This is a genomic window from Desertivirga arenae (assembly GCF_017355785.1).
GTDB classification, from domain to species: Bacteria; Bacteroidota; Bacteroidia; order Sphingobacteriales; family Sphingobacteriaceae; genus Desertivirga; species Desertivirga arenae.
The window spans coordinates 1-230,686 of the sequence record NZ_JAFEWE010000006.1 but is presented as its reverse complement, the minus strand read 5'-3'; the positions used below and the strand labels follow the sequence as shown (position 1 = coordinate 230,686).

Sequence of the window (230,686 nt, the reverse complement as noted above, 5' to 3'; positions counted from 1 at the left end):
TTAAATAAACACACCATGAAGAAATTATTTTTTAAATCCCTGTTACTGGCAGTCATTGTATATGCTAGTGGATTTATTGCCCTTGATAAAACTACCATCTCCCGAACCTTTGAACTGGCCGGACAACAGTATTCCCAGCTTTTGAATATAGCTACAGACATGAAAAAGTATCCAAGAACGGCCGATCCGAATGGAAAGACAAGTTATGCGGGGATTGAGGACTGGACGGGAGGCTTTTGGCCGGGATGCTTATGGCGGGTATACGAATACTCCAAAGATGAAAAATGGAAGGCGGCTGCTATTAAATGGACAGAATCACTTGAGAAGAATCAATACAATACCGCTCATCACGATATCGGGTTTATGATGTATTGCAGTTACGGAAATGCTTACAGGATCACTGGTAATCCTGCATACAAAGACATATTAATACAAAGCGCCAAGTCCTTAATTACCCGTTTTAATCCCAAAGTGGGTGCTATTAAATCCTGGGAGGTTTTCCATTCCTGGGATGGAAAGCATACGTATAATTATCCTGTGATCATTGATAATATGATGAACCTGGAGCTTTTGTTCTTTGCGTCGAAAGCAAGTGGAGACAGTCGCTATCGTGATGTAGCCATTAAGCATGCAGAAACTACGCTAAAGAACCATTACCGGCCCGACTTTAGTTCCTACCACGTGATCTGTTATGATCCAGAAACTGGGAAGGTGCTAAGTAAGGAAACTGCCCAGGGCTTTTCTGATAATTCTGCCTGGGCACGTGGGCAGGCCTGGGGGCTGTACGGTTACACCATGGTGTACAGGGAAACCCGGGATAAGAAGTTTTTGAAAGCAGCCCTTAAGATGGCAGATTTCTACATAAATAATAAAAATCTTCCCTCAGATCATATTCCATATTGGGATTTTAATGTGGATCAACAGGGTTATAAGCCGAACTGGAATTATAATCCCAAACGCTTTGAAAATCCCCCCCGTGATGCTTCAGCCGCTGCAATAACAAGCTCTGCCCTTATTGAATTGAGTACCTATACTTCAGGGGATACGAGGAAGAGACTCTTCGATATGGCAGAGTCTATTTTGAGTAGTTTAAGTACAAAGGCTTACCAGGCTGAGCCTGGCACTAACGGACTATTTCTGCTAAAACACAGCGTGGGGAGCATTCCTCATAATGGAGAGATTGACGTTCCGCTTGTTTATGCCGACTACTATTTCCTGGAGGCTCTGCTCCGCTATCAACAACTGAAGAATAATCCTGATAAACCTCTTTTTCCCTAAAGCAAGCTGCTATGTTCAGAATATTTAATTGGTGTATCCGGCTCTGTTTCTTCTATTGGCTAATTGGTACAAATGCTTATGCCCAGGGGGGAGTTTCTTTTCCAGAGCCGCTTCAGGTAAGAAATGGACTACCTGGCTTTTTCAAAAAGTTAAGTAACAGCCAGCCCCTTACTATTGCTTATCTAGGGGGAAGTATAACAGAGGCCGCGGGATATAGGGTAGAAACAGAAAAATATTTTAAGAATACTTTTCCAGGCAGTACTATTAAAACGGTTAACGCGGGCGTAGGTGGTACTGGAGCTGCCCTTGGTGTCTTCCGGCTTCAGGATGAAGTATTGAAGTATAGGCCTGACCTTGTTTTTGTGGAATTTGCTGTAAATGACGCTGAAACAGACTCGTTGCTGCTCTGCAATGCAATGGAAGGAATTGTCAGGCAGATTAAAAAGAGTGATCCAAAAACGGACATTTGTTTTCTTTATTCGGTCTACGAACCCATGTTGAAGGATTTGCAGGCAGGGAAACAGGTGCGGTCAGTTCGCCTAATGGAACGTTTAGCAGACCATTATAAACTTCCCTCCATAAATCTTTCCTATGATGTAATCAGGAAGGTAAACTCAGGTGATTTAATTTTTCATGGAAGTCCGGATGTTAACTACGGTGCAAAAACGGTGTTCAGCACAGACGGTACCCATCCAGGAGTCGAGGGGCATGCTATTTATACCCATACTATTACAAAAGCATTTAAACAGCTAATTGGAATGGGAAAGAGGGGCCGAATACCCACTCCGCTATATCTTACTAATTTCGATAAAACACTTATTCTACAACCAGAGGTAGCTGCAAAAACGCCGGGATGGATTGATGCAAAATCGGAAAAGGAGTTACAACCCTACCTTAAGGTCTACCCGGAACTTATATACTCTGCTGATACCAGGGATAGTATCACAATAAAGTTCAAAGGCACTTACATCGGAATTGGCGATATTCTGGGTCCTTCTGCTGCCGGAGCCGTGGAAATAAGGGTTGACGATAACGAACCTATTAGAAGGTCGCGTTTCGACAGTTATTGCTGGTTCTACAGACGGAGTTTCTATTTGATAGGACCACTACCTAATTCTGCCCACACTGTAAGCATTAAAAAGGCAGATCTGGATATAGATAAAGCCGAAATTATTGGAGGACATTCTTCTGTCTTCCCAAACGGTTCTTACCAGCCCTCCAACGCCTATATAGGGAATATAATGATCATCGGTAAAAAAAATTAAATATCACGTCAAGAAATGAAAAGAACATTTTTCTTAATAGCAATACTGATAGGGGTCAAAACGTCCTTCTCGCAGCCCTACAAACCAACAAAAGCGAATCTCGATAGCCGTAAGAAGTTTGAGGATATGCGTTTCGGAATGTTCATTCACTGGGGATTATTCAGTATTCCTGGCGCGGGTGAATGGGTAATGAATGAAAGGAATATTACCGTAAAAAACTATAGCAGGCTCGAAGATTGTTTCAATCCTACCGAATTTGATCCTGCTAAATATGTTGCTGCAGCAAAAAGTGCGGGGATGAAATATATTACGCTGGTCACCCGCCACCATGATGGCTTTAGTTTGTGGGATACCCGCTACTCTGACTTTAACGCGATGAACTCCCCGTTTAAAAAGGATGTGGTGGCAATGGTTGCTAAGGAATGTCGTCGTCAGGGCATAAAGCTGTTCCTCTATTACTCGCTATTGGACTGGAGGCGCGATGATTATTCTTATTGGACCGGCAACACTGGTCAGGGAACCGGGCGCAGCAAGCGAGGTAATTGGAACGACTATATTACCTTCATGAAGAACCAGCTTACCGAGTTATTAACCAATTACGGCGAGATTGGGGGGATCTGGTTTGATGGTTACTGGGACCAGTATCCTAAAGACACGAAACAGGTAAGGTTAGATTGGCATACCAGGGAGATCTACGACCTGATACACAAACTTCAACCAAACTGCCTGGTAGGTAATAATCACCATCTGGCACCACTTCCCGGCGAGGACTTCCAAATGTTTGAGAGAGATCTTCCCGGCGCAAACACTTCAGGTTTTGGAGGAGCCCAGGCTTCAGATCTTCCAATGGAAACTTGTGAGACCATGAATAATTCCTGGGGATTTAACCTGACTGATACCAGCTATAAATCATCTAAAACACTCATTCATTACCTGGTCAATGCTGCAGGTCTAAACGCAAATTTTCTATTAAACATAGGTCCTATGCCAAATGGTGCAATCCAACCGGAGTTTACAGATACTTTAAGTAAGATAGGCGCCTGGATGAATAAGAACGGCGCGACAATCTATGGTACTAAAGGAATGCCTGCCCTCCGTCAGGAATGGGGGGTAGTAACAGCCACAGACAAACATCTCTACGCTCACATCCTCAAAAGTGGACCAGTGGAAACTGTTTTGATCAAAGGACTGCGGGAGAAGGTAAAGAAAGCAAGTTTATATGGAAGAAATCAGGTAGTTAAATTCAAGAAGAACGGGGAGGGGCTCATTCTTGATCTTAAGGGACTTAAGCTGGACGACACAGATACTATTATCCAATTGGAAATCTAAACACTTAGGGCCATTCATCACAAAGACATATAGAATTACATGAAAACAAAATATATAATAGCTTTTTTCCTGTTCTTTAACTCGGGCTACAGATGTTCTCTCGCGCAGAAAAAGGATCCTGAGTTGGACATAAAGATTAAAGCACTTATCAGCAAAATGACTTTGGAAGAGAAGATCGGAATGCTGCATGCCAATGATCTTTTTTCATCAGCAGGGGTTGAACGATTGGGAATTCCTCCGTTGGTAAGTGATGACGGTCCCTTAGGAGTTCGTGAGGAGGTAAAGGTTGGATGGTTACCTGCGGGATTAACAACTGATTCTGCTACGTTCTTTCCTAACGGTTCCGCTATTGCTGCTACCTGGAATCCGGAAATGGCTTACCAATATGGTGTTGCTCTGGGTGAGGAGGCAAGGGCTAGAAAGAAGAACGTTATCCTTGCACCTGCCTTTAATATTGCCAGGACTCCCTTATGTGGTCGAACCTATGAGTACTATTCAGAGGATCCCTTCCTCAACAGCCGGCTTGCAGTGAGAGCAGTTAAAGGTATTCAGAGTAAAAATGTTGCTGCCTGTGTTAAGCATTATGCTTTGAATAACCAGGAATATGATCGCTTCAAGGTAAATGTTGAAGCAGATGAGCGTACGCTGAGGGAGATTTACCTGCCTGCTTTTAAAGCTGCTGTACAGGAGGGTGATGCATGGGCAGTTATGTCTGCCTACAATAAATTCCGTGGCGTTTTTTGCTCCGAAAACAAGTATCTGCTCAAGGACATATTAAAGGATCAATGGGGTTTTAAAGGCGTTGTTATTTCTGACTGGGGAGGAACTCATAGTACAGTCACAGCAGCCAAGAACGGACTTGACATAGAGATGGGAACGGAGTCTCCTTACGAGCAGTACTATTTTGCAGCACCGCTTTTTAAGGCTGTGAAGAATAATGAAGTTAGCACTGCCTTAATTGATGAAAAAGTCTATCGCATCCTTTGGTTGATGCACCACACCAGTATGTCTGATAATCACAGTGCCGGTCAAATTAATACTCCTGAACATGCTCTTACCACTTATAATATCGCAAAAGAGTCAATCGTGCTGTTAAAAAATAATAAAAAGCTATTGCCACTGCTTAATGCCGGGACGAAAAAGATTGCGGTGATCGGCGATAACGCTATTCGAACCTTTCATAACGGTGGTTTTGGTGCAGGGGTAAAAGCTAAGTACGAAGTTAATGCGCTTCAGGGATTATATAACAGGCTGGGGAAGAATGCTTCTCTTCGCTTTGCACAAGGCTACAACGCACTTTATAAATCTACAGATTCTGAAGAGCAAAGAATTACGGCTAATATCCCGGATGAATCTTTGATCAGCAAGGCGGTTGATGAAGCTAAGAATGCTGATGTGGCAATAGTTTTTATTGGGGGAAACCGGGAAGTGGAAAGCGAGGGAAAGGACAGAAAAGATATTCAATTACCTTTTGGTCAGGAAGCTCTTGTTGCTGCAGTTTCGGCAGCAAACCCGAATACTATTATTGTGGTAGTAGGTGGCGCTCCTTATGTTCTTACCAAAATGGATAATGCTAATCACACCATCTTGTGGTCGTGGTATAATGGTTCCGAGGGAGGGAATGCTTTAGCAGATGTGATCCTGGGTAAGGTCAACCCTTCAGGCAGGCTTCCATTTACCTTTCCGGTTAAACTTGAAGATTCTCCGGCCCATGCTTTAGGGACCTATCCTGGCAGCGAATTTTCTACAGAATATAAAGAAGGGATCTTAGTTGGGTACCGCTGGTATGATACTAAACATATTGCTCCTTTATATCCTTTCGGTTTCGGACTCTCTTACAGTACATTTCTTTATTCCGATGCCAGCACTGATAAACAATTGTACCCGGCAGATGGAAAGATAATGGTATCCATTAAACTTAAGAATGGTGGAACGCAGGCAGGAAATGAGGTAGTTCAGCTATATGCTTCCAAGTCTGAATCGAAGGTCGACCGACCGGAAAAGGAACTTAAAGGTTTTACAAAGGTTTGGTTGGAACCAGGAGAAATGAAAACACTTAGGATACCGCTAAATGTGGCAGATCTGGCTTATTTCGATGCGAAAATGATGAGATGGAAAGTTGAGGAAGGAACTTATAAACTGATGATCGGCAGTTCATCAAGAGATATAAAATTGAGCAGGGAAATAACAGTTAGTAGGTAAATGAGGCATTCAATAAGCTGATTAAATACGAAAATTAATAATTGACCAATGAAAACTCAGGTAACAATATACGATATAGCCAGGCACTTGAATATCTCGAAATCCACAGTCTCAAGAGCCCTTACCGGTCATCCTAACATCAATTCAGAAACAAGACGGTCAGTACTCGACCTTGCTGAAAAGATGGATTACCAGAGGAACACGCTTTCTATAAGTTTGATAAAGAATAAGACCTATACCATCGGAGTTTTGGTACCTGAATTTTCTACTTCTTTTTATCCCCAGGTAGTGGCGGAAGTTCAGCGTGTTGCAGCCGAGGCGGGTTATAACATAGTAATAAGCCTTTCAAACGATTGTTATGAAACAGAGGTTGCAAACGCAGCAATGCTCTTAAGCAGGAAGGTTGACGGACTTTTAGTCTCTCTATCCAATCAGACTCAGAATTTCGATCATTTGAAGAAATTCCAGCGAAGAGGTATTCCTGTAGTCCTTCTAAATAGTGTTTGTAATGAGTTGCTTATGCCAAGGGTTATGGTCAACGATTACGACGCTTCCTTTAAGGCCGTTGAATACCTTATAAGATCAGGTAAGCAGAGAATCTCTCATCTGGCTGGCCCGGGTACTTCAGCTGTTAATCAACGCCGCCTTAGCGGATACCTCGACGCATTGAAAAAAAATGGCTTACCTGTTAGGGAAGAGCTGATAATTCCCTATGATCTTAAACTGAATAAAGTAAAGATCTACGTAAGGTACCTGCTTAATTTGCCGCAGGCTGCTGATGCAATTTTCGCTGTGAACGATCCGTCGGCTATAGAGGCCATAAAAGCGATTAAAAGTTTAGGACTTCGGGTTCCTGAAGACATGGCAGTAATTGGTTTCGGAAATAACTATGGAGCCGAATGTACAGAGCCCGGACTAACTACGTTGAATCACCCGGTTGCAGAAATGGGTCGGTCGGCTATAAACCTTTTATTGCAGATGGTACAAGATGATGCTTCTAAGTGGCGTGCCATAACAAAATCACTAGAAGCTCAACTGATAGTCAGAGGTTCAGCCTGAGTTAGGAAATCCTTGAAATTCTATCCCTCGTCCTTATCCGGCGGGGGATTTATTTTTTCTACCCTGGCCCTACCTTCCTCCAGTCTTTAGGATTATTGCTTGTTTACCTAAATCTACGACTCTTCAGACGCAAGCATAAAATTTTATCCCTTGTAGCCTCATATTGGGATTTATGGGAACGGTTGCAAAAAATGGAACCGTTCCCAGTAGGAAGGATCCGGTTTTTATAATGCTTCTGCTAATTAGACTCCCTATTTTTAACCTAGATAATCAACCAATTGCTAACTAATACCTAATATGATGAGAGAAGTATACTTTCGAGGAACACACTTTATGCTCTATATTCCAGTCGGAGTGCTTGGGAAATTTTTATTACTCAGTCCCAATGACGTATTATTGACCAGGCAGATTTTTCAAAATTAAATAAGATATCGATGGGAAAATTAAGGCATAAGCTACTTGTATTAGTTTGTTCTACAGTTTTTGCAGGAACGTCTAATAATGGCTTCGCTAAGATAGCTTCAAGGAGGCCTTCAAGTCAGGTACTTAGAGATACTTCCAGGACTGATTCAGCCAGAAGCCTTCGGCAACAGATATATTTTCAAACTCCTGTACGGTTTTCAACGTCTTCGGCCGCATCTGTTAATGGCGACGATTTCTCCAGAATGCCGGTGGTTTCTTATCCAGTAGCCTTAGCCGGGCGTTTAGCAGGATTAAATGTTAATCAAAGTTCTGGTCAGCCGCTAAATGAGGGATTAAGCTACACACTTAGAAGTCAAACTCCACTCATCTTTATCGATGGTATCCCAAGATCAATTACGGAAATAGGGATGGAGGAAATTGAGTCAGTAACTGTACTGAAAGACGCCGTCGCCACCGCAATGCTGGGAGTAAGAGGTTCTGGCGGAGCGATAGCTATTACTACTAAAAAAGGTTATCAAGGTAAGCAGGAGGTGAATTTTAGCCTTCAAACCGGTCTGGCAAAATCAACTCAGAACCTGGTTTCCGCTCCTCTTGATTCTTATCGTTATGCGCTTTTGTACAATGAGGCCCTTATTAATGATGGTCTTTCGGTTGCAACCTATGGCTTTAGCGATAATGCCATTGCAGGTTTTCAATCAAGTTCTGATCCTTTAAGATATCCTAATGTTAACTGGAGGGATCAGGTGTTGAAGAACTCTGCTTCAACTTCCCGGTACAACGTAAATACTCGTGGTGGAAATCATTTTGCCCGGTATTTCGTTTCTGTTGAACATTTCAGACAAGAGGGAATCTTAAAAACAAGTGATCTTAATAAGTACTCAACCAACGCTGATCTTAAAGGTTACTTTGCCCGGTCAAACGTTGATTTAAATCTCACAGATAATCTCACCGCAGGCATAAATATTCAAGGAAGGATATTGAATACTTCGGGCCCTGGGAATGATGGGACGGATAATATTTTCTCCTCTTTGGTAACTACTCCAAGTAGTGCTTATCCAGTGTACAACGCTGATGGTTCTTATGCTGGTTCTTCTCAGTTCCAGAATAATATTGTTGCTCAAAATTTAGCTTCAGGTTATTCTTTAAGCGATACCCGTACCATCCTTTCCGATTTTTATATAAAGAGAACCCTGGATGTATTAGCAAAAGGACTTTGGATTAAAGCAAGAGCTTCATTCTTCAGCAACCTGAACGAAAGGATCAACAGAAGCAAGTCGTTCGCCGTATATGAACAGACTGGTGTGGGTGCCGATGGGGCTCCGGTTTACCGCCTGTTTAATTCTAACGGAAATCAAGCTAATAGTAATGCTATTAATTTCCAGAACAGGTCTGACTTCCAGGAGCTATCTCTGGGTTACAATCGTCAATTTAATGAGAGTGAATTAGACGCTACTTTACTCGCCAATCGAGATAATTTGGTGAATGGATCTAGTTTACCGTATACCATTCAGGGTATATCAGGCCATGCTATCTATAACTTCAGGAGAAAATACCTGGCAGAACTTTCTTTTGCGTATAATGGAGCAAACCGCTATCCTGATGACGGGGGATTTAAGTACGGCTTTTTTCCTGCTTTGGGATTAGGATGGAATATTTCTGAAGAGCGCTTTCTGAGCTCTTCGAGGTGGTTGAGCGGATTAAAACTTTACGGATCATACGGGAAGACCGGGCAGGATAATGCAGCTTACTATGTATACCAACAGGTGTATAATGCCGCTCCCACCAGTATTTTTGGTTCCAGCGCTGCTGCTGCAACCACAATTGGTGAGTCTTCTCTGGCAAATCCAAATCCTGACTGGGAGAAGGCCAATAAACTGAATGTTGGAGTTGATGCCTCTTTTTTCAAAGAGAAACTTGCCCTTGGAGTGGAATACTACTCGAATCGCTTTTACGACGTGAATGTTGTCCGGGGAAATAATTCCGGTCTTCTTGGAATCAGTTATCCAGGTCAAAATATCGGGCGAGAGAGATATTCAGGATGGGAGACGCAGTTGAGCTGGAAGCAGAATAAAGAGAAGATTGGTTATTTTCTTTCCCTCAATGCCAGTTTCCAGAAGTCAAAATTGTTGTACTACGATGAAGTGAATCAACAATACGATTGGATGAGAAGGACTGGCCAACCAATGGGAATCCAGTTTGGGTATGTGGCAGAAGGTCTTTTCCGGGATCAGCAAGAAATAAATTCTCATGCTTTGGTTGAAGGTTATCCGGCGCAACCAGGTGATATAAAATACAAAGACCTTAATCAGGACGGGATAATTAACCAGTACGACCAAACCGTAATAGGAAATACCAAGCCAGTTATCCTGTTCGGCACAACTCTGGGCTTCCATGTTGGCAGTTTTGATTTCTCAGCACTCTTACTCGGGAAAGCTAATCGCAAGGTTAATCTAAGTGCAAACAGCTACTGGGAGTTTCAAAACAGCGGCAATGGTCAGGCCTTCGAACATCATTTGAATCGCTGGACGCCCTCAACAGCTGCAACAGCAACTTATCCCAGGTTAAGCACAGGTATTGGTCCAAAAGACGGATCAGTAAACAACTCGCTAGTGTCAAGCTATTGGCTTAGAAACGGTGATTACCTGCGGGTACGCAGCCTTGAGCTGGGTTATAAAATCCCTTCCACCTATTCAAAAAAGGTTGGACTTAACATGGCGCGAATCTATGTCGCGGCCTTTAATCCCTTCACCTTAAGTTCGGATGATTTGAATGGAGCTGATCCTGAAAATTTCTCCGGTAATTACCCGATACAGAAGGTATTCAACATCGGTGTGAACGTTCAATTATAGACCGAATTATCATGAAAAGAATTAATCATTTCTTATTAGTGGCCCTGATACTTTTAGGCTCTTCCTGTGCAAAGAAGTTTGAGACTTTCCCGGAGGAAAGAACACTGGAGTCGGACGTATTTGATCCTAAGGATCAGACAGGCACACTTTCTACTGCTTATTTATTAGGAATTTATTCCTTTTTGCCGACAGGATTTAACCGCATTAGTGGGGATTTTCTGGATGCTGCTACAGACGATGCTGTACCTTCATCTTTAGCGTCTCCTATTGTGCTGTTTAATAATGGGCAGCTAACATCAACAAACTATCCCGATAATAACTGGGGCAATAGCTATACTATTATTCGTAGAAGTAATGTATTCCTTAAGAATATTCCCGTGGTTCCAATTCCGGATGATCTCCGGAAGCGTCAGGTTGCTGAAGCTCGTTTCTTAAGAGCTTTCGCTTACTTTGAATTGCTAAAACGCTATGGCGGAGTTCCACTAGTTGGCGATACGGTTTTCAATCTGGATGATGATCTTAATATTCCGAGGAATACATTTAAAGAATGTGTGGATTATATTGTTTCAGAATGTGACCTGATAACTCCGGATCTGCCAAAAGGTTCAACCGTACCGGCAACTGAATTTGGTCGTATCCCTTCTGAAGCAGCCATGGCCCTTAAGCTTAGAACATTATTGTATGCTGCTAGTCCCTTATTTAACGGAGGAGGTTTTGAAACAAAGCCCGAAATAAGAGTACTTAATGGTTACCCAACTGCGGATCCATCAAGATGGAACAGTGTGATCAGTGCGGCTGAATCGTTAATAGCTATCGGTTATTATAAACTGCCTTCAGGCGCCGGAACCTCTGCTTACTCTTCGGTATTTACCACTAAGATCAATACCGATATTATCTTATCCAAGCAATCCTCCAACTCAACTTCTATTGAGAATGCAAATGCTCCGGTTGGTTATGTTGCTCCTACTACCAGCAACGGAAGAACGAGTCCTACTCAGAATTTTTTGAATGCTTTCCCGAATTTAAATGGAACAGCCTTCGCTGGTGCCACCACAAGTTCTGCTCAGTATGAGGGTCGCGACCCTCGTCTGAAGGCTATCATCTTCCATAATGGTGTCCAGTGGCTTGGAAGAGCAGTTCAAACTTTTGAAGGCGGACTGGATAAGCCGAATGTGCCATTTAAAGTTCAAACCCGCACGTCCTACTACTTAAGGAAGTTTATGGGCGATTTCTCCACATCTACCAACTACTCGAATCAAAGTCACAACTTTCCCTATTTCAGGTTTGCTGAAGTATTACTTAGCTACGCTGAAGCTCTTAACGAAGTTGGAAGGGTAGAAGATGCCGTTACGCAAATAGGGAAGATCAGGGCAAGGGCAGGAATTACTGCAGGTACCGGGTCTCGCTATGGAATAAGGGTAGGAATTACACAATCAGAAATGAGAGACCTTGTCCGGAACGAGCGCAGGATTGAACTCGCTTTTGAGGAGCATCGCTTCTGGGATGTACGCCGTTGGAAGGTAGCCTCTACCGTTCTATCCGGGAGTCTGCAAGGGGTGAAAATAACCCAAAATGGAAGCACATTAGTATTTGAACCACAGGATGTGGCCACCCAGACTTTCAGAGACAAATACTATCACATGCCCATCCCTTATAGTGAGATAATAAGGAATACGAAGCTTATTCAAAACGAAGGGTATTATTAACGATCATCATTAAACATTTAGTGAAAAGACAATGAGAAGGATATTTTATATAATTTCAGTCCTTTTACTTCACGGCTTTAATCTGCTGGCTCAACAGCGTGTTATTACCGGAATAGTAAAGGATAATACCGGACCTCTTCCCGGAGTAAGCATTGCCGAGAAAAGTAACCCTAAGAACCTGGTCATTTCAGGGCTTGATGGAAAGTTCAGGATTTCAGTAACCAGTAATGCCCTTGTAGTTAAATCTATAGGTTTTGCCACACAGGAAGTATCTGTAGTTAACCAGACGAACCTTTCTATTGTAATGAAGGATGACCAGAAAACTCTGGATGAAGTAGTGATAGTGGGGTATGCTCAACAGAAAAAGCTGACGTTAACCGGTTCTGTAAGTTCTGTTGGTGGAAAGGAAATCAGGCAGAGTCCCTCACCAAGTTTACAAAATACGCTGGCTGGAAGGGTGACAGGTCTTACCACACAACAACGCTCCGGGCAGCCGGGACGTGATGGTGCGGCTTTCAATATTCGCGGGGTTAACACCTATACAGGTAGTTCAACTCCACTTATTTTAGTTGATGATATTGAATTTACTTATGATCAATTCGCCGCTTTAAGTGCGGATGAAGTTGAATCTGTCAGCATTCTTAAAGATGCATCTACTACTGCTATTTACGGCATCAGAGGTGCTAACGGAGTAGTGTTGGTGACAACTACACGTGGTAAAGTGGGAAAGCCACAGATCAGTTTCCAGACAGAGTATGGGTTAAATCAGCTAACTAAAAGACCTGAGTATCTGGATGCTTATCAATCAGCCTTTTTGTACAACGAGGCTGAGGTAAATACGAATAATTTGAACCCTAATCCTACGTTTGTCCGCACATTCTCGGATGCAGATTTGGAGCTATACAAAAATGGAACAGACCCTTATGGTCATCCTAATAATAACTGGACCGACCTGCTCATGAAGAAATTTGCTCCACAAGTACGATCTAATTTCAACATTTCGGGAGGTACGGAACGGGCAAAATATTTCGTATCGGTAGGTTATCTGGATCAGAGTGGACAGTTGAAGGATTACAGCGAGGACTTGAACAGCAAGTACTATTACAAGCGCTACAACTATCGTTCTAATATAGACTTGAATGTAAATAAAACCCTGGCAGTCCGTTTTGATCTTTTTGGTAATGTAGACGAGATTAATACTAATAATGCAAGCGCAAATAGTAATCTTTTCAGTGATATAGGTCGGCTTGCTGAAACAGCAGCGTTTAACTATCCTGTTTATAATCCTGATGGTAGCCTTGGTTATAGTGCATGGCAAAGGAACTCATCCGGACGAAATAATAATAACCTGATCGGCCGCCTGATGTATAATGGCTATTCAAGGTCTTTCGCAAATAACATAAACCTTGCTACGTCTGCTACTCAACAACTTGATTTCCTCGTTAAAGGATTATCTATTAAGGGTACAGTTGCCTATCGAAATCTTTACAGCTATGGGCGTAGTTTAACGAGGCCGGTAAGCGGGACAGGCTTTGTTTCATATATATATAATCAGGAGTCAAACACTTATTCATTTGGTCAGCGTGATAATGCCTATCGATTAACAACTCCGTCCTTGTCGTATGATGCTAGAAGCACAGACCGGGCTCTTACACTACAAGGATTTTTAAACTACAACCGTTTCTTTGGGAAACATCATGTTACTGCTCTCGCGCTTTATAATTTTAATAATAAGACAGGTAATAGTGACAATCAAGAGTACAATTTTATCCCTGAGATATTTAAAGGCTTTACTGGCCGGCTGAATTACGATTATAATGAAAAGTATCTGCTTGAGGTCAGTGGTGCATACAATGGAAGTGACCGCTTCGCGAGGGGCCGCCGTTTCGGATTTTTCCCCGCGGCAGCACTGGGCTGGAATATCTCTCAGGAGGAGTTTTTTAAGGAAAACATAAAGTTCATAGACAATCTCAAACTTAGAGGCTCATACGGCTTGGTAGGACAGGATAATACAGGAGGCGTTTATGCCTACAGATCATCTTATACTACCGGTAACGGAACAGGTCTTTTTGGAATGGCTCCTAACAACGGTTTCGGTACCACGGTAGAAGGTACGCTGGGCAATGATCAAGTAACCTGGGAGAAAGAAAAGAAATTGAATTTAGCTGTAGACTTTGGACTATTCCGGCGCCGGCTGACAGGTACTGTAGAATATTTCAATAATCACAGATTCGATATAATTACAAGCAGAGGGACAGTGTCTGCTATATTCGGTCAGAATCTACCCCTTGTTAATATCGGGAAAACCAATAACAAGGGCTGGGAAGCAGAATTAGCTTTTAATGATAAAGTAGGAAGGGATTGGAATTATTCAGTCAAAGGAACTTATTCTCTGGCTAAAAACAAAATAGTGTTCCGTGATGAAGCTCAACCGCTTTACCCTTGGCAACAACAAACGGGGCAGTCTATTGGGTCGGCTTTAAAGTATAGTTGGACAGGCGAGTTTTATACAGAAGCAGAAATAGCTGACGCTTCTGTTCCAAAGCCTACTATCGGAGGACGCCCTGGGGACCTAAAATACAAAGACCTGAACGGAGACGGTACGATAGATGCCAGCGATCAGTCTTATTTTGGCTATACCAACTTACCTAACACAATCTTCGGTCTTTCACTGGGGGTAGGGTACAAAAGACTTAATGTTTCTTTATTGTTTCAAGGTGCGGCAAACTTTGTTGCAAGTGCACAAGGGGCCGTAATTCACCATAACGCAAGTAATGCTCTGCCGATCCATTTACAGCACTGGACCCCTGAGTTAGGAAACAACGCAAAATATCCACAGGTATATAGAACAGCGTTAAGTCAGAGCCCGAGAGACTTCTACTCTGATTTCTGGGCTATACCAGGAGATTATCTTCGCCTTAAAACTGCAGAAATAAGTTACGCTTTGGGTCCAAAGACAGCTGGTAGGATAGGCGCGAAATCCGTTCGTATATATACAAATGGGTACAATCTTTTAACCTGGACAAAGCTTGATAAGTTATATAGCAATTTAGATCCTGAAATATTGGAGTCGGTGGCCGACCTGCCCTATCCACCTACAAGGATCTTTAATATGGGTTTAAACGTTACATTCTAAGTCTTTATGAAAACGAAGATATTCACGATATTTTTCATGGCTGCAGCCTTTGTGGCTTGTCAGAAATCGTCCCTTTTGGATGATAAAACTAACGGACTTACCGAGGAGGTGGTTTTTGCAGACAGTATTCAAAGCATGAATTTCCTGACAAAGATTTACCAGGATGCCGGCTATACTTTTGGTCCTTCCCGTTTTTCTTCTGCAGGCGGTTCTGGTAACACGGAACTTGCTACAGACAATGCTGAAGGGAATGACAATCTCTCTGTTTGGGGTAATGCTTATGTTCAAGGAACCATTGGGCCTTCTAATGTGCTTACCGGATTTGGTACCGATAAGGATTTCTGGTCTACTCCTTATAGAAATATCAGAAGGGTAAACCTACTGATATCAAAATTACCTGAAACACCTTTTACTCCCCAGATGAAACGTCGCCTTCAGGCCGAGGCCCGTTTCCTTCGTGCTTTTTATTATTCTAATATGATTGCAGCTTTTGGCGGTGTACCCCTGATTGGCGATAAAGTTTTTGGTATCAATGACATCATTAATATCCCAAGATCATCTTTTGCCGATTGCGTGAATTATATCAGTTCGGAACTGGATGCGGTTGCTGCTAATCTTGCAAATGTGGTGTACAAGGACGCGGATTACGGTCGTATTACACAAGGAGCTGCACTCGCCCTTAAATCTCGAGTTCTGCTTTATGCTGCAAGTCCCTTGTTTAATGGAGGCTCCACAAGTACTGATGCCAATGTTGTTCCTTTAACTGCTTATCCTTCTGAAGACAGAAATAGATGGAAGATAGCGGCAGATGCAGCTGAAGCAGTGATCAATTCAAATAAATATGCTTTAAATATTGAAAATACAACACGTCCGGGTTATGGCTTCTATCAATTATTTCTAAAGCGGCTGAACAGCGAGTACATCTTTGCTTATAACCGTCCTGTGCAAAGGGAATTTGAATCATACTACCTTCCCCCAACCCGGTCTGGCGCAAGTATAATGAAACCAACACAAAATCTTGTTGAAGCATTTCCGATGCGGGATGGCAAGACAATTATCGAAAGCAGTACCTATAGTCCTAATAACCCGTATGTTAACAGGGATCCGCGTCTGGAAAATTCGATCATTTATAATGGGATGGTTTATCAAAGCAATTCAGGTACGAAAACAGCCGTTCTCACTTATACCAGTACAGGTTCAACGATCGCCAATACTACTTCCGACGCCTATACCCCGGCAAATAAGTTCACGGGTTATTTCTCACGTAAAATGCTCGATGAAAATTTAGCCAGTTCAAGTGCCGGTAACACTGAGAGAGCATGGCCTTTGATCAGGTACGCAGAAATATTATTAAATTACGCAGAGGCGATCAATGAGATGGGAGAACCTGAAAAGGCAATAGAAAAGCTTAAATTGATCCGTGAGAGAGCAGGTATTTTACCGGGTGCGGATGGCCGTTACGGAATAAAAGCAGCTATTGGTGTAGCTGAATTGCGCGAGCTGATCCGGAACGAGCGACGTATAGAACTGGCTTTCGAAGATCACCGGTTCAATGATATCCGAAGATGGAAGATCGCTTCGACTATTCTAAATGGATTTAATAAGATCGATATCATTACAAGGACGGGGACAAATACCTATGTTCATACTATTGGAAATGCCTCACGCCCCCTTAAATTCCGTGATGCCATGTACCTTTTGCCAATTCCTTTAACAGAGATTCAAAAGATGCCAATGATGGTTCAGAACCCGGGATACTAAGATTTTTTTTACAAATTTGATGACACAGCACTGTGCCCTGTTTAGGGTCAGTGCTGTAGGCATTTGGTCCTGGCGAAAAACACACATAAAAAATAAATAAATGAAATTTCAATCGATTAATCTCCAGGTCGTTCTGGCTGGAGCATTGCTTTTAACGGGAGCCTGTAAAGCATTGAAAAGCGATGATGCTAGAAGAGCCTTTATTAAGGATGGTTACCAGCTAGTTTGGACCGATGAATTTAATAATCAGGGAGCGCCTGATTCCAGGAACTGGATTTATGAGATAGGCCTGGAACGTAATGAAGAGTTGCAATGGTACCAAAAGGACAATGCCTGGTGCGAAAATGGTTTGTTGATCATCGAAGGCCGCAGGGAGATTAAACCAAACCCTTGGTATAAGGAAGGAAGTACCGAATGGAGGAACAACCGTAAGGAAATTAATTACACTTCTACCAGCATCAAAACCAGGGGTAAGCAAAGCTGGCAGTACGGACGTTTCGTGATGCGTGGGAAAATTGATATCAGCGGCGGTTTGTGGCCGGCCTGGTGGACCCTGGGAGAAAAGGGTAGGTGGCCGGCTACCGGAGAGATCGACATGATGGAATATTACCGGAAGAAACTTTTGGCAAACATAGCATACAAGGGTGTGGATAATGGAGCCGCCTGGTTTAGTGTGGAGCGGAACATTGATTCCCTGGGAGGGAAAAACTGGGCTTCTAAATTCCATATCTGGAGAATGGATTGGGATGAAAACGCCATTGCTTTGTTTGTTGACGATATATTATTGAACAAAGTGAGCCTGGATAAATTGGTTAATCAGGATGGAACAGGAATCAATCCTTTCAAACAACCTCATTACATGCTACTAAACCTGGCCATAGGAGGACAGCAGGGGGGCGATCCCTCAGCTACAGCCTTTCCAAATCGTTTTGAGGTAGATTATGTGAGAGTGTATCAAAAGAAATAGGTCGCGATGTAAACGAACAAGCCGGCTCTCTTGGGGATTGGAGCCGGCATTGATATAACCAATTTAATTAGAGGAAATAAGGTGTTAGGTTTATTTCTTTATTCCTTACTTAGTTCTTTGTAGTAGTTGTACATTACGTACCATGCTTTCTTCTTGAAGCCCTTATCGGATAATAGTCCTTTTCTATTCCAGCCCTCCTGATACTCCGCCTGCATTCGGAAGGGACTGCGGAAGTCTGCCAGGATCCATGGACAAACACCACGCAGGAAAGGGATACCCTTAAACATGTTAATATTGTCGCGGTATAACTGTTCCTGGTGTTCCTCGGTCCACAGACTCGCGGTATCTTTAGAACCATGATTCCCATACAATGCCTCACTGCCAAACTCACTGATGATTAGAGGTTTCTTGAAATTACTTTTCCAGATCACATTTCCAGGTTCTGCCGGCCAGGGATGATACCATCCCATATATTTATTTGCTGCAAGTACATCCAAGTGTTCACTTAAAGGATCATCGATAAGGATCTCATTCTTGTTCTGTTTGAAATGGTCAAACGCAGAGGAAATCAGGCGGGTTGGATCGAGTATGCGTGCTTCTAATGCCATTGCTGCAAGCGTTTCATTGCGCTCTTTTCCTGGGCTGGTCTCATTTGAAATGCTCCAGATGATAATGCCACAACGATTTTTATCCCGCTCGATCATCTCCTCCAGCATCTTTCCTGCTTTTTGCCTTATCTCAGGATTTCCAAACTGTATACCTTGCCAAACAGGGATCTCTTCCCACATCATCAGGCCCATTTTTTCTGCCATCCTAACCGTTTGTTCACTTTGAGGATAATGAGCGAGGCGAACGAAATTACAACCCAACTCTTTAGCTGAACCAAGTAAGCTTTTCGCATCTGATTCTGAATACGCTCTTCCTGCACACGCGGCAATTTCTTCGTGAAAACTAATACCCCGCAGAAACACGGGCTTTTTGTTCAATAATATTTCGCCATCTTTTACTTCTATAGATCTGAATCCTATTTCGTCCTGAATAAGGTCTTCTTTTGTTCTAAGAAGAACTTTGTAAAGACGTGGATGTTCGGGTGACCAGGGTGATAGCTTTGCTGTAAAAAGGATTGAAATATAACCATTAGAGTCGGCCCGGAGGGCTTTCCGGATACCTGCCTCTGGAATCTCTAGAAAGACATCTTCTTTCCTTTTTGTATTCAATTTCACCCAACCCGCAACCTGATTGAGAGAGCCTTTTTTAAGTTGAATAAAGTAATCACTGATTGAAGCAGAAGGAATTTGTACCAGTTTTACACTTCTGGTAATCCCACCGTAGTTCCACCAATCGAATTTTAGTGCCGGAATGTTGTTTTCCTTTCGCTGGTTGTTGACTTTGACAATCAGGAGATTTTCCCCGTTCTTCAGTTTAGCGGTAGCGTCGAATTGAAAAGAGGTAAATCCTCCTTCATGGCTACCGAGTTTTTCTCCGTTTAAAAAGACATCGCATTGGTAGCTAACTGCACCGAATTGAAGAAATACGAGCTTGTTATCTTTCGGACTATAGTTGAAATTCCTTTTATACCAAACAATACCTTCATAGTATTTCAACTCTGGTTTCTGAGAATTCCAGTCGCCGGGAACCTGCAAGCTCATGCTATTATCAAAAGAGAATTCCAGGAATTCATTCTTCCCGGAAGGTTTTTTGTCACGAATAATATTTTGATTAGCATTATCGTACCAATCCACCACTACATTCCATTTCCCATCTAAATTCAGAGTATCCCTTACAGCGCTTTTCGTATAGGGTTGAGCCTGGAGTGTTCTGGCGGACACCAATATCAGCAAAGCTAAGATCAGAAGTTTTCTTTTTTGCATATACCTGAATTATTCTGGAATGGCCTTTATTTCCAAATTTGCTGCTTTTAAGCCCGGACTTGTAGCCTGGATATTGATCTTACCTGATTTGTTTTTGCTGCGAAGGACCAGTAAGCATTTACCCTCATGTACCTTTCGCATCTTTGCTACAAAAAATTCATCAGACATGCGGTTACCGTTTGCCACGCCTGCAATATCAGCAGGGCCCTCTACTTTGAACTGAATGTTGTTTGCTGCATCGGGAACCAGAACCCCGTTTTTGTCAAGTACATTTACTTCAATATAAGCGAGATCGAGTCCGTTGGATAATATCTTGGTTGAATCAGTTTTAAGAACAATACGATTAGCTTCTCCAGCTGTTTTTATCTCATCTACAGCTATATCTTTCCCGTCTTTCCTGGCAATAGCCTTAATGCTGCCTGGCTGGAAATCGAGTTCCCATATAATCTTATTCTTAGCGAAATCTTTCAATTTCTTTACACCTAGGGACGTACCGTTAACGAAAAGTTCCACCTCATCACCTGTTGTAAAGGTGTAAAGAGTAAGTTTCTGCCCCGGCTGCCAGTTCCAACTTCCACTCATTTTAAGTGTGTTCATAAATACGTCGTTCCACACCCTGGCATCAGTATGCTTCGCGTCGAAGACTGCGATCTTAACCATTGGCGATTCAGAATAAAGGCTTTGAATGTAGTAGGAGATGGGCTTCCAGAAATCACACCAATCAACAATCCCATTCCAGCCTTTAGAGGGCCACGCAAATGATTCCCCGATATAATCGGTACCTCCCCAGTAATATTGCCCGCATGCATACGAATGATCGTAGTTGAAGAAGTTTTCACCGCCATTATCAGTAGTCATTTCACTTGCTAAAAAGATCAATTGAGGGAATTTAATACGGTCGCGTTTATAAAACCTGGTCATGTAATTATCGCTCATTACATCAGTATAAAAGGCCATAGGAGCAGGCTTATCTTCATCTCTGGCTGGATAGAGGCCGCTTGTTATCCTCCTTGTAGGGTCAATCTTTCTGACGGAATCCATCATCGTTTTCAGTAGATCTACGAACCGTAAATCCTTATACTCATTTTTAACAAACACCTCGTTGCCCACGCTCCAGATGAAAACAGAAGGATGATTCCTGTCGCGTTTCACAAACCAGGCCAGGTCTGATTGCCAGTTCTTCTCGAAGTCGTTGTCAGCGCCGTAATACTCAGCTTTCCACTTGTCGAAGCTTTCGTCAAATACCAGGATGCCCAGCTCATCGCAAAGATCCAATACGCTCTTATCCTGAGGATTATGTGCAAGTCTTACAGAATTGCATCCCATCGCTTTAAGTCCTAATAAACGGCGTTTATATCCTTTTGGAAATGCTGCTGCACCAAGTGGACCAAGATCATGGTGGATATTTACTCCTTTCAGGAATACCTTTCTTCCATTAAGCAGGAAGCCTTCTTCAGGAGTAAATTGAACTGTGCGAATACCAAAACGATTTATCTGAACATCTGCGGTATCAGAGTTAATAACAATTGAACTTCTGGTTTTATAGATTTTGGGACTTATGATGTCCCATCGTTCTGGATCCTTAATTTTTGTTTCCTGCTTTAAAACATAGGTCTCACCTGCTGCAAGTGGAACTGTTGCTGTTATCGATTTTACTACCTTTCCGGAAGGGGAGTATATTTCCGTATTTACAGTCGCAAGTGCACTGCCAGTAGTCTTGTTCTCCACTTCTGTATGAATAGCAAGTTCAGCTTCTTTATCTGTTACTAACGGGGTTGATATGAATATTCCATTTACTGCAAAATGCAGGGGATGATAGATACGCAGCCAAACATTCCGGTATATACCCTCACCTGTATACCATCTCGAACTTAATTTATAAGTATTGTCATACCTTACAGCCAGGGTATTTTCTTGTCCGGGTTTTATATAAGGTGTAAGATCATAGCTGAAGCTAGTATAGCCATTCAAGTGTTTTCCAAGAAGAGTTCCATTGATCCATACTTCTGAAGCCCGGTATACTCCTTCAAATTCAATACTTACTTTCTTGCCCTCCAAATCTGCAGGAAGAGTGAACTTCTTTCTATACCAGCCGATATGCCTTGGTCGGTAACCATTCTGCCTGGATCCGCTTACCGTGTCAAAACCTCCGGCAATACTACCATCGTGAGGAAGATTAACAATTTGCCAATTTCTATCATTGTAGCCGGGATGTTTAGCAGAGTGTTCATCGCCGATCCTGAATTTCCAGTCGAAATTCAATAGCTTGTCTTCCCGTATCTTGAGTGGGATTTGTCCGAGTGCTCTTCCAAAAAAGAAAAAGAGGAAGAGATAAAATAACGCTGTGAGATATATTTTAAGATTTATCGTGGTCATGTGAGAATGCTTATATACGCTACAGGGTAATGATATCGCTTAGCTTCAGATTATCCGAAGAGCCTCCTACGCTTATTTTAAATGCTCCCTTTTCAAACTTCCAATCGTGCTTCTTAACGTCATAGAAAGAGAATGCATCTGATCTCAGAGTGATAGACACTTCCTTGCTTTGTCCTTTCGGAATCCAAACCTTTTCGAAACCTTTCAACTCCTTAGAGGGTCTGTCTACGCTGGATTGAATATCAGTTACATAAAGTTCAGCGGTCTCAAATCCATCCATTGACCCAGTGTTGGTGATGGTAAAAGAGACCCTTACTTCCGAATTTTTTTTGTTGAGAGGACTCAACCTTATGTCGCTGTATTTAAAGTCGGTGTAGGAGAGACCAAAGCCAAAAGGATACAGAGGTTTAATGCCTTTCTTATCAAAGTGGCGATACCCAACAAAAATACCTTCCTTATAATTTACGGTTTTGGAGGCCCGGTTTTCATCATAGTTTCCGTAAGCTGGCGAGTCCTTCCAATCTCTTTCTATGCTGAAGGGTAGTTTTCCTGAGGGGTTTACCTTTCCAAAAATTACTTCGGCCAATGCATTGCCGCCCTCAGTTCCTGCATACAGTGCATGAACTATCGCACCTGCTTTATCATTCCACCTACTCATATTAATACCCCCACCAGCATTTATAACAACTATTGTGCGCGGATTAGCCGTTGTGACGGCTTGTATGAGGGATTCCTGGGCCGGACTAAGATCAAAAGGCCGGTCCTGACCTTCCTGCTCCACAAAGCTGTTCATTCCTGTAGCAAGAATCACTACATCAGCCGACTTAGCTAACGTTGCTGCATTTTGCGGATCTGCTCCTTCGTCAAAAAATACCTTGGTTCCAGGATCGGCACTTTTTATAATCCCATCGAGGATACTTACTGCGTACCAGGGATGAACTTTTGAACTTCCTCCTCCACCGTACACGTAGTTTTTGCTTTTGTGAATGCGGTCTGTATATAGGAAGGGATTGGCGTTTTCACCGATAACTGCTATGGTTTTAATACCTTGTTTTAGGGGTAATAACTGGTTTTCGTTCCGTAGAAGGACGATGCCTTCTTCTGCTACTTTCTTTGCAGTAAGATTTGCTGAGGCATTAAATAGTGGGATTGACTTGTCTTGCTGCGGACGATCAAAGAAGCCAAGTTTCATGGACGGGTAGAAAATCCGTTTTACCATATCGTCTAAACGAGATTCTGTAAGCTGCTTCTTTAATAGGGCTGCTTTGATACTGTCACGTCTGAAGTGCTTGTAACTTCCCATCTCCATATCAAGACCGGCATTTGCTGCACCCGCAGTAGAATAAGTGCAATCCCAATCACTCATTACTGGTCCTTTAAAGGCCCATTTCTTCTTCAGGATAGTGGATAAGGTATAATCGTTTTGCGTACTCCATATTCCATTAATTGGATTATAAGCCGCCATTAATGCATATACACCTGCATCCTGAACCGCGGCTTTGAAAGGAGGAAGGTAGATTTCATGCAGGGTACGCTCATCAATGACCGAGCCTGTTTTATGGCGGTCGAACTCCTGCTCATTCCCAATGAAATGCTTAACGGTAGCTGCCACTCCACGGGATTGGATTGCCTTAATAAATGGAACAATAAGCTGCGAGGTGAGGTAAGGGTCCTCACCATAATATTCAAAATTTCTGCCCGATTTTGAAGAACGGTAGATGTTAACACCTGGACCCAGAAAGTAATGTATTCCACGGCTACGCCATTCCTGGCCATAGGCATCTCCCAGTTCCTGCATCAAATTCCTGTTCCAGGTAGCTGCGGCCATAATAGCTGCAGGAAATGCGGTAGCCCGACCATGAATACCCCAGGATGCAATACCTAAGGGACCATCAGCCATTATCATAGAGTCGATCTTTAATCTTTCTACAGGATGGAAGTAGAAATCTTTGTAGCCCGCCAGCATATCAATTTTCTCATCCAACGTAAGCTTGCTTACCAGATCGTTTATCCGGAGTTCTGTCTTAGCATTTTTGTCCTTCCATACAGGATTATTCTGTGCAAAGACCGGTAAAAGTAGGGTTAGATAAATAATCAGAAAAAAATAGAACTTCATGTGTGGTTTATAAGGGAATTAGAAGCACAATTTTCCGGAAAAAAGCAGAGTCATCAGGTTGCCAAAACGGTCAGATATGGGTTGTTTTTTCGGAAAGCTGTGCTTTAACTGTAGCATTTAGGCAATTAATAAGAAGACCAGATATCTTTAGGATTGTTGAAGGTTAACTGGTAGTTAAGAAGGAAGTGGGCAGGAGGGAACGCGCAGGTCACTCGGATTTTACCGGGTTTGGCCCGGGTTCAACCCGCGTCAGGTCCCGGCTTTACCCAGGTAGTGGCAAGCGGGGGGTGTAGCGGTTATCTTTAATTGTAAAAAGGAAGCCTGTTTCTCTAGAACAAGCTTCCTTTTGTTTTAGTGCTTTATTTTAGTGCCCTTTTGAAATAGAGGCTTATTGCGCTTGGAAAACTCGGAAGGAGTCATTCCGAATAGTTTTACAAACTGGGTACGAAAGTACTTGGTATTACTAAAGCCAGCTTCGTAAGCTACTTCATTAATATTAAAATCCGTGTTTATAAGCATCTCCGCTGCCTTTCTTAAGCGGATCAAGCGGATAAAGTTAGTTACAGTATACCCCGACATTGATTTAACCTTACGGTAAAGGTTGGAGTGGCTCATTCCTATCTCAGAGGCAAGTACTTTAATGCTGAAATTTTGATCGGTCAAATGTTTTTCGACGATGTCCATACATTTCTGGAGGAATTTCTTGTACTCGTCAGAAATTGATACAGTATTTGATTGTAAGGTGATCTCGTTATAGAAATAGCTTTTCAGATTGTTCCTTGCATTGATCAGATTAGCTACGCGCGCACGCAGGATCTCTTTCTCAAAAGGTTTGCCTATATAATCATCTGCTCCGCAATCAAGTCCCCTTAGCTTATTCTCAGATGAAGTACTTGCTGTTAAAAGAATCACGGGAATATAACTCAGAGCTGGATCTTGTTTTAGCATGCTGCACCATTCAATTCCGGTCATTCCCGGCATCATAACATCGCATATTACCAGATCGGGATTCTTTTCTTTTACCAGAGCCATACCCTCTTCGGCATTGGTTGCTTGATAAACATTGTATTCGGGACTAAAGATAGACTGAATATAATTCCTTATCTCATGATCATCATCAACGGTGATGATCGTTTTACGATCGCTGAAGATACCCTGAACATCGAAGGCTTCTTCCTGAATAGCTGGTGCCACTACTTCTTTTTCATCTGCCAGCTCTTCTATAAACAGCGATTCAGATGTTTCCTGCATTTGAATAATTTCAGCGGGAAAATGCTCCTTTCCCTTCTTTAATGTTAATGAGAAAACAGTGCCTTCATCCACTTTACTGCTATAGGTCAGTTGACCATAATGCTCTTCCGCGAACTGTTTCGCCAGGAAAAGACCTATTCCAAAACCTGCTTTAACAGGAGAACCGGATTCCTTGTGCTGATAGAATTTCTCGAACACTTGTATGCCTGCCTTGTCACTTATTCCACATCCTGTATCGCTCACTGCGATTATAAGCGTTGACTTATCTTCTGTGATATCGACTGCGACTTTGCCGGCAGGTGGGGTAAATTTAAGAGCATTTGAGATTAAGTTAAAGAGAATGATCTCCAGCTTCTCACGATCGGCATAAAGAGTAGTTTCTTCAGCATGATTTGAAAAATCCAATTGAATACCTTTGGATTTTGCCTGCTGTTTAAAGCATAGTACCACCTCGTTGCAAAACTGCTGAACATTTAAGGGAGAAACATGAAGTGGTACAGTCCCCGCATCTGCTTTGCGGAATAAAAGCAACTGGTCCACAAGGCTTAGCAGACGCCTTGCATTCCTATACACAATATTCAAATCTTTTTCTTCAACCTGCTGATGATTCATCATCATATCCTTCAATGGATTAATGATCAAGGATAGAGGAGACCTGAACTCATGAGAGATATTGGTGAAGAATTCCAAACGTTTCTCGTTGATCTCTCTTTCTTTCTCCTGAACCGCTTTTTGTTTCTTCTCGTTGGCTACGGCAAGTTTTACTTCGTATTCAAGCTGCGTCTGGCGAATTTTATATCTGAAATAGAGGTAAATGATACCTGCAAGGGCAAGTACATAAATAAGGTAGGCTAGCCAGGTGCGATACCAGGGGGGAAGTACCGTTACCTCAATCGCAATTTGTTTTTTTATCCACGCGCCATCACGGTTACTACAATTAACGATAAATGTGTAATTTCCGGGAGCCAGATTGGTGTATGTGGCTGTCCGGGAGGTACCTGCAGAAATCCAGTTCTTATCCCAGCCCTTCATTTTGTATCGGTAATAAATCCGCTCTGCACTGGGAAACTGAATGGCAGTGAAATCAAAAGTGAAGATGGCCTGACTATAAGGTACTTTAAGTTCTTGTATCTGATCCTCACCCCAGCGGCTGACATAAGGGCTAAGCGCTTCAAGTGGAGCATTATTTACTCTTATTCCTGAGAGTACAAGATTGGGATCTTTCCGTATCGGTGATATTTTGCCGGGATCGAATATGGTAACACCTTTTAATCCTCCAAATGCAATTTCACCTGTAGAAAGGGCGAGGGACGCGTTGTAATTAAACTCATTGCTGGTCAAGCCATCAGCCCTGGTGTAATTTCGAAATGTTCTTCCTGCGGTATTGAAGCAGGATAGGCCGTTGTACGTACTAATCCAAAGGTTCCCCTTTTTGTCCTCCTGTATGTTCAGAATATGGTTATTACTCAGACCATCCTCCGTGGTATAGCGTTTAATGATCTGGCCTTTGTTCCTGTCGAAAAGAACAAGGCCCGCCTCTGTTCCAACCCAAAAATTTCCCTTGGTATCCTCGTGTATCGCCCTTACAGGCTTCTTCATCGGGAAATAGCGGTATTTTTTATTTTTTGTATCTACCCTGATAAGATTACTCCAATCTCCACCCCAATGTTGCCCGCGGCTATCCTGTTCAAATACGAGAACATTTCGAAGGCTTGCGTCAAAACGTTCGAACTGATTGTGGTTCTTATTAAACAGGTACATACCATTCTGGATGGAGCCTGCCCATAGACGTCCCCCCCTGTCTTCGTATAATAACCAAAACGTGGTGTTATTTTCATTTCCGGGAAGGTTTTTACCATAATAGGTGACAAATTTATTTGAAGAGGGGAGGTACCTGCTAATACCGCCATCGTAAGTAGCCAGCCAGATATTGCCGGCTCTGTCCCGTTTAATGTTAGTGATGAAATTTCCGCAAATAGAACCTGGGTCGCCGGGGCTGTGCTTATAGTTTGTAAATTGATTGGCAGTTCTGTTCCAGATACTAAGTCCGCCCCCATCAGTTCCAATCCATAATTTATCAGGTGACTGCTCCAGGAAGGAGAGTACAAAATTGTCGCTCAGAGTATTTGTAGAGCCGAATTCTCTAGAAACGCTTTTGAATTTTGCTTTATTGGGGTCAATGATGTTCATCCCACCACGCAAGGTTCCCACCCATCTTCGCGACTCCTTATCGCAGTACAATGCGGCAATTGCATTGCTGGAAAGAGATACTTTGCCCGGCTTATTTGTAATATAGCTGAACGTCTCATTATCGAGATGAAGAATGTTGATACCACTGCCATCTGTTCCCGCCCAAAGCTCATTGTTGCTCACCTTTACTAAACTGGTAATTTGATGGGATAGTAGTCCCCCGGCACGCTGCTGATAGAGCTTTTCTGCTTTAAGCGTTTTTGTATTATGGCGATAAAGACCTTTATTGGTAGCAATCCAAAGATGCCCGCGGTCTGCCAACATGGAATAAGTGTAGGGTATTGAACTATCCAGAGTAATAATACGTTTGCTTTTGTTATCAAGTCTGCAAAGTCCTGCTCCGTCTATTGTAAGCCAAAGGTTCTCTTGTTCATCCATTGCCATCGCCTGAATGTTATAAGAGAGAATTTTTTTACCATCTTTGACCAATGGCAACAGCAGGCCTTCATCAGGTTCACCTTTTGAATAATAAATAAGCCCTTTGTACTCCATTGCCGCATAGGCATTTCCGGCTTTATCTGTCTCTACGTCTTTTATTAGTAGCTCGGCTTTCTCTGCAGTATCTTTGTCTGTTGCCTTATACCTCGCTATCCTAAAGTTACCTGATAGGGTATTGTAAATACTTAGACCATGATGTGTAGCAATCCAGAGCTTCCGATGTTTATCTTCTGCAATAGCACTTACCCAGTTATCGCTGAGAGAATTCTCATCGGTTTCCTTGTTCCGGAAAACCTTAAATCCATAGCCATCATACCTGCAAAGTCCATCTGATGTGCCAACCCAGATAAATTCATTTTTGTCTTGAAATATACATCTGACGGCACTATGTGATAAACCATCCTCTACATTCAAATAGTCAACATAGGGCACATCTTGTGCCTTCAGGGCCAGATTATTAAGTATAGATGTAAGGAATATCCAATAGATTGGTAGTGCCTTCCAGAAATTCATAGCAGGTTAGTTTTGGGTGCTGTTTGAGATAAATCTACACAAATATGGAGCAGAAATAAAAAACTTCAGTCTAAAGTCGCCGATTAAAAATGCCCAAGTTCCATTCCTCTAACCAATTTATTTCAACCTTTTCACCATTAAATACCAAAGGAAGCCATAGATATCTGCCGTTTATTGCATCCTTAGGATCCCATTTATCAGCCATGAAAATGAAAGCGTCTTTTTTATTTTGAACGGGTAAAATGTAAGTACTTTGTCCGCCGTACGTCTTTTGAGCACCCTCTCCCGTGCAGGGGTTGCCTTCATATTTCCAGGGGCCATAGATGGAGTTAGACGTAAATAATCTGGCTGGGTTTGGCGCCCAACCCGTACAACCCGATCCAATCATATAATATTTACCATTCCGCTTAAAAATTGCCGGGGCTTCGGTTTCGAATCCTGGGTATACACGGGAAAATTTGCCCGTATGTGAGGTATAGTCATCATTCAGTTCTGCTATATGAAGCGTTTTATTTTCTTCCGAGGAAAAAATATGATAAGCTTTATCATCCTCGTCAACGTATAAGGTCATGTCTCTGGCCATCTGACCTCCCTTTAAATCGCGGAGAAAAATGCTATCAACCTTATTTGCCGGCTTTTCAATATTTAACTTTTCAGTAGCTGCTGTTTCTTTGGAATAATAGGGAAGCTGGCCTGCATTCGGACGAAAACTTCTGATAAACGTATAAGGACCATTAGCCTTGTCGGCCGTTGCAACGCCTGTTCTCGCAGCTGAATATCCTTTTCCCGCTAATTCAAGGTGGAACCACATGACAAACTTTTTGGTCTGTTTGTTATAGATAACTTTTGGTCGCTCTAGAATACAGCCTTTAGTAATATCGCTGTTAGGATCATCCGAAACTTTTAAGGCAATCCCATAATCTTTCCAGTTGTATAGATCACGGGAGCTATAACAATGAACCCCAACATGAGCAAGGTTGCCTGCTTCTCCTTCAATCTTATGCTCCCCGAACCAATAATATAGCCCCTCATGGTAAAGAATACCACCACCGTGGGCATTAATATGCATGCCCTTATTATCGGGCCATATAGCTCCGGGTTTAAATGATTTTAGTTGTGCTTTAAGGAAGAAGGGAAGATGGAGAATGAGTATCAACAACAGGAAGAATTTCTGAGGTGCCCATTTGTTCCTTTTCAAGTTTGTCATTTTTTGCTTTCGTTTAATCAGGCAATTTCAGCTCTTTTTGCTGAAAAAGGAGGATTCAAATTCGGCAGAAAGGCGGTTTAAAATGAGCGAGACCTTTCAAAAGGTCATTCAGGAATAGTCTGAGGGTAATAATGCTTAAAAATAATCCCTAATCTGCCGGATTAAAGCACCTTAATATTTTTGAATTGACCTGATGTTTGAAATATCAAACCAAACAAACCAATTTATGAGAAGAACATTGAATTAAATTGATCTAGCAGACAACGATGAGCCTTTGAACTCTGTTTTGTCGTAGCAAATAAGATTATGAAATTTTCTTGGTTTTGAGTGTTATTGAGGTGAAAAATTGAACTGGTTTTCTTTTAGTTTTTGAAACCGTTCCCAAAAAATGGGAACGGTTTTATGGAAAAAAACAACTGGATTCCAACTTTAGGTCATTTACCACACTTATTTTTGAAACTCCCTGCAGGAAAAAAGCAGCGTATAACTAATTATACCCCTATAATGAACACACTTAGATTACGAATTTTTTACGGACTAGCCGGAGCATTTATTTTGCTTGCAACATTTACTTCATCTGCATCAGCCTCTGGAGCAGCGATGCACCCTCAGGAACAGATTGACTTTGTTAAGCAACAATTAAAGGAGAAAAAGGAACCTTACGTATCAGCATTTAACCTTCTTATGCACCGGGCTGATTCTTCATTTGCCATATCCCATCATGCTGTAGAAGATTTTAGCGTACCCGGATTCTATCAGGACAAAGAGGGGCACCGTCGTTTGTCCTTAGGTTTGCAGGTAGATGGCATGTCGGCTTACAGTTGTGCCCTTGCCTGGAAGTTAACGGGGAAGAAAAAGTATGCCGAGAAGGCTCTTTATTTTATGAAATCATGGGCAGACGTGAATAAAAAGTACTCTCAACTCGACGGATCTCTGGTAATGTCTTATTCCGGAACTACTCTGATGATTGCTGCTGATCTGTTGAAAGATTATAAGAAATGGAAGCCGGCAGACCGGGCGCAGTTTGATAAATGGACGAGAAATGTCTTTCGTCATGCTGCTAATAGCATACGGTTTAGAAATAACAACTCGGGCGATTGGTCGCGTTTAGCATCCATTTTAGCTAATGCCTACCTTGATGATAAAGCAGACCTTCAGGAAGATATCAGGTTGATCAAGAAAGACCTTTTCGACAAGATCGCTGAAGACGGCCATATGGTAGAGGAAGTTAAGCGTCAGGGAAACGGGATCTGGTATACTTATTTTTCGCTTGCTCCACTAACTGCATCGTTGTGGGCAGTTTATAATGAAACAGGGGAGAACCTGTTCTTTATGGAAAAAAATGGAGCTTCTATCAAAAAAGCGCTTGACTACTTATTGTATTATAACCAGCATCCGCAGGAGTGGAAGTATTTTAAGGACCCTGTTACCGGTAGTATTAATGCAATGTACGGGTTCTGGCCGGGAAACCTCCTGGAAGCAATGAGCAATATCTATAACAGCGCCGAGTATAGAACTTATATAGCCCCTTATCGCCCTATAATGTATGCCAGGCACGATTATGCCTGGACATTTCCCACTTTGATGCCTTTAAGTTTAAACGGGTATAAGTAGATCTTTAGATATAAACATAATGATGAATAAGATCTCTTATTTCAGGTGCTTCCTTATAGGCACTATGCTCTCTGCCTTTAGTTTTAGTTCATTAGCTCAATCGGTTATCATTCCTATTGAAAGTAAATCTAATGCCATCGTCCTTCAGGCCAAACAGGGAAGCATACCGAAAGTAGTATACTTTGGAACGCGTTTGCCAAATAAAGATGAGTACTCAAAGATAAGTGCCCAATATCGTCAGGGCACAGATTATTCGGGCATTTTCAATGCGGCTTACACGCCGTCGGGTTCCCGCAACCTGATAGAACCTGCAATATCCGTTACCCATGCCGATGGTAATAATTCTTTAGATCTGGGGTACGTAAGTCACGAAACAAGAACCCTTGGAAATGGTGTATCAGAAACGCTGGTTATACTTAAAGATCCGGCATATCCATTTCAGGTGAGTTTGCATTATAAAGTATATGCGAACGAGGATGTTGTAGAGCAATGGACAACTATCCGTCACCAGGAAAAAAAGCCCGTAGTTTTGCATAAATACGCTTCTGCCAATCTGTTCCTGAAAGCCAATAGCTATTGGTTGAGGCAATATCATGGCGATTGGGCCAAAGAAATGCAGCCCGAGGAGTCAAAGCTTACTTATGGGATTAAAACATTAGACAGCAAGCTGGGAACACGAGCGCACCTATACCAGCCGCCGGTTTTTATGATCTCTTTTGATAATCCTTCAATGGAAGATCAGGGCTCTGTTCTTTACGGACAGGTGGAGTGGTCAGGTAATTTTAGAGTTGACCTTGAGCTGGATCCTCTGAATAATCTGCACATCACTGCCGGTGCCAATAATCATGCATCTGATTATAGTCTTAAACCCAAAGAAGAATTTAAGACACCTGTTTTCCTTTACACGTTCTCTGATAAGGGAAAAGGCGATGCCAGCAGGAAGCTGCACCGTTGGGCCAGGAATTACAGGATACTGGAAGGTAATGGAGAACGATTAACACTTCTTAACAACTGGGAATCTACGTTCTTCAATTTCACAGAAACGAAACTCGCACAACTGCTAAAGGATACCAGGAAATTAGGCGTAGATCTTTTCCTTTTGGATGACGGTTGGTTTGGCAACAAATTTCCCAGGAATAGTGATAATGCAGGGCTTGGCGACTGGCAGGAAAACAGGCAAAAGCTTCCTGGTGGTATTGCTTCTCTCGTTAAAGAGGCGGATGCCAATGGCGTAAAGTTTGGAATATGGTTAGAGCCAGAGATGGTAAACCCGAAAAGTGAACTTTATTTGAAGCATCCTGACTGGATCATCAAGCAACCTAATAGAGAAGAATATCTATACCGTAATCAGCTTGTTCTGGACCTGAGCAACCCGAAGGTACAAGATTTTGTATTCAATACAGTAGATGGCCTTTTTTCTATGAAAAATAGTCCTGCTTATATCAAGTGGGATTGTAATGCAGTTATTTATAATGCCTATTCTTCTCATCTGAGCAATCAATCGCACTTATACCTTGATTATGTGCAGGGCTTGTATAATGTACTCGAAAGGATAAGAGCCAAGTATCCAAAAATTCCAATGATGCTATGTTCAGGCGGCGGTGGAAGGGTGGATTACGCAGCCTTAAAATACTTCACCGAGTTTTGGCCAAGCGACAATACCGATCCTCTTGAAAGAATCTTCATTCAATGGGAATACTCGCATTTCTATCCGGCTATAGTAAGTGCAAATCATGTGACAGACTGGGGGAAACAAGCTATTAAGTTTAAGACAGATGTTGCAATGTCAGGCAAGCTAGGTTATGATATTGACATTGCCCACCTTAATGAAAAAGATCTGCAATTTAGTCAGGAGGCAGTTCAAACCTATAATTCCATTAAGCACCTGGTGTGGCACGGAGACCAGTACCGTTTGTTGGATCCATGGACGAACGATGTTTCTGCTATGATGTATAGTAATGACACAGGGACCTCAGCGGTGATGTTCAGTTACCTGGTGGGTAACAGATACGGTGATGAGAGTAAATCGCCCATACCACTAAAAGGTCTGGATCCTCAGAAAAATTACCGGATCAGCGAAATAAACCTGTATCCGGGTAGTAAATCAGCTGTTGATTCCAACGCAACCTATTCCGGCAGTTTTCTGATGAAAGTAGGGATCAACCCTGTGATCAACTCGGGAAGAAAGAGCGTAGTACTTCAAATTACTGAGATCAAAAATTAAAGAAACAACGATTATAATCCTTGAAGATGAAATTAAAAGCACTTATTGCGATGCTTGTCGGCATTTGCCTCCAAAGCAATATTTTCGCGGAAGAGAAAGGACCTTCTGCGACTTCCTTCAAACCAAAAGATGTCCTTAAAGAGATGCATAGAGTAGCCGATTGGCAGGTTGAAACCTGGAAAAAGGATGGGTTTAAACACCGTAAAGCTGATTGGACGAATGCGGTATGTTATACAGGTTTATATGCTGCCGGAAATCTTAAAGGAGGTAAGAAGTATCTGGAAACTTTGGTGGCTATTGGAAATGATACCAGGTGGAATACCGGCCGCTATCGCTTTTATGCTGATGATTATTGTATTGGTCAGACCTATTCCTTATTGTACATGAAGTACAAGGATAAGAAGATGATCGCTCCCTTTATCAAACAGGCCGACAGTATTGTGAGTAAGCCTAATGATGAACCGTTGAATTGGAAAAATAATATTCAACACCGGGAATGGGCCTGGTGCGATGCCCTATACATGGGACCTCCAGCCCTGGCTTACCTGAGTACAGCAACCGGAGATCCGAAGTACCTGGACACGGCAAGCAAGCTCTGGTGGAAAACAACTGATTTCCTTTACGACCCTCAGGAAAAGCTATACTTCCGTGATGAAAGCTATTTTCAGAAAAAGGAAAAAAACGGAGCAAAGACTTTTTGGTCAAGAGGTAATGGTTGGGTTGTTGGAGGTTTGGTGCGTGTATTGGAGAATATGCCTGCTACCCATCCCGACAGGCAAAAGTTTGAGACTCTTTATAAAGATATGATGGCGCGTGTTGTTGCCTTGCAGCAGCCGGATGGGAGCTGGCATGCTTCGCTTCTGGATCCTGGAAGTTTTCCTATAAAGGAGATGAGCGGAACGGGCTTTTACTGTTACGCGCTGGCTTATGGATTGAACCATAACCTTATAGACGAGCATACTTATCTGCCTGCTGTTAAAGGTGCATGGAAAGCATTAACTTCAGCTATCATGCCAAACGGGAAGTTAGGATATGTTCAACCCATAGGAGCTAGTCCGGATACGGTGGATGCTGAGAGTACAGAAGTTTACGGAGTTGGATCCTTTCTTCTGGCGGGGGCCGAGATTTATCAGTATATGCAAAAGCACCCTGAGGCAAGAATGTAATCAGATCCGTTATAGAATCTATAAAATTTATGGTCCTTAAAAGTTCACTTACAATAACTTTCTCACTAGTTGCATTCCTGGGTTTTGCTCAGAAGTTAAAGCCGGTTGACCAACGAGTTGACGAATTACTCGCAAAAATGACGCTGGTGGAAAAGATCGGTCAGCTAAATCAGTATACCAGTGATAGGCTTGCTACTGGTCCGATCGCCCCTAACAGTAACAAATTTAATGATATAAAACAGGGTCGCTTAGGGTCTATGCTTAATGTTGAGGGAGCCAAAGAAACCCGTATGGTACAGGAGTATGCCATGCAGTCGCGCTTAAAAATCCCTCTGCTGTTTGGGCGTGATGTTATCCACGGTTACCGGGTAACGTTTCCTGTTCCTTTGGCTGAGGCTTCAAGTTGGGACTTGAATGCAATAGAACTTTCAGCCCGGATAGCCGCAACTGAGGCAGCTGCTGCAGGCTTGCATTGGACATTTGCTCCCATGGTCGATATTTCCCGTGATCCCCGGTGGGGCAGGGTTGTAGAAGGGGCAGGAGAAGATCCCTATCTCGGATCATTAATTGCGAAGGCAAGGGTGAAAGGATTTCAGGGAAAACAACTAGGAGATCTTGATGCCGTGATGGCTTGTGCAAAACATTTTGCTGCTTATGGCGCCGCTATTGCCGGAAGGGACTACAATTCGGTGGACATAAGCGAACGGGCTTTGTGGGAAATCTATCTTCCTCCTTTCAAAGCTGCTGTTGACGCTGGTGCAGCTACCTTTATGAACTCTTTTAATGATTTGAACGGAATTCCGGCTACGGGTAATAAATATCTTCAACGGGACATTCTGAAGGGTAAATGGCAGTATTCTGGATTTGTGGTAAGCGATTGGGCCTCTATTGCTGAAATGGTTGCCCATGGCTACGCAAAAGATAAGAGTCAGGCTGCAGAACGAGCGATTTTAGCTGGGAGTGATATGGATATGGAAGGCAATGCCTATATATCCAGTTTATCAAACCTGGTAAAGCTGGGAAAAGTTCCGGAATCACTTATTGATGATGCAGTTAGGAGGATCCTGAGGAAGAAATTCGAATTGGGCTTGTTTGAAGATCCTTTCCGCTTTAGTGATGAAAAGCGTGAGAAGAAGGTTTTGGGAGCTCAGGAGCACCATAAAGCAGCGCTGGAAGCAGCAGAGAAAAGCATTGTTCTTCTTAAAAATGAAAACCAGCTTCTTCCTCTTGATCGTACAATGAAAAAGATTGCGGTTATAGGGCCATTAGCGAAATCTGGTTATGATATGAGAGGAGCGTGGTCAGTTTACTGGAAAGATGATCACCTGGTCTCTTTATACGAGGGATTGCAAGCTAAATTGAACGGCAAAGCTCAGTTATTATATGCGAAGGGCTGCGGGATCGAGGACACGTCGACAGCTGGTTTTACAGAGGCTGTAGAAACCGCGCGTAAAGCTGATGTTGTGATCATGGCAGTAGGAGAGAAATGGGATATGAGCGGGGAGGCAAAGAGTCGTTCTGATATTCGTATTCCTGGTGTTCAGGAAGAATTAATTGAAGCGGTTAAAGCTACAGGAAAAAAAGTAGTGGTTTTGGTAATGGCCGGACGACCGCTGATCTTCAATTATACTGCTGCTAATGCGGACGCAATTCTCTACACCTGGTTTTTAGGAAGCGAGGCAGGAAATGCAATGGCTAATGTGTTATATGGAGATTACAATCCTTCGGGAAAACTTCCTATCACTTTCCCCCGCGCTCAGGGACAAATACCCATCTATTACAATTACAGAAATACAGGTCGCCCTTTAACAGGCAAGGATATGAGTTATAAGTCGGCCTATATTGATGTAAGTAATAAACCAGCCTATGCATTCGGTTATGGGTTAAGCTATACAAGTTTCAGTATGAGTAATTTACAATTGAGTAAAAAGGACCTTAAAACAGATGGAACGCTGAAGGTAACATTTACAATAACGAATACCGGTAAGTATAGTGGGGAAGAAGTTGTGCAGCTTTACCTTCACGATCTGGTAGCAAGTGTGGCCAGACCAGTAAAAGAGCTTAAAGATTTCCAGAAAGTAAAACTGGCACCCAATGAAAGTAAAACACTAACATTCGAGATCGATAAAGAGAAACTGTCTTTTTATAATGAAGCTATGCACTGGGGCACAGAGCCGGGAGAATTCAAACTTATGATAGGAAATTCATCTGATAATATTCTTCTGGAAACTAACTTTGTGTTGAACAATTAATCCGTTCAGTATAAATTCTTGAACACTAAAAAACATTCATTCTAATGAAGAAACAGTATTCTAATTTTCTAAAAGCATTTGTTACCCTGGCAATCATACTGCAGTGCCTGGTGGTTGTCGGTCAAACAAAAGATGGGAAAAGCCTTCGTTTGTTCTTGATAGGTAACAGCTTTTCTCAAAACGCAAGCAAATACCTACCTCAATTGGCTAAAGAAGGTGGTTTTGATCTTACCATCGGGCGTGCAGAATTACCAGGTTGCCCGTTGCACAAACACTGGGAATTGGTTGAGGCAGCTGAAGCTAATGATCCTAAAGGAAAAGCTTACAATGGAAAGTCATTAAAGGACCTTTTGTCTGAAGGTAAATGGGATGTAGTTACTATCCAGCAAGCCTCTATTCTCTCCGGGGACGTGGAGACCTATCGTCCTTATGCCAGGAAGCTGTATGACTATATCAAGAAGGTCCAGCCAGAGGCAGAAGTTGTGTTTCACCAAACCTGGGCTTACCGTTCTGATGCGCCCGGATTCACTCAGATTGGAAAGGGGATATATGCAAAGGATGATACAGAGATGTGGCAGAAGTCACGCGCTGCTTATCATACCATAGCTTCAGAGTTAGGAATCCGGATAATTCCAGTGGGTGACGCTTTCAGAAAAGTGACTACCAGTAAAAAGACAGCCTTTAAGAAGGATACTAGGTTTAATACTAAAAATGCTGTAAAACCCGCTCTGCCTAACCAGAAAAACTCATTGCACGTAGGCTATCAATACAATAAAGAAAAGCTGGACTTTGATTCTCATCACGCAAATAACGCCGGATGCTATCTTGGAGGATTGGTATGGTACACTTTCCTGTTCAAAGCAAATCCAACAAAATTGAGTTTCAAACCGGAAGGTGTTGATGAGAAATTTGCCAGGCAATTAAGAAAGGCCGCAAATAGAGTGGTAGAAGATCAAGGCAATTAATACATCAAGCAAACATGTTAATTAACACTGCTTCCATAAAAAGAATTAATAAGGCTTTTTTACTTACGATCCTTTTTTGCTTCGTTGCTTTCCTACGCTCTTCTGCACAAAAGACGGATAAGTTTATGGGCGAGATTGTTAATTACGATGAAGAATCAGTCCCCGACTATACCTTACCAGATGTATTAAAAATGAAAAATGGTAAGTTTGTAAAAAATGTAGCGGATTGGGAGAAGAAGCGGAGAGCAGAAGTTTTAAATCTTTTTGAGGAGCATGTTTATGGAAGAATGCCAAAGGCTTTTGATAGCATAAGATTTGAAGTTAGCAAGGAGGATCAGAACGCGATGGGAGGGCGGGCTCACCTTAAAGAAATTGCAGTGATCGTTTGGAACAAAGGAAACTCTATAAATATCCCCGTTGTGCTTTTTACTCCTAAAGGTAAGGGACCGGCGCCGCTTTTCCTTCTGATAAATAATCGCAGCAAAAGAAATACCGACCCAACCAGGGAACGAAAAAGTACCTTTTGGCCGGCAGAGACGGTGATCGACAGTGGTTATGCTATTGCTGCTTTTAATATAAATGATGTCGCCCCCGATAATAAGGAGAATTACCGCAATGGAGTATTGAACCTACTTTATCCTGAGCAACTGGAGACCTCTGACGGTATGAGAGCTATTGGAGCCTGGGCCTGGGCTGCCAGCAGGGTGATGGATTATTTTAAAACTGACAAAGAGGTAGACTTTAAAAGGGTGGCAATAGTGGGGCACTCCCGCGGAGGTAAAACAGCATTATGGGCAGGGGCACAGGATCAAAGGTTCGCTATGGTATTCAGCAGTTGCTCTGGCAGTACGGGAGCCTCTCTGGCAAGAAGACAATATGGAGAAACGATAAGCCTGATCAATAAGCAATTTGGCTACTGGTTTAATGACAACTATAAGCAATATAGTAAGAATGTGAACAGCCTGCCCGTCGACCAACATATGTTGATTGCTTCAATTGCTCCAAGACCTGTTTATACTACAAATGCCACCCTTGATCGCTGGGCCGATCCCCGTGGTTCGTACCTTGCTCTTCTTAACGCCCGCCCGGTATATGATCTGTACAAAAAACGTTCTGCATTAGTTCCCGACCTTCCTTCAGTTAATTCACCGATTGTAAATTCAATCATAGGCTATCATTACAGGGAAGGTATTCATGATTTGAATGCCTATGATTGGGAGAAGTTTATCCGCTTTGCTAATTTTCATTACAATTGAAGGATTAAGCAAGTCCTTGAATTGTATCTGAATTATTGGCCTGCAGGAAAAGGTTAAGGAAGAAATAATGCAAAAGCCTGGAGATTATCCAGGCTTTTCTATGTAATACCAGTATGATCCCTGCATCCAAAAGCCCTTCTGTTAGTTTTTATTAAACTTTCAATAAATTTTGAAAATTTAATAACTTTACCTATGTTTGTTACATGGAACTGGCAGAAGCGAAGCAAAAGTTTATTGAGGCATGGGGTAAGTTAGGATCTGAGTGGGGGATAAATCGTACGATGGCACAGGTTCATGCTCTTTTACTGATCTCGCCTGAAGCTATGACAACGGAAGAGATCATGGAGTCTTTGAGTATTTCAAGAGGAAATGCGAACATGACTCTGAGGGATTTAATTGGCTGGGGACTAGTTGAAAAACAACATAAGGCGGGAGAAAGGAAGGAGTATTTCTATGCAGACAAAGATACCTGGAACATTGCCCGTCAGGTTGCCAAAGAGCGGAAGAAAAGAGAACTGGACCCTGTATTGAAGGTTTTAGATGAATTGTCTAAAGTGAAAGGAGATACGGCAGATCTTGAATATAAAACCTTCAATAAGTCAGTTACCGATATAAATAGGCTAGCCAAGAATGTCGATAAAACACTGGAAACAATGTTAAAGGCTGAAGAAAATTGGTTTTGGGGATCAATATTTAAAATATTCAAGTAGAATATTTTTTTGCAGAATACTTTCAGTTTTTTCTGAAAGTTCAATAATAAATAGAGCTAAAGCAACGATTTATGAAAGCACTAAAAAATCACCTCATTCTTTTTGATGCTGAATGCCCGATGTGCAGGATTTACACCAGTGCGTTTGTGAAAGGAGGGATGCTGGATGCCAATGGCAGAGCGGCCTACCAGGAGCTTCCAGAGCAGGCCTGTCCGATGCTAGACAGGCAAAGGGCTGCTAATGAGATTGCTTTAGTAAATCAGGAAACAGGGGAGGTTACTTATGGCATTGAAAGTCTATTTAAAGTTTTTGCTGTTGCTTTCCCTGTTTTCAAACCCTTGTTTTTGTTCAAGCCCTTTGTATGGATAATGAGTAAGGTGTATGCTTTCATAGCATTTAATCGACGGGTTATTGTTCCGCCTTCTGAAGCTGGGGCTAATTATGCGATACAACCTTCTTTCAAATTAGGTTACCGGGTAGCTTATTTAATTTTTACCTGGTTGGTTACCGCCAGTATCCTTTCTGCTTATACTCAATTGCTACAAGGGTTAATCCCTGCAGGAGAAGTGCTCAGAGAGTATTTGATCTGTGGAGGTCAAATACTTTTTCAAGGTATTATCATTAGTTTTATTGATAGAGGCAAACGCTGGGACTACCTGGGAAATATGATGACTATTTCAATGGCCGGTGCATTATTACTATTGCCCTTTCAAATATTGCACCATTGGTTTAGTTTTTCTCCCACAATTTACGCGGTGTATTTCATGGCCGTGGCCGGGTTGATGCTGCTGGAACATATCCGTAGAACGAAGCTGTTGAAGACAGGCTGGACGCTAACGTTAACCTGGGTCTTATACAGGCTCCTGATTCTTTTACTTATCCTATAATCGTATGAGGTACAATAAAATAGTTCTGGCCGGAGGTAATGGTTATCTCGGCGGAGTGCTCGCGCATTACTTCAAGAGTTTGGCAGAGGAGGTGATTATCTTAAGTCGAAGGCCAAAGCCAGCTGTTGAGAACATCAGGACCATAGTTTGGGATGCGAAAACAGAAGGGGAATGGATCGAAAACCTAAAAGGAGCTGAACTGCTGGTCAACCTATGTGGCAAAAATGTTAATTGCAGGTATACAAGTGAGAATAGGTCTGCAATTTATAGTTCAAGACTTGGGCCCACCGGCCTACTCCGAAAGGTAGTGTCTGAATTGTCTGATCCTCCAAAACTGTGGGTCAACGTTACCTCTGCTACTATTTATAGACATGCGGAAGATGCTCCTCAAACTGAAAGGGCGGGGGAATTGGGATACGGATTTTCTGTCGATGTATGCCAGAAATGGGAAGAGGTATTTTTTGGCACCAATACCCCGGAAACAAGAAAAGTAGCCTTACGAATGGGCATTGTACTAGGGCAGAAGGATGGAGTCTTTCCAAGGTTACTAAATCTGGTAAAGTTTGGTTTGGGAGGCAAACAAGGAAGTGGCAGCCAGTATGTTTCCTGGATTCATGAGCAGGATGTTGCCCGGTGCACAGAATGGTTATTGGAGCATGAAGGGTTGAACGGAGTAGTGAACTGTACAGCTCCCCAACCTTTAACAAATGCGGACTTGATGAAAGTGATCCGTCAAGCTTACGGAGTACCTTTTGGATTACCTTCCCCTGCATGGCTGCTTGGTTTAGGTGCAAGAGTAATCGGCACTGAACCCGAACTGATTTTAAAAAGTCGCTGGGTGTTACCGGAACGATTGACTGATAGCGGTTTCACTTTTCAGTTTCCTGATGCAGGGTCTGCCGTTAGAGATATTATTAGTATACGAGTTTGATATGCCAGTAATTATACTTACAACAAGAATAAAAGCACCTATAGAGCGCTGTTTCGACCTCGCGAGAAGTATAGATCTTCACCTTGAAACAATGGAACACACTCGAGAAAGAGCAATAGCAGGTGTAACAAGTGGCCTTATCGGATTAGGGGAAACCGTGACGTGGAAAGCAAGGCATTTTGGTTTATTAATGACCCTCACCAGTAGGATTACTGCCTGCGATTCTCCCTTGCTGTTTTGCGATGAAATGATCCAAGGCCCATTCGAAGCTATGAAACACCAACATTTCTTTAAACAAAAGAATGGATTCACCCTGATGATCGACGAGTTTTATTATAAGTCTCCTTTAGGCATCCTCGGTCGGTTAGCAGATTTCTTTTTTCTTAAAGTGTATATGAGAAAGCTTCTATTGCATAGAAATGAGGTAATAAAGCAAAAAGCAGAATTAACAACCTAACACATAATAAAATGAATACAACCGAGACCAAATTGAGGAAGAAGATCAGGATCTGGATCATTTTTTTCATAACCGCCTTAATCTTAAGCGGACTGACCGCTTTCCCTATCGAAAGTCAACTGACGGTATTGATGAAATATCAAGACCTCTTTCCCTTATCCCTGCAGCAATGGCTGGGTACAATCTACCAGGCGGTTAAAACTACAAACGAACATTTCCCTTACCTGGCTTATGGAACTGACTGGCTGGCTTTTGCCCATATCGTAATCGCCACTGCTTTTATAGGTCCTCTTCGCGATCCTGTCAGAAATATCTGGGTGATACAATTTGGAATGATTGCATGTTTAATGGTCCTCCCTCTTGCTTTTATCGCAGGAGCAATACGAGGTATTCCGCTATTCTGGCAATTGATTGACTGCTCTTTTGGAGTGCTGGGCATCATACCTCTCTATATCTGCTACAGGTATATCAAACAGCTGGAAGGAATCAATTAACATTAATTAAGAGAATATGAATAATAGGAATTACAAACGCGAAGAGATCCAAGGATTGGTATTTTCAAATCTCTTCGCCTTTTCCGTAATCGGAATTACACGTGCCTTATCGCTGCATCCCGGTGTATTTATCTATGCTGAGTTTGTTATCATTCCATTTGTGATGGGGATCATATGCTCCTGGTTTTGGAAGAACCTGGAATTGAAAGGTGCCAGGGTAACGGCTCTTTCTGTCTTAAACTGTACAGTGGCGATTCTTTTAAGTGCTATTTTCCTGGGAGAAGGAGTGATTTGCCTCATTATTGTTTCTCCCTTGATTTTTGGCTTTGTTATTACCGGGACATTCGTTGGAAGGGCGATGTTTAAAAGGGATAACAGGAATTTAAATATAAGTGTCCTTTCCTTATTGCTTTTCCTTTTTGTTGCAGATTCTCTTTCTAAGCATCATTACGAGAGTAAGGTTTCTGATGTAATTGTTATAAATGCCCCAGCAGAAGAAGTTTGGAAGCACGTAGTTGCCTTCGAAAGGATAAAAGAGAAGAACAAATTCTGGTTATTCAAAGTAGGAATGCCAAGTCCGGTAGCGGCGACGGTAGATGGTTATTACGAAGGTGCCGGACGAAAGTGTATATTTAGTAACGGTTACATTTTCGATGAGAAGATTGTGCAATACAAGCCCTTGGAGAACCTGACATTTGATATTGTAAAGCAACCGAGAGACCCTGAGATCATGGGGCATATAGATATTTTGCGTGGACAGTTTTTATTGAAAGATAACCGTAATGGGACCACTACCCTGACTGGAAATAGCTGGTATCGCTTGTACGTGTTCCCGCTTTGGTATTATGACATATGGGCGGAAAGCATTACAAGGCACGTTCATCTACGTGTAATGGACCACATCAAGTCGTTAAGCGAGAAAAGATAAAATGTTTGCATTTACTGTTAAATGGCTCGGGTTTCTTAAAGTAATTCCCGGATTGCCTTTATTCTTTGATGCCCTTTTGAAGTTCTCGATGTTTATTATAAAACCCAAAATGTTAGAATGGTTAGACGAAATTGAATCTGAGGTAGGTAGTTGGGAAGGAGTCACTTTAAGTCTTCATAAATATGGAGGCGTGCAGTTTAACTATAAGGGTAAGGAGATCGGTCATTTACACGGTAACGGCTTACTGGATGTATTATTCAGCAGAAAGATGAAGGCTGAGCTGCTGGCAGAAAAAAGGGTTCAGAACCATCATGTCTTTAAGAATTCAGGCTGGGTAAGTTTTTACTTGAAGTCTGATGAAGACGTTCAGTATGCCCTTTATTTATTAAAACTAAGTTTCTTATTGCAAAAAAATAGTCTTAGTTAGCCTATACGAAATCTCACTTATAATCCTAACCCTTTGTCGAGTCCTTTGATAATCAGAAGTTCTAATGCGATTTAATCATTGCGATAATAAGTTTTTGTTAAGGAAATAAAAAAAGGAAACTTGTGTCCTGCATTTCCGTATACAGCGCAACATCTTATTTAACGCTCTCTCGAAAAACTTAGAACTACCTACGTGTATAGGAACTTTTTTAGCTATAATAGTGTGCAACGCATTTTCTTTTTAATACCGGTTCTGTTTTCACTGGTGAGTGGGAAGGTATTTGGAGAAGGGAGTAAGGATCTTTTAACTAATGGGGGATACAGGGCATACCTTCAAAGTACAACATCTGCCAACAGTGCTTATAATTCTTTTCCAACACGGGGGTCAGTTAAAGTATATGTAAAAGCTGGTGAAATATTATACCTGGGATCCAGCGCCCAAAATGTTGGAAGTGGAGAAATAAAGGCCACAGCCCCTAATGGAAACACTTACTCAACAGGTACAGGGACTACTCTGGGTAAGATTAATAATTTAGCAGAAGAAACTGCTGGTCCCCTCCCTAATACAGGAGGTTATAGTCCCTATACACTTACTGTAAAAAATGGAGAAGAGGGAGTTTGGGAAATAAACTTCATATCACCATCCCCCGCTGCAGCCCAAGACTCCCAATTTCCAACTACTATATTAGTTGGCACAGCATGGACTCAACCTTCCACAGGTCCTTATATCGCTGCCTTTGACGTAACAGTTAAAGGAACTGACGGATTTATAAAGAACGGTCGTTCTTACATGAATATTTTTAGCGGTAGCCTTGGTAGCTTCGGCCCCGGATTTAATGGTATTTTCAGGATCCTTACTAAGGATGGTTATATTTATGAAGTAAATAACAACGGGCAGGCTGGATTCATTTTCGCTTTTTTTGCAAATAACAAAGGTTTTGTTAATACCTCCGGAAATGCTACTTATAAAAGTGTAAGTAATACAGGTGCTGCTATAAAGGACCCCCGGACAGCTGATTCAGGCACAGATGTAACTCATAAGATTTTCTTTTCGCAGCCAAACGCCGATCTTCCGGATTCTGCACCAATTGCCGGGGGAGGAACAACATGGCTTTTAAAAGAACCTTCCAGTCCTTCTGCTAGTAACTTTCTATTTCGTGGAAAAGAGGGTTCTTTATACAAAGCAGGTAGCTTTCCTCTTGGTGGCTATATTAGTTTTGAGGCTAATCAGGTTATTGGTTATTCCATAAATATTGATATCGACAAGAATGGTTCTTTCAATGACTTAGTTGATAAAACGCTCACTGGTACTACTGCAATTGGAAAAGATTCAGTTTACTGGGACGGAACAAACGGACAGGGTAGTCCTGTAAGCGGCGGTTTCAGTTTCACCCCTTCAAACATGAAAATGACACTACGAGGAGGAGAGGTTCATTTTCCATTTTCTGATGTTGAGAACAACCCTAATGGAATCATTATAAAACGAACAAATGGAGTAAACAGTCCTGATGATAAAATTTATTGGGACGATTCTTCAATTTCCAACGGAACAAAGCAATTAACCGGTGCAAGCAGCACTACTGCAGGACACAAATGGACCAATGACTTTGGTAATGCCAGAGGGTTGGATACCTGGACCTATGTAGAAAGTACTCCGATAAGCCCTCTGATGAATGTTGAGCTTAGGAAGGCCGATCTTCAGGTAGTAAGCATAACGCCAGGTAAAACAAGTTACTGCGTAGGCGAAGAGATTACATACAATGTTAAATTAAAAAATGCAGGTCCTGATGATGTAACTGGTGCCAAATTTACCCTGGCCTACCCATCTTCATTTCAATTCACCGGGGTAACTGCACTTCCAACTGTAGGTGTGTCAAGTAATTATGGGAACACAGCAAACTCCACTCAATTCTCTACTACTGTAGACATGAAGAATGGGGCTGAACTTACCTTGCAGGTTAAAGGCAAGACAACAGTTTCCGGATCATTAAGTTCTGTTACTGCCAGTATCCTTCGTCCTGCCGACGTCACAGACCCGGATGCAACTAACCCTGATAGTGCTCCGCCGACAGATGCTGCCTTAGAATGCAGTGCAGGTTGTAATAATATTAAAACATCATCCAATCTCACAATTACCACGGTTGGTATATCTATTCTGGATGCTTCCGTAACTGAAAAAACTGCAGCCTTAAGTGAAATAAGTTTTACAGTGTCAATACCTAATACCACTGGTTGTGATGTAAGTGCCAATTATACATTGAGTCATATTACAACCAATACAGCTGACTTTGACTCGTCGGTTTCAGGAACAGGCACTGTTACCATCCCAGCTAATTCAAAGACGGCCACTGTTAAATTTCTGCTGAATGCAGACCGTGTAATAGAAGGGAATGAAACTTTCAGGGTTACATTGTCTAATCCATCAGGTGGTTATCTTAATACCAATTTTGCTACCGGGACTATCGTAAATGATGATATAGCAGAGCTTTTTGTTACCACTACCAACGGTACCGAGACCGGCACAGTGCCAGCTAAGGTTAATTTTCGTCTAACTACGGGAGTTACTTCCGATGTTGATACAGAAATTGATTATGTATTAAACGGTGACCTTACCGCCGGCTTGGATTTTACAGGAACTGGTTCTGGAACGATAAAAATTCCGGCAGGGGAAAATGAAATTACTTTAACACTTCCTGCAATAGATGATGAGATTGTTGAAGGTGATGAAGTCTCAAAAGTGGCTCTCACCCGTTTGTATAATTCACATGCAAATACAGTAAGTAATGCTACCACTATCGCTCCTGAGGTTAAGATCAGCGATAATGATAATGCCAACTTAAATTTGGGGAATGATATTGTTCTCAATGAGGGAAATACCGGTACGATAAACGCTACTTTTTCTCTTCGTCTAAATAAGGAGACATCGAAGAAATTTACCTTAAACTATCGCACAGACGATGGTTCTGCAAGATCTGCCGACAATGATTATGTATCTTCAGGTACAGTATCTCTGGAATTTTTGGGCGTTAAGGACGAAGAGAAATTCATTACTGTTCCAATAATAGGTGATAAAAAAATTGAAGGATCAGAATCATTTAAACTAAACATTTTCAATCTTTCAGATTCATTTGGTGGTCGTTTAACCATTCCAAAGGATATTGCCAATGCAGATATAGTTAATGATGATAGTGGTCAGATAACTGTTAGCAGCGAAGACGGAGAAGAGGGTGTTAAAAGTGGAAGTTTTACTTTTTCGTTGCCTTCGGGGGTAACAACAGATATTCCCTTAACTATAAACTATACTCTTTCTGGTGATGCTAAAGGAGGCGGTCTGGATTATTCTTCTGCTGTAACCGGTTCAGTGATAATTCCTGCCGGACAAAATAATGTCACACTTGTTTTGCCTGTTATTGATGATGCTGTTGCAGAAGGTTCAGAATCTGTGTTGATTGCAGCCTCTGTTGAAGCCAATACTTATTCTATCGGATTAACTAATCCTACAAAATCACTCACGATCACTGATAATGATAAAGCTCTTATAACTGTAAGTCCTGTAAGCGTAACGGAAGGTAATAGCGGTACAAAGACCGTAAGCTTTGAGGTTAAACTTAATGTGGCTACCGCTGATGGTTTCAGCCTTAAATATAAAACTGCCGACGGTACTGCAAAAAGTGGAGAAGGAGATTATACGGCAATTCCTGCAAGTACAAGTGCAACCCTTAATTTTAATGGTACCGCAGGCGAGTCTCATACTATTGATATTATCGTTAATGCAGATCAGAAGATCGAAGGAGATGAGACTTTCAATATCCTGCTCGAAAGCGTAAGTCCCACTTTTGGCAATAGTTTGAGTTTGTTCAATACTACTGCAACTGCTACCATCCTCGACGACGATTCTGGTATCATTAGTATTTTGGCTACCAATGGTTCGGAGAATGGTCCCCAAAATGGTAAGTTCGAGTTTCGCTTTTCTAATGGCGTGAGCTCAGATAAGACTACTCACATCAATTTTGAGTTTGATGGAGCAGGAGCTGAGGCAGGTGTTGATTTTACACCTTCGAATGCTGCCTTTGTTGAGATCCCTGCCGGGCAGCAGTCGGTTGTTTTGAGCTTACAAGTAAACGACGACCTCATTGTTGAAGGGGAGGAGAAAGTAAGGCTTAAAAACGTTTCATTAGTAAGCGACTATAGCCGCGTTTCTTTAAATACTTCAATTCCTGAAGCCTCTATTGAAGACAATGATGCCGCTACCCTGAGCCTTAGTGGTCCTGGTACTATCACCGAAACATCCGGTGGTCAAACTACTGCAAGTTTTACTGTTAAGCTTGATAAGCCGGTAAGTAAAAGTTTCAGTATTACCTATAATACTATAGATGGTGTTGCAAGCGCTGCCGATAACGACTACATTTCTACATCTGGTATCCTTACTTTTAACGGAACCGCCGGAGAAACTCAAACAATAAGCGTTACCATTAATGGCGATAAAAAAGTGGAAGCTGATGAGGATTTTCAACTTCAACTTTCTCAACTTAGTAACACCTTCGGTAATAAACTTACAATTCCAATTTCACTGGCAGTATGCACCATCAAGAACGATGACGCTGCCCAGGTGGCTGTATCAGCTGCGCCGGGTGCCGAGGGAATGTATAACGCGTCCATCACTTTCAGCTTGAATAATGGTATTTCAGATAAACCAACTGCAATCAATTATACATTGTCTGGGACAGCTATTTCTGGAGCTGATTATGACTTACCAATAGCTGGCACAGCAATAATTCCTGCCGGCTCAAGCAGCATTACCATTCCCGTTCCTGTTACAGACGATGATATAGTAGAAAATACAGAAGACATTGTTGTATCGGCCAGCATAGGTTCAAATGTTTATGGCTTTACTTTCGCTAACAGTTCGGCAAACCTAAATATTCTCGACAATGACCAGGGTATAATAAGTATTTCCAGTCCCGTTTCTATAACAGAAGGGAATTCGGGGGCGAATAATCTTGAATTCGAGGTAAGCTTAAATAAGGCAATAAGCAAAACAGTTACCTTGCAATACAAAACAGCCGACCTCAGTGCAATTGCAGGTTCAGATTATATTGCCAGGACAGGGATCTTAACTTTTACCGTTACACCTGGCGCTCAAACTCAGAAAATAAGTGTTCCTGTTACGGGCGATCTTTCTATCGAACCTGATGAAACTTTCTCCCTCAGCCTCAGCAACCTAAGCGAAAGTTTCGGTGGTCAGCTTACTACGCCTGATCCCAATGCTATCGGCCGCATTAAGAATGACGATGGTGGTGATATTGCCATCACCCATAAAGACGGAGGGGAGGGAGCTCAGACTCCTGAGTTTAGATTTAGTTTTCCTATTGGTTATAGTTCATCTCAGCCAACAGTAATTCAGTATACCCTTACAGGTGATGCTGTCGCCGGGACTGATTACAGCGGAGTTGCTTCTTCTGTTACTATTCCTGCCGGCAGTAATAGTGTTACCTTGAGTCTGTCAGTGGTCGACGATGCAATTGTTGAATTAGATGAAAGCGTAGAGCTGAATGTGATATCTGTCAGCAACGGTATGACAATGAGCAATACCTTTGACAAGTTGGTCATAGAAGATAACGATTTAGCTACTTTGTCTTTAAGTGCACCGGCAATTGTTACCGAAACAAATTCGGGAACTACAACTGCCACTTATACAGTAACCCTGAACAAAGCTACCTCTAAAAGCTTCTCGGTTGACTATCTTACTTCAGACGGAACTGCTTTAGTAAGCGATAATGATTATCTGCCTGCTCATGCGAGCTTAAGCTTTACTGGTAAGAATGCCGGAGAGACTCAAAGCTTCAATGTAGTGATCAATGGCGATTCAAAGATTGAGAAGGATGAGACCTTTAAGGTGGAGTTAAGTAATATCAGTCAGACATTTAAAGACAAATTAAATGCGGACCGGTTAAGCTTCGCTTTGAAAACATCCAGCGGTACTATAAAAAACGACGACGCTGCTACTATAGCAATTACAGGAGATAAGGGAAAAGAAGGCCTGAAAGGAGCAAGCTTTACCTTTACGCTAAGTCAAGGTACTGCAGATGAGGATATCACCGTACCGTATACTTTAACAGGAGATGCTGGCGGAGCCGGGATCGACTATTCCGGCAATACCACTGGTTCGATAACCATTTTGGCAGGGAAGAATTCTGCAGTCCTTGAGCTTCCGGTTATTGACGATACTATATTAGAAGATTTAGAATCAATTACCCTAAGTGCCTCAGGTGTAAGTAGTTCTTATCCGGTAAGTCTGTCTAATCCGACCGAAACGACTAGTATTGAAGATAATGATAAGGCAATAATTAGCCTTGCCGGGGTTTCGCTAATGGAAGGCGATGACGGTGTAAAGACAGCAAGTTTCACCATTAGTCTCGACAGCAAAACTAGCAAAGGATTTGATCTGGATTTTACTACATCTGATGGTAATGCTACTACAGCCGATGGGGATTACCAGAGCAAAACTGGAAAGATCCACTTCAACGGCGAAGCGGGTGAAGTGCAAACAATAGATATTACTGTTAATAGTGACCGTAAAATTGAAAGTAACGAAAATTTCAACCTCTTGCTGGGCAACCTGTCTTATGACTTTACTCAACACTTAAGCCTTGCTTCTAATTCTGCAAAGGCAATGATAACAAATGATGATCAAAGTGAAATAGTTATAACCGCTACAAATGGGAAAGAACAAGGAACAATTCCCGGTTCTTTTGAATTTAGCTTTAAGCCAGGCTTTAGTTCTGATAAAGATGTTGACATTCAATACACATTAACCGGCTCGGCCGCAGCAACGCTCGATTTTACCGGCGATATATCCGGTTCTTTCAGGATTCCTGCCGGTCAGACAAAAGCTACCCTCTCTTTACCAGTGATAGATGACCAGATCGTTGAAGGTACTGAAGATATAAGGCTGACGGCCGGAACGATAGTAAGTGCTTATACTACAAGTATTATCGATGGATCTAAAACCCTGCAGATCGAGGATAACGATGAGGCTACTGTAACAATAAGCAGCGACGTAACGATAACAGAGGGAAATAACGGACAGAAAACTGCCAGTTTCACTGTAGGTCCCGACAGGGCAACAGCCTCTGGGTTCACCCTGACTTACTCCACTGCAGATATTACCGCAAAGACAGCCGACAATGACTATATCGCGATTAGTGGTACTCTTACATTTTCAGGCAGCCTTAACGATATTAAAACAGTTAGCATTCCTGTCAATGGAGACGGTAAGATTGAGACGGATGAAAGCTTCAGATTTAATCTTGGAACGCTTACAAGTCCTTTTGGAGCGCGGATTAAGGTCCCTGTTACTACTCGCACCGTTACGATCCAGAATGACGATACGGCAAATTTAATGCTCACGACAAACGATGGAGAAGAGGGACTTAATAACGCTTCATTTACTATTGGGTATGAAAATGGATTAAGTTCAGATGTTCCGGTTAGAGTAGATTATTTCCTGACAGGTACAGCTAAATCAAACGAAGATTATACCGGTGCTAATTCCTTTATCGATATTCCTGCAGGGCAAAATAGTGTAACTGTTAACTTACCTGTTATTGATGACGCAGTTGTAGAGGATACTGAAATTGTAGAGGTAACTGCAACCGCGCGTTCAAATTCTCATGGTATAAAGGTTGTAAATTCACCTCAGTCTCTAAAAATTGCTGACAATGATAAGGCTCTTGTTTCTATTAGTCCCGTAACCATTCTTGAAGGAAACAACGGAACAAGGACAGCAAGCTTTGATGTAAAATTGGATGTGGCGACTGCCGAAGGTTTTACCATTAAATATAAAACAGTTGATGGAACAGCAACAAGTGCAGATGCCGACTATGTTCCAACTACTTCAACCCAGCTACCTTTAAGCTTTACTGGTTCTGCAGGTGAAACTCATACTATTGAAATTCCAATCAATTCTGATCAGAAGATTGAGGCAGATGAGACATTCACGGTAGAGCTTAATGCGCCTTCTGTAAATTTCGGAAATACCCTAAGGCTTGCTAATACATCCGCAACAACTACTATTGTTAATGATGACTCGGGTGATATTACGATCACTGCCAGCGATTTTCGTGAAGATAATCCAGGGATGGCTGAATTGAGGTTTAATTTTCCGGCAGGGGTAACCTCTGATCAGCCAACAAGAGTTTCATTTAAGCTAGATGGAGATGCCGAAGGAGGGAAAGATTATACTTCTCCTGCTCAGAACTGGATAGAAATTCCTGCAGGCCAGCCTGGTTATACCTTGAGTATTCCTGTTATTGACGATAATATCCTGGAGGAAGAGGAAAAAATTATTCTGAGGGACCTTACCTTGTCAAACAGTTCAGGACTGGTTTCTCTTGCTACTTCTTCCCTGGAAATTCCTGTTATAGATAACGATGCGGCAACTTTAACTTTGAGTGGTCCGGTTTCTCTTGATGAAACTTCAACAGGTCAAACTACTGCTACATTCACAGTAGTTCTTAATAATCCGGTAAGTAAGGCTTTTAGCATTACCTATAGCACGCAGGATGGCAATGCTACTTCGGCCGATAATGATTATGTAGCAGCTTCAGGCACGCTTACCTTCAATGGATCAGCAGGGGAAAGCAAAACGATCACTGTTGTGGTTAATGGCGACAGGAAGGTTGAAGCCGATGAAAGCTTTACCTTAAAGTTGTCCCAGCTAAGTAACAGTTTTGCTAATGCACTTACAGTGCCGGTAACACAGACAAGTTGTACACTGAAAAATGATGATAGCGCAGAGATTGTTATAGCTGCGGCAAATGGAAAAGAAGGAGCTTATAATGCCTCTCTTTCCTTTAGCTTAAGTAACGGGGCCATCGCTGATAAGCCTACTATTATTAATTACACCTTGTCGGGTAGTGCTGTATCTGGATCTGATTATTCTTTACCGGTTACCGGTACAGCAACCATCGATGCTGGAAAACGTGATGTTACCATAAGTATCCCTGTTACGGATGACGACATTATTGAAAATACTGAAGACATCAAAGTTGCGATAACGGTAAACAGTATTTACGGATTTGCTGCGCAAAACAGTCCCGCTAGCCTTGACATCATTGACAACGATCAGGCAACGATTGCCATTGTTAGTCCTGTCTCTGTAACCGAAGGCAGTAACGGAACTGTGGATCTTGTATTTGATGTTATGTTAAATAAAGAGTTGGGCAAAGCTGTTACCATCAAGTATCAGACTGTGGATGGAACTGCTGTTGCAGGTTCAGACTATATTGCTAAAACCGGGATTCTTAACTTTACCGTTAGTCCGGGTGCTCAAACACAAAAGATAAGTATACCGGTAACAGGAGACCTGCAGATTGAGGCAGATGAAACGTTTAAGATCCAGCTTTCCGACCTTAGCGAGAACTTCGGAGGGAAACTCATTATCATGGATCCAAATGCAACAGGGCGGATTCTAAATGATGACGGCGGAAATATCAGCATCACCCATAAGGATGGAGCAGAGGCTGGCGATACTCCTGAATTTATATTCAGTTTCCCAGCGGGCACCAGTTCTTCTCAGCCAACTGTTATCCAGTACTCACTGGAAGGGTCGGCCAACTCAGCCGACTATACCGGTTCATCTGGATTTATCACCATCCCTGCCGGAGTTAATAGTGTTAGTTTACCGCTTACTGTAAATGATGATGCTATTGTTGAGAAGGACGAAACGGTAGAACTTACCGTTAACTCCATAGATAATGGCCTTACCATGGCTAATACTTATCAACAGCTAACTATCGAGGATAATGATGTTGCTACCCTTACCCTAAGTGCCCCGGTAATAGCTACCGAAACTAATTCGGGTACAACCACCGCAAGCTATACTGTTACCCTGGATAAAGCAACGTCAAAGACTTTTTCAATTGATTATGCTACCGCAGATGGAACCGCATTGGTAAGCGATAATGATTATTTGCCTGTAAATGCCCAACTAAGCTTCACCGGGCAAAACCCAGGAGAAACACAAAGCTTCACGGTTATAATCAATGGAGATACAAAGATTGAAAAGGACGAGGCTTTTAAAGTACTATTAAGTAATATCACAGAAACTTTCAAAGACAGATTAAATGCCGACCGGCTAAGTTTTGTAATTGACAATGCAACAACAACTATAAAAAATGATGATGCAGCTACGATAGCGATCACAGGTGAAAATGGAGCAGAAGGAATAAAAGGAGGTCTGTTCTTGTTCAGCCTTAGCCAGGGAACAGCTGATGAGGATATTAAGGTAAGTTATAATTTAACCGGGGATGCCGTGGGAGACGGGACGGACTATATAGGTTCAAGTACGGGAGAGGTAACTATCCCTGCAGGACTAAGTTCGGTAGAATTAAAACTTCCGGTAGTTGATGATCTAACCTTAGAAGATGCGGAAAGCCTGATGGTCAACGCAACATCTGTGAGCTCCTCCTATCCGATCACTCTGTCCAACCAGGTTCAAAAAATTTCGATTGATGACAATGACCTTGCTACTCTAACCCTTTCCGGTGTGAATTTGACAGAGGGTGATGATGGTGTAAAAACCGCGAGTTTCACCTTAAGTCTTGACAACGCGACAAGTAGGGCCTTCAACTTAAATTATTCTACAGCCGATGGAACAGCTACAGTTGCAGACGGAGATTATGTTGCTAAATCTGCCAACCTTCAATTTGCAGGTAATGCAGCAGAATCTCAAATTATTGACATAGTAGTTAATGGAGATCGTAAAATTGAAAGCGATGAATTCATGACTTTATTGCTAAGCGGTCTTTCTTATGATTATAATCAGCGACTAAAACTAGCTGCGGCTTCTTCAAAAGCAACGATCGTTAACAATGATCAGAGTGAAATATTCATCACTGTCGCCAATGGAAAGGAAGCTGGAACTGTTCCCGGAACTTTTGAATTCAGTTATAAACCGGGTTACTCTTCGGACAAAGATGCTGTTGTGCAATATTCTTTAGCTGGTACAGCCGTAAAAGGACAGGATTTTACTGACGCTGCGGCCGGAAGTATTACCATTCCTGCTGGAGAAACAAAAGCTGTACTATCCCTTTCTGTAGCAGATGATCAGATAGTGGAAGGGGATGAGGATGTAAAGCTTACAGCAGGCACAATTACAAGTCTTAATCCGACAAGTATTTCATCTCCCTCTAAAACACTTAACATTGAGGATAACGACGAACTAACTGTTACCCTTAGTAATGATATCAGTATAACTGAAGGTGATAACGGACAAAAGAACGCAACTTTCAGCGTTAGTGCTGACAAGGAAAGCTCATCGGGTTTCAAACTAGCTTACTCTACTTCAGATCTGACAGCAAAAGCATCCGATAATGATTATGTTTCCAATAATGGTATTTTAACCTTCTCGGGTGGTCTAAGTGATGTGAAGACTATAACTATACCTATTAATGGGGACACTAAGATTGAAGCAGATGAAAGCTTTAATTTCAACCTTGGAGCTGTAATAAGCCCTTTTAATAATCGTATTAAAGTTACAGCGACTAATAGAACGGTCACCATCAAAAATGATGATTCAGGGAATCTTGTTCTTACCAAAATTGACGGTCAGGAAGGGTTGAAGGATGCTTCCTTTAACGTCGGATTTGAAAACGGACTAATAGCGGATGTTCCTTTAAGGATTGAGTATACTTTAGGCGGTAATGCTAAAGGAGGCCTTGATTATACTGGGACTAACTCCGTTATAGATATTCCTGCAGGACAGAGCAGTGTAACTGTAACGCTTCCAGTAACTGATGACGCAGTGATAGAAGACACTGAGAAGATTGAACTGGAAACCAAAGTTCAGGCGAATCCATACAATATTGGTATTCCTGCCAATGTCACAAGTATTAGCATTGCTGATAATGACAATGGAACCTTGTCAATAAGTCCCGCCGCTATTAATGAACGCGACGCAGGATCCCAATCACTTAGCTTTAAAGTGACCTTAGATAAAGCTACCGAAAAACCGTTCACCCTTCAGTATTCTACTGCAGATGGTTCTGCAACCAGTGCAAGCGGCGATTATACCAGTACAAATGGAACTTTAAGCTTCAGTGGTGCCGCTGGTGAATCTCAGACTATTTCAGTAGTGGTAAAAGACGATAAGATGATCGAGGAAACAGAAACTATTACTGCCAAGCTGAACAGTGTAAGCAATACGTTTAACGGTCGCCTGTCTTTTGCTGTCGAAACTGCTGTAGGTACAATCACTGATGATGATGCAGGAGTAATTCAGGTAACAAAAGTTGATGGAGCAGAGTCTGGACCTGCACCTGGTAAATTCATTTTCGGTTTCAAAGGAAATATTACTGCAGATAAAGCAACAAGTATCTCTTATAGTCTTGGAGGCAATGCAGCGGGTAACGGAGAGGACTATGTTGGGGCAACATCAGGAACAATAGTAATTCAGCCTGGCCAAAGTGCTGCCACATTAGTACTGCCTGTACTGGATGATATTAAAGTGGAGGGGAATGAGGAGATTAAGCTTCTTAACGTAGTTTCAGCTAGTCAGTATAACGCAGTTATCTCAGTCGACCCGCTTTTCCCAGATCTTATAGTTGCTGATAACGACAGCGGTACCTTGTCCTTTAGTGCAAATGTTGCTGCACCAGAAGGAAATGATGGCACTCAAAACGCGGTCTACACAGTAACGTTGAACAGGCCAACCAATACTGGTTTTGACATTACTTATGAAACCATTGACGGAACTGCTTCTTCAACCGATGGAGATTATATTCCTGTGATCGGTACTTTAACCTTTGCAGGAACAGCGGGCGAAAGTAAGACGATCAGTATCCCGGTAAAGGGAGACAAGAAGATAGAGGCGAATGAGAGCTTCAACCTTATCTTAAGGGAGCCGCTTAATAATTTCGGAGGACTTTTAACTATTCCTGAAAAACAGCGAACGACGACCATACAGAATGACGACTCAGGAGCGATAAGTATCGCAAAAACAGATGGAGTGGAAGGCGGGCAGGCAGCTTCATTTATTTTCAGTTATCCTTTCGGAATCACTGCTGATATTCCGGTTAAGATAGATTACAGCCTCGCCGGGACTGCCAAAAATAACGGTATTGATTATTCAGGAAATTCTCCGGCGGCAATAACTATCCCGGCAGGACAAAACAGTGTAACGCTGAGTCTTCCTGTTACTGACGATGAACTGGTTGAAGATAAAGAAAAAGTAGATCTGTCTGCATCAGTGTCAAGTAATGCTTATACCATTCAACTGTTAAATGCGATTCAATCAACAGACATCCTTGACAATGACAACACCACTATCTCGGTGGCGCCGGCCAGCATAGCTGAAGGCGATAATGGTACAAGTACGCTTGATTTTAAACTCACCCTGAAAAAGGCAACCGGAAGGCCATTCAGTCTTCCATACCAAACAGCTGATGATCTGGCGAAGGCCTCAGACAACGACTATGCAACAGCGGCGGTAAATGCGGCAGTGTCCTTTGCAGGAACTGCAGGAGAAACCCAAACTATCAGCATCCAGGTAAAAGGCGATAAGAAGATAGAGGCGGATGAGACCTTAACCCTTATGTTGAAAGACTTGTCTGAGAATTTCAATGGGCGGTTGGCTTTAGAGAATACCAGTGTTACCGGTACCATCCTTAATGATGACCGGGGAGCTGTTACTATTACCAAGACTGACGGGGCGGAAACAGGAACCGTTGCAGGTAGCTTTATATTCAGCTTACCGGCTGATATGACCTCAGACCAGCCGGTCCTGATAAATTACTCATTGGATGGAACAGCAGGCGGCAATGGTGTGGATTATACAGGGGCAACCTCTGCAGCCATTACCATCCCGGCGAACCAAAATAAGGTTACTTTGTCTCTTCCTGTAATTAATGATGCCATAGTGGAAGAGGACGAAACAGTAGTGTTGAACGTAAGCTCATTAAATTCCTTATATAATGCTGCGGTTACACTTAACCCTCAAATTCCGGTAATGAAAATTATGGACGATGACTTTGGGGATATCTCTTTAGGAGCTCCGGTAGTTAAGCCTGAAGGAAATAGTGGTACAACCTCCTTCGATTTCCCGGTTACCTTAAGCAAGGCTACAGGTTTGCCTTTCACGCTTAAGTATTCCACAGCTAACGGGTCTGCAACAGTGGAAGACAATGACTATATTCCTGGTATTGATCAGGTACTGAACTTTGCTGGTCAGGCAGGAGAGGTGCAAACGATAAAAGTTCAGGTTAAGGGAGATTTAAAGCTTGAGGCTGATGAAATCTTTAATCTGACTATTCATAGCTTATCTAATGCATTTGCCAATAAGTTGCAGATCACTAACGCAAACTCAACTGGAACCATTAAGAATGATGATGCCGGTCAGATCCTGGTAACAAAAACCGATGGAACAGAAGGACTGCAAGATGCTGCTTTCACTTTCAGTTACCCTCAAAATGTTACCTCCGAGGCACCAACAATCATTACCTATCGTTTATCCGGAACTGCTACAAGCGCTGATTACAGTACTTCAGCTATAAGTTCTATCACTATTCCCGCAGGAACCAATAGTATTACGCTTCCGGTTAGGATAACTGACGACAATGAACTTGAGGATGTTGAGACTATAAGTATTTCAGTTGAATCAATCAGTAACTCAAACAGTCTTCTTGCCTGGGCAACTCCATTACCGGTAATTAATATCAACGATAACGATAAAGCTGAAATAACGATAACTGGTCCTGATCCAGTAATTGAAAAACATAACGGTAAGACAACCGTGACCTTCAACGTTAAATTAGATAATCTTACAAGCCGCGGTTTCGATGTAGATTTCCGTACTACTAATGGAAGTGCTTCAACTGATGACAATGATTATCTGGCAAAATCTGGTACTCTTTCATTCTCTGGGTTTGCGGGTGAAACCAAACAGATCACTGTAGAGGTGAACGGAGACCTTAGAGTTGAAGCCGATGAATTATTTAACATGGTCTTGAGCAATATCAGTCCCTCGTATGGAGGAAGACTAACAGCAAAGGGCAGCCCTGCTATTGCAAAGATCATCAATGATGATTTTGCCCCTGTTGCTAATCCTGATGTCGTTACAACTCCTGAAGATGTAGCGGTTACTTTCTCTGTTACTGCAAATGACACAGATGTTGATGGAATTGATGCGAAAACGGTTAGGATCCAGACGCCTCCGGTAAAGGGAACGCTTGTTATAAATACCGATGGAACGTTAAGATATTCTCCGCTTGCTAATGACTATGGAACCTACACCTTCACTTATACCGTTAAGGATAACCTGGGACTTGAGTCGAACATTGCTACAGGTATCATAAATGTAACTCCGGTTAATGACCCTCCAAAGGCAAATGATGATGAATTTTATATCGCCAAGGATGCTGCTTTCAGAGGTACAGTGGCTACGAACGATTCGGACGTGGACGGTGATGTTTTGAAATTCCGTTTAATTAGTGCGCCACTCACAGGGGCTCAACTTGACAATTTCAATGTTTCCGATGGTTCATTCCTTTATATTCCTAGAAAAGGATTTGCAGGTATTGAAGAGTTTGTATACGAAATAATTGACCCTGCCGGATTAAAAGATACAGCTACCGTTCGGTTGAAGGTACAAGGTAATGTAACGGCTTCTCTCACTCCTGATGTTGCAACAATAACTGAAGGCGATTCAATAGTTGTTAGAGCTGTATTAGATGATGTACTTCTTCAGGATGTGCAACTCGGTTTGCAATATGGGGGTAGTGCTGCACAGGGTAAAGACTATGTCCTTCAACCTCAATATACCTCCATCACTATTCCGGCTGGAGCTAAAACAAGTGAGCAAAAAATTCATGTTCAAAGCTTGAAAGATTACCTGAAAGAAGGTGACGAAAATCTGGCCATTCGTATTACTTCGGCAACTCCAAGTGCTTTTGTGAAACTTGGAAGCAATGCAAACGTAATCATCAAGGATTTCTATCCTGAAGGCAAGCCAGTGGGTCCTGGAGAGAATGACGATATCGTTCCTGATCCCTTACTTTCTCCTAACAATGACAGTCAGGGCAACGAGCAGTTCGTCATTCGCAATATCGAAAGGTATCCGGATAACGAGGTGATTATCTTCAACCGCTGGGGTAATGAAGTGTATAGGATCAAGGGCTATAATAACAGCGATAAAGCTTTCAGAGGAATTGCCAATAGTGGCATTGGCTCAAATGCAAATGCAACACTGACTGATGGGGTCTACTATTTCATCATTCATACTAAAGTGGCTGATGGATCTCAAAAAAGCAATAAAGGATACGTAATATTAAAAAGATAAGGATGAAAGCGATAGGAATTATATTATCAGCGATTTTGCTTTCAATAATAGCCAGGGGGCAGCAGCAGGCCATGTACACGCAGTATATGTTCAATAATCAGGCGATAAATCCGGCCTATTCAGCTATGGAAGAATCTCTGCGTGTAACTGCTCTTTCAAGGTTGCAATGGACCGGTTTTAAAGGCGCCCCAAGAACACAATCTCTCTCCGTTCATTCCCCTATTGGCGAGTCGAATACCTTTATAGGTGGGATCCTGGCAGATGACCGGGCGGGCGAAGTGCTTAAAGAAACCGGAGCTTACTTTACACTTGCACAAAGGGTGGAAGTTGGAGAAGATGGATATCTGGCTGTTGGATTTAACGGTGGATTCAGTAGCTTCCGTGGAGATTATTCTCAGCTCTATGCACAAAGTCCGGAATCTGTAAATGATCCTGTTTTTCAGAATACAAGTGTGATCCGGGGAAATTTTGGTGCAGGTGTTATGCTCTTTACGCCCAGGTTTTATATGGGTGTTTCATCCCCTTACTTTTACCAGCGCTCTATCGCTTCCGCTGAAAAAGCTGAAGGAAGTTTAAGAAATAAGCCACATTATTATTTCCAGGCAGGGACTCTTTGGGACGTGAGTTATGATTTTAAATATAAACCTGGTGTTTTAGTGAAATATGTAAATGGAAGTCCCATTCAGTTTGATATAAGTTCAAGTATCTTGCTAATGGAGAAGTTTTGGCTAGGTGCTTCCTACAGATCTATGGATTCATTCAACTTCATGGCTTCTGTTTTCGTAACTCCCGATGTTCAGTTTGGCTATAGCTATGATATGGCCCATACTGAACTAAGAAGATATCAAAAGGGCTCCCATGAAGTAATGTTAAAATTTAGGTTTGCAGTAAGGGGCCGGGATCATTTGGCATGCTATTTCTAAGGTAGAAAGCTTTTACAAGCTTTCTACCTCATGAAACTGTACAACACCAGTAGTTATATCGTGGATCCCTCCAACAATTTGAATCTCTCCAGCCTTGATCATATCTCTTAGGATAGGACTCCTCTCTACTATTGACCTAACTGTCCGCTTTACATTTATCTCAGAAACTTTTTCTACAAACTCAGGGTTTGAAGAGTTCCGGTTTTCTTTAATAGTTAGCTCGTCATCTACTGCTGGTCTGATCTTGGTAAGTAATGCCGTAAGATTACCCATTTCTACGTGATCGCAAGCGCCTTTAATAGCACCACATTTGGTGTGTCCAAGTACCACGATGATCTTTGATCCTGCTACTTTACAACCAAACTCCATGCTTCCTAAAATATCTTCGTTGATGATGTTTCCGGCAACACGGACACTAAAGATATCTCCCAGACCCTGATCGAATATCAATTCAGCAGAAGTTCTGCTATCGATACAGCTAAGAATAACTGCAAATGGATGTTGCCCATCAGAAGTCTCATTTGCTTGTTGCAACAAGTTCCTGTTTATTTTAAGATTACTTACGAATCTCGTATTTCCCTGTTTTAACAACTCCAACGCCATGCTGGGAGTAATTTCTGCTTGCATTTCTTTTGTAAGGGTTTTCATTTAAATAGAATTAAGAATGTCTTTTTGTGTGATTTGAGTGCCAAAAATAGAATAATTTCTCTTTTTCAACCCTTGGTCCAAATAAGGAATCTTACTTCACCTCGCCTCGCTGAAAAATAAAAGCCAAAGATATATTGGTCTCCCTCTCTCATTAGAACAACCATAAGATTTTTACAATAAAAGCAATCGTCATAAAAACATCAGGATTGAAGGTTTTTCACATACCGCTCTTGCCTTATTCAAATTGAACTGTTAATTTTGCTAACACTGTTAGGTAAAGCAATGGGAATAGCAGAAAGAAGAGTACGAGAGAAAGAAGAGTTGAAGTCAAAGATCATTTGCACTGCCTGGGACCTGGTGAAAACAGAAGGATGGAGTGCATTATCAATCCGGAAAATAGCGGACAAGATAGACTACAGTGTTCCTGTTATTTATGATCACTTTAAAAATAAAGAAGCTATTCTTCTTGAGTTTAGCAAGAAGGGATTTCGTTTGCTTACTCAAACCATTCTCGATATCATCGACAAAAAAGATGAACCTGAGAACAAGATCAGGGCAATTGCCGATGCTTACTGGAATTTTGCGGGGGAAAACAAGGAGCTTTATCAGATAATGTTCAGCATTGGAACGATGGGATGCGATATAACAGAAGCTTTACCAGAGAGAGATAAATTTCGCAATCTCGCAGGAAGCGTTATTGAGGAGCTTATCGCCAAAAGCGGGCGAACAGATATAAATGCCTGCTTAAAGTACCATACGTTATTTTCGGTAATGCATGGACTGATTTCTATCAAGCTGGTTAATACGTGTACTTCAATTGATTTAGAACTTAATAAAATGGTTCTGGATGATGCGGTGGAAGGCTATATCAGAAGTTTTGAAGCAAAGAACGGATAGTCCGTTTTTTTTGCCTGGTAGGTTAACGGTGTTAGGAAAAATACCTATGTTATACAAAATAAAAAAACAAGAAGGACATTTGCAATAAGAGTAAAAAAAGCAATTTTTTTTGAAACGTTGGTTAACACCGTTAGGTTTCCTAGCAAAGTTAAGTGCAGCCAAAAAATATAAAAGGAAGTTTGGAAATACTAAAGCGTAGTATTTCCAGCAATAAAAAAATCATTAGCAAACAGACAACAGATTATGGAAGCGTTATTAAAAACAAGAACCCTATCAACCTTCATTTTAGCAATTACTACACTCGTTTTTTTTGATAGTTGCAGCTCTTCTTCTGCCGAAGGTGTAGCCGCTGCACCTCCTCCGCCAGAGTTGCCAGTTTTGGCAGTTAAATCAGAGGCTGTAACCACTTACTCTGAATTTAACTCAGCCATCCAGGGTAAGCGGGATATTGAGATTCGTCCTAAAGTTGATGGTTATCTGGAGGCCATTTATGTAGACGAAGGTGCATTTGTTAAAAGAGGGCAGGTATTATTTAAAATTGATCACCGCACGTATCAGGCTCAATTAAACACCGCCTTAGCTCAACTTGCTTCATCAAAGGCTGCATTGGAGAGTGCGTCCATTAATGTTTCAAAACTTAGTCCCCTGGTTAAGAACGGAGTAGTTTCTGATGTTCAGCTTCGTACTGCTAATGCCGCTTATAATATGGCCAAGGCAAACGTACTTCAAGCGCAGGCCCAGGTACAGGCAGCAAAGATCAATCTTAGCTATACAACTATTACAGCTCCCGCAGCTGGTTATATAGGCAGCATTCCCTTTAAAACAGGGAGTCTGGTAAGCTCGGCAGGCCTTGATGCCCTAACTGTATTATCTGAAACAAAGGAAGTTCATGCGTACTTTAGCATGAGCGAAGTAGATCTTATTGATTTTAGAAATGGATTGCAAGGAGGAAGTTTAGCAGAAAAGATAAAATCATTGCCGCAAATTGAGCTTGTATTGCCAGACGAAACGATTTACCCTCTAAAAGGCAGGGTAGAGTTAGTTGAGGGTCAATTTGGAAAAACCACGGGAACCATCAATTTCAGAGCCTCATTCCCTAATCCTGATGGTTTATTGAGATCAGGCAGCACCGGTAAAGTTCGCATTCCTAAAGTTCAGGCTAATACTATCCTTGTGCCACAGGAAGCGACCTTCGAACTGCAAGACAAAGTGTTTGCTTATGCAGTGAACGACAGTAGTAAAGTTGTGGGGAAACCTCTTACTATTGCTGGCACCGACGGAAAGTTCTACCTGGTATCAAAAGGATTAGCTGAAGGAGAAAAAATTGTATTCAGTGGCATCGACAGGCTGCAGGAAGGGGCCGTCATTAAACCGAAGGCTCTAAATTCAGACGACATATACAAAGAACTGAAGTAATAACAACATCTATCTCGTTAGATAAATACCAAGAATTATGTTTAGAAAGTTTATAGAGAGACCCGTTCTCTCTACAGTGGTCTCTATTATCCTGACTTTACTGGGATTACTGTCGCTATACTCGTTACCGATCACATTATTTCCAGATATAGCACCACCCACAGTTCAGGTAACGGCTGTTTATCCAGGCGCAAATGCAGAAGTTGTTGCACGGGCAGTAGCCACTCCGATTGAAGAAGCAGTTAATGGTGTTGAGAACATGACCTATATGACCTCAACTGCAAGTAATGATGGAACTCTTACCCTGAATGTTTTTTTTAGTCTGGGTACTAACCCTGATCAGGCTGCTGTAAACGTGCAGAACCGGGTTGCAAAAGCAACGAGTCAGCTGCCGCAGGAAGTTGTTCAAGCTGGTATCTCCACCCAGAAGCAACAGAACAGTATGATCTATGTCCCCTTGATGTATAGCACTGATACAACCTATGATGAAACTTTTCTGCAGAATTATGCGAAGATCAATATCATCCCTGAAATACAACGGGTACCAGGTGTGGGGCAGGCTACGATTTTTGGTGCTAAAGATTATTCCATGCGTATATGGTTGAAGCCCGATAGACTGAAAGCAGCGAATCTATCAGCGCAGGATGTAATTAATGCCATTCGTGAGCAAAATATTGAAGCCGCACCGGGCCGTTTCGGACAGGGCAGCAGTCAGGCCTTTGAATATGTATTAAAGTACAAGGGAAAATACTCTCAGAATAAAGAATACGAAGAGATTGTACTAAAGGCAAATGCTGATGGATCGGTGATCCAGCTTAAAGACGTAGCCAGAGTAGAACTAGGCTCATTTACCTACAGTGCCGATACAAAGATTGCCGGAGAAAATGGAACGGGACTAGCAGTATTCCAAACGGCAGGGTCAAACGCAAATGAGATATTGACAGCTGTTGATAAGGTGATGAAAAAGGCCTCTCAGAAGTTTCCAAAGGGGATTCATTACTTCACCATGTACAGCTCTAAGGAGTTCCTGGATGCATCTATTTCTCAGGTTCAGCATACGCTGATAGAAGCTTTTATCCTGGTTTTTATTGTTGTATATGTTTTCCTTCAGGATTTCCGCTCAACTTTAATTCCGGCAATTGCTGTTCCGGTCGCGATCATAGGTACTTTCTTCTTTATGAAGTTGTTCGGATTCTCCATCAATCTGCTTACCCTCTTTGCCATGGTATTGGCTATAGGTATTGTCGTAGACGATGCGATCGTAGTTGTGGAGGCCGTCCATGCTAAAATGGAAAGCACACGGCTTTCGGCAAAGAAAGCAACTATTCAATCTCTGAATGAGATATCCGGTGCTATCATATCTATTACGCTGGTAATGGTTGCAGTATTCGTTCCTGTAGGATTTATGCAAGGCCCGGTAGGGGTATTCTATAAGCAGTTTGCGTTCACGTTGGGTATTGCTATCCTTATTTCTGCTGTAAACGCTTTAACGCTAAGTCCCGTACTTTGCGCGATTTTTCTTAAGAGCGAACATCACGGACCAAAATCTGGCGAAAAAGGAACCTTCAAAACACGATTCTTCAATGCATTTAATGCCGGCTTCAATGCAACCACTAATAAGTATGTTGGCAGCCTTCGTTTTTTAACCCGCAAAAAATGGGTAGCTATTGGTGCTTTAGCTGTAGTGACCGTTGCCACAGTAATTTTGATGAAAAGAACACCTTCAGGATTTATCCCGACTGAAGATCAGGGCTTTGTTGTTTACTCTGTCAACCTTCCTCCGGGATCATCGCTGGATCGAACTCGTAAGGTAATGGACAAGATTAATAGTATTCTTAGAAAAGAGCCGGCAGTTGAAAGGGTAGGAGCAGTAACTGGTCTAAATATCGTGGCTAATGCAAACAGCTCTAACTATGCCGTAGGTTTCATCCGCATGAAGCCTTACGGGCAGCGTGGGGAGGTGAATAATCTTGATCAAATCATCGGCGTCCTTAATCAACGCTTTGCTGCCATCAAAGAAGCCAGTGTATTTATGTTCGTTTACCCAACCGTTCAGGGATTTGGAAATACAACAGGTTTCGAATTGATCTTGCAGGACCGCTCAGCAGGTGCATTGGATAAAATGAATGCCACTGCTAATGGTTTCATTGCCGAGCTGATGAAAAGGAAAGAGATCATGTATGCTTTTACCACCTTCAGCACCAATAATCCCCAGTACATGCTTAATATTGACCAAAAGAAGGCAAAGCAGCTTGGTGTATCTATATCCGATCTTGTGCAAACCTTGCAGGTTTTCTACGGCAGTAGTTTCGCTTCTGATTTCAACCGTTTTGGTAAGTTCTACAGGGTGATCGTTCAGGCTGATGCCACTTATCGTGCTGATCCTACATCCCTTAATAGCATATATGTTAAAAACAATCTGGGAGAGATGGTTCCGGCAAATCTTCTTGTTAAGTTAAAAAGAGTTTACGGACCAGAAACGGTCACCAGGAACAACTTGTTTAATGCTGTTGCCATTAACGGCCTCCCTAAGCCTGGTTACACTTCGGGTGATGCTATTAAAGCCGTTAACGAGGTTGCAGAGCAATACTTACCCAAAAACTACTCTTATGAATGGACAGGTATGACCCGTGAGGAACAGAGCTCAGGATCTCAATTAACGTGGATCTTCGTGATGAGCTTGCTGTTTGTATATTTTCTTCTTGCGGCCCAATATGAAAGTTATATCCTTCCATTTGCAGTGATCCTTTCTGTTCCAACCGGAATTTTCGGAGTGTTTGCCTTTATCGGTTTAACTGGTATTGAAAATAATATCTATGTCCAGGTTGGCCTGATTATGTTGGTAGGATTACTGGCAAAGAATGCTATCCTGATCATTGAATATGCTGTGCAACGAAGAAAAGATGGGATGGATATCGCAAGTGCAGCGCTTGAGGCTTCCAGATTACGTTTACGTCCTATACTAATGACCTCTTTCGCCTTTATCGTTGGCTTGCTTCCCTTGGTGACTGCCAATGGTGCTTCAGCTCTTGGAAATCGTTCAATAGGTACCGGTGCTGTAGGAGGAATGTTAACCGGAGTCCTTCTCGGAGTATTTATAATCCCAGTGCTCTTTGTCATCTTTCAGAACCTGCATGAGAAGGTTTCGGGGAAAGCTCGCCGAGAGGAAATAGAAGAGTTGGAAGAAGAATTATTTAACGCTTAAGATCATGAACTTCAATAAATTTTTTAGTTACAGTGCATTGCTGCTCGCTCTTGTAGTAGGTTCCTGTAAAGTGGGGAAGAACTACAGTCGCCCAACGGTTCTGGTGCAGCAAAACTTTGAGGGGCAGTCCTTCTCCGATACCAGCAGTATTGCTGATATTAAATGGAATGAGTTCTTCAAAGATAAATTCCTTCAGGTGCTCATTGATAGTGCATTAAGGAATAACAACAATTTGGGGATCGCTTTGAAACGCATTGATGCGGCCGAGGAACAGTTCAAGCAGTCGAAACTTCTGTTACTTCCACAGTTAAATGCGCAGGTAACAGGCTCATACAATCGTTTTTCTGATAATAGTTTAACCGGCTTAAATGCTTCTCAATTTGGAATTAACGCTATTGAAAACTATAATGCCTCCCTTAATCTTTCCTGGGATGTAATAGCCTGGGGTAAGTTAAGAAGACAGAAAGAAGCCATTGCTGCCGATTACTTTCAAACCTATGAGGCTACAAAAGCCGTGCAGACCAGGCTGGTATCAGATGTGGCACAGGGATATTACAATTTGCTTATGTTAGATCAACAGCTTGCAATAGCCAGGCGAAACCTTCAATTGAACGATAGCACGCTTAGGTTAACATCATTATTACAACAGTCTGGCGATGTAACAAGCCTTGCAGTGCAGCAGGCAGAGGCGCGGCGTCAGGCTACCGCTTTGCTTATTCCGCAGTTAGAGCAGAGTATTGCCTTGCAGGAGAACGCTCTAAAGCTTTTAACTGGACGCTTACCCGGTACTGTCGAACGAAATCTGTCAGGAGCTTTGGATGGAACGGCAATCGACACGAAGACCGGACTTCCCGCCGCAGTGGTTAGCAGAAGGCCTGATATCCGGGCCTCAGAGCTGGCTTTAAAAGCGGCAAATGCTAGAGCTGGAGTAGCCCAGGCAAATTTATATCCATCGTTGTCATTACTAGGAAGCGCAGGGGTAGAGAGTTTTAAATTCGATAATTGGTTTAAAACTCCTGCTTCTTTATTTGGAATCGCTTCCGGATCTGTATTACAACCCATTCTCAGGAACAGAACTTTGAAGACACAATTTGAGGTAGCAAAGATCGAACGGGAACAAGCGGTATTGAGATTCAGAGAATCGGTTCTTGTAGCCATGACAGAAGTGTCAAATGCTTTAGTTCAAAACCGTAAATTAGCCGAACAGGCGGAGATTGCACAGCAACAAGTCCAAACCCTAAAACAATCTATAAGCAATGCTAATCTCCTTTTTAAAAGTGATATGGCTAATTATCTTGAGGTGATCACAGCACAGTCAAATGCTTTACAAGCAGAGTTAAATCTGGTTGCTGTACAACGTCAACGAAATGGAGCTTTAGTTGAACTTTATCGCGCATTAGGTGGTGGTTGGAAGTAAAGAATAGACGAGGTAAAAGGTCAAAATAAAATAAAAGCCATTTGGAAGTGCAAGGGGTACGACCAGATGGCTTTTTTACTTTTTGCCAAATTGCAGTGGAAAAAATAGAAAATCTTTTAACTTGCCGCCTAAAATCCCGTCCATCAGTGCCATGAAAGATTTTTTTAAGCAGCTTTTCGAATATAACTATTATACTAACCAACAGTTAGCAAACGAGTTTTTAGTACATCAGCAGGAAGTGCCCCAAAAGGCAGTTCAGCTTTATAGTCATATCCTGAATGCTCACCGAAACTGGAACCGAAGAGTATTACCCAACCAGGATCGTATAGACCCATGGCAGATACATTCAATTCTAGATTTTCATAGAATTAATAAAGTGAATTTCGAGAATACTACAATGATACTTAATTCAAATAGTTTAGAAGAAGTGATTGAGTTTGCTTTTAACGTTGAGCAGACCTTCGAAAACACAATAGGTAATTTGCTCTTTCATGTTATCAATCATTCTACATATCACCGGGCTCAGATAGCTACAGAATTCAGAATTTCCGGTATTACTCCTTTAAGTACAGACTATTCCACCTATAGCCAGAAGCCAAAATAATGCTCTTAGGTTTAACCTGAGTTTAATTCTACACAACAATATTTTTGCTTTTTTTAAAACCGGTAGACGTCATTATCAGTTATAAACTGACAATAAAAGATGAGTAAAGATGAAGGACCAAATTGCCTCAACAAAAGCTGTATTCACTAGAAGTTTACCCGACCCTATTACTTGCAGCAGCTCAACTATTACATTAGAAAAAACTATAGGGATAAGGAGGGTAACTTTTATAGCGCAGAAGGTGAAAAATGCATCCGGGTACTCATGGAATGTTTATTACAACGCTGTTATTTCCCCTATAAAGACCGCGATGCACTATTATCACAACTTCAATTAAAGCAGATTAGTCCTGCTTCTCTTCCTTTTTAGGCGGCGGTGGAGTTGATGAAATCTCACCGAATTCGTTTACGTACGCTATCATATTTTCAAGATCTCCTCCCGTTGCGTTCTTTTTACGCTCTTCTTTACGCTCTTTCTTTTCTTCCCTTTTTTTCAATCTTTTTTTCTCTAATTCTTTTTTCATGAAGGTTGCCTGAGATTTTGCCATATGTATTCTTGATTTTTGTTTATAAAATTTGTTGAAAAAAAAAGCATTTCCCGGATAGCGGGAAATGCTTGACGATCAATATTATATAGTGCTTACGCTACTTTTACATTTACCGCATTAGGTCCTTTGCGACCTTGTTCTACTTCAAACTCAACTGTATCGTTCTCACGAATTTTGTCGATCAAGCCAGAAGAGTGAACAAAGATTTCTTTTCCACCGTTGCTAGGTGTGATAAAACCGAAACCTTTTGTTTCATTGAAAAATTTAACTGTTCCTTTTTGCATTGTATTTGGTATTATTATTTTTAAAGATACTTATAATATCTCGTATTACTTTATTTATTTGAAAATGTGAGATTTGTGTTTCACATTATATATCAACGATTCATTTTATCAAATGTTTCTATAAGAGTTGATTAAGCCTTTTTCAACCGGATAACCTTCATAAAATGTAAGGCTTTCAACACTGGAAAAACAGGATCCACCTCAAACCATTTTTGTGCAAAATTGGCACTGTTTGGAAAACGATGGTGGTTATTTTGAAACAATTCACCTAACATGAGAAAGTCAAACGGACTCGTGTTTTTTGAATGGTCTTTGTTGTCGTAGTTTGCGTAACCATACTTATGGCCGCACCAATTAACGATAGCTCCATGCAAAGGACCCATAAGGAAATGGATAGGCAACAACAGGAACATCCACCAAAATTCAGCGAACTGAATATAGAAGCATGTGTAGGATATTCCAAAAAGAATGCGCGATGGGATGCTTGAGCCAATCCTGTCAACTATTCTCCATTGTGGATATCTTCCACCACAACCTTCTTCCGACCTTTTTACATGATCTCTGAAAGTAAGCACTGTAGCCCAGGTCATTTGAAACACGTCAGTGAAAAAATGAGGTGAATGAGGATCTTTTTCAGTGTCGCTGAATGCGTGATGGTCGCGGTGCATAGTAGCATAGGCGCAAGGGTTTAGAAAAGAAGAACCCTGACAAATATAGGTCACAAGGTAGAAAAAGCGTTCCCAAAATTTATTCATGCTAAATACCTTGTGAGAGGCATAGCGATGCAGAAAGAACGTTTGACAAAAAAGGGAAAGGAACCAATGCCCTATAAAGAAAAGAAGGATATACATATTGTATGATAATATTTATTATAATTTAATTAAAACTGGCAGCTTCTTAAGCAGTAGCTACACTACGTTTTTCTCTTCTTTTAAAAACCTTCTTTTTTGCTGGAGCCTGACTTCTTCTATTTTCTGGTTGGACAGTAAGCGGTTTAGCATTTCTATCTACCGGATAAGGATGTTCTGCAACTAGCGGAATCCGTTGTGCTGTAACTTTGTTTATATCTTTTAATAGATCCTGTTCCTCAGTACTGCAGAAAGAAATAGCAATACCTTCATTGCCAGCCCTGCCTGTTCTACCTATTCTGTGAACATAAGTTTCCGCCTGTTCTGGGAGATCGAAATTAACTACGTGCTTCAAATCATCAATATCAATTCCGCGTGAAGCGATGTCTGTAGCTACGAGAACACGAATCCTGCCATCTTTAAAGTTAGATAAAGCTTTCTGACGGGCATTCTGTGCTTTGTTACCATGAATTGCATCACTTTTTATATTGGCCTTCGTCAGGATCTTTACAAGCTTATCTGCTCCATGCTTAGTTCTGGTAAAAACAAGAACACTTTGCATTTTTTTGTCTGACAGCAAATGGATAAGCAGAGACGCTTTATTTTTTTTATCTACCTCATAGATCGCCTGCGTAACCTTTTCAGCAGTAGATGAAACCGGAGCCACTTCGATCTTTGTAGGGTTGTTAAGAATTGAATTAGCCAACGATGCTATTTCAGGAGGCATTGTCGCCGAAAAGAATAAAGTTTGCCTGTTAGTTGGTATAACTTCAATAACCTTTTTTATATCTCTGATAAAGCCCATATCTAACATGCGGTCTGCTTCATCTAAGATAAAATGACGCACTTTTTTCAGGCTGATCACTCTTTGATTAAGTAAATCTACAAGTCTTCCTGGTGTTGCAATCAGAATATCTGCTCCAACTTTCAATGCGTTGATTTGAGCATTAATAGAAACACCTCCAAAAACTACCTGATGTTTTAAACCTGTATGTTTACCATAGGCACTAAAACTATCATTGATTTGAATAGCAAGCTCACGTGTAGGACATAGTATTAAAGCTCTGATATCTCTTTTTTTACCTTTTTCTGCAGGTTGTTGCTCTAATTGATGCAGTACAGGCAGAGCAAAGGCAGCAGTTTTTCCTGTGCCAGTTTGTGCACATCCTAAGATGTCTTTTCTGTTTAATACTGCTGGAATTGCCTGTTGTTGTATTGGGGTGGGATTAGTATATCCTTCAGTTTCTAGCGCTTTTAAAATAGAAGCACTAAGATTTAATTGTTCGAATGACAAATGATTGAATTTATGTGTAATTAATGTAACTACCGAATGATTTACAAGGGAAGTTATTATTTCAAGTAGTACAATAGGATAGAAGAAGCGTGTCTGCTAAACGATTATATACAAATATACGCTTTTATCCTGCGAATGTTGTGCTTAGGTCTAGAATTATTTTATGATGGGATAGGTTGGATTACGCAGATGTGGGAATGATTACACCGATATTAGGTGGATCACACAGGTTTGGGGATGATTACACAGATTGTTTGGATGTTGACTTCCGGTATGAAGACATTTTGAACCAATGCTAGTTTAAATCGTACTGGTTAGTAAAATTAAAAGCAGGACGAAATTCCTTGGAACATCAATCCTGCCTCTATTATTTTAACTAATTCGTGTAATCATCCTAGCCATCAGGGTAATCTACTACCAATCGGTGTAATCCCACAAATAATCAGTGTAATCCCACTAACTTTTCTGCAACTGAATATTTGCAATAAGTTTAATGTTTTCGCCGATCGCCAAACCTCCTGTTTCAGTAATAGCATTATACGTTAAACCAAATTCTTTACGATTGATTGTGCCGGTAACCTCAAAACCTATTTTCTGATTTCCGTAGGCATCTTTTTCAGTTCCACCATACTCAGCATTGATCTCCACCTGTTTGGTAACACCTTTTATCGTCAGATCACCAACTAAAGTATAATTCTCGTCGTCTTTTTGAGTAAAGGAAGTAGATTGGAAATCAATGGTCGGGTAGTTCTCTGCATCAAAGAAGTCTCCTGATTTCAAATGTCCGTCTCGCTGAGCTTGATTTGTGTCAACACTGTTCACGTCAATACTAAAGTTAATATCGGCACCTTCCAGACTTCCTTCTTTGAAGCTTGCACTTCCTGTAAAGGATTTAAAAGAACCAGTTACGGTAGAGATCACCAGGTGTTTTACTTTGAACAATACTTCAGAGTGCATTGTATCAATTGTCCATTTTACAAGTTGAGCAGTGTTTTGTGTAGTTTCCATGATATAAATTTTTTATGTTTCTTTTTCTGTTTGTTGATATCACAAAATTGCAGCATCCGCAGAAGCTGTGCATTGATGTAGGTTAAAAAAGAGTCTTAACATAGATCAAGAAATTGAATCATATTTTTTTATATTGCTTTGATTTTTAACCTCAACTTATTATCGAATACAATGAAAAAAGCTGTGACCTTATCCCTGATAATTTCCCTGTTTGCAATTGAGGCTTCTGCCCAGAAAGAGCAGCTACTTAAAGAATTAGCTGAGAATGCATGTAGGTGTATTGATTCAGTAAAGACCGGGAATCTTGGAAAAAAAGAGATTACCAAGAAGATAAATGAATGTATTGACAAACAAGTTATCGCCTACCAGATAGGCTCACAACTTTCTGCTGTTGCTGCCAACGCTAATAATAGAAAGGAAAAGAAACAGGTTAACATTGTCGTTTCCGACAATCTTCAGTCCAACGAATACAAAAAGCATTATTATGAAATTGAACGCTATTTGATGGACAGCTGCGAGGCAATTAAAAGTAAAGCGGCAACTTTAGATAAAGGTTCTACATCTTCTTATTTGGTAAATGAGGAAGCGATGCGGTATTACTATGAGGGAGTAGACCAGTTGAAGACCTCTAAACTTTCAGAAGCAGCTGCAAGTTTTGAAAAGGCTGTATCTATTGATCCTTCTTTTGCCTTTGCCTGGGATAATCTCGGTATTTCTTACAGGAAGCTGAAAAAGTATGATCAAGCTTTAAACGCGTATCAAAGGTCTTTAAAAATTGATCCGAAAGGCAGTGTTCCACTGCAAAACATACCAGTAGTCTACCAGTACCTTGGAGACTATGATAAGGCTATAGAGGCTTATAAAAACCTTGCTCAGGTAGACAGGGAAAATCCGGAGGTGTTTTATGGATTAGGTTTGATATATACTCTTAACCTAAAACGTTACAAAGATGGCCTGGATAATATGTGTTTAGCCTATAATCTTTATGTTGCGCAGAGATCACCCTATAGAACAGATTGCGAAAAAGTTATTCAGCAAATTTTCAACGAAATGAAAAGAGAGAATAATGAAGCATTGTTTTATGAAACATTGAAGCAAAACAATATTTCGACAGGTAGTAAGAAAGCAGAATAAATCTACTTTAAGTAAAAATCTGTCGAAGGTTGAATAGATTCAACTTTACCGTAAATTCATGGCTTTACTTATAGCTTACCCTTTAAATCTTTTCAGGATCACCTGTCTTTTTACGTACATAATATTGGCAGGTGCTCTTTTATGTTTAAGTTCGTTTGCCATAAATTTCATATAGGGCTGCACGTATGCAAAGAAATGCTTGTATCCGGCACAGAGGTAGTTCAGGCCTTTTTCTCCTTTTTTTGTCGTATTGAAACGATTCTTGGGGCACTCGCCGAAGCAGTAGTGATAAACCTTACAGTTTTTACACAACCCTGGTAAGTCTTCCAATTTTTTCTTGTGAAACTCAGTCTGCACCTGTTCCTGTAGAATCGTGGTTATTGACTCCGTATTTATATTACCAAGCTTATAGTTGGGATAAACGTAATGATCACAGGAGAACACATCCCCATTATGCTCAATTGCCAAGGCATTACCACAGCTATTACTATAGCTACAAACGCCGGCAGGTTGGCCCATCTCATTTGCAAGGGTTGCATCAAAAACCTGAATGAAATAGTTCCCTACATCTTTCTTTAGCCACTCATTGAATACATCAACAAGGAATCGACCGAACTTCAGGGAGGGAACTGACCATGGCGCAAGGGTGCTTTCTACATTGCTTTCAGCTTGTACCAACTTCAAGCCCTCAGATGTTATATTTTCTGATATGCGTTCAACCAGTGGAATGAATTGAATATAGTTACTTCCTATGTCTTTAAGAAAATTGTAAACCCGTAAAGGATGCTCTACATTTGAATTATTAACTACGGTAAGGGTATTAAATTCTACCTTATGTTTCTTAAGTAGCTCAATCGCTTTAACCACTTTATGAAATGTTCCTTTTTGTCCTTTATCTACTCGATACTGGTCGTGAAGCTCTGCTGGTCCATCTATTGAAATTCCTACCAGGAAGTTGTTTTTGCTGAAGAAAGAACACCATTCGTCGTTAAGCAGGGTTCCATTCGTCTGAAATGAATTATGACTGTCTTCCCCTTAGCGAACTTCTTTTGGAATTCCAGCGCTTTCTTATAAAACTCAAGGCCTGCCAGGCAAGGTTCTCCTCCCTGCCAGACAAATGTAACTTCATTACCTGGTTGTTCCTGTATATATTCCCTTGTAAAGTTCTCGAGCGTTAGTTCATTCATGAAAGTATTTGGAGTGGGAAATAGTTGTTCTTTTTCCAGATAATAACAGTAGTCGCAATGGAGGTTACAAGCAGGGCCTGCAGGCTTTGTAATGAAGTTGAATGGATAAGGGTTCATTTTTTCAATTTCTAAAATAGCAAGGTAGGAAAAGTGTATGGAGTAAAAGATGATTTAAGTCACAGGAACTGACATCTTGTACTTTTTATTCTTCCACGATAATTTTTTAGTGTGAGGATATTCATTGCCATGGGCACTTCAAGCAAAAGAGACTACCTTTTTACGGGCAGTCTCTTTTCAACTAAAAATGTTATAAGCTTTCTACAGTTCGTTTCCTTTATTTTAAGGCTATTTTCTGTACTTGCGTGTAATAGTACTCTCCCGAAGAAGTTGATTTAACACCTATCCTTGCAAATACATGAGAAAGGTTCTTCAAGCTGGCAGGAAGTTGGGTCGCAATAGTTGCATTCGCGCCCAGAACAATAGTACCCATGTATGCAGTTACCCGATGTTCATATCTCGCTTCATCTGTTAGCATCGAGTTTCCTAAATATAAACGAATTGCATCTATGTTAGCCGTAGAGACCACTTTATCGACCTTAAAATTAGCTGTAATCGAGTTATTGGAAAACGAAAAGCTTTCATTGCTAATGGTAAAGTAAGGAGTAACTGGAACATCTTTTTTCGTATTTCCTTTAACTTCTATCAGTAATGTATCTGTACTCTGTTGCAGCCAGGGAGAATTGCCTTTACGAACGAGCTTATATACTCCGTCAAAAAGACTTGCGGAATAACTTCCGTCCTGATTAATATAAACAGGTATGAGAGAACGTACTTGGAAGCCATCTTGCCAAAGCTCCAGTTGAACCCCGTTAGTACGAACCCCAATCGGTTTTCCATCATGTATTACACTTCCCGATAGAGTTGATTTAGGTTCGTCATAGTTATCATAGTCGCAGCCAGCGAAAAATAAAGATGCTGATGCAAAAAGTGTTAAGAATAATTTCATTTTCATAATGCCAACAATTAATGGAATGGATTTCTGACAAGCTTTGGATTGTTGTTCAATACGTTCTGATCAATAGAGGAATAGTAGTTAAACATCTGAAAATACCTTGCTCTTACAAAACGTACGGGTCTGACCCTTTGAAATATAAATTTCCCATCATCAGGATGCCCAGGTCTAACTACTCTGTAAGGGTAAAACCCGTAAACCACCGCATTCCGATCACTTTCCGCTCCGTTCCATACTATATGTGCTATACGCCAGCGTTTTAAATCGAAATATCGATGGTCTTCGAAAGCTAGTTCAACCCGCCTTTCATTACGAATAATATCGGTAGTTAGGGTTGTGATGCTGTTGGCAGGGAAGCCTCCGTGCACCTCTCTTACTTTATTAATATAATTTTTTGCTTCGGCGCGACCAAGCTCGAATGCTGCTTCCGCTGCATTCAAATAAATTTCACCGACACGAAACCATGGCCACCAGTTGGAAGCTAAACTTGGACGTACACCATCCTGTGGATTTTCACTTACAAATTTGCGAATATAAAAACCAGTATTACTTACATACTGATCATTATCTCTTGGACCATCAAATCCAGTGAGTTTTTTACCGTCTGTATAGACTGACCCAAGATTACCTACTTTAAACCGGTAAGCACCATTATCCCACTCAGCAACACCAGCCTGGATATCTACAGGTTGAGAACGGAAAACACTTCCAGGATACACTACAGTGCCATAAAGTCTGGCATCCTTGTTTGCAAATATATCTCCAGGTGTCGAATATGAAATATAATTGCCGCTTTGATCTTTATCTTTAAGAACACCAGGAGTTCCGTCCAGATAGTCAAAGCTTTCAACAAGGCTCAAAGATGGTGTTAACATGGAGGAGCCTTCAATGTCTGTTCTAAAACTTCTTACCACATTATCATAAGTGAAACCATGGACTTTTCCGGTTGCAAAGTCTTTTGCAAATATCACTTCCTTATTCGCACTTTCAGTCATGAACAGTTTGTAAAAATTGTCTCCTTTTGATGATCCTGCAACATTGTAAAGATCATAATTGCTATTAGCAAGGATACTTTCTGAAGCTGCCAGGGATTTTTGATAATAATCATTTGCTTTATCAGCTGGGATACCAACTTCTCCACCCGGAGTAGTAATAGGAGTGGCCATTAGATTATTGTATTTTGCAATTGATCCGGCATAAAGCATTGCACGACTTTCTAATGCGAGTGCTGTGTATTTATTCGCGCGGGTTTTACTATTCGTGGTTTCCGAGAAATTTTCCTTAATTGCCTCTAGTTCATTATATATGAAATCATACACTTCAGATTCTTTTGCTCTCGGGGTTTGCAATGGGGTAGGGTCTCCACTATTATTATAAATAAGTTGGGTAGTAACTAATGGGACACCACCCATGCGTTTAACAAGTTCGAAATAAACGAAGGCCCTAATAAATCTTAACTCTGCGTTGAACTGTTTCTTCTTAACGTCTGTTAGGCTTGAGCTATACTTATCAAGATTTTCAAGTGATAAATTAATATCCCGGATAAAGGTATAGTCCCAGTATCTTCCGTAACTATCTGAATAAGTAAAGTTATTTCGACCGTTTTGATCAACATGTCCCGACCACATTGCATCATCAAATTCGCTACTCGTTCCTGTATTAAAAACACCAGAAAAAGAAGGAAGTCTGTCATAGTAGTTTGCTAGAAGACCTGTGATCATATTAGGGTCTTTCCAAATCTGTTCATCAGTTATCCTGTCTTTTGGTTGTCTTTGTAACCATTCATCTTCTTTACACCCTGCTAACATGCTTATCGCAATAGTTAACATGATTAAAAAACAATATCTATTTTTCATGATCATTCATTAAAACGTTACGTTAATTCCTAATAGGAAGGTTCTCTGTTGTGGGTATACTACAGCAGCCCTGGCATCGATCTCTGGATCAACCCCAAGATCTTTTAAATTATCTATGCTGAATAAATTTGCAGAAGAAGCATAGATGCGGAATCTTTCCATTGATAATCTGTTAGTCAACCCTTTAGGCAGTGTATAACCGAATTCAAGGTTCTTCAAACGAAGGTACCGAACGTCGTTCAGCCAAAAATCGCTGTTCCTACCATTGTTCATACTTGTACCCTTTCTGATAGCGGGGTATTTACCAGGAATCCATTCGCTATTTGGATCGTAAGGGTCTGCTCTATGCCACCTGTCTGTTAGAATATAAGCTGGGGAATTACCACCTGCATGATAAGGGTTCCTCAATTCATAATCCTGGAACCAAGATTGCATTGTTGCTCCTGCAAAATCCAGGTTTAGGTTGAAGTTTTTCCATTGCAATCCGATACTTGAACCATAACTAAGCATTGGTGCCCAGCCAGTTGGGTAACCTATCGGTCTTTCATCCATACCATTAATTACGCCATCTCCATTAACATCTTTGTATATGATATCTCCTGGCAATTGCGTTCTATTATTTTGACCATCATTGTCGATCGGGTAGTTCCTTATTTCCTCTTCAGATTGGAAACGACCAATCGCCTGGTAACCCCACCAAACTCCACCCCATCTATCTTCAATAGAATTACGGTATTGATTCCAGGAATTGCCAAACCTTGGCTTGTAAGTTGAAATGTTACGGAAGCGGGAATAAGTAGCATTTACCCCAATATTATAATTGAGCCTACCAACTTTATTAGTGAAATTGATCATTCCCTCCGCTCCACGATATTCATCCTTATTTAAGTTCTCATTTGGAAGAGAATAGCCAACTTCGCTCGGTAGTAATACATCATATCGGGCAGCCGGCCTACCAGATATAGTTTTTCTGAAAATGTCTGCAGTAAGTGAAAGTTTACTGTTTACGAGCTTCAAGTCCAGCCCTGCATTGTACGCGGTGTTCTTTTCCCATGAAAGGTTGGTTACAGGCATTCCTCTCGGACGAACACCAATAACGTATTTCCCATCTAGAACGGCACCTCCACTGTTAAAGTCGTATCCTGGTAGATAGCCGAACATACTTACTCCAGCTTCACTTCCTGTTTGTCCAACTGATGCTCTTAATTTTAGATCATTAACTACAGTTTTCAGGCCTTTAAAGAATGGCTCTTCTGAAATTCTCCATCCTGCAGATGCGCCAGGAAAGAATCCCCACCTTTTGCCCGGTGCATAGAGATAGGACGCATCATAGCGACCAAACATAGACAGCATGTATTTATCCCGGAAGCTATAGTCGAACCTTCCGATATACCCTGATCTTGCCTGATAACTCCAGCCTTCACCATAGCCTGTTAGTTCGGACAAGGTTTTAAAAGGTATGTAGTTATTAGTAGGAGCAGTGTTTGACCATTTGTTTGAACGCTCATAATCTGATCGTTCATAAGCAAAAACAGCTGCAACATTATGAGATCCGAAGGTTTTTGTGTAATTCAGCATAAACTGCCCATATCTTGCAGGGGATTCTGACTGTGCTTCGAACCTCCATCTTGCACTTTGTCCTCCACCCAGGTTATATGTATCGTTTATTCTATTATAGGTATAGAAGTCATATGAATATTGGAATCCGTCAAAATCAAGGTGGGTGTAGTTGTATGAATAAGTGAATTTAGCTGACAATCCGAAAGGGAACTTATACTCCGAGTAAAGGTTTACGTTTGCATTTTTTGTGTAATTGTCCTTGTATCCGGCAATATCTCTACTAAACAAAGCCGGGTTTAAATCGGGTCTGTTTGGTATAGCATTCATGTATTGAGGATTATCATTAGCATATGGTCCATAGGTCGGGATACTGCTAAAAAGAGACAGGATTGAAGAAAAATAGCCATCACCTCCTGGTAGCCCAACATCTCGTGTTCTTTCTAATCTGCCACTTGCCTGTGTGCCTACAGTTATTCTTTTACCTATTTTGGTTTCAATATTAGCCTGGAAATTATTTCTATTGTAATCAAAGTCCTTCATTGTAGCTTCTTGCATTGTCTTAGAGAAGGATAGATAGTATGTTGAATTATTAGAACCTCCTGAAACGGCCGCATTTACATTATATTGAGGTACATTTTTCCTCATAATGATATCATAATAGTCGTAACTCTTATAGCCAGGTTCTGTACCGCTTTCCCATTTAGCAAGCTCTTCTTTAGAATATAGTGCGCTTGGATCTTTTCCTGCATTTTGTTCAGCCTCAACTAGGCCCCGGACATATTGACCAGCATTTGCAAGTTCTGGGAATCTGGTGAGATTTTGCCAGCCATAGTAGCTGTTCAGCCTTACTTTAGCGTTATCTCCTTTGCTTCCTTTTTTGGTTGTAACAAGTACTACCCCACTACTTGCACGAAGCCCATATACCGCAGCCGCTGCGTCTTTTAGAACTGAAATACTTTCAATGTCTTCAAGATTTAAGGCATTAAAAGCATCTTCTCCAGAAACATTGGAAGTTCCGAGCCAATCTCTACTTGCATCACCACCATATGGAATACCGTCAATCACGTACAAAGGCTTGCCCATATTTCGGATTTCCAGGTTAATTCCTCTACCCGGACGTGAATCTATAGCCCTGGTAGATACCCCCGCTATTTTCCCACTTAGCGCTCCAGCTGTTGTAGTAGATGACGACCGGACCAGATCCTCAGATTTAATGGTACTTACCGCTGTCGATACCTTTCTTTTAGATTGTGAACTATACCCAACAACTACTACTTCTTCCAGGCTTGAAGCTTTCTCTGTTAGTACTACATTAATTGTTCTCTGGCCTTTTACCTGAACCTCCTGGTTCTCAAATCCTATATAAGAGAAAACGAGTGTTTGATCTCCATCGGCAACATTAATGGAAAAGACACCATTTGCATCTGTTACTACCCCTGTTTTCGATCCTTTCACAATTACACTGACTCCTGGAAGTGTAGTTCCTTGTTTATCAGTTACTTTGCCTGTAACTACAATACGTTGTGTAGCTAATTTTGTAATATCAAGTTTCGCGGCTTTAGATATAACGAAATTGCTGTCGAAGCTTTTTGAATATAAAGGGGATTCCCGCCTTATCTGTTCGCCAGGGTTGGGATTAATAATACTGGCTTGTGCTGAAAATAACGGAGCCCATATAAGAACTAAGGAGCCCTTTAGGGTCAGCAGCAATTTATTTTGAAGGTGGGTGTTATCCCTCCTTACTTGTTTGGTAAAATGTTTAGACATGAGTTGTATGCTTAATTTTTTAATTCATGTATGGATAGTTTGAATTAACAGAGCCATTTAGGCTCGCCTTGTTTTGGGAGCACTATGGCTGTAACTTATTTGCTTCTATATTTCATGCTTATTTGGTTTGTTTGATTAGTTAACCGGCTTGGATTAATTCGGCTCTCAAAAAATACTCGATCGTTTTTTCTTCATTTTTTACTGATTAGTTGGTAATTGATTTGGTTAAACTTAAAATCGTCTATAATTAGAAAAACGTCATATAGACACTTAATTGGTTGCTCGTATTGATACCTTTTCTTGCTGTTTTCTCCCGTTTAGAAATTGGTTAATTTTTAGAAATGCAGCTTCTAGACTTCACGCATATCCTTTCATATATAGCTCCTAAGGCCAAAATTAGGGTAATAGAGGGATGTTAGTAGGGGGGGGATATTTAAAAACAAGGGGGTAAATAGGTTCTTTATGGATAGAAAGAGCCATGTAGGGCGATTAGATTGAGATCTGAACTCTGACATTGAAGAATCAAGTTTAATAATGCAGGAGGGCTTGCTATTTATCTATAGTAATGAAAAAATGATTTTGGATTTCACGTATTACCAAGTCGCGGTACCTTAAAAGGTGATCCCTAATCTTAATAGGTTCAAGTTCAAACTGGAAGAACTGATGAGACGGGAAGATCATAGTCTCAAAATTTAGCTATAAACAAAAAAGGCTTCTTTCCGTAGAAAAAAGCCTTTTTTGTTTCTGTGGTATCAGCTGGAATCGAACCAGCGACACAAGGATTTTCAGTCCTTTGCTCTACCAACTGAGCTATGATACCGTCCCTTTTGGTGATGCAAATGTAAAGTCTTTTTTCTGATATCCAAACTTTATAAAGCTATTTTTTCTTGCTTTTAAGCCAGTAACAGGCGGTTTTTTACGGAACAGCCTAAGGATCAGAAGTAAAAGATCCCGCTGTGAGATGAAAAAAATATTATTTTTTTATAAAGATACCGTTTAGCTTGGATACGCTGAGGTTTCTGACGTTTTCATGGGACATTAAATAAATAAAAAAGTCCCTGCCGGTAGGGCAGGGACTCCTAATTTCTATACTTGTGAGATTACAAAGTACCGATCAATTGAACTAAATCAATGATTTTGTTTGAATATCCCCACTCGTTATCGTACCATGAAACAACTTTAACGAAGTTTTCATTTAAAGCGATACCTGCTTTAGCATCAAAGATTGAAGTACGAGCATCACTTAAGAAGTCTGTAGAAACTACTTCGTCTTCAGTATATCCTAAAATACCTTTTAATTCGCCTTCAGAAGCTTCTTTCATTGCAGCCTTAATAGCATCGTAAGAAGCTGGTTTGTCTAATTTAACTGTTAAGTCAACTACAGAAACGTCTGCTGTAGGAACACGGAATGCCATACCAGTTAATTTACCTTTTAATTCAGGGATAACCAATGCAACCGCTTTAGCAGCACCTGTAGAAGAAGGGATGATGTTTTGGTAAGCACCACGACCACCTCTCCAGTCTTTTGCTGAAGGACCGTCTACAGTTTTTTGAGTAGCAGTAACCGCGTGGATAGTACTCATCAAACCTTCAACGATACCGAACTTGTCATTTAACACTTTAGCGATAGGAGCTAAACAGTTAGTCGTACAAGATGCGTTAGAAACAATATTTTGATCTGCTTTTAATGACTTGTGGTTTACACCCATTACGAAAGTAGGAGTGTCGTCTTTTGCAGGAGCAGACATAACTACCTTTTTAGCACCAGCCTGAATGTGTTTTCCAGCTGTTTCCTGGGTTAAGAATAAACCAGTTGATTCGATTACTACTTCAGCACCAACTTCATCCCATTTAAGGTTTGCAGGGTCTTTTTCAGCAGTAACACGGATAGTTTTTCCGTTAACAACAAGGTTACCATCTTTAACCTCGATTGTTCCTTTGAACTGTCCATGAGTTGAATCATATTTTAGCATATAGGCCATGTAATCTGGTTCAACTAAATCGTTGATACCTACAATTTCAATGTCAGCGCGCTCTACAGCAGCTCTAAATGCTAAACGGCCAATACGACCGAATCCGTTAATTCCAACTTTCATTTCTATTAATTTTTATTCGTGTAATAATTTAAAATATTATAAATAGGCTTCCTGACGATCATAGCAATTTCTAATTGATAAAGTGAGGCGGTCTCTCTCAAAATGTCCTGGAAAACATCAGCAACGGCACCAGTAAAATACAGAGATGAATTGGGGTGTTTCTCTGCTAAGGGAAGGATATATGTCTCAAAGTATAATTTCATGCCCCTTCTGACCAGGCTGCTAACATATTCTTCATCACTATATTCTGCCAGAAACTCAGTGAATGAAGTAAGATAGAGTACAGGTTGTGAATGCCGGTACACTTTATCCAGAATTTGCTTGCGCTCAGGATGGTATTTCTGCACAAATATATGCTCAAATTTCTTTGGCATTGTACCCGTGAGGTAATCTTTTAATAAATTTCTGCCGAGCCAGTTTGCTGAACCCTCATCTGCAAGGATATAGCCTAATCCAAAATTGTTTTCTTTAATCTTTCTACCATTATAATAAGCAGCATTTCCGCCACTTCCCAAAACACAAATGATACCTGGCTTTTTGCCAGCAGTTGCAAGTGCGGAAGCAGAAAGGTCATGGTCAACTACCACTTTGGCATACCTGAAAAACTCAGTGAACGCTTCTGAAATGATCTCTTTTCGGTCTTTTGAGGAAGCCCCGGCTCCAAAGAAATATATCTTTTTTATCTCCTCGGCGTAATTGATCAGCTCGTTGTTCTTATTTAACAGCGAGCTGATAGATTTTTTTCCTGTAAGATAAGGGTTAATGCCGGGAGTCCTGAATTCAGAGATAATTTGCCCTTTATCAGATAATTTCCAGTCAGCATTTCTTGAACCACTATATATTACAGCAATCATTCTATTCTATATCGACAATATATTAGCCATTTCCAACAAATCCTCTTCCAATTTGAAAGTATGATTGTGGATTGCCTCCTGGAGGTCGGTAAGCTCAACTTTATTATTTCTTAAGCCAACCATTTTTCTGTTTTCTCCTGCCAGCAGTGCTTTAACAGCTGCGTATCCCAAACGTCCGCCTAAAACACGGTCGAAACTGCTTGGAGATCCTCCGCGCTGCAAATGTCCTAAAATCGTAACTTTTATATCGTAAAAATTGAATTTTTCTTTTACTCGTTTTGCAACATTATAAGCTCCTCCATTTTTGTCGCCCTCAGCAATGATCACAATGCTTGAAGTCTTCTTTTCCGAACCCTGCTCAAGTTTATCGATCAGTTCATCGATCGCTGTTTCCTTTTCGGGAAGAAGGATAGCTTCTGCTCCGCCAGCAATACCAGCATGCAGAGCAATACAGCCAGAATCACGCCCCATCACTTCAATGAAGAATAATCTGTCGTGAGATGCGGCTGTGTCACGAATCTTATCGATCGCGTCGATAACCGTATTGGTTGCCGTATCGTACCCTAACGTGTAATCAGAGCCGTAAAGGTCATTGTCTATAGTCCCCGGAACGCAAATAACAGGTATGTCGAATTCTCGTGATAAGAATTCAGCGCCGGTAAAAGTACCGTCACCTCCAATTGGAACTAAGGCGTCAATTCCTTCTTCTTTTAAATTTTTGTATGCAAATGCACGTCCTTCGGGAGTTCTGAAATCCATGCATCTGGCGGTCTTAAGGACAGTTCCGCCCATCTGGATTATATTACGTACCGAACGTGCATCCATCGGTACGAACTTCTTATCAATCATGCCCTGATAGCCTTGTTGAATACCAACAACTTCTTTGCCCAGATATATTGCAGTTCTTACAACTGCTCTGATACAGGCATTCATTCCTGGGGCATCACCTCCTGAAGTGAATACACCAATTTTTTTTATTTCTGCCACGACTGAAAAAATTAATTGCCGAATATAGGTGTATTTCCTACACTAAGTTAAAAAAATGTAGAATTATTTTTCCACTTTTGTGCCGGGATATAACCACCAATAAAGATAAGGCTTAATTTTAATATTATCATTTTGCAAACCGCACTGCCAAAATTTGATTCCGTATTCTCGGTCGACTGTGTCATCTTCGGCTTTGAAGAAGGTGTTCTTAAAATTCTTTTGATAGAACGTAACGAAGAGCCTTTCAAAGACTGGTGGGCACTCCCAGGTTTATTTGTTGCGCCGGATGAAAGTATTGATGAAGGAGCAGAGCGTATCCTCAATGAGTTGACAGGATTGAGCAATATCTACATGGAGCAGCTGTATACTTTCGGAGATGTAGATCGTCACCCGGAAGGACGGGTTATTACGGTGGCTTACTACGCATTAATCCGTTTGAGCGGCAAGAATGAGTTGCATCCGCACTCCAGGTACGCAAGAAAGGCTTTCTGGCATCCCGTAAATGAGTTACCTAAACTGGCCTTTGACCACTCCCTGATCTTTGAGAAAAGTCTAGAGAAGATCAGACGGAGGATAAGTTATCAGCCCATCGCTTTTGAGCTACTGCCAGAGAAATTTACTCTTACCCAGTTGCAGAATGTTTACGAAGCAATACTAAGCAAGAAGCTCGATAAACGTAATTTCCGTAAAAAGATGCTGAATTACGGAATTTTAAAGGAACTGGATGAGAAACAAAGGGGAGTTTCCTATCGTGCCGCTACTTTATACAAATTCGATCGCCGCAAATACGCTAAGCTATTTCAGAAGGAATTATCCTTTATGAAGGAATAGCAGTGTTTAAAATGCCAACGTTACTCCATAAAAAAAGGGTTTAGTGATTCGATTCGCTAAACCCTTTCTTATTTCCAGGACTATTTGTTTAACCTCTATGCTCTACGTGGTATTCCACAAGATTATCTATAGGAGAACGCACTAATTCACCCATTTGCATCCCGTATTCTCCAGCCACCTCTTCCAGAATATCTCTGAAACTATAGGCTACAGAACCAATGCAGTTGAAAGAAAAATTCTGATAATTGGGGTAATGACTCACCAGGTTTTTGAAGAAATCGGTAAAAGCTTGTTTCACGATTCCACGGGTATAAGTTCTGTCAGAAGTCTCCTCATAAACAAATTTAGCAAAGCTTGCGCAAAATCTGCTAGCCAAGGGCTTTGAATAAACGTTTTCCTGGATGTCGTCCGGAGTTAATTGAAAAGTGTTCCAAAAGCTGTCTCTTACACTTTGCGGCATATATCCCCGTAAATAGTCGATCAGCAATTTCTTGCCGATATGACATCCACTTCCTTCATCACCTAAAATGTAAGCACCCGAATCTATCTGCTCTACAATCTCTTTACCATCATAGATACAGGTATTCGTACCTGTTCCTAAAATAGCGGCAAATCCTGGTTTATCACCCAGAAGGGCTCTTGCTGCAGCCAATAGATCGTGACCCACAAAAATTTTACTGTGAGTGAAAACCTGTGCGAATGCCTCTTTAATTTCATTTGCTTTTTCCTCATTATGTACTCCTGCGCCGTAAAAGTTAACTTCGGCAACCGCAGGGAGATCAAGATCCGCAGGTAAATTCTTTTTTAAAGATTCTACGATATATTCCTTCGTTACGAAATACGGGTTATATCCTTCGGTATTAAAATATACTTTCTTGTTCTCCTTATTTAGGAGGCACCAATTTGTTTTTGTTGAGCCTCCGTCTGCAATAATGATCATTTCTTATAATTTAGATAGCTAATGTAAAAAAAACCTGAAAACTTTAAGTGCCATATCAGCTTTATTGTTTTAAGAAATTACTTAAGCAGCTTTCTGAAATTAATTTGTCTTGAAAATGCTGCTTCTCTCCGTATAAATATGTTAATTTGATTATGGCTATTGATCTTCGCAGCGATACTGTAACGCAACCTACCAAAGAGATGCTTGAAGCTATGTTTGCAGCAAGGGTGGGAGATGATGTTTATGAAGAGGACGAGACCGTAAATGCCCTTGAAGAAAAACTTGCGCATATGTTTGGAAAACAGGCAGCCTTGTTCTGTCCTTCAGGCACAATGACCAACCAGATAGCTATTAAGATCCAAACAAATCCCCTTGATGAAGTGATCTGTGACAAGAGTTCGCATGTATATCTGTATGAGGGTGGAGGAATGGCCTTTAATTCAGGCGTTTCTATCAGGACTATTCAGGGAGACCGAGGTCGTTTAACAGCTGAACAGATAGAACTTAATATCAATCCTCATAATATACATCATGCCATTAGCAGATTGATCGTGCTCGAAAATACGGCAAACAGGGGCGGCGGAAGTTATTATACGTTGAATGAGATTGAGCCGATCTATCACCTGGCTAAATTGAAAAAGCTCTCTTTGCATTTAGATGGTGCCCGTATTTTTAATGCTTTGGTTGAAACCGGAGAGCATGCAAAGGATTATGGCCATCTCTTTGATACAATTTCGGTATGTCTTTCTAAAGGATTAGGAGCTCCTGTCGGTTCAGTATTATTGGGCGATATAGATTTGATCCGACGGGCAAGAAGGATCCGCAAAGTTTTGGGGGGAGGGATGAGGCAAGCAGGATACCTCGCAGCAGCGGGAATTTATGCTTTAGAGCACCATATAAATCGTTTAAAAGAAGATCACCTACATGCGAAGGTGATTGGTAAAGAACTTGCATCACTATCGGTAGTGAGAAGGGTCCTTCCTGTAGATACAAATATAATCATAGCTGAACTGGACAGTCACCTAACTGCCGACAGCTTTGTACATCATCTTGAAAAACATGGTATCAGAACCTCCTCATTTGGAGCTCAACACGTTCGCCTTGTAACACATTTAGGGGTAAAAGCCTCAGACGTAGATATGGTGATTTCAAGTTTAAAAAAGGAATTCCACTAGTGCTTTGTTAGTGATTTTGTTGGTTTAGTCACATCTTCAAGCAAAATTCAGAAGGGAAATTAACTATAGCGATAAACCCCAACGCACTCCCATGACTATACACGCGACCGCTTAAATACGATTCAGATACGATTCAATTCCGATTCAGACCCGTATAAACTGCCATCCCCACAGGGATATAAAACGAACCTCTATCCTTTTTAAATCCTGCTTTTAAAATCTTTCATATTAACTAAGGGTTAATTTGGCTGGCAGTTGCTAAATCCTTTAAAGCTTATCGGATTAATACTGGTACATATTTTTACACAGAAACAAGATTCTTTTTCCTAAAATTGCAAATGCCTTTTTTGAGGAGACTAGGCTTGCTGGTATGAACGAGGACTTCTACAAATACATCTTTAATAAGCATCAACACATTGAGGCTGTTCCTTCTAATGAAGAAATTGCAACCTGGGCGTTGCGAGTGATCAGATTACTTTATCCTGAACAAGCGAAAACGATGTTTGCGTCAGTAAAGGAGATTGAGCTGCAGCTTAGGGGACTAGAAGATGAGCTGAAGAAAATTATGGATGCAACCACTGCATGTCGCGATTGCGATAGTTCGCGCAGAGCAGGATTGTTTTTTCAGAACCTTCCTGAGTTGTACCGGGTTTTAAATACTGATGTGAGGGCTATCTTGGATGGGGATCCCGCAGCAAAGAGCGAATTCGAAGTGATCAGGACCTATCCCGGGTTTTATGCCATATCGTTTTATCGATTGGCCAATGCATTATACAAACTGGAAATTCCTTTACTCCCACGTATCCTGACTGAGTATGCCCATTCGAAAACGGGAATTGATATCCATCCAGGAGCAGATATAGGAGAGTATCTCCATATCGATCATGGAACAGGTATCGTTATCGGCGAAACTACAGTGATCGGTAAGAACGTAAAACTCTATCAGGGAGTAACTCTAGGAGCCTTAAGTGTGGAAAAGCAAATGGCATCTATAAAAAGGCATCCTACCGTTGAAGATAATGTAGTGATCTATTCAGGGGCAACTATCCTGGGTGGTGAAACTATTATTGGACATCATAGCATTATTGGAGGCAATGTATGGGTTACGAAATCCCTCCCTCCACATTCTATCGTTTACCACGAAGCCAGAATAAAAGTGGTAGAAAGACAAGTTAAAGATTAAAACCTACAATGGCCAGACTTATAGATTTAGTGGGCAATACGCCACTGGTTGAAATAAACAGATTAAATACCAACCCTAACGTTAGGGTTTACGCGAAGCTCGAAGGTAACAATCCTGGCGGAAGTGTGAAGGATCGCCCTGCATTGAATATGATAAAAAGTGCATTGGAGAGGGGGGATATTAAAGCTGGAACAAAATTAATCGAAGCAACCAGCGGAAATACAGGAATAGCTTTAGCAATGATTGCCAGACTATTCGATCTGGACATTGAACTGGTAATGCCAAGCAACTCTACTAAAGAGAGAACACTTACAATGGAAGCATTCGGTGCCAAGGTAACTTTACTCGAAGGCATTGAAGCTTGCCGGGATTATGCAGAGGAGAAGGGAGCTACCGGAGACTATTTCTTATTAAACCAATTCGCTAACCCTGATAATTACCTTGCTCATTATAAATCTACCGGGCCCGAGATCTGGAACGATACCAAAGGAGAGATCACGCACTTTGTGAGTGCTATGGGAACTACCGGTACCATCATGGGAAATTCCATGTATTTTAAGGAGAAGAACTTGGCTATACAGATAGTCGGCTGTCAACCAACGGAAGAGTCATCTATTCCTGGGATCAGACGCTGGCCTATTGAATATCTTCCTAAGATCTTCGATCCTCAACGAGTGGACAGGGTAATAGACATCTCCCAGGCGGACGCAACAGAGATGACCCGAAAGCTTGCTAAAGTTGAAGGGATTTTTGCCGGAATGAGTAGTGGTGGAGCAGCCGTAGCAGCATTAAAAGTTGCATCAGAACTAGAGAAAGGTGTGGTTGTATTTATAGTTTGCGATAGGGGCGATAGGTATCTGAGCAGCGATTTGTTCGGTTAATTTAAACAATACTTCCAATATTCTCTTTTATTTGATATGAGGATATTGTCAGCTATTGGAGGAGGATTAGCGGGAGCTACTGCCCTCAATTTATTACATGAAGTGACCAGGCGATTTGATAAAGATGCGCCAAGAATGGACTTGATGGGAATGGATGCTTTATCAAAAGGTTTAAATAAAGCCGGTCAGCCTGTGCCCGAAGATGATAATTTGTATAAATTAACCCTTGCAGGGGATATCATTAGTAATACCTTTTATTATAGTCTTGCAGCTGCCGGAAGAAAAAAATATGTATTACCTAAGGGAACTGCGCTTGGATTGTTAGCAGGACTCGGTGCTCTATTCCTGCCTCAGCAATTGGGCCTAAATCCGGTACATAGTAATAAAACTCTTAAAACGCAATTACTTACAACCAGCTTTTATTTATTTGGTGGGATTATAGCGTCGTATGCAGCCAAGAAAATTGAAGAACGCCTTAATAAGCAGACGGACAATCATCCTTATTTATGGGTTTAAAATAAAAGAAGCCACTTTAATAAAAGTGGCTTCTTTGTTATCCGGTTTTGAAAGATCAATGTTTGCCTTTACCTCCGCCATTACCTTTACCTCCACCGTTTCCATTCCCCTGTCCGCCGCCAATTCCTCCTTTATTGCCGTTTCCGTGAGACTTAAAACTTGCTACTCCTCCTGCTTTTGTTTTCGAACCACCTCCTTTTGAATTGTTTCCGGCAACTCTATTTCCAGCATTCTTTTGCCTTATGGTAACCTGAGCACCCTTTTTGTTTTTATAGCCCACATATTTCACTCGGTCTTCCTGAAACTGAAGGTAAGGGGTGGGTCTGTTAATTACCACTTTGTATCCATTGAATAAATTGTAACCCTGATAACGGGAGGGCAAAGCATTGGCAAATACCCATTGGCCGTTATTTAAATAGATGAACTGCCTCTTGGGAACATAGTAATAGCTTTCTATATCAGGCAAATAATAATAGTCTACATGATTGTAGCCGGCGGGGCCCCAGGAGGGTTGAGACCCAAGATTTATATTAACATTAATTTGTGCTTTTGAATCAATATTTACCGCAATAGCGAGCAGTAAACAAAAAAATAAATTTCTCATAATATATCTAAGTTTTGTGTGTTTATTTTGTATTAACAGAACATTGTAATAATTGTTAAAACAGTTTTTTTATCTGGTTTTTGCGGTAACTTTGTTACCTAATAAAACGTAGATGTGGGGTTGGATAACGCTGGGTTGGAACGATAAATTAATGCTGATTCATTTCCCGTGTAATTTCCTGATTTTTTAATTAATGCTTTTTGAGGAAAGAGTGAATGGATAGATTTTGACATAAGCAAACAGGACGATTCAGGACGTTAACAAGTGTTATCATCCTGCCATGAAAGGTGAAATCGTTCCCGGCAACGATTGCACAAATATTTATAAAGCGTAGTATTTTTTTTGTGACGAAAGTGCGTAACATTGTTCTTGATTCAACCAATTAAGAGCTGTAGCCCTTAAATAATCAAAACATTTAAACAAAAAATACCACAAAAGTGGGGTGGAAGAGTATTGTCTCTACCGCCGACAAGAAAAGGAAAATTAGAATAAATTCTTAATAAACCTAAAAGTTAATATTTATATTTTTTATGAGGAAAGCAATACTATTGTTGTGTGGTCTGTTCGCCTTCATGGTAACAGCGTTTGCACAAACCCGGCAAGTAACGGGTAAGGTAGTTGACAAAAAAGGGGAAACCCTTATTGGCGTAAGTGTGGGCTTAAAAGGAGCTAATACTGGCGTTAGTACAGATGTCAACGGTAATTTTAAAATAAATGTTCCTTCGACAGGCAGCCATGTTTTAGTTTTTAAATATGTAGGATTTAAAACTAAAGAGGTTTCTGTTAGTCAGCAGTCGAAGATTTCTGTGACGCTTGAAGAATCGTCGACAGAACTCGATGCTGTTGTTGTGGTAGGTTACGGAACTGCAAAAAAGAAAGACCTGACAGGAGCGGTTGCTACAATTAACTCTGATGTAATTGCGGCTGCTCCAGTTTCTTCAGCACTGCAAGCCATGCAAGGTCGCGTTTCCGGGGTTCAAATAACAACAACCGAAGGTTCGCCAGATGCTGAGATGACTATTCGTGTGAGAGGCGGGGCATCAATTACCCAAAGTAGTTCTCCATTATTTGTTGTTGACGGTTTCCAATATACCTCAATGCCTGATATTGCTCCAACTGATATCGAGTCAATGACTGTTTTGAAGGATGCATCATCTACCGCAATTTATGGTTCCAGAGGTGGTAATGGTGTAGTGCTAATTACTACTAAAAGTGGTAAAAGCGGTAAGACTAGCGTTTCTTATTCTGTTTTCGGAGGAACTAAACAACTAGCAAATAAGTTGGATTTGATATCTCCTTACGATTACACCAAGTGGCAGTATGAGCGCGCCTTGCTTGATAATAGTATTACTGACTATACAAAGTATTTTGGAAATTACCAGGATATGGATCTTTATAAAAACGTTCCAACCAATGACTGGCAGGATATTGTTTTTGGTCGGACTGGTACTACTTATAATCAAAACTTAACCATTTCTGGCGGTACAGATAAAACCAAATTCAGCGTAAGTCATAGTTATGTTAAGGACAAAGCAATTATGCTTTTATCTGGATTTGAGCGCCATAATGCGAACTTTAAATTAAATCAGAAATTATACGATAAATTATCCTTGGATTTAGGTTTTCGTTATGCAGATATTAAAACAGAAGGCGCGGGAGCAAATGAGCAAAGAGAAGTTTCATCAGCAGATTCAAGATTGAAAAATGTAATGATTTACCCTGCAATTCCAGTTGCTGGTTTATCAAACTCAACAGAAACTGACCCAGATTTCAATCTTTACAACCCGATTGTTTCAATTACAGACAATGATCAATTTGTTCATCGCAAAACGTATAACTTAAGTGCTGCTGTAAATTATGATCCAAACAAGGTATTGAGGTTTAGATCTGAATTTGCATATGACGGCTATCGCAATGACCAAGATCGGTTTTATGGAAGAACAACGTATTATGTTACAAATGTTCCAACGAGTACCAATCAAGGGTTTCCAGCTCTGACTCTTACAAATACAAATCGTAATGGAATTAGAAACACCAATACCTTGAATCTTGACTTGAAGAAATATTTGAATAAAGATCATAATCTGACCTGGCTAGTGGGACAGGAATTCATTAAAACATCTTCAATTGATTTAACGAATGTCGTTCACGGATTCCCAGCTACCTTTACTTTTAATAATGCCAGGAAGTTGACCACACAGGGGAAAGATGCCTTTTCAATCAATAATAATTATGGTTTTGAGGATAAGCTGTTCTCTGTATTTACTCGTGCAAATTACGATTATAAAAGTAGATATCTTTTTAGCGCGACTTTTAGAGCTGATGGGTCTTCGAAATTCCTAAAAAATCAGTATGGTTATTTCCCAGGAGTTTCTGCTGGATGGAGAATTTCAGATGAAGATTTCATGAAAGTGACAAAATCATGGTTAAATGATTTGAAATTGAGAGCTAGTTATGGAGCGGTTGGAAATAATGATATTCTTTCGGGTCAAGGAACAACTGTTTATTCAAGTACCAATACTTCTTATGTAAATGGAGCAACTAGCTTCTGGGCCCCTTCCAAAATCCTTCCAAATCCTGAGTTAAAGTGGGAAACTAATATTACTAGAAACCTAGGAGCGGATTTCACTTTGTTTAATTCGAAATTGTCAGGTACACTGGAAGCCTATAAAAACAGTACAAAAGATCTGTTAATGTTATTCCCTCTTTCTGGAGGTTATACTGGTCAGTATCAGAATATTGGTCAGACTGAGAATAAAGGCTGGGAGGCATCGCTAAATTGGAGTGCCATAAGAAAAAAAGATTTTGACCTGACTATCAGTGCGAATATCAGTGCTAATAAAAATAAAGTTGTTTCTCTGGGCGGCGTTCAAAATATTTCTCAGGGTTCTGGTTGGGCTTCTACCGCAGTTGGAGTAGATTATCTAGTTGAACCAGGAAGTCCTATTGGCAATATGTACGGCTATGTGAGTGACGGTAGGTACGAAGTTTCTGATTTTTCTGGCTTCGCCTCAAACCGCTGGAATTTGAACAGTGGTGTTGCTGACGCCACGACAGTAGTTGGTACTATTAGACCCGGTAGTCTCAAATTGAAAGACTTGAACAACGATGGAAAGATTGATTTGTCAGATCGAAAAGTAATCGGCAATGCAAATCCTCTTAATGTTGGCGGATTTAATATTAACGCAAGGTACAAAAGCTTTGATTTTGCAACTTACTGGAACTGGAGCTATGGAAATGATGTGTATAACGCAAATAAAATTGAATACACCTCAACAAGTCAGTATAGTTCAAGAAATATGCTTTCGATAATGGAGAGCGGGCAGCGTTGGAACAATCTCCGTGAGGACGGTACAATCAGCAACGATCCAGCCGAGCTTACTGCAATGAATGCTAATACAACTCTATGGTCTCCTTATATGAGCAGATACGTTTTTACGGACTGGGCTGTTGAAGATGCTTCGTTCTTAAGATTGGGTACTGTTACCTTGGGTTATAGCCTTCCTAAAAAGCTTATCTCTCATATTGGAATTAAAAATGCAAGAATTTATGCTTCTGGATATAATCTTCTATTATTCACAGATTATACAGGTTTTGATCCAGAAGTTTCTACTCGTCGTCAAACTCCTTTGACTCCAGGCGTAGACTATTCTGCTTATCCAAAAAGTAAATCTTATGTATTTGGATTAAATGTTAATTTCTAAACGACAGACGAAATTAAAATGAAACGATTTATAACAATAATAACACTAGCATCAGTTCTGGGCGTTACCTCAGGCTGTAAAGATATGCTGGATGCTCCAGCCCAATCAACCCTGGACGAATCTGTAATTTTCTCTGATCCAAGTTTGGCTCAGGGAAGTATTGTTGGTATTCTCCATTCTTTTGGTGAAACTAACTCTTATCGTGGACGCTACCTGGTAAACTATGGGATAAATACTGATGTTGAGGTTTATAACAGTTTGAAAAGTACTGCTGATGAAAAATCTCGGTTAGCTAACTATAACACCAATGCAAATAATAGTCAAATGAATACAGACAATAATGCTTGGGCTGTATTTTATGAAGCTATAGAGCGTTCCAACTTAGCTATAGCTGGTTTACGTAAATATGGAAATGTTCAAAATAACCCCGCACTGGCACAGCTATTAGGAGAGGCATTGACTCTGCGTGCTGTTCTTTATAATGACCTAATAAAAGGTTGGGGAGATGTGCCTGCACGTTTTGAGCCAATGACCACCCAAACTGTTTACCTTCCCAGAAGTGATCGGGATGCGATCTATAAACAGCTTTTGGCAGATTTGGACGAGGCTGCGTCTTTGCTTCCATGGCCTAATGAAACAGCTACTACATCAACTGTAGAGAGAGTTAATAAAGCTTTTGCTAAAGGCCTTAGAGCACGCTTGGCGTTAGCAGCTGGAGGTTATGCTCAAAGACTTGATGGAACTGTGCGATTAAGTAATGATCCTGAACTAACTCGCGATAAGATGTATGCCATTGCTAAGAAGGAATGTTTGGATATCATTAACAGCGGAAAATTAAAGCTGTTAGGTTTTAAAGAAGTTTTCACTAATCTAAATCAGGAAGTTGTTACTGCTGGTCAAGAATCAATATGGGAAATTCCATTTGCTGAGGGCCGTGGTCGTGTGACTTTTGATTTAGGAGTAAAACATACGACAATAGATAAATATACTGCTCAAAACAAAGGTGGGACTGATGGTCCTAACCCAATCATGTGGTATGAATATGATAAGGATGATGTACGTCGTGATGTTTCAGTTGTTCCTTATGAATGGACAAATGGTATTCAGGTTCCTACCGCTTTAAGCCGCTGGTATTTTGGAAAATATCGTTATGAGTGGATGAAGAGAAGAGTTACTTCTAGTAACGATGACGGGTTAAACTGGATGTATATGCGTTATTCGGACGTCATCTTAATGGCAGCAGAGGCAATCAATGAGCTGGATGGACCCGCAGCAGCAGCACCTTACTTGAAAATGATTAGGGAGAGGGCTTTTCCTAACAGTCCAGCGAAAGTTACCAACTATATGGCTCAGGCTACGGCTTCAAAGTCTTCATTCTTCAATGCTATTGTTGACGAGAGAGCTCTGGAGTTTACAGGCGAGATGCTTAGAAAGGCAGATCTAATTCGTTGGAATTTACTAGGGACAAAACTTGCAGAGGCAAAACAGAAGCTCCAACAGTTGGAAACCAGAACAGGAAAGTACCAGGGCTTAATGACTAAGATTTATTATCGTACAGCTGCAGATGGGGAAACTGTCGAAATTTACGGTTTAAATGCGGGCGATACAGAAACAGGAGCAGCAGCGGCCGGTTACACAACTAATAAAACGTGGACGCTTTCTTCAAGTTCTGATGTCAACACTTATTGGGACGCCCTGTATTTAAAAAATCCAGACGAACAGCAAGTGTGGCCTATCTGGCAGTACTTCCTTGATAACTCCAATGGTACTTTAAATAACAATCATTTAAAACTTTAGTAATTCATAAACTAATATGAATATAAATAAGATACTAATAGGCTTCCTTTTTGCGGCCGGGGCGGGAGCTTTCCAAGGCTGTAACGATGATGCTATGTCGGAAATTACAACCCTTCAACTTGAAAGGGCTTTATCCCCAACTGAAATGACAGCTGCAGTTGTTAATAAAACTGGAGTTAAATTAACTTGGACTCCTGTTGGGACAGCCAAATATTACAAAGCAGAAATTTTCGAGTCGGCTGATTTCTCTGGATCAGCGGTTAAAACTGTTGATAGTATTGCAATTGCTAAAATTCCTTATACCATTACTGGGCTTTCGGGAGAAACGACTTATTACGCTCGTGTAAAAGCATTAGGTACAGGAAACGAAGATTCTAAATGGGTTTCAGCATCTTTTACGACTGATGCAGAGCAAATTCTTCAGGATGTAAATCCTCAGAAAATGACGGCAACGACTGTAACGATAAACTGGCCTGCAGGTGAAACTGCAACTTCTATTGTTCTTACTCCTGGAAATATTACCAAAACAGTTACCCCTGCTGAAATTGCAGCTGGTGAAGCTGTCGTTACTGGCTTAACACAGGGTACTAGCTACACTGTTAAACTTATGAACGGAACAAAGACACGTGGTACAAAGTCTTTCGTGGCTGGGGAGATTCCTGTTAGTTCCACTCAAAGTTTAGCAACTGTAATCGCAAGTGCAAAGGATGGAGATGTGTTTTCATTGCTGGCTGGAACTTATGCTGTAAACGGAGATTTGGCTATCAATAAATCTATCACAATTAAAGCTGCTACATCAACTAACAAGCCGCTTATCACTGGTGCTACGATAAAGATTAACGCAAATGCAGGGTTGACATTGAAAAACCTTGTATTAGACGGAACAGGGTCCTCTGGAGATCAAACAATTATTTACAATGAGGATCAGACTAGTGCTTATGGAGCTTTAAGTGTTCAGGATTGTGAATTAAAGAAGTATGTAAAAGGTTTGGTTTATGTAAATAAAAAAGCCCTTATTGAATCAGTAGTTATGAGCGGCAATATTATTTATGAAATAGAATGTAGTGGAGGAGACTTCATTGACTTTAGGACTGGTATCGCAAAAACTTTCTTGTTCGAGAATAATACCGTTTACAATAGTTGTCATGCCAGAGATTTATTCCGGATGGACGTAACTGGGGCTACTAACTTTAATTCAATTACAAGTATAATAACGATCAGAAATAATACATTCAATGATGTAGCAAATGCAAACAGGTTCTTATACATCCGCCTGACATCTCATCAGATACATTTCACGAAAAATATTATTGCTAATACTAATGGTTATTATACTAACCAAGCCTCAACTACTATTACAACTATGGCGAGCAATAACTATTTTAATGCGCCAAATTTCACAGGAAGTGCAACAGCCAACGCTAAGAATGATGCTAGTACTACAAAAACTTTGTTGGATCCTGGATTTACAAGCGCCTCTACTGGCGACTTCACAATTAGCAATACAACATTGAAAAATGGAAATATTGGTGATCCAAGATGGATTAAGTGATTCATAGATTGAAGTAAAACTATTAAAGCCCGGAAGTTGCGTCTTTCGGGCTTTTGTTATTTCTAGTATACCCTCTACTGCACCACCTTATTCGCACAAGCTGAACTAGCAAACGCTTCCGGTTTAGCTTTAAACACAAATCCCATACTTAGGATATACCCCATGGCTTCATGAAGCGCCTGGTTAGACTTAAACATAGGGTTGGTATTAATATCTGCGTGGACTTCCAGGTCTACATCATATAGATCAAGTAGGTCACATAGTGCATAGGCTGTTTCAATAGATTTTTGGACTTCCCAGAGCATCCGTTCTTTGATGCTCATTTTTTTTGTGCTTTTTTCCTGATTGATGAACATAAATGCCCCTTTCTTCTCTCTCAAAAACACAATTACTGTTGCAAAGTCTGTAACTGCTCCTTTCACTTGTGAGTCTGTCCCGATACATACTTTGAGTTTGTTCCCTAAATTAGACTCTCTTTCAATTGCCTTTTCTACTTCATCTAAGATTGGATTTTGAATAATTTCTCCACTAAATTTTTTCCAGGTCATAAGAGTTGCTATTTTAATGCGTTAAAGACCTATTTAAACTGCTTTCATGGCAGATGAGATGGGTCTAATAAAGATATATTAAAAGCCATTAAAAAAATGTGTATTTTTTGTTAACATATTAACAATCAGTGCGTAGAAGGTTCAACTACTAATGAAAAATAAATTATGATCAGAAAAAAACTAATGTCAGCGGTGTTAATGCTTACGGTACTGGTGTTAGGTGCCTGTAAGAAAGACGAGAGCGAAGTTAAGCCACTTCAGTCGGAAGACATGTTAAATGTCTCCTACGGTGCCAGTGCAAGTAATACAATGGATATTTATTTACCCGAGAATCGAAATTCAAGTACAAAGGTTCTTGTTTTTATTCATGGTGGCTCATGGTATAGTGGTGATAAAAGCGATTTTACTACCTATGCAACGACTATGAGGGCTAAAGGATACGCTGTTGTAAATATGAATTACAGGTTGATTGATCTGACTGGTACAGGCACTGTTAAATTGCAGCAGCAGCAGGATGATGTAAAGGCCGTTATTGATTATGTATCTGCAAAAACAAATAGTTGGAATGTATCGGGAAATATCGCGCTTATTGGAGCCAGCTCGGGTGCGCATTTAGCCATGCTTCATACTTATGGAAATAATAGCGACAATAAGGTTAAAACTGTTGTCTCCATATCTGGACCAACTAATTTAACTGATACCAGAAATGTTAACGTTCAAACAGCCGGCCTGGTTCAGCTACTCTTAGGGTTTTCTCCAATTACTAATCCTCAAGCTTACATAAATGGAAGCCCTATTTATAAGGTTACTGCTACTTCAAAGCCGACATTGATCGTTCATGGTCGTCAGGATGTTGTTGTTCCGGTTCAACAAGCAATTGACTTAAAAGCGAAATTGGACCAAACAGGAGTGAAGTCTAGTTTGGTAGTTTACGAAAATGCAGGACATGACGTAGTTTCTGCAAGTAACTATGTTCAGTTTATGGCCACCTTAGATGCCTGGCTAGCTGAAAATTTATAATAAGTTTTGCTATAAAAGAAAAGGACCACTTGTTGCTACAGGTGGTCCTTTTCTTTTATAATTTAACTTTTTACAGTCCTTGGTTTCAGGCTTGTTAATCCTTCAATCTTAATAGGTTTCCCGCTGTCAATACTTTTTCTGGCTGCGATACCTATCAGGATAGACATAGCACCATCTCTGGTACCCGCGGCCTGTTTGAATTTATCCTCGCCTGGCGTAAAGATCTGTTTTCTTAATCTTACGTCACCTCCACCGTGGCCTTCTTCTGTATTGTCAATTCTGATGTACTCTGTTTTTCCGAAGTTCTTCGTGAGCTGCAGCTCATCGTACTTCTCCATTTCCCAGGGTTGTCTTTCATGGATCCATGCATCCAGTTTACCTTTCTTTCCGTTGAAGGATATCCGGTATCCCTCATAGGGTGAATATGTTGTGAGCGAATAACTTACCTGGACTTTATTCGCGTACTTAATCTGTACAGCCATCTTGTCGAAAATGTCTATATCTTCCTTCCAAACACAGCCATCACGTAAGTAGCCGTCGTATTTCTCATTTTCCACGTATAGCTTCACCAAACGGTCATCCTTAGTAACGTCAAAGTAGAAGTTGCATTTATCCTTATGCGGGCAGGGGCGACAATTGGTATATCTGAAAGGATTGTTCTTACCATAGTGTTCAAGAGATCCGTAAGCAAATACTTCTTCCGGTTCAGAGTTTAGCCACCAGTTAAGCAAGTCAAAATGGTGGGTGGATTTATGAACCAACAGTGTTCCACTGTTTTCTCTTTTTCTATGCCATCTTCTGAAATAATCCGCACCATGTGAAGTATCAAGGTACCAATGGAAATCTACGGAAGTAACTTCACCGATAGCTCCGTTGTTCAACAATTCATAGATCTTCTGACGATGAGGAGAGTAGCGATAGTTGAAGGTTACATGTACCTTTTTCCCAGTTCTGGCTTCTGCATCGATAATTGCCTGACACTTCGTTTCGTCGGTGGTCATAGGCTTCTCGGTAACGATATCACAACCAGCTTCCAAGCCTTTGATGATCATTTCATCATGAGTGCTGTCGACCGTGGTTACAATGAGGATCTCTGGTTTTTGTTCCTTCAGCATTTTGTCCAGATCTGTGTAGGTCTTGCAACTGACGTTCATCAGTTTTTTTGCTGTTTGTACTCTTCCGGGGTTTTTATCACAAAGTCCTACAAATTCAATCACACCGCTGTGTTCTTTCAATACTTCTGCTCCCCACATCCCTGTACCCCGGTGACCGGTACCAACCATCGCAACTTTTTTCTTTTTGATTTCCAGTGTTTTAGCTAATAGATTATTTGTAAGAAGAGTTCCTGCCACAACCGTTCCGGTTTGCTGTAAAAATTTCCTTCGTTTCATAATTGGTTTTAGTTCAGCCCTAATTTAATAGATTTAAAAGAAGAAGAAAATCTTCTAATAGGAGAAATAATCCGGTATCGATTCCGTAATGAAAAAGTTACTAATAGTGCTAAAGGTGAAATAGAAACCCGATTTAAAAGCTGGAACTGCGCTCGAAATTCAGATTGGCGCTAGCATTCCCGGGTTTTATAACTTTGGAGCTTTGAAGAGAAAGAGGTTTAGGCAAGAAGAACAAAGCTTAGTACCACCCATTGGTTTTACTAAGCTTTTGTAAATATATTAATGTCTTGTTGTTGTATCAGCAGGACCTTTATAATCTCTTCTTACACGCTTGTATTTATTGCCAAAACCAATTACGGCAGCAGCTACCAGAAAGGAAACACAAACAAAGAACCAGAATGAGTTAAGCCAGTTCTTATTTGTTCCGGCACTATTGCTTAGATCACTGTCCGCAATGTTCACAGCAAATGCAGACGCATGAGCAAACAGAACCATAAGGCAGCTAAACAATACTTTACCGGTAGAATTAAATAAATTTTTTACAGTCTTCATCTTGTGCTTTGTTTAAAACGGGAACAAGATAAGGCTTTTAAATGTTCTTCGGTATATTTTATGCAATTTCATCGAGTTTTTGAGATAGTTCTGCTGGTTTGATTTCTTTATCCAAACTTCCATCAAATCCAACCGACAACAGATCTTCTTTGAGATGTGCTGTTGCTTCATCAATTAAAGCTATTAATAATGATTTGCCAGTTAGTTTGCTAACAAGCTTTTTATGCGGAACCAGAGCTTCTGCATTAAGTCCTTTAATATCCACAAGAACTGCTTTGTATTCATTATGGTTAACAAACTCTAGGGCTTGTTTATCTGATTCAGCAATATGTACTCTTCCATTCCATTTCTCGATAGACCGACCGAAAACGAAGCTGGTGAAAGGATCATCTGAAACTATTAGAAATTGAGCCTTTTTTAAATCAACAGCAGTTTTCGGTTCGGTAGCATAGAATTTAGATGTAGAGCGTGGCAGCAAATAGTTCTTTATAAACTCTTTGAAGTTTAATGGTAAATTATAGCTAGGTAAACTAATCATATCTAAACTGTTGTAATTATTAACAAAAGTACGTTTTTAATGATATCGTTTCAATTAACTCAATATTAATTTTTAATTATTTTAATAAAATTAAAAATATCTTACGTTTTTTATAAAATTTAACCTGCTAGGCCAAAATGTATGGGTGTTATTAAAAATTTCACAATAACGAACAAAGATCCCCGCCCAAAATTGAACCATTTTCATGCTAAGGGCAAACACATCTGCCAGCATTACTGTATTAAAGCCAGTAAAAATCTACTATGGCAGTTCTTGGCGAATTCATAAAAAAGGCAATAGATGTGTATGGTTTTATCAGTGGAAGCCCTGATCCGGCAAAAGCCCAACAGGAAGTACTGAGAGCTTTAATAACGAAAGCACGCTTGACAGCCTTCGGAAAGAAATACAATTTTAGCAATATGCTGTCTTCGGAAAATATAATTCGTTCATTTCAGGAGACAGTGCCCTTACATGACTATGATAAGATGCATTCGGAATGGTGGCACTATTTACTCGAGGGCCATCAGAATGTTACCTGGCCTGGGGGACAGAAATACTTTGCCTTGAGTAGTGGAACTACCAGTCACAGTAAATACATTCCTGTAACCGATGAAATGGTAGAATCAATCAGGAAGGCTGCCGTGCAACAGGTCCTAAGTCTAAAAAACTTTGATCTTCCTGCAGACTTTTTCGGAAAGCAGATATTAATGTTAGGTAGTTCTATTGATCTTATCGAGAAGGATGATCATTCAGAGGGTGAAATCAGTGGCATTAGTGCTAGTAATATTCCGGTTTGGTTTAGAGGATATTACAAACCTGGAGCTGAAATAGCAGCTTTGCGCGACTGGGATGAAAAAGTAAAGCGAATTGCTGAGGAAGCTCCCAAATGGGATATAGGAGGATTAAGCGGCATTCCTTCCTGGATAGAAATGATGCTTAAGGAAGTTATTTCGCATAATAAACTAAATACCATCCACGATATATGGCCTAATCTTCAGGTGTATACTTCGGGCGGTGTAGCCTATGAACCTTATAAAAAGAGCTTTGAGAAGCTTTTAGGTAAACCCTTGATTTTTATCGATACCTATCTGGCATCTGAAGGGTATATAGCCACTCAAAAAAGGCCTGATACTACCTCTATGGCTCTTATTACAGATAATGGGATCTTCTTTGAGTTCGTTCCTTTTGTTCCCGAGAACATGGATGAAGACGGAAGTGTAAAACAAGATGCAAAGGTTTTAACGATTGGCGATGTCGAAGAAGGAGGGGAGTATGTACTGTTGATCTCCACGGTGTCTGGCGCCTGGCGTTATATGATAGGAGATACCGTTATAATAACCAATAAGCAAAGAGCAGAGATTAAGATAAGCGGCAGAACAAAGCATTATTTGAATGTGGTAGGCGAGCAATTGTCTGTGCATCAAATGAACGCTTCTATTGAGCGCGTGGGAAGTGAGTTTGATATTGAAGTACAAGAATACGTAGTCGCAACTATTCTTAAAGATGGGGAATATGTAATGAAATGGATACTTGGAGCCGATAAAGTAGTTGATCGGGTTCAGGTAGCAGAATGTCTGGATAATTACCTGTCGGAGAATAACAAGAACTATAAAGTAGCAAGAACGAAGGCTTTAAAAACAGTAGAAGCGGAAGTTGTGCATTTTGATAAAATATATCGCTGGAGCGAGGAGTTTAAAAAGCTTGGCGGACAGGCTAAAATACCAAGGGTTATGAAAGAACAGGATTTCCTTGAGTTTGAAACCTACATTCAATCATTGGCGTAGGGCCTTCTTTTGCTCGATTGCTTTCTTTTCTTCCAGCTTCCTTACCTGTTCAACAATATCATCTGGAGAAAGATAAAGCCGGGCGATCTTTTCCTTATAGGCTTTAGGAAGTTCGGCATTATCGAGAATGAAACGCTTAGTTGCAATAATGTAATCTGCTAGTCCGTGATTTACAGCATACGTGTCTGCGTTTGTCTCACCCTGTCGACGATGACCGGATGAGAAGAGGTAAGTTATCCCAAATTTAACTAATCCTAATTTGCTGCGTTGCTCGTAATCCATGATATGCCCGAGTTCGTGTCCGATCCAACCTATAATGATATTATCGGGTAATTGGTGAATGGGGGTTGCTGAATGTATAAGGCGTAGCATAGAACTAATATTTATCTGATACTGCCTGTTCTCCCTGCTTTTAAAGATAGACACTGGTAGCGGTTGGGCTTGCATTACAGATCCATTAATATGCTTTTTAAATACGAATTTAATGTGCGTATCCTCCAGTTCGGGGTAGTAGGAAAGCGCTATTAAAATCGGTTTCTCAATAATCTTCGGAATACATTTGTTCTTCCCAAACTTGGTAAGGTTTGGTGATAGGTCTGCTGCTCTGCTTGTAAAGTTTGCTGTAGCCATAAGTAGTAATAGATATTTAATCAGCATAACAATGGCTTTAACGTAATAATTCTAATTTGGTTGAGTTTATCGTGTCGCCAACTAACCCTAATTCCTTTGCCTTGCAATAGTTGCCGGCCAAACCGCTAACTACAACTAGTCTTTCTGATGAACATTGTTGTTAAATTCTGTTAAAGAGCTGATAGCTGGAAGATCTTTGCTAATTTTATTCAATGAAAGAAGGTAAGGTACGGTTCTGGGTTTTATGTTATTTTCTGCTGCTTTCAGTCATAACGGTTGCGCAGGTATCAAAACCTTTGATCGGGGTTGTATTTAGAAAAGGCACCTCTGTCCGTATTTACAACGCTACTGTTTATAATTTGAATAAAGGCATTTCCGTTTCTACTGATCATTTCGGTCTTTTTACTATTATGTCTTCCATTGGTGATACATTAAGTATCGAGGCTGAAGGATATATCGGACAAAAGGTGGGGGTTAGAAATTATAGCGATGTTATGGTATACTTAGTAGGGACAAATGTTCTTGCAGAGGTGAAGGTAACAGGTATTTCCCCAAAACAAAACCTTAAGGAGGTTGAAGAAGAATTCAGGAAAAAGGGTATCTATTATAAGGGGAAACCTCCGCTAGCCTTATTATTACCCTTTGGAGGAAGTCCCCTTACTTTTTTTCATGAACTGTTAAGTAAGGACGGGAAAAGGGCGAGGCGTTTTCATAAATATGCCGAGGCCGAGTTGGAATACTATGAGATAGCCCGGAGGTTCAACGATAATACTATAAAAAAGACCGTGAACATTAAGGAGGAAGAGCTCGAAGAATTTAAGAAGCTCTACTGGCCGTCAGCCGACTTAGTGAAGGGTTGGAACGACTTTGATCTTTTCAATTATATTAAAAGGTCCTACAAGGATTTCACAGAGAATAAACCTAAAAGCACGTCTTAATTTGACCGTATTTGTACTCCTGTATTTACTAATCGTTCGTGAATTAGTTTGGCAAAATCTACTGCATGAGTACCATCTCCGTGAATGCAAAGGGTATCCGCCTTTAATTTAACGGCTTTTCCCTCCACTGAATAGACCTGCTGTTCCTTCACCATTTGGAGTACCTGACTAATGGATTGTTCCTGGTCCTTGATAAGAGCATTTGGCTTACTTCGAGGGGTAAGCGTTCCATCATTTTGATAAGTACGATCTGCAAATACTTCTGACGCTGTTTTTAATCCCAATTTTGAAGATGCTGTTATCATCTCACTACCAGAAAGTGCATAAAATGTAAGGCTGGGATCAAAGTCCTGAACAGCTTGAGCAAGAGCTTCCGCAAGCTGACTGTCCTTAGCAGCCATGTTATATAAAGCTCCGTGCGGTTTAACATGATGTAGTTTAGCTCCTGCAGCCCTGACAAAGGCATATAAAGCCCCTATTTGGTAAATTGTTATTTGATAGGCCTCTCTGGCACTGATCTTCATCTCACGGCGTCCGAAACCTTGCAAGTCTGGTAAGCCTGGATGTGCACCAATGGCTACCCCCTTTTCAACGGCCAGTTTTACCGACTGCTCCATCACGCCTGGATCGCCGGCATGAAAACCACAGGCAATATTAGCAGAGCTAATGTAGTCGAATAGAATTATATCATTAGGCATCCTGTAATTCCCAAATCCTTCGCCCAGGTCGCAATTAATATCAATGATCATAAAATAGGCTAAAAAACAAAAGCCAATAACAAAATTACAAATTAAAAATATGCTGAGGCCGGGTTTCAGCAAGGCCTAACCGAACTTATTCGCTATGGTGGCCTTCAATTCCCTGAAATTCTGCTCTTGTTTAAGATATAATTTTTCTGCTTCCTTTCGACTGATATCTTCGAAGAAAATGTCATCTCCAGGCTTAAGCTGCGCGCAAATGGGTAGATCTACGGCTGCAACCTGAGCAATTCTCGGGTATCCGCCTGTAGTTTGAGAATCGGCCATTAGTAACATCAGTTTTCCGTCGCCTGTAACTTGAATAGTACCCGGAGCCACTGCCGTTGAAATGAGTTCTTGTTGTTTACTTCGTATGATTAATGGCCCTTCAAGCTGGAATGCCATCCGGTCGCTGCGAACATTCACCCTAAATGAGTCTGAAAGAAAAGCAAGGAGAGATTCTGCGCCGAACCAGGTGAACTCTCTTCCAGGGATCACCCGGACAACTTTTTTCAAGGACGGAAGGAAAGCTGCCCTGGAAGCTGCCCAGTGCGGGTAGTTAACTTCAGTGCTTATAAAGTTATCCAGGATACGCTTGCTTAAGGTGCCCAAAACTTCACTGCTTGTAATAACATCATTCTCCTTCAAGGTCCTGCCATCCAATCCACCAAAACTGGCCATCAGATATGTACTGGCACTTCCAAGAATGACAGGTACATTCCAGCCGCCAGCAACCGCCAGATAGCTACGACAGCCTATTCCGGGGATTAGCGAAAAATGGGTATTAGCAGGTAAGAACAAGGGCCGGTCGGAAGGGAGTTCTTCTCCTGCCACGCTTAAAACTGCTCCATCTCCTGAAAAAGCAATCAGAAGATCAGTTTCAGCGTACAACTCAGCTCCATGATAGGTAAATTCAATAACCGCTGAGTTTTCCGGATTTCCTAAGACAATGTTGGCTACCCTGCAGGAAACCTGATCCATTGCCCCGGAAACAGGTACTGCTTCTGCCAGGTGCTGCATGCGTCCGAGATCTTGTATGGTGCTTAATAAACCTGGCTTTAGTATTCTTAGTAGCATTTAGCTTTGTTTTAATTGGTTAAATTCCTCCAAATCAATTGAACTGAACTTAATAATATCACCGGCTTTTACCAGAGCAGGCTTAGCTCGGTTCACATCGAAAAGTTTAATAGGGGTTTGTCCAATAATTTGCCATCCACCGGGGCTGGAAAGGGGATAAATGCCCGTCTGAATTCCTGCAATGCCTATAGAGCCGGCAGGGACCGTTTTTGCTGGAGTTGTTTTACGAGGTGTAGCTAATTGTTCTGGCATGCCCCCTAAATAGGCAAAACCAGGAGTAAATCCAATCATATAAACCTTATAAGCGGCGGAGGAGTGAAGCCTTATTATTTCTTCCCTAGATAATCTCGTATGATCAGCAACAGCCTGAAGATCGGGACCTTTATCCCCACCGTAATAAACAGGGATGGAAATTAAATCACTTTCGGAAGCCATCGACCTATCTTCTCTGCTTTCAAGCTCTGTTAAATAATTTGAGATTCTTTCAAAGCAGTCGAGACCCGACAAACGCTTGCTATTTATCACCAGAAGAGGATCGTAAAATACACTTAGGGTGGTATAGGCCGGAACAACAGCAAGCAAACCTTCAAAAGGGAATTCTTTAAGCTTCGAATGAAACTGGCTTATCCTTATAGATGTTTTTTCTTCAATCTGATTACCGAACTCCAGAGTTATCGCTTTTTCCGAGAGGTAGTAGATGGTAAACGATTTGCTTTTTAAAGGCATCAATTGCATGGGTTCAGTAAATAGATGTCCTAATGTAAGGTAAAAATCCCGGAAATGTTTACCGGGTAAATAAGTATGTATTTAGTGCAAGATTCTTTAATATTTTTTTCCGTTTGAAGTTATAGTTATAGATTTATAACCTCTTATTACCAATTATGAGGATATTCTTAATCTCCTTTATTTTTCTTGTACTCAATTCTTTTTCTTATTCGGCAGAGAAAAGGGATAGCCTTATAAATAAGCTCAATTCAGATCTTAGTCAGAAGCAGGTATATGATGATAGAAGAGAAGCTGCACTTAGGGAATTGAAATCCTTTCTAAAAAAAACACCACCAGGAAATTCTGAAAGACAATATATCTTATGTGCAAAGATTTATGAGGTGTATAAATCCTATCAGTTTGATTCTGCTTATACTTACGTAAAACGTATGGGTAGGCTGGGCGCTATTTTAAAGGATAGGGAAAAGCAATATGATACCAAGGTTAAGCTCGGGTTCATCCTTTTGTCTTCAGGAATGTTTAAAGAAACTTTCGATAGCGTAAAAGAGGTTAAGGTGGAATATCTGGCGGATAGTACAAAGATCGATTACTATTCAATGCTTACCCGGGCGTATTTCGACCTTGCAAGTTATGTCAATGACAAATATTATTCCCCACAATATAACAGGCTTGCAAACCGCTATATTGATTCCACTATTGCAAGCAGCAAATCGGGGACTTTTAATAGACTTTATTGGACAGCTTACAAGAGTTTTAAGAACAAGAATTACAAGCAGGCTGAACTTGAATTGAATCAGCTGCTGAAGAAGCAAGGATTGTCAGATCATGAATTTGCTATTGTTTCTTCGACCCTGAGTAATCTTTATACAACTACCAGAAAAAGGGACCGGGCCATTGATCTTCTAATTCAGGCAGCCATTGCTGATATCCGTTCATCTACAAAAGAGACTGTTGCTCTTTTCTGGCTTGCGGAAATTTTATATAAGGAAGGGGATATCATAAACGCCTACAATTACATCCAGCATGCCATGGCAGATGCGGAATTCTACGGAGCACGACAACGTCAATTGCAGATCAGTACAGTTCTTCCAATTGTTGCTGCTGAGAAACTGAATAACTCAGAACGGGAAAAGACACAGTTCCTTATTTATCTCTTTTCAATTTCCTTGCTGGCCGTTATTATAGTGGTCTTCTCCATTATGCTGTATAAGCAACTGAAAAAGCTACAGACGAAAGAACGTATCATTGAGGAAACAAATAAGGAACTTGAACGGATCAACGAGAAATTGCTTGAGGGGACACGAATTAAGGAAGAATATATTGGTTATTTCTTCAATGTGATTTCAGGATATATTTCCAAACTGGAAAAGTTGAAGCGGTCGGTAGATATGAAGTTATCAGTAAAGAAGTACGATGATATAAAGATCAGTATCGACGGCATTAATATTAAAAAGGAACGCGAAACTCTATTCTACACGTTTGACCACGTGTTTCTGAAGATATTCCCCAATTTTGTGAAGGAGTTTAATGCTTTGTTTAAGCCTGAAGACCAGATCTGGCCGAAGGAGAATGAAGTACTCACCACAGATCTCCGGATATTTGCTCTTATTCGGATGGGTATTGAGGATAATGCTGCCATAGCTAATATTCTTGAATACTCTGAAAAAACCATCTATGTATATAAAATGCGCCTAAAGGCTAAAGCTCTAATCCATGGGGATGAGTTTGAAAAACGGATAATGTCTATACGTGCGGAAACCCAACCATCTGCTTAAACCATTTCAAAACTGCGAGGATTTTTGTTAGTTCAAGTTCCCGATGCAAGTGTAAAATCGACACCAATACCTTCAGTGCCTGTTTATCATCCATCTGCGAGCTTTAATAGAATCCACACCCTTTAAACCATCTTTTTTTCCTCCTCTTTAAGCTAAAATACCTTTAAATTTTTCAGGTCTATCTTGTTTGTATCTTGTTCATTTTCAATGATATGATTTTTAAAAGCCTCGTATTTTTTTAAATAAATTTTAAAGAAATAGTATTTAAGAATAAACCGCTCCACATTTGTGTTAATGATTACAAAAGGATAAACACTCTTTATCTAATCATTCATTGAAGACCAATTAATCTGTTTTAAGGAACCAATTATGCAGAACGAAAAAAATCAGCGATCGAAGAAAAATTAAAACTTCTTATTAGGGTAGGAGCTAAAAGAAGAAGAGAAGTAAGAAGGAAAATACCAGCATTAAAGCACTTGCGCAAGAAGCTTTAACCAATCAAAAAACCAAATTTTCAACCAATTTAAAATGAGAAGAATCTATACTAAAGGATATATTTTTCTGTATGCGATGTTATTGTTCCCTTTTATAGCATTAGCCCAAACAGGAAGCCTTACAGGTAAAGTATCCGATGAAAAAAATGAACCGCTGCCCGGAGCATCAGTGGTTATAAAAAGTTTAAGTAAAGGAACGTCTACTGACCCAAACGGGAATTTTAAGATAACAGGTTTAAGTAATGGTAGTGTATCGGTTCAGGTAACCTTCATAGGCTATCAACCATTTACGAAAACTGTGAATATCAGTGGCGCAACCTCGCTTAATATACAACTGCAACCTAGTGCGCAGTCGTTAAATGAAGTGGTGGTGATCGGTTACGGTTCGCAACAGAAAAAAGATGTAACCGGCTCTATTACTACTGTAACCGCAAAAGATTTTCAGAAGGGTAATGTAACCTCTCCCGAACAGCTAATTACAGGGAAGGTTGCTGGCGTTCAGATCACCTCGAGCGGTGGACAGCCTGGCGGCAGTTCTACAATCCGTATTCGTGGTGGTGCATCTTTAAATGCGAGCAATGATCCTTTAATTGTTGTTGATGGCGTTCCTCTCAGCAGCAGCAGCATTTCAGGAGTTGGCAATGCATTAAGCCTTATCAACCCTAATGATATTGAGTCAATGAATGTATTAAAGGATGCTAACGCAACTGCTATTTATGGTTCGAGAGCGTCGAATGGTGTCATATTAATCACCACTAAAAAAGGTCAGAGTGGTAAGCTTTCGTTTAATTTCAACACACAAGCAGCTTTTTCTGACGCTTCCCGGACTTTGAACGTACTATCTGCTGACCAGGTTCGGGAATATGTAAACGCAAAGGGTACAGATGCCCAAAAAGGGATGCTTGGAACAGCGAATACGAATTGGTATGACCAGATTTATCGTGAAGCATTCACCTCTGATAATAATCTGAGTGTTACCGGTGGTTACAAGAAAATTCCTTTCAGGGTTTCAGTAGGCTATTTGGATAACGATGGTATTCTTAGGAGAGACAATATGAAGCGTACTTCCGGGGCGCTGAGCGTGTCCCCTTCATTGTTCGACAACCACCTCAAAGTCGATCTAAACCTGAAAGGATCCCTTTCTGAATCATTTTTCGGTAATCAAAGTGCTATCACTTCGGCCGCTCAGTTTGATCCAACGCAATCTGTTTATGCGGATAACAGTTTTGGTGGCTACTACGAATGGTTAACCGATCCTACTACACCAAATCCCAATGCGCCTCGTAATCCTTTGGGCTTGTTAAATACAAAGAGTGACTCAAGTAAGGTTGCGCGTAGTTTCGGTAATATCAAGTTCGACTATTCATTCCATTTCCTTCCCGAGCTTCACGCCAATCTTAATTTAGGATACGATGTTGCAAAAGGTAAAGGTGGAACTTTTATTCCCGCTTTTGCTGCCTCTAACATCGGAACCAAGGGCAATGTCACCAGGTATGATAATACTTATTCGAACAAGGTGGCCGAGTTTTATTTAAACTATGCCAAAGAACTAAAATCCATCCATAGCAATATTAACGCGACTGCAGGTTACGGCTATTACGCTTATAGAACAAGGAACAATAATTTTCCGACCTACCAGGCTGATGCGACTACAGTGATCAGTCAGCCCGTTTATCCTTATGATATTCCAGAAAACAGGTTATTGTCTTACTATGGAAGGGTAATATACACCTTAGCCAATAAATACATTGTTTCCGGAACTGTTCGTACGGATGGTTCTTCAAGGTTTAGCGATGAGAATCGTTGGGGAATATTTCCATCAGCGGCATTTACCTGGAAACTGAAGCAAGAGGACTTCCTGGCAAGCAATAACAATGTATCAGATCTGAAACTTCGCTTAAGTTATGGTGTAACAGGTCAGCAGGAAGGAATTGATAATTATTACTATTTGCCAACTTATTACAGCAGTAGTAATGAGTCTCGCTACCAGATAGGGAACGAATTTTATTATATGTCGACGCCGGTAGCCTACAATTCTGATCTAAAATGGGAGACGACCACCACTTCTAACGCGGGTATCGATTATGGCTTTCTTAATGGACGGATCTCTGGTAGCATCGATGTTTACTATAAAAAAACAAAGGATCTTATCAGTAAAGTTCCTGTATCAGTAGGATCTAACTTTAGTAATTTCCTGACGATCAACCTTGGTAATATGGAAAATAAGGGGGTAGAATTTTCTTTATCGGCTAACCCTGTTCGAAAGAAAAATATGAACTGGGACCTAAGCATTAATGCTACACATAATAAAAGCAAAATTACCCGCCTCAACAGCGATGTTATTTTAACAGGTGGTATCACTGGTGCAACTGGTAACTTTATTCAGGCCCATGCTATTAATAACACACCTTATGCCTACTTTGTGTACAAGCAGATCTATGATAATGACGGTCGCCCAATTCAGGGAGCTTATCAGGACTTAAACAATGACGGATCTATAAATACTTCCGACAGATACCTGTATAATTCTCCGGCCCCTAAATGGATCCTGGGTTTCTCCAGTTCGTTCAACTACAACAAATGGACTCTAAGCACCGTGGTAAGATCTAGCCTGGGTAATTATTTGTACGATAATATCTCTGCAAACTTTGCTACAGCATCAAATATTATCAGTCCTGCCGGTTTGATCAATAATGCAACATCCGATTTCTTAACCACAGGTTTTACTAATAACCAGTTCTATAGCGACTATTACATCAAGAACGCATCGTTCCTTAAAATGGATAACCTTGGTCTTAGTTATAATGTCGGAAGCGTCGTTAAGGGGATTTCCAGCTTAAATATTTCAGCAAATGTCCGGAATGTATTCACCGTTACAAAATATAAAGGTGTAGATCCGGAAGTGCAAAACGGGATTGATTACAACCTGTACCCTCTTCCAAGGACATTTGTACTAGGTCTAAATGTTGGATTCTAATTTTAAGGATAACCAGTTATGAAAAGACTATTCAAAATATTCACAGCAATAATCATTGCTTATACTGTTAGCTCCTGTAATAAGGACCTGGAGCTGACACCAACAAATAATGTAGCAGGAGATCAGGCTTTCAGTTCTCCAGCAGGATATAAAAATGTTCTGGCCAAAGTTTACGGCGCTTATGCTTTAACCGGAAGTACAGGTTCTGGAAGCAGCGATCTGGGTGGCATTGACGCAGGAACCTCTGATTTTCTTCGACTTTACTGGAATGCTCAGGAGCTTACCTCTGATGAAGCTTTGTGCGCCTGGGTGAATGACGCTGCGGGTGGTGTAGGAGAACTGGACCAATTGACCTGGAATGCAAACAACGTTTTGTTACAGGGCCTCTATACGAGGAGTTTATACCAGATAACAGTCGCTAATGCTTTCTTGAAAGAAAGCACAGATGCTAAGCTTAGCAGTCGTGGCATAAGCGGTGCCGATTTAACTGCTGTTAAGCAGTATCGTGCTGAAGCGCGGTTTTTAAGGGCTTTCCAATACTGGGTACTTATGGATCTTTTTGGTAATCCTCCTTTTATCACAGAGGAGTCTGAATTTGGAGCTGAGGCTGCAAAACAAATTACCCGGGCAGAACTATTCAAGTATGTGGAAACGGAATTGCTTTCCATAGAACCTGAATTAGTAGCACCAAAACAAAACGAGTATGGACGTGCAGATAAGGGGGCTGCCTGGGCATTGCTGGCACGTTTATATCTGAATGCTGCAGTGTATACTGGTACTCCAAGGTACTCCGAGGCGATCACTTACTCCAGAAAAGTGATAGATGCAGGTTATTCACTGCATTCTAAATATGCTAACCTCTTCCTTGCTGATAATAATGTAAATAATCCCGAAGTGATCCTTTCCATAAATTATGATGGGGTTTACACCCAAAATTTCGGTGGTACAACATATTTAATCAACGCCGCCATCAGTGGTGCTATGGGGCCTGCAGCCTATGGAATTCCTAACGGAGGCTGGGGAGGCAACCGCAGCAGGCAAACATTACCAGAAATATTTGGAGACTATAGCGGTAATTCAGATAAACGGGCGATGTTTTTCGGTTCAAAAACAGCTAACACTGATATAACCACCTATAATGATGGCCTGGCTGTTACCAAGTTTAAAAATATAACTTCAACAGGAGCAACTGCCCCTTCAGTAGGTGGAACTTATACTTCAACAGATTTCCCTTTATTCCGTCTGGCCGAAATGTATCTGATTTTTGCAGAGGCTGTTGTCCGGGGAGGAACGGGAGGTACAGTTCCACAAGCATTGCAATACGTTAATCTTCTTCGTCAAAGAGCTTACGGTAATACTTCCGGTAACTTAACTTCTTTAAGCCTAAACAGTATTCTGGACGAGCGGGCCAGGGAATTGTATTGGGAGGCGTTCAGAAGGACAGACTTGATTCGTTTCGGCAAATTTACTGATGCTTCTTATGTATGGCCATGGAAAGGTGGGTCTCTTTCTGGCAAGGGTGTTGAATCATTCAGGACTTTATTCCCCATCCCTGCTACTGATCTAATTGCCAATCCAAATCTGAAGCAAAACACAGGTTACTAACCATTGAAGTATTAAAATATGAAATCGTCATTATATAAAATAATCGCTTTGAGCATGTTTGCCCTGATATTTGCTGCATGTTCAAAAGAAGGAGATACGATCGTTGCCTCATCTGGTACCCCTTCTACCGTATCGGCTAGTGCCAGTACGATTGTCCTTACCAAAGCTACTGAAAACAATAAGGCTGTTACTTTCTCGATCACTAAACCAGACTTTGGTTACAGTGCGGTAATAACCAATACCCTTCAGATAGCTGTAAAAGGAACTGACTTCTCCAAAGTTGCAGAGGCTACCTTCGACGCAAATGCTTTAACAAAAGATTTCACAGGAGTTGAATTAAACACTTTAGTTCTAAAGCTGGGAATTCCCACTGAAAGGGCGTCAGATGTTGAAGCCAGAATTAAGTCTTCTATATCAGAACACTACACCCCGGTTTACTCTAATGTGCTGCAGATGAAAGTAACTCCTTACTCTTCTACAAGCTGGTTATATGTTCCGGGTGCTTATCAGGGATGGACTCCCGGCACTGCTGATAGTTTGGTCTCTCCAACAAGTAATGGTATATACGAAGGCTTGATCACCTTCACAGCGGGAAATCTAGGATTTAAAGTATTAACTAAAAAATCATGGGGGCCTCCGGAATATGGTAAAGGATCAGCAGCGGGTTCAGTTGCTGTTGGCGGGGGCGACTTAGCAGCTCCATCTGCAGGTACTTTTAGAGTAACTGTTGATCTGAATGCTAACACTATCACTTTTACTCCTTATTCATGGGGAGTCATCGGCAGTGCTACCCTGGGTGGCTGGAATACGGATACCGATATGACCTACAACCGGGAATCAAAGCTTTGGACCGTAACCACTACCTTGGTTCCAGGGGCAATAAAGTTCAGATTGAACGATGATTGGGGTACTAATTTTGGAGGTGCGGGAGGAGTCCTGGCTTCAGGAGGGAGTGATATTAACGTTACTGCGGCCGGTTCATATAGGATTGATATGAATCTGGTAACGAACACCTATACCCTAACTAAACTATAAATTCCTTTAATTTCTGTCCTGCAGGTCTTTCGATCAGCCTGCGGGACTATTTATTCTAACAATAACGCACATGAAAAGAATTCTAACATGTCTGGTGGCTGCAACGTTTCTGATAACGAACGCATTCGGGCAGTCGCCGGTAAAAGGCATTGGAAAAATTACCGCTGTAGATATAAAAGAACAATCAGTCAGTATAACCACAGAGAACGCTTTCGGAGAAGTGAGTGTTTTTGCTCCAAATGTGATCCGGGTACGCTTCGATAAAAATGCGCTTGGACGCGATTTTTCTTATGCCGTGGTGGCAAAGGCTCAGCCTACAAAAGTTAATATAAGTCAGACAGCAGAAGAAATCACTGTAACAACAGATTCTCTGCAGGCAAAGATCAGCAAAGCTCCTTATTCAATAGCTTTTTATACTAAAGATGGTAAGGTGATTAATCAGGACGAGAATGGTCTCACAACTTCCTGGATAGGAGAGGAGGTTACTACCTATAAAAAGATGCAACCGGGCGAGCGTTTTATAGGTTTAGGTGAAAAGACCGGCAACCTGGATCGTTTCGGAAATGGCTATACCAATTGGAATACGGATGCTTTCGGCTACGGCGCTAATCAGGATCCAATATATTCCACCATTCCTTTTTATGTGGGTATTCATAATGGTCTCAATTATGGAATCTTCATGGATAATACTTATCAGAGCGATTTTAATTTTGGGGCTAGTAATAATCGTTTCTCATCCTTTAGTGCCCAAGGTGGAGAGATGAACTACTACTTTATTTACAATACACGTCTCGCTGATATTATTACCTCTTATACCGCGCTTACCGGCCGGATGAATCTGCCACCCTTATGGAGCTTAGGCTATCAGCAGAACAGATACAGCTATTATCCGGATGTAGAAGTATTGCGGATAGCACAAACGCTGCGTGAAAAGAAGATCCCTGCCGACGGTATCACATTAGATATTCATTATATGGATAACTATAAGTTGTTCACCTGGAATAAGTCTCGTTTCCTCGATCCTCAAAAAATGAATGCTAAGCTGAATAGCATGGGATTTAAAACTACTGTGATCGTGGACCCCGGAATTAAAGTTGAAGAAGGTTATGGTGCGTATGAAAGGGGCTTAAAGGATAATGTATTTATCAAATACGTTGACGGCCAGAATTACACGGGACAGGTGTGGCCGGGCTGGTGTCACTTCCCCGATTTTACAAGTCAGAAAGGCCGGGACTGGTGGGGTAACGAAGTGAAGTTCTTTGCAAAAACCGGTGTTAGCGGTTTATGGAATGATATGAATGAGATTGCTACATGGGGACAAAAAATGCCAAACAACGTCATCTTTGATTATGATGGTAAAATTACTACCCATAAAGAAGCACATAATATTTATGGATTACAAATGGCCAGGGCAAGCTTTGAGTCGGCAAAACGTGAAATGGGAAAAAGGCCTTTTATGCTTACCAGGGCTGGCTATGCGGGACTTCAGCGTTATACAGCAATATGGACAGGAGATAACCGTTCAGAGGACGACCACATGCTGGCAGGAGTTCGATTACTGAATAGCCTAGGGGTAAGCGGTGTTCCTTTTTCAGGAATGGATATTGGCGGCTTTACAGGTAATCCTTCGGTTGCACTATTTACCCGTTGGATGCAATTAGGAGCATTTACCCCTTATTTTCGTAACCATACGGCTGTAAATACCAAATCATCAGAGCCATGGTCATACGGAGAGGAAGCTCTTGAAATTTCAAGGAATTATGTAAACCTCCGTTATAAGTTATTGCCTTACCTGTACTCATCGTTCTATGAATCAACACAAAATGGGCTTCCGGTAATGCGTACTTTGGCAATAGACAATGCTCATGATGCTAAAGTTTATGATACTCAGTTTCAGAACCAGTACTTTTTTGGAAAGGCTTTTATGGTGGCTCCATTTGCCAGTACACAGGCTTTTGCCAAGATCTATTTCCCTAAAGGCAAGTTCTATGACCTCTATACCGATGCTATAGAAAACGGGAATCAGGAAAAGATTGCTCAGATAGCGACTAATAAACTACCTGTATTTGTAAAGGAAAGCAGTATTATCCCAATGCAGTCTTTGGTGCAGTCTACTTCAGAAAAGCCAACAGACACCTTAGTGGTTCATATTTACAAAGGAAGTGTTAATAGCAGCTTTTTATATTATGAAGATGATGGCGAAAGTTATAACTATGAAAAGGGAGCTTTCTATAAACGTAACATTATCTACGATGCGAGGAACAGTACGATAGAATTTGGTAAGGCAGAAGGCTCGTTCAAATCCAAGTTCAAGAACCTAAAGATCGTCCTTCATGGATTCAATGATTCAAGCTCCATAAAGTTCGAGAACAAAGCGGTATCACTTAACGATGATTTCGTAAATTTCATTGATCCTATATCTAAATTTGATCCGCAGGGAGTAGCGAATAGTGTAGAAGGCGCAAAAGTTAAAAGTCTGGTAATCAAAAATAATGATGGAGCATTTAAATTGGTGTATTAGATAATTATAATGCTGCCAGAATTTCCTGGCAGCATTACATCCCTGCATTTACCTCAATTTTAATGAAAGTTCTGTTAAATAAACTTCATCCTGATGACAAATCCTTACCTAACTAATTTTCCTCAAATAGTCCTTAAATCAACGCTGCTGAAAAAGATATTTTGTTCGTTACTGCTCCTTTGTTATGTTTCTGCTGCTATTTACGCTCAGATCCCCGCTTTAGAGCGGGTAGAACCAATGTTTTGGTGGGTTGGTATGAAAAATCCTAAGCTTCAATTGTTGGTACATGGGAAGAACATAGCAGAGAGATATGTGAGTCTGAACTATCCGGGAGTAAAATTGGTCCGGATAAACAAAGTAGAGAACCCTAATTATTTATTTATTGATCTGGAAGTAGCTGCCAATACCAAACCGGGTTCTTTCTCCATTAAGTTCACCCGCCCTGGAGCAAAGCCTTTCATCTACACCTATGAGCTAAAGACAAGAGATAGATCTTTCACTCGGATTAATGGCGTAACGAGTAAGGATCTGATCTACCTTATCATGCCTGATAGATTCGCAAATGGCGATAAGAGCAATGATGTTATAAAGGGGATGCGGGAGACGAGTCTTAATCGTGATTCAATGTATTATAGGCATGGTGGTGATTTGCAAGGGCTTATAGATCATTTGGATTACCTCAAGGATTTGGGCGTTACTGCAATCTGGATGACCCCCGAGATTGAAAATGATATGGCTTCTGCTTCCTATCACGGTTATGCGGTTACTGATCACTATAAGATCGATCCCCGTTATGGTAACAATGAACTTTACAAAAAGTACGTTGAGCTTTGCCACAGCAAAGGCTTGAAGGTGATCAAGGACATTGTACACAACCATACAGGTACCGAGCACTGGTTTATTAAGGATATGCCGATGATAAACTGGGTGCATCAATGGGATAAGTTTACACAAACCACTTATAAGGATCAAACGGTGATGGATCCCTATGGTTCTGCTGTCGATAAGAAGCGGATGTTGAATGGCTGGTTTGTTTCCTCCATGCCCGACTTGAATCAGTCGAACCCTTTTGTGCAGAATTACCTTAATCAGAATCATATCTGGTGGATCGAATACGCCGGGATTGATGGTTTAAGGTTGGACACGTATCCTTACAACGAACCGGCTTATATGGCCGACTGGGCTAAGAAATTAAAAGCCGAATTCCCTCGTCTATCCATTTTTGGAGAGACTCTGGTAAATGGGGTAGTGAACCAGGCATATTTCACACAGGGAAGTACTTTAAATAAGAACTTAGATACAAATCTCCCGGGGATTACGGATGTAGCGGTTAAAGATGCTATTTATGAAGCTTTAAATGGAAAGTTCGACTGGACCAGCGGAGTAAATAGACTCTATTCTGTTCTGGCTAATGACTTCATTTATCAAGATCCCTACCGCAATGTAATCTTTATGGATAATCATGATATGAGCAGGTACTATTCCATGATAGGGGAGGATTATGGGAAGTACAAGTCGGGACTAGCACTTTTGCTTACTACACGAGGTATTCCCCAGGTATATTATGGCACCGAGCTGCTGATGAAGAATTTTTCTAATCCTGATGGACTAGTTCGGGAGGATTTTAAAGGTGGCTGGGAGGAAGACAAACAGAATAAATTCAGAGCTGACGGTCGGAACGAGAAAGAGAATGAAGCATTTAACTATTTCAGAAAGCTAGCTAATTACCGTAAAAATACAACAGCCTTGCAAACAGGCAAACTGATGCAGTATGTTCCCGAGAATGGCGTTTATGTGTTCTTTCGTTACAATACGGCTAAGACGGTAATGGTTTTGTGCAACAGTAATGATAAGGAGATCACGGTTGAGACTGATCGTTTTAGTGAGAGGACCAAAGGCTTTAGTGCCGCTAAAAATGTTTTGACAGATGAGTGGATAAACAGAATCTCCAATTTTAAGATCCCTGCAAAATCAACATTAGTGCTGGAGCTGCAGAAGTAGAGCTTTTTCTTCACATTTACTCTGGCGTCTCATGCTTAGGCGACTTCTATGGATTGGTTTCGTTCCAGTAACCTTGAATTATATTCCTGCGTAATGAAGAAAGTATTTTATACACTTGTAGTGGTGACTGTCCTCTTAGATACTTCCTGCAGAAAGAAAGATGTAAAAGATGTTGAAGTAGAGTCAGCATCCGAAACCCCTTCGAACGCTCCTGATGGCGTTACCTACATCAATAATGGAAGTTCAGCTATCTTTAATTTATATGCGCCTGGTAAAAATTCAGTATCAGTGATTGGAGATTTCAATAACTGGCAGGCGGATAACCGGTATCAGATGAAGAAGACCGCTGATGGGAAGAGGTGGTGGTTACAGGTGGATGGACTTGATCCGGATAAAGAATATGCCTATCAATATCTCATCAATAATAGCTTGAGAATAGCTGATCCATATACCGAAAAAGTTTTGGATCAGGAGAATGATAGGTTTATTTCTGCAACTGTCTATCCTGACTTGAAGTCATACCCGGCGGGACTAACAACCGGAGTTGTAAGCGTTATGCAAGGCAACCCGTCAGCTTACACCTGGAAAACCAACTCCTTCACCAGACCCGATAGAAAGAATCTGGTGATCTATGAATTGCATTTAAGAGATTTTATTAGCAGTCACGACTATAATACCTTAAAGGATACCCTCAGTTATATAAATGGGCTTGGAGTGAACGCAATTGAGTTGATGCCCCTGAATGAGTTTGAGGGCAATTTGTCCTGGGGGTATAACCCTTCATTCTACTTTGCTCCCGACAAATATTATGGAACAAAGAATTCCTTAAAATCTTTTATTGACGAATGCCATTTAAATGGGATTGCGGTCATTTTAGATATGGTACTAAATCATTCCTTTGGCCAGTCGCCCCTGGTTCAAATGTATTTTGATAAAAATACCAATAAAGTTACTTCTGAAAATCCCTGGTTTAATACGGAGCCTACCCACCCCTTTAATGTTGGCCACGACTTCAATCATGAGAGCGAGGCTACTAAGTACTTTTCGAAAAAGGTGATGGAGTTTTGGATGAAGGAGTATAAGGTTGATGGTTTTCGCTTTGATCTTTCGAAAGGATTCACTCAGAAGAAATCAGGCACTGATGTGACTACCTGGACTGCTTACGACGCCAGCAGGGTGGCGATCTGGAAAAACTATAATAACTTTATAAAGAACATAGATCCGGACTTTTTCGTGATCCTCGAACATTTTGGAAGTAACCAGGAGGAAAAGGAACTGGCTGATGAAGGGATGATGTTTTGGAATAACGGAAACTATAACTTCAATGAGGCTACCATGGGTTGGTTAACTAATTCAAATTTTGCTGGTCAGTTTTATCCCACACATACTTTTACTCAGCCAGGCTATCTGGTCAGTTTCATGGAGAGTCATGATGAAGAGCGGCTTATGTTTAAGAACCTTCAGTATGGCAATAGCTCCGGATCCTATTCGGTGAAAGATCTGCGCACAGCACTGAAAAGGAATGAGATGGCAGCAGCTTTCTTTTTTTCTATTCCCGGACCAAAAATGATATGGCAGTTTGGAGAGCTCGGGTATGATGTCAGTATTGATTTTAATGGCAGGACTGGTGAAAAGCCTGTTCGGTGGGATTATTATTCTGATCCTGACCGTAAGGCTCTTTATAATGCCTACTCCAGGTTCATCCAAATGAAACTTAATAATCAGGTATTTAGTTCAAGTACTTTTGAATATAGCCTTGCGGGGGCCATCAAGTCGTTTAGGATCTGGGACCCGGGTACACAAGTTTTACTAGTAGGGAACTTTGATGTGGTACCAGCCATGGCAAATCTGGTTTTTCCTTCAACTGGGGTTTGGCATGATGCTGTTAGTGGTCAAACAATGAATATTACTTCAAAGACTTTTTCTGTAAGTTTTGCCCCCGGCGAATATCATATTTATAGTAATGCCGAGTTGAAGAAATGATTGGCGCAGGAATTTATCAAAAAACAAAAGTCCCTGTATAGGGACTTTTGTTTTTTGATATGCTAGTATAATTTATTTTAAAGCTTGTCTGGCTGATAGAATTTAACCATTCCATCCCCTTCACTTGATACAACAAGGATACTACGACCGTTCGGACTATCTTTGGGTTTAATGAAATGGACACCTTCAGGGGCATCGCCCGTTGCAAACAGCTGAACGAATGCAGGGGAGGCCGGAGTACTGACATCATAAACAGCAATCATGTCTGAACGCTCCATTCCAATGAAAGCTAGCTTTTTTCCATTTACAGAGCCTACTGTCACAGCTTCAACTTCTACACCTTTATTATCAGAACGGGTGTCGTCGTATTTCCCGGCTTGAATAACCCGTGATTCGAGGTCTTTGCCAATCTCAGCAACGAGTTGTCCATTAGAGGTATTCAAAATGGTAACACTTCTTCCTCCGGTTGAATAGAGCTCCTCAAACAAGCCGTCCTGGTTGTTATCACCCTGCATGCGGGTAACCGTTAATCTACCTAGGTTTGCGTCAGCTTTTAAAGTTGCTGCATTAGGGAAGCGTGTAGGATCTAGATTAAGGTCTTTTACTCTTACCTCTTCTCCAAAGCCCTGGTATTCTCGAGTGTCCCCTTCGTTAGCCAGAGCAATATAATTGCTTCCGCCCGCACTAAATGCTGCAATGGCATCAGGAAGATAAAAAGCTTTGATCGGCCAGTTCTTAAGCTGAGTTACATTGTCTTTGTCACTCACGTCAAAAGCATTTTCTGCCAGGCTAATGTCTTTTACTCCCAAAGGAACTATACGAAGAATAGCCCCCGTTACAATGTCTATTTCTGCAATACCGTTGTTCTCTTGCAAAGTAACCCAGGCCCTTTTTGAATCAGGGGTTACAGCAATATATTCCGGCTCGATGTCCTGCGCAAAACTTGCATTCTTTCCGTACACCCGGAAACCTTTTGAAATTAAGTCATTTTTAGTGTTTTCAAAGGCTGTAAAATCAAGAGTGACAACAGAATAATTGTTCGTTGCATTAATGATAGAAACTGAGCCTTTGGGATCTACAGAGTAGTCATCATTGGGTTCCCCTTCATTTGCTGATAAGATGTATTTACCATCAGGACTAAAGGTAACCATATCAGGAAGAGCTCCTACAGTAACCCGTTTTATTTCCTGCAAATTTGAAGCATCAATAATTGCTATGCTTCCATTGTCTGTTTTTGTTTTTGCCTGCAGGGCAACTGCAAGTTTACCATCATAAACAGAAACACTATTAGCGCCACCACTTATTGTAGAGAAATCAATAGGTTGAAGCTTAGTCACGTTCGGGAAATTGCTTAGGTCAAGCACTTCAACTTTTGTTGTCCCCTCGTTATTCACCACAAATAGTTTTTTACTTTTCGCGTCATAAGCGGAGATCTCTGAAGCTGCTTCTCCGCCAAGTTTTTGTGATGCTACTTCTTTGAATGTTGCAGCGTCTTCTGGTACTATTGGATCTGTTGTTACTGTTTCTTCACTTTCCGAATCCTTTTTACAGGATGTTGCTACAACTGCAGATAATAGAATACCAAAAAATAATTTTCTGTACATGATAGGCATTTTTTATTTCGGGCGAAAATAGAAGCCCTAGAGAAGAGAAAGCCGTTGTTGTTACAGAATTAACGGAATGATAACAGTCACTTAAAGTATTGGTTCGGCGAATTAAATTTGCGTTAAGAGTTTGGGCTCAAAAACCTAACTTGCTCTCTTCACGTTCATCGCATATGGCTGTTACTGCTCCTTCTACAAACAAGTCTATAACTACTGAGATAATAGCTGGAATATCTTCATTTCTTGCTACTTCGTATATTATCGTAGTTAACCCCGCTATTTTAAGTCAGACTGGAATGCCTTTCTCGGGTGTACTTACGGCTACTGTTTTGGTTTGCTTTTTTAGTAGTTTGATGATGGGATGGTATGCGAAAAATCCTATCCTTGTAGCTCCTGGAATGGGCTTAAATGCATTTTTTACCTATTCTGTAGTGCTGGGAATGAAAGTTCCATATACTGTAGCATTAGGAGCTGTTTTCTGGTCGGGAGTGGTATTCTTTCTTCTTTCCTTTTTTAATATACGAACTCACATTGTTAAAGCAATTCCTAAAACCCTCAGGTACTCGATCGCTGCCGGCATTGGTTTATTTATCACCCTTATAGGCCTTTCGAATGCAAAGTTTGTTATTGCTAACCCGGCTACTATTGTCGGAGGAGCTGTATTAGGAAGCAATGTGCTGACTTTTGTTTGTGGTCTGTTATTCACTGCAGCATTACTGGTAAGGAGAGTAAAAGGAGCGATCCTATTTGGAATACTATTTACAACTCTGGCGGCTTATCCTCTAGGACGGTTTTGGGGCTTGGAAGAGAATGTGAAACCTTTAGTTCAATTTAATGAAGTGTTTTCAGCGCCCGATTTTTCGCTGTTCTTTAAGCTGGACCTGGTCAACTCCCTTCAACTTTCTATACTACCGGTGATATTTGCATTTGTATTTACCGACATGTTCGACAGCCTGTCTACCTTTGTTGGAATCGCAGAGGCTGCAAACTTGCTTGATGAGAAAGGCGAACCTAAAAATATCAAACGCTCTTTGCTTACCGATGCTTTTGCTACAACTTTCGCCGGCATTGCAGGCTCGAGTCCCGGTACTGCTTATATCGAATCAGCAGTTGGTATAGAAGCGGGAGGGCGAACAGGTTTAACAGCAATAGTGGCCGCATTTCTCTTTCTTCCATTTCTTTTCTTGTCGCCGCTTCTGTCTGTCATCCCCTCCATTGCTACTGCACCTGCACTTGTTCTCGTAGGGGTTTTCATGATAGGTCCTGTAGTTAAGATCAACTGGAATCAGCTGGATGATGCAATCCCTGCGTTTCTTGCAATGGTGCTCATTCCATTTACCTACTCCATAACCCACGGAATTATATGGGGATTTCTAAGTTTTACTGTAATAAAAGTAGTAGCAGGGAAGGCGAGAGAGATCACTCCTTCATTATGGTTTGTTGATGCCTTTGTGATCCTTGCGCTTATTATGGAATAGTTAAACCTTCATTACCAGTTCTGATGCTTTTGTTATCTTGGCACTCTTTTAAAATTTGAATACTGGCGCAACATAAGCTCGAACATTCATCTACATACATTATGCAATCAATAAAAGGGAATATAGTTGATATAGAAAACGCCCGGATCTTTTCTGGAGAAGTTCGTTTCGAAAATGGTCGGATAGTATCTATAACAGAATTAGAGGGCAAATCCAATGGTGGTTACATCCTTCCGGGGTTTGTGGATGCCCATGTTCACATTGAAAGCTCCATGCTGGTCCCTTCTCAATTTGCTCGTTTAGCAGTTGTTCACGGTACAGTAGCAACTGTTAGTGATCCTCACGAAATTGCTAACGTGAATGGAATGGAAGGTGTAGAATTTATGATTGAAAATGGCAGGAAAGTTCCTTTCAAGTTCAACTTTGGAGCTCCTAGTTGTGTTCCAGCCACTAGCTTTGAAACCGCAGGTGCTGAATTAAATGCTACTGATGTTGAACTCCTGCTTCAAAATCCTCAGGTACTCTATCTCAGTGAAATGATGAATTTTCCTGGAGTAATACATGAAGAGGAAGAAGTGATGAAAAAGATAGCTGCAGCAAAACGCCTGGGAAAACCGGTAGATGGCCATGCTCCCGGACTAAGAGGAGAAGCCTTAGAAAAATATGTTTCTGCCGGCATTAGCACCGACCATGAATGTTTTACTGAGGAAGAGGCCCTTGAGAAGCTTCAGCTCGGCATGAAAGTACTCATCCGCGAGGGAAGTGCTGCTAAGAATTTTGAGGCGCTTATAGGTCTTCTTCACGATTATGAAGACATGATAATGTTCTGTAGTGATGACAAGCACCCCGACAGCCTTGTAGAAGGACATATCAACCAATTATGTGCAAGAGCAATTGAAAAGGGAATTGATGTCTTTAAAGTATTAAAAGCGGCTTGCATTAATCCTGTGAACCATTATAAGTTAAATGTTGGTTTATTAAATGAGGGTGATCCTGCTGATTTTATTATGGTTAAGGATCTGATAAGCTTTAAAACGATTCAAACTTACATCGATGGAAGATTGGTTGCTGAAGGCGGTAAAACGTTGATTTTACTTGAAGAAGCAGGAGAGGAGCCTGTCGTTAATCAATTCGATTGCCAACTCAAAGTTAAGTCGGATTTTAAGGTGCTGAGGGATAATTATCCAGAATTAAATGGCGAAATTCCCGTAATCGAAGTTCTTGATGGACAATTGGTAACGAATCGGTTGATGCTTGAACCTAAGTATCTTGCTGATGAAATTGTTGCAGATATAGAAAGGGATATCCTTAAAATTGTAGTGGTTAATCGCTATAAAGAAGCCCCGGTAGCTAAGGCATTTATAAAGAACTTTGGTTTGAAACAGGGAGCAATAGCATCTAGCGTTGCCCATGATAGTCACAATATAGTAGCAGTAGGGGTAGATGATGAAAGTATATGTAAGGCTGTTAATTCCTTAATTAATGTTAAAGGTGGCGTGTCTTGTGTGTCTGATACAGAGGATTTTGTTCTTCCTCTTCCTGTTGCAGGATTGATGTCTCTTGACGACGGGTACAAGGTGGCTGAAAATTATAAGAGGATCGATGAAGCGGCCAGAGCATTAGGCTCAGCACTCATTTCCCCGTTCATGTCTCTTTCGTTTATGGCCTTGCTGGTAATACCTGAATTGAAGCTGAGCGACAAGGGTTTGTTTGATGGTAAGGATTTTAAATTTTTATAAAAATGGAATGGATTTCAATAAAGGACCGATTGCCTGAAAAAGATAAAGATCTGCTCGTGTGCACTAACACCTTCTACATGGGCATAGGTTGGTACTACAATGATTCCCAGCAATGGGACTTCGAGATACAAAAACATACTGAAGCTGATCTTGGAGAAGTGACTCATTGGATGTATGTCCCTGAACCTCCACCAGTAGAATATTAGATAATTTCGAAGGTTTAAAAGGTATATTGGTTCTTATGTTAAATAAGAACCATATTATTTAATTTCGGCTAAAATAAAATCAACTTATTTAATGATCAATTCTGCCAATCTATTGGCAACTCTCGCTGCATCGTCGGTTCCATTATTTGCCAAAACAACTAAAGCGGTATTAGTGGAAGGAGCCAGGTAAATAAAACTACGGAAGCCTCCTGTGCCTCCATCGTGTACAAGACATTCTACTCCGTTAATAGTTAAAAGGAACCAGGCAGATGCAATTTTAATTTCAGCGTTTGAAAAGGTTAGTTCCTTTACTTTTTTAAATAGCGCAGGCTTACTTGTATTATCCGGACTTATAAAAGCCTTTGCATATTTTAATAAGTCACCTGTACTTGAATAGATTGTTCCAGCTCCGCTGTACCCGTTCAATTTCCAATAGCTGGTCTCCCTTCCTTTCTCCGTATATCCCCTGGCGATGTTTTCAGTATAACTATTTTCCGCTTTTGTTCTCCTCATGTCTAATGGAATGCAAATATTCTGGTTCAGATAGTCAGCATAGCTTTTCCCTGATCTTCTTTCCAAAATTAGTCCGGCTACAGCCATTCCTAAATTCGAATACTCAAATTTTTCTCCTGGAACGCTTTGTAATTTGACGTTTTTTAAGGCTTGATAAACGGCAAGACTGTCATAGTTCTTATAGGGATCGTTTGGATCTGAATTTTTTTCAAACCCCTCAGGGAGTCTAGGTAATCCCGAAGAGTGGTTAAGGAGTTGTTTTACCGTGATCTTCTTCCCATTCTTTATCAACAGGGAAATATCAGAAGGAAGTAGATTGTTAATAGGTTCGTCTAAGCTTATGTCTAATTTATTAAGCAATTCAATTAGCATTGTAGCCGTGAACGTCTTGGTAATTGAACCTATCTCGAAAACGGTATTTTCATCAGGAATAGTTTTAAGACCTTTAATTATTTCCCCATATCCATATTGGAACACCTCGCCGTTCTGAAGAATGCCAATACTTAAACCTGCTGTAACTTTTTTTCCGGCATAACCTGTTACGATAGAATGGAGGTTAGTCTCAAGTTCTGTTTTTAGAGGATTATTTGTTATAACTGCTTGGGTTTCCTCTTTTTTGCAGGAGATAAAAACTGGTAGAAGGATGAATAGGATCAGGATTGCAAATTTTTGATTCATAGCGATTCTTTTTTCTGCAATGATCGCTTTCCGTTACAGGTTCATCGTCTTAAAGTCTAAATTCGGACGTCTTAAGTTCCATTTCGGCCTTTTTTCTGTATTCTGATGGGGTCTGACCGGTAGCTTTCTTAAATATTGCATTAAACGAAGCCTTTGAATTAAAACCACAATCAAGTGCAATACCAAGTAATGAAAGATGTTGATTATCCGGGTTTATTACCTGCTTTTTAAATTCGTTCACCCGGTACCTATTCACAAACTCAAAAAAGTTTTGATCAAGCTTACCATTAATTAATTGAGAAAGTTGATTTACGGGTATTTGTACTTTTGTAGATAGTTCTAGTATGGTTAGTTCTCCATTCAGATAAGGCTTGTCGGTTTCCATGTACTTCAATAATATTTCGAGCTTTTCTTCCACCAGATCCTCTGGGATAGCCGGCATACTATACCTTGTCTTCTCTGTCTCTCCAAATAGTTGATCGGCCGGTAAGTTACCCGGATCATTGTACACTACTTTCTGTCCCATTCCCCAGTAGCCGATAATATAGACAAAAACAGGAAAACCTATAGCATCGAGATTTTTAAAGATGGTGGTATTAAAGAAGACCGCAAGTCCCCATAGACCCCACAAAGTGATAACCCCAATAACAAGCCACATCAACCACCTCAAATTGATCCGTTCATCGTAGGAAAAGATCTTTCTGATGTTTTTTTTATGTCGGATAAGTAATACAAGTGATATAGATATGTAGACAAAATTTTGAAGGAGGGCGATAATGATAAAAAGGTTTGGCTCAGAATCAGAAAAACTTTCTTTTATCCATTGAATTTTTACCTCGCTATTATTAAAGTAAATGTTGAAAATGAAAAGTAACAGTAGTAAAAGGTACGGTATAAAATGTACTACCAAGGCTGGTTTTAATCTAAATGCTGGGGCTGTCAGGCTTTGTACATACAGAAAAAAAACAGGTCCCAGCGCGAAAATAAATGGGTAGAATACTGCAAACAAATGAGGAAGCTGGAGAATGAGGTGTGTTCTCATTAGAAAATCCTCAAAAGTTACAAGCGCAAAAAGAAGGCAGCAAAGGGCAAGCAAAGTGTTCGAAATTCCGGCTTTAATCCGGTTCCGAAAGAGAGCAATACTTAATATGAAGCCTTGAATAACACCAACTGCAACGATAATAGAAGTGAACTCCATAAGGGGATGAAGATAAAAAATTAGCCTTATTCTCCTGATCGAGAGTTGAAATATTGAAAGTTATGAAATAAAGTTAATTTTCTTTCATAAGTAAGTGATCATTCATTTATATTTGTATTGCCCTTATGCGAACAAGAAATACTGTAAAAGAAGAATTAGTAAAACAGAAGGCCATTGAATTAATTGTTAAAGATGGCCTGGAAAACTTTAGCGTAAATAAGCTTGCAAAAGCTTGTGGTATTTCTGTAGCTACACTTTACATCTATTATAAAGATAAAGACGACTTAATTGTGAAGGTTGCTGTGGAGGGGGCAAGGCAAATGAGTGCGGAGGTTTTAAAAGGTTTCGATCCAGATGCCTCCTTTGAAGAGGGCTTACGACAACAGTGGAGAAACAGATCCAGGCATATGATGGAAAACCCTATGGCAGCTCAGCTATTTGAACTGTTGCGGGGTTCCACCTATCACGACGAGGTATATAAAGTGATCGTTGGTGACTTTACCAAATCATTAGGCGCATTTATGGAGAATGCAATAAAGCGTGGTGAAATAGATCCTTTACCTATGGAGGTCTATTGGTCGGTTGCTTTTGCACCGATGTATAATTTGGTTCGATTTCATAATGAAGGCAAGAGTATTGGGGGCCGGCGCTTTACATTGACGGAAGAGTTATTATGGCAAACTTTTGATCTCGTATTAAAAGCGCTAAAGAAGTAGCATCGTCATCCAATAGCAGTATTACTATAACGAAATCTTTCTCTATGAATAATATCCTTGTTTTTAAAACGAATATTCAGTCAGAAGAAGACTTACTTGTAATTGAAAGGTTACTTACTGGAATGGAAGTAGATGACTGGAATGTAGACAGAAAAGATATTGATTGTGTTTTACGCATAGTCAGCAATACTGTTACAGAATGCCAGATTTCTTCGTTAGTAACGGAAGCTGGTTTTTTTTGTGAAGAATTACTCTGATTCCAGCCTTCTAAATCTCATACCTATTTAATACCCTATAATCAACCAAACAATGAAACAGACAGACAATAACAACCTGGTCAGTTTTTCATCTTATCAAAAACTGGTCATTGCCATACTAGCTCTCCTGCAGTTTACCGTAGTGCTCGACTTTATGGTCCTATCTCCACTTGGAGATATATTAATGAAATCTTTGCAAATAACACCCTCAGGCTTCGGGCTTGTAGTTTCTTCCTACGCTTTTAGTGCTGGTATCAGCGGACTTCTTGCCGCCGGATTTGCGGATAAGTTTGACCGTAAGAAGCTATTAATGTTTTTTTATGCCGGGTTTATTCTGGGGACCCTTTTTTGCGGACTGGCAAATACCTATAAGCTTTTAATGGCTGCCAGAATTATTACAGGACTGTTTGGGGGAGTGATAGGCTCTATCTCCCTTGCTATTGTAACAGACCTCTTCGAGATAAATCAACGTGGGCGAGTGATGGGTTTTGTTCAAATGGCCTTTGCAGCTAGTCAGGTACTTGGTATTCCTATTGGAATTTACATCGCAAATCTCTGGAACTGGCATGCAACATTTCTAATGATCGTTGCTCTGGCAGTTGTAATTTACATGGTAATCTGGCTTAAAGTTAAACCAGTAGATGCCCATCTCAAGCTGCAATCAGACAAAAGTCCCTTTGTGCACCTTTTGCATACCTTAAGCAATAGGTCTTATCAGATTGCTTTTGCTGCTACCGCTTTACTTTCGGTTGGAGGTTTTATGTTGATGCCCTTCGGTAGTGCTTACCTGGTAAATAACATTCATATAACTCATCAACAGCTCCCTTTGGTATTTATGTTTACTGGTATAGCTTCAATCATTATCATGCCGATTATAGGACGTATTAGTGACCGCGTAGATAAGTTTACCCTATTCTGCGTGGGGTCAGCTCTTGCTATAGTAATGATCCTGATCTATACCAACCTTAATCCTGTTCCTCTATGGCAGATCATATTGATTAACATGGTACTTTTTATGGGTATTATGAGCAGGATGATCCCAGCAACAGCCTTAACCACCAGTATCCCGGAAATGAAAGACAGGGGAGCCTTTATGAGTGTAAATTCTTCCCTGCAACAAATGGCTGGTGGCCTTGCTGCTGTAACAGCTGGACTTATAGTATCACAAAAGACCTCAAACAGTCCGCTGGAAAATTATGGTACCCTGGGAATAGTGGTATCTCTGGTAATTGTGGTCTGCGCTTTTCTGGTCTATTTTGTTAGCAAATTAGTAAAGGCAAAACTTGCAGCTAATTTCAAAACTGAAGCAATAGCCCAGGCTATGGAATAAATAAACGGCAAATTATTGCCGTTTATTTATCATTCTTTCGGCTTTTAAGCCGTGTTCATTTCTTTCCGTTGAGTAAGTAGTCCTCCAATCAGTAATCCAGTGAGTCCGAGAACCAGAAAGGTATTTCTTGCTTTTTTATCCTCTGAGAATTTACCTACCCAGGGTGCAAGTATCGAAGCTAAGCTAATTCCGACATCGCCGGCCAAATGTGCTTTGAAAGGCAGAACCTTAAATAGTCCCCACTCTGATTTAGTCAGGATTGCCGAGCTAAGCATTAAGCCACTTAACACTCTGGCAAAGGTTGTAGCTTTAGGATCGTCTTTGAAACGCATGATCTCGGGAGACAAGGCAGTTAGCGGAATATAACTCCATTCGGCTAAGCCGTGTCCTTTTCTTGAAATTGGTCTGTCCATAGTAGATGTTTTTAGTTCTGCTATGACAGCAATTATTATTCCGCTTAGCTCTAATAGGCTTTCCTTAACCGGTCTGCAAAATCATTGGGTAGGGGACTGTCTTCCACCGCTTTGGCTGCTTTTTCTATATCATACTCAAAACGGCAAAACTCTACCTTAATACTTTCTTTGTTTAACAAGCTACTGTTCTCGTCGATGGTTAATATAACATAACAGCCTCTCGGGTCGCCATCTTTTGGTTTGCCTGTCGCTCCAATATTTACAACATGAAGGTATTGACCCTCACACTCAATAACACGGTGATAAGGTTTATGGGTGTGTCCACAACAGTAGATATGGGCATTGCTTTCCCGCAAAAGCTCCAAAACGTATGCCTCATCCAAATCCTCCAGTACATACTCACTCACACTTCTGTTACTCCCATGAACAAGCATTAGATTAAATGGAGTTGCACTAAGCCTAAATTCCACCTTAATATGTGCCGGCAGATTTTTAAGATAGTGTCTCGAACTTTCATTCCCCAGATGATAAGCATAATTTATTAAGGCCTCCTCATCATCCAGATGCTGATCTACCCGTAATTTCTTCACCTTTATATCGTGATTGCCTGCGATAGTTGGAATTTTTCTCTTACGGATCTCTGCAATCACCTCATTTGGCCAGATGTTATAGCCAACCAAATCTCCCAGGCAATAAATAGCATCGTATTCTTTACTATCAATATCATTAAAAAAAGCCTCAAGTGCAGGAAGGTTAGCATGCACGTCGGAGAACAAAACAATCTTCATCAGGGAGTATTAATGGATTCTTTACTGTAATATTTTTCTAAACCAGAAGGCTACATTAACCAATGCAATGAGTGCCGGGACTTCAACTAGTGGCCCTATAACACCAACGAAAGGCTCTCCGAAGTTAATTCCGAAAACGCCAACTGCAACAGCGATGGCAAGCTCAAAGTTGTTGCCTGCGGCTGTAAATGCAATGGCTGTATTCTTCGGGTAATCTGCTCCTCCTGATTTTCCTGCAAAGAAACTCGTAAAAAATAGGATTGCAAAGTAAATTACAAGAGGAATACCATTTTTATCGCATCGTCAGGACTTCGTTCTATCTCATTACCTTACTAAGGGAAACATTACGACGATACTAAATAATACGGCAATTAAGGATATCGGGGGAGACTGCTGTTTTCTTGATCTATGTTAAGAACACTTCTTAACACACATCAATCACCGTTAAAGCGTTCAAGTATAACTTTGTCTTATTCAAAAACAGAAGATTATATAATGAAAAAGACATTCTTATTAGCTGCGGCATTAATAGTAAATACAGCGCTTTTTGCACAATCTAAATGGGGAGTTGACCCTGTGCATTCGTCAGTAAAGTTTTCAGTAGAGCACCTGGTAATTTCGGAAGTTGATGGTCAGTTCAAAAAATTTGATGGTAACATTGTATCGAAGACCCCTAATTTCAGCAATGCGGAAATTAGTTTTAGTGTTGATGTAAACAGTATCAATACCGATAATGAAATGCGTGACAAGCATTTGAAAAGTCCCGATTTTTTTGATGCTGAAAAATATCCTGACATGACATTTAAAAGTACTTCCTTCAAGAAGGTATCAGGAAATAAGTACTTATTGGTTGGAAATCTTAATCTGCATGGAGTTACAAAGCCGGCAAAATTCACCGTAACCTACGGAGGAACTGCAAAGGATGGATATGGGAATACGAAAGCCGGTTTTAAAGCCTCAACAGTGATTAACCGTTTTGACTACGGATTGAAGTGGAACAACTTAACTGAAGCTGGAGGCGCAACTGTAGGTAAGGATATTACAATTGATCTTAAATTGGAGTTCGCTCAGCAGAAATAATTAGAGGTAAGCATAGATCACATTCAAGAAGAGAACCATGACAACATTAAACGCATTCAGGAAATTTACAGAGGGCTTAGGGGAACAGGATCAACAAATGCCGGTGTTGTTTATTGGACATGGTTCTCCCATGAATGGCATTGAAGATAATGAGTTCAGTCAGCGTTGGAAGAAAATGGCGCAGGAAATACCAGTTCCAAAGGCAGTCCTGGTTATTTCGGCACATTGGTATACACGGGGAACGAAAATTACTGCAATGGATTATCCTGCCACCATTCATGATTTCGGTGGCTTTCCTAAGGCTTTGTTTGATGTTCATTATCCGGCTCCCGGTTGTCCTGAGCTTGCAACTGAAACTGCTTCTTTAGTTAGTACCACTATTGTAGAGCTTGATCATGATTGGGGCTTGGATCATGGTACCTGGACAATTATAAGGCACATGTATCCTCAGGCAAACATTCCGGTGCTTCAACTTAGTATTGATTATACCAGGGATCCCTCTTATCATTATGAGTTAAGTAAAGACTTATCCACCCTTCGGAAAAAAGGTGTTTTGATAATTGGAAGTGGAAATATGGTACATAATCTCCGCATGATTTCATGGGAAATGATCAATGGAGGAGGGTATGACTGGGCCTATACAATGAACGAGCAGTTCAAGTCATTAATAACAAACAAGGAGCATGAGGCATTAATCAACTACTCGCGCTTAGGGAGAGAGGCCATGCTATCGATTCCAACACCCGAGCATTACCTGCCTTTATTGTATACATTGGGACTGCAGGGTAACCGGGACGAAATTTCTTTTTTTAATGATAAGGCAGTTGGAGGCTCCCTTACCATGACTTCTGTAAAAATTGGTTAAGCTTTTACTTCAACTTTCTTCCGCCTAAATTATACACAGCACCTATCGTAAAAACAGAGTTGCCCGCAGTAAGATACTTTCTGTTCTTCAAGCCGAAGTTGCTCCCTGTTGTATACTGTAATTGAAAGTTCTCATTCAGTCGCATGCGTGTGAAGAAGATCGGTTCAAGGAATATGTTGTCCTCCTTAAGTGGGGTTACTCCTGTCATCTTCACTTTATCCATTGTTACATAGCTCATCCTTAATGCGGTTCCGTAATTCAAGGGAAATTTCTCACCAAAAAGATTCAATTTTCTTTTTCTGGTAGAGCTGTAATTTACCTGAACAAAGAACTTGTCAAAAGTAATATCCTGACTTTCGTAAGGTATCGCTCCGTCATAAGTAAGATCACTAAGTACCCGCCTGCTGTTGCCTGTCCCCATACCACCGTAAATTTCAAAAACCCTGTTATTCTCTTTGCCAAATGTGGTAAAATAACCAGCTCCGGCTTCAACCATTTTTTGTGAAAAATCCTTTTTCTCCTTATCCTGACTAATAGCAGAGCCATTGATCATTAGAGCAAAATTGTCGGTAAAAGCATAAGCTGTGTTGAAACTAATGTTTCCACGTAGAGAAACATGCCCGCTTGCATGCAGTTCGCCACTTTCGGTAAACAGCGGTGCATTGGGAACGTTTGGCATATAAAGAGAAGAACAGGATGCAAGAAAAAGTGCAGGAAGTATAAGAATAAAAGGAAAACGTTTTCTCATCAGGATAGCTTTTACTACGGAAGTATTTCTAGTTTAAAATTTCTGTTTGATTTAACGGGCTCAGTTTTTGCTGAAATAAGTTTTTGCTTTCACTGTAAATCAACTGGAGATCTGGATTATAGATCCATTCAATAGTTTTGTGCAGGTCCTTATTTAATGGCTCCCAGCGTTTCGGATCTGTATTAAGGCTAATTACAATGCTGGGTACCTTTAAGGCAGCAGCAATATGAGCTACGCCTGTACAGTTTGATACCAGGCTATGTGCTTGCTTTATCAAAACTGCTACTGCTCCCAAACTTGTTTTACCCGCAGCAATTACTGCTTCTGACTTCATTCTTGAAACCACATCAGCGACAATGTTTAACTCGTCGCTGGTTCCGGTAATTACCGGAGTAAGTCCCTGGTCTGCTGCCAGATCACCGAGGGCGGCAAAATATTCGGCAGGCCACTGTCGGGCAGTCTCCCGCGATCCGGGGTGTATACAGACATATTTACCTTTTTCTATAGGAAGTTCAGCTTTTCTTAAATCATCGTAATCCTGCTCATAAAGGGGAAACTCCAAGTCCCTGCCCTGGTCGTCAATTCCAAGAGAACTTATTAGAGCTATATGTCTGTCTATTTCGTGAAGATTCTCCGGGTATGGAATAAAATAACCACCTTCCGGAACATAAACCCCTTCTTTAAAAAAACCGGCAACCGTTTTGGGCCCAAATAATTCTACCATAGGATTCACCAAATTGCCGTTTCCCTGCATTTGCAGAACCAGGTCGAAATTTTCTTCAACCATCCCAGACAGAAATTTTGCAAAACCGGCAGGAGAAAATTCTCTTTCAGGTAAACCGGGATAACCAGGAAAGTCAATAAATCGGTCCAGATAATCAGGAAAACGAACCAGAAGACTTTTCGCCCAGGGTAAACCGATCAGTGAAATTTCCGCATCAGGATAAGCACTTCTCAGAGCCCTTATAGCGGGAATAGAGCAGAGAAGGTCACCTAATTGAAGTGCCCGGAAAATTGCAATCTTTTTAACTTGGGTAATGGGTAGAATCATGAAATGAACTTTAGACCCTTTAAACAATAAAGTGTGCAAATAGTTGTGGAATTATTAATTTGAGATGGTTTGAGGAAGGAAGTAAGCACCTTTCCAAGTATTAAAAATTTAGCTTTCGCCGCACCTGGTAAGTGATTCCATAAAAAACTATCGGATACGTTAAAAATTAACTAAAAGTTATTATTAAAGAGGTAATGGAACAATTCTTGCATAAATTAGGAGTATTTAACGCAAAGCCTACATATGTTACGTAAACCTGCATTTGCAACTACTGTGGTAAATCTATATATCATTGTATTTCTTATTGTTTTGGAAATTAATATTTCCCATGCGCTACAGTTGGGCATGCTTTATTTTTCCCCTGTAATAAGCCTCTGGATGTTCTACACAATAATTAGCGGATCAGGTTTTCGTCCGCCTCATAAGCAGATCGTTTGATCAGCTTCTTGGGTGATATTGAATGATAGTTTGTCGAAGGTAATCAGTATCCAAATGCGTATATATCTCCGTCGTGGTAATGCTTTCATGTCCAAGCATTTCCTGCACTGCTCTCAGGTCTGCTCCACCTTCAATCAGATGAGTAGCAAAAGAGTGCCTGAAGGTATGGGGACTTATGTTTTTATTTAAGCCTATTTTCTCTGCCAGCTGTTTAATTATTAAGAATACCATTACGCGGCTAAGCGGCGCACCTCTCCGGTTAAGAAACACAAAGTCCTGATGATTGGGTTTGATCTTCAAATGAACCCGTATCTCAGTGAGATAAATCCTCAAAAGCTTAATAGCTTCACTTCCTATAGGTACTAGACGTTCTTTATTTCCTTTCCCCATAACCTTGATAAATTCTATATCCAGGTAAAGATTGGATATTTTAAGATCAGTAAGCTCTGACACCCGTAACCCGCATCCATACAGAACTTCCAACATGGCTTTATTCCGCATACCCTCAGGGGTAGAAAGATCAATGGCAGCAATTAGCTTGTTGATATCGTCAATACTTAGTGTATCTGGCAACTTCCGTGTAAGGCGGGGACTTTCAATCAGCGCTGTAGGATCGATTTTGCTAAGATTTTCAATGATTAGGTATTTGTAAAAGCCTTTAAGTCCGGAAAGTACCCTGGCTTGAGAAGGAGGGAGCATTCCCAGTTCATTTATCCAGCCAAGAAAAAGCTGTATATCCTCACTGGTTATTTCGTTTGGAGCCTTTCCACTGGTGCTGTCGGCAAACTGATGCAGCTTATCAACATCTCTCATATAAGCTTCCACACTGTTTGCAGATAAAGAACGTTCAAGCTTCAAATAGTTCTCAAACCCTTTTTTCGTACTTCTCCAATCCATCCCGCAAAGAAATTAAAAAGCCTGTTAATCTCAGAATTTTCTTTTACCCTAATCCAGCATTTCTCTGCGTTATTTAGTGCTTCTGCATATTCTGATAAATTGGGAAATACAACCACGCTGAAATTAGGAAAATGAGCTCAGTTAGAAGTCAGTTACAATCGTACTACAGAGGTTTTTTAAAATTTCTTAAGTTTGAAGCATGAAGATACAAATTCTAAACGGGCCTAATTTGAACCTGCTTGGCACCAGAGAAAAGTCTATTTATGGAGAGAGAGGCTTCGATTCTTATTTTAATGAGTTGAAGGCCAAATACCCTGCGCTCGAACTGGAATATTACCAAAGTAATATTGAAGGGGAACTAATTAATAAGATACATGAAATCGGCTTTAGTTATGATGGAATTATTTTCAACGCAGGCGCTTATACTCATACTTCACTGGCAATTGCGGATGCTATAGCTGCTGTTAAAACACCCGTTATTGAAGTCCATATCTCCAATGTTTATTCCCGCGAAGAGTTTCGGCACAAATCGATGATGGCAAGAAACTGCAAAGGGGTTATTACGGGGTTCGGTCTCGACAGCTACAGACTAGCTATAGAAAGCTTCCTTTGATCAGCGGTTGAACCAGCGGATCACCTTGTTAACCATTAGGTAGTTCAATAAGATACTAGTAATTTTCATCGTCAGCCTGTCTTTCACGTTATTAATACTATCTGACTCTAAAAACTGGATATTTTTTAAATTATTATAATTCACCGTTGCTTTTTTATTAACATCGGTGAATTAATTTTCCTTCCGTCAGAGTTTCTTCTCAACATAATTTAGCCTCCTGAATATTTACCTTTCGCGTGCACCCGGAGTTTACTATTTTTGCAAGCCCAAAAAGGCGAGGTAATTCATATGAGCATTTCTAAGACATATAATCCGAAAGAAACAGAAGATAAATGGTATCAGTACTGGCTGGAGAAGAAATTCTTTAAATCAGTACCTGACGAGCGTGAACCCTATACAATTGTAATACCTCCTCCAAACGTCACAGGAGTACTGCACATGGGCCACATGCTTAATAATACCATTCAGGATGTTCTGATCCGCCGGGCTCGTATGTTAGGCAAAAATGCTTGTTGGGTACCAGGAACGGATCATGCCTCGATAGCTACCGAAGCAAAGGTGGTTGCTATGCTTAAAGAGAAGGGCATTGAGAAGAAAGATCTTAGTCGTGATGAATTCCTTAAGTATGCCTGGGAATGGAAAGAAAAATACGGTGGTATTATCTTAAAGCAGCTCGAGAAGCTAGGGGCTTCATGCGACTGGGACCGCACCTCCTTCACTATGGACGAGGCTCTTTCTGAAGCTGTTATTGATACCTTTATTCACCTTTACAAAAAAGGCTTGGTTTACCGCGGTGTGCGTATGGTAAACTGGGATCCTAAAGGTAAGACTGCTGTATCGGACGAAGAAGTTATTCGTAAGGAAGTTAATCAAAAGCTTTATTATATTAAATATAAAGTTGCAGGCGAAGAAGGTAAGTTTATTGTAATTGCTACCACTCGTCCTGAAACCATCATGGCTGATACAGCTATTTGTATCAACCCTAATGATGACCGCTATACTTACTTAAAAGGTAAGAAAGTACTTGTTCCGTTAATCAACAGAGAGATCCCGGTTATCGAGGATGAATATGTAGATGTTGAGTTCGGTACCGGATGTTTAAAAGTAACTCCTGCCCACGATCTGAATGACTATGAGTTAGGGGTAAAACACAATCTTCCGGTAATCGATATCCTGAATGATGACGGAACACTAAATGCTAAAGCAGAGATCCTGGTAGGAGAGGATCGCTTTGCGGCCCGTAAGAAGATTGCAGGTTTGCTGGAAGAAGCAGGACAACTTGAAAAAGTCGAAGAATATAAATCTCAGGTAGGTTTCTCTGAAAGGACCGATGCGGTGATCGAGCCTAAGCTTTCTTTACAATGGTTCTGTAAAATGGGAGAAATGGCTAAGCCTGCTCTTGATTACGTGATGGAAGGTGAGATTAAACTTATCCCCGAAAAGTTTATTAATACCTACCGTCATTGGATGGAGAACGTAAAAGACTGGTGTATCAGCCGGCAGCTTTGGTGGGGGCAGCAAATTCCTGCATGGTACTTCCAGCATGAAGTAGTTGTTGCTAAAACTAAAGAGGAAGCTGTTGAAGAATTATTGAAGGCAGATAACCGTGCGCAAATGAGCGATCAGGAGAAAGCTGATTTCAAAACTGAGGCATTAAATTCGATCAGGCAGGATGAAGATGTTGTAGATACCTGGTTCTCTTCATGGTTATGGCCAATTTCCGTATTTGATCCTTCGGTTTGCGGTCACCCGGAAAAAGAAGGTAATGCCGACCTTAATTATTATTACCCCACCAATGATTTAGTAACTGCACCAGAGATCCTGTTTTTCTGGGTAGCTAGAATGATTATGGCCGGACACGAGTTCCGTGGTGAGGTTCCTTTCAAGAATGTTTATCTCACTGGTATAGTTCGTGATAAGATTGGAAGGAAGATGTCCAAATCGCTGGGCAACTCTCCTGACCCTATTGATCTGATCGAGCAATACGGAGCAGACGGTGTTCGTGTCGGAATGCTCTTGTGTTCTCCTGCAGGAAATGATCTAATGTTCGACGAGTCATACTGTGAGCAAGGACGAAATTTTGCCAACAAGATTTGGAATGCTTTCCGTCTGGTAAAAGGCTGGGAAGTTAATGATGATCTGGAAGCTGTAAATTCAAAAGCAATTGAGTGGTTCACGAATCGCTTCAGCGAAGCTCTTGTGGAAATTGAAAGTCACTTCTCTCAATACCGTCTGTCAGAGGCCTTAATGTCTTGCTACAAATTAGTTTGGGATGACTTCTGTTCATGGTATCTGGAAATGGTTAAACCTGCTTATCAACAACCTATTGACAGGGTAACTTATGATGCAACCAAAGCTTTCTTTGAGCAGATATTGAAATTAATACATCCTTTTATGCCTTTCTTAACAGAAGAACTTTGGCATGATGAGGAAGTTTTCGGCAGCAGAAGCGAGAAGGATTGCTGTATTGTAGCTGAGTACCCTAAAACAGTAGCTACCAGCGAATCAATTTTAAAGGATTTTGAAATTGTGAAGCAAGTGATCTCAGAAGTACGGAACATCAGAAACAGCAAGCAGATCTCTCCTAAGGAAGCTTTACCCTTATCGGTAAAAGCTAATTCTGAGACCAACTACCAGGAATATCTGGCGATAATTTCTAAGCTGGCCAATCTTAGCGAGGTCTCTTTTGTTGAAGAAAAAATCTCTGGATCAGCAGGATTCATGGCAGGAAGAGATGAGTTTTTTGTTGTGTTAGCTGGAAATGTAGATGCTGAAGCAGAACGTGAACGTATCACAAAAGAATTAGAATATCTGCGCGGGTTTTTGAAGTCGGTTAATGCAAAGCTATCGAATGAGCGATTTGTCCAAAATGCTAAAGCTGAGATAGTAGATAACGAACGTAAAAAGAAGGCAGATGCGGAAGCTAAGATCTCTATTTTAGAAGAGGGCTTAGCTGCGTTGAATGCATAAAGAATATAAGGTCAGTTAAGAAATTAAAATTAACTGGCCTTTTTTTAACAAATTAAAGTACTTATAATCTTATCAAATTGAAGAAGAGCTTTCTATTATTTCTTACAATAGCCCTGTTTTCCTGTCAGGAAGCTAAAAAGTCAAAATCAAAGGTCAAAAAGACAATCGATCCAAAAGTGCTGGTCTCATGTGAGGGGATAGGGGAGGTTAAACTTTCTGATACGCATCAAACCTTAGAAGAAAGATTTGGAAAGGGTGCACTCGCAGAGCATGAGAACACGATCTACGGTGCTTTTACCACCATTTGGGAGGCAGATCCTAAGCAGATAAGCGTGTATTGGAAGGAGAAGCAAGCCCCATTCAAGACAATTAATTTTATAGAAGTTGGAACTCCCGGATCCCCATATATGACTAAGGATAGTATAATGGTTGGAATGGGACTTAGAGATATGGTTAAAAAGAACGGATCGATATCTATAAAGTTTCTGAATATAACGCAGAGTCAACCAGGCTTAATTACTGGCTTTAATGCAGGAAATATTGAAAAAAGCACACCTTGTTTTACTGGTATCCTTGAACAAACAAGACTTCATGTGATCCATAAAGATGAGTTAAAGGAGTTCCACAAGCAAAAAGAGGTCAATTCTTACGACCCTATGTTGAACCGGATCGATTATGAGCTAGCTTCTATGCGGGTGGTTCGCAAACAATAGATCGAAAAAAAATATTTAAAGGGAAGCTAAGTAGGAAAAGCTTCCCTTTTTTTACGAATTAATTTTATTCATAATGTCCAAAAAAAGCCTTCCATCCCATTTAATACCCATATTCAGACTTCTATTAATGACTGTTTGCTTCACGGGTTTTTTATGTTCTTGTAATCAGAATCCTAAAAATTCTGACAAAAAATCTACGGGGCCAAAATCCCCGATAGAGGTGAACGATCAAAACGATTCGCATATTACTTGCTGGGGAATTGGCCCCCTGGAATTTGGAGACGATCTGGAAACTATCGCAGAAAAAGTTGGAAAGGAAAACGTCAGCACTGATTCCCTTTTTCTCGAGGGAGATTTCGATCGTCTGATCACTAAGGTCTGGAAAGGTACTCCGAAAGAGATCACTATTATATGGAAAGAAGTTAAACCTCCGTTCAAAACGGTCAGTACTTTTGAAATAGCACAGGAAGACTCACCCTACAAATTCGACAATGGTATCGGTATTGGCACTGGTATAAAAGAAATTGTCGCTTTAAATGGGGGAGAACCAATTAAGCTTTACGGTTTTGGGTGGGACTATGGAGGGACCTTTATTGATTTTGGAAAGGGAAAGCTGAAGGGAGATTTACCATGCTTCGGTGGCGTTTTTCAATTGCAAACGGAAGCTGCTGATGCGGAGGTGCAGCAGGTGATGGGAGATCAGGAGATCTATTCAAATGCTCCAGCATTTAGTAAATACAAGGCAGTTCTAACCGTTATAAGGATATCTGAAAAGGGAGCTGAATAATTAATTACCGGGATAATTGGGCAGGTCCTGGATAAACTGGTAATTCTTTTGTTCAAAGTCAATTTTACAGTAGTAATGATGTAGGCCATTACTTACGAAAAGTAAAGGAACCTTATGAACAATATTATAGCGGGCAATTTGATCGAATACAGCTTGGGTTATCTTAACTGAAGGAGCTTTACATTCAATCATAAGTATTTTCTGTCCGGTAGTATTGAATACAACAACATCCGTTCGCTTCTGTAATGTATTTAAGCGAAGACCGCCTTCCAATTTGATCAGTGCTTTTGGGTAGTTTTTTTCGCGGATTATGTACTGAACGAGGTGCTGTCTAACCCACTCTTCCGGCGTTAATACCAGATACTTCTTTCTGATCTCATCAAATATAAAATGAGAAGCAGATTCCTGCTTTATCTTAAATGGATAGGGAGGAAGATTTAACGGTACCGGCTCAAATATCACTTTTCAAAGTTCTGAATTTTATCAGAAACCTCTAACCTGATTACTTCAAATGCTAAAGCTTTTTTTCCACATTAGTTCTGGTTATGCGTAAGTATATACACCTGATATCTAAATTGTAAAGTCATTTTTGCTGCCGGAGTAAAACTCTCTTACAATTTTAATGTTCCTGTTAAGGTATTGTTAAGGGGCTTGAGTGACAGTCCCCCGTAAATGAGTAAAAGGGTGAAGTATTTCTAATCGTTCTATAAACTTAAATTACTGTAAATATGAAGTATGCTCTGCAGCAGCAAAATTGCGATATACCCCATTTAAATTCGTGCAACTTAATTTCTCTTGCAAAAGAAGTTACTGGAGTAACGTTAAAGTATCAGATCGTAAATTATTTTATTACATATGAAGAAGCGGATTTTGGTGATTGATGATGATAATAGCATTCTCGATGTAGTAAAAGAATCTTTGGAGTATCTGGCTTACGAAGTCGAAACAAATTCAACCGGAGATAATGTTTTTCAGCTCATAGATCAGTATAAACCTGATTTAATCTTGCTGGACTACTTATTGAATGGGATTAATGGAGGCGAATTTTGCCATCAAATTAAAACTAATCCTAAAACATCTCACATCCCTGTTATAATAATGTCTGGTTTCCCTAAAGTGTTCCTCTCACTAGGTGATTATAAAAGCGATCATTTTATAACAAAGCCCTTTGACTTAACAGACCTTTCTGATAAGATAAGCAGTTGTCTGGGTAAGACTGAGGTGATTTGATCTTGAGTACGGTATAGACTGGCTTACTTAGGCCGGAGTGAAAAAACGTTGCAAGAAAAAAGGGTCAGACAATTAAGTCTAACCCTACATCTACCTATGAAAAACAAATCCTTTTTGGGAAAGGATGCTGTGTATACGCCAGGAAATTGAGATAGTTACAAGAAAATTAAAATATTTTAGAATAAAGGTTTTTTCAAGGACCCAGGCCTTTCTTTTCTCCACAACTGGATACGTCCGGACCCTTTTTCTTTATTAACTAAAAAGCCCTTTGCTCAAGCAAAAGGCTTTTTTCATTTTGTCTGTATGTAATGATTTTACTCAGATTTCTCTAAAAACATAACGGACTTGTTCTTTAGACCAATACGTCCTTTTATTTTTTCTTTCCGTTCTTTGGAGAATCATCTCCTTTCATATCATTTTTACCGCCCTTTTCCGACTGGTAAGCTGATTGCCCCTTAGCCGTTTTGTCAACTTGCATCTTCGGCTTTTTTACATCTTGCTTCTTGCTCATAATTCGACTGTTTAAATTTCTGGATAGATGATTTAATCATTTGAGTATTAATTATAAGCAAGGTTCAAAGAGATTGTTTTGGTAAAAGTTAAATTGGAAAGGCTGCCTTTAGTAAATGTATTTCAGTATAATTTAGGCAGATTCAAGAGATCGCATCCTCTCGAATGTACCTCAGTTCGCTACTTAATTGTAAGAATATATTTTGCCATCTCTTCGGCATCTGCTTTCGATATGGAGGAGTGAGGTGTCATTGGGATATCTCCCCAATTTCCTGCCCCTCCCTGGATTATCTTATTTGCAAGCATTTCCACATTCGCTGGGGTGTTCTCGTATTTCTTAGCCACTTCAGCGTATGCAGGTCCCACAAGCTTATCATGCTCTTTATGGCAAGAAAGACAATCAGAAGTAGCAATTAATTGAGAGCCTTTGGACTCGCTTGAGGGAGTAGTACCGTCAGTGGCACCTGTTCCTTCTGAGGTGGATTGTGCACTTCCACCTGTAGATGTGTTTTCCGAAGTATTGCTACTACTGCTGGATTCAGAACCGCCACATGAGGCTAATAAAATAGAAAAAGATAGAGCTAAGATCGTGTGTTTCATTGTTTTTAATAATTAAGGCCTGGAGAATGGCTCCGGTCAAATTTATGATATTTTCTCTATCGAAAGTGCTGATAGCAAGCTGAATTAAACATCAAAAACATCCTCTTTTCATTTATTCCCCCTCTCCTTGATCTTTTCACCTACTAGCTTTGCGTCTTCTTCCGAATAACTACCGGTAGTGAATACCCATGCACCCTCTTTCTGCTTTAGAACAGCAACTATACTTCCTGATTCCATTAGGGTATAGGCATCGTTTTCAGGAACAACGGTAAAGGATTTTTTTCCTGCTGATATTTCAATTTCAAGATTAAATGTGTCGGCCATAGTCAATTTTTTATTTAAAACAGATAACACTTAAAATGTTCCTGACATACCTGAAATTCATACCTGCGAGTTTATAGAACGACCCTTACTCCTATACCAACTAATAATGTGTCTTTAACTTACCCAGGCTGCTGAGGTTTTCCAAATCTCATCTATATCTCATTTTTGGCAGAATTCATGATAGCCGAAGAACTGTGGTATCAAAAACTCCGATATTTATTGTAGTAGATATAGATCTGCATTAATTAAAAGCTAGACAAAAGATGGAAATCAAAGAAAAACTTCAGGATGCCTATATAAGCTACGTGCTGATCAACGGGGAGCAACCCAAAAGCGTGTTTGTGTTTGCAAAAGATAATGAGCTGGCTGAAGAGGATTTTTATAATTATTACGCCTCTTTTGAAGCCATCGAACAAGATATATGGCTGAATTTACTAAGCCTTGCTGTAAATGAAGTAAAAGCACAGGAGGTTTGGCCTCAGTACTCTGCCAGGGAGAAGGCTTTATCTCTTTTCTATAGTTTTTTCGAGCTTTTGAAATCCAGGCGAAGCTTTGTCGTTTTTAGTCTGAATGGCTCTACTAAAACTCTTGGTAGTCCCCGGGTGTTGGATAAACTTAAGCCCTTATTTGAAAGCTTTAGTTCCGAAATTTTACTGGAAGGCATTGAAAGTGGAGAGCTAATGGATAGAGCATTTATATCCAGAAAATATAAAGATGCGCTGTGGATGCAATTTGGCTTCGTCTTAAACTTCTGGATCAAAGACAGCTCCTCGGGCTTTGAGAAAACTGATGAGGCTATCGAAAAAGGCTTGACCGTCACTTTTGATCTCTTTCAAAGATCCCCTCTTGATAACATATTCGAATACGGAAAATTTTTAGCTAAGAATGCGGGCATCAAAATGCCTTTTTAAACATGAGCGAAAATACACGCAAAGAACAAGACAGTATTCCAACCAGCAAGATTGAACGGTCTACTCAGTTCGTTAAAACCGGATTTAAGATAGGTGGGAATTATGTGAAGCACTATTCCAAGAAGCTTTTCAATCCCGACTTGAGTAAGGATGAGTTGAACGAGAGTAATGCTGCAGATATCTACGAATCATTAAGCCAGCTGAAGGGAAGCGCGTTGAAGGTAGCTCAGATGCTGAGCATGGATAAAAATATCCTTCCTAAAGCATACGTAAATCAGTTTTCTCAGTCCCAATATAATGCGCCGCCATTATCAGGCCCTCTTATTGTTCAAACCTTCCGAAAGTACTATGGAAAAACTCCCGATAAGGTGTTCGATAAATTTGATCTCAAATCTACTAACGCGGCCTCTATCGGTCAGGTTCACCAGGCTTTTCTTGGCGAAAAAAAACTTGCTGTAAAGATTCAATACCCTGGAGTAGGAGATTCTATTTCCTCTGACTTAAAACTTGTTAAGCCATTTGCTTTCCGTTTATTGGGTATGAGCGAAAAAGAGCTGGATGTTTATATGAGAGAGGTTGAAGAACGATTGCTGGAAGAGACTGATTATGAGTTGGAGGTGCGCCGTTCCCTTAAATTTTCCCAGGCTTGTTCTGCTTTGGAAAATGTAGTGTTCCCCGAATACTATCCCGAGCTCTCCAGTAAAAGAACGATAACAATGGGCTGGCTGGAAGGACTTCATTTGAAGGAATATTTACAGACTGACCCATCACAGGAGGAGAGGAATAAAATAGGGCAGGCCTTGTGGGATTTTTACAATTTCCAGGAGCACGAGTTGAGAGCTGTTCATGCCGATCCACACCCGGGGAACTTCCTGATCACACCGGAGGGAAAACTAGGGATAATTGATTTCGGCTGTATTAAAGAGCTTCCAGACGATTTTTATTATCCATTCTTCTCTTTGGCATTAAAGGGGGCGCTAAATGATAAAGAATCCACGTTGAAAGCCTTCAGGGAGCTGGAGATGATCCTACCTAAAGATTCACCTCAACAAGTGGAGTTTTATTATGAAAATTTCTCCGAAATGATCGCCTTATTTACGCGCCCATATACCAGCGGAATCTTCGATTTCAGTAAAACTGATTTTTTCGAACAGATCTACGCCTACGGGGATCGCATGGCACGAATGCCTGAGTTCAAACAGGCAAGGGGAGTAAAACACTTCATCTACATTAATAGAACTAACTTCGGTTTGTATAACATCTTGCATGAGTTAAAAGCGACCGTGAAAACAGACACTTATCCACCTCATATTAAAAAAGAAAGTTAATGCCTTCAGCCTACCTCTATACCGATAACTTCTTATCCGACATGCGAGAGGTGGGCGATCCACTTGCGGACGATTTTATCTATAGATCATTTAGTGATAATATGGCTCGGAAGGAGGTGTACGACTGGTTAGGAGCAGCATCACAGAATGCTGACCTCCAAAATCTACCCCTGCCTTTTGCGACTGAAAAGGTTTTTACTCAAGCCCAAAACCTTCCCACATGGGCAGATGATAAATTGTTATCCCTCGGATGCTCGTTTTTCAGCCGATATCAAAATTCCATTATGCAGCTCCTTGGACTGCTATCCTTACCCTATTGCTATGCGGCAGCAGATGGGGCAATGGTCCTTTTTCTTTCAGAGCGACTACGAAACGACACTCCCAAACGACTTGCTGATACGGGTGAGTTTGTAACAAATGTACAATCGCCAGGAGCTTTCGCCGGGCAGGGTAGAGGTTTTATAGGAATATTGAAGACACGCCTCACTCATGCTATTGCCAGATACTACACACTGAAATCAGGCAAGTGGAATGATAAATGGGGCGTGCCCGTTAATCAGGAAGATATGGTGGGAACAGGTCTGGCATTCTCCCTGATTGTAATAAGAGGGCTCCGTAAAACAGGCATAACGATCAATGACCGGGATCAACAGGCTTTCTTACATCTCTGGGCTGTTATTTCCTATTTGTTAGGTGTTGATGAAAGACTCATTCCCAGGAATGGAAAGGCTGCAAATCAATTGGAAAAAGCAATTCGCGTAAGACAGTTTAAAGAATCCATTCAGGGGAAAGAGTTAACAAATTCTTTAATTGAAACTTTTACTAGTTTAGACTCAGGATCAAAACTTTCTCGAAAGGATGTTCAGCAACTAATGACGCATTTGCTGGGTGCCGAAGTTTCTACATTATTAGGACTTTCAGTAGAACCACGGTTCCATACCCCTTACTTATTAAAGATCTTCTCAACCCTTTCCAGCTGGAATCCCTACCTAAAGGTTCAGAAGCCAATTTAAGATTTCTCATTACCACTACTGTAAAAGATTTTAACAGTTTTTTAAAAACTTAAACAAGGATTAACATAAATGTCTTAGCTTCGATAAGAACTTGTTAATATTAACTCTAATCAATTCATACCATGCCTACCGTAAATGTTTATTTAAATTTTAATGGAAATTGCGAAGAAGCCTTCAATTTTTACAAAACAGCCTTTGGTTCAGACTTTGCCTATCTTGGACGGTTTAAAGATATGCCCGCTCAAGAGGGTGTACCTCCTTTGTCTCCAGAACAAGGAGAATTGATTATGCACGTATCTTTACCTATAAGTAACGAAACAACGCTCATGGGAAGTGACACAGGTGGAGAATGGGCGAATTCATTTAAACAGGGTAATAATTTCTCGATATCCATTAACGCTGATAGTAAGGAGAACGCGGAACAACTTTTCGCCAGTCTTTCAGCTGAAGGACAAACTACCATGCCCTTGGGCGACACCTTCTGGGGGGATTACTTTGGTATGTTCACCGACAAATTCGGTATAAATTGGATGATAAGTTACAACCAGAATCAGCAGACTCCATAGAAAGAAAACGGGTATCAAATATTCTGTTTTGAACTTTGATACCCGTTTTCACCGATATTAAATAGGAGACCCTTACTTATTTTGCTTCGAACTCCACTTCAGTGTCGCCCCATTCAATAGAAACTTCGCCTGCTTTCGAAATCTCAAACACTAATTTCTCTTGAAATTTCTCAGAGTGCTCAGGTTTTACAGTTACTCTTAACTGATCATCAGCCTCTGAATACTTAGTTCCCCACTGATCCCAGGTTTTATTAAAAATAACCACCCACTCTTTCTCGCCAGGAATAGTATATAAACCATACTTACCTGCAGGAAGTGTCTGTCCTTTGATCTTTACATCTTTATCTATTTCGAAAACTGTGGCTTCGTTTGCCCCTGTTCTCCAAACCTTACCATAAGGAACGAAATCTGTTCCGATCTTACGGCCCTTTAATGAAGGCTGACCATAGGTAATAGTGATTTTTGCGCCTTTTTTGGTAGTTTCAGTAACGGTAACAGGTGGACTAACACGCTTGGATTTGTCTTGCTGCGCGGAAGCAGAAAATGCAGTCACGATAGTGAATGCGATCGCTGCAAAAAGTGTTTTCTTCATGTGGTTATTTATTTATTTTTAAGTTGATAAGCAATTATACTATTATGATTAAATGTTGGAATATAAACAATGTTCTTTTCACTGTCCACCCCTATATCTGCCGTATTAATTTTTGATTCCTGAGTATCTAGTAGTAATTCAATATTACCTTTCTTAGAAACGTAATAAACAAGTCCGCTCCAACAGCTAACAATAAAGTCGCCATTCTTTAAGGGCTCAACTCCATCTCCGTTTTTGGCAAAGCCTTCAGCTACTGTCGTAACTTCTTTTTTACTATTCACTTTGATCAATTTAGTGCCTGAAAGGATATAAAGATCTTTGCCGATAACTTTAAGTCCGTTGGCATCGCTGATATTTTCCAGCCAAACTTCGGCTTGGTTCTTCTCGATCCGGTAAACTTTTCCTACTCGTGTGTCAGATACGTAAACCACTCCCTTACTGTCTACTGCAATGTCATTAAGAAAAACAGAGCCTGCAGCAGGAATTCTTGTTTCCAGTTTTCCCGTAACGGCATTTAAAACAACAACCTCTGTTAAGTCTGCTATGTACAGTTGGGAATTAAATAAGCCCATACCTTTAGGAGCATTTAATCCGGTTGCCCAACTGGCATCAAGTATCTTTCCATCGAGACCTACTTTAGCAACTCCTCCTTTACCATCAGCCGAATTAGGAACGCCGTCAATAAGAGAAACGTATAGGAAGTTATTCTTCAAGGAAGGTAATACAGACTCTGGAACAGAGAGAGAGTCGCTCTCCCATAGCTTAACCAAGTGGTGCTGAGCCTGAACCTGCAGGGATGAAGCAAATAGAAGAAGCGAAAATAGTTTTTTCATAAATGTTAATATATTCAGCTTGAGTTTGACTGCCAAGCATAGTAAAGGTTCAACAGTATTTTTCAAAAATAAATTTTTCTGATTAGTAGTGCTTAGGGAAGTCAATAATCTTGCGAAAAGTTGTGGCAGACAAAAACGTCGCATCATTCAGGGAACAACCTATTTACATTTGCTTTTTAAAATTTGTTCCAGCTCATCTAATACCGGTAATTGAGAGGCATTCAACTTTATTCTTGCTTGTTCAAATGAAAACCATTCTGCCTTGTCGGTCTCAGGAAACTCTTTCTTCCTTCCCGATTTTGGCGGCCACTCCATTTCAAATAAGTTAGATGAAATAAAAGGTTTTTCGAAGTCTGTTTCGGTGGCCCAGGTTTTCAGCATCTTTCCTCCTTTAGTTTTTACAGGGCTTAGAACTATAAAATCTTCAGTAATGATCTTATTACCGGTTTCTTCATTAAATTCTCTTTTAGCCACCTCTAATTCCTGTTCGATAGCAGGATCAAATTCTCCTTTTGGCACCGACCATACTCCCTCATCTTTTTTAATGTAAAAAGGCCCTCCAGGATGAACAAGCAATACTTGAAATCCATCAATCGCTCTTCTATACGCCCATATTCCTGCTGTGTATTTCATACACTATCTGTCTTAGTTATTATTCTGTGTTTTCTTTTAACTACCTAACACTAGTTTAGTTCATTCCAAGTTGAGGAAATTTTATTCTGCATTGTAGCGAAATGTCTTAAAAAAACAACAGATGTATATGTTTTAGGTCTACACTTTGCTACACAGATAAATTTTCTTTGTAACACTATTGTAACTTTGGCAATGGGATTAAAGAATAATTTGAATTGTGATAAGTAATTTGATAATTTTATGGAAGATTTTTAGGATGTAATGCTCCTGGCTTAATATTTGTTAATTATTATTAGACTTTATGGTGCCAGGACGGCAAATACCTAGAGGAGTTTACAGGTCTCATTTCTCAAAATTTTAAGGAGGTAATATGAAATTAAAGGAATTATTATTAAATGGTTTCAGCTTTAACGAAATTCTAAGGCAATTCTCAATTGAAAAATCCGATTTTTCCATCCAGGATGAGGATTTGATATTGTCGAGAAAGGATCTGGCAAACAAAGAGATTTTAAAAGAGAGGGTATTAATTCAAGGGAAAACAAGTAATGGTATTATTAACTTTTTTGGTACCCTTCATTGTAACTTTTTAAATCAACTGGCAGTTTTTGAGTTAGATTCTGTAGAACAACAGGGTGTAAGTACTGCTGCCTAGTAAAAAAATAAACACCTCTTACGATTTAAAGAAAATAGGCTATATCCTTTGATATAGCCTATTTTTTTATCCCCTGCTTCCCTGCAGAAAATTTAATCCCTTTTGTGTATATTTGATAAAGCTCCTAGTAGCACCTATCCATCATTTTGCCCTCAAAACCCTTGTTTTAGCGACCTTATAGCGACCTTACAGCGATGTTATAGCGACCTTATAGCGATCTTTATTCATATATACTACTTACCAAATTCGTCCCACATTCTATGATAGTCCTTGTTCCATTAGCAGATTATGCAAAGATTGACCTAAGGGTAAGGCCGGGCTATCGAACAAGGACCAAATCTGGGTAAAAGGAAGGATATCTGGTTTAAATCTGCCCACTAAAGGAATATTGAATATCAACTATTTTGCCAGGTCTTAAACATTGGCCCTATTGCTTGTGTTATCTACATAAAGTTTGTCTATGTCTACATTAAAGCGTTTTAAAATAAATTTTCCTGTTAACGGCGAAGATCAGGAACTATTTGCCGAGCCAATGGATTTAAATCACCGAATGTATTCCCTGGAAAGAAAGTTGATGGATCCGCATCCCCTTCTGATCGAGAACACAGAATCAGGTTGGAAAGTCACCTCGCAGGATGATTGGAACTTGAGTCCTCAGGAAGTTAATGAGCTTGGTAATTTCCTTGAAAGGGAATATCATATCCGTCCGCAGGAATAAGGTAATACTTACTATTTAATTGGAACAGCCGATTTAAAAACCTCTTTTTACTTCGGCTGTACCATCTGGACATGCAAATAAACCTTCATAAGCAAGGCGTCCTTTAAATCTTTGACTATTAGTTTGTTTTATCTAATTCATTCTATTGCATTATATTCGCAGGGTAATTTGTTTTTCCCTTAAATGAAAAAGAAGAGTTTAGCTTATGGAGCTTTAGCCTTGCTCCTTGCTTCCTGTAGTACATCAAAGAAAATTCAGGCACTTAAACCAGAAGCCAGTTACAGTAAAGAGGTTGTTTATGATAAACAACTTTCTTATGTACAATTACCTGTAGAGATCAGCATTGCCGATATCCAGAACCAAACGAACAAATTTTTAAACGGTCTTATCTTCGAAGATAATAAGCTGGAGGACGACAACTTGCAGCTGAAAGTATGGAAACAAGGGCCGATCGTTGTTACGGAAAACGGAGGAAAGCTACATATTGAGCTACCCATGAAGGTATGGACTCAAGTACGCTACGGGGTTGAAAAGTTTGGCCTCTCTGCCTATGATACCCGTGATGTAAATCTTAATGGTGTCATAAAAATTAATGCATCTGTCGCCCTTACTAACTGGAAACTGTCAACCCAAACACAGGTTGCGGGAATAGAGTGGAAGGAAAGTCCAACTATTTCTATAATGGGTAAAAAAATGCCAATAACTTACCTTATTAACCCGGCTATTGCGGCCTTTAAAGGTAGAATGGGGCAAATGGTTGATCAATCTATAGAAAAAGCCATTGATGTAAAACCCTACGTGATTGACGCGATACAATCTATTGCTCAACCAATGCAAGTTAATCAGGAGTACAATACATGGTTTGGAATCCAACCACTGGAGCTTTACGCTACTAAGGCTGTAGTTGCCAATAAGAAGATCACCATGAATCTTGGTATGAAAGCTTACTTAGAAACAGTAGTTGGAAACAAACCCGGTTTAAGTTTCGATAAGAATAAACTGGCGTTAACCGCGGTTGAAAAAATGCCTTCGGAGTTCAATGCAAACATTGCTAGTATTGTAACTTATCAAAATGCGGCAGCGCTTATGCAGAAAAATTTCAACGGACAAAAATTTGAGTCTGGTAAGCGGTCTGTTACGGTGTCAAGTATCGATCTATGGGGAAAAGATGGAAAGATGATTGTTGAGGTAGGCATGAAAGGCACTGTAAATGGAATGTTCTACTTGTCAGGAGTTCCAAAGTATGATGCTGCAAAGCGTGAAGTATATATGGATGATGTGGATTTCGTACTCGACTCAAAGAACAAATTGTTGAAGACGGGAGATTGGCTGGTGCACGGCCTTATTGCCAAAAAGATCCAGGAAAGCTGTCGTTTTTCCATCAGCGATCAGCTGAAGGAAGGTGAAAAGACAATGGCCGGATTCTTAACCAATTACGAGCCTATGAAGGGGGTAAAAGTAAATGGAGCAATGACACAACTTTCTCCTAACCGCATATTCCTTACACCTAATGCCCTGGTAGCAATGGTAGTAGCCAAAGGAAAGGTGGGTATAAGTATTAATGGGATGTAATAGATCCTTTCGAATGATAAGAGTATTAAAAGGGAGCCTTGGGTTCCCTTTTTTGTTTTCTGGATTCAATTTTCTTATTTCTTCTAAGCTAAAATAATTAGTAATTCTTAGCTTTGTATAATGTACGCCATTGTAGATATTGAAACCACGGGAGGGCATGCTAGTGCTAATGGAATCACTGAGGTCGCCATTGTTATTCACGATGGCAAGGAGGTGGTGCAACATTATCAAACCCTTATTAATCCCGGTATTCCAATACCTATATACATTTCAGCTCTGACAGGTATCGACGACGAAATGGTGCGTAAAGCTCCACCTTTCGAAAAAGTGGCAGCGGAAATATACGATCTGCTGCAGGGAAAGGTGTTCGTTGCTCATAATGTTAATTTTGACTATTCCTTCATTCGACATCAACTTTCTCAGGCTGGGTTTGAACTGCAGCTTAAAAAGCTCTGTACTGTTCGTCTCGGCAGAAAAATACTGCCAGGCTATGCCTCCTATAGCCTTGGTAAGCTTTGCAAATGTTTAGATATCGAAATTGAAGGCCGGCATAGGGCAGGGGGGGATGCTGAGGCGACAGCGAAGCTGTTTAGTTTGCTATTGGAAAATGATAAAGAGGGACTGATTCAAAGGTCCCTGAATAGAAATTCAAAAGAACAGCAACTTCCGCCTTATCTAAACAGGGAAGAGTTGGAAAAATTACCTTCAAGTCCCGGTGTTTATTATTTCAAGGATAGAAAAGCTAAAGTGATCTATGTTGGCAAGGCCGTTAATATAAAAAAACGGGTCTATTCGCATTTCTCTGGTAATAACTCAGGTCGTCAAAGGCAGGAGTTTCTAAAGAATATTCACACCATTGATTTCAAAGAATGCGGCACAGAACTCATGGCTTTAATTCTGGAGGCTTCTGAAATAAAGCGTCTTTGGCCGGAGAATAACAGAGCATTGAAGCGTTTTGATCTTGCTTACGGCTTATATGTCTATGAGGATCAGAAAGGCTACCAACGGATAATGATCGATAAGAAGAACAAGTTCTCTACGCCTGTTTATAGCTTCAGTCAGTTATCAGAAGGCCATAATCTTATCAAAGTATTGATGAAAGAGTTTGAGCTTTGTCCTAAATTATGCTTTATTCAAAGAAATACAGATCCTTGTATCGGGATTCAGGACCAACATTGTCACGGTGCCTGTGATGGTAAAGAACATCAATGGAGTTATAATCAAAGAGTGAAAGCAGCGCTCGCAGGCTTAAAGGCTGGCTTACCTTCTTTCGCTTTTATCGACGAAGGTAGAACAATGGAAGAACAGAGTGTTGTATGGATGGAAAGTGGTCAGCTTAAAGGGATGGGATACTTACCTAAAGATCAGGATTTGGAAGATGTATTAGCGGTAAAGTCTTTTTTAGAGCCTTATTCGTCTAACGATTATATCCGTACTGTCGTTCAAACTTTCGCTTCCAGATACCCTGAAAAGGTAATGAAGATTCAGGTTTAATTTATTCCGCTTAGAAAATCTAAGCGTTGTTCTATGTTAAGCTCATTTCCAATCCAGCTGGCAATCTGATCTCTCCTTAAAAAATAGGGTACTCTCCCAAATTGTTGGTCACTATGTTCTACGGTTAAAAAAGTGCAGCTATATAAACTTGCCCCCATTAAAGGATCTTCTGTAACGTCCCAAACTCCGGCAATAAATGAAACTGCTCCATCATATGGACGATAGGAGATGGTTTGTCCCTCTGCTTCGTTGATTTTATCGAATGAGTTGCAAATGATGACACAAAACTTTTTATTGCTTATCCTCTCAATAAAGGCTTCCTCGTCCAGATTCTCCTGCAAAGCAATCAAAGACGCTTTACTTAATGGGTAGTAACTAAGCTTTGAAGGGCATTCATCTGTAACCAAAGGAACCGAAAATCCAAAAGTGGCATGTGGATTAGCATTTTCAACTTCACTATTAAAGGTCAGGTTCAACACTTCCAATATACTTTCTGAGGATGGAATATTCAATACATCTTTAAAGTTTTGCATAGCTAAATTTTGTATTGGAATAAACTTTCAAATTTGGAAAAAGTTCGTTTTAATGCTTAAAGTATCTTTTTTGATAAATAAGCGGCGCTTTTCACAAAATTCTTACATTGCTCTCCAAACCACATAACCAATATGACTCTGAATAACCGTCGCAAGTTTCTTGAAGTTACAGGTAAAGCCCTTCTGGCTGCTCCTTTTGTCTCTGGTCTGACAAGCTGTAGCATCATTAATTCGTCATCCCAGTCAGGTAAAATTGGTCTTCCCGACCGGCGACAATATAATATACGTTTAAGTGTAAAGGATTTTGGTGCCAAAGGAGATGGCACGGTAAAAGATACACTGGCTTTTCAACAAACTATAGATCGCTGCAGTGTTCTTGGTGGAGGGGAAGTTTATGTTCCTTCCGGCTCTTATCTTATCGGCGCCATAGAGCTTCGCTCTAATACCACTTTAAATCTTGACAAGGGCGCAACATTGCTGGGTAGTGGAGACTTTAATGACTATCCTGTACATCAGGTGCGATGGGAAGGCAAATGGATCCCAGGTTACACTGCCCTTATTTATGCAATGGATGCTTCAAATATTGCTATTATAGGGGCAGGACAAATTAAAGGTAGTCATTCTGTAGGCGGACGCCCTAGTGCGAAAGATCCTTTAAGGCGCCCAGCGCTGATCGAACCGATCAATTGCCAGAATGTCCATTTTGAAAACTTCTCTACAGACTACCATCTCATGTGGTCGATACATCCAACCTATTGCGAGAATATTTTTATTAAGGGTCTAACAATAAGGAGTGCTGGAGGAAATGGTGATGGAATTGACATTGATTCATGCAGGAATGTTCGAATAGACAATTGTGATATTGCCACAGGGGATGATTGTATCTCTTTAAAATCTGGTAGGGGAATGGAAGGATACACGCTTTTGCGGACTACAGAAAACGTTCATATCTCTAATTGCACTTTTGCGGATTCTATCTTTGCTTGTATCGGAATCGGAAGTGAAACTTCCGGCGGTATCAGAGATGTTAAGATCGAGAATTGCCGCTTTACTTACGCAAAAACTCACGCTATATACATAAAAAGCCGGCCGGGAAGAGGTGCTTTTATAGAAAATATTAAAGTAGATAATATCGAAGTATCAGGAATGGAGGGAGGATTTCTACGTTTTAATATATTGGGAAGCGGCTTGCAGGATCAGGTCCCTGTTCCTGGACAAGATGGAATTCCTACTATAAAAGATTTTCATTTCTCTAACGTAAAAGTAACAGATGTTCCTGTTTTAGTAGAAGGCACTTCAATTCATCCCGATAAACCCCTGGATGGTTTTTCTTTAAGAAATGTAAACGGCACGTGTAAGAAGGGAATATTTCTGGCCAATATCAGGAACGCAGATATCGATAATATACAAGTAAGCGGTTATGATGGAAGTTTGCTAAATGGGGTGAATGTAAGTGGCAGAGGGTTAAAAGATATAGCGCCAGTTGAGCCACCCAAAACTCCTGCGCCAATAAAAGAATTGGAACCTTTTAAACTTAAATAACTGATAATTATGAATGCTGATACTTTATCATAAGAGGATAGTGCAAACACTACGCTTAAGTCGTTGTTAAGAGCATAATCGAATAAATAAAGTACTATGAAAAAATTAATTTATACCATCATTCTGGTTTTTACAGTTGGATTGTTTGCTACCCCTACCTTCGCAGCTTCAAATGCGAGCAAAAAAGAGCTCACAACCGAGCAACAAGTTCAGCTTCAGCACATTCAAAATCGTGTTGAAGAGATCCGTCACATGGACAAATCAAACTTGACTCGCACTGAGAAAAAGGAGTTGAAAAAGGAATTACGCTCCATGGAGAAACAGGCTAGAGCCATAACTGGCGGGGGTGTTTATTTATCTGCCGGAGCAATCATTATCATTATCCTTGTGTTAATACTTATTCTGTAAATTCTGGCATTGTTTTTAATGACAATGATTAAAAAACTATCTAACTATGAGTTCATCACAGAAAACACACGACCATAAAAAGATTCAGAAATGGGCGGAAGAGCGTGGTGGCGTGCCCGCCAAAATCAAAAACACTGGCAAGGATGAAGACGATGGTGTTTTAAGAATTCATTTCCCTAAGCATAGCGATGCCGACGATCGTTTTGAGGAAATTCCCTGGGTTGATTTCTTTCAAAATTTCGACGAAAATAAGCTAGACCTCCTGTATCAGGATAAAAAAGCAGACGGGGAAACAAGTACATTTCACAAATTCGTTAACAGGGAAGACTAATAGTTTAAAATTTGAAAGGCTGTCTTAAAAGCTGGATTCTGAGGAAGCAGTTTTTGAGATAGCCTTTTCTTTATCTATCAAGATGGAAATACAAAAACTTAAAGGACAAAATGCTATTGTCACTGGTGGTAACAGTGGGATTGGTCGAGCTATAGCTATTGAACTAGGCAAACAAGGTGTAAATGTATTGGTCAACTACCACTCAGACAAAGAAGGTGCAGATGAGGTTGTTGGAATTATAAAGCAGGCAGGCTCTGATGCTTTTGCATGCCAGGCGGATGTTAGCAGTGAAGAAGACGTACTTGCAATGTTTGCTGGCATGAAAGAAAAGTTTGGGCATATCGACATTCTGATCAATAATGCCGGAATGCAGAAGGATGCTCCTCTTCACGAGATGTCGCTGGATGATTGGCAGAGAGTACTTGGGGTAAATCTAACAGGACAATTCCTTTGTGCCAGGGAAGCTGTCAAACAGTTTCTTGAACGCGGAATGTGCGATAAAAGCAAGGCTTGCGGAAAGATCGTCTGTATAAGCAGTGTGCACGATGTTATCCCCTGGGCTGGGCATGTAAATTATGCCACCAGTAAGGGGGGGATCCTGATGATGATGAAAACAATGGCCCAGGAGCTCGCACCGAGAAAGATCAGGGTTAATGCTATTTCGCCTGGTGCCATAAAAACTTCTATCAATGAGGAGGTATGGTCTGATCCTCAGCAAGCTAAGGATCTTCTTAACATTATCCCTTACAAACGCATCGGAGAACCTGAGGACATAGGGAAAGTTGCGGCCTGGCTTGTATCCGACGAAGCAGACTATATAACAGGTACAACTATTTATGTAGACGGGGGAATGACACTTTACCCGGCCTTTGCTGATAACGGATAGAATAGCGCTATAACCCATTGAAAATGAGATGAACTATTTGGAATAACACATTTTATGCTTTCTTTCGTTATAGTTCAAACACTATTGAAAAAAGAACTGAGGGAAAGCATGTATGCAATTTATGAAAGGTAAGGTTATCATCGCATTTTTATCTGGGTGTATAGCCTTATTTTTTGCTTGGGAGGCTTCACGCCAGGTTTCTATTGAAATATTTAAGAATGTAGATAGCTTGTCAACTCCTGTAGATAGGCTACATCGTGTTAATTTTTTGTTTAGAGAGATTAACCACCTTGAACAATTACAACGTACCCAGGCAATTCTCGGGGGAAAGCAGGATACAACGATACTAATTAAAAAGTCGGCCCGGTTGAGGGCCTCTTTAGATACTCTTCAAAGTCTTTACGCAAAGGATTCTACTCAATCGGCCAGGATCGGCTCCATGAAAAAGATCCTTAAAGAGAGGGACAGCCTCTTTAGCAATTATATGAAAGTCCGTGAGGGCTTGGTTAGCAGTAAAGAACTAACAGTACAACTTAAAACCCTCACAAATATCTATTCAAATAGCCCCGTATTAATTGAAAAAGTAATAACCACAGAGCGAACCTCCACCGTAGCTGTTAATACGGAAGATGAGGAAATAAGGAAGCAACAGGAAAAAGAAAAGAAGACCTTTCTCGGACGAATATTTGGCAAAAAGAAGCGTGTAAAGGATACCGCTCAAATTGAGACCCGGACTGCTTCTACCCACATCCCGCACGAAGAACTGGAGAGTGAAACCGTAGCTGTAAAAATTGATACCCTCAAGACCAAGGTAGCAAACACAGACAGCATCAAAAGGGAATTGGATAAAGCCAGCAGAACTATCGTAAGTACCCAGAAGCTGAAAAGCACAAGCTTTGTAAACCGCGAGGCTGCATTAATGAACACTGGAAACTTGCTGATCAACCAAATGCTTAACATTTTGCAGGAGGTAGAGAAAGACGCTGTCAGGCAGGTTGACAGGAATAATAGCGATACCAAAAAGGTTATAGAATCTGGGGCAAACCGGATCATAAATATAATCCTGTTGTTTGTTTTGGCAACGGCTATTTTGCTTTATTTAATATTAACGGATATTTCCAAGAGTTCGCGTTACCGAAAACAGCTGGAATTAGCAAAAGATGAGGCTGAGCGCCACAGTGCAGTGCGTCAACGCTTTCTTGCTAACATGAGTCATGAAATACGGACGCCTCTTCAGTCAATCATTGGTTATTCTGAGCAGTTACTCAATCAGCCGGAGCCCAGGAAGGAGGATATTGAAGCTATTCACTATTCTTCCGAACACCTTTTGCAGATCGTAAATGAAATCCTGGATTACAGTCGCCTTGCGTCTGGGAAGTTCTCTCTCAACTACACTGTTTTTAACCTCCATGGGTTGCTCGGTGAAATAATAGCTGTAATGCGACCTCAGGCAGAGAAGAAATCGGTGGCACTTGTCTTGCAGGATACCTCATCAGCCGACTATGTTAAGGGCGACTCTTTCCGCCTAAAACAAATCTTATACAATCTTCTTAGTAATGCCATTAAGTTCACTAGTGAAGGCAGTGTTATCTTATCGGTGAAGTCTTCGGATGTAGGCAAGCGCTATATTCATCAATTCTCCGTTCAGGATACCGGAGCTGGGATCCCTAAAGACAGCTTGGTCAATATCTTTAATCAATTTGAACAGGTGAATACATCTTCGGTTGCTGCTACAAGTGGCACAGGGTTGGGACTTAGTATTGTGAAGGAATTAGTAGAGCTACAGGGTGGAGAGATCCATGTAGAATCTGAAATGGGAAAAGGATCTTGTTTTACAATTGAACTTGGTTTTGCTAAACCTAAGCAAAACCCTGTAGCAGAGATTGAGGTGCAGGAGATCAGAGGAACAGTTGCGGATTCTAAGGTTTTTGTGGTGGATGATGACGAACTTATTCTTCAGCTATGTTCTTCTATTTTAGAAAAAAATAACGTAACTCACCATTGTTTTAATTCGCCATTGGAATTGCTGGCTACTATTGACCATCATGAGGATGTTATTGTGTTCGCTGATATACGCATGCCTGAAATGAATGGGTTAGACCTTTGTGTTGAACTAAGGAAACTTAGTGCAACAATGAAGATATTCGCATTGACAGCTCAGGCTTTGCCTGAAGAAAGGCAGGTTATCCTTGAATCAGGCTTCGACGGAATTTTAATGAAACCATTCCGGGAAGCAGATCTAATGTCGCTGCTTAGAGGCGGGGAGAGCCCTGAAGCCGCTCCTGTTATTACAGAGGTAAAGAATGAATTAGATCTAAGCAGTGTACGGATGATGACTTTCGGCGATAATGAGCGTTTAGTGAAAATTCTTCATAAGTATGTAGACGACAGTACGGAAGATATAGAACAATTGGTCCAATTAACTGCTCATGATCCTGCTGTAGCATTTTTGTTTCACCGTTTAGCTGGAAGGAGTGCTCAACTGGGTGCTGCAAGGCTGGCTTCTTTGATGCGAGAATTGGAAATTCTTGCACTGAATAGTGAAAATGAAAAATCCCCGGCTGTTACTGCCGAGGATATTAAATGGGTTACAGAGGAAGTTCAGGATGTTATAAGATTAGTGAAAGAAGAAATTAACCATCTATCTGATACTTCTCCATCTTATAATAAAGAGTTTTCCGATCAATATTAAGAAGCTTGGCTGCCTGAGATTTATTATACTTCACTTTTAGTAAGGTTTGTGCGATCAGCTCTTTCTCATTGGCCTCGTTTACCGCTTTGATATCCGATGTATTGGGCCTTAAACCTTGCTTGATGGTAAGGAACATTTCTGAAGGAAGTGCTTCCTTCATGGCCACTTCGCCAGGAGTTAATAAGACCATACGCTTGATAACGTTCTTCAACTCACGCAAGTTTCCGGGCCAGTCATAGTTAAGTAGTAGATCCTTAACATCAGGAGAGACTTTTTTTACATTCCGGTCCAGCTCCTGGTTAGACTGCTTAATGAAATGGTCTATAAAGACCTCCAGATCTTTGTCCCTGTCTCTTAACGCCGGAACCTCGATCTTAAATTCATTCAACCGGTGGTAAAGATCTTCGCGAAATTCGCCTTTACTTACACTGTTATAAAGATCATCATTTGTTGCGACGATAATCCTAACGTCAACTTTAATTTGTTTGTTACTTCCAATAGGTTGCACCACGCGTTCCTGTAACACTCTTAAAAGTTGAACCTGCACTTCGTAGTCAAGGTTGCCTATCTCGTCAAGAAATAAAGTTCCTCCGTTTGCTGCTTCAAACCGCCCTTTTTTATCCAGAACTGCTCCTGTGAAAGCTCCCTTAGTATGTCCGAACAGCTCACTCCCTGCAAGATGTTTGGATAATGCTCCACAGTCAATAGAAACAAAGGGCATATTGGCTCTTTTACTGTTTCTATGTATAGACTTTGCAGCGTATTCCTTTCCTGTGCCACTTTCACCTTGTATGATAATAGACATATCAGTAGGGGCAACCAATTTAATGTAGCTATTAAGTTGCACTGAAGCAGCACTGTTTCCCTCAATAAATTCAACTGGGCTCGTTTCTTCAACCAGTTGTTGCTCCTTGTTGATTTTCTTTCCAAGAGCTTCATTAACTGCCATCAGCAGTTCATCTGGATTTACAGGTTTGGTAATGTAGTCTAATGCACCGAAACGCATAGCTCTTACAGCTGTTCGTACATCATTAAAACTAGTCATAATGATTCCAGGAATATTCAGGCCGTTCGATTTCGCTGAGCTAAGAACATCAAGGCCAGTGCCATCTGGCAATCGGTAATCAAGTAACAGAAGATTATATGCTTTCTGCTCAAGCATTTTTTCCGCATTTTTAACTTTAGATGCGGTGTCTACTGTGTGCCCTTTTTTTTGTAAAAAACCCTGCAGTAGTTCTGAAAATGTAGCGTCGTCTTCGACCAGTAGCAAATTAGCCATAGGGTATCAAAAATAAATCAGATAACCAAAAATACAAAAGCCGAAGAACTCTCCGGCTGTTGTAAAGGATTAACTGTAATTAACTGTAAAAAGATCGTTATGTTTTACCCAGAGCTAATTATTGCTTGCTTTTAGGCTTTTTCGTTTTTGTGGTATCTGTAGGGGTCGTATTTGAACCTGTCTTAGTTGTATCTTTTTTTGTCGTATCCTGTAAAGAAACAGACACTTTATATGTTGATTGAGTATAAGCATTAGCAAGATTTGTCCCTGAACAAATAACAACTAACAGGGCTCCGAAAATTAAATTTTTCATCTTGTTCTTAGTGTGAGTACAGTTATTAGTTATGGATAATTGTGCCAAAAAATGTAAAAAGTGAGAATAGGGCTGGTTTTTAAGCCTTTCTGCTTTTTTAAGAATCTACATGATCATTTCACTTGTGGAAAAAAACAACACTTTGCTGCAAAGGGTAACGTTAAAAAGTGCCATACAAAGGCCGGAAATAAACATCATGCTGACAGTTCGATCTTGCCACCGCTGGGATAAACTCGTAATTTAGCACCAAATATTTAATATGTTGGAAGCAGAACACATACAATGTCTAATTATAGGATCGGGGCCGGCAGGATATACTGCTGCAATTTATGCAGCACGTGCTGATCTAAAACCAGTTTTATATACAGGTATCGTTCCTGGCGGGCAGTTAACGCAGACCACAGAAGTAGAAAATTTCCCTGGGTATTCAAACGGGATCTTAGGACCAGAGATGATGGAAGATTTTCGTAAACAAGCGGAACGTTTTGGTACCGACATTCGCTTTGGTTATGTTACTTCGGTAGATTTTTCTGGGTCTCCTCATAAAGTTGTGATCGACGAGCACAAGACTATCACGGCAGATACAGTAATTATTGCTACTGGCGCATCTGCTAAATGGCTGGGACTGGAGAGCGAGCAAAAGTACAATGGTTTCGGTGTTTCAGCTTGTGCTGTGTGCGACGGTTTCTTCTTCCGTAACCAGGATGTAGCTATCGTAGGAGCAGGTGATACTGCTGCAGAAGAAGCTACTTATTTGGCAAAGCTTTGTAGAAAAGTTCATATGATCGTTAGGAGAGATGAGTTCCGTGCATCTAAAGCTATGGTGAATCGCGTGCTTAATACCGCTAATATCGAAATACATTACAGTTCGGAAACTCAGGAAATCCTGGGTGATGGTCAGAATGTAACTGGCATAAGAATTATGAACAATAAGACTTCTGAAGAGAAGGTAGTTGATGTAACAGGTTTCTTTGTCGCTATCGGACATAAACCAAACACTGATATCTTTAAAGGATGGTTGGATATGGATGAAACAGGGTATCTTATTACTAAGCCGGGTACTCCTTTAACAAATATAGAAGGTGTATTTGCTTGCGGTGATGTTCAGGATAAACATTACAGGCAGGCTGTAACAGCTGCAGGAAGTGGCTGTATGGCTGCTTTGGAAGCAGAAAGATATCTTGCAGCGAAAGAGCACGCTGAAGTAGGTTAGAAAATTTCTTTAGCAGATTTTAGAACAATCATCTTCGCTCCTTGTTGAAATTCTTAATAGCTAACATTTTAAACTATGGGAAGAGGCGACAAGAAAAGTAAAAAAGGAAAAATATCCATGGGATCTTTCGGAAAAAAAAGACCGAAACAAACCAAAAAGAACAGGGCAGCTAAAAAAGAAAAAGCTGAATTAAGTGCCTCATAACCGGGGCACTTTTTTTATGCTCAGTTCTGTAATGGTAACAACGAAAATTATCGAAAACTTGTGTTAGAATTTATAATTAGACCATTCGAGAGGCAGTTAATAATCTCAAAAAAATGAATAAGTCTATTACGAAAAAAGGACAGCTGTACTTAAACGGCTGTCCTTTTTTCTATGGTGAATCTTTTAAAAGAAACCTCTTTTAAACTTTTTCTTTTTGTAATAATGCCGGGAATGTTCCGATGATAATCTTAAGATCCAACCAGAAGGAGTAATTAGCTGCATAATAGTTATCCAGCTTCTTTCTCTCTCTCTCAGACATTTCTTCTTTTCCGCGTTTGCTGATCTGCCATAAACCAGTTAATCCAGCGGGCCCAAGGAAACGAGTGGTCCATTCGTTTGATGTAAGCATTTCTGCTTCGTATAAAGGAAGAGGGCGATTACCTACCAAAGACATATCACCTTTTAATACATTAAACAGCTGCGGTAACTCATCTATACTAGTGTTGCGGATGAAATGTCCTACTTTGGTTATCCGCGGATCGTCTTTTATTTTAACAAAGGCAGATTTTCCGGTTTCTGTATCTGAATATTGATTCAGTGCCGATAGTGTTGCTATTTCTTTGTCCGCGCCAGTTCTCATTGAACGGAACTTATAAAAATCAAAGATCTTATAGCCTGTGCCTACCCGCTTACTTTTATAAATAATAGGTCCTTTTGATTCCAGACGAACCAAAGCGGCAATAACCAGGAATAGGGGAGATAGGAATAATAATGCTACAGAACAAACGATGATATCGAAGGTACGTTTGTAAAGAGGCATTTTATATCGAACATCTACCTGTTCTGCCAGTTCTGCTAACTTAGGTTTAATGAGTTTAAACTTTACAAGGAATCCCAAACGTTCGCAAAGATCTTCGAGAGGAAAAGGATAAGTATAGAAATCGTGAACCTTTAAAGCCATCGCTTTTTTCTTCCAGGCCTTATTGGAGAAAGCAGACACAACAACGATAATAATACCCTGTAATAGAGGGTTCTTTCTTATCCGGCTTATCAGAGCCAACCAGTTTTCTTTTTTATCGGCCTCCAAAAGGATGATATCCGGAAGAGTTAAGAGGGATTGATCGTTCAAATATTGCTCGATGTTTTCCAGGTCAAGACCATCATATTCTACCTCAAATTGAGCCACAAGTTCCGGTAGGATCATTTCCTTCAATTCAGAACCAGCATAGGCCACTTTTGCGTTGACCCCTGTTTGATGCGAAAGATTATTAATTGGAGAGCTCAAGATCATTCTTACGGGCTATTAATTCACTAATTACTCTCTTCAAGGTTGTGGGATTGAATGGTTTTTGCATGTAACTTTCAACCTTGACAGACATTTGGCTTACCCTTTCGTCAAGATCATCTGCTCCTGACAGTAAAATTACCGGGGTGTCTCTGTAGTAACCGCTAATCTTTAAATTTCTAATAAGCGAACTGCCATCGAAATATGGCATCTGAAGGTCAGATATAATAAGCTCAGGATCGTTGCCTTGTTCCAACCAGCTAATTGCCTCAACGCCACTGTTTTTGATTATAAGGTCATATTCCTTGGATAATACAAAATTCAGCAGTTTAAGAATACTAACTTCATCATCAACAATTAGTATTTGTTTTTTCATGCAAGTTCCCCTATCTAAAAGCGTTACTAAGATATTTCTCGTTCTACGACAAACCCTTATCTGGGTTACAAATATCTCGTTTTAATAATGAGCTAAGATACTAAAAAACTAATAATGAAAAGGCAGATGCTTTAAATCTTTATCAATAGAATGAAGATTTTTAGAGTAATTTTGAAATTGGGCTTTGGATTAACGACCGTGGAGCTGCCTTCGCCTGGTAATCTTAAAATAGTCCCAGACCACGAATCTAAATCGTCCGTCAAAATTTTCTTCCTTGTGAAATTTTGAGAAAAGAGGGATACAGAAATAATTCAATTAAGGCTGTTTGTGAACTTTTTCAGAAATGTTTTGTTCTAAAATTGGAAAACAATAAATAATTAAAACGCCTATGAAAATGATCAATACAAAGTCTATTGCCGGGGCTTTATTTGCCCTGTTTATATTATCATCATTTATTGCAAGTGCTCAACCTGCCGATTCCAGAGCTATTCGGCTAAGCCTTGGTTTTAGCACCGGTATACCAACCCGACATGGATTTAACGCGGTTTATGGAGGAGACGTGAGAGCCCAAAAGGACTTTTCGAGAAGTGTATCTGGTCTTCTTACCCTCGGATATAGTGAGTTTCAGCATGATCATAAAAATAACTTCGCTGATTTTGGTTTCGTTCCATTTAAACTAGGAACAAAAGTTTTCCCCTTGGAAAAATTATATGTAACTGCAGAGGTTGGTACGGCTATTAAGCAGCACAAGGCGCAGGAGTCTAGCTTTTTATGGTCACCCGGCTTAGGCTGGGCCTTTAATAACGGACTGGATTTGGGCTTGAGATATGAAGAGTCCCGAAGAAGGGGGATGGGAACAGGCCAGTTTGCGCTTAGGGTGGCTTACGGGATAAATTTAACGAGTTTGATACAGAGGAATTGATTTTTTTTATTCTGATTATCAATCCTTAATGTTTAAGGTGTTTACGATTTTAAATAAACAGCCAACTATTTGTAGCATTTGTTGTTTCAAAGCGGTAATAAGTAAACACATAATATATATAGGTATGAAAACATTTAACCTTAAATTTATAGCTGCACTGGTAGCGATCATCGTTTCTTATACTACAGCTAATGCTCAAAGTAGAGGTGGTGATTCAAGAGACACTCGTCTGGGAATTGGTCTGAGCCTGGGAATTCCTACGCACGATGCGTATAACTTTGCCGTAGGTGGCGATTTACGTCTTCAAAAAGATTTCTACAGTAATGTTTCTGGTCTCTTGTCTCTGGGATATACCAACTTTTCACTTAAAGGTGAAGATATGGGAAGCGTAGGTTTTGTTCCTTTAAAAGCAGGATTGAAAGTATTTCCTATAGAGCGCTTTTATATAAGTGGTGAGCTGGGAGCAGGATTTGGAACTGATGAAAATCAGAAAACGGCGTTTGTTTGGGCTCCTGGTATTGGCCTGGGTTTTAACAACGGACTTGATCTGGGTCTTCGTTACGAAGAATTTAGATATCAGAACGCTGGCCTTGGACAAGTAGCATTAAGAATTGCTTACGGTTTTAACCTGAGCAAATAAGAAATCATTAGAAAAGTATTAGAAGCTCTGCTTTTTTAGCAGGGCTTCTTTGTTTTATAGCTTTATTTAATTGGAAAAGCTTCCATTTTAAGCCTTACCAATACCCTAAGAAAGCCTTCGACGCTTTCTTTATGTAATTTTTTTATCAAAAAGTATGACGCAACTCATAAAACACCGCCTCAAATGAAAATAAAATTTCAGAAAAGGCTTATTTGATTATTTTTGCGTCAACATCCAATATATATGTCAGATAAAGCCTCTTTAACCCTAGACGACAAAACGTACGACTTATCGGTGATTACCGGCACCGAAAATGAGAAAGCGATTGATATTTCAAAGCTTCGTGATTTAACTGGTTATATCACACTTGACAGCGGATATAAAAATACCGGATGTACTAAAAGTGCGATCACTTATTTAGATGGTGAGCAGGGTATTCTAAAATACAGAGGCTATCCTATTGAGCAATTAGCTGAGAAAACCTCTTTCCTGGAGGTAGCTTACCTTTTAATATATGGAGATCTTCCATCGCAAACGCAGTTAGATGATTTTCAGGCCCAGTTGAGCAAGCATGCGCTTCTGCACGAAGATTATAAAAAGTTCTACGACGGTTTCCCTCCAAAGGCTCATCCCATGGGGCAATTGGTATCTCTTGTAAGTTCTCTTTCAGCCTTTGATCCGGAGAGTTTAAATACTCATCCAACGAAAGACGATATAAATCTTACCATCATTAAGCTATTGGCTAAAATGCCAACTATCGTTTCCTGGATCTATAAGGGTTCTTTGGGAGAGCCATTCATCTATCCTCAACACAAACTAGATTATATCTCAAACTTCATGAATATGACTTTCGGTCAGGTTACTCATGAAATTGAAGTTGATCCTGTTGTTGTTGATGCAATGAATAAACTTTTGATCCTTCACGCAGATCACGAGCAAAACTGTTCAACATCTACTGTACGTATAGTAGGTTCTTCTGAAGCTAATTTATATGCATCTATCTCGGCTGGTGTTTCCGCACTTTGGGGGCCTCTTCACGGTGGCGCTAATCAGGCGGTGATCGAAATGCTAGAGAAAATTAAGGAAGATGGTGGTGACACTGATAAGTGGATTGCGAAAGCGAAAGATAAGAACGACAATTTCCGCCTGATGGGCTTTGGTCATAGGGTATATAAAAACTTTGATCCAAGGGCTAAGATCATTAAAAAGGCTTGCGATGATATTCTTGACAAACTTGGAATAAACGATCCTGTACTTGAGATCGCTAAGAAACTGGAGGAAGCTGCTCTTAATGATTCATACTTCGTAGAGCGTAAACTTTACCCGAACGTAGACTTCTATTCCGGTATCATTTACCGTGCTTTAGGTTTCCCTACGGATATGTTTACTGTATTATTTGCTTTAGGTCGGTTACCTGGATGGATAGCACAATGGAAAGAGTTGCGTGAAAATAAAGAGCCTATAGGTCGTCCTCGTCAGGTTTACGTAGGGCATGTAGAAAGAGAATTTGTGGAACGTTCGAAACGTTAACTTTTTTAGAAGATATAGGAAACCCGGGCAGATGTCCGGGTTTTTTGTTGTAACTTATTGAACAATCTTACCTCTTATTCTGGTAGTCTTTCTCCAGCCTTACCGAAACAAACTGTAACCCTTGGATTATACTAAGCGTAAGATCCTCTGTTTAACCTTACTATATGAAAAGAAATCTGCCAAAGGGCTTGAGGGAATGGCTGATCCTTGTTTTTTTAATAGTCTTTATAGGGTACCCAATAGGAACAGGATTACTTCTCGGTCCATTGCGATCTGTTATTAATTATTCCAGAGATCATAACTGGAGTCAGAGCTCGGAGAGTGCAAGTGTTATGCTTTTAATCGCACTACTGATCTTAATTTCAGTAGCTCTATCTTTATGGGCATTGACAACATTACGGAATTCAAAAAGCTCTATTGCTAAAGTAGCTATTTTCGTGATACCTCTCATTTTAAGCACCGTAGCAGTCGCTTATATGATGAATCCAGCTGCAATTAATACATCAGGTGAAAACCATGTAGTTTCAGATCGCTTCACGATAGGTCCTTATCCTGAGAAAGCGCAGGTTGAGAAATTAAAGGCTGAAGGATATACAGGCATTATTACTTTATTGCATCCTGCTGTGGCTCCTTTTGAGCTAAAGTTGCTTTCGGATGAGGAGGAGAACGCCAGATCATCAGGCATTGAGTTGATAAAGGCACCAATGCTTCCTTGGTTAAGTGAGAATACTCAATCAATTGAAGTAATTAAAAAGCTTGTCAAATCTGGAAAAGGAAAGTACTATGTACACTGCTACCTTGGAAAAGATCGGGTGAATGTTGTGAAGAATTTAATTTCGAGGATAAGTGATACAACAAAGATAGGCTCAACGGTTGCCCATCGCACTCTGGAAGAAATTGGAAGCTTTGAAAGGGGAGACATATATAAGGTAACGGAAGGCCTCTATTTTATTCCTTATCCTACAAAAGAGGAGTTCCTTGGATATATATTAGCCGGAAATTATAAGACTGTAGTTAACTTACTAAACCCAACAACACCTGATATAAGGAAAATCGTAGAAGAAGAGAAGGCTATGTTAAATCCCTATGAGTTATCTGTTGTTAATTTACCACTTGCTGAGGACGCAAGTAACAAAAAAGTCAAAGAAATTGCTGATCAGATCCTTGAAAGTCCTCGCCCTTTGGTAGTTCATCATTGGAACACTGAGTCAAAATCAGCTTTAGCCATTTTGAAGGAATTTAAACGCAGGCAATTACAAGTTGTGAAGGTGAAAGATCTTTAGAGAGAAAATATAACTTTAAATGAGAAATGCCCCTGTTAATCCAGGGGCATTTCTCATTTAAGGTTTACACATTTTCAAGTTTCTGAGATAATTGTTGAAGAAATATCAGTGCATGCTTCATATATCCTAAACAAAAGCAGCAGTAGGGTGTTATACGCAAGTCGACATTATAATAAAATGTTCAACTGGTAAATAAATTTTCAATACTTTTTTTGATAATTAAAATTTATTTCTAGTTTTACTATGAAAATGTTTATTATTTCTTAAAATTGGTATTAAATTATTAATGCAATAAAAATTATGCTTCAAAAAACATACTTAAAGACTAAGGATCTCTGCAAGGTTAAATTTATAGTTAAGCCAGAAAGTGCTGAAAAGGTAGAGATATTAGGATTAAATAGCGATTGGGAAAATTCTATTTTATTGAATAAGAAGAAAGACGGTACTTTTAGTGCAGAGGTTACTTTGCCAAAAAACACCGAACATGAATTCAAATACAGGATTGACGGAACCGAATGGTTAGAGGAGCCGGATGCAGATAAGCAAAGTCCTAACGCTTTTGGCAGCACTAACAGTGTTCTTGTCGTTTAATTAAAAGAAAATGGAAAGTATTACTTATTAGTATTACTTTCCATTTATTAAAAGATGATTTAAGAGGTTTTCTCTCCCACAAACTGATCTTCTTTGTATTTGAAAAGGATGTTGAAGGTTGTTAAGCTTCCATAGATCCTTGTAATGTATTGCTGAAGGTTTACTTTTTCTTCATTGCTAAGGTCACTGGCATTAATCCTTTGTTCCATTACTCTTAGTCTGTCCCTTACCATAACAATCTTATTGAAGAATTGGTCGATAGGGATTTCTTTAGGAGCAAGCCCAGCATTCCCAGGGTGCAAGACCATCTTTCCATTCTTCCACTTGTCTCCTAAGGGCACCACTTCAGAAACATCCGACCACTTCTGCAGGATCTTCTTCAACGTCTGTTCCACTTCCCAGGCACTCACCATGTCCGTATCGGGCGCCATATCATCGAGCACCTCAATATCATCCGAAAGAGGTATCTCTTTATATCCACTTTCTATAAATGTAATCAGATAAGCATTAGACCTGATGTTTATTACAACACCCTTACCAAAGGAAGGGTGGGCAACACGTGAGCCAATTCCGATATTAAGTTCCATTGTCCTTTATAATATATTTATCCTGTATTAGTTCTTTTCAAGCTTCAAAGTGTATTCTCCCTAGCTTACCCGCCAGCTCAATGCCTTTGCTTGTATTGCTGGTTGCAAATTTTGTTTTACAGGCCTTAAGGTATATAAAGTTTTGTAATTAAATTCTTTCCTCCTGCTATTCCCCACTAAATAGCAGCCGAAAATCAGGGAATACTTTTAAAATCAATGTCATATATAAAACATTAAAAAACTCTTTTTCAAATTAAGTGATCTTTTTCTAAAACCGATCCGTATAAACTTTTGGGTTAGCAAATAAAACTCCTGATGATATTATACAAGTTGTTATGGTTTTTAATTTGCTGGAAAACTAATTCATTTACTTAATGGGGAACGCTTTAAATAAGGAAAATCCAGAGGTCCGATTGAGGGCCTTTCGTGCAGTTGATGATCCTGAGGCTTGCCAACTCTTTGTCCAGGGACATGAACATGTATTAACGAGTATTGGAATTACCAAAGTTACTTCATCAAAGAACGAATGGACCAAAAATCCTGCTGCTTTCGTATTGATCGTAGAATCATTGGACGGCGAGCGTGTATATGGCGGAGCCCGGGTACATGTTTCGGGAGGAACAGAATTGTTGCCTTTAGAACAAGCCACAGGTGCTATTGATCCCAACGTTTTCGACTTAGTTTGGTCTTATGCTCAGAATGGTACAGGTGAGTTGTGTGGTTTATGGAATTCGAGAGAGATCGCAGGATATGGGATCGGAAGTATATTTCTAATAAGGGCGGCTGTAGCGGTAGCTTATCAGATAGGTTTAAAATCGCTTTTTGCGCTTTGTGCCCCCTATACAGTAAAGCCGGTTGAAGGAGTTGGTATGCAATTAGAACCAAGGGTAGGAAAAGATGGAACCTTCTATTATCCAAAGGAGGATCTTGTTGCAACAACAATGGTAGTTACAGATTTAGAAGGGCTTTCTACTGCCCAAGAGGATGACAGGCAGGCAATTTTGAATATCCGGAATAGTTTTAATACGGTCAGAATGGAAACGTTAAGGGGGAAGAATATAACGATACACTATCAAACACAGGTTCCTAATCTGGAAAAATGGAGTTTGACGGATACGATCTCAGAGGCTTATCGAAACTACCAGAACGCTAAACCTGATGAAGCAAAAATGAGCTTTCCATTTAATTAATTACAATCAAAACTCGCTCAGTCGAACTTATTTATGCAAGAGATTTTTTTACCTACTATATTTCGTACTGCTAATTTGCCAGAGAAGGTTTCGTTCGATGCTTTGCTGGATGGTGATCCCCAAATTATAGTTCACGACGAGATCATAGGGCAAATTCGTGAGCTTATTAAGATTAAGCACCCCTCAATGAAGCTTTCTGAGGAAGATTTTCAAAGCCTCATTTCAGAACATATTGGCGATAAGGAATTAAGTGAGTATGGAGTTTGGGTGTATTATCCCTGGAGCCGTACCATAGTACACCTCCTGGATGAGGAAGAATTTATAGAAGTCAGGACAAATCGGAACCGCAATAAGATCACACGGGAGGAGCAAAATATCCTTCGTACTAAATGTATAGGGATTGCAGGTTTATCTGTGGGACAGTCTATAGCGCTAACGCTTGTAATGGAAAGGACTTGCGGAGAGATAAGATTGGCTGATTTTGATACCGCCGAACTTAGTAATCTGAATCGAATAAGAACAGGGGTTCATAATTTGGGATTAAGGAAAACTATCATCGCCGCACGGGAAATTGCTGAAATTGATCCTTTTGTTAAAGTAGAGATATTCAATGACGGTCTTCAAGAAGATAATATAGATGCCTTTTTCGGTTTGGAACGGAAGCTGGATCTGTACGTAGAAGTATGTGATGGGATTGGGATGAAATTAGTAAGCAGGTTTAAGGCAAAACAACTTAAAATGCCTGTTGTGATGGATACAAACGACAGGGGGATGCTTGATGTAGAGCGATTCGATCTGGAACCTGAAAGGCCAATAATGCATGGCCGGTTGGAGGCATTTATTGAAAATGGAGCGATAGAAGTGACAGATAAAAATCGGATGGAAGTGGTTAATGCAATCCTGAATTTTGATACACTGTCAGAGCGCATGAAGATGTCCATGAAGGAAATTAATATAACTATTAACACCTGGCCACAACTGGCTTCTTCCGTAGTATTGGGAGGAGCTATCACTACTGATATATGTCGCCGAATTCTGCTGGGGGAACATCAAACCTCCGGAAGGTATTACGTAGACCTTGATCAAATTTTTAATGGGTAAATGTCAACCTGGTTAAATTAAGAAATGTTTAAAGCTTATTATATGAGAGGAAAGTATTTGATGCTGCTTGCCTTTATGTGTTTGGTAGCATCTATACGTGTGAAGGGTCAGGACACTATTGCCCTTAGCAAGGCAATTCATGAGAATTTTATTGGGAAGGATCTTTACATCTTCCAGGACTCCAGTGAAAGCTTGTCATTTGATCAGGTGAAAGCCACCCGGAATATTTTCAAAAAGAGTATTTCTGATGTTCCTAATCTGGGAGTGAGTAAGGCTAATAACTGGGTTAAATTTCTTATTAAAAATGATACTGAACTAGGAAAGGTTACTTTAAATATATCAAATCCTATAATTGATATTGCTAATCTTTACATCGTTAGAAGTAACAGGGTTGACAGTATCAAAATTAATAATTCGGATTATTTTACAAATCGACCGTATAAACACCAGTTCTATCTTTATGACATTTATCTAAAGAAGAATGAAAAAGTCGAATGCTTTGTTAAATTAAAAAGCAATCAGCAAATACTTGCGCCTTTAAGCCTGGCAACCGAGAAAAAGATTTTCCAGGACATAAGTGTTTCTGATAGTCGTACAAGCTTTTACCTCGGTATTATGCTGGTAATGCTTTTGTACAATCTTTTTATATACTTTACTACACGCGATAGAGATTATCTTGTTTACTGTCATTATAACTTCTGGGTAACGCTTACCCAAGCTACACTTTTGGGTTTTTCTCATCGTTTCCTTTGGCCTGAGAACAAGTGGTTGGCCGAGAATATGGTAATTATATGTGGAGCAATGTCAGGTATTGGAACTATTATGTTTTCTATATCCTTCCTCAGGACCAGCTTATATTCACCCCGTTTAAGTCTGCTTCTTTACGGAACAATAGGTGTTTACATAACTTCAATAATTGTTTTGTTGGTTGGACATAAGCCTGTGGCTTTTCAAATAGTAAATGTCAATGCTGCTATTGTGTCTATATTGATCATGATCGTTGCTTGGGTGGTCTATAGAAGAAACTTTGCGCCCGCCAGGTACTTCTTGCTCAGCTGGACAATCTTCTTTGCAAGTATTCTTGTTTTCGTGGCTAAAGATTACGGCATTGTTCCTTATAATGCCTTCACACTGCATTCTGTTGAGATTGGCTCTGCTCTTGAGGCTGTATTCCTGTCTTTTGCATTGGCTGGAAAGATCAACACATTAAAGAAGGAAAAAGAATTGTCTCAGTTACAGGCATTGAAAGTTGCTCAGGAAAACGAAAGAATTATCCGCGAGCAAAACGTTGTTCTAGAGCAAAGAGTAGCTGAACGCACCATAGAGTTGAAGGAATCCAATGAGGAATTAAATACCACCCTTGAACATTTGAAGCAAACTCAAAGTCAATTAGTTGATTCAGAAAAGATGGCGTCACTTGGACAGTTAACTGCTGGAATTGCTCACGAAATCAACAACCCGATCAACTTCGTTACATCTAACGTAGCTCCATTAAAACGTGATGTTAAAATGCTTCTGGATGTGATCCATACTATTGAAGAAGTAGGTTTATCGGCAGACGCGCAGGATGAGAAGGTCAGAAAAATAGAAGAGTATAAGGAAGAGATGGATTTTGATTACCTTAAGATCGAAATTGATCATCTGCTTAAAGGTATTCATGAAGGTGCTTCTCGTACAGCTGAAATAGTTAAAGGCCTCAGGATCTTTTCCCGTGTGGATGAAGACGACTTAAAACGGGCAGATATTAATGAAGGTTTAGACTCAACCTTGATTATTATTAATAACTTGCTTAATAATAGGATAGTGGTTTCCAGGGAATACGCTAATCTTCCGTTAATTGAATGCTATCCGGGGAAGCTAAATCAGGTTTTTCTAAATATCATTTCTAATGGAATCCATGCAATTAATAAAAAGTTTGGAGATACTCCTGGCGGAGAGGTTAAAATTATTACAAGTCACGATGAAGAGCATGTATTCATAAAGATTTCTGATAACGGAACAGGGATGGATGAGAAGACAATGAGGAAAATTTTCGAACCTTTCTTCACCACAAAAGAAGTGGGTGAGGGAACCGGTTTAGGTATGTCCATAGCCTATAATACTATTAAAAAGCATAATGGTATTATTACTATGAACTCGACCTTAGGAGAGGGTACAGAATTTATCATCAATTTGCCGGTAATACATAAATTAGAGGCAACTATACCGGTGTAAAACTTGTATAAATTACAACCTCCCTTTCACCTTAAATATTAAATTATAGGCATAATGCCAGAAAAAGTTAAGATATTATATATTGATGATGAGCCTAATAACCTTGTAGGTTTTAAGGCATCATTCCGGTTGGATTATAGTGTATATACGGCAAGCAACACTGAGGATGCTTATGGAATCCTGGATAAGCATCCCGACACAAGAATTATTTTTTGTGATCAGAGGATGCCGAATAAAACAGGAGTGGAATTTTTTGAAGAGGTTAGGGAAAAGCATCCACTGCCTATAAGGATCCTTATAACCGGATATACTGATATAGAAGCTGTAATCGACGCCATTAACCGTGGGCACATTTTCAGGTATGTGAAGAAACCCTGGGTGGATGCTGATATTATTTCAGCCATAGAAGAGGCAAATAAATTTTATATATCTAACTCTCTTCTTGCGTTGAAAAATGAAGAGCTACAGATTGCATATAACGAATTAGATAAGTTTGCTTACAGCGTTAGTCACGATATAAGAGGTCCCCTTTCCGGGATTCTTGGAGCAATAAGGGTAGTAAAACATTTGGAGTCAATTGAAGACATGAAGGAGATGTTGTACTTAATGGAGAATTCCGTTAAAAAGCTTGATACCTTTATTCTAAGTGTTCATGACTATTATAATCTCCAGCGTGGAGAACTAAAGATCAAGGAGATCAGCCTTGAGAACGTAATTAAAGATCTCACGGATATTTATAGTATTTATAGTAATGCTAATGGTATTACCTTTAATACTACTGTTTCTCAGACAGAGGCTTTCCGCTGCGATGAAACCTCGCTGAAGTTGATCCTCAATAACTTATTGTCAAATGCCTTTAAATATCAGAAAAGAGATCTTCCGAATAAAAAAGTGGAACTTAGTGCAGAGGTGATCAAAAATACCGCCTATTTTACAGTAAGAGATAATGGGATCGGTATCCCCTCCAATCATTTGGGAGAGATCTTTAACTTGTTTTATAGGGCAACTACTACTGAAGCAGGTTCAGGATTTGGCCTGTATAATGTTAAGGATGCATTGTTAAAGCTTAACGGGGAGATTAAGGTAGAATCGGAACTAGGAGAAGGGGCGACCTTCAATGTGACTATTCCAAGTAAATGATTAGCTAGATGGGAAAGTATAAGTTTATTATTATTGATGATAGTGCGCTGGACTGCTATATAGCAGAAAAGATGATAAGGTATACAGGACAATGTGAGGAGGTGAATTGCTTTTTGGGAGCTACAGAAGCACTCGAATTTATTAAAGAGTCGCCAGTCAGGGAGGATACTCCTCTAACAATTGTCATACTTGATGTATTAATGCCAATTATGAGTGGCTTTGTATTTGTTGAGGAGTTTGAGAAACTGCCTCAGGATACGAAAGACAAGTATAAGATCATAGCTCTTACTTCTTCTATGAATAAGAATGATATTGACAAGATTTGCAGTTATGATACAGTGAACAATATTATGGATAAACCGATCACAGCCGAGTCTCTGTCTCCTTTATTACTCCAATAATTCTTATTAAATACCCGGATAATTGTAGAAACCGATATAAAAGCAAAAGGGCCTTTTGGCCCTTTTGCTTTTATATCGAATAAAGCTTTTTAATCCAGTAATTTCTGCCTCAGCAAAAATTCAAGCTGATCATTAGATACTAAAAGTTTGCTATTCATATCCACAATTTCTTTTTGCTGGACATAGACTTCGTAAGCCCGTTCTATTGACATAGTAAGTTCTTCTTCATTCCAGGGTTTGGTCAGGTAATGGAAAATCTTCCCTTTATTAACTGCATCTATCACCGCATTCATATCCGCATATCCGGTTAATAACAGTCGCATGGGCTCAGCATTAATTTCGAGCACTTTCTCCAGGAACTCCACGCCAGTCATATTCGGCATGCGCTGGTCAGTGATAATAATTTCGATAGGAGTCTTTTTTAGGATCTCCATGGCTTCATCGCCACTCGTTGCAGTAATTATATTGTACTTTAATCTGAACGTAGCTTTAAAAGAAAATAAGTTATTTGGTTCGTCGTCTACGTAAAGTACTGTTATTTTTTTATCAGGCATAGAATTGATGCTCGTTATATTTAATACCTATCCTGCGATCACATCGCTTTTTATTCCTTCGTTTTACGGCAGGGGTAATCAAAATGTTCTTTAAGAATTAAAAAGGTCAGCGATCCTGATTTTGGTATGATAATAGCTCTATAAGGCAATATAGTGATTTGCTAACTTTTGTACAATTAAAAGCTAAAAAACAACAATGGCAGAATTACACGTTCAACGCAAGCGCAGAAGCACAGGGTGGCTTTGGCTTATTGTAATACTTATACTGGCTGCGGCTTTGTATTTTTTATACATGTATTACCAGTCCGGACAGTTGCATTCCTAATTCAACCTTGGCAAGATCAATAAATAAAGTGTTGAATGAAGGGCCTAAGACCTTTCATTCAATCTTTTCTTGTAAAACCTAATAAGAGAGTATTATGGCTGAAAATAATCAAATTACACATTTTAGAGAACTAGGCAATAGTAAATACGAAATGGCCCCTGGAGAACCAGATATAAGAGGCTGGATAGTAAAAAACGATTATGGGAGGATCCTGGGTAAGGTTAACGATCTTATTCTTGATACCAAGGCTCATAAAGTGAAGTACTTTATTCTAGATACGGATGGAAACGAATTGTATATGATGGGAAGAAAGATTCTCTTACCCCTTGAGTACGCAGAATTGGATGAAGTATACAAGAATGTAGTTTACCCAGGCATTTCTGCTAACGAGCTAAGTTCTTTACCAAATTACGATAGAAATAGCCTCACTGTTAAAACCGAAGAGATTATTAATAATACCTTCCATAACTTCAGTTCTGGAAATAGACCTTCCGCCAATTTGGTTACCGATACCAGAAGTTACACTGGAACATCCCGGGAGTATATAACAAAAGATGAAAGACCTGTTGCGGCTGAACAAATTACGGATCGTTATGAAAGTGACGAAGTTAGAAAGCAATCAGTGGCGGGTGTTTTTCAATCGAGAAGGGAAGCTGAATTGGCAGAAAATCATTTATTAGAAAGCGGCTTTAATAGAAGAGAAGTTCAAATTGTCTTTCGCGATCAAGAGGATATAGCCCGGGGTAACCTGCACGAGAAAGAAGGAATCAGTGGTTTTTTTTCAAATTTATTTAGTTCTGAAGAATCAGGCTGGCTCGATTCTGATGACGGTCGGAAATATCCTGTTGTGATCATTAACAAGTTATCGATCGCAGAAGCAGAAAGGGCCGCTGAAATACTGGATCGAAACGGAGCGATTAATATAGATGAAACAGTAAAGGCGTACCGTAGCAGAATTGCATCCAGCTCTTCAAATTCGCCAAGACGATTCAGAAGCAGGATCATCGAACGATAATTTAAATTTGTTAAAGTAAAAATACATCCCTATGATAGATAAAGATGATTATTTGGAAGATGAAGGCTTTGGTGAAGACCAGCCTGAACAGTCCACATCCCTGGATGAACAGGAGCAGTTGAATAGTATGGACCTGGTGACAAGAATTGAGGATGAAAATCGGCCAGACTTCGATGATCAGGATGAAGTGCTGAATACTGTTCCTGGCAACGATGAGGGTGTCAGTAACTTTCTGGAAAAAACCATCCCAGATAATAATACAGATCCTCTGAATGATGCTGAGGCTCCGGTAACTAAGAACTTGCTAGGAGATAATCCTCCGGGAAGTGAGCAAATTGCTTTTGATGCAGGAACAAATGGAGATATGGGAAAAGATCAGGTTCAATATAATTCGGAGAACATTAAAGAGAACTTCCGTGAGAACCTCGATAAAACAAGTTCTGAGATAGATCTGGATAAGCGGCTTAAAGATCAGCAATAATCACTTTTAGCCTTTATCAGGGAATCAGGACCAGAGCATTGCTCTGGTCTTTTTTATAGATTTAATAAATTGCCGAACTTTTCATTCTTTCAATATCTTTAGGTAAAGCGTCTACTATCATGTAGTTATCTATTCCAGTTATTTTCAACTCATCCAATACATCTACCAGATTTTTATAGTTAGACTTATCTGTTGGCTTAATTAAGACGATTACTCCTTTCTCCCGGCTCCGCGTCAATTGCTGAACTCTCTTATTCTGGGTGTTCAACGTTTTCCGCAAACCCTCTATAGAAAAATTGATAATATGTGGAGATGTTAGGGGACTGTCAGCTTTTCCCATATACCACTGTAAACTGTTATCCTTACCAATACATATATTCATGGTACGATTATCTGCAACCTCTAATCCAGGAGTCTCGCCAACAGGCATAGCTAGTGACATCATAAATGGCTTGGCCAGGGAGGTGGTTAGCATAAAGAACGTGATAAGAAGGAACATAAGATCTACCATTGGAGTCATGTCTACCTTTGGAGATAAAGTTGAAGTACGGCCTTTGCCTCTGAGGCTTCCAGCTGAAGAGTTTAATTCTGCCATTGCTTTAGGTTCTATAGTATAAAGATGCTAAAGCAGGTTCTTCTCCATAAGAACAGCAAACTTTTATTTCTTCAAATTAGATTCTATACCAATTGCAGTCAGGAGGAGGATAGGAGGTACCCATACCGAAATCAAGCGCTCAGGTTATTAAGTAGTCTGGAAGATTTTTTCCTTTCATAGATCCTTGCCAACCCTTTAAAGAGTATCTAATATTAAGCAGGCTGCGTATTTACTGCTTTTTCTAAAGTTGGATTTTCAACCTGACCGCTCACTTTTTGCGTGATCTTTAACAAATCCGATGATGCTTTGCTAATAAAATCTAACTGTTCAGTAATTAACCTCGAATCCGGACTTTCTTCAGCAAGTTTCAAAGCAGCCTCCGGAGCTTTCAAATCAATCTCCTTAAATCCGGTTTGGTTATCTGACTGCAGTTGCGCAATACTTTCACACAAGTGGAACAGGGCTTTCCTTAAGGTTTTTACATGCCCCGGATTGATCAGCTGTCTTTCCTCAGCTTTTATATGAGTCGCTAAAGTTGCAATGTAAGAGGAAAGACTATGGTTTAAAACAATGAAATTGTTCACCTCATTAACATGCATCTGTTTGTCTTTAGGTTCTGATAACATTCGCTGAAGCACAGATCCCATATTAGCCGACTGAACATACACCTCTTTTCTAGCTAGTTTATACTCTACCACATCAAGTTCTTTTCCGGTAAAAGTTAATGCTATTTCAGCAAGGTAATGATAATTAGCAATCAGGAGTTTTCGCATATGCGAACGGAGGTGGAAATACTCCCAGGCAGGAAAAACAAAGTAACTCGCCACTAATGCAATAAAAGAACCTATAAAGGTGTCAATAATGCGTTCTTCAACTACTTTCAAACTTCCGTAACCAATAAAGCTTAACATGATCAGGATAAAAGGAGTCATGAACAGAACTGTAACTACATAGTTAAGCCGTTGAAAACTATAGGCACCGATCATAAAAACCAGCATGATGAGGAAGCGTTGTGTTGGGTCCTTCACGTAGTAGATCACCAGTGCTCCCACAATTCCTCCTACAAAGGTTCCAATTAAACGCTGATAGTTACGTTCTTTAGTCAGGCTAAAGGCTGGTTTCAGGATAACTACAATAGTTAGTAACACCCAATAACTATGACTTCCACCGATCATGGTAGAGATAATGTAACCTAATACACAAACAATGGAAACACGTAAAGCATGTCTGAAGTTGTTGGATTTAAGACTAAGATTATCAACAAAGGATTTGGGATCGATAGCTTGTCGGGAAACAAACCTGTCAAGATCTTTTTCTGTCCCTTTCTTAATATTATCTACTTTTTTCTCCCTGAAATACCCATAAATAGATTGAATGCGATTTATGATGTTCCGAACATTAATTAATATCTTTTTGAGGATAAGATTATTGTCCACCATATCAATATGGTACTTCAACTGTTCTAACTGATTTTGAAAATTATGAAGCTGTTTAGGCCGCTCATTAGCTGTTACAGCATGGCCTAAGTTCTCCAATTCGTCACCAATGTTCTGAATAATAGTTTGAAACTCACGTAGTACAGAACTGCCTTCAAATCTTTCCCTTACGGCCCTGTAATCATAATGAGTAGCCATGCTCTGCTCAAATAGATCTACAATATCAGAGAAAAGCAGAACCAGCAAGCGAGCAGTATCTGATGGATTTTTGGTAACCAACTTATTCTTGAAGAGAATTTCTCGCACTACATCTTGTTGTTGGTGGGCGTCGATCTGCTTTTCTACCAGTTTTTTGTAGTTCAGATCAAGATCTGTAACTGGATTATAAAACCGAGCTTTCAATCGCAGGTAATCAGCCACTTTTTCTATGGATTCCCCTAAAGCCTGCTGGGCAATCCTATACGGTTGAAGCATTGAAATTGCCACGCTAAGAGCCATATACCAGATGCCTCCCAATAGTAAGAACCCGCAATACTGGAAAAGTTGAGCCGCACTAAACTCTCTTTCAATATTTAATATCATGACAATCAGAACCCCTGTTCCAACAGAAGATGCCCGGTTACCATAAACATTGAACATGGAATAAAAAAAGGATAAAAGAAGAACCTCCATAGCAACCAGGACCGGCGAGTGATTTATCAGCCCTGTAAGCAAGGCAGTAAATAGCATGAAACCAATGCTAGCCATCATACCATTTCTCTTATGAACAACCGGGCCGGGGGTATCAGGAATACTTGTTGTAATAGCTCCCAATGAAACAGTAATGCCGATATCTAAATGCCCTGCTTGCGAAAAAATTAAAGGGGGTAGAAGTACCCCAAATGTAATCCGAAGGCCATCGGTAAAATATTGACTATATATGAAATTCTTTATCTCCCTGGTTTGCTTCATGTTAAATCTGTGGGGTAAAAAAGGCCAGGAAACTGTGCCAACTGTTTTGGCAAGTTAAAAAATTATTGCCTTTTCCTTCATTTAAATAAACAAATTGAATTTCAAATTGATTTTATCCTTTACTAATTATTTTAGTATTTTTGATTTATGTCGGAGAGGATAAGAGAGAAATTGCAAATATTAGCAGATGCGGCGAAGTACGATGTTTCATGCTCTTCCAGCGGAAGTAATCGTAAAAATCATAATAAAGGTTTAGGAGATACTGGAAATGGAATTTGTCATACTTACACAGAGGATGGTCGTTGTGTATCCCTGCTAAAAATACTTCTAACCAACTTTTGTATATACGATTGCGCCTATTGTGTAACGAGGAAAAGTAATGATATCCAGCGAACGGCTTTTACTGTTCAGGAAGTTGTCGATCTAACCATAAATTTTTACCGAAGAAACTACATAGAAGGCCTTTTTCTTAGTTCGGGAATTTTTAAAAATGCCGACTATACCATGGAACGCCTTGTCCGTGTAGCAAAGAAGCTCCGTACTGAGCACAAGTTTAATGGTTATATTCATCTCAAATCTATCCCCGGAGCAAGTGACGAATTGATGCATGAAGCTGGCTTATACGCAGACCGCCTTAGTGTTAATATCGAGATCCCAACCGAACAGGGCTTAAAGCTTCTTGCTCCCGATAAAGACCGAAAGGATATGATCCAACCAATGAATTACCTTAAGGAGGAGATCATTCAGAACAGAGAGGAGAAAAAGTTATTCAAAAAAGCCCCTCTCTTTGCTCCGGCCGGGCAAAGTACCCAGATGATCATTGGAGCTTCCAGGGAAACCGATAAGGATATTATGTTTACAGCTAACAGCTTTTACAGGAACTTCAATCTTAAGCGCGTTTATTACTCTGGTTATGTTCCGATAAGCAACGATAGTCGTTTACCGGGATTAAGTTCCGCCGTTCCTACTATCAGGGAGAACAGACTTTATCAAACCGACTGGTTGCTGAGATTTTATGGTTTTAAAGTACAGGAAATCGTAAATAACGATCATCCTAATCTTGATCTTGATATTGACCCCAAATTGGGTTGGGCTCTTCGGAACCTACATGAATTTCCATTAGATATTAACAAGGCAGATCTGCACTTAATTCTCCGTGTGCCGGGAATTGGTCTTCAATCCGCACACAAGATCGTCGAAGCCCGAAGGTTTCAACGATTAAATTGGGAACACTTGAAGAAGATAGGAGTAGCATTGAACCGGGCGAGGTATTTTATTACCTGTAATAGTTCACAGTTTGAGCGAAAAAATTATTCAGAGAGTCAGATAAAGCAATTTATTCTTGCCTCTTCACAGAGTAAACATTTGAAGTCGATCACTCCTCAACTAAGTCTTTTTTAATGGTCAATCTTACTTATGATGGCTCCTGGTATGGATTTTTATCAGCGGTTTTTGAAGTCTATGAAAAGAAGTTTTCTCTGGTTTCGATCTTAAAAGAAGCTTTTTATCTACCGGAAGCATTCGCTGGAAGATATGAGGTAGCCACTAATAAGCTGAAAGCTGAACGAGTATGGAACGGTTTACTAAAACACTTACCTGTCTCATCCTGTAAAAATATCTATTGCTGCTACCTCTCGGAAATTCCTGGAATAGAAAATACACTTTTGAAATTTATACAGCTGGCATTCTCAACGAAGGAAGCAGAGAAGGCTTTTGCTAATCCTGCGGTGTTGAAAGTGAGCCAGGTCGCCAAAATGGTTCACCGGGAGAGGCATAGGATGGAGGCTTTTGTCCGCTTTAAATTAACTAAGGATAATATTTATTTTGCAGAAATAGAACCTGATTTTAATGTGCTACCCCTGGTTACAGAGCATTTTCGAAAACGGTATGCCGACCAGAAATGGTTGATCTACGACCTGAGAAGAAAATATGGTATCTATTACAATCTGGAAAGTGTTGAAGAGATCACTTTCGCTTCTACTGAAGACTGGAACACTAAAGGAGAAAGCTCTGTGTTTGAGGAGTCTGAGGAACTTTATCAATCATTGTGGAAAGATTACTTTCAACATGTTAATATACAGGAGCGGAAGAACACAAAGCTTCATTTAAGGCACGTTCCCAAAAGATACTGGAAATATCTGGTTGAAAAAGGAGTGTGATTAAGCATAAGATTTTTTCAATGTTATTACCGTTATTTCCGGCCAGATTCCTACTCTTCCTGAAAAACCTAAAAAACCGAAGCCTCTGTTGATGTAAAGATAGCGGCTCTTATACTCCGTTAATCCAGCCCAGTGCTTATACCTGTATTTTACCGGACTCCATTTAATCCCAAGGGCTTCTATTCCAAATTGCATCCCATGCGTATGTCCTGAAAGTGTTAAATCTATTTTGACCGGAAGTTCTTTGATAATACTTTGCCAATGGGTAGGGTCATGAGAAAGAAGAACTTTGAAGGCATCAGGATTCACCCCCGAAAGAGCTTTTTTAATATCACCTCTTTGTCCAAATCCCAGGCCCCAGTTTTCCACTCCTAACAGGGCAATTTCTTGTCCGTCCTTTTTTATCAAAGCATGCTGATCCAAAAGTAACTCGAAGCCCATATTAGAATGGTATATTTTAAGATGCTCGAGATTCATCGCTTTCTCATGATGACTGCTCCATTGAATGTAATCGCCGTAGTCATGATTCCCCAAAATCGAATACTTCCCGTATTTAGCTTTTATCCTGCCGAACTTTTCTATCCAGGGAAGGATTTCTTCTGATTGATTATTCACCAAATCGCCCGTAAATACAAAAAGATCGGGCTCTTGATCATTTATCAGACGAATGCCTTTTTCTACCGCTCTGGCGTTGTCAAAACTGCCTGCATGAACATCAGAGATCTGCACGAGCTTAAAATCATCAAATGCTTCCGGTAGATCATCGAAATGCAGGTTCAATTTATGAACCTTATAATTGTACTTACCGAGTGTTACCCCATGTAAAAAGGCCAGAAAAATAAGAAAGGCTAATCCTAGTCCGACAAAAATGGCGATATCATTCCGTGCTGGTAAAACACCAGCATTAAATACACTCGCCAGTACTCTGATTATATCCTGGATAAAAATTGATAGAACAAAGACAAGCTTAGTTACAAAGTTGACTAATACCGTATTTATACAGTTTTTTAAGGCATTAGTAAGTTTGCCAACTTTTAGAGCTGCTTTTAGAGTAAAAAGAAGTGAAAAGAGGATAAAACCTGTAATTCCCCAGTATGCTGCGGAGACAAGTTCTTGAGAACTTTTACCAAATTTTGATATGATAGGACCCAGCGCCTGGAAAGCATAAAAGTCTATTAGTAAAATAAATACAAGTAATAGAGCAATAGGAAGTATTCGTATAGATCTCATGAATCAGTAACAGTAAAAGTTTTGGACGAGCCTTGTTACAAATTGCTACACAAGAAAGTTTGTCGTAGGTTCTTATGACAAAAGAATGTTACAACCTATTGTCAGCAACCAAGCTTTGTGAAAGTAATTACCTGCTTTCTGCGGTTTTTATCCGTTCGTCGACCACTTCAATTAACTGTCTCACTGCATCTTTAAGTTTAGGTTTACCTGCAAAGTCAACATCAAAATCAATGTGTTTAGTTTTTCTCTCGTATTTGAATTCGAGATAGTAATGCGGTTGAACTGTTCCGGTCCCCTCTGAGCTTCCTTCCATCTTCTCCGGGAAGTTCCAAAAACCAAGATCTGCCGCCTTCCGATGCAGATAAAGTAAATCGTCTTTTGTTAATTTAACTTTTTTCTTAACTATAGAATCGCTCTCATTAAGATATTGGTACTCCATGGTTTTTGAATTATAGCTGTTTGCTAAACTATCACCCAGGCCATATTTAAAGGTTAACTCTTTAAACTCTGAAAACTTATAGGGAGCATTTTTAACCATCATCCCATAATAATAAAGGGAATAAATAAGGAAAGGAACTACGATACTTAGACCAAGAAATATTCTTTTAAATCTGTCACTCATGAATGAATAATAAGAGAAAGGAAAAACTCCAAACGGCGGCAAAAATAGATATTAGATACGAGATGTTAGTGATTTTGAATTGAGATTACATAGGGATGAACAATCTATACTAAATTCCTTTTGTACATTTGTTATAAGACTATGTTAATAAGATCATGAAGAATAATATTGTGGTGTTAACAGGAGCGGGAATTTCTGCAGAAAGTGGCCTCCAGACCTTTCGGGATGCAGACGGACTTTGGGAGGGTTACAATGTATATGACGTAGCTACTCCTGAGGCGTGGCAGGCAAATCCAGAGATGGTTCAGGAGTTTTATAATATGCGCCGAAAGTCAGTGCTGGAAGCAAGTCCTAATCCTGCTCACTATGCACTGGCTAAGCTTGAAGAAAAATATAAGGTTACTATCATCACTCAAAATGTAGACAACCTTCATGAGAGAGCTGGATCTGGTAATGTAGTTCATCTTCACGGGATTATCACCAAAGCTCAGTCGTCTAAAAATCCTAACCTGCTTTATGATATTGATGGCTGGGAATTGAAGATGGGGGAGACCTGTGCTTTAGGTTCACAGTTGCGCCCTCATGTTGTATGGTTTGGAGAAGCGGTACCCATGATAGAACCAGCTGCTAAAATTTGTGCCGGCGCAGATATATTCATCATAGTAGGGACTTCCCTAAATGTTTATCCGGCAGCAGGTTTATCTGATTTTGTAAGTAAGGATGCAGAAAAAATTTTGATAGATCCGAAGGTTCCTGATCTTTATCTTCCTAATCTTCGTGCAATCGCAGAAAAGGCAAGCGTGGGTGTGCCAAATTTGGTAAAGGAGTTATTAGAAAGAATTTAATGCAAACGGATAATGCAGTGAGATAAAGAAATCAAGCTATTTGCAACTACTAACCCCTGGTGTTTGCTGTTCATGGATAAATGGTACATTAAAATTGCTTCCCCTGATCACCAACCATGAACCGATTATAAGGAAAAGAAAAGGGGTTACTGCACTAAATTTAATTCTCTTTTTAAAAAGGATAGGAGCAAGCGCGGTTAAAAGCATAAGCGGAGTAGTTCCAAGTCCAAAGAAAAACATAAAACTTGCCCCCTGTTCGGCAGAACCTGTATTCAAGGAGGCTGCTAATGCCATGTAGACCATCCCGCATGGAAGCAGTCCGTTTAATGCTCCCGCAATTACTCCGCCGTAAGGTTTCGTCAAAACCTTGCTAAATAGCAGTGCCAGGGGCTGACTGAACTTCACTTTAAACTGAGTTTTATGGCGAAATCTCTGCGGCAAGAAATACGGAAGGGCAAGCAGGATCAAGATCAGACCGGAAAATACGCTTAACCCTTTTTGCCATCCCAACAGGTCGAATTGCTTACCAACCACTCCTGCTAACAATCCAATGATCGTGTAAACAAGAATTCTACCCGCTTGGTATGAAATACGCTGAAACAATACCGAGAATATAGACAGTCCCTGAAAAGGAATAGCCATTACCAGAGGGCCGCACATGGCTACACAGTGCAGACTTCCAAATAGTCCGGTAAAGAATGCTAGCGCCTGGTAACTCATGGCATTATAATCTCTTTTTTAACCTGATATACTTTTCCGGCAGCTGTGTACTCGAAATTCAACACCCATTCGCCTTTTCTTAATTGAGCTGAAGGTATCAATAGCGCTTTATTAACAGTTGATCCTTTATAGATATGGTCTCTACCCGCATTGGCAAGGCATTTACTATTAATCTTGTATTCTACATCGCAAGGAAAGGAAACATGTATTCCATCTGTCTGGATGTCCAGTTCAGGAATCACAGAGTCTTTCAATGCAGCCTTATGAGCATTATATTCTTTGTCATAATTAAGGCCCTCCTCATAATAGTTCTTGTCGATCAGCTCATCGTTATCACTTAGTACCATCCTTGCACTTAAAAATACAATGAACGACATAAACAAAAACATCACGAATACTATTTTCTTTCCCCAGTTCATAAGCTTAACTATTTGGTGGTGCAATAAATGTAGTTTCAACTTTATCCAGCACTTTTCCACCGGATATAACTTTAAGCGAAACTGTTGACTTATATTCTTTTATTCCTTTTTTCGGTTTAATAACGAAGAAGGTTACTTTAACACTTTCTCCCTTATTAATTTTGTTCTCCTTGTTGATCACCTGGATCTCACAATTCCGTTCATCAGCTTCAATAGAGAACCTCAGGGCACCCGACGTCTTATTTGTCAGTTCTGCGTTGTAAAGATTACTTACAGTTCCATTATCTCTTTCCTGATACAATGTTCCACCTGCCCTTAAAACAGTGGTTTCTATATCAGTCCGGCGAACAATTAAAGTTGTCGTAGCTGTCATCATCACCAGGAGGATCGCTGCATAACCATAAATTCTTTTACCAAATTTGAATTTTTGACGGCTTTTTATGTTTTCCTCTGATTTGAACCCGATTAAGTCTTCTGCAAGGTTCAGTTTTCGCATAACCGAATTACAGGCATCTATACAAGCGGTGCAATTAATGCACTCCAGTTGAGTCCCATTTCGGATGTCAATTCCAGTAGGGCAAACCTGTATACAAAGATCACAATCAACACAATCGCCTTTTTCCGGGGTAGGATTGTTCCTTTTTCTTTTTCCTCTTGGTTCTCCTCTTATATAATCGTATGCTACAACTAGACTTTTACTATCCAGTAATACTCCCTGCAGTCTTCCATATGGACAGATCACCACACACACCAATTCTCTTAATTTCGAAAATACCAGGTAGAAAACTGCGGTGAAAATTACTATTGAGATAAATCCAACAACATGCTGGTTAATTGGCTCTTTAATGATCTTTATTACTTCAGCAGAGCCAATAATATAGCCGAGGAAGATGTTGGCAATAAGAAAAGAGAGGATGATGAAAATTCCGTGTTTCAAGCTTTTTTTGAATAGCTTCTCTCCAGTTAGCGGCGAGGCATTCAACTTTTTTTGCTTTGAAGCATCTCCTTCAATCAGGATCTCGATCTTACGAAAGAGCATCTCCATGAAGATGGTTTGAGGGCAGGCCCAGCCACACCAGACCCGCCCAAATACCAATGTAAAAAGCAAAACAAATACAAGGAATGTAAGACTGGCAAGAACAAAGATGTAAAAGTCCTGAGGTAGGAAAACGACTCCAAAGAATACGAACTTCCTTTCAATAATATTCAGAAGGATCAATTGCTCCCCGTTAAGCTTAATAAAAGGCCCTGTAAATAAAAGGGTTAATAATACATAGCTAAACCAGGTGCGGTATCTATAGAACGCGCCTTTAATGATCTTTGGATAGATCCATCGCCTATTTTTTCCATCTTCAGTAACGGTTGATGTTCTATCTCTGAATGTTACTTCCATATCGTCCCCCGAACTCCCTGAAAGGGAATTTTTCACTATTAGCGTTCTTGTTTTTCTGTGTTTCAGATTTTGTATATTCCCCCCACCCGGGGGGGATTTTAACCCTCTTTTTCTCCCTGTGGAGCTTTCGGGTTAGCTGGATTCGATCCTTTTAACGACTTGATGTAATTTGCTACATCGGAGATTTGTTTCGGACTTAAAGATTTACCCCATGAAACCATTCCCTTGTCTGGAACTCCATATTTAATAGTCTTAAATACGCTGTTAATTGTTCCCCCGTGGAGCCAGTATTCATCAGTTAAATTAGGTCCTACTACACCCTGCGCCTTGTCTCCATGACATGCGATACAGTTTGCACTATATACCACTGCCCCCGAAGAAAGAGCAGCCTTATCAGTTGTTTCCTTAACACTATTCTCGTCTATATTATTGGCAGAGCCTTTCAGCAGAGCATCTTTTGCTGCTTTAGCTTCATCCATTTCTATCACATATTCTTCTTCCTGAAGTTTACCCCATCCGGAAAAATGATAGGTGAAGAGGTATCCTGCACCAATAGCAATCGTGGCATAGAATAGCCACATGAACCAGGCTGGGGTAGGATTGTCTAATTCTGAAATTCCGTCGAACTCATGTTCAAGGAGGATATCTTTCTCTTCTTCGAGCGGTTTTAATCCGAGGATCTTACTCCAGATACCTGGCTTGCTCTTTTGTAAGGCCTCCCATTCATAATACTCAAGCATCTTTTCCGGCTCGTTGTTAACCGGAGTTGGATTAGCAAGCTCCTTCGAAAGCTTCTTGAATGTGTTTAACAGAACCAGTGCTACTAGTAATAATATAAGGACCAGTAATGCTATGGCTACGCAAAGAAAATCGAGTGCAACACTGCCCGTTCCAAGAAAGCCCGGAGTTGAGGGCTGAACGATCACTGAATCAGCTGCCGCTGCCTGCTCTTGAGAGAAAACAGCTGTGCTTAAAGCAAGGAGGCCAAGGGTATAAATAGCTCTTCTCATTGTTCTTCCTCCGTATCATTTAAAGGGAGCTCACTCATATATTCTATATGGTCTTTTTTCATCTTAAATAGCATTACTGCAACCAGGATGAAGAATATCAGGAATATCCAAAGGGAAGAGATCAGATAGACTTCGCTACCGCCTACTTTGTCTATAAATTGTTTGAACATTGTTGTTGTATTTTAATGTTTTGACCGTTAGTTACTCGCTGTGGCTGCAGCGTCTGCTTTAATATCTACTCCAAGGCGCTGCAGGTATGCAATAATTGCTACAATTTCTCTGTCACTACTTACCTTGATATTATCTGCTGCAAGATTATCAGAGATCATTTTTGCTTGTTCAGCCAGCTTTTTATTTGCTTTCTGTTCAAAGCCTTCGTCGTATGGAACACCTAATGAACGCATCGCATTGATCTTGTCTGCTGTATTAGTTGTATCCAACTGCTGTTCGATTAACCATGGGTATTGTGGCATAATACTTCCCGGAGACATTGTTGTAGGGTCAAGAAGGTGATTAAAATGCCACGCGTTGGAATACTTTCCTCCTTCACGGTGAAGGTCTGGTCCGGTGCGTTTAGATCCCCACAAGAATGGATGGTCATACACAAACTCACCCGCCTTACTATATTCGCCATAGCGCTCTGTTTCTGATCTGAATGGGCGTACCATTTGTGAGTGACAGTTAACACAGCCCTCACGGATATAGATATCCCTTCCCTGTAACTCCAGAGGAGAGTACGGTTTTACACTTGCTATAGTTGGAACGTTAGATGATACAAGGAATGTAGGCATCATTTCGATCATTCCGCCTATCAGGATCACGATCAGGGAAAGCACCATGAACTGCATCGGACGGCGTTCTAAAACCCTGTGCCATGTTTTTTCTGATTTATGAGGCACAAACTCAGCCGGTAGTGGCATCGCTTCAGCTGGTTCATCAGCAAGAAGTTTTCCAAGCACCATCGTTTTTGTCAGGTTATATGCCATTAAGATAACACCAGCAAGGTAGAAAGCTCCTCCTATTGCTCTAAAGACATGCATTGGGATAATCTGCAATGTTGTCTCAAGGAAACCTGGATGTTTTAACATGCCTTCAGGAGTAAACTCTTTCAGCATTAGGCCTTGTGTAAATCCAGACCAGTACATAGGAACGGCATAGAAGATAATACCAAAGGTTCCTAACCAAAAGTGAGTATTGATTAATTTTTTAGAGAAGATCTGAGTTTGATAGATTCTTGGAACCAACCAATATAAGATGGCGAAAGTTAAAAATCCATTCCATCCTAAAGCTCCTACGTGAACGTGAGCCACGATCCAGTCGGTAAAGTGAGCAATCGCGTTGATCTGTTTGAAAGATAACATCGGTCCTTCAAATGTTGCCATACCATAACAGGTAAGACCAACAACCATCAATTTTAAAATAGCATCATCCCGCACCTTATCCCAGGCACCACGAAGAGTAAGAAGACCATTGATCATACCTCCCCAGCTAGGTGCAATAAGCATTATAGAAAATACAACTCCTAATGATTGTGCCCATCCAGGTAAAGATGTGTACAACAAGTGGTGTGGACCAGCCCAGATGTAAATGAATATCAGGGACCAGAAGTGTAGTATACTCAGTTTATAGGAGTACACCGGGCGGTTAGCCATTTTAGGAAGGAAGTAGTACATCATTCCCAAATAAGGCGTAGTGAGGAAGAATGCAACCGCATTGTGTCCGTACCACCACTGAACCAGTGCATCCTGAACCCCTGCAAATAAATAGTAGCTTTTAAAGGCTGAAATCGGAAGCTCGAACGAATTCACGATGTGTAATACTGCAACAGTAACGAAGGTTGCAATGTAAAACCAGATAGCAACATACATATGCTGCTCACGCCTTTTTATGATGGTACCGAACATATTGATACCAAACACTACCCAGATCAATGTGATGGCAATGTCTATTGGCCACTCCAATTCGGCATATTCGTGAGACGTGGTAAGACCTAATGGAAGTGTGATTGCTGCAGCAACAATGATCAACTGCCATCCCCAGAAGTGAATCTTACTTAGGGTATCGCTGAACATCCTTGCTTTGAGTAAGCGTTGAAGAGAATAGTAAACACCCATGAAAATGGCATTACCAACAAATGCAAAAATCACAGCATTGGTGTGCAAAGGACGGATACGTCCGAAGGTGGTGTACTGGTTCCCCAGGTTCATGGCCGGTTTGAATAATTGCATGGCAACCAGTAAGCCAACCGTCATCCCGACAATGCCCCAGATAATGGTAGCAATGCCGAAATTCCTTACTGTCTTGTTGTCGTAGTTGAATTTTTCGAGCTGCATAATTGAAGTATTTCCTCTTCCAAAAGTACCTTCAACGGTCATGATAGCGAATGATTTGCGTGGCTAAGAACAGTGACATTCATCACTTTTTTCTTTTTCTTGCCATATAGGAATAGCTAAAGTAGTAGTAGATAAAGGTTTATAAAATCTTGTTTTTTTATTTAATTTATTGGCTCATAATGATTTGTGTTTCTATCCAGGTTGGTTGAAGAGTTTCGTCGCTGAAAATGTGTGTAATTGTATTGCCAATGACAAGAAGTTTTTTTGGAAATTCTAAATGTTTAAGTTTGGATTTTGATTGGGTAACAGAGCAGAGGGCTTATCTATGGGAGAACAGCCTCTCTGTTACCTCTAACTAACCATCAATCAAGTATTGGTTCCTAACCTTACAATCTTCAGCATTGTCTTACTGCCAAATTCTAAGTGGAGTATTCTTTATTCGAAAGCTGATTTAATTTGGGCAACGAGTAAGAGGTGCCATGGGGGCTTCCTCTTATTGTTACCTCTAACTAACCATCAATCAAGTGTCTTAATCATTCTATTACCCGCATGCTTATTTTGAATCTTCTGAGCCTTTTGGGGCATCATCGTCGAATAAAATGCGCATTGCCGGAGTGTGCATGTCGTCGTTTTGTCCTGTTCGCATTGCCCAGAAAAAAGCGGTTAAAAAAATCAGGGCAATCACAATACTACAACCTATCAGAAAATATATTATACCCATTTCTTTAAATTTTAAATTACCTGCTAAGCCTTTCTTAATTTCAACTGTTTAGAGAAATACCGTGTGCATACACTAGTAAAAGTGATGATCGTAATGGTACTTAAAGGCATAAGCACAGCTGCTGTAAGTGGAGAAAGCGTACCCTGAATTGCGAAGTATACTCCGATAAGATTATAAGAGGCTGAGATTACAAAACTCAGCTTTATAGTCAACATAGCTTTCTTAGCAAGTCTGATAAATTTTGGAAGCTTCACCATTGATTCTCCCTTTATAATTGCATCACAAGCCGGACTGAAATTGTTAATATTATCTGTTACAGCTATTCCCAGATCACTTTGCTTCAGTGCTCCTGCATCGTTCAATCCATCGCCTAACATCATTACATGCTTGTTTTGACTTTGAAGATCTTTTATGTACTCCAGCTTCTCATGAGGTGATTGCTGAAAGAGCATTTGGTCTGGAGAAGGAAAAATATGATACAATGTGTGTTTGTCCTGATCTGTATCTCCAGAAAGCAAGTGGAGATCGGTGAGCTTTCTTAATCCATAAAACAGCCCATATAATCCCTCTCTCCATTGCTGACCAACAGTAAAATACCCTTTATAAGTCCCGTCTATCTCTACATAAACTACGGATGAATCAACAGAGTAATCACCGGAAGTATTCACAAAGGCATGGCTTCCGAGGCGGATCTCTGTATTGTTAACAAATCCTGCAACACCGTTACCTGGTTTCTCTTCAAAGTTCCTCACTTCCAGAAAAGTGTTGGGATTTAAAAATTTAACGATCTCCCGACTTAACGGATGCAGAGAATTGTGAGCAACCGAAGCAACATATACTTTATCCAGTTCGTTTAACTCTCCCGTAAGGCTAATACCACTTGTCCCTGTAATGGTTCCGGTCTTATCGAAAACGGTTGTGTCTACTTTAGCAAGTTTCTCAACTACATCAGTGTTTTTCAAATAGAATTTATTCTTGTCAAAAACACCTAATAATGCAGAAAGAGTAAATGGAGTGCTTAAGGAAAGTACACAGGGACAGGCCACTATTAGTACTGCCGTAAATGCTGCCCAAGCTTTGCTGCTATCATTAGCATAGAGCCAATAACCAGCAGCTGCAAAGGCAATTACGAAACTTACCAGGCTAAAATACTTAGCTATAGTATCATTAAAATTCTCTTCGATAGTCTTCTTAGAGAAGGTCTCATTATTCCATAAACTGGTAAGATAACTTTGAGAAACGGGCTTGATCACTTCAAGTTCTGCAGCAGCACCGATCAAACGTCCACCGGCGTACACAACTTCTCCAGCCACTTTTTTAACGGGCTCTGATTCTCCTGTAACGAAACTAAAATCAAAAAATGCCTCTGTTTTCATCAGGATAGCATCTGCCGGCGTTATTTCATTATTGTGGATAAGCATCCTGTCATTCACATTAAGTTCTGCAACTGCCTGAACTTTTTCACTCCCGTTCTTTAATACACTGACCGCTACCGGAAAGTATGAACGATAGTCGCGCTCAAAGGATAAGTGATAATAACTCCTTTGCTTAACCCAGCGGCCCATCAACAGCAAGAAGATTAAGCCAGTCAATGTATCAGAGAAACCAGCTCCGGTTTGAGTAAGGACTTCAAATACCGTGCGGATAAAAAGCACCGCGATTATTAAGGCTAATGGTGCATCCAGGTTAATTAACTTGTTTTTCAAACCACTCCAGGCTGATTCGAAAAACTCCCTGCTGCAATAAAGGGTTGCAGGAACTGCGAAAGCAAGGTTCAAATATCCAAACAGTGTTTTGTATTGATATTCAAATGCCGAAAGCCCGAAATATTCCGGAAAGCTGAATAACATAACATTTCCCATACATAATCCGGCAACCGCGATCCTTTTTATGAGATCCCTGTTAACAGAACTGTGTTTCTCCTTTACTACATCCTGCAAGCTAATCAGTGGCTCATAGCCAACAGAGACCATTAATTCTACTACCTGTTTTAAACTTACCTCTTCATGCTTAAAGGTCACCGCAACCTGTTTTTTCAGAAAGTCTATCCTTGAATGAAGGATTCCCTGATTCAGTTTATATAAATGTTCCAGCAACCAGATGCAGGAACTGCAATGAATAGAGGGGATGTAAAAAGTTATTTTCGTGATCGTATTGTCGCGATAATCAATAAGGTCTTTGATAATAAACTCTTCTTCCAGAAAAGCATACTGTTGCTCATTGATTTTCTGCGTCTGTCCCGGTGTACTATTATAGGCATAGTAGTCACAAAGGTTTCCTGCAGAAAGGACCTGGTATACACTCTCGCATCCTGCGCAACAAAATGCCTTTTCGTCAAACGTGTAAGTCGTTTGTTTTATCTCAGCCCCGCAATGGTAGCACTTGGTATCTTTAAGAGTAGCCTCCGTAATCATAACGATACAAATATTCCGATAAATGACACCTTAAGGAATGATGTGAGTTAAGCTAGAAAGTGATAGAGATCACAAGTCTCAAACTTTCAACACCTCTCCCGCAAATGAGATAAAAGTTACACCTTTGCAGGCTCTATTATAATAAACACAAAAGCTAAAGCATAGATGAAGGTAGTGATAGCAGAAAAGCCCTCCGTAGCCCGCGAACTTGCAAAGGTTTTTGGCGCAACTGGGAAAAAGGACGGATATATAGAAGGAAAAAATTATTCTTTTACCTGGGCTTTTGGTCACCTGCTTCAATTAGCTCCTCCTCAGGAATATGGCTATTACGGTTGGCGCGTTCAAAATCTTCCCATGCTGCCTGAACGATTTAAGCTTTCCATACGGAAGGTGAAGACAAAAGACGGCATAGTGGACGATCCGTCTGTGAAAAAGCAGCTCGATATTATTAATAAGCTATTTGAAGAAGCCGAAGAAATTATAGTAGCAACGGATGCCGGGAGGGAGGGTGAATTAATCTTCCGATATATATATCATTATCTTAAGTGTAAAAAACCCTTCAAACGTCTTTGGATATCTTCTCAAACAGATGCGGCGATAAAGGATGGATTCAGAAACCTTAAACCGGGCACAGAATACGATACTTTGTTTAGCTCAGCCCATTGCCGTTCGGTTTCTGATTGGTTGGTGGGGATGAATGCTACTCAGGCCTTAAGCATCTCTGCCGGGAATAAATCAGTGTTATCACTTGGTCGTGTCCAGACCCCAACACTCGCTATGATCTGCTCCCGTTATTTGGAGACTAAGAACTTTGTGCCTCAAACGTATTATCAGGTTGCAATTATGCTTAATAAGGAGGGACAGACTTTTAAAGCCGTTTCCATTCAGAACTTTAAGGATAAGGAACAGGCGCAGGAGGTTTTTAACAAGGTGCTGGACGTTGCTTCCGGACATGCTGCAGGCGGACATATTCTGAATGTAGAGGCAAAGTCTAAAAAAGAGCCCCCTCCGCTGTTGCATGATCTGAGCAGTATTCAGCAGGAAGCGAATAAGAAGAAGGGGTACACTGCTGATCAGACGCTTGGCCTCCTTCAGAACTTATACGAGAGCAAGCTCGTTACTTATCCCCGTACAGGAAGTCGCTATATTGGAGATGACATTTTCGCCACTATTCCTTCTTTGATCGAAAAACAAACGAATCATCCCGACTTTGGTAAGCAGGCTCAGTTTCTGCTGGGCACAACCTTAAATAAAAGAAGTGTTAATGCCAAAAAGGTAACCGATCATCATGCAATCCTTCCTACAGGTGAAAATCCGGGTTACTTGCGGGAAGACTTAAAAGCCGTTTACGAAATGGTTGTCGGTCGCATGCTGGAGGCCTTCCATAAAGAATGTTTGAAAGATCTTACTAAAATTACAGTAGAATCAGGATCTAAGTTTACAGCCTCCGGAACAGTTATTAAATCCGCCGGATGGAGATCTGTTTATAATGAACCTGATGATGAGAAAAAAGATGAAGAGAATGCATCTTTACCGAAAGTAGTAGCAGGAGAACATCTTCCCGTGGAGAATAAAGCTCTGGTTGAAAAACAAACGAAACCCAAGCCACTCTACAATGAAGCTACCCTTTTAAAGGCCCTTGAAACAGCTGGTAAAGAAATAGAGGATGAAGAATTGCGCTACGCAATGAAGGATAGCGGGTTAGGTACACCAGCAACCCGTGCCTCAATTATTGAAACCCTTATAACCCGTGAGTACGTAATACGCGAAAAAAAGAACCTGGTACCTACCAATAAGGGTCTTGCTGTTTACGAAGTGGTGAAAGAGAAGAAAATTGCCCAGGCTGAATTGACAGGACAATGGGAAAAACGATTGGAGGAAATAAGATCAGGGGCTTCTGTCGAAGAATTCAAAGAAGAAATAAAGGCCTATACCCGAAGTATAACTGCAGAGCTTTTACAAGCTGGCAAAACGCTGGCAACTGCTGTTTAACCCCTTTCTAAAATCACTTGAATTATGACTCCAGATAAGGGATTTTGTAATTGTTGCTAAAACTCAAACAAACATTAATCAGGCTTGTTAACTCAAGGTGAATTTTTCGGCGAGGAAAAAATAATAATTTCTGTATTCCTTTTTCACAAGATTTCGTAAGTTGTAGAGTTATTATTAAATTAAACTATTCCAGGAACCAAATCACTAAATAGGTAGCCTATGATTTTAATTGTTGATGATGTACCTGAAAATGTATATTCATTACAAAAAGTATTGGAATTTCACGGATTCCAGGTAGACACTGCTTTTTCAGGAGAAGAGGCATTAAGAAAGATCCTTTCAAAGCAATATGTCCTTATCTTATTGGATGTCCAGATGCCAGGCATTGACGGTTTTGAAGTAGCAGAAAATATCAGGGGATTCAAAAAAGCCAAAGATACTGCTGTTGTATTTTTGTCTGCTAATTATACCGATATCAATATGATCATTAAAGGATATAATCAGGGAGCTGTTGATTATATCACCAAACCGGTTGATACCGATCTTCTACTTTTAAAGGTCAAGACCATTTACAAGTTATACGAAGCGAAGCAAGATAATTCCCGTCAGAATCAGGAAATTCTAGTCTTATATGAGCATGCTAAAGAGTATAACCAAACACTGTTGGGCAAGATTGAAAGATTTAAACAGGTTTTTGATCTTGCAGGTGTTGCTCAATGGGAGTACTACACCGAAAACGAACGATTTATTCCGTCCGCTCAGCTTAATAAGTTATTTAATGGAGACGAAGATATATCTGTAAGTAAGAATGATTTTCTTGCTAAATTGGGACTAGCTGAAGATTTTTTAACTGCTGAACCGTATACAGCTACCGAAATTCGACGTATGAGTTGTCAGATTGAGAGGAATTCCGAAAGTAAAGAGTACAAAATTCTGATTCAACCAGAGTTTGAGGAAGAGAAGCTGAAAAGGATTTTGGGAGTAGTTCAGCAGGTAGACGATGCTTTGGTTTAAATTAAGGTATTCCTGATAGGTCATTACACCGCTTTGCTTTCAAGAAATAACCTCACCTGTTTTTCCATCCTGGAAATCCGCTTCATGCCTACAGATCCACTAGTTAAGGTTCAAAGAAAGAAACCTGAACGTGATTGCGGACTTTTGCGGCTATTTGCGGCTATTTGCGGAAGGATGGGTACTTTCTTCGGGGATTGTTCGGAAAAAGGGGGTACCTTCTTCGGAAAACTTCGAAGCCTTTCCGAACCTGCCCTGAACCAGTCTCGGACTTGGGTATAACTTGGTCCCTTCGGTACCCTATCCTTCAGACTTTTCCTCTTGTTCGAAGATAGACACAGAGCCGTTCTTGTTCAATATCTCTGAAGCTCTCAGCGCTTCATTAGAATTGTTAATTCGGATACTAATAAGGGAACCTCCGTTTGCTACACTTGGTGTTTCAATTTCATCTGCGCCAGTGTTGGTTGCAGCAGCGGTAGAAGAAAGTTCCACATCATCTGCATTAAACCCCGCCGCCAGAAGTTCAGTTATTGCCGACTCAGCCTCAAGTCCGTCATCAAACACCGCTTGCACCTTTTTTACCGTCTCTGCAGATCCTACAAAATTAAACAAGTGAGTAGTGCTAAAGAGTTTGTTACTATAGAAACTCTCCGGGTCAATAGTCTCAGGGTGGCCTGTTATAGGCGTACTTTCTTCTTCTTTTTGTTCTTCAAGGTACGCTAGTCGCACCATATTTTCTACTCCTGGATTTACCTGGCCTTTCATGTAATCGGGCAGATGCTCAATGAAGGAGGAGCTTAAAGACGAAATTTCAATATATTCTGGATTGTCTACAACAATTACTCCGATCGGTGCCAATATTTGCCTGGCATTCCCACTATTTAAGCCAATATCGAGGATCACATACCTTACTTTCTTCGACTGTACATCGTATAAGAGATCGCTTATCTTGCCAATTACTTCACCGTTTGCGTTCCTGACGTTGCGGTTACGTATATCAATAGGAAAATCAACCGTTGAAAGGGCTTCACCTTCCAATTGTTCAAGTCGACTGCTGTAATTCAGGTTATCTAACATGTTTTAAGTTATAAGTCCTGAAGCTCTAACAAGTCATAATGCTAATTGTTGAAACTTCTTTCAGAACCTAAAGAAGTAAGGAATCCACGCGATGGGCATGAACCATTCCCTCACATGGTGACCATGCAAAGATGGTAAAGCGTCCATCCTGGGAAGCAACGAGAGCCAGCGAACCTTTTTGGTCGTGTACAAATTGGGCTGCAGAAAGATGCCTTGTTCCCCCTGTTAGAGAAGGATGCACCACCAATGCCTTATTGCCAACTACGGGTTCTGTAAGGATAATTTTCTCCACTTGTTCACTTCCTGATGCCCGGTGAATTTTAGCTCCAAAGGCAAGCAACTCACAGTCCTGGGTAATAATAGTGGCACCATCTACTGCAGATAGACCGGTAATATAATCAACTTCCCTGTTTAATGCAGTTTGCCAGGATACATCCTGCTTTTCTTGTTTGCTTTGCTGAAGTAACTGGGCGAGTCCGTTAAAGGAGGGAGCTACAGGATAAGTAATGGGTTGAACAATTGATCTTTTCCATTCGTCTGTATCTTTAGGTACAACAAGCAATGCACCACCGCGTCCATGAGCTCTCATCGAAGCAGCCATTTGCACCAGAACATTAATGGATGTATTCCAGGATGATGTAGAATTTAGACCCATCATATTGGTGAGCAAGTCGGGGCAATCGGGTATGGTTGATGTTTCATCCAGTACGATCTTCACCTGATCTCCATCCAGGATTGCTACGTTAACAAATTTACCGAAGCCTTGTGTCCGCCTGTGTTTCACTACTAACAGGCCCGGTTCTACCACCTCTAAGATGAAGCAAAACGGCGGTACCGACTTAGTTGTGCCCCAAAGATATAGCTCCTCAGAATCTCTCCATACACCCAGGTGGATCCCGCTTCTTTCTACACCCGGAGCAATCTTCGTAAGGATTTTTGGACTCAACGGCAGCTTTCTCCCAAACAATAATGGATTTTCACACTCACCCGGAGGTAAGAATGCAAGAGATATTTTGGGAGAGCGTCCTTCTTCCCTCCGAAGGCTAGACCAAAAGCCTGCATTGATAATAGCTTCGATAGTTTTGATATCAGGCTGCTGCAAAAATGCATCACTCTCTTTACCTGCAATTGCAGCGAAGTGATTTTCGAAATGTGAAGCAACTGCTGATGCTACTATCTTGGCTGAATGAATGGATGACTCGGACATATTTTTTAATCGTTACTAAAATAAAGAATATTGTTTAGCAGAACTGAATGTTTAGATCATTAAAGCGTAATAAATGTTGAAGCTCCTAAGTTTACTTCGGTTATTAAATGCGTGAGAAGATGTACATTTAAGCGCTTTTTTTCTGCAATAAAATGGAAATTACTCTTACTACGCCGGCTCTTCTTTTTCCTGCTATTTCTCTTCTGCTACTTGCCTACACCAATAGATTTCTTGCCCTCGCAGGATTGGTCAGGAATTTGAAGACTCAGTACCAGGAAAGTCTAAATCCAAACCTTCTGGGTCAAATTTCAAATCTGCGTACCAGGATCCTTCAAATACGGAACATGCAGGCCTGCGCTATTCTTAGCTTTTTTATGTGTGTATTAACCATGTGGCTGCTATATAATGGGGAACAACTAATAGCGAAGTATAGCTTTGGCGCCAGTTTACTTCTTTTAATGATCTCACTTTTTATCTCTCTTAGGGAGATTCAAATATCAGTGAAGGCGTTGGAGATTGAGTTAAGTGATTTGGAAGAACTGATGAAGGAGTCGAAATTAAAGCAAAACTAGAATGGACTTTTCAGTCACCACTCCTGCAATTCTATTTCCTGCAACCTCTCTAATTCTTTTGGCTTACACCGCTAAGCTAATCCACTTAGGAAGCCTGGTCAGAGCATTGAAAAATAAGTTTCAGCAGCAGCAGCAGCCTGGGTTACTAAAGGAAATGGAAAACTTAAAAAAGCGTATATTTCTAATCAGAAGCATGCAGGCTGCTGGCGTATGCTGCCTGCTGTTTTGTTCCACCTGCATGTTGTGCTTGTTTGCTAACTGGCTTCTGGCTGCCAAGATCAGCTTTAGCATAAGCCTGATCTTGCTTCTAATGGCGCTTGCCTGTTGCTTTCGCGAAATTCAGATTTCTGCTACCGCTCTTCAAATAGCGTTACAGGAATTAGAGGAAGATAAAAAATAAGGCGTTCTAATTTTCTCTAACCAGTAATTCTTCCGCAAATGTTTTAAGCAGATCTTTCTTCTCGCTGCTTGCATTTACTTTAGCTAAAGCCGAAAGTGCTTTTTCAGCAAAATCATTCATTTGTTCCTCGGCAAGTTGGCGCACGCCCAACTGATTATAGATATCGGTTACAGCTCTTACCTTGGTTTGTGCGTCAAATTCTTCAGCGTTCAACCAATAATTCAACTGCTCTTCTTCCAAGTTTTCTGCTAATTCGAGAGCCTTGATCAGAAGGAAAGTCTTCTTATTAGAAATAATATCGCCACCCACTTGTTTACCGAACTTATGAGGATCTCCATAAACATCCAGTATGTCGTCCTGAAGTTGAAAGGCTAGTCCCAAATTTTCTCCGAAATCATACAAAAGTTCAGCCTGTTCCTTAGCCGCATTTCCAATCAGGGCACCTATTTTTAAGCTTCCGGCTAGTAATACGGCGGTTTTTAGACGGATCATTTCAAGGTATTCGGCAATAGTTACGCCGTCTAATCCTTCGAAATTCATGTCTATCTGCTGCCCTTCACATACTCCCGTTGCGGTTTGATTAAAAATTCTCAACACTTCCCGTAAAATACGATCGTCCACGCTCATTAAAAGCTCATATGCTTTAACAAGCATAACATCACCAGAAAGAATTGCGATGCTATCATTCCACTTGGCATGGACGGTAGGTTTTCCTCGCCTTAACGGGGCTTTATCCATAATGTCATCGTGCATTAAGGTGAAGTTGTGAAATGCTTCAATTGCAACTGCAGGGTCAAGCGCTTTTAACACACTGCCGTCAAACAGGTTGCAGGCCATGAGTAATAGTGCCGGTCTTAGCCGTTTCCCTCCTAATGACATTATGTACCTTATGGGTTCATAAAGTTCTGAAGGAGACACTGGATATTCTTTTTCAGCAATTTGTTTGTTAATCAGATCTTGAAGTTGAGAAATTGAATACATAGTTTTTGTTACGCTGTAATGGCCCTGCTTACTTTTTATGTGTGCCGCGAATTTATAACAATATTCGCTTAATGTTTTGTTTAATTGAAAAGCCTAAAATCGAAAAAGATATTTCTGGGAAAATTGGGCTTAATATTTGATAATATTCAGATGATAGTAGGTGGGGTGTGTTTATAACGGGTTTGATGTTGAAAAATCAAAGGGTTATTTCAGATGTAGTTAAAAACCACTTGAGTATTAATACGTTTAAATTTTACACGAACAAAGAACATGAAACGCGTTTTGGTATGCGACGACGATATAACTATCTCAGAAATAGTTGCATTGGTACTAACTGATGCAGATTGGGAGGTTTATACTCTACCTGATTGCAATAATATAATAGAGAAGGTTGCATCAATAAACCCTTCCGTTATTTTTATGGATAATAAAATTCCGGATGAGGGAGGCATTGTAGCCACACAACAGATAAAAAATGACCCTGATTATAAGCAGATCCCTGTTATCTATTTTACAGCAAATAGTGATATCGACGAGCTGGCAAAAGAGGCCGGGGCAGATTTTATCCTTCAAAAGCCTTTTAACATATCTCAGTTGGAGGAAACTGTTAGTAAGGCATTTAGGGCTTATACTAAGAAACATTCGGACGTGGAATAAACCTCCGCGTCCGAATGTTCATTACCTTCTTACCAAGGTGATAATTCCGGTATCCAACTCGTGGATCTCCTGGAAAAAATTTACAAGGTCTGCATATTGTTCTGCGGGATAGGTCCCATCATTTAATTGCAAGGTGCGCTTATAAATTATTTTATTTCCAGAGTACGATATGTCGCAGGTGTATTTGCCAAAAGCCTTGTCTACTATTCTTTTTTCGGCAGGAAAAGTTGTATTGTAGTTTTCTGGCAAATTAAAAGTAATAAGATCTTCATCGTACCAGCTTCGGTTAATATACACCGCATTTAGGCGGTTCCGCACCTCCTTTGGTACGCGGTCAAAAACATTCAACTTATTAATAGGCAAAAGGAGCTTGCCATCTACTAAAGAACAATAATCATTAGATATAAAGGAAAGATTTTCAATGGTCGATGGTTTAGGGTCTTCTAGCTTTTTATATTGGAGTTGTGTGGTCTGAAAGGTTAACTTGGGATACAGATCTCCGATTTTTTTTACCTGTTCTTCGTAGGGTTCATTCAATAACTCGTCATGATTGTCGTACTGGGCCCCTGAGAATTGGGTGGTTAATTTTCCCGTTACCGCTCCCTGAGCAGAAATAGTAAGTTCAGCCGTTCTTATCTGAGCATTTTCTTTTGTTTCCATCTTAGGTGTCCGCATTAGTTTCCCACCTTCCGGAGTGCAGGCAAGTACCACCCGGTCATCAGTAAAATCACCAAGAAAACCAAATGGAGAATGCTGACTTGTACACTCCAACCAGGTTGTGTCGCTTTTAAATGGCAAACACAGGATAACGTGGTTTCCCTGATTTAAACTGGTAAATGAATCTTCGATGTTTCGTCTGAACGAGCCCGCATAAACAACGCAGTAATAGGATTCTATCCCTGCTACATTCAACAGAGCCTTGGTATAATTTACAAGGCCTTTGCAATCACCATAGCCTAACCGGTCTACCTCTGCAGCTGGAAAGGGCTGATATCCTCCAATTCCTATTTGAACGCTGATATAGCGGGTTTTCTTCTGCATGTATTGATAGACCAGTTTTGCTTTTTCTTTGGGCGTTACAGCATTTTTAATCAATTCCAGAATTTCCTGCCGGGTTTGCTCTGTTAATACATCTCTTCCTTTAAGTAAGGTTTCGCTCATCCATCTTCCATACTCAGCCCAATTACTAAAGCTTCCCTTGATTCCTTTATAGGCAAAATTCTCTGGAGCTAGCTTAACCATTGGGAGGAATTTATCGTAGTCCGGGCTGTAAGGTTCGTCCCTTAATGCAGCTATATTATTTATCTCCCAGCTTAGCATTTTAGTGTTGCCTTCAGTGGTCTCGCTATGCTTTCCTGAAAAGCAATACTCTTTAAAACGCAGTTTGAAATCGATGGGGCAAATGAATTTCAGACTGCTTTTTTCCAGGGATACAGCTGTTGAATTAACAGGTACCCAGCTAGGGAAGAAAAGGCTTTGTTTAGTCTTGATCTCCACCTCATATTCAATGGTGTAGGGGTAGGTGGTAACTGCGGGGTTGTAATGTTTCACTCTATCATCAAGGTAAAGCGAATAATCTGAGATGCTCTGATCCTGAAAGTTCTTCTCTCCAAACTTTCCAACCGGTAATCCAAACTCGTTGTATATCGAACCCTTAATGGACTTTATCTGACTTATCTTGTCATAATAAAATCTCATCCTTCCCTCGCTACGGCCCGACTCATTCAGTATAGTAACCGCAAATTTCGTGTGGTATACTACATCGGTCAAATCATTCACCCTGATTTCTTCGTCGTACGCTCTTACCACTGCACCAGCTTTAATCAGTAGATTTTTCGGTATAGAGCTAACAGCATAATTCGTTTGTGCAAAAGCCTTTGATCCAAGAAGTATAAGGCTCAGAAATATTATTTTTATATTCATTATTTCTTCTTGAATATCAGGTCCACTTGTTGTGATTGAATAATCTTATTATACAACTCCTTCAGGTAAGGATATTCCTCGGGACTATAAATCGCTTTAGTTAACAACTTGTGGTTCATAAAGGTTAGAGTATTAGCTTCTACAGCCGTATTTGAAATAAATTTACCGCCACTATTTGGCAAGGCTAAACCAATATTTGAAGGTTTATTTGTGATTTCGAAATTTGCTGGATAGTTAATTTCGACGATGATCCTGGTCTCAGAAGCGGCTCCAAGATCAATAGGGTAGTTTCGTTCTTCCAGCTTAAGAGGGTTTTCGGAGAGCCTCTCCAGAAAATAAGGATTTAGAATTAAGCGATCTTTAGAAACTTTGTCAGCAATGTCTATCTCAATTTCATATTTCTCCGATAAGGACTGATCAACCGTGTCAAGGTTCTGAATATCGTGTTTCAATATCTTAATCTTCTGAAGGCTTTCGTCAAGGTTCTCCACGTAGTCATCAATAGAGTTATATTTTTTGATCATCCTACGCTTATCGTAGGCCTCATAACCAGCAGAATAGACAGAAAAAGTCCCTGCAGCCTTGCCATTCTCATTAATATCTAGTTTCAGGCTTACGGTTTTACTTTGTTTTTGAGATGCTTTTAAATCGATCCAGTATGACGCTTTATTTAATGACATTACCCTTCCTCTGTCGTTAATGCACCGTAAAGGCAATAAGCCAAAGGGCAGAAGCTGATCGGTGGCGTCAAGTAAGTAATAAGTATCCCCAATATTCACCTTGCAAACTACGTAGTCAAAATCGCTCACTACAGGAAATAAATTATTTATCAGACCATTATCCCGGGTAGACAGCATTACAGCTTCAGCATCCAGGCCTGCAGAATTCATAGCAGCAACCAAAGAAAGATTAATGTCTCCCACGTTTCCTGCATGTCCCTCAAATGCTTTCTTCAGGCCCTCGTCTGTGTATTTTCCTCTGATACCATTCCAGCGAAACCAGGTTTGCATAAAATGATATATACCCTTAGCTTTTTCAAGGGGATCTGATGCTGTAAGCGTCGTAGCTGGAAGTCGGTCCTTGAAGAAATCTTTCTTTTTCAGTTGCAGGCCAAACCATTCGTGCGTTTTAAGCTCGTGATCAATATCCTTCCACTCCTTAGTGTAATTTGTTTTAACACCATGGAAATCGGTGTAATCTGAGAGCTCGTAATACATTGCTGCCTTAAAATTGCTTGCGGCTGTCATGTAGGCTTCCTCCTTAAATGCGGGAATATTTTCCATGGCATAGATCATTTTAGAGCAATCTACCTTGAATCCTCCCCCCGGAGAATAACATTCTTTTTCAACCTCCCCCTTATTTTTGCTTAGCTTGAATGGTCCGCGAAGCGACACATTATAATTGTAGTTGCCGGGAATTCTTGGAGAGAACTCTGAATAGATCTTAGGGATATCCTCCTGAAACTCCCAGGTACGAAAGTTGTGTATAAAGGGAGATTCAATTTGGTAAGAGTACTCAATGATACTTCCTGGGCGGATATTTGGCAGGGCAAATTTTACCTGGTCGCTGAATTTAGTAGCTTTTGTCTGCTTAAATATCTGCTTAGGATCAAGATCGCTCTGGCGCATCAACCCGTTTTCATCTGGATAGAACGTTACGCCTTTTATGTCTCTCATCGTCTCAAAGGCGTCGCCGCCCTGATTTCGTATCATTACCGCTATTTGTCCTTTGTCGAAAGCCTTGCTATTGAAGATCTTCAGGCGAACATGATAATTAAAAATAAGATTGGAGTTGCTACTGCTGATATAAGCCGTACCAAATTCTCTTAGGACCACAGCATTCGCGCTGGTATCCTGACCATACTTTTTTAACTCGAACTCTGTTGATGTAGGTTTACCAAACTGGAAATCTTCTTGTGCTTTAAGGTGAAAGCAAGATAGGGCTAATAGGCCCAAAATCAATGTCTTTTTCATGTAATAAGGTTTTTGCCTAAACTCAATACAATAATAAAATTTTAATAAAGCTTATAAAAATTTTAATTCTTTTCTAAAAGGATTTTCCGACCTTTGAAAATACATGAAGCTCAATTTAAAACGACCTCTTGCCTTTTTTGATCTTGAGGCTACAGGTACTAATCTTGGTGTGGATCGCATTGTGGAGATTGCAGTCCTGAAAGTCCTTCCTGACGGATCTCAGGAAATGAAGGTATCGAGGATTAATCCGGAGATGCCTATTCCTTTAGAAACATCTTTAATTCATGGTATATACGATGAAGATATTAAAGATGAGCCTACTTTCAAACAAATCGGTCAAGAGTTCGCCGACTTCCTTATAGACTGTGACCTTGCGGGCTATAATTCAAATAAGTTTGATATTCCTATGCTGATGGAAGAATTCTTGAGGGCAGGAGTAGCATTTGAGCTTGATGATCGCAAGTTTGTCGATGTACAGAATATTTTTCACCAGATGGAGCAGCGGACTTTAAAGGCTGCGTACAAATTCTACTGCGGGAAGCAGATAGAGAATGCGCATTCTGCCGAGGCTGATATCCGTGCTACTTACGAAGTATTATTAGCTCAGTTAGAAAAATATCAGGACACGGAATGGGAAGATAAAAAAGGCAATAAATCCAAGCCTGTGCAAAATGATGTAGATGCCCTTCACGTATTTACAAATTTGAGCCGCCCCGTTGATTTTGCCGGAAGGATGGTTTTTAATGAACACGGGATAGAAGTATTCAACTTTGGTAAACACAAAGGAAAATGTGTAGAGGAAGTATTTACTTTAGAACCCAGTTACTATTCCTGGATGCAACAGGGAGATTTTCCTTTATACACAAAAAGATGTTTGGAGAAGATCTGGGTACGCTGGAATAACAAGAAGGTTTTGGTAAAACAGGAAACTACCCGTACGGTTACGGTTGAGGAAGTACGACAAAACAGGAATCAATACCAGGGGCAGAAGCCGAATTTTCAAAAGAAGGAGTATAATCCGAACTATAAAAAGCCTGAAAAGTCTGAGCCTATTACGAACGATATGCTCGATTTGCTAAAGCAGAAGTTCGGGAAATAACCTTTGCTCATAAAGTTATTGTAAACCCGTAGGATAAGTTATGCTTTCCTACGGGTTTTTTCTTTTAAGAATTTTTACTGGGGATAAAATCGCAGAAAAGAGGCAGGTCGTATCTTTTTTTCCGGGCAAGGTATCTTTCGTTTTCTAAAGAATGTACTTATCACTACAATTGCTTATCTAACATCAATCGACCAAATGAATCTTTTAAAACTCACAGTTAGCGCTATCCTTGCATCTGTTGCACTTCAGGCCATTGGCCAGAAATTACCCGAAACTCAGCAAAATGCACTCTGGGCTGCTTCTCCCTTAAAAGCCGATGGAAAGCTTGATCCGGCAACAAGGTTTCAGGCTTACAATAAAAATACCCGTCTCTCTTACAGTTTAAGTAATGATGCTACTAATCTCTATCTCGTTATTCAGTCGACCGATGTAAACAAGATATTAATGGGAGGAATAACTTTCACGGTGAATGCTGCTGGAAAGAAAAAGGAAAAGGACGCTGCGTCATTTACGTTTCCGGTAGTAAGCAGGCAAACCAGAGGACAAAGAGGGCAGGGAGGATTTGGACAAAGAATGGGGGGGCAGGGAGGAACGGTGGATTCTGCTGCGGTGCTTGAGCGTAGAAAGCAGCAACTTGCACAGTCCAGGGAAATTAAAGTATTAGGAGTGGAAAGTATAGCAGATTCACTAATTTCTATTTACAATGAGTACGGTGTCAAAGCAGTATCGCGTGTAGACCTTCACGGAACTTATATTTATGAATTAGCAATTCCCTTTACTTTGCTGCAAATTGATGCGGCCAAGTCTAAAGAGTTTGCCTATAGTATAAAAGTAAATGGCCGTCAAATGAATATCAGGTTTGAGGGTGGAGGAAACCGGGAGGGTGGATTTGGGGCTGGTGGCTTTGGAGGCGGAGGAAATGGAGGCGGAGGAAGTCGTCAGAACTTTGATCCTTCTATGTTTGAACCAACCTTCTTCTGGGAAAAATACACGCTTGCGAAGCAATAACCTTAGCCCAATATAAAATGAAAAAGATCTTATCTCTGTGCTGTCTGCTTCTGTTGACATTGGCGCTGAAGGCCCAGCTAAGTCATGAAGTTAGCGGAATTGTAAAAGATAGTACAGATAACACAGTAATTGCTGCTTCAGTTACTTTAACCTCGACGAAAGACACTTTAAAAACAGTAACAAATGGCGATGGTATCTTCATCTTCAAAAATGTTCAGGCAGGACAGTTTGTAATTTCAGTGAAGAGCCTTGGTTTTAGTAATTTTAATAAGCGTTTCCTATATAATGATGCAACTAAACGGCTCATCCTGGATCCGATTATTTTGAAATCTTCATCAAATCTTCTAAAGGAAGTAACGGTGAATGGTACTCCATCTATTACCTACAAAGAAGATACCGTTGAATTCAGGGCAACCGATTATAAAGTAAGGGAAAATGCAACAGTGGATGAGCTTTTGAAGAAAATGGAAGGAGTTGAGGTTGGTACTGACGGCTCCGTCACATTCCAGGGACAAGCAGTTACAAAAGCCCGGTTGAATGGAAAGGATTATTCAGGTGGCGATGTGGCAAATGCAATACAGAACCTGCCTGCTGAGATCATCGAAAAAGCGCAGTTTGTGGACGATTATGGGGATCAGGCAGCGAGGACTGGAATTAAAGATGGCGAGCCAAGAAAAGTGCTGAATCTAACTACCAAGGCAAATAGATCAGTGGGTAATATTGCCAGGATAAATGGAGGGCTTGGAAGCAATGAGCGACTGGAAACAGGACTGTGGGGACAACGAATGAGTGGAAATAGGGTGCTTACGGCTAGTACGGGTCTTAGCAATACCGTTATTGGGGTTGCGGGATCTGGTAATGGAGGCTTTTCTGGTGGAGGGAACAACGGTGGCAATCAGGGAAACAATGGTTCTGGAAACAGAGGTAACGGTTCAGGAAACGCTAATAGTGGAAATTTCTCTGGCGGAGTATCGGGAACCAGTGGAACGAATAAAACTGGAAATGCCTCTTTCGGTTACAGGGATAAAATAAACCCGAAAATGGATCTTAATACCGGTCTATCTTTTAGATTAAATAATAATAACTCTACCAGCAATAGCATTACGGAAACATTTATAGATAGTGTTAATACGATTTACACCGAAAGAAATGGAGCAAATGATCGAAATGGTCAATCTGGAAATTTTAATTTCGATTTGGAATACGATATTGATAAATTTAATTATTTGCGTGTTCAGCCTAATATCAGCTATACCTATTCGCTAAATGGCTCCAATACTATTAATTCACAACGTTCATTAAGAAACAGGCAGATAAGTTCAGGGAAAAACTCAACCGATAACACTGCGCCAACTTTTGGAGGAAGTCTTCTTTATCAGCACATCTTTGCGAAAAAAGGCAGGAACTTCTCTGTCAACGTAAACTATTCTAACAATTCTACAGAAATTGAGACCGAACAAAATACAAACCTTCAATTCTACGATCCCCGCACGAATGACGACATTGCTTTCAAAGACTCTCTAATAAGGCGACTCATAATAAGAAATAGTCTTACAAATTCCCTTCGTGCAAGCGCCACCTTTTCGGAAAGTCTAAGTAACAAATCAAGAATGGATTTTAACGCTCAGACTAACAGAAGAGCCTACGATAACAGGGCTTTTACAGATAATACAATCAACGGAACACCCTTTAGAATTGATTCACTTAGTAATATTTTCAACTACTCATTTACAGAAACGCGCTTATCGTTGAACTACCGATTTACAGAAAAAAAATACAACTTCTCGTTAGGTGTTACCGCAATTCCAACCCTTCTGGAGGGTGAGCGGAAAAAAGCTTCGATAGATACAGGTTTAAGAAGAACAAATTTCTTTCTGATCCCTATTGCACGACTGGAGTATCAGTTTTCCCGCCAGCACAGGTTAAGTTTAAACTATACAGGAAATGCGCAGGAACCAACTTTTGATCAGATCCAACCAGTTAGAGATGTATCTAATATAAATAATCCGGTTGTTGGAAATCCAAATCTGAAAGCATCGTTTAATCACAATATCAATTTTGCTTATAATAATTATATTGCGAACTCCAGGTTGAATTATTCACTGAACCTTACAGCCCGCTTCGTTGAAAATTCTGTCGTTGCAAATTCCACTTATTATGGAGATAGCACCAATTTTATTTATGAAACAACTTATACTAACGTAAGCGGAATCAGAGCCTATTCAGGAAACTATAATATCAGTAAATCTTTTGCAGATAGAAAATATAGCTTGAGGTATAACGGAACTATTTCCAACAATCATGGAATTACCTTTAGTCGCGCTGACAAAAGACTCGACCCTGACGCTGTTCCACTCAAAATAACCTCAAATAGCTGGAATTTCAACCAACGCCTCGGCTTGCAGATCAATCCTGCAGAGGCCGTAGAATTTAACCCTAACATCAACTTCGTTTATACTAAAGCAGACTACTCTATTTCTGATCGAAATACCTGGAACCGAAGATGGGCATTTAATGCAGATGGCAGAGTTTATCTTCAAAAGACAACCTATCTAACATTTAGTGCTAGTCAAAATTTTACGAGTGGTTTAAGTGCAGCGCTTACCTCTAATCCTTTGGTTATAAATACCTCTATCCAGAAACAATTTTTTAAACGCAAGAACGGCACCCTGGGTCTTCAGGTATTCGATATCCTGAAAGAGAATAGCTTTACTAATCTTACTGTTACGGCAAATAGTCGTACGCAAACGCAATCAAATGCTCTTAGTCGTTATTTTATGTTGAATTTTCGTTGGGCACCTTCCAAATGGACAGGAACACCAACAAGGAACGGACGGCAAATGATGCGCAGGGGAGATGGAAGCTTTTATTAAGGTAATTCTTCTGTGGATTCAACAGAGACTTCCTGCAAAAAGCTAATATTCCTTTTTAACCCGGAAAACTTAGTCCTTTTAACTGCTGAGTTCTTGAATATCCGGGCAAACACTTCCTCCGTAATTTCTTCCCAATTCCGCTTGTTCATGTCTTTTAACTCGGGATGGGGATTAAATGCTGCCTCATTGTGAAGGGTCGAGAATCGGTTCCATGGACAAACATCCTGACAAATGTCACAGCCAAATATCCAATTGTCCATCTTGCCCTTAAACTCAGAGGGGATTTCCTCCTTCAATTCTATAGTCAGATAAGAGATACACCGGCTACCATTTACGATATAAGGAGAAACAATAGCATCAGTAGGGCAGGCGTCAATACAACGGGTACAGGTGCCACAATGATCTTTAGTTGAAGGCGTATCGTATTCCAGTTCGGTATCAATGATAAGCTCTGCAAGAAAAAAGAAGGAGCCTGCACTTTTATTAAGAAGATTTGAATTTTTTCCTGTCCAGCCAATCCCGCTTTTTTTAGCCCAGGCTTTGTCAAGCACTGGCGCAGAATCAACAAAGGCTCGTCCCCCCACCTGACCTATCTGCTCATGGATTGTATTGAGCAGCTCTTTAAGCTTTTCTTTGATTACAAAATGATAATCTGTGCCGTACGCATATTTAGATATTTTTGGAGCATCGGGATCTTTCTGAAGGGTAGGTGTGAAGTAGTTATAGGCAAGGGAGATTACAGATTTAGCTCCTTCCACTAATTTGGTGGGGTCGAGCCTTTTGTCAAAATGATTCTCCATATAGCCCATTTTGCCATTGTACTGATTCTTAAGCCAGTTTTCAAGCCGCGGAGCTTCCTCTTCAAGAAACTCAGCCTTTGAAATTCCACAAAATAAAAATCCGAGTCTTTTTGCCTCGTTCTTAATGAGTTGACTATATCTCCCGGCCTCCAAGTTCATCTATACAAAGGTAAGGAATTGTATAAGCAGAGCTTTATGGTTTTTGCAGGGATTAAGTAAAAATCAATTTAATGAAAACCTCTCATTTTTTCATTAGTTAAACCTGTACATCAATAGAAATAGCTATGAAAAGACAATTGTTAAAGAGAGTAGGTGCATTTCTATGCGTTCTTGCTCTGGTAGTGCCCGCGAGTGCACAGACTAAACAACAGGAGAAGATTCAGAAATCGACAGAGATCCTGAACGAATTCAAGAACATGAAAGAGTCTATACCGGAAGAACTTTTACAACAAGCCCAAGGAATTGTGATCATTCCAAGTATGATTAATGCAGGCCTTGGAATTGGCGGTAAAAGAGGCAAAGGTGTTGCTATGGTTAAGAATGCAGATGGTAATTGGAGTGATCCTTTGTTTGTTACCCTTACCGGCGGAAGTATAGGCTTTCAGGCTGGAGTACAGGCAGTTGATCTTGTGTTAGTATTCAAAAACAGATCTACGTTAGCCAATATTGGTCAGAGAAAATTTAGTCTTGGAGGCGATGCATCTGTGGCTGCCGGGCCTGTAGGTCGTAACGCAACCGCTAATACTGACACCAAATTGGACGCCGAAGTTTACTCTTACTCACGTAGCAAGGGCTTATTTGCAGGCATAACTTTGAATGGTACGGTCCTCGATGTGGATAAGGAGTATAATACTGCTTTCTATGGAAAAAGTGTTAAAGCTTCATCAGTTTTATCAACGTCTTCATCTACAAGCCAATCATCTGTTAAAGATCTGAAGGAGTCATTAACTTCATTTTAAACAAAGAAGGAAGCCTCAGGCTTCCTTCTTTGTTTCTATATTATCCCTTAATAGTTTCTAACCATGCAGTGGCCATTAATCGTGCACCTGCTATACTAGGATGCACTCCATCTGGGGCCCAGTATTCTCCTGGTGCCAGTTTCAACGCGTTATCGAAGATGCGCTGATAGGGAATGAACGCGGCATTATAGCTGTTGGCTATTTCTTTTGCTGCTTCCTGATATTCTTTAAATGCCGGGAACCAGCTTGCATCTACTGCTGTACCAAGAATCGCAAAGGGTTCTCCTATTATCAACTTTAGATCCGGCAATTTCTGCTTTGTTTTGTCTAATAGCGCCTTATAATCGTTCCTGTAAGTCTCCAGCGTTCCTGAGTATCCATGTTTTTTCATGTGCCAAAAATCATTCACTCCGATAAGGATACTAAGGACTGTAGGTTCTAACTTAAACGTATCCTCTTCCCATCGTTCAGTAAGCTGATAAACTTTATTACCGCTAATACCTCTGTTATATATTTTAAGGTGCTTCTGAGGATTGTCATTCAGAAGGTCTGCAGTAGCAAGGTAAGCGTATCCGTTGCCTAACGCTTTTTGATCGTTCACGTTAAAGTTTTCCCTTGCCCTTCCTGCATCGGTGATAGAATCACCCTGAAATAACACGATCTCGTTTTTTGCTAAAGGTATTTTCTTGTTCTTTGCATCATCTTCTGCAAACGCAGTGAGTATTAGCTGAGGTATACTTAAAGCCATCAAAGTACCCATTGATGCTTTTTGAATAAAACTTCTTCTGCCAGGAACTTTCATATCTATTCAGATTCTACTTGTGGGGGGTAAGATTTATAATTCAAATAGAAGTATTTTAATCCTAATTTAAAAGTTAAAACTTCTAAAATGTCAGTTTTTTTAATTTCAATTGTGTTTGTGACTTAACTTTACATTCATCTTTATTAAACGATTGATAGTGTTATGCTGTATTTAAAAGTTTTGGTGGCCGTGCTGGTGTTCATTCTTCTGATTTTAATCCGCATGCGGAAGGTTAATAAGTTTTAGTTTAGTTTCCCCGGGTCTTTAATATGATTTTTGATTTCCGCCTTAAAGTTTTTCATACGGTAGCAACTAAGCTTAGCTTTACGAAGGCCGCACTGGAACTTTTCATTACCCAACCTGCAGTAACAAAACACATCCGCGAGCTGGAGCAGCAAACTGGCCAAAGGCTTTTCAAGAGAAATGGGAATTCTGTTAGCTTGACAGCTGCAGGAGAGCTTCTTTTGCGGTATGCTGAGAAGGTTTTTGATATTTATTCGGCTTTGGATACCGAGCTGGCACAGCTGAATAATACAATTGGTGGTACTCTCAGAATTGGGGCAAGTACTACGATCGCTCAAGCCGTTCTTCCGAAGCTCCTTGCTTTGTTTAAAAAATCCTACCCGGCCGTTTCTTTTACCTTTACTGAGGCTAATACAGATGCTATTTCTCACAAAATTATTGATGAGAAATTGGATATTGGTCTTGTAGAAGGGAGTTCTCATTTTCCTCAGCTTGCCTACTCCAATTTCATCAAAGATGAAATAGTGCTGGTAGCCAGAAGTGGAAGTCAATTGGCTAAGCTAACTGAAATAGTTCCCCGCCAGCTACTCGACATCCCCCTGATAAAGCGCGAGCAAGGCTCTGGTACACTGGAGGTGATCAACAACGCACTCCTGGCAATTGGCTTGAATCCTAGAGATCTCAATGTAGAAGCAAGGATTGAAAACTCCGCTTCTATTAAAGAATATCTACTGCATTCAGATGCGGCTGCTTTCCTCTCCGTTCAGGCAATCACAAAAGAACTTCGATATAACGAATTAACCATTATAGATGTTAAAGGTCTCGAAATTTCCAGAGATTTTCAATTTGTTCATTCTCAAGGAAATGTGAGTTCGCTTGTTCACCTTTTTAAACGTTTTTGTGCAACTCATTATAACTTAAAGTAATCCTGAATAAGTTTTAATCATTTGTTTCAGGTCCGCATTGTTCCAACATTTGCTTCATCAAAAGCAAATAATTATGGATCATGTTATTACAGACATTTGCATTATAGGCGCAGGACCAGTAGGTCTTTTTGCAGTATTCGAAGCCGGCTTGTTAAAGATGCGCTGCCATCTCATTGATGTTCTTCCACAAGTGGGCGGACAGTTATCCGAAATATATCCTCAGAAACCTATTTATGATATTCCTGGCTATCCTGTTATCAATGCCCAGGAATTGGTGAATAACCTGATGGAGCAGGCTGCTCCTTTTAATCCTGGCTTTACCTTGGGTGAAAGAGTTGACGAGTTGCAAAAGCTACCCGACGGCAGTTTTATAATAAGGACTTCCGACAATACGGTAGTTGAGGCAAAGGCTGTAGTTATTGCCGGGGGATTAGGGTGCTTTGAGCCTAGAAAGCCTGTTATCGAAAAGCTGGAGCTTTTTGAAGGAAGAGGTGTTGCTTACATGATAAAAGATCCTGAGCTTTTCAGAAGTAAAAAAGTTGTTCTTTCAGGAGGTGGCGATTCTGCTTTAGACTGGGCAATATTTCTGGCAGATGTTGCAGAAGAAGTGACGCTTGTCCATCGTGCTGAAACTTTTCGGGGTGCCCCAGACTCAGCTGAAAAAGTGTTTGAACTGGCAAAACTGGGCCGGATAAATCTGATTTTGCAAGCACAGGTAAGTACCCTGGTGGGGGACGAGCGTCTAAGCGGAGTAATTATTACAGATAAGAATAATGAAAAGCTAATTACTGATGCGGACTTCTTTATTCCTTTATTTGGCCTTACTCCTAAATTAGGACCTATTGCAGATTGGAATTTGAACATTGACAAGGCTGCTATCGAAGTGAATACCTTCGACTATTCTACCAATGTTGAAGGGATTTACGCCATAGGAGACATAAATACTTATCCAGGAAAACTTAAATTAATACTTTCGGGATTCCATGAAGCTGCGTTAATGGCGCAAAGTGCTTTTAAGTATGTATATCCTGACCAGAAACTAAGTTTTAAGTACACTACCGTTTACGGTGTCAATGCATTTTGATATGATAAGGATAACAGTTGAAGACCGGGAAGGAGTTGTTCGTAAACTGGATATTCCAGAAGAAATTGATCTGAACCTGATGGAAACACTTAAAACATTTGATTATGACATGCGTGCTACTTGTGGCGGGATGGCATTATGTGCCGATTGCCATTGTAAGGTTATTAATGGCGGTAATGATCTGCCAGAACCTGAAGAAGCTGAATTAATAACATTAGACGCGAGGCCAGATGCCACAGCATCCAGTCGCCTCGCGTGTCAGCTAAAAGTGAACCCTCAAATAGACGGACTACATATTAAACTAATGGGCTATCAGTAGTTTTAGACGGTCGTCGCAGTCGAAATGCCATTCTATTCACCAACAGCTTTGGCTTCCTGTCTTTTTTAACCTTAGAAGTGTTCCTTTTTGCCAGGTAATTGTTGTAAATAAAGTTATTAAGTCTCTTTTCGCCAAACTCATAAAAAAACAAGCTTCCACCCAGCACAAAGAGCAGGCTGAAAAAAATGTATAGGTCCCCATTTCCAACACCCGATAGCTTGAAGATCTTCATTGAGATCGGAATAAGGATGGTAGTGTGTAGAAGGTAACATGAGTAAGACGCGTCACCCAGGCTAACGAACAATTTAGGAGAACTTAGGTGAAAGAGGTTTTCTAATAGAACCACACCGGTAAGGAATAGGGCAGATGGTATTCCCCATATCAAAGCGCGCAAAAGGGCTTTGTTTATATTCTCGGACACCACTGTTGCATCAGCAACGTTTGAAAATCCGGTAAATAGAGTGGTGATCATAAGACCCATGCCTAATACAGTTAGGGTAGTCGCCAGAGCTTGCATTTGCAACCGGTTCCCTGAATTAACGGTCGAAGTGAGTCGACGAAAGATCAGGCCGCTGATAATACCCATTCCAAACTCAAGTAGGAGAGGTGAGAATAAAAATTTAAAAACCGCTGCTTCTGGTTTAAGAAAAAGTCCTAAAACAGGCAGGCACGCAAGTAGTATCAAAAGATTTCTATAAATATTCTTATTTGCATATATAAGCAGCCCTGCAATCATAAGATAGAAGTACATTTCAAGAGAAAGTGACCAGCCTACAGGGATGATTGGAAATACAAACTCGGAGGTGTCAAATACCGGGAGGAACAGAACGGTCTTTATAATTTTTTCGAAGCTGAAGGAGGAACCTCGTGCTGTTGATACCACATAGGAAAAAATGGATAATAGCCAGTAGATTGGGATGATCCTTAAAGCTCTTTTCAACAAAAAATCTTTCCAGTTCCCGGTATTGACATAGTTTGGGGTAATAACGGTCATGATAAAACCGCTAATCACGAAAAAAAGATCAAGACCGATAGCGCCCCAATTTTCAAGATAAAAAAGATTCTTTTGTTGAGGACTGGCGAATGTGGAGGAATCAACAATATGCACATAAGCAACCAGGATCACCGCGACAGCGCGCAGTAACTGGATGGATTCCACCCTTAAAGATGTCTTCATATAGAGATGATTTACAGTAATTACAGTGTTCTTTGCAAATGGTCCTTAATCATTTGCGCAATTTGTAATATTAATTCAGTTTCCTTAAGGTTAAAATAAAATAACCGTGCCTTTTGTTTGGAAACTATATTTTTTTTGTTCAGAAAATCTCATTATGTAAATTGAGAATTTTCGTTTCGCGTATTTGCACTTCTTTTAATAATTTCTTCATAGGATAATTTCTTCGAGGTTACTTTTTTAGGTGTGTAAAACAAAAAAAGACTTTGATACATTACCACAGTAAAGATAATCTAATTATATGGCTAAAGAGAAGAAAGAAGAACAAAGTGGTATCACTGCGTATTCGGTGAAAACAAAAACTAAAAACGTTCCTATGATTGATCCCGTGATCAATGTGAAATCAGGAAAATATATCGCAATTGGAAAAGATAGCGAAGGCAATAATATGTCGGCCATTCTGAGTAAGGCGAAAGCTGAAGATTTTATTAAGGCTAAAAAGGCTAAACAAGGAGAAGGTTGGACATAAGATGAAATGAATTTTACCTAAATCAGTTTACTAATGGCAGGAGGCCTTTGCCATTTTAATTCTCCTGCCATTGTATCCATACAATTTATTCCTGAGATTCCTTAGTCTGTCTAAATCCTTTGAACTGGTGACAATGTCTGAAGCCGGCTCCTTCATTCCTTTTTAAGATTAAAAATATTCCTGTGCTGGTTACTGCCAAAGGAAACATAAGTTCATGAAATTGGAATCCAGGTATAAGTTTGTCTGTTAAGAATACTGTTCCGATTAAGATAAGCACATAAGCTCCCGGCCTTCTGAATTGATGTTTTATCCCAGCAACAACACCTAATAAAATTAATAACACCGGCCAGCTGGTGAGCCATGAAGGCACACCCAGCCCAAGATTACTACCAAACATAAGTCCGCCGAAAATTACGAACACTAGTCCCATTGCAACTTTTACCCTGGAACGTTTTTCTTTATATGAACTATTAGTTTCCATCTTTTTTTCTCAAACTTAGGCTGTTTTCAAAAAAATTGTTAGAAGATTTAGGTTAGACGATGTGGTTGGTCGGTGAATGGCAGAAAAGATCAGGTAAATGAAGATTCTGATCTTCTACCACCGATTAATATAAAAAGTTAACTTTGTCCTAAATGGATTTTATAGTAAAAGGCACTCTCGAAGCAGTAAAAGCTTTATATAACGCAGATCTTAAAGAATCAGATATTAATCTTCAGGAAACCCGTAAAGAATTTGAAGGCGAGGTAACCGTGGTAACATTCCCGTTGACCAAGCTTTCCAGAAAATCTCCGGAGCAGACAGGAAATGAGATAGGGGAATATCTGGTAAATAATCTGAATGAGGTAGCGGGATTTAATGTCATAAAAGGATTTTTAAATATTTCCGTAACCGACTCCTTTCTGTTGAATGCTTTTACAAATAACATATCACAAGAAGATTTTGGTAAGATCCCATCAGCCGGAAGGAAGGTAATGGTGGAGTATTCTTCTCCAAACACGAATAAACCTTTACACCTTGGCCATATCCGAAATAACCTTTTAGGATACTCTGTATCTGAAATTCTTGCTGCTAATGGTTACGATGTTATCAAGGCTAATTTGGTTAACGACCGGGGCATTCACATTTGTAAATCTATGCTGGCATGGCAGAAATTTGGTCAGGGCGAAACTCCGGAAAGCAGTGGGTTAAAAGGAGATAAGCTGGTAGGGAATTACTATGTCATTTTTGACAAGGAATATAAAAAGCAAATAGATGAGCTAAAGGCCCAGGGGCAAACCGAAGACGAAGCCAAGAAAAATGCTCCCTTGATAAAGGAAGCACAACTTATGCTTCAAAAGTGGGAAGCTGGGGATGATGAAGTTATCTCCTTGTGGAAAACAATGAATTCCTGGGTGTATGCGGGTTTCGAGGTTACTTACAATAAACTGGGCGTTAACTTTGACAAGTATTATTATGAGTCTAACACGTACCTGTTAGGAAAAGACATTATAGATGAAGGACTTGAAAAAGGCGTGTTTTTCAAGAAGGAGGACAACTCAGTCTGGATCGACCTGACAGCAGACGGCCTTGATGAGAAATTAGTATTAAGAGGAGACGGTACTTCTGTTTATATCACTCAAGACCTGGGTACTGCTGAATTGAAGTATAAAGACTTCGGTGTAGATGAATCCATATATGTAGTAGGGAACGAGCAGGATTATCACTTTAAAGTATTGTTCCTTATCCTTGACAAATTAGGAAAATCCTGGGCTAAAGGACTTTATCATTTATCCTATGGTATGGTCGACCTGCCCTCTGGTAAGATGAAATCCAGGGAAGGAACTGTAGTTGATGCGGATGATCTGATACAGGAGATGATCGATACGGCAAAGCAGCGTACCGAAGAGTTAGGAAAGGTGGAAGGTTTTTCAGACGAAGAGAAAGAAAAGCTGTACCGGATGATAGGCTTGGGGGCATTGAAATATTTCTTATTGAAAGTAGAGCCTAAGAAGCGCTTGTTATTTGATCCTAACGAATCAATAGACTTTCAGGGGCATACAGGTCCTTTCATTCAATATACGCACGCTCGTATCTGCTCGGTTTTGAATAAAGCTGGTAGTAAAGGGGCTGCTTCCCCGGCGATTAAATCTTTAACTGCTACTGAGCGGGAATTGATCCTTTCTTTAAGTAAGTATATAGAAACTTTAGAGATTGCTGCAAGGGAACACAGTCCTGCCCAAATCGCTAATTACGTTTACGAACTAGCGAAGCTTTACAATAAATTCTATCACGAAGAGCCAATCTTGAAAGTTGAAGATCTTCAGGTGAAGGACTTCCGGTTAGCGCTTTCCTCGGCTACTGCCTCTGTGATCAGAAAGGCAATGAAATTGTTGGGTATAGAAGTTCCCGAAAAGATGTAATAGGAACAACTGTAATAATAAGGTTCTGAAAACAAAGAAGGGCGCCGATTTGGCGCCCTTCTTTGTTTTTATACTGTAACTTCTTCTTGTTTTGTCAACTTAAGCGTTTCTGCAGTTTTGTTTCTTATTTGATAACAGAGTTCTGCATTTGTGCTTAGGGGGATACCATGTGAGGGAACCATCTGTTTAATTTTTGCTTGCCATTCTGCCGTTTTCATCTTCTCCTTGAAGCAGCGTCCAAGAAGATTGATCATGATAGAAACTGTAGTTGAAGCTCCTGGAGAAGCACCCAAAAGGGCAGCAATCGATCCATCCGCTGCACTTACTACCTCTGTACCAAATTCAAGTACACCGCCTTTCTTTTCGTCTTTTTTGATCACCTGTACACGTTGCCCTGCAATTTCAAGTTCCCAATCTTCCATTCTTGCACTTGGAAAATATTCTTTCAAAGCTTCCAGTCTTTCTTCCGGACTTTGTTTCACTTGATCGATCAGGTATTTAGTCAAAGGTATATTATCGATACCGGCAGCAAGCATAGGCTTAATATTGCTGATCTTTACGGATTTAAATAGATCTAATATCGATCCGTTCTTCAAGAATTTGGTAGTAAAACCAGCATAAGGGCCAAAAAGAAGAGCTTTTTTTCCACCGATCATTCTTGAATCAAGGTGAGGTACTGACATCGGAGGCGACCCTACGGCTGCTTTTCCGTAAACCTTTGCCTCGTGTTTTGCAATAATTTCAGGGTTAGTACACTTTAACCATTGCCCGCTAACAGGGAACCCTCCATATCCTTTTCCTTCAGGAATACCTGATTTAATAAGGAGTGGTAAAGATCCGCCTCCAGCACCGATGAACACAAATTTGGAGGATACTTTCTTCTTGTCACCAGTCTTGAGGTTTTTCATCGTTATCTTCCAGCGACCGCTCCTGTCTTGCTTCAGGCTGTCAACCTCTTCAGCAAAATGTATTTTAACACCAGGCATCTGTTTAAGCTGGCTGAACATGCATCTGGTAAGAGCCCCGAAATTTACGTCCGTTCCTATATCCATCTTTGTTCCCGCCACTTTCTGAGAGGCATCACGGCCCTCCATCACTAATGGCATCCAGTTTAGCAGAGTTTCTTTGTCTTCAGCGTATTCCATGCCTTTGAACAAAGGATTCTGGGTTAGCGCCTGATGTCTTTTTCTAAGGAAATTAACATTATTTTCTCCCCAAACAAAGCTTATGTGAGGGATCGACTTGATAAAAGATTCTGGTTTATCGAGGAATCCTTTTTCTACCAGGTAAGACCAGAATTGTCTTGATTCTTCAAATGACTCGGCAACTTTAACTGCCTTTGAAATATTTACACTGCCGTTTTCCAGTTCCGGAGTATAATTTAGTTCACAAAAAGCTGCGTGTCCTGTTCCTGCGTTATTCCACGCATCTGAACTTTCGGCCGCCGCTACATCCAGCCTTTCGTAAATTTCGATAGTAATATTAGGCTCGAGTTCTTTAAGCATTACACCAAGTGTAGCACTCATGATACCAGCCCCGATCAAAACTACATCAGGGCCTTTTGAAGAATTATCACTTTTTGTTGTCATTATCTTATTTTAGCTCTCGCTGTTAAAGCATTTATTGGGTGAAAAAAAGACAGTAATTGTCTCTTCTTTCTCATTGTTTACTGCAAAATCAAGTCCAAAACGTTTGGCGTTATTACACACATTTCTCTTTATTGTTCTTTTAGTCTTAATTTTTTTAAGAAAAAAAGCCTTTCAATTGGTTTTGGAGGGGAAAAATAAATTGCACAAAGATAAAAAAGTATTTTTATAAGTATTATTGTTATTTATTTAAGTGATTAGATTGTAGAATTATATACATACAGATGATAAAAGATAGACTTGAAATTGCTTTTGAGTTGTTCGACTCCTATAACAAGCAAGATCCTAATAAAGTGACCTGGGATGGAGAAGTTTTTGCTGCAGAATACTTTTATGCAATTAAGCTGTATGAGTGGATTGTAAAACTGGAGCCGGAAGCCTCTGAGGCTTTAAAACTAGCTTCAAGAAGTCAGCATATCGGACGATGGGAAATCCCAAGAGACGCGTATCCAATGAACAAGGCTGGTTACTTGAACTGGCGATCTAATCTGGGGAAGTACCATGCGCAAAAAGCTGGCGAACTAATGGAACAAGCAGGTTACTTTACAGAGGAGATTGAACGCGTTAGGACTATAATAACCAAGCAGCAATTGAAAGCTGACCCAGAGGTTCAAACAATTGAAAATGCCTTATGTCTGGTTTTTCTTGAATATCAATTTGCCGACTTTGTACTAAAACATGACGAGGACAAGCTTATTCGGATTATTCAAAAGACATGGAACAAAATGAGTGACCCTGGAAGGCAGGCTGCTCTCCAGCTTCAGTATTCTGAATTGGGACTCCAGATGATCCAAAAAGCACTGTCAGTCTAGAACTTTTTTACCTACCAACTGATAAACAAGAAGATCGTGCCTTTTTTCAGCCCTTTAAGCTAATAAGCCCGTTCGTTTCAAAAACAGGGATTGCTCAGAAATATAACGTTAAAAGAATTAAATTTTCTCTTTCTTTAAAGAATATCACCTTACAAATATTCCTTCTCTTTGTTTGGTTAATTTGAAAAAATATTGATTTGATAACATTATCTTTTTATCTTGGATATGCCCACAATAGGGGTCTGATGAGAGTTTAGAATGAAAAAGGATTTACGTAACACAAAGCATTATATCGTTTTCAGAATAGGGGCTGATACCGATATTAGTAACGGAAGGGTTGAGTTAGTTGAAAAAACGTTGAGAGTTTTAGAAGCAAAGGAAGATTATGTGGCTTGTCAGGCTCTTTATGATGCTCTGCAGTACCACCGTAGTGGTTGTTTGGAACTCGTGGAAGCTTAGCTTGAAAATAAAACGGCGGAACATGTATTCCGCCGTTCTTGCTTTCGCTGTTTAAATAGTTCTGTCATCGTCCCTGTTGTACGACGAGTCGTTGTACGAGGATGAGTCACGACGGCGACGGATTTCTTCGTCACTTAGATTTTCTACATCAATTTCCGTTTTTCTTACGGTATCTCTGATTGTTTCTTCAGTTTCTTCTACTTCTTTGTTGAGTGAAACTTCTTCAACAACGCGCGCTTCTTTATTTACAACAGGTATTTCTTTGCGTTCTGTTAGCTCGATTGTACCCTCTTTAAATGTATCGAAATCAGCTGAAGTTGCTTCCCGATTAACAGGATTACGTTCTACATTCACTCTTTCAGAGCGTAGACGGATGTGTTCTTCAACAGGTCTTTCAACAATACGGCTATGTAAACGAGCCCCTCCACTTTGTACTTCCCGTTTTCCTACTTCCAGATTCTCTTCGATAACTGGAATAGAACGATTAGTTATATCTGAATCTCTGTCACTTATTCGATTTGTGTCGACGGAGGAGGTGTAATTCTCTGAGCTAGTATAGCCGCTTCTTAACTGTGTAGCTCTTTCGTCTACATCGATTGCTCCGGTGTTATCAAGTATTTCTGCTGCCCTGTCAGCTTCTTCTGCAGTATTCGCGTGTACCGTGATGGTGTAACCACGTTGCGCAACTTCAGAATATTTTTTGGCGTCGTCATCGTCATCTCCAAATAAGTTGCTGAAGAAGCTGCTGATGCTATTGCCGAAGCCTGTGTCATTATCATCATCTCTATCCACACTGGTGTTTGTTTCAGCACGATTAGCAATGTCAACTCTTTCTCTTTCAATTCCGGCCGTGCTTAAACGGCTTACTGCTTCTTGCGCATCCCGGGCGCTGTCGAAGATTCCAATTACTGTTTTTGACATGTTTTTCAAATTTTTGGTAAATGTTAATTTGATTTATTCTGACTCGGTTCAGTTTCTGTACGACTAATTACCACCTCTTCCTTTCTCAAGGTTTCCTGTCGGGTGGTAGAAGTTTTTACTTGTTTTCTCGTAATGTGTACCTCTTCTACAAGTAGAAGTTTTTTCTCTACTACTAAAACTTCTTTTAGAATAGGAATAATTGTTTTATTACCTTCCTGTCTTATTGCAGGAGGAGCTTCTGTTACGTACTGATTGATCTCTATTCTATTTACGTCTACTTCTTCGTTCGTTAGAGGGATGTCAACGCTTTCAGTGTATTCATTTACTTTTTTACTAACACTTACTTTTCCGGTTTCTATAACCTGTTTCTCTATCGTTATCTGCTCTTCAACTACAGGAATCACAATTTTCTCCTTGCTGATAACCTGGATCTCAGATTTTCCTGCATTCAGTTCCTGATCCGGTTCTGAAGAATTTAAGTTAAGTTCTTCCATCTTACTGGCTTTATCAATACGGCCTTCTTATACAATCGCGGGACCAAAATGCCAGAGATGGGGAAATTACTTGAAAATAGGATTCTTTAACCCGTATTTATACATGCGTGTTACAGGTAGTTTAACTCTTTAAAAAGTTCAGGTTAAGTCTAGTGTATTTATAGGGAATTGAGGCTTGTAAAGGTTTTATTTGAAAGGCTTAAAAAATAAAAGTGTACAAATATTGATGCAGTTTCTGTCCCCTTTTCTGTAAACTTTTGAAATCATAGCAGTAGCTAATCATCTTTAGGAAGTATTTGAAAGCGTGTTAAAAGTACATAATTTTTCAAGAAGCCGGCAAGCCAATATCGCCGGCCTCTTGCATTTACAAGGTTTTTCTCCGAGTAATATAATATAAAAATATACTAACAGGAATGCTTCTGAGTTAACTACGAATTAATTCCTGATACTTACTGTCTTTAGTTTAAGCCCCTACCAGCACCGGACTCTGGCCAGGTGAACATCGGTTAATACCGGCCGCATACCGAAGCTGATCCGGCATTGAACCGGCGATGTTCAATACTCAGGTATAACTTGTCTAGTCCTAGTATAGCTTTACACTCGTCCTGGATTAATTTGACATCGTCCTGAATAGGACTTAACATATCCTGATTAAGGATTACATTTTATTTAGCTCGAATATAGCAATTGTTCTTGCTGAA

187 protein-coding genes and 1 tRNA gene are annotated in these 230,686 nt (G+C 40.4%); 111 read left to right on the top strand and 77 right to left on the bottom strand.

The window, feature by feature from the left end; translation table 11 throughout:
* Positions 1-15: 15 nt before the first annotated feature.
* The 10 genes from J4N24_RS14415 (at position 16) to J4N24_RS14370 (ending at position 17,975) form a co-directional block, all read left to right on the top strand.
* On the top strand, positions 16-1,278 hold the full coding sequence (locus J4N24_RS14415) for a glycoside hydrolase family 88 protein (RefSeq protein WP_207534400.1): 1,263 nt from the start codon (positions 16-18) through the stop codon (positions 1,276-1,278).
* A gap of 11 nt (positions 1,279-1,289) precedes the next feature.
* Entirely contained in the window at positions 1,290-2,543 is a 1,254-nt protein-coding gene (locus J4N24_RS14410) for an SGNH/GDSL hydrolase family protein (protein WP_207534399.1), read from the top strand.
* 15 nt (positions 2,544-2,558) lie between these two features.
* Positions 2,559-3,872: an alpha-L-fucosidase gene (locus J4N24_RS14405; protein ID WP_207534398.1), complete on the top strand. Its 1,314-nt coding sequence runs from the start codon at positions 2,559-2,561 to the stop codon at positions 3,870-3,872.
* Positions 3,873-3,911: 39 nt separating this feature from the next.
* Positions 3,912-6,074, top strand: coding sequence for a glycoside hydrolase family 3 C-terminal domain-containing protein (locus tag J4N24_RS14400; RefSeq protein ID WP_207534397.1), 2,163 nt, complete (start codon positions 3,912-3,914; stop codon positions 6,072-6,074).
* 48 nt (positions 6,075-6,122) lie between these two features.
* Positions 6,123-7,133 carry a LacI family DNA-binding transcriptional regulator gene (locus J4N24_RS14395; RefSeq protein ID WP_207534396.1) on the top strand — a complete coding sequence of 337 codons (1,011 nt, stop codon included), beginning with the start codon at positions 6,123-6,125 and terminating at the stop codon, positions 7,131-7,133.
* A gap of 434 nt (positions 7,134-7,567) precedes the next feature.
* Entirely contained in the window at positions 7,568-10,405 is a 2,838-nt protein-coding gene (locus J4N24_RS14390) for a SusC/RagA family TonB-linked outer membrane protein (protein WP_207534395.1), read from the top strand.
* An 11-nt stretch (positions 10,406-10,416) separates the two neighbouring features.
* A complete protein-coding gene (locus J4N24_RS14385; RefSeq protein WP_207534394.1) occupies positions 10,417-12,111 on the top strand; it encodes a RagB/SusD family nutrient uptake outer membrane protein in 1,695 nt (564 codons plus the stop codon).
* Positions 12,112-12,142: 31 nt separating this feature from the next.
* Complete coding sequence (locus J4N24_RS14380; RefSeq protein ID WP_207534393.1) at positions 12,143-15,247, top strand: SusC/RagA family TonB-linked outer membrane protein; 3,105 nt, start codon at positions 12,143-12,145, stop codon at positions 15,245-15,247.
* 6 nt (positions 15,248-15,253) lie between these two features.
* Positions 15,254-17,008 carry a RagB/SusD family nutrient uptake outer membrane protein gene (locus tag J4N24_RS14375; RefSeq protein ID WP_207534392.1) on the top strand — a complete coding sequence of 585 codons (1,755 nt, stop codon included), beginning with the start codon at positions 15,254-15,256 and terminating at the stop codon, positions 17,006-17,008.
* Between the two features lie 100 nt (positions 17,009-17,108).
* Positions 17,109-17,975, top strand: coding sequence for a glycoside hydrolase family 16 protein (locus J4N24_RS14370; protein WP_207534391.1), 867 nt, complete (start codon positions 17,109-17,111; stop codon positions 17,973-17,975).
* Positions 17,976-18,073: 98 nt separating this feature from the next.
* Here the strand turns inward: J4N24_RS14370 and J4N24_RS14365 are convergent, their stop codons facing one another.
* The 5 genes from J4N24_RS14365 to J4N24_RS14345 form a co-directional block, all read right to left on the bottom strand.
* Complete coding sequence (locus J4N24_RS14365; protein WP_207534390.1) at positions 18,074-19,846, bottom strand: glycoside hydrolase family 2 protein; 1,773 nt, start codon at positions 19,844-19,846, stop codon at positions 18,074-18,076.
* A gap of 9 nt (positions 19,847-19,855) precedes the next feature.
* Entirely contained in the window at positions 19,856-22,222 is a 2,367-nt protein-coding gene (locus J4N24_RS14360; RefSeq protein WP_207534389.1) for a glycoside hydrolase family 2 TIM barrel-domain containing protein, read from the bottom strand.
* 19 nt (positions 22,223-22,241) lie between these two features.
* A complete protein-coding gene (locus tag J4N24_RS14355; RefSeq protein ID WP_207534388.1) occupies positions 22,242-24,338 on the bottom strand; it encodes a beta-glucosidase in 2,097 nt (698 codons plus the stop codon).
* 351 nt (positions 24,339-24,689) lie between these two features.
* Entirely contained in the window at positions 24,690-28,790 is a 4,101-nt protein-coding gene (locus tag J4N24_RS14350; protein WP_207534387.1) for a two-component regulator propeller domain-containing protein, read from the bottom strand.
* 70 nt (positions 28,791-28,860) lie between these two features.
* On the bottom strand, positions 28,861-29,997 hold the full coding sequence (locus J4N24_RS14345) for a glycoside hydrolase family 43 protein (RefSeq protein ID WP_207534386.1): 1,137 nt from the start codon (positions 29,995-29,997) through the stop codon (positions 28,861-28,863).
* 504 nt (positions 29,998-30,501) lie between these two features.
* On the opposite strand from J4N24_RS14345, the gene J4N24_RS14340 reads away from it, so the two are divergent.
* The 15 genes from J4N24_RS14340 (at position 30,502) to J4N24_RS14270 (ending at position 61,566) form a co-directional block, all read left to right on the top strand.
* Entirely contained in the window at positions 30,502-31,611 is a 1,110-nt protein-coding gene (locus tag J4N24_RS14340) for an alginate lyase family protein (protein ID WP_207534385.1), read from the top strand.
* A gap of 19 nt (positions 31,612-31,630) precedes the next feature.
* Positions 31,631-33,835, top strand: coding sequence for an alpha-galactosidase (locus J4N24_RS14335; protein ID WP_242691628.1), 2,205 nt, complete (start codon positions 31,631-31,633; stop codon positions 33,833-33,835).
* Between the two features lie 26 nt (positions 33,836-33,861).
* Positions 33,862-35,001 carry a glycoside hydrolase family 88/105 protein gene (locus tag J4N24_RS14330; RefSeq protein WP_242691627.1) on the top strand — a complete coding sequence of 380 codons (1,140 nt, stop codon included), beginning with the start codon at positions 33,862-33,864 and terminating at the stop codon, positions 34,999-35,001.
* A gap of 29 nt (positions 35,002-35,030) precedes the next feature.
* A complete protein-coding gene (gene bglX / locus J4N24_RS14325) occupies positions 35,031-37,253 on the top strand; it encodes a beta-glucosidase BglX (protein ID WP_207534384.1) in 2,223 nt (740 codons plus the stop codon).
* A gap of 44 nt (positions 37,254-37,297) precedes the next feature.
* Positions 37,298-38,218: a DUF4886 domain-containing protein gene (locus J4N24_RS14320; RefSeq protein WP_207534383.1), complete on the top strand. Its 921-nt coding sequence runs from the start codon at positions 37,298-37,300 to the stop codon at positions 38,216-38,218.
* Positions 38,219-38,232: 14 nt separating this feature from the next.
* Complete coding sequence (locus J4N24_RS14315) at positions 38,233-39,474, top strand: alpha/beta hydrolase family protein (RefSeq protein WP_207534382.1); 1,242 nt, start codon at positions 38,233-38,235, stop codon at positions 39,472-39,474.
* Between the two features lie 203 nt (positions 39,475-39,677).
* The gene (locus tag J4N24_RS14310) at positions 39,678-40,184 is read left to right on the top strand and encodes a GbsR/MarR family transcriptional regulator (RefSeq protein ID WP_207534381.1); all 507 of its coding nucleotides are present in this window, start codon (positions 39,678-39,680) and stop codon (positions 40,182-40,184) included.
* Between the two features lie 71 nt (positions 40,185-40,255).
* Positions 40,256-41,071 (top strand): thiol-disulfide oxidoreductase DCC family protein, encoded by an 816-nt coding sequence (locus J4N24_RS14305; protein ID WP_207534380.1) that lies wholly within the window; start codon positions 40,256-40,258, stop codon positions 41,069-41,071.
* Between the two features lie 4 nt (positions 41,072-41,075).
* A complete protein-coding gene (locus J4N24_RS14300; RefSeq protein WP_207534379.1) occupies positions 41,076-42,002 on the top strand; it encodes a TIGR01777 family oxidoreductase in 927 nt (308 codons plus the stop codon).
* Positions 42,003-42,093: 91 nt separating this feature from the next.
* A complete protein-coding gene (locus tag J4N24_RS14295) occupies positions 42,094-42,459 on the top strand; it encodes an SRPBCC family protein (protein ID WP_242691626.1) in 366 nt (121 codons plus the stop codon).
* 11 nt (positions 42,460-42,470) lie between these two features.
* A complete protein-coding gene (locus J4N24_RS14290; protein ID WP_207534377.1) occupies positions 42,471-42,953 on the top strand; it encodes a hypothetical protein in 483 nt (160 codons plus the stop codon).
* 16 nt (positions 42,954-42,969) lie between these two features.
* On the top strand, positions 42,970-43,881 hold the full coding sequence (locus tag J4N24_RS14285) for an SRPBCC family protein (RefSeq protein ID WP_207534376.1): 912 nt from the start codon (positions 42,970-42,972) through the stop codon (positions 43,879-43,881).
* A gap of 1 nt (position 43,882) precedes the next feature.
* The gene (locus J4N24_RS14280; RefSeq protein ID WP_207534375.1) at positions 43,883-44,308 is read left to right on the top strand and encodes a luciferase domain-containing protein; all 426 of its coding nucleotides are present in this window, start codon (positions 43,883-43,885) and stop codon (positions 44,306-44,308) included.
* Between the two features lie 222 nt (positions 44,309-44,530).
* On the top strand, positions 44,531-60,643 hold the full coding sequence (locus tag J4N24_RS14275) for a Calx-beta domain-containing protein (RefSeq protein ID WP_207534374.1): 16,113 nt from the start codon (positions 44,531-44,533) through the stop codon (positions 60,641-60,643).
* 2 nt (positions 60,644-60,645) lie between these two features.
* Entirely contained in the window at positions 60,646-61,566 is a 921-nt protein-coding gene (locus J4N24_RS14270) for a PorP/SprF family type IX secretion system membrane protein (RefSeq protein ID WP_207534373.1), read from the top strand.
* Positions 61,567-61,578: 12 nt separating this feature from the next.
* On the opposite strand, the gene J4N24_RS14265 is transcribed toward J4N24_RS14270, so the two are convergent.
* Positions 61,579-62,214, bottom strand: a complete 636-nt coding sequence (locus tag J4N24_RS14265; protein WP_207534372.1) for a carbonic anhydrase family protein — start codon at positions 62,212-62,214, stop codon at positions 61,579-61,581.
* Between the two features lie 282 nt (positions 62,215-62,496).
* Between J4N24_RS14265 and J4N24_RS14260 the strand changes: the two genes are divergently transcribed.
* The 6 genes from J4N24_RS14260 to J4N24_RS14235 all read left to right on the top strand — a co-directional run bounded on the left by J4N24_RS14260 (position 62,497) and on the right by J4N24_RS14235 (position 70,090).
* Complete coding sequence (locus J4N24_RS14260) at positions 62,497-63,111, top strand: TetR/AcrR family transcriptional regulator (protein WP_207534371.1); 615 nt, start codon at positions 62,497-62,499, stop codon at positions 63,109-63,111.
* A gap of 243 nt (positions 63,112-63,354) precedes the next feature.
* Entirely contained in the window at positions 63,355-64,527 is a 1,173-nt protein-coding gene (locus tag J4N24_RS14255) for an efflux RND transporter periplasmic adaptor subunit (protein WP_207534370.1), read from the top strand.
* A 37-nt stretch (positions 64,528-64,564) separates the two neighbouring features.
* Positions 64,565-67,732 carry an efflux RND transporter permease subunit gene (locus tag J4N24_RS14250; RefSeq protein ID WP_207534369.1) on the top strand — a complete coding sequence of 1,056 codons (3,168 nt, stop codon included), beginning with the start codon at positions 64,565-64,567 and terminating at the stop codon, positions 67,730-67,732.
* 4 nt (positions 67,733-67,736) lie between these two features.
* Positions 67,737-69,149, top strand: coding sequence for an efflux transporter outer membrane subunit (locus J4N24_RS14245; RefSeq protein ID WP_207534368.1), 1,413 nt, complete (start codon positions 67,737-67,739; stop codon positions 69,147-69,149).
* A 151-nt stretch (positions 69,150-69,300) separates the two neighbouring features.
* Complete coding sequence (locus tag J4N24_RS14240) at positions 69,301-69,753, top strand: DinB family protein (protein WP_207534367.1); 453 nt, start codon at positions 69,301-69,303, stop codon at positions 69,751-69,753.
* Positions 69,754-69,862: 109 nt separating this feature from the next.
* Positions 69,863-70,090 (top strand): hypothetical protein, encoded by a 228-nt coding sequence (locus J4N24_RS14235; RefSeq protein WP_207534366.1) that lies wholly within the window; start codon positions 69,863-69,865, stop codon positions 70,088-70,090.
* A gap of 6 nt (positions 70,091-70,096) precedes the next feature.
* Here J4N24_RS14235 and J4N24_RS14230 read toward each other — a convergent pair whose 3' ends face one another.
* The 5 genes from J4N24_RS14230 to J4N24_RS14210 form a co-directional block, all read right to left on the bottom strand.
* Entirely contained in the window at positions 70,097-70,300 is a 204-nt protein-coding gene (locus J4N24_RS14230) for a hypothetical protein (RefSeq protein WP_207534365.1), read from the bottom strand.
* A 92-nt stretch (positions 70,301-70,392) separates the two neighbouring features.
* The gene (locus J4N24_RS14225) at positions 70,393-70,584 is read right to left on the bottom strand and encodes a cold-shock protein (RefSeq protein ID WP_207421078.1); all 192 of its coding nucleotides are present in this window, start codon (positions 70,582-70,584) and stop codon (positions 70,393-70,395) included.
* 131 nt (positions 70,585-70,715) lie between these two features.
* The gene (locus tag J4N24_RS14220) at positions 70,716-71,435 is read right to left on the bottom strand and encodes an acyl-CoA desaturase (protein WP_207534364.1); all 720 of its coding nucleotides are present in this window, start codon (positions 71,433-71,435) and stop codon (positions 70,716-70,718) included.
* A 46-nt stretch (positions 71,436-71,481) separates the two neighbouring features.
* Positions 71,482-72,726: a DEAD/DEAH box helicase gene (locus J4N24_RS14215; protein WP_207534363.1), complete on the bottom strand. Its 1,245-nt coding sequence runs from the start codon at positions 72,724-72,726 to the stop codon at positions 71,482-71,484.
* 456 nt (positions 72,727-73,182) lie between these two features.
* The gene (locus tag J4N24_RS14210; RefSeq protein WP_207534362.1) at positions 73,183-73,734 is read right to left on the bottom strand and encodes a YceI family protein; all 552 of its coding nucleotides are present in this window, start codon (positions 73,732-73,734) and stop codon (positions 73,183-73,185) included.
* 171 nt (positions 73,735-73,905) lie between these two features.
* On the opposite strand from J4N24_RS14210, the gene J4N24_RS14205 reads away from it, so the two are divergent.
* Entirely contained in the window at positions 73,906-74,868 is a 963-nt protein-coding gene (locus J4N24_RS14205; protein WP_207534361.1) for a tetratricopeptide repeat protein, read from the top strand.
* A 75-nt stretch (positions 74,869-74,943) separates the two neighbouring features.
* On the opposite strand, the gene J4N24_RS14200 is transcribed toward J4N24_RS14205, so the two are convergent.
* The 9 genes from J4N24_RS14200 to pfkA form a co-directional block, all read right to left on the bottom strand.
* Positions 74,944-75,864 carry an anaerobic sulfatase maturase gene (locus tag J4N24_RS14200; protein ID WP_207534476.1) on the bottom strand — a complete coding sequence of 307 codons (921 nt, stop codon included), beginning with the start codon at positions 75,862-75,864 and terminating at the stop codon, positions 74,944-74,946.
* On the bottom strand, positions 75,813-76,172 hold the full coding sequence (locus tag J4N24_RS14195) for a hypothetical protein (RefSeq protein ID WP_207534360.1): 360 nt from the start codon (positions 76,170-76,172) through the stop codon (positions 75,813-75,815). The genes J4N24_RS14200 and J4N24_RS14195 overlap by 52 nt, the downstream gene beginning before the upstream one ends.
* A 217-nt stretch (positions 76,173-76,389) precedes the next feature.
* Positions 76,390-77,061 (bottom strand): DUF3823 domain-containing protein, encoded by a 672-nt coding sequence (locus J4N24_RS14190; protein ID WP_207534359.1) that lies wholly within the window; start codon positions 77,059-77,061, stop codon positions 76,390-76,392.
* A gap of 17 nt (positions 77,062-77,078) precedes the next feature.
* Positions 77,079-78,896: a RagB/SusD family nutrient uptake outer membrane protein gene (locus J4N24_RS14185; RefSeq protein ID WP_207534358.1), complete on the bottom strand. Its 1,818-nt coding sequence runs from the start codon at positions 78,894-78,896 to the stop codon at positions 77,079-77,081.
* Positions 78,897-78,932: 36 nt separating this feature from the next.
* Complete coding sequence (locus tag J4N24_RS14180) at positions 78,933-82,250, bottom strand: SusC/RagA family TonB-linked outer membrane protein (protein WP_207534357.1); 3,318 nt, start codon at positions 82,248-82,250, stop codon at positions 78,933-78,935.
* Between the two features lie 747 nt (positions 82,251-82,997).
* Positions 82,998-83,070, bottom strand: a tRNA-Phe gene (locus tag J4N24_RS14175).
* Positions 83,071-83,350: 280 nt separating this feature from the next.
* Positions 83,351-84,346 carry a type I glyceraldehyde-3-phosphate dehydrogenase gene (gap, locus tag J4N24_RS14170; protein WP_207534356.1) on the bottom strand — a complete coding sequence of 332 codons (996 nt, stop codon included), beginning with the start codon at positions 84,344-84,346 and terminating at the stop codon, positions 83,351-83,353.
* A 5-nt stretch (positions 84,347-84,351) separates the two neighbouring features.
* The gene (locus J4N24_RS14165; protein WP_207534355.1) at positions 84,352-85,200 is read right to left on the bottom strand and encodes a hypothetical protein; all 849 of its coding nucleotides are present in this window, start codon (positions 85,198-85,200) and stop codon (positions 84,352-84,354) included.
* Positions 85,201-85,206: 6 nt separating this feature from the next.
* The gene (gene pfkA, locus J4N24_RS14160) at positions 85,207-86,187 is read right to left on the bottom strand and encodes a 6-phosphofructokinase (protein ID WP_207534354.1); all 981 of its coding nucleotides are present in this window, start codon (positions 86,185-86,187) and stop codon (positions 85,207-85,209) included.
* A 132-nt stretch (positions 86,188-86,319) separates the two neighbouring features.
* On the opposite strand from pfkA, the gene J4N24_RS14155 reads away from it, so the two are divergent.
* Entirely contained in the window at positions 86,320-87,018 is a 699-nt protein-coding gene (locus tag J4N24_RS14155; RefSeq protein ID WP_207534353.1) for an NUDIX hydrolase, read from the top strand.
* Positions 87,019-87,106: 88 nt separating this feature from the next.
* On the opposite strand, the gene J4N24_RS14150 is transcribed toward J4N24_RS14155, so the two are convergent.
* Positions 87,107-87,958, bottom strand: coding sequence for an N-acetylglucosamine kinase (locus J4N24_RS14150; protein WP_207534352.1), 852 nt, complete (start codon positions 87,956-87,958; stop codon positions 87,107-87,109).
* A 152-nt stretch (positions 87,959-88,110) separates the two neighbouring features.
* Here J4N24_RS14150 and J4N24_RS14145 point away from each other — a divergent pair, with 152 nt between their 5' ends.
* From J4N24_RS14145 to J4N24_RS14130, 4 genes are all read left to right on the top strand, one after another.
* Positions 88,111-89,133 carry a threonine aldolase family protein gene (locus tag J4N24_RS14145; RefSeq protein ID WP_207534351.1) on the top strand — a complete coding sequence of 341 codons (1,023 nt, stop codon included), beginning with the start codon at positions 88,111-88,113 and terminating at the stop codon, positions 89,131-89,133.
* Positions 89,134-89,503: 370 nt separating this feature from the next.
* On the top strand, positions 89,504-90,316 hold the full coding sequence (epsC, locus tag J4N24_RS14140; protein ID WP_207534350.1) for a serine O-acetyltransferase EpsC: 813 nt from the start codon (positions 89,504-89,506) through the stop codon (positions 90,314-90,316).
* 8 nt (positions 90,317-90,324) lie between these two features.
* Positions 90,325-91,197: a cysteine synthase CysM gene (cysM, locus tag J4N24_RS14135; RefSeq protein ID WP_207534349.1), complete on the top strand. Its 873-nt coding sequence runs from the start codon at positions 90,325-90,327 to the stop codon at positions 91,195-91,197.
* Between the two features lie 36 nt (positions 91,198-91,233).
* The gene (locus tag J4N24_RS14130; RefSeq protein WP_207534348.1) at positions 91,234-91,713 is read left to right on the top strand and encodes a hypothetical protein; all 480 of its coding nucleotides are present in this window, start codon (positions 91,234-91,236) and stop codon (positions 91,711-91,713) included.
* A gap of 55 nt (positions 91,714-91,768) precedes the next feature.
* Here J4N24_RS14130 and J4N24_RS14125 read toward each other — a convergent pair whose 3' ends face one another.
* Entirely contained in the window at positions 91,769-92,317 is a 549-nt protein-coding gene (locus J4N24_RS14125) for a hypothetical protein (RefSeq protein WP_207534347.1), read from the bottom strand.
* 530 nt (positions 92,318-92,847) lie between these two features.
* On the opposite strand from J4N24_RS14125, the gene J4N24_RS14120 reads away from it, so the two are divergent.
* From J4N24_RS14120 to J4N24_RS14110, 3 genes are read left to right on the top strand one after another with little or no spacing between them, the layout of a single operon-like run.
* Positions 92,848-96,021 (top strand): SusC/RagA family TonB-linked outer membrane protein, encoded by a 3,174-nt coding sequence (locus J4N24_RS14120; RefSeq protein WP_207534346.1) that lies wholly within the window; start codon positions 92,848-92,850, stop codon positions 96,019-96,021.
* A gap of 18 nt (positions 96,022-96,039) precedes the next feature.
* Complete coding sequence (locus J4N24_RS14115) at positions 96,040-97,818, top strand: RagB/SusD family nutrient uptake outer membrane protein (RefSeq protein ID WP_207534345.1); 1,779 nt, start codon at positions 96,040-96,042, stop codon at positions 97,816-97,818.
* 16 nt (positions 97,819-97,834) lie between these two features.
* Positions 97,835-99,370 (top strand): DUF4957 domain-containing protein, encoded by a 1,536-nt coding sequence (locus tag J4N24_RS14110; protein ID WP_207534344.1) that lies wholly within the window; start codon positions 97,835-97,837, stop codon positions 99,368-99,370.
* A 74-nt stretch (positions 99,371-99,444) separates the two neighbouring features.
* Here J4N24_RS14110 and J4N24_RS14105 read toward each other — a convergent pair whose 3' ends face one another.
* Positions 99,445-99,918: a ribonuclease H-like YkuK family protein gene (locus tag J4N24_RS14105; protein ID WP_207534343.1), complete on the bottom strand. Its 474-nt coding sequence runs from the start codon at positions 99,916-99,918 to the stop codon at positions 99,445-99,447.
* 165 nt (positions 99,919-100,083) lie between these two features.
* Here J4N24_RS14105 and J4N24_RS14100 point away from each other — a divergent pair, with 165 nt between their 5' ends.
* Positions 100,084-100,938: an alpha/beta hydrolase gene (locus tag J4N24_RS14100; protein WP_207534342.1), complete on the top strand. Its 855-nt coding sequence runs from the start codon at positions 100,084-100,086 to the stop codon at positions 100,936-100,938.
* Between the two features lie 62 nt (positions 100,939-101,000).
* Here J4N24_RS14100 and J4N24_RS14095 read toward each other — a convergent pair whose 3' ends face one another.
* From J4N24_RS14095 to J4N24_RS14085, 3 genes are all read right to left on the bottom strand, one after another.
* The gene (locus J4N24_RS14095) at positions 101,001-102,329 is read right to left on the bottom strand and encodes a Gfo/Idh/MocA family protein (RefSeq protein ID WP_207534341.1); all 1,329 of its coding nucleotides are present in this window, start codon (positions 102,327-102,329) and stop codon (positions 101,001-101,003) included.
* A gap of 279 nt (positions 102,330-102,608) precedes the next feature.
* Positions 102,609-102,881 carry a hypothetical protein gene (locus J4N24_RS14090; protein ID WP_207534340.1) on the bottom strand — a complete coding sequence of 91 codons (273 nt, stop codon included), beginning with the start codon at positions 102,879-102,881 and terminating at the stop codon, positions 102,609-102,611.
* Positions 102,882-102,939: 58 nt separating this feature from the next.
* The gene (locus tag J4N24_RS14085; RefSeq protein ID WP_207534339.1) at positions 102,940-103,419 is read right to left on the bottom strand and encodes a response regulator; all 480 of its coding nucleotides are present in this window, start codon (positions 103,417-103,419) and stop codon (positions 102,940-102,942) included.
* Positions 103,420-103,682: 263 nt separating this feature from the next.
* Between J4N24_RS14085 and J4N24_RS14080 the strand changes: the two genes are divergently transcribed.
* On the top strand, positions 103,683-105,203 hold the full coding sequence (locus J4N24_RS14080; RefSeq protein ID WP_207534338.1) for a GH3 family acyl-acid amido synthetase: 1,521 nt from the start codon (positions 103,683-103,685) through the stop codon (positions 105,201-105,203).
* On the opposite strand, the gene J4N24_RS14075 is transcribed toward J4N24_RS14080, so the two are convergent.
* Complete coding sequence (locus J4N24_RS14075; protein WP_207534337.1) at positions 105,192-105,860, bottom strand: hypothetical protein; 669 nt, start codon at positions 105,858-105,860, stop codon at positions 105,192-105,194. The genes J4N24_RS14080 and J4N24_RS14075 overlap by 12 nt on opposite strands.
* A 185-nt stretch (positions 105,861-106,045) precedes the next feature.
* Between J4N24_RS14075 and J4N24_RS14070 the strand changes: the two genes are divergently transcribed.
* Positions 106,046-106,771, top strand: a complete 726-nt coding sequence (locus J4N24_RS14070) for a hypothetical protein (RefSeq protein WP_207534336.1) — start codon at positions 106,046-106,048, stop codon at positions 106,769-106,771.
* On the opposite strand, the gene J4N24_RS14065 is transcribed toward J4N24_RS14070, so the two are convergent.
* From J4N24_RS14065 to pxpB, 3 genes are all read right to left on the bottom strand, one after another.
* Complete coding sequence (locus tag J4N24_RS14065; RefSeq protein ID WP_207534335.1) at positions 106,768-107,520, bottom strand: LamB/YcsF family protein; 753 nt, start codon at positions 107,518-107,520, stop codon at positions 106,768-106,770. The two genes, J4N24_RS14070 and J4N24_RS14065, sit on opposite strands and share 4 nt — an antisense overlap.
* Positions 107,521-107,595: 75 nt before the next feature.
* Positions 107,596-108,585: a 5-oxoprolinase subunit C family protein gene (locus tag J4N24_RS14060; RefSeq protein WP_207534334.1), complete on the bottom strand. Its 990-nt coding sequence runs from the start codon at positions 108,583-108,585 to the stop codon at positions 107,596-107,598.
* Entirely contained in the window at positions 108,586-109,311 is a 726-nt protein-coding gene (gene pxpB, locus J4N24_RS14055; RefSeq protein WP_207534333.1) for a 5-oxoprolinase subunit PxpB, read from the bottom strand. It abuts the gene before it with no gap.
* A 155-nt stretch (positions 109,312-109,466) separates the two neighbouring features.
* Here pxpB and susR point away from each other — a divergent pair, with 155 nt between their 5' ends.
* The 7 genes from susR to J4N24_RS14020 all read left to right on the top strand — a co-directional run bounded on the left by susR (position 109,467) and on the right by J4N24_RS14020 (position 123,702).
* The gene (susR, locus tag J4N24_RS14050) at positions 109,467-111,086 is read left to right on the top strand and encodes a SusR family glycan utilization regulator (protein ID WP_207534332.1); all 1,620 of its coding nucleotides are present in this window, start codon (positions 109,467-109,469) and stop codon (positions 111,084-111,086) included.
* A 528-nt stretch (positions 111,087-111,614) separates the two neighbouring features.
* A complete protein-coding gene (locus J4N24_RS14045; protein ID WP_207534331.1) occupies positions 111,615-114,557 on the top strand; it encodes a SusC/RagA family TonB-linked outer membrane protein in 2,943 nt (980 codons plus the stop codon).
* An 18-nt stretch (positions 114,558-114,575) separates the two neighbouring features.
* Positions 114,576-116,162 (top strand): RagB/SusD family nutrient uptake outer membrane protein, encoded by a 1,587-nt coding sequence (locus tag J4N24_RS14040; protein WP_207534330.1) that lies wholly within the window; start codon positions 114,576-114,578, stop codon positions 116,160-116,162.
* Between the two features lie 18 nt (positions 116,163-116,180).
* Positions 116,181-117,197 carry a SusE domain-containing protein gene (locus J4N24_RS14035; protein ID WP_207534329.1) on the top strand — a complete coding sequence of 339 codons (1,017 nt, stop codon included), beginning with the start codon at positions 116,181-116,183 and terminating at the stop codon, positions 117,195-117,197.
* A 70-nt stretch (positions 117,198-117,267) separates the two neighbouring features.
* Positions 117,268-119,718: a glycoside hydrolase family 31 protein gene (locus J4N24_RS14030; RefSeq protein ID WP_207534328.1), complete on the top strand. Its 2,451-nt coding sequence runs from the start codon at positions 117,268-117,270 to the stop codon at positions 119,716-119,718.
* A 93-nt stretch (positions 119,719-119,811) separates the two neighbouring features.
* Positions 119,812-121,719: a glycoside hydrolase family 13 protein gene (locus tag J4N24_RS14025; protein ID WP_207534327.1), complete on the top strand. Its 1,908-nt coding sequence runs from the start codon at positions 119,812-119,814 to the stop codon at positions 121,717-121,719.
* A 93-nt stretch (positions 121,720-121,812) separates the two neighbouring features.
* Positions 121,813-123,702 carry an alpha-amylase family glycosyl hydrolase gene (locus tag J4N24_RS14020; RefSeq protein WP_207534326.1) on the top strand — a complete coding sequence of 630 codons (1,890 nt, stop codon included), beginning with the start codon at positions 121,813-121,815 and terminating at the stop codon, positions 123,700-123,702.
* Positions 123,703-123,779: 77 nt separating this feature from the next.
* On the opposite strand, the gene J4N24_RS14015 is transcribed toward J4N24_RS14020, so the two are convergent.
* On the bottom strand, positions 123,780-125,306 hold the full coding sequence (locus J4N24_RS14015) for a choice-of-anchor I family protein (protein ID WP_242691625.1): 1,527 nt from the start codon (positions 125,304-125,306) through the stop codon (positions 123,780-123,782).
* A gap of 173 nt (positions 125,307-125,479) precedes the next feature.
* Between J4N24_RS14015 and J4N24_RS14010 the strand changes: the two genes are divergently transcribed.
* The 3 genes from J4N24_RS14010 (at position 125,480) to J4N24_RS14000 (ending at position 128,729) form a co-directional block, all read left to right on the top strand.
* The gene (locus tag J4N24_RS14010; RefSeq protein WP_207534325.1) at positions 125,480-126,784 is read left to right on the top strand and encodes an NCS2 family permease; all 1,305 of its coding nucleotides are present in this window, start codon (positions 125,480-125,482) and stop codon (positions 126,782-126,784) included.
* A 101-nt stretch (positions 126,785-126,885) separates the two neighbouring features.
* Positions 126,886-128,523 (top strand): adenine deaminase, encoded by a 1,638-nt coding sequence (gene ade, locus J4N24_RS14005; RefSeq protein WP_207534324.1) that lies wholly within the window; start codon positions 126,886-126,888, stop codon positions 128,521-128,523.
* 2 nt (positions 128,524-128,525) lie between these two features.
* Entirely contained in the window at positions 128,526-128,729 is a 204-nt protein-coding gene (locus J4N24_RS14000; RefSeq protein ID WP_207534323.1) for a DUF551 domain-containing protein, read from the top strand.
* Between the two features lie 84 nt (positions 128,730-128,813).
* On the opposite strand, the gene J4N24_RS13995 is transcribed toward J4N24_RS14000, so the two are convergent.
* Together J4N24_RS13995 and J4N24_RS13990 are read right to left on the bottom strand one after the other, a co-directional pair.
* On the bottom strand, positions 128,814-129,920 hold the full coding sequence (locus J4N24_RS13995) for a serine hydrolase domain-containing protein (protein WP_207534322.1): 1,107 nt from the start codon (positions 129,918-129,920) through the stop codon (positions 128,814-128,816).
* Positions 129,921-129,969: 49 nt separating this feature from the next.
* A complete protein-coding gene (locus J4N24_RS13990; RefSeq protein WP_207534321.1) occupies positions 129,970-131,118 on the bottom strand; it encodes a helix-turn-helix domain-containing protein in 1,149 nt (382 codons plus the stop codon).
* A 125-nt stretch (positions 131,119-131,243) separates the two neighbouring features.
* On the opposite strand from J4N24_RS13990, the gene J4N24_RS13985 reads away from it, so the two are divergent.
* The 3 genes from J4N24_RS13985 to J4N24_RS13975 are packed head-to-tail and all read left to right on the top strand — an operon-like array spanning position 131,244 to position 133,421.
* Entirely contained in the window at positions 131,244-131,834 is a 591-nt protein-coding gene (locus J4N24_RS13985; RefSeq protein ID WP_207534320.1) for a TetR/AcrR family transcriptional regulator, read from the top strand.
* Positions 131,835-131,878: 44 nt separating this feature from the next.
* The gene (locus J4N24_RS13980; protein WP_207534319.1) at positions 131,879-132,091 is read left to right on the top strand and encodes a hypothetical protein; all 213 of its coding nucleotides are present in this window, start codon (positions 131,879-131,881) and stop codon (positions 132,089-132,091) included.
* Positions 132,092-132,143: 52 nt separating this feature from the next.
* Positions 132,144-133,421 carry an MFS transporter gene (locus J4N24_RS13975; RefSeq protein ID WP_207534318.1) on the top strand — a complete coding sequence of 426 codons (1,278 nt, stop codon included), beginning with the start codon at positions 132,144-132,146 and terminating at the stop codon, positions 133,419-133,421.
* Positions 133,422-133,465: 44 nt separating this feature from the next.
* Here the strand turns inward: J4N24_RS13975 and J4N24_RS13970 are convergent, their stop codons facing one another.
* Positions 133,466-133,834 carry a hypothetical protein gene (locus J4N24_RS13970; RefSeq protein WP_207534317.1) on the bottom strand — a complete coding sequence of 123 codons (369 nt, stop codon included), beginning with the start codon at positions 133,832-133,834 and terminating at the stop codon, positions 133,466-133,468.
* Positions 133,835-133,884: 50 nt separating this feature from the next.
* Entirely contained in the window at positions 133,885-134,622 is a 738-nt protein-coding gene (locus J4N24_RS13965; protein WP_207534316.1) for a metallophosphoesterase family protein, read from the bottom strand.
* A gap of 67 nt (positions 134,623-134,689) precedes the next feature.
* On the opposite strand from J4N24_RS13965, the gene J4N24_RS25890 reads away from it, so the two are divergent.
* From J4N24_RS25890 to ygiD, 3 genes are all read left to right on the top strand, one after another.
* Positions 134,690-134,836 carry a hypothetical protein gene (locus J4N24_RS25890; RefSeq protein ID WP_207534315.1) on the top strand — a complete coding sequence of 49 codons (147 nt, stop codon included), beginning with the start codon at positions 134,690-134,692 and terminating at the stop codon, positions 134,834-134,836.
* A 281-nt stretch (positions 134,837-135,117) separates the two neighbouring features.
* A complete protein-coding gene (locus tag J4N24_RS13955; RefSeq protein WP_207534314.1) occupies positions 135,118-135,702 on the top strand; it encodes a YceI family protein in 585 nt (194 codons plus the stop codon).
* Between the two features lie 37 nt (positions 135,703-135,739).
* Complete coding sequence (gene ygiD, locus J4N24_RS13950; RefSeq protein WP_207534313.1) at positions 135,740-136,567, top strand: 4,5-DOPA-extradiol-dioxygenase; 828 nt, start codon at positions 135,740-135,742, stop codon at positions 136,565-136,567.
* 4 nt (positions 136,568-136,571) lie between these two features.
* On the opposite strand, the gene J4N24_RS13945 is transcribed toward ygiD, so the two are convergent.
* Positions 136,572-137,315, bottom strand: a complete 744-nt coding sequence (locus J4N24_RS13945; protein WP_207534312.1) for a hypothetical protein — start codon at positions 137,313-137,315, stop codon at positions 136,572-136,574.
* A gap of 28 nt (positions 137,316-137,343) precedes the next feature.
* A complete protein-coding gene (locus tag J4N24_RS13940; RefSeq protein ID WP_207534311.1) occupies positions 137,344-138,366 on the bottom strand; it encodes a glycosyltransferase family 9 protein in 1,023 nt (340 codons plus the stop codon).
* 243 nt (positions 138,367-138,609) lie between these two features.
* Here J4N24_RS13940 and J4N24_RS13935 point away from each other — a divergent pair, with 243 nt between their 5' ends.
* Positions 138,610-138,804 (top strand): hypothetical protein, encoded by a 195-nt coding sequence (locus J4N24_RS13935; RefSeq protein WP_207534310.1) that lies wholly within the window; start codon positions 138,610-138,612, stop codon positions 138,802-138,804.
* On the opposite strand, the gene xerD is transcribed toward J4N24_RS13935, so the two are convergent.
* A complete protein-coding gene (gene xerD, locus J4N24_RS13930; protein ID WP_207534309.1) occupies positions 138,805-139,701 on the bottom strand; it encodes a site-specific tyrosine recombinase XerD in 897 nt (298 codons plus the stop codon).
* 199 nt (positions 139,702-139,900) lie between these two features.
* On the opposite strand from xerD, the gene aroQ reads away from it, so the two are divergent.
* From aroQ to J4N24_RS13910, 4 genes are all read left to right on the top strand, one after another.
* Complete coding sequence (gene aroQ, locus J4N24_RS13925) at positions 139,901-140,314, top strand: type II 3-dehydroquinate dehydratase (protein WP_207534308.1); 414 nt, start codon at positions 139,901-139,903, stop codon at positions 140,312-140,314.
* A gap of 288 nt (positions 140,315-140,602) precedes the next feature.
* Positions 140,603-143,284, top strand: a complete 2,682-nt coding sequence (locus tag J4N24_RS13920) for a valine--tRNA ligase (protein WP_207534307.1) — start codon at positions 140,603-140,605, stop codon at positions 143,282-143,284.
* Positions 143,285-143,361: 77 nt separating this feature from the next.
* Positions 143,362-143,997 (top strand): hypothetical protein, encoded by a 636-nt coding sequence (locus J4N24_RS13915; protein WP_207534306.1) that lies wholly within the window; start codon positions 143,362-143,364, stop codon positions 143,995-143,997.
* A gap of 220 nt (positions 143,998-144,217) precedes the next feature.
* On the top strand, positions 144,218-144,784 hold the full coding sequence (locus tag J4N24_RS13910) for a hypothetical protein (protein ID WP_207534305.1): 567 nt from the start codon (positions 144,218-144,220) through the stop codon (positions 144,782-144,784).
* On the opposite strand, the gene J4N24_RS13905 is transcribed toward J4N24_RS13910, so the two are convergent.
* A complete protein-coding gene (locus tag J4N24_RS13905) occupies positions 144,785-145,243 on the bottom strand; it encodes a type I restriction enzyme HsdR N-terminal domain-containing protein (RefSeq protein WP_207534474.1) in 459 nt (152 codons plus the stop codon).
* A gap of 396 nt (positions 145,244-145,639) precedes the next feature.
* Between J4N24_RS13905 and J4N24_RS13900 the strand changes: the two genes are divergently transcribed.
* On the top strand, positions 145,640-146,014 hold the full coding sequence (locus J4N24_RS13900; protein ID WP_207534304.1) for a response regulator: 375 nt from the start codon (positions 145,640-145,642) through the stop codon (positions 146,012-146,014).
* Between the two features lie 370 nt (positions 146,015-146,384).
* Here the strand turns inward: J4N24_RS13900 and J4N24_RS13895 are convergent, their stop codons facing one another.
* From J4N24_RS13895 to J4N24_RS13885, 3 genes are all read right to left on the bottom strand, one after another.
* Entirely contained in the window at positions 146,385-146,525 is a 141-nt protein-coding gene (locus tag J4N24_RS13895) for a hypothetical protein (protein WP_207534303.1), read from the bottom strand.
* A gap of 179 nt (positions 146,526-146,704) precedes the next feature.
* Positions 146,705-147,124: a c-type cytochrome gene (locus J4N24_RS13890; protein WP_207534302.1), complete on the bottom strand. Its 420-nt coding sequence runs from the start codon at positions 147,122-147,124 to the stop codon at positions 146,705-146,707.
* 108 nt (positions 147,125-147,232) lie between these two features.
* On the bottom strand, positions 147,233-147,448 hold the full coding sequence (locus tag J4N24_RS13885) for a hypothetical protein (RefSeq protein WP_207534301.1): 216 nt from the start codon (positions 147,446-147,448) through the stop codon (positions 147,233-147,235).
* 263 nt (positions 147,449-147,711) lie between these two features.
* On the opposite strand from J4N24_RS13885, the gene J4N24_RS13880 reads away from it, so the two are divergent.
* The 4 genes from J4N24_RS13880 (at position 147,712) to J4N24_RS13865 (ending at position 151,266) form a co-directional block, all read left to right on the top strand.
* Positions 147,712-148,359, top strand: coding sequence for a TetR family transcriptional regulator C-terminal domain-containing protein (locus J4N24_RS13880; RefSeq protein ID WP_207534300.1), 648 nt, complete (start codon positions 147,712-147,714; stop codon positions 148,357-148,359).
* A gap of 2 nt (positions 148,360-148,361) precedes the next feature.
* Positions 148,362-149,687 (top strand): ABC1 kinase family protein, encoded by a 1,326-nt coding sequence (locus tag J4N24_RS13875; RefSeq protein WP_207534299.1) that lies wholly within the window; start codon positions 148,362-148,364, stop codon positions 149,685-149,687.
* Positions 149,687-150,700, top strand: coding sequence for an oxygenase MpaB family protein (locus J4N24_RS13870; RefSeq protein WP_207534298.1), 1,014 nt, complete (start codon positions 149,687-149,689; stop codon positions 150,698-150,700). Before J4N24_RS13875 ends, J4N24_RS13870 begins: the two co-directional genes overlap by 1 nt.
* Before the next feature lie 122 nt (positions 150,701-150,822).
* Complete coding sequence (locus J4N24_RS13865) at positions 150,823-151,266, top strand: VOC family protein (protein ID WP_207534297.1); 444 nt, start codon at positions 150,823-150,825, stop codon at positions 151,264-151,266.
* Positions 151,267-151,342: 76 nt separating this feature from the next.
* On the opposite strand, the gene J4N24_RS13860 is transcribed toward J4N24_RS13865, so the two are convergent.
* The 3 genes from J4N24_RS13860 to J4N24_RS13850 form a co-directional block, all read right to left on the bottom strand.
* The gene (locus tag J4N24_RS13860; RefSeq protein WP_207534296.1) at positions 151,343-151,858 is read right to left on the bottom strand and encodes a DUF2911 domain-containing protein; all 516 of its coding nucleotides are present in this window, start codon (positions 151,856-151,858) and stop codon (positions 151,343-151,345) included.
* 8 nt (positions 151,859-151,866) lie between these two features.
* The gene (locus J4N24_RS13855; RefSeq protein ID WP_207534295.1) at positions 151,867-152,691 is read right to left on the bottom strand and encodes an SMP-30/gluconolactonase/LRE family protein; all 825 of its coding nucleotides are present in this window, start codon (positions 152,689-152,691) and stop codon (positions 151,867-151,869) included.
* Between the two features lie 159 nt (positions 152,692-152,850).
* Complete coding sequence (locus tag J4N24_RS13850; RefSeq protein WP_207534294.1) at positions 152,851-153,324, bottom strand: NUDIX hydrolase; 474 nt, start codon at positions 153,322-153,324, stop codon at positions 152,851-152,853.
* A 370-nt stretch (positions 153,325-153,694) separates the two neighbouring features.
* On the opposite strand from J4N24_RS13850, the gene J4N24_RS13845 reads away from it, so the two are divergent.
* From J4N24_RS13845 to J4N24_RS13830, 4 genes are all read left to right on the top strand, one after another.
* On the top strand, positions 153,695-153,976 hold the full coding sequence (locus tag J4N24_RS13845; protein ID WP_207534293.1) for a hypothetical protein: 282 nt from the start codon (positions 153,695-153,697) through the stop codon (positions 153,974-153,976).
* Between the two features lie 460 nt (positions 153,977-154,436).
* Complete coding sequence (locus tag J4N24_RS13840; RefSeq protein ID WP_207534292.1) at positions 154,437-154,694, top strand: hypothetical protein; 258 nt, start codon at positions 154,437-154,439, stop codon at positions 154,692-154,694.
* A gap of 183 nt (positions 154,695-154,877) precedes the next feature.
* Positions 154,878-156,266 carry a DUF4403 family protein gene (locus J4N24_RS13835; protein WP_207534291.1) on the top strand — a complete coding sequence of 463 codons (1,389 nt, stop codon included), beginning with the start codon at positions 154,878-154,880 and terminating at the stop codon, positions 156,264-156,266.
* 120 nt (positions 156,267-156,386) lie between these two features.
* Positions 156,387-157,760: an exonuclease domain-containing protein gene (locus tag J4N24_RS13830; RefSeq protein WP_207534290.1), complete on the top strand. Its 1,374-nt coding sequence runs from the start codon at positions 156,387-156,389 to the stop codon at positions 157,758-157,760.
* On the opposite strand, the gene J4N24_RS13825 is transcribed toward J4N24_RS13830, so the two are convergent.
* The gene (locus tag J4N24_RS13825; protein WP_207534289.1) at positions 157,757-158,293 is read right to left on the bottom strand and encodes an SOS response-associated peptidase family protein; all 537 of its coding nucleotides are present in this window, start codon (positions 158,291-158,293) and stop codon (positions 157,757-157,759) included. The genes J4N24_RS13830 and J4N24_RS13825 overlap by 4 nt on opposite strands.
* Before the next feature lie 132 nt (positions 158,294-158,425).
* On the opposite strand from J4N24_RS13825, the gene J4N24_RS13820 reads away from it, so the two are divergent.
* From J4N24_RS13820 to J4N24_RS13800, 5 genes are all read left to right on the top strand, one after another.
* Positions 158,426-159,835, top strand: coding sequence for a glycoside hydrolase family 28 protein (locus J4N24_RS13820; RefSeq protein ID WP_207534288.1), 1,410 nt, complete (start codon positions 158,426-158,428; stop codon positions 159,833-159,835).
* A gap of 96 nt (positions 159,836-159,931) precedes the next feature.
* On the top strand, positions 159,932-160,243 hold the full coding sequence (locus J4N24_RS13815) for a hypothetical protein (RefSeq protein WP_207534287.1): 312 nt from the start codon (positions 159,932-159,934) through the stop codon (positions 160,241-160,243).
* A gap of 46 nt (positions 160,244-160,289) precedes the next feature.
* Entirely contained in the window at positions 160,290-160,574 is a 285-nt protein-coding gene (locus J4N24_RS13810) for a hypothetical protein (protein WP_207534286.1), read from the top strand.
* Between the two features lie 82 nt (positions 160,575-160,656).
* A complete protein-coding gene (locus J4N24_RS13805; protein WP_207534285.1) occupies positions 160,657-161,460 on the top strand; it encodes an SDR family oxidoreductase in 804 nt (267 codons plus the stop codon).
* Positions 161,461-161,581: 121 nt separating this feature from the next.
* Entirely contained in the window at positions 161,582-164,152 is a 2,571-nt protein-coding gene (locus J4N24_RS13800) for an ATP-binding protein (protein ID WP_207534284.1), read from the top strand.
* Here the strand turns inward: J4N24_RS13800 and J4N24_RS13795 are convergent.
* A complete protein-coding gene (locus J4N24_RS13795) occupies positions 164,094-165,431 on the bottom strand; it encodes a sigma-54-dependent transcriptional regulator (protein WP_207534283.1) in 1,338 nt (445 codons plus the stop codon). The genes J4N24_RS13800 and J4N24_RS13795 overlap by 59 nt on opposite strands.
* Before the next feature lie 118 nt (positions 165,432-165,549).
* Positions 165,550-165,744: a hypothetical protein gene (locus J4N24_RS13790; RefSeq protein ID WP_207534282.1), complete on the bottom strand. Its 195-nt coding sequence runs from the start codon at positions 165,742-165,744 to the stop codon at positions 165,550-165,552.
* A gap of 259 nt (positions 165,745-166,003) precedes the next feature.
* Here J4N24_RS13790 and trxB point away from each other — a divergent pair, with 259 nt between their 5' ends.
* Together trxB and J4N24_RS13780 are read left to right on the top strand one after the other, a co-directional pair.
* The gene (trxB, locus tag J4N24_RS13785) at positions 166,004-166,957 is read left to right on the top strand and encodes a thioredoxin-disulfide reductase (RefSeq protein WP_207534281.1); all 954 of its coding nucleotides are present in this window, start codon (positions 166,004-166,006) and stop codon (positions 166,955-166,957) included.
* 75 nt (positions 166,958-167,032) lie between these two features.
* Positions 167,033-167,161: a 30S ribosomal protein THX gene (locus J4N24_RS13780; RefSeq protein ID WP_207534280.1), complete on the top strand. Its 129-nt coding sequence runs from the start codon at positions 167,033-167,035 to the stop codon at positions 167,159-167,161.
* A gap of 199 nt (positions 167,162-167,360) precedes the next feature.
* Here the strand turns inward: J4N24_RS13780 and J4N24_RS13775 are convergent, their stop codons facing one another.
* Positions 167,361-168,452: a sugar transferase gene (locus tag J4N24_RS13775; RefSeq protein ID WP_207534279.1), complete on the bottom strand. Its 1,092-nt coding sequence runs from the start codon at positions 168,450-168,452 to the stop codon at positions 167,361-167,363.
* Positions 168,430-168,822 (bottom strand): response regulator, encoded by a 393-nt coding sequence (locus tag J4N24_RS13770; RefSeq protein WP_207534278.1) that lies wholly within the window; start codon positions 168,820-168,822, stop codon positions 168,430-168,432. Before J4N24_RS13770 ends, J4N24_RS13775 begins: the two co-directional genes overlap by 23 nt.
* Before the next feature lie 394 nt (positions 168,823-169,216).
* Here J4N24_RS13770 and J4N24_RS13765 point away from each other — a divergent pair, with 394 nt between their 5' ends.
* From J4N24_RS13765 to J4N24_RS13745, 5 genes are all read left to right on the top strand, one after another.
* Complete coding sequence (locus J4N24_RS13765; protein ID WP_207534277.1) at positions 169,217-169,744, top strand: hypothetical protein; 528 nt, start codon at positions 169,217-169,219, stop codon at positions 169,742-169,744.
* Between the two features lie 124 nt (positions 169,745-169,868).
* On the top strand, positions 169,869-170,384 hold the full coding sequence (locus J4N24_RS13760; protein WP_207534276.1) for a hypothetical protein: 516 nt from the start codon (positions 169,869-169,871) through the stop codon (positions 170,382-170,384).
* A 243-nt stretch (positions 170,385-170,627) separates the two neighbouring features.
* On the top strand, positions 170,628-171,914 hold the full coding sequence (locus J4N24_RS13755; RefSeq protein ID WP_207534275.1) for a citrate synthase: 1,287 nt from the start codon (positions 170,628-170,630) through the stop codon (positions 171,912-171,914).
* A gap of 164 nt (positions 171,915-172,078) precedes the next feature.
* Positions 172,079-173,197 (top strand): protein-tyrosine phosphatase family protein, encoded by a 1,119-nt coding sequence (locus tag J4N24_RS13750; RefSeq protein ID WP_207534274.1) that lies wholly within the window; start codon positions 172,079-172,081, stop codon positions 173,195-173,197.
* 300 nt (positions 173,198-173,497) lie between these two features.
* On the top strand, positions 173,498-173,788 hold the full coding sequence (locus tag J4N24_RS13745; RefSeq protein WP_207534273.1) for an isoamylase early set domain-containing protein: 291 nt from the start codon (positions 173,498-173,500) through the stop codon (positions 173,786-173,788).
* 59 nt (positions 173,789-173,847) lie between these two features.
* Here J4N24_RS13745 and J4N24_RS13740 read toward each other — a convergent pair whose 3' ends face one another.
* On the bottom strand, positions 173,848-174,375 hold the full coding sequence (locus J4N24_RS13740) for a DUF8685 domain-containing protein (protein ID WP_207534272.1): 528 nt from the start codon (positions 174,373-174,375) through the stop codon (positions 173,848-173,850).
* A 374-nt stretch (positions 174,376-174,749) separates the two neighbouring features.
* Here J4N24_RS13740 and J4N24_RS13735 point away from each other — a divergent pair, with 374 nt between their 5' ends.
* From J4N24_RS13735 to J4N24_RS13715, 5 genes are read left to right on the top strand one after another with little or no spacing between them, the layout of a single operon-like run.
* Positions 174,750-175,565, top strand: a complete 816-nt coding sequence (locus J4N24_RS13735) for a hypothetical protein (RefSeq protein WP_207534271.1) — start codon at positions 174,750-174,752, stop codon at positions 175,563-175,565.
* A gap of 33 nt (positions 175,566-175,598) precedes the next feature.
* A complete protein-coding gene (locus J4N24_RS13730; protein ID WP_207534270.1) occupies positions 175,599-176,666 on the top strand; it encodes a ThiF family adenylyltransferase in 1,068 nt (355 codons plus the stop codon).
* Between the two features lie 24 nt (positions 176,667-176,690).
* Positions 176,691-178,880: a sensor histidine kinase gene (locus J4N24_RS25730; RefSeq protein ID WP_207534269.1), complete on the top strand. Its 2,190-nt coding sequence runs from the start codon at positions 176,691-176,693 to the stop codon at positions 178,878-178,880.
* A 54-nt stretch (positions 178,881-178,934) separates the two neighbouring features.
* Complete coding sequence (locus J4N24_RS13720; RefSeq protein ID WP_207534268.1) at positions 178,935-180,020, top strand: sensor histidine kinase; 1,086 nt, start codon at positions 178,935-178,937, stop codon at positions 180,018-180,020.
* Between the two features lie 8 nt (positions 180,021-180,028).
* The gene (locus J4N24_RS13715) at positions 180,029-180,421 is read left to right on the top strand and encodes a response regulator (RefSeq protein ID WP_207534267.1); all 393 of its coding nucleotides are present in this window, start codon (positions 180,029-180,031) and stop codon (positions 180,419-180,421) included.
* Between the two features lie 89 nt (positions 180,422-180,510).
* On the opposite strand, the gene J4N24_RS13710 is transcribed toward J4N24_RS13715, so the two are convergent.
* Positions 180,511-180,975: a response regulator gene (locus tag J4N24_RS13710; protein ID WP_207534266.1), complete on the bottom strand. Its 465-nt coding sequence runs from the start codon at positions 180,973-180,975 to the stop codon at positions 180,511-180,513.
* 419 nt (positions 180,976-181,394) lie between these two features.
* Here J4N24_RS13710 and J4N24_RS13705 point away from each other — a divergent pair, with 419 nt between their 5' ends.
* Together J4N24_RS13705 and J4N24_RS13700 are read left to right on the top strand one after the other, a co-directional pair.
* A complete protein-coding gene (locus tag J4N24_RS13705) occupies positions 181,395-182,315 on the top strand; it encodes a PRC-barrel domain-containing protein (RefSeq protein ID WP_207534265.1) in 921 nt (306 codons plus the stop codon).
* A gap of 31 nt (positions 182,316-182,346) precedes the next feature.
* The gene (locus tag J4N24_RS13700; RefSeq protein WP_207534264.1) at positions 182,347-182,796 is read left to right on the top strand and encodes a hypothetical protein; all 450 of its coding nucleotides are present in this window, start codon (positions 182,347-182,349) and stop codon (positions 182,794-182,796) included.
* Between the two features lie 61 nt (positions 182,797-182,857).
* Here the strand turns inward: J4N24_RS13700 and J4N24_RS13695 are convergent, their stop codons facing one another.
* Positions 182,858-183,391, bottom strand: a complete 534-nt coding sequence (locus tag J4N24_RS13695) for an ExbD/TolR family protein (RefSeq protein WP_207534263.1) — start codon at positions 183,389-183,391, stop codon at positions 182,858-182,860.
* A 212-nt stretch (positions 183,392-183,603) separates the two neighbouring features.
* Positions 183,604-185,778 carry an FUSC family protein gene (locus J4N24_RS13690; protein ID WP_207534262.1) on the bottom strand — a complete coding sequence of 725 codons (2,175 nt, stop codon included), beginning with the start codon at positions 185,776-185,778 and terminating at the stop codon, positions 183,604-183,606.
* A gap of 147 nt (positions 185,779-185,925) precedes the next feature.
* Here J4N24_RS13690 and J4N24_RS13685 point away from each other — a divergent pair, with 147 nt between their 5' ends.
* Complete coding sequence (locus tag J4N24_RS13685) at positions 185,926-187,179, top strand: putative DNA modification/repair radical SAM protein (RefSeq protein WP_207534261.1); 1,254 nt, start codon at positions 185,926-185,928, stop codon at positions 187,177-187,179.
* Positions 187,179-187,937: a TIGR03915 family putative DNA repair protein gene (locus J4N24_RS13680; protein WP_207534260.1), complete on the top strand. Its 759-nt coding sequence runs from the start codon at positions 187,179-187,181 to the stop codon at positions 187,935-187,937. Before J4N24_RS13685 ends, J4N24_RS13680 begins: the two co-directional genes overlap by 1 nt.
* Here the strand turns inward: J4N24_RS13680 and J4N24_RS13675 are convergent, their stop codons facing one another.
* Entirely contained in the window at positions 187,938-189,167 is a 1,230-nt protein-coding gene (locus tag J4N24_RS13675) for a metallophosphoesterase (protein WP_207534259.1), read from the bottom strand.
* A 127-nt stretch (positions 189,168-189,294) separates the two neighbouring features.
* On the bottom strand, positions 189,295-189,789 hold the full coding sequence (locus J4N24_RS13670; RefSeq protein WP_207534258.1) for a hypothetical protein: 495 nt from the start codon (positions 189,787-189,789) through the stop codon (positions 189,295-189,297).
* A 155-nt stretch (positions 189,790-189,944) separates the two neighbouring features.
* Here J4N24_RS13670 and J4N24_RS13665 point away from each other — a divergent pair, with 155 nt between their 5' ends.
* Positions 189,945-190,634, top strand: a complete 690-nt coding sequence (locus J4N24_RS13665; protein ID WP_207534257.1) for an SIR2 family NAD-dependent protein deacylase — start codon at positions 189,945-189,947, stop codon at positions 190,632-190,634.
* Between the two features lie 36 nt (positions 190,635-190,670).
* On the opposite strand, the gene J4N24_RS13660 is transcribed toward J4N24_RS13665, so the two are convergent.
* The 8 genes from J4N24_RS13660 to J4N24_RS13625 all read right to left on the bottom strand — a co-directional run bounded on the left by J4N24_RS13660 (position 190,671) and on the right by J4N24_RS13625 (position 199,644).
* Positions 190,671-191,354 (bottom strand): sulfite exporter TauE/SafE family protein, encoded by a 684-nt coding sequence (locus J4N24_RS13660; protein ID WP_207534256.1) that lies wholly within the window; start codon positions 191,352-191,354, stop codon positions 190,671-190,673.
* Positions 191,351-191,773 carry a FixH family protein gene (locus tag J4N24_RS13655; protein WP_207534255.1) on the bottom strand — a complete coding sequence of 141 codons (423 nt, stop codon included), beginning with the start codon at positions 191,771-191,773 and terminating at the stop codon, positions 191,351-191,353. The genes J4N24_RS13660 and J4N24_RS13655 overlap by 4 nt, the downstream gene beginning before the upstream one ends.
* Positions 191,774-191,777: 4 nt before the next feature.
* Positions 191,778-193,202, bottom strand: coding sequence for a cytochrome c oxidase accessory protein CcoG (gene ccoG, locus J4N24_RS13650; RefSeq protein ID WP_369806231.1), 1,425 nt, complete (start codon positions 193,200-193,202; stop codon positions 191,778-191,780).
* 62 nt (positions 193,203-193,264) lie between these two features.
* On the bottom strand, positions 193,265-194,176 hold the full coding sequence (locus tag J4N24_RS13645) for a cbb3-type cytochrome c oxidase N-terminal domain-containing protein (protein ID WP_207534254.1): 912 nt from the start codon (positions 194,174-194,176) through the stop codon (positions 193,265-193,267).
* Entirely contained in the window at positions 194,173-194,346 is a 174-nt protein-coding gene (locus J4N24_RS13640; protein WP_207534253.1) for a hypothetical protein, read from the bottom strand. The genes J4N24_RS13645 and J4N24_RS13640 overlap by 4 nt, the downstream gene beginning before the upstream one ends.
* A 27-nt stretch (positions 194,347-194,373) precedes the next feature.
* Positions 194,374-196,509 (bottom strand): cytochrome-c oxidase, cbb3-type subunit I, encoded by a 2,136-nt coding sequence (gene ccoN, locus J4N24_RS13635; RefSeq protein WP_207534472.1) that lies wholly within the window; start codon positions 196,507-196,509, stop codon positions 194,374-194,376.
* 553 nt (positions 196,510-197,062) lie between these two features.
* Entirely contained in the window at positions 197,063-197,230 is a 168-nt protein-coding gene (gene ccoS / locus J4N24_RS13630; RefSeq protein ID WP_207534252.1) for a cbb3-type cytochrome oxidase assembly protein CcoS, read from the bottom strand.
* A gap of 23 nt (positions 197,231-197,253) precedes the next feature.
* Complete coding sequence (locus J4N24_RS13625) at positions 197,254-199,644, bottom strand: heavy metal translocating P-type ATPase (protein WP_207534251.1); 2,391 nt, start codon at positions 199,642-199,644, stop codon at positions 197,254-197,256.
* A 165-nt stretch (positions 199,645-199,809) separates the two neighbouring features.
* On the opposite strand from J4N24_RS13625, the gene J4N24_RS13620 reads away from it, so the two are divergent.
* A complete protein-coding gene (locus tag J4N24_RS13620; protein ID WP_207534250.1) occupies positions 199,810-201,636 on the top strand; it encodes a DNA topoisomerase 3 in 1,827 nt (608 codons plus the stop codon).
* Positions 201,637-201,855: 219 nt separating this feature from the next.
* Positions 201,856-202,650 (top strand): response regulator, encoded by a 795-nt coding sequence (locus tag J4N24_RS25885; RefSeq protein WP_207534249.1) that lies wholly within the window; start codon positions 201,856-201,858, stop codon positions 202,648-202,650.
* Positions 202,651-202,947: 297 nt separating this feature from the next.
* On the opposite strand, the gene J4N24_RS13610 is transcribed toward J4N24_RS25885, so the two are convergent.
* Positions 202,948-203,724, bottom strand: coding sequence for a PRC-barrel domain-containing protein (locus tag J4N24_RS13610; RefSeq protein WP_207534248.1), 777 nt, complete (start codon positions 203,722-203,724; stop codon positions 202,948-202,950).
* A gap of 67 nt (positions 203,725-203,791) precedes the next feature.
* A complete protein-coding gene (locus J4N24_RS13605) occupies positions 203,792-204,931 on the bottom strand; it encodes a putative sensor domain DACNV-containing protein (RefSeq protein ID WP_207534247.1) in 1,140 nt (379 codons plus the stop codon).
* 152 nt (positions 204,932-205,083) lie between these two features.
* Here J4N24_RS13605 and J4N24_RS13600 point away from each other — a divergent pair, with 152 nt between their 5' ends.
* Positions 205,084-205,503: a DUF2721 domain-containing protein gene (locus J4N24_RS13600; RefSeq protein ID WP_207534246.1), complete on the top strand. Its 420-nt coding sequence runs from the start codon at positions 205,084-205,086 to the stop codon at positions 205,501-205,503.
* A gap of 1 nt (position 205,504) precedes the next feature.
* Positions 205,505-205,903: a DUF2721 domain-containing protein gene (locus tag J4N24_RS13595; protein WP_207534245.1), complete on the top strand. Its 399-nt coding sequence runs from the start codon at positions 205,505-205,507 to the stop codon at positions 205,901-205,903.
* Between the two features lie 6 nt (positions 205,904-205,909).
* Here J4N24_RS13595 and J4N24_RS13590 read toward each other — a convergent pair whose 3' ends face one another.
* The gene (locus J4N24_RS13590; protein WP_207534244.1) at positions 205,910-206,884 is read right to left on the bottom strand and encodes a polyprenyl synthetase family protein; all 975 of its coding nucleotides are present in this window, start codon (positions 206,882-206,884) and stop codon (positions 205,910-205,912) included.
* A gap of 270 nt (positions 206,885-207,154) precedes the next feature.
* Here J4N24_RS13590 and J4N24_RS13585 point away from each other — a divergent pair, with 270 nt between their 5' ends.
* A complete protein-coding gene (locus J4N24_RS13585; RefSeq protein ID WP_207534243.1) occupies positions 207,155-207,541 on the top strand; it encodes a response regulator in 387 nt (128 codons plus the stop codon).
* A 21-nt stretch (positions 207,542-207,562) separates the two neighbouring features.
* Here the strand turns inward: J4N24_RS13585 and J4N24_RS13580 are convergent, their stop codons facing one another.
* Positions 207,563-209,464, bottom strand: coding sequence for a DUF3858 domain-containing protein (locus J4N24_RS13580; RefSeq protein WP_207534242.1), 1,902 nt, complete (start codon positions 209,462-209,464; stop codon positions 207,563-207,565).
* Complete coding sequence (locus tag J4N24_RS13575) at positions 209,464-211,437, bottom strand: DUF3858 domain-containing protein (protein ID WP_207534241.1); 1,974 nt, start codon at positions 211,435-211,437, stop codon at positions 209,464-209,466. Before J4N24_RS13575 ends, J4N24_RS13580 begins: the two co-directional genes overlap by 1 nt.
* A gap of 103 nt (positions 211,438-211,540) precedes the next feature.
* Between J4N24_RS13575 and J4N24_RS13570 the strand changes: the two genes are divergently transcribed.
* From J4N24_RS13570 to J4N24_RS13560, 3 genes are all read left to right on the top strand, one after another.
* Entirely contained in the window at positions 211,541-212,536 is a 996-nt protein-coding gene (locus tag J4N24_RS13570) for a 3'-5' exonuclease (protein ID WP_207534240.1), read from the top strand.
* Positions 212,537-212,731: 195 nt separating this feature from the next.
* Positions 212,732-213,544 carry a hypothetical protein gene (locus J4N24_RS13565; RefSeq protein ID WP_207534239.1) on the top strand — a complete coding sequence of 271 codons (813 nt, stop codon included), beginning with the start codon at positions 212,732-212,734 and terminating at the stop codon, positions 213,542-213,544.
* A gap of 17 nt (positions 213,545-213,561) precedes the next feature.
* Positions 213,562-216,417 carry an outer membrane beta-barrel protein gene (locus tag J4N24_RS13560; RefSeq protein WP_207534238.1) on the top strand — a complete coding sequence of 952 codons (2,856 nt, stop codon included), beginning with the start codon at positions 213,562-213,564 and terminating at the stop codon, positions 216,415-216,417.
* Here J4N24_RS13560 and queG read toward each other — a convergent pair.
* On the bottom strand, positions 216,414-217,376 hold the full coding sequence (gene queG / locus J4N24_RS13555) for a tRNA epoxyqueuosine(34) reductase QueG (protein WP_207534237.1): 963 nt from the start codon (positions 217,374-217,376) through the stop codon (positions 216,414-216,416). The genes J4N24_RS13560 and queG overlap by 4 nt on opposite strands.
* 125 nt (positions 217,377-217,501) lie before the next feature.
* Between queG and J4N24_RS13550 the strand changes: the two genes are divergently transcribed.
* Entirely contained in the window at positions 217,502-218,176 is a 675-nt protein-coding gene (locus tag J4N24_RS13550; protein WP_207534236.1) for a lipid-binding SYLF domain-containing protein, read from the top strand.
* A 40-nt stretch (positions 218,177-218,216) separates the two neighbouring features.
* Here J4N24_RS13550 and J4N24_RS13545 read toward each other — a convergent pair whose 3' ends face one another.
* The gene (locus tag J4N24_RS13545; protein WP_207534235.1) at positions 218,217-218,978 is read right to left on the bottom strand and encodes an SGNH/GDSL hydrolase family protein; all 762 of its coding nucleotides are present in this window, start codon (positions 218,976-218,978) and stop codon (positions 218,217-218,219) included.
* A 269-nt stretch (positions 218,979-219,247) separates the two neighbouring features.
* Between J4N24_RS13545 and J4N24_RS13540 the strand changes: the two genes are divergently transcribed.
* The 3 genes from J4N24_RS13540 (at position 219,248) to J4N24_RS13530 (ending at position 221,550) form a co-directional block, all read left to right on the top strand.
* Positions 219,248-220,147 (top strand): LysR substrate-binding domain-containing protein, encoded by a 900-nt coding sequence (locus tag J4N24_RS13540; protein WP_207534234.1) that lies wholly within the window; start codon positions 219,248-219,250, stop codon positions 220,145-220,147.
* 73 nt (positions 220,148-220,220) lie between these two features.
* A complete protein-coding gene (locus tag J4N24_RS13535) occupies positions 220,221-221,231 on the top strand; it encodes an NAD(P)/FAD-dependent oxidoreductase (RefSeq protein WP_207534233.1) in 1,011 nt (336 codons plus the stop codon).
* A 1-nt stretch (position 221,232) separates the two neighbouring features.
* Entirely contained in the window at positions 221,233-221,550 is a 318-nt protein-coding gene (locus J4N24_RS13530) for a 2Fe-2S iron-sulfur cluster-binding protein (RefSeq protein WP_207534232.1), read from the top strand.
* Here J4N24_RS13530 and J4N24_RS13525 read toward each other — a convergent pair.
* On the bottom strand, positions 221,528-222,727 hold the full coding sequence (locus J4N24_RS13525) for an acyltransferase family protein (RefSeq protein WP_207534231.1): 1,200 nt from the start codon (positions 222,725-222,727) through the stop codon (positions 221,528-221,530). The two genes, J4N24_RS13530 and J4N24_RS13525, sit on opposite strands and share 23 nt — an antisense overlap.
* Before the next feature lie 298 nt (positions 222,728-223,025).
* On the opposite strand from J4N24_RS13525, the gene J4N24_RS13520 reads away from it, so the two are divergent.
* A complete protein-coding gene (locus J4N24_RS13520; protein ID WP_207534230.1) occupies positions 223,026-223,253 on the top strand; it encodes a hypothetical protein in 228 nt (75 codons plus the stop codon).
* Positions 223,254-223,338: 85 nt separating this feature from the next.
* Here the strand turns inward: J4N24_RS13520 and J4N24_RS13515 are convergent, their stop codons facing one another.
* Positions 223,339-223,734 carry a LiaF transmembrane domain-containing protein gene (locus J4N24_RS13515; protein WP_207534229.1) on the bottom strand — a complete coding sequence of 132 codons (396 nt, stop codon included), beginning with the start codon at positions 223,732-223,734 and terminating at the stop codon, positions 223,339-223,341.
* A 152-nt stretch (positions 223,735-223,886) separates the two neighbouring features.
* On the opposite strand from J4N24_RS13515, the gene argS reads away from it, so the two are divergent.
* A complete protein-coding gene (gene argS / locus J4N24_RS13510) occupies positions 223,887-225,653 on the top strand; it encodes an arginine--tRNA ligase (protein WP_207534228.1) in 1,767 nt (588 codons plus the stop codon).
* 68 nt (positions 225,654-225,721) lie between these two features.
* On the opposite strand, the gene J4N24_RS13505 is transcribed toward argS, so the two are convergent.
* Positions 225,722-227,242 (bottom strand): malate:quinone oxidoreductase, encoded by a 1,521-nt coding sequence (locus tag J4N24_RS13505; protein WP_207534227.1) that lies wholly within the window; start codon positions 227,240-227,242, stop codon positions 225,722-225,724.
* Between the two features lie 281 nt (positions 227,243-227,523).
* Here J4N24_RS13505 and J4N24_RS13500 point away from each other — a divergent pair, with 281 nt between their 5' ends.
* Entirely contained in the window at positions 227,524-228,111 is a 588-nt protein-coding gene (locus J4N24_RS13500) for a DUF4202 domain-containing protein (protein WP_207534226.1), read from the top strand.
* Positions 228,112-228,369: 258 nt separating this feature from the next.
* A complete protein-coding gene (locus J4N24_RS13495; protein ID WP_207534225.1) occupies positions 228,370-228,570 on the top strand; it encodes a hypothetical protein in 201 nt (66 codons plus the stop codon).
* 51 nt (positions 228,571-228,621) lie between these two features.
* Here J4N24_RS13495 and J4N24_RS13490 read toward each other — a convergent pair whose 3' ends face one another.
* The 3 genes from J4N24_RS13490 to J4N24_RS13480 form a co-directional block, all read right to left on the bottom strand.
* Positions 228,622-229,491: a YsnF/AvaK domain-containing protein gene (locus J4N24_RS13490; RefSeq protein WP_207534224.1), complete on the bottom strand. Its 870-nt coding sequence runs from the start codon at positions 229,489-229,491 to the stop codon at positions 228,622-228,624.
* 23 nt (positions 229,492-229,514) lie between these two features.
* A complete protein-coding gene (locus J4N24_RS13485) occupies positions 229,515-229,985 on the bottom strand; it encodes a YsnF/AvaK domain-containing protein (protein WP_207534223.1) in 471 nt (156 codons plus the stop codon).
* Positions 229,986-230,491: 506 nt separating this feature from the next.
* Positions 230,492-230,629 (bottom strand): hypothetical protein, encoded by a 138-nt coding sequence (locus J4N24_RS13480; RefSeq protein WP_207534222.1) that lies wholly within the window; start codon positions 230,627-230,629, stop codon positions 230,492-230,494.
* Between the last annotated feature and the right edge of the window lie 57 nt (positions 230,630-230,686).

Coding starts and splice junctions, on each gene's coding strand:
- J4N24_RS14415 (WP_207534400.1), top strand. CDS start 16: ATGAAGAAATTATTTTTTAAATCCCTGTTACTGGCAGTCATTGTATAT.
- J4N24_RS14410 (WP_207534399.1), top strand. CDS start 1,290: ATGTTCAGAATATTTAATTGGTGTATCCGGCTCTGTTTCTTCTATTGG.
- J4N24_RS14405 (WP_207534398.1), top strand. CDS start 2,559: ATGAAAAGAACATTTTTCTTAATAGCAATACTGATAGGGGTCAAAACG.
- J4N24_RS14400 (WP_207534397.1), top strand. CDS start 3,912: ATGAAAACAAAATATATAATAGCTTTTTTCCTGTTCTTTAACTCGGGC.
- J4N24_RS14395 (WP_207534396.1), top strand. CDS start 6,123: ATGAAAACTCAGGTAACAATATACGATATAGCCAGGCACTTGAATATC.
- J4N24_RS14390 (WP_207534395.1), top strand. CDS start 7,568: ATGGGAAAATTAAGGCATAAGCTACTTGTATTAGTTTGTTCTACAGTT.
- J4N24_RS14385 (WP_207534394.1), top strand. CDS start 10,417: ATGAAAAGAATTAATCATTTCTTATTAGTGGCCCTGATACTTTTAGGC.
- J4N24_RS14380 (WP_207534393.1), top strand. CDS start 12,143: ATGAGAAGGATATTTTATATAATTTCAGTCCTTTTACTTCACGGCTTT.
- J4N24_RS14375 (WP_207534392.1), top strand. CDS start 15,254: ATGAAAACGAAGATATTCACGATATTTTTCATGGCTGCAGCCTTTGTG.
- J4N24_RS14370 (WP_207534391.1), top strand. CDS start 17,109: ATGAAATTTCAATCGATTAATCTCCAGGTCGTTCTGGCTGGAGCATTG.
- J4N24_RS14365 (WP_207534390.1), bottom strand. CDS start 19,846: ATGCAAAAAAGAAAACTTCTGATCTTAGCTTTGCTGATATTGGTGTCC.
- J4N24_RS14360 (WP_207534389.1), bottom strand. CDS start 22,222: ATGACCACGATAAATCTTAAAATATATCTCACAGCGTTATTTTATCTC.
- J4N24_RS14355 (WP_207534388.1), bottom strand. CDS start 24,338: ATGAAGTTCTATTTTTTTCTGATTATTTATCTAACCCTACTTTTACCG.
- J4N24_RS14350 (WP_207534387.1), bottom strand. CDS start 28,790: ATGAATTTCTGGAAGGCACTACCAATCTATTGGATATTCCTTACATCT.
- J4N24_RS14345 (WP_207534386.1), bottom strand. CDS start 29,997: ATGACAAACTTGAAAAGGAACAAATGGGCACCTCAGAAATTCTTCCTG.
- J4N24_RS14340 (WP_207534385.1), top strand. CDS start 30,502: ATGAACACACTTAGATTACGAATTTTTTACGGACTAGCCGGAGCATTT.
- J4N24_RS14335 (WP_242691628.1), top strand. CDS start 31,631: ATGATGAATAAGATCTCTTATTTCAGGTGCTTCCTTATAGGCACTATG.
- J4N24_RS14330 (WP_242691627.1), top strand. CDS start 33,862: ATGAAATTAAAAGCACTTATTGCGATGCTTGTCGGCATTTGCCTCCAA.
- bglX (WP_207534384.1), top strand. CDS start 35,031: ATGGTCCTTAAAAGTTCACTTACAATAACTTTCTCACTAGTTGCATTC.
- J4N24_RS14320 (WP_207534383.1), top strand. CDS start 37,298: ATGAAGAAACAGTATTCTAATTTTCTAAAAGCATTTGTTACCCTGGCA.
- J4N24_RS14315 (WP_207534382.1), top strand. CDS start 38,233: ATGTTAATTAACACTGCTTCCATAAAAAGAATTAATAAGGCTTTTTTA.
- J4N24_RS14310 (WP_207534381.1), top strand. CDS start 39,678: ATGGAACTGGCAGAAGCGAAGCAAAAGTTTATTGAGGCATGGGGTAAG.
- J4N24_RS14305 (WP_207534380.1), top strand. CDS start 40,256: ATGAAAGCACTAAAAAATCACCTCATTCTTTTTGATGCTGAATGCCCG.
- J4N24_RS14300 (WP_207534379.1), top strand. CDS start 41,076: ATGAGGTACAATAAAATAGTTCTGGCCGGAGGTAATGGTTATCTCGGC.
- J4N24_RS14295 (WP_242691626.1), top strand. CDS start 42,094: ATGGAACACACTCGAGAAAGAGCAATAGCAGGTGTAACAAGTGGCCTT.
- J4N24_RS14290 (WP_207534377.1), top strand. CDS start 42,471: ATGAATACAACCGAGACCAAATTGAGGAAGAAGATCAGGATCTGGATC.
- J4N24_RS14285 (WP_207534376.1), top strand. CDS start 42,970: ATGAATAATAGGAATTACAAACGCGAAGAGATCCAAGGATTGGTATTT.
- J4N24_RS14280 (WP_207534375.1), top strand. CDS start 43,883: ATGTTTGCATTTACTGTTAAATGGCTCGGGTTTCTTAAAGTAATTCCC.
- J4N24_RS14270 (WP_207534373.1), top strand. CDS start 60,646: ATGAAAGCGATAGGAATTATATTATCAGCGATTTTGCTTTCAATAATA.
- J4N24_RS14265 (WP_207534372.1), bottom strand. CDS start 62,214: ATGAAAACCCTTACAAAAGAAATGCAAGCAGAAATTACTCCCAGCATG.
- J4N24_RS14260 (WP_207534371.1), top strand. CDS start 62,497: ATGGGAATAGCAGAAAGAAGAGTACGAGAGAAAGAAGAGTTGAAGTCA.
- J4N24_RS14255 (WP_207534370.1), top strand. CDS start 63,355: ATGGAAGCGTTATTAAAAACAAGAACCCTATCAACCTTCATTTTAGCA.
- J4N24_RS14250 (WP_207534369.1), top strand. CDS start 64,565: ATGTTTAGAAAGTTTATAGAGAGACCCGTTCTCTCTACAGTGGTCTCT.
- J4N24_RS14245 (WP_207534368.1), top strand. CDS start 67,737: ATGAACTTCAATAAATTTTTTAGTTACAGTGCATTGCTGCTCGCTCTT.
- J4N24_RS14240 (WP_207534367.1), top strand. CDS start 69,301: ATGAAAGATTTTTTTAAGCAGCTTTTCGAATATAACTATTATACTAAC.
- J4N24_RS14235 (WP_207534366.1), top strand. CDS start 69,863: ATGAAGGACCAAATTGCCTCAACAAAAGCTGTATTCACTAGAAGTTTA.
- J4N24_RS14230 (WP_207534365.1), bottom strand. CDS start 70,300: ATGGCAAAATCTCAGGCAACCTTCATGAAAAAAGAATTAGAGAAAAAA.
- J4N24_RS14225 (WP_207421078.1), bottom strand. CDS start 70,584: ATGCAAAAAGGAACAGTTAAATTTTTCAATGAAACAAAAGGTTTCGGT.
- J4N24_RS14220 (WP_207534364.1), bottom strand. CDS start 71,435: ATGTATATCCTTCTTTTCTTTATAGGGCATTGGTTCCTTTCCCTTTTT.
- J4N24_RS14210 (WP_207534362.1), bottom strand. CDS start 73,734: ATGGAAACTACACAAAACACTGCTCAACTTGTAAAATGGACAATTGAT.
- J4N24_RS14205 (WP_207534361.1), top strand. CDS start 73,906: ATGAAAAAAGCTGTGACCTTATCCCTGATAATTTCCCTGTTTGCAATT.
- J4N24_RS14195 (WP_207534360.1), bottom strand. CDS start 76,172: ATGAACCCTTATCCATTCAACTTCATTACAAAGCCTGCAGGCCCTGCT.
- J4N24_RS14190 (WP_207534359.1), bottom strand. CDS start 77,061: ATGAAATTATTCTTAACACTTTTTGCATCAGCATCTTTATTTTTCGCT.
- J4N24_RS14185 (WP_207534358.1), bottom strand. CDS start 78,896: ATGTTAACTATTGCGATAAGCATGTTAGCAGGGTGTAAAGAAGATGAA.
- J4N24_RS14180 (WP_207534357.1), bottom strand. CDS start 82,250: ATGTCTAAACATTTTACCAAACAAGTAAGGAGGGATAACACCCACCTT.
- gap (WP_207534356.1), bottom strand. CDS start 84,346: ATGAAAGTTGGAATTAACGGATTCGGTCGTATTGGCCGTTTAGCATTT.
- J4N24_RS14165 (WP_207534355.1), bottom strand. CDS start 85,200: ATGATTGCTGTAATATATAGTGGTTCAAGAAATGCTGACTGGAAATTA.
- J4N24_RS14150 (WP_207534352.1), bottom strand. CDS start 87,958: ATGATCATTATTGCAGACGGAGGCTCAACAAAAACAAATTGGTGCCTC.
- J4N24_RS14145 (WP_207534351.1), top strand. CDS start 88,111: ATGGCTATTGATCTTCGCAGCGATACTGTAACGCAACCTACCAAAGAG.
- epsC (WP_207534350.1), top strand. CDS start 89,504: ATGAACGAGGACTTCTACAAATACATCTTTAATAAGCATCAACACATT.
- cysM (WP_207534349.1), top strand. CDS start 90,325: ATGGCCAGACTTATAGATTTAGTGGGCAATACGCCACTGGTTGAAATA.
- J4N24_RS14130 (WP_207534348.1), top strand. CDS start 91,234: ATGAGGATATTGTCAGCTATTGGAGGAGGATTAGCGGGAGCTACTGCC.
- J4N24_RS14125 (WP_207534347.1), bottom strand. CDS start 92,317: ATGAGAAATTTATTTTTTTGTTTACTGCTCGCTATTGCGGTAAATATT.
- J4N24_RS14120 (WP_207534346.1), top strand. CDS start 92,848: ATGAGGAAAGCAATACTATTGTTGTGTGGTCTGTTCGCCTTCATGGTA.
- J4N24_RS14115 (WP_207534345.1), top strand. CDS start 96,040: ATGAAACGATTTATAACAATAATAACACTAGCATCAGTTCTGGGCGTT.
- J4N24_RS14110 (WP_207534344.1), top strand. CDS start 97,835: ATGAATATAAATAAGATACTAATAGGCTTCCTTTTTGCGGCCGGGGCG.
- J4N24_RS14105 (WP_207534343.1), bottom strand. CDS start 99,918: ATGACCTGGAAAAAATTTAGTGGAGAAATTATTCAAAATCCAATCTTA.
- J4N24_RS14100 (WP_207534342.1), top strand. CDS start 100,084: ATGATCAGAAAAAAACTAATGTCAGCGGTGTTAATGCTTACGGTACTG.
- J4N24_RS14095 (WP_207534341.1), bottom strand. CDS start 102,329: ATGAAACGAAGGAAATTTTTACAGCAAACCGGAACGGTTGTGGCAGGA.
- J4N24_RS14090 (WP_207534340.1), bottom strand. CDS start 102,881: ATGAAGACTGTAAAAAATTTATTTAATTCTACCGGTAAAGTATTGTTT.
- J4N24_RS14085 (WP_207534339.1), bottom strand. CDS start 103,419: ATGATTAGTTTACCTAGCTATAATTTACCATTAAACTTCAAAGAGTTT.
- J4N24_RS14080 (WP_207534338.1), top strand. CDS start 103,683: ATGGCAGTTCTTGGCGAATTCATAAAAAAGGCAATAGATGTGTATGGT.
- J4N24_RS14075 (WP_207534337.1), bottom strand. CDS start 105,860: ATGCTGATTAAATATCTATTACTACTTATGGCTACAGCAAACTTTACA.
- J4N24_RS14070 (WP_207534336.1), top strand. CDS start 106,046: ATGAAAGAAGGTAAGGTACGGTTCTGGGTTTTATGTTATTTTCTGCTG.
- J4N24_RS14065 (WP_207534335.1), bottom strand. CDS start 107,520: ATGATCATTGATATTAATTGCGACCTGGGCGAAGGATTTGGGAATTAC.
- J4N24_RS14060 (WP_207534334.1), bottom strand. CDS start 108,585: ATGCTACTAAGAATACTAAAGCCAGGTTTATTAAGCACCATACAAGAT.
- pxpB (WP_207534333.1), bottom strand. CDS start 109,311: ATGCCTTTAAAAAGCAAATCGTTTACCATCTACTACCTCTCGGAAAAA.
- susR (WP_207534332.1), top strand. CDS start 109,467: ATGAGGATATTCTTAATCTCCTTTATTTTTCTTGTACTCAATTCTTTT.
- J4N24_RS14045 (WP_207534331.1), top strand. CDS start 111,615: ATGAGAAGAATCTATACTAAAGGATATATTTTTCTGTATGCGATGTTA.
- J4N24_RS14040 (WP_207534330.1), top strand. CDS start 114,576: ATGAAAAGACTATTCAAAATATTCACAGCAATAATCATTGCTTATACT.
- J4N24_RS14035 (WP_207534329.1), top strand. CDS start 116,181: ATGAAATCGTCATTATATAAAATAATCGCTTTGAGCATGTTTGCCCTG.
- J4N24_RS14030 (WP_207534328.1), top strand. CDS start 117,268: ATGAAAAGAATTCTAACATGTCTGGTGGCTGCAACGTTTCTGATAACG.
- J4N24_RS14025 (WP_207534327.1), top strand. CDS start 119,812: ATGACAAATCCTTACCTAACTAATTTTCCTCAAATAGTCCTTAAATCA.
- J4N24_RS14020 (WP_207534326.1), top strand. CDS start 121,813: ATGAAGAAAGTATTTTATACACTTGTAGTGGTGACTGTCCTCTTAGAT.
- J4N24_RS14015 (WP_242691625.1), bottom strand. CDS start 125,306: ATGTACAGAAAATTATTTTTTGGTATTCTATTATCTGCAGTTGTAGCA.
- J4N24_RS14010 (WP_207534325.1), top strand. CDS start 125,480: ATGGCTGTTACTGCTCCTTCTACAAACAAGTCTATAACTACTGAGATA.
- ade (WP_207534324.1), top strand. CDS start 126,886: ATGCAATCAATAAAAGGGAATATAGTTGATATAGAAAACGCCCGGATC.
- J4N24_RS14000 (WP_207534323.1), top strand. CDS start 128,526: ATGGAATGGATTTCAATAAAGGACCGATTGCCTGAAAAAGATAAAGAT.
- J4N24_RS13995 (WP_207534322.1), bottom strand. CDS start 129,920: ATGAATCAAAAATTTGCAATCCTGATCCTATTCATCCTTCTACCAGTT.
- J4N24_RS13990 (WP_207534321.1), bottom strand. CDS start 131,118: ATGGAGTTCACTTCTATTATCGTTGCAGTTGGTGTTATTCAAGGCTTC.
- J4N24_RS13985 (WP_207534320.1), top strand. CDS start 131,244: ATGCGAACAAGAAATACTGTAAAAGAAGAATTAGTAAAACAGAAGGCC.
- J4N24_RS13980 (WP_207534319.1), top strand. CDS start 131,879: ATGAATAATATCCTTGTTTTTAAAACGAATATTCAGTCAGAAGAAGAC.
- J4N24_RS13975 (WP_207534318.1), top strand. CDS start 132,144: ATGAAACAGACAGACAATAACAACCTGGTCAGTTTTTCATCTTATCAA.
- J4N24_RS13970 (WP_207534317.1), bottom strand. CDS start 133,834: ATGGACAGACCAATTTCAAGAAAAGGACACGGCTTAGCCGAATGGAGT.
- J4N24_RS13965 (WP_207534316.1), bottom strand. CDS start 134,622: ATGAAGATTGTTTTGTTCTCCGACGTGCATGCTAACCTTCCTGCACTT.
- J4N24_RS25890 (WP_207534315.1), top strand. CDS start 134,690: ATGAGTGCCGGGACTTCAACTAGTGGCCCTATAACACCAACGAAAGGC.
- J4N24_RS13955 (WP_207534314.1), top strand. CDS start 135,118: ATGAAAAAGACATTCTTATTAGCTGCGGCATTAATAGTAAATACAGCG.
- ygiD (WP_207534313.1), top strand. CDS start 135,740: ATGACAACATTAAACGCATTCAGGAAATTTACAGAGGGCTTAGGGGAA.
- J4N24_RS13945 (WP_207534312.1), bottom strand. CDS start 137,315: ATGAGAAAACGTTTTCCTTTTATTCTTATACTTCCTGCACTTTTTCTT.
- J4N24_RS13940 (WP_207534311.1), bottom strand. CDS start 138,366: ATGATTCTACCCATTACCCAAGTTAAAAAGATTGCAATTTTCCGGGCA.
- J4N24_RS13935 (WP_207534310.1), top strand. CDS start 138,610: ATGTTACGTAAACCTGCATTTGCAACTACTGTGGTAAATCTATATATC.
- xerD (WP_207534309.1), bottom strand. CDS start 139,701: ATGGATTGGAGAAGTACGAAAAAAGGGTTTGAGAACTATTTGAAGCTT.
- aroQ (WP_207534308.1), top strand. CDS start 139,901: ATGAAGATACAAATTCTAAACGGGCCTAATTTGAACCTGCTTGGCACC.
- J4N24_RS13920 (WP_207534307.1), top strand. CDS start 140,603: ATGAGCATTTCTAAGACATATAATCCGAAAGAAACAGAAGATAAATGG.
- J4N24_RS13900 (WP_207534304.1), top strand. CDS start 145,640: ATGAAGAAGCGGATTTTGGTGATTGATGATGATAATAGCATTCTCGAT.
- J4N24_RS13895 (WP_207534303.1), bottom strand. CDS start 146,525: ATGAGCAAGAAGCAAGATGTAAAAAAGCCGAAGATGCAAGTTGACAAA.
- J4N24_RS13890 (WP_207534302.1), bottom strand. CDS start 147,124: ATGAAACACACGATCTTAGCTCTATCTTTTTCTATTTTATTAGCCTCA.
- J4N24_RS13885 (WP_207534301.1), bottom strand. CDS start 147,448: ATGGCCGACACATTTAATCTTGAAATTGAAATATCAGCAGGAAAAAAA.
- J4N24_RS13880 (WP_207534300.1), top strand. CDS start 147,712: ATGGAAATCAAAGAAAAACTTCAGGATGCCTATATAAGCTACGTGCTG.
- J4N24_RS13875 (WP_207534299.1), top strand. CDS start 148,362: ATGAGCGAAAATACACGCAAAGAACAAGACAGTATTCCAACCAGCAAG.
- J4N24_RS13870 (WP_207534298.1), top strand. CDS start 149,687: ATGCCTTCAGCCTACCTCTATACCGATAACTTCTTATCCGACATGCGA.
- J4N24_RS13865 (WP_207534297.1), top strand. CDS start 150,823: ATGCCTACCGTAAATGTTTATTTAAATTTTAATGGAAATTGCGAAGAA.
- J4N24_RS13860 (WP_207534296.1), bottom strand. CDS start 151,858: ATGAAGAAAACACTTTTTGCAGCGATCGCATTCACTATCGTGACTGCA.
- J4N24_RS13855 (WP_207534295.1), bottom strand. CDS start 152,691: ATGAAAAAACTATTTTCGCTTCTTCTATTTGCTTCATCCCTGCAGGTT.
- J4N24_RS13850 (WP_207534294.1), bottom strand. CDS start 153,324: ATGAAATACACAGCAGGAATATGGGCGTATAGAAGAGCGATTGATGGA.
- J4N24_RS13845 (WP_207534293.1), top strand. CDS start 153,695: ATGAAATTAAAGGAATTATTATTAAATGGTTTCAGCTTTAACGAAATT.
- J4N24_RS13840 (WP_207534292.1), top strand. CDS start 154,437: ATGTCTACATTAAAGCGTTTTAAAATAAATTTTCCTGTTAACGGCGAA.
- J4N24_RS13835 (WP_207534291.1), top strand. CDS start 154,878: ATGAAAAAGAAGAGTTTAGCTTATGGAGCTTTAGCCTTGCTCCTTGCT.
- J4N24_RS13830 (WP_207534290.1), top strand. CDS start 156,387: ATGTACGCCATTGTAGATATTGAAACCACGGGAGGGCATGCTAGTGCT.
- J4N24_RS13825 (WP_207534289.1), bottom strand. CDS start 158,293: ATGCAAAACTTTAAAGATGTATTGAATATTCCATCCTCAGAAAGTATA.
- J4N24_RS13820 (WP_207534288.1), top strand. CDS start 158,426: ATGACTCTGAATAACCGTCGCAAGTTTCTTGAAGTTACAGGTAAAGCC.
- J4N24_RS13815 (WP_207534287.1), top strand. CDS start 159,932: ATGAAAAAATTAATTTATACCATCATTCTGGTTTTTACAGTTGGATTG.
- J4N24_RS13810 (WP_207534286.1), top strand. CDS start 160,290: ATGAGTTCATCACAGAAAACACACGACCATAAAAAGATTCAGAAATGG.
- J4N24_RS13805 (WP_207534285.1), top strand. CDS start 160,657: ATGGAAATACAAAAACTTAAAGGACAAAATGCTATTGTCACTGGTGGT.
- J4N24_RS13800 (WP_207534284.1), top strand. CDS start 161,582: ATGAAAGGTAAGGTTATCATCGCATTTTTATCTGGGTGTATAGCCTTA.
- J4N24_RS13795 (WP_207534283.1), bottom strand. CDS start 165,431: ATGGCTAATTTGCTACTGGTCGAAGACGACGCTACATTTTCAGAACTA.
- J4N24_RS13790 (WP_207534282.1), bottom strand. CDS start 165,744: ATGAAAAATTTAATTTTCGGAGCCCTGTTAGTTGTTATTTGTTCAGGG.
- trxB (WP_207534281.1), top strand. CDS start 166,004: ATGTTGGAAGCAGAACACATACAATGTCTAATTATAGGATCGGGGCCG.
- J4N24_RS13780 (WP_207534280.1), top strand. CDS start 167,033: ATGGGAAGAGGCGACAAGAAAAGTAAAAAAGGAAAAATATCCATGGGA.
- J4N24_RS13775 (WP_207534279.1), bottom strand. CDS start 168,452: ATGATCTTGAGCTCTCCAATTAATAATCTTTCGCATCAAACAGGGGTC.
- J4N24_RS13770 (WP_207534278.1), bottom strand. CDS start 168,822: ATGAAAAAACAAATACTAATTGTTGATGATGAAGTTAGTATTCTTAAA.
- J4N24_RS13765 (WP_207534277.1), top strand. CDS start 169,217: ATGATCAATACAAAGTCTATTGCCGGGGCTTTATTTGCCCTGTTTATA.
- J4N24_RS13760 (WP_207534276.1), top strand. CDS start 169,869: ATGAAAACATTTAACCTTAAATTTATAGCTGCACTGGTAGCGATCATC.
- J4N24_RS13755 (WP_207534275.1), top strand. CDS start 170,628: ATGTCAGATAAAGCCTCTTTAACCCTAGACGACAAAACGTACGACTTA.
- J4N24_RS13750 (WP_207534274.1), top strand. CDS start 172,079: ATGAAAAGAAATCTGCCAAAGGGCTTGAGGGAATGGCTGATCCTTGTT.
- J4N24_RS13745 (WP_207534273.1), top strand. CDS start 173,498: ATGCTTCAAAAAACATACTTAAAGACTAAGGATCTCTGCAAGGTTAAA.
- J4N24_RS13740 (WP_207534272.1), bottom strand. CDS start 174,375: ATGGAACTTAATATCGGAATTGGCTCACGTGTTGCCCACCCTTCCTTT.
- J4N24_RS13735 (WP_207534271.1), top strand. CDS start 174,750: ATGGGGAACGCTTTAAATAAGGAAAATCCAGAGGTCCGATTGAGGGCC.
- J4N24_RS13730 (WP_207534270.1), top strand. CDS start 175,599: ATGCAAGAGATTTTTTTACCTACTATATTTCGTACTGCTAATTTGCCA.
- J4N24_RS25730 (WP_207534269.1), top strand. CDS start 176,691: ATGTTTAAAGCTTATTATATGAGAGGAAAGTATTTGATGCTGCTTGCC.
- J4N24_RS13720 (WP_207534268.1), top strand. CDS start 178,935: ATGCCAGAAAAAGTTAAGATATTATATATTGATGATGAGCCTAATAAC.
- J4N24_RS13715 (WP_207534267.1), top strand. CDS start 180,029: ATGGGAAAGTATAAGTTTATTATTATTGATGATAGTGCGCTGGACTGC.
- J4N24_RS13710 (WP_207534266.1), bottom strand. CDS start 180,975: ATGCCTGATAAAAAAATAACAGTACTTTACGTAGACGACGAACCAAAT.
- J4N24_RS13705 (WP_207534265.1), top strand. CDS start 181,395: ATGGCTGAAAATAATCAAATTACACATTTTAGAGAACTAGGCAATAGT.
- J4N24_RS13700 (WP_207534264.1), top strand. CDS start 182,347: ATGATAGATAAAGATGATTATTTGGAAGATGAAGGCTTTGGTGAAGAC.
- J4N24_RS13695 (WP_207534263.1), bottom strand. CDS start 183,391: ATGGCAGAATTAAACTCTTCAGCTGGAAGCCTCAGAGGCAAAGGCCGT.
- J4N24_RS13690 (WP_207534262.1), bottom strand. CDS start 185,778: ATGAAGCAAACCAGGGAGATAAAGAATTTCATATATAGTCAATATTTT.
- J4N24_RS13685 (WP_207534261.1), top strand. CDS start 185,926: ATGTCGGAGAGGATAAGAGAGAAATTGCAAATATTAGCAGATGCGGCG.
- J4N24_RS13680 (WP_207534260.1), top strand. CDS start 187,179: ATGGTCAATCTTACTTATGATGGCTCCTGGTATGGATTTTTATCAGCG.
- J4N24_RS13675 (WP_207534259.1), bottom strand. CDS start 189,167: ATGAGATCTATACGAATACTTCCTATTGCTCTATTACTTGTATTTATT.
- J4N24_RS13670 (WP_207534258.1), bottom strand. CDS start 189,789: ATGAGTGACAGATTTAAAAGAATATTTCTTGGTCTAAGTATCGTAGTT.
- J4N24_RS13665 (WP_207534257.1), top strand. CDS start 189,945: ATGAAGAATAATATTGTGGTGTTAACAGGAGCGGGAATTTCTGCAGAA.
- J4N24_RS13660 (WP_207534256.1), bottom strand. CDS start 191,354: ATGAGTTACCAGGCGCTAGCATTCTTTACCGGACTATTTGGAAGTCTG.
- J4N24_RS13655 (WP_207534255.1), bottom strand. CDS start 191,773: ATGAACTGGGGAAAGAAAATAGTATTCGTGATGTTTTTGTTTATGTCG.
- J4N24_RS13645 (WP_207534254.1), bottom strand. CDS start 194,176: ATGAGAAGAGCTATTTATACCCTTGGCCTCCTTGCTTTAAGCACAGCT.
- J4N24_RS13640 (WP_207534253.1), bottom strand. CDS start 194,346: ATGTTCAAACAATTTATAGACAAAGTAGGCGGTAGCGAAGTCTATCTG.
- ccoN (WP_207534472.1), bottom strand. CDS start 196,509: ATGCAGCTCGAAAAATTCAACTACGACAACAAGACAGTAAGGAATTTC.
- ccoS (WP_207534252.1), bottom strand. CDS start 197,230: ATGGGTATAATATATTTTCTGATAGGTTGTAGTATTGTGATTGCCCTG.
- J4N24_RS13625 (WP_207534251.1), bottom strand. CDS start 199,644: ATGATTACGGAGGCTACTCTTAAAGATACCAAGTGCTACCATTGCGGG.
- J4N24_RS13620 (WP_207534250.1), top strand. CDS start 199,810: ATGAAGGTAGTGATAGCAGAAAAGCCCTCCGTAGCCCGCGAACTTGCA.
- J4N24_RS25885 (WP_207534249.1), top strand. CDS start 201,856: ATGATTTTAATTGTTGATGATGTACCTGAAAATGTATATTCATTACAA.
- J4N24_RS13610 (WP_207534248.1), bottom strand. CDS start 203,724: ATGTTAGATAACCTGAATTACAGCAGTCGACTTGAACAATTGGAAGGT.
- J4N24_RS13605 (WP_207534247.1), bottom strand. CDS start 204,931: ATGTCCGAGTCATCCATTCATTCAGCCAAGATAGTAGCATCAGCAGTT.
- J4N24_RS13600 (WP_207534246.1), top strand. CDS start 205,084: ATGGAAATTACTCTTACTACGCCGGCTCTTCTTTTTCCTGCTATTTCT.
- J4N24_RS13595 (WP_207534245.1), top strand. CDS start 205,505: ATGGACTTTTCAGTCACCACTCCTGCAATTCTATTTCCTGCAACCTCT.
- J4N24_RS13590 (WP_207534244.1), bottom strand. CDS start 206,884: ATGTATTCAATTTCTCAACTTCAAGATCTGATTAACAAACAAATTGCT.
- J4N24_RS13585 (WP_207534243.1), top strand. CDS start 207,155: ATGAAACGCGTTTTGGTATGCGACGACGATATAACTATCTCAGAAATA.
- J4N24_RS13580 (WP_207534242.1), bottom strand. CDS start 209,464: ATGAATATAAAAATAATATTTCTGAGCCTTATACTTCTTGGATCAAAG.
- J4N24_RS13575 (WP_207534241.1), bottom strand. CDS start 211,437: ATGAAAAAGACATTGATTTTGGGCCTATTAGCCCTATCTTGCTTTCAC.
- J4N24_RS13570 (WP_207534240.1), top strand. CDS start 211,541: ATGAAGCTCAATTTAAAACGACCTCTTGCCTTTTTTGATCTTGAGGCT.
- J4N24_RS13565 (WP_207534239.1), top strand. CDS start 212,732: ATGAATCTTTTAAAACTCACAGTTAGCGCTATCCTTGCATCTGTTGCA.
- J4N24_RS13560 (WP_207534238.1), top strand. CDS start 213,562: ATGAAAAAGATCTTATCTCTGTGCTGTCTGCTTCTGTTGACATTGGCG.
- queG (WP_207534237.1), bottom strand. CDS start 217,376: ATGAACTTGGAGGCCGGGAGATATAGTCAACTCATTAAGAACGAGGCA.
- J4N24_RS13550 (WP_207534236.1), top strand. CDS start 217,502: ATGAAAAGACAATTGTTAAAGAGAGTAGGTGCATTTCTATGCGTTCTT.
- J4N24_RS13545 (WP_207534235.1), bottom strand. CDS start 218,978: ATGAAAGTTCCTGGCAGAAGAAGTTTTATTCAAAAAGCATCAATGGGT.
- J4N24_RS13540 (WP_207534234.1), top strand. CDS start 219,248: ATGATTTTTGATTTCCGCCTTAAAGTTTTTCATACGGTAGCAACTAAG.
- J4N24_RS13535 (WP_207534233.1), top strand. CDS start 220,221: ATGGATCATGTTATTACAGACATTTGCATTATAGGCGCAGGACCAGTA.
- J4N24_RS13530 (WP_207534232.1), top strand. CDS start 221,233: ATGATAAGGATAACAGTTGAAGACCGGGAAGGAGTTGTTCGTAAACTG.
- J4N24_RS13525 (WP_207534231.1), bottom strand. CDS start 222,727: ATGAAGACATCTTTAAGGGTGGAATCCATCCAGTTACTGCGCGCTGTC.
- J4N24_RS13520 (WP_207534230.1), top strand. CDS start 223,026: ATGGCTAAAGAGAAGAAAGAAGAACAAAGTGGTATCACTGCGTATTCG.
- J4N24_RS13515 (WP_207534229.1), bottom strand. CDS start 223,734: ATGGAAACTAATAGTTCATATAAAGAAAAACGTTCCAGGGTAAAAGTT.
- argS (WP_207534228.1), top strand. CDS start 223,887: ATGGATTTTATAGTAAAAGGCACTCTCGAAGCAGTAAAAGCTTTATAT.
- J4N24_RS13505 (WP_207534227.1), bottom strand. CDS start 227,242: ATGACAACAAAAAGTGATAATTCTTCAAAAGGCCCTGATGTAGTTTTG.
- J4N24_RS13500 (WP_207534226.1), top strand. CDS start 227,524: ATGATAAAAGATAGACTTGAAATTGCTTTTGAGTTGTTCGACTCCTAT.
- J4N24_RS13495 (WP_207534225.1), top strand. CDS start 228,370: ATGAAAAAGGATTTACGTAACACAAAGCATTATATCGTTTTCAGAATA.
- J4N24_RS13490 (WP_207534224.1), bottom strand. CDS start 229,491: ATGTCAAAAACAGTAATTGGAATCTTCGACAGCGCCCGGGATGCGCAA.
- J4N24_RS13485 (WP_207534223.1), bottom strand. CDS start 229,985: ATGGAAGAACTTAACTTAAATTCTTCAGAACCGGATCAGGAACTGAAT.
- J4N24_RS13480 (WP_207534222.1), bottom strand. CDS start 230,629: ATGTTAAGTCCTATTCAGGACGATGTCAAATTAATCCAGGACGAGTGT.